Origin of the sequence: Paracoccus jeotgali, from assembly GCF_002865605.1 — a bacterium.
GTDB classification, from domain to species: domain Bacteria; phylum Pseudomonadota; class Alphaproteobacteria; order Rhodobacterales; family Rhodobacteraceae; genus Paracoccus; species Paracoccus jeotgali.
On record NZ_CP025583.1, the window covers coordinates 42,501 to 265,147 of the forward strand.

The following is a 222,647-nucleotide window of genomic DNA, read 5'->3' on the forward strand; positions in this document are numbered from 1 at the left end:
TCGGGTAAGTTCCGACCTGCACGAATGGCGTAACGACTTCCCCGCTGTCTCAAATGTGGACTCAGCGAAATTGAATTGTCTGTGAAGATGCAGACTTCCCGCGGTTAGACGGAAAGACCCCATGCACCTTTACTATAGCTTCGCACTGGCATCAGGATTGCGATGTGCAGGATAGGCGGTAGGCTTTGAAGCGGGGACGCCAGTTCCCGTGGAGCCATCCTTGAGATACCGCCCTTCGCACTCTTGATGTCTAACCGCGGTCCGTCATCCGGATCCGGGACCCTGCGTGGTGGGTAGTTTGACTGGGGCGGTCGCCTCCCAAAGAGTAACGGAGGCGCGCGAAGGTTGGCTCAGAGCGGTCGGAAATCGCTCGTTGAGTGCAATGGCAGAAGCCAGCCTGACTGCGAGACTGACAAGTCGAGCAGAGTCGAAAGACGGCCATAGTGATCCGGTGGTCCCGAGTGGAAGGGCCATCGCTCAACGGATAAAAGGTACGCTGGGGATAACAGGCTGATGATGCCCAAGAGTCCATATCGACGGCATCGTTTGGCACCTCGATGTCGGCTCATCTCATCCTGGGCTGGAGCAGGTCCCAAGGGTACGGCTGTTCGCCGTTTAAAGAGGTACGTGAGCTGGGTTTAGAACGTCGTGAGACAGTTCGGTCCCTATCTGCCGTGGGTGTAGGATACTTGAGAGGAGTTGCCCCTAGTACGAGAGGACCGGGGTGAACGTTCCACTGGTGGACCAGTTGTCGTGCCAACGGCAGTGCTGGGTAGCTATGAACGGACAGGATAAACGCTGAAGGCATCTAAGCGTGAAGCCCCCCTCAAAACCAGGTATCCCTTGAGAGCCGTGGAAGACCACCACGTCGATAGGCCGGAGATGTAAGCGCAGCAATGTGTTCAGTTGACCGGTACTAATGGCTCGATAGGCTTGATTTGATCCGGAAGTGGCCAGATCGCAAAAAAACGATCCCCGCTTCCAAAAGCATCCTTGGACAACAACCCGCATGTCACGCGGAACGCTGAGCGTTTCTTCTCCGATCTGGTGGACATAGCACGAGCGAAACACCCGATCCCATCCCGAACTCGGCCGTTAAGCGCCGTCGCGCCAATGGTACTGCGTCTCAAGACGTGGGAGAGTAGGTCACCGCCAGATCTGAAAAGAAACGCAAATCTCTCGAACGATAAAAAAACGCCAAAACACAAATGGCGCGGGGTAGAGCAGCCCGGTAGCTCGTCAGGCTCATAACCTGAAGGTCACAGGTTCAAATCCTGTCCCCGCAACCAAAATACTACCACATATCAGCACCTTACGCCCCGCCTCAACGCGGGGTTTTTTGCTGTCCGCAAACGACTCAACACTGACTCAACAAAACGCGAGACGGTGGAGCGCCGGCCGCGCAACCTCCATGTTCTCGTTCATGCTCAGCGCCAGAGGGGCGGAACGCGTCGTAAGCGTCCGGCCTGACCGCCCTGCCGCGTGGTGAAAGAGGCGGATAGTGTCCACCATTGATAGTGGACACTATGGTGATGGCGTGGCGCGTCGGACGAAGCGACTTTGGACGGATGAGGAGAAGCGTTCGATCTGTTTCCAGACGGCGGCGCCGGGCGTTTCCGTGGCTCAGGTGGCGCGGCGCTACGCGGTGAACGCGAACCTGATCTTCAAGTGGCTGCGCGATCCCCGTTATGCGCCGGACCCCACCTCGGTTGCGCCCCCAGCAGAGGAGGCGCGGTTTCTGCCCGTAGAGATCGTCGCGGAGACCAGGTCTACTCCGGCGGCACCTGCCGCCGAGAACCACATCGAGATCGAGCTGGCGGGCGGTCACCGGATGCGGATCAGCGGCAGCTATGATCCTGAGGCGCTGGCGCGGCTGATCCGGGGACTTTCGGCGTGATCCCGGTTCCGGCCAACACGCGGGTCTGGCTGGCTGCCGGGGTCACCGACATGCGCAAGGGCTTTGCTTCCTTGGCGGCGCAGGCCGAGGCGGTGCTGAAGCAGGATCCTTTCGGCGGGCATCTCTTCGTCTTCCGCGGCCGTCGCGGTGATCTGGTGAAGGTCATCTGGTGGGATGGCCAGGGGGCCTGCATGTTCATGAAGCGGCTGGAGCGGGGCCGGTTCGTCTGGCCCTCGGCCAAGGAGGGGAAGGTGGCGCTGACACCGGCGCAGTTGTCGATGCTCCTGGAAGGGATCGACTGGCGTGCCCCGGAGCGAACGTGGCGGCCCTTGGCAGCGGGATAATCAGGGGGGGGGCCACAAGAGAATGATTCCCATAAGGAATCCCGTGGGATAAACTCCTTGCATGCTCGATCAGACCCTGACCCTGCCGGAAGATCCCGAGGAGTTGCGCAGCTTCACCGCGCGGCTTCTGGCCGAGGTGAAGGCGCAGGCGATCCTGATCGAGAAGCTGCGGCACCAACTGGCCGGGCACCGGGCACACCGGTTCGGCGCGTCCTCGGAGACGGCAGAACAGCTTCAGTTGGCTCTTGAGGCCAGCGAGATCGCGGCCGCCGCGATGACGGCGCGGATGCGTCTGCCGGACATCGAGGAGAAGGGCAAACCCAAGCGCCGTCCGATCCCGGATCATATCCCCCGGATGGAGGTGGAACTGATGCCCGGCGCCGATGCCTGTGCCGATTGCGGCGGTCGCCTGCGCCGGATCGGCGAGGACGTCACGGAAGAGCTGGAGTATGTTCCTGGGCGCTTCATCGTGAACCGGATTGTCCGCCCCCGGCTGACCTGCGCTTGCTGCGAACGCTTCGTCCAGGCCCCGCTGCCGTCGCGCCCGATCGAGCGCGGTCGCCCCGGGCCGGGTCTGCTGGCCCATGTGCTGGTCAGCAAGTATGCCGACCATCTCCCCCTCTATCGCCAGAGCCAGATCTTCGGCCGCGAAGGGCTCGATCTCGACCGATCGACCCTGGCCGACTGGGTCGGCAAGACCACCACCCTTCTGGAGCCACTGGCCGAGGCCATCGGGCGCCATGTCCTGTCGGCCGAGGCGATCTTCGCCGACGATACGCCGGTGCGGATGCTGGCGCCCGGCACCGGCAAGACCCAGACGGCCCGGCTCTGGACCTATGCCCGCGATGAGCGCCCATGGGATGGCGATGCTCCGCCTGCCGCATGGTATCGCTTCTCGGGCGACCGCAAGGGTCAGCACCCCAAGGATCATCTGGCCCGTTTCCGCGGCTGGATGCATGCCGACGGCTATGCCGGGTTCGAGGATCTCTACCGTTCCGGCGCCATCCGCGAGGTCGCCTGCATGGCCCATGTCAGGCGCAAGTTCGTGGACATCCACCGATCGCAAGGTTCGCCGATCGCTGAGGAGGCCATCGGCCGCATCGCCCGGCTCTATGCCGTCGAGAAGGAAGCCCGAGGTTCGCCACCGGACCGCCGCGCCGAACTCCGTAAGGCACATGCCGCCCCGGTCTTCGATGACCTGGAAGTCTGGCTGGCCATGCAACTCACCACGATCTCGGGGAAATCCCCGCTAGCGGCCGCCATCCGATACGCCCTCACCAGGATGGAACGCCTGCGCCCCTACCTCGACAACGGCATCCTCGAGCTCGACAACAACGCCGCCGAACGCGGCATGCGCGCCATCGCCCTCGGGCGGAAAAACTACCTATTCGTCGGTTCCGAGGCAGGTGGAAAGGCCGCCGCCATCGCCTACACCCTGATCGAAACAGCCAAGCTCAACGCCATCGATCCCCATGCCTGGCTCGCCGACACCCTGGCCCGTATCCCTGATTACAAGATCACAAAGGTCGATGACCTGCTGCCTTGGAAATGGCGCGGGTAGCGGTCAGGCCGGACGCTTACAACGCGTCGTTGGATGGTGGCGTTGAACTGCCAAACGAAAGGCGTCTGACATGACCAATCTCTTTATCAGCAGCGCAGTCGCGCTGGTTTTGACCTCGACACACCTCGCGGCCGACCCGTTCCCGGCGCAGGGCGACATCGCACGCATCGGAACGGTCCATGGTGAACAGCTCTGGCTGGCCAAGGACTCCAGCGGCAAAGGACACGGTCATGACAAGGGGCTCAAGAAGGGTCATGGCAACGCCGGTAAGGGCGCCCCAGGCAAGGGGAAAGCCCTCGCGGGCAAGGGCAATGCAAAGCCGGGCAAGGGAGCCGATCACCCCGGCAAAGGCAACGGCAAGCCCGATCATGCGGGTGGACCGAAGCTCAAGACGAGCGGCAAAAGCGACACGGGCCGCCGCGCCTTCACCATGGCAGAGCGGGAAGCGGCTTTCAGTCGCATCGTCGCGACGCCGGCCCCCACAGGTCGTGACATGAAGCGCATGCTGGGCGCGGCGGCCCTCGCCTTGGTGACCCCCCAGCTGCTCGTAGCCGATATCCCTGAGGATGAGCTGATCACCTACCGCAACTGCCCACCTGGCCTTGCCAAGAAAGATCCACCCTGCGTCCCGCCCGGTCTGGCCAAGAAAGGCGTAACCTATAATGAATGGGCATCCTACGATCAGGAGAGATACGACACGATCTGGGTCGAGCGTCGTGACGAATGGCTGAGTTCCGAAGCCGAAGCCGGGGTCGACCCGGACCCAGCGCTTCTGCTGTTGCAATCGGATCAGATTGCAGCGCTCTTCGATCTCGCACCCGCACCCGATGGCAAGCGGTATGGTCTCATTGACGGGTTGCCAGTCCTGCTCGGCCAAAAGGATCAGGACGCCCTGCTTCTGGTGAACCAGATGGCACGGGTGCCAGACGTTGTGCCAGGTACGACGATCGCCCCGACTGCCGCCCTGACACAGGATGAACTGATCGACCTCTACCGTCTGCCGCAGCTGGGTGAAGACGAAAACTACGCTGTTGTGAACGGACAGGTCGTTCGGTTGAGCGACTCGAACTACGAGCTTCTTCAGATGCTCCGCGTTGCGCGCGCCGTTCTGTAAAAGGAAAATCGACGAAGCACGCGAAAACATTGACCCTGTTTTTACGCTAGATGATGCAACCGTCGATGAGTGGCAGTTGCATCATCTTCTAGGACCTCCGACGCATGGATTCTCTCGCCAACAAAATCGAGCTGATCGAGCGAATCCAATATGTGGCACCTGGACGTGGAGGTAGAGGCTGTGATGCGACACAGCGAGAGTGGTCAGAAACGACCTTCAGATCTTGGACGCCCGGGAACTCTATCGCTCGCTGAAGACTACTACACGAGCCCAGCGCCACCCCGCATGCTCGCCAATCCGGAGTCGCCACGAGGCCTTCACCATGAACGACGAGGCTTTCTTCGGCTTCTCCGGTTATCATCTCGCGCTGGCAGCGGTCGGCGGCGCGATCATCCTGGCCTACTGGCTGCCCCGCTGGGTCACCCGGCGAGAGCCTGCGGCCTCGGGCCTTCTGATCCTGCTCGGCATGGCGGCGTTCGCGCTGGTGCCGGGCGTGCCGGAGGTGCCGGACCCGCGCGTCACCCCCGGTCCGTGGGAGATCGTGGCCGAGATCACCGTGATTATTGCCCTTTTCGGCACGGGGCTCAGGATCGACAGCCTGTCGAGTCTCAGCCGCTGGGGACCAACGCTCCGCCTCCTCGTCCTCGCCATGCCCCTGACGATCCTCGCCGTGGCAGTGATGGGTCATGCGATCGCGGGCATGACGGTGGGGGGCGCGATCCTGCTGGGTGCCGTGATGGCGCCGACGGACCCCGTGCTGGCTGCCGACGTGCAGGTCGGTCCGCCGCTGGAGGGCGGCGAACACCCCGTGCGCTTTGCATTGACTACCGAGGCCGCGCTCAATGATGGACTGGCCTTTCCCTTTGTTTATCTCGGCATCGCCGTGGCCGCGCAGGGATTGACCTTTGGCATGTGGGGCTTTGATTGGCTCATGCAGGACGTGGTCTGGCGCATCGCCGTGGGCGCGGCGATGGGCGCGACGGGTGGCTGGGTGCTCGGCCAGGTGCTGTTCGTGCTGCCGCGGGGTGCGACGCTCGCCGATACCGCGTCGGGGGTCGTGGCGCTGGCCGGGGTGCTTTTGTGCTATGGCACCACCGAACTTGCCGAGGGTTACGGCTTCATCGCGGTGGCCGTGATGGGCCTTGTGCTGCGTCGGGTCGAGCCCCGCCACAAGTTTCACCGGCGCCTGCACGACTTCACCGTGGCTGTTGAACATGCGCTGACGGCCGTGCTGCTGGTCGGCTTGGGCGCGGTGCTTCCGACGCTGCTGACCGGGCTGACATTGCCGGACGCTGCAATCGCGCTGGCACTGATTGTCGTGGTGCGGCCGGTAGCGGGATGGCTGTCGCTTGCTGGATCCCATATCCGCGGTCGCGACCGGTGGGTGGTGGCAATCTACGGCGTGCGCGGCGTGGGTTCGATCTACTATCTGGCCTACGCCGCAGGCCAGATCGAGTTCTGGGACGAGGCGCGGCTCTGGGCACTGGTTGGCTTCGCGATCCTTGTCTCGACCCTGCTGCACGGCTTCACCGCAGGAATTGCCATCGAGGGATTGTCCCGCGAACGCTGCGGGGAAGCAGGCGGCACTGTTGATGCCTCGGTTCCAGACCGTGCAACCGGAGCCAGGGGTGAAGGCTAGCGGCCGCGCGGATTACGCTTCACTAATCAGACGAAAATTGGGCGCTTGCAATATAAGGTTGAAATTCCGATGCAAGAAATTTGGACAACGATCAGAAGTGAATTTGCTGATATCCCGGACCTTTCGACGTTGACGCGTATCACACTCCGCCTGGGACTCGCATCGATCCTGGGCGGAATTCTGGGGTATGAGCGTGAACTTAAAGCGAAAAGTGCAGGTATTCGGACGCATATGCTTGTCGCCGTGGGCGCAGCGCTGTTTGTTATCGGTCCACTCCAGAGCGGGATGCCGCTTTCTGACATGTCCCGCATCCTCCAAGGCATTGTTCAAGGAATAGGCTTTCTAGGCGCTGGTGCGATTATTGTCCGCGCGTCACAACATCAGATTGAAGGCTTGACAACAGCGGCAAACATCTGGGCCACTGCTGGCATAGGCGTGGTTGCAGGGTTGGGCCTGGAAGCCACCGCGGTTTTGGCAACCTTCATAGTGCTGGTTATCCTTGCGGCAATTCCTTTTGTCATACCGTCGACAGATAAGGTGCGCACGGATCGACACGGTCCTGATAATTGACTGCGGAGCTGCTTTCTGAAACCCTGGCCGGTGCCGACCGCGAAGTTACTGCCACCCGCTGATCGACATTCAGGCTGGCATATGCAATGGACTTTAGTTGCATGTGGTCCTTATCGGACGAAGAAGGGGCTTCTACGAACCTTTCGTTCCGGGTCTGGCGGCAATTCGATTTATATTGCCGTCGACGACGTGGACGCGATGGTCGCCCGCGCCAAGTCGGTAGCTCTCCTGCTCCGGCGCTTACTTGAGGGCAGCGAGAAAACTGCGCATCACCTCTGCGGAGTTACGCGCGGCCAAGCCCATGAACGTGCTCATCTCGTTCTCACCTTCACCGCCACCTGCAAGGTCTGACAGGGAGCGGAAGGCGATGAAAGGAACGTTGTTGGCCCAGGCGACATGCGCCACCGCAGCAGATTCCATATCGAGTACGCTTGCGTCGAACGTATCGAACGCCCATTCCCGCAGGTCGGCATTGTCCACAAACGCCGCGCCTGAAACGCCATTTCCGCCTACCACGATCCGTGGCGCTTTGCTGAGGCAATCGCCTTCGGATGCGCATTTTTCCAGCGACAGATCAGTCGCGACTTCGCGAGCAGTCTCAAGCAGATCTTCATCCACCGGGAACCAGAACCGGGTTTCAGGCTCATCCAAGCCCTCGCGCAGCACGGTCTGATTGCGAACATGGCGCATTCCCATCGGCTCGAAATTCGATGACATCCATGGCGGAATGCTGAAACCATCCGCGGTTTCACGCGCCATAATCGCGTCAAGATATTCGCCCCATTGCTCCGGGATTACCACGTCGCCAATTGTGAGTTCAGGATCCACGCCACCCGCGATGCCTGAGAAGATGATCCCTTCGACACGGAACCGGTCGAGCGCGATCTGCGTATTCATCGCCGCGTTAACCATCGAAACGCCCGACAGAACCAGCACGACATCCTGCCCCTCGAGCTTGCCAGTGACGAAAGGGCTACCATTGATGGCATGAGTCTCGGCGTCCTGCACGCCGTCTTGGAGAACCGCCCATTCCGGATCGAAGGCCGACATGACGGCGAGGCGCGGCGTCTCATCGATGACCTGTGCCAAGACGGGGGTGCCAGCGAGGCAGGCGGCTAGGCTGGCAGCGATACAGGTGGGCTTGAACGCGTCCATCTGGTTCTCCAATGATTATGCCGTGCGGCGGATCGCGCGCGGAATTGTCACAAGTATTCGGCGGCAGAGGCAGATCCGCAAGAGGTCGCCATCCGTCATTGCGACCCGCCCACCTGGCATTGTTGCTGATAAGCGACTCTGCAGAACTAAGAAGCAGTCTGTTCTGTTTTCCGCTGGTTTACCTTTCCTCGCTACCTGTCGCTCGGTGGCGAGCTCGATGCTGGAAAGTCCGCATGGCCAAGGCTTGTTCCGCTTAACATCAGCGTCGCGCCCCTTGCGTGTCTGCGAGCTGGCAATCGAGGCGCAGGCGATCGCACTGTGCGGACCCAATCCCCGGGTCTCGACACCTGATGATCCGGTGCTTTGAGAAAGGCCAGGCGCTGAGAAACATGTTCCGTCGATTGGCAAACGCAAGCGGCCCATAGCGGACGGTCGGCCTCGACTTATGCTGCTTTGCCGCATATTTCCGGAAGCTGCCGTTCTTATCGCTCCGCAGCAAGAAGGCCAGTCAAGATGGCCGCGAACGGGACAGGGAGAACCGCCTAGCATTTGCACAAGAACGCAGCTTTAGAAATCTAGCTAAACTTAATTTCTGTGCAAGCGCGCAGTGTAAGTGATCAAACCGCCATCCTTTCCGAGATGGTTTGATCTTCTCAGAACGTTCGTCGAGAAACTCTATCGTATAATTTTCACTCCCAGTGACGCCTTTATTGCAGAATCACGTGTGGTTGGTATTGCGATCGACAATGCCTCTCGAAGCCCCTTCCGCGCCGCGCCCTTCAAATGGACCGCCAAAAGTGCCAAAATGAGAAGATTGGAGTCACGCAGAACTTTCTTGTGCATTGTATTCCATTTCCCAACTCCGTCAGCTGTTATATTCCACAGCTTAAGACTTTCGACCTCACTGGTCATGCGAAACTCTCGTGCAGAGGAATGGACCACGTTTGACAGATACCGATAGTGTGTCTTCAGGTCTGGCACCCCCTTAATATTTTCAGGCAGACTTGATATATCTGGATGAGCCAAGAAGTAATCGAATAAATCTTTAAATGTCGGCCGATACTTGCCAGCGTCCCACAGCCTATACTCGACTGGATGGTCGTTAAAGTACAGGCAATGCAAAATATTCTCGATCATACTGCGAAGTGACTTCATCGCAGGGCGCCACATGCCAGCGGACATCAAAACAGATGATGTGAGGCCGTCATTTTGCGCTTCGGAATAAAATCCTAGCGCATCAGAAGACAGAGTTTCATCGAGTACGAACACACGCCACGCGTGCAATACCGTGAGGCGCGCATAAGATTCATCCAGAATATTGCCGCCATGACCAGAAACTGCTGCAAGGTTGGTGGTAAATCTCGGGCCAAGATCATCCCGAAAAGTCCTGGCGTTTGCAAGTATTTCATTATCCATAGGGCTATGGTTGGTTCATCAAGATTGACAATGCTCGGGCAAGAGATGAGGTTCGCGTCTCACTTCCCTTGGTCGTCGCGCTATGTACCATGCGCTCGCGGAAATCAGGATTATCCTGAATATACTTTAGAGTTTTTCCCAAGACGTCACGAACGGCATCTGCTTTCCTAACCTCAATAGGAATCCCCAATTGAGCGGTGAGCTCAAGCAACTCTTGCTTACTGTAACTCGCCATTTCCGCTAATAAGGCTAGGCCGGTGCCTTTTTCAAGATCGTCTCGCTTTTCGGGGCCTTCACGAACTACTCTTGACGGTTTCGGATGAGATATATAGGTGGAAAGATTGGTCAAGTCATCAAATTCAATGTTTGGTCCGGCGCGCAGAACGCGGGCCAAGTGAGTAAGGGCTCTGGCGAGTTCATGCGTTTTCATTTGATCCCCAAATTCTGATCAAGCTCAGAAAATATATGGTTGAACTCGGCAATCGCTGACTGATCTCCGCTGCTATATATTGACTGTGCTTTTTCCATTGCGGCGCTTATTGCTGTTCGATCAGTTATTTTACCAGACAGAACATCCCCATTAAACTCGCCGCGAACCACACTTTCAGTTTCGGCGCGATGCTTTGCAGGCCTGCCAACCCTTGAGATAATTATGCCAGAATTTGTCAGGTCAACATCAAGATCCTCGGATAGTGAGCTGATACGGCTCAAGAGAAGCCCAATTCCAAGCACTGACAGATAGTCAAGCGAAACCGGCACAGTGTAGTTGGTGCTGATTGCCAGCGCATTCTGCGTTGGCAGTGTAAGGTTTGGTGGGCAATCGCATATAACGATATCATAATCTTCGATGTGGTCCTTTAATGACTTCTTTAGCTGAAATTCGCGAGCGGTAATGCCGGCTAGGTCGAGGTCGACGGTAAACAAGTCAAGATGAGAAGGGATTAGGTCCACATTGTTCCATGCGTTTTTAATCACGACATCATTGAAACCTCGCGCTACACCTTGCGCGTTCTTGTGTCGCCTAGCCCCCAACAGATCAGCTACTGTTCCTTTTTTTGCAACATGGGACTCCCACCCCTCCACCCCGATCATGCCAAAGCTGGCATTGGCTTGCGGGTCCAGGTCGCACAAAAGAACTTTTCGACCTTTATTTCCACAGTATGCGGCATAGTTTACAGCGATCGTCGTTTTCCCGACGCCGCCTTTCAGGTTAATCGAAGATAAGACAATCGGCACGCAGCGCACTCCTTCAGCGTCGGTTCAAGATCTCGGCACTATGCCCAACGATTGTGTGCACGAAAGTTAATAATGTCTATGGTAAGTTAAACCAAGGGGGGTAACCACAGGGATCACCTTCCCGAGCTGCCAGCATGGTTGCGGTTGTCTGACCTGCCGCGGCGAGGCATCTAATGTGCATCTCCCGAGTGTCCGCGATGGGCTCCGAGGAACATGTTGAAGAACAGGTAGATTCGGCGCGATCAGGTCCCAATGAGCCCACGACCACGGTGGCTCGCTGCGCCGCGCACCGATTCCCGCTTTCTGAGGTTCGCTGTTAATGCGGTGCTGCATCGCCGCCAGACCGCTTTCCGCCCATTGTGACCAAGAGCCAGCTGGCTGCAAAGCAAGGGCTGCCGTGGGCAACTCTGCCCATTCCCCCGCGGGACTGCCCGGGGACCTTCGCGCGATCATTGGTGCGCAGCGGATTTCTGCGGCTTATCTGAGGCGTGAATTCCTAAATCCCGCCGGGCGTGGAGCTGCGGTCAAGCCGCTTAGTGCGTCCCATGTAAATTCTGCCCGATCCGGTCATCCCGTGCACGCTGCCGCCTGCCGCCGCAGGACGTGATAGTCGACCAGCATCCCCTCGATGACCGTTCCGGCTGGCAGGGCGTCGAGCTCCCACGCCGCGCGTGCCTGTGCCTCTGCCGAATAGGGAGCGATTGGCGGGCAGGCGGCGTGGTCAGAAATCTCCGCGGCGCAACCGGTCAGCAAGATCATCGCGATTGCGAGGGCGATCGGCACCGGCGTCCAGCATCCTTTGACGCGCATCGTTGGTCCTTTCGAGGTTGTTCAGGCGCTCGGCAGCTCGGCCCGCGCTCTCGCCGCTGCGTCGGGCGCCAATGGAGAAGAGAAGGATCGCGGCGGCGGGCGCGAGCCAAGGGAGGGCGCGCCGCCAGAGGTTACCCAACGCAGCCGTAAGTACCGCGATCACGGGCGACCTCGCTGCCAGTCCTGGATGCGCGTCCAGACCACCAATGCCACCCCTGCCATCGCCAGGGTCATGAACAGCCAGCGGGCGTTGGAAATCCATGGCAGCAGCGGTGCCAGTGCCTCTTGGGTCTCGGCCAGCGCCTGTTGAGCCAGCTCCGTGCCGGTTGCAGCAACGGTGCCGACACCGGCGATGCCGGCCGCACGCAGAGCCTTGTCTTCGCTCAGGCGGTCAGGGGCCGGGATCGTGTCGATGGCGAAGCGGGAGGGGCGGGAGGGAAAGGGCTCGCCCCAGCCGCGCGGCGAGCCGGTGTCGACATGGACGAAGTTCGAGCGCGGATAGGTGCCAGTACCTGTGAAGCCTGCCGCGCGTGCTGCCCTTATAAACTCGCCCGGATCATGATTGGCCATGGAAATGTCAAACGCCCGCCCCTCAAGATGCATCGATTTCGCCGCACCACCAACACGCTTGTTGTGTTCTGGGCTGCGATATCCGGAATTGATGATTATCGGCCGCCCCAGCGCGCGGCGCAGTGCCTGCAATTTGTCGAGTGCGTCCTCGTTGACGAGTAGCTTACCGGTACCCCGGCAGGCAATCTCGGCTGGTGAGAAGTCGGGCCATCGCCACAGACGCTCGGGGACATTCTTCCAATGCTGGTAATAGGTCATGGGTCTCTCCAAATGAAAAATCCCGCACGGTGGCGGGAGGAGGTGATCCTTTGAGGCAGCTGAGGCGCATTTTGGTTACAGTAATTAATAAAGATTTAAGGCTTCAGCTGTCATGGTTGTTGGTGCTGCGAATGTTAAGGGCGTGACAATGCGAGCCTGGAGCGCCCGGCTTACGACACGTGCAAGGAGGACATATGGCCAGCGGTTATGAGAAGTCCGATTGCGGGGTCGATGTGGAGCGAGGATGGGGCCAACCGACCTGCCTCGAAAACCGGATCCAGTTCCTTGTCGCCGTCACCGGCTTGGTGCTGTGGATTGGCGTTCTTGGTGCCGTAATTCTTCGGATGATCAGGTGGCTCACCGGCTGAATCGATCTCGGCCAAGGCACGATGAGAGTCGATCTCCATCGCAGGTGGAATTCCAACACCAAGCTCTGCCAGGCATCACCAGTGCGGCCCGCACGCGACCTCAGCAATCGCGGCGACTGCTGCTGCGCTCCAGCAGGCGTTTGATGTCGGCGCGCATCTCGCGCAGCATCTCGTTCTGTTCGCGGCGGGTCTCGGAGATGGCCTTGCGGTCGGCGTCGAGCTGCTTTTCCAGCCGCTCGACCTCGCGCAGCGCGCTCTTGCTGGCGCCCTCGAGCCGGATCAGCCAGACGCCCAGCCCGGTTGCCGCCATGATCGCACCCCACCATTCGCGGATCGTGTCCATCAGGCTGGTGCTCCGCAGCTCAGATAATGGATGGCGATGCGCACCGCGCCACCGGTGAAAGCGCCGCCATTGGCGGTCAGGCGCACGGGGGTGTCGGCATAGAAGGCGGTGGGGCCGATGACGCCGATATTGCTGCTGCCCGCGGCCACACCGAGGCTGCCACCGAATTTCGACGGCTCACCGGCAATACCGCAATCATAGGAACTAGCGCCCAGCACGGCGGTGACGGTTCGCACGGAGACGCCCAGCACGATAGCGCGGTCGGGGATGGCGATGCTGCTGTCGACCGAGGCGCCGGTAAGCCCGGTCAGGGTTTCCTCCAGAACCGCTATGCCGGTGGTGGCGCCGTTCGCTTCCCGCGCCACGGCGACGGCGGCGGCCTGCGCAATGAAGCCCATGGCATCGACCACCGGAAGCCAGACGCTGCCAGTCCAGACCACCAGCTGCGCCTCGGCCTCGATCCAGGCGAGCCAGCCGGGCGCGGGCATGATCCGCATCCATGCGCCATCGATCCAGTAGGCGATGCTGCTGTCCCAGCCTGCCCATGCCCCGGTCGCACCGGGTGCGGGGATATAGCGAGCACCCTCGGCCGGACTGGCGGGCGGTGTCGTCAGATCCCGATCCAATACCGCAAGCTGGACGATGCCGTCGAGCAGCCGCAGCGCCTCGTTATGGGTGACGTGTTTCTGAGCCTGTGCGGCCATGATGAAAGGCAGCGCGAGATGCGCTGTTATCTCGGACATCGAGAAATCTCCTGCTTAGAACCAGAGGGTGGTAACGGGTGCCGCACCGGCGCCGAGCGCCTGCCCGATCTGGGCAATACGGATATCGAGGGATGCCCCCGGCCCGAGCGGCGCACCCCAATCGGCGATCTGCTGCGCGCCGGTGTAGACGGCGCAAGTGGTCGCTGCGGTCAAGGATCGCTTGACAGTCGACCCATCGAGGATATCGACCTGCCACGCCTCGGCGGGCTCTGACATGGGGATTTCGACCGCGTTCCAGTTATCGGCGGCGAGTGATCGGTCGCGGCGCACCCAGCGGATCGTCAGATCGCCGGGGCTGCGCGCCCACCGCCACGGCTGCTCGACATGCACGGGTGAGAACGGCCGCAGGCCCGTGGCGGTCGGGGTGAAAGTCAGGGCAGCATAACTGTCGTCACTGACCGGCCGGCTGGCCGGGCCGATCCGCCAGTTCCACGGCAGGCCGAGATCGGCCTCATTGACCGGCAGCGAGGCCACCGCCGCGTCCAGCAGCACCACCTGTGCGCCCGCAGGCACCATGGCGGCCATGTCGGCATCGGTGCCGCGCTGGCCGCGGAGCAGCCGCGTCAGGCGATAGCGGCCGGGGGCGAGCAGTTCGGCCGCGCCGAATTGCAGGATCTCCCAGGCTCCGCCGGGCTGTTCTACGGCAACGGCGTTCTCGCCGGTAAACAGGCGCAGGTCTGTCACGCTTTCCAGCGTCCCGGTCAGCAGTTCCAGATAGACGGAATTGCCATGGTCAAAGCGGGAGGTCGGGCCGGCGTAGAGGTCCGCGACCAGTGCACCTATGCGCGCCCGGGCGCTTAACATGGTCAGCGATTCGAATCCCGCATCCGCGGGACTGCGATAGACGGCCATCTCACCCGGCCACGGCCGCGCATGGGCCGCGATCAGGGGCTGGTGCGGGCTGTGATCCTCGCGCAGTTGCGGCAGGTCCATGAACTTCACCAGCGGCGCGCCGAACACGACCGGCCGTGCGAGATGCGCCGCGCGCGGGCTGCCGGGCGGCAGGTCATAGGCCATGCGATCCTGCCGGATTGCCTCGATGCCACGGGCATCGCCATCGGAAGCCGAGAGGATTCGCATTTCGGCCAGCCGACCATCATGGTCGAGCAAAATCACGTCGGCGGGGTCCAGCGCCAGCATGGACGGCGGGAGCCGGAATGATCCGGTCGCGCGGCCCACCCATGCCTCCATCAGCGCGCGGCGGCAGCGCCGGTCCGCTTCCTCGGGCGGCACTGCCATGGGAAAACTGTCCGATGAAACCCGGCTGGCATCCACCGTGATGCGGCGGGATTCGACGGTGATACCGTCATAATCCTCGTCGGCGCGCGCGACCTGCCATTTCAGCGCCTGCGGCAGTTCGGTCTCCTGCCCGCGCGTGAGGTCCATCACATCGCCGGAGCCGACTGACACCATGGCATCGGGGCCGATCACCGCCACCGGCTTGCTGCCGCGCATCACGAACTTGATCCGGCCCTCGCTTTCGACCGCATTGAAGCCGAAATGCCGGGCCAACATGGTGATCGAGGTGCGGGGCGATTCCAACGCCGAGATCACATAGCCGTCCACCGCGCCGGTCAGGCCAGAGACGTCCACCCAAGGTTCCGGCAGCCCGGCGCGCAGGCAGAGGTGGCGAACCAGCGCCGCCAGCGATACCGCGCCCAGCCGGCCGGTCAGCCAATGCCCGAGCCGCCAGTTTTCCCCGTCGGCCCAGACATCTGACAGTTCGGGGAAGAACGGATAGGGCCGCGCATCCCAGGTCCAGGCGGCGCATTCCGCAACATTGACCATCCGCCCGGCATATCCGGTCGAGGCCGGGTTGTTCGCCGGGTCGCGCCAGAACAGGTAGGTGGCTTCCAGATAGGCCCGCTGGATGGCGTCGTCGCGCCAGCCGCGCGAGAAATGCGGAAAGAAGCTCTCCGACGACTTCGGATCGTAGAACACATTGGGCTGGTTGGTGCCGCGATCCACCGCCGGGCAGCCAAGTTCGGTGAACCGGATCGGTTTTGACTGCGGCACCCATGGGGTCGGCGCCGCGCTCTCTACCCCGCCGAGGCGGTTGTGATGCGGGTTCGACCACCAGGCGCGAATATCCTTGAACCGGAACACCCAGGGCTTGCCCAAGCCATCCGTGATCGGCGTCCGCGTCTGGCTGATCCGGTCGGCCTCGCTGGCATAGAACCAGTCGAATCCTTCACCGCCGGCGATGTTCGATTGCAGGTAAGCGCGATTATGGATCGAGGGCCAGAGCTGCGCATCGGCATGGTCCCATCCGTCGCGCCAGTCGCTGAGCGGCATGTAATTGTCGATGCCGACGAAATCGATGTTCGCATCCGCCCAGAGCGGGTCGAGGTGGAAGAACACGTCGCCCGATCCATCCTGCGGATGGTGGCCGAAATACTCCGACCAGTCGGCGGCATAGCTGATGCGCGTAGCAGGCCCGAGGATCGACCGCACGGCTGCGGCCAGATCGCGCAATTGCTGCACAACCGGATAGGTGGTGGGACCGGACCTGATCTGGGTCAGGCCGCGCATTTCCGATCCGATCAGGAAGGCGTCCACCCCGCCCGCCGCTGCGCAGAGATGGGCGTAATGCAGGATCATGCGCCGGAAGCCCCATTCCCCGGCCGGGCCGGTCCATGTCACGCGGTCGGCGCTGACCGAGAAGTTGGAGGGTTGGGCATTGCCGAAGAAGGATGCGACCTGCGCGGCAGCGGTGCTCGTCTTGTCGACGGTTCCGGCAAAACCAGCCGCGGGCGAGCAGGTGATCCGCCCGCGCCAGGGCAGCACCGGTTGGCCGATGCTCGCGGCGTTGTCGCTCCAGGGATCCGGACGGATATTGCCCTCTGGAACATCCATCATCAGGAACGGATAGAAGGTCACGCGCAGCCCGCGGGCCTTCAACTCACGAATGGCCTGGATGACCGAGAAATCCGCGGGCGTTCCCCCATAGACCGGCTTGCCGTCCTTGTAGCTGACCACCTGCGCTGCAGCGCGGGTTACGCCATTCACCATCCATTCGGGGTTGGTGCGCTTTGCGGCCATTTCCACCTTCGGCCGGATCGTGCAGTTCCCGGCGCGCAGATCGTCACCGAACCATGACACCACCAGCGAGGCGCTCTCGACCTTCGGCACCATGGCTTCCAGCCGGTCGAGCGACACCACCATGTCCGCGATCTCGGCCATCGCATTGACATTCTCGGCGCTGCTGTCGCCGCCCGCGTTCTTGCGCACGATCTGGGTCGAATAGGCGAATTCGCCCGAGGCCGGGATGATGGTCACGGCGGGGACCAGCCCCTCGGCGGTGTCCGCATCCGCCAGAGGACGGACCACCTCGAAGGAAAGCTGCGGCAGGCGGTTGCCGAAGCGCGAGAGCGGCAGCTCCTCGAACATCACATAAGCGGTGCCGCGATAGGCGGGTGTATTGCCCCCGCCCATCTTCGCCGTGATGAAAGGATCCGGCACCTGCGACTCGTCGCCCGAATACCACCGCCACGTCACATCGCTGAGGTCCACAACCTCGCCGTCTGCCCAGATGCGCCCGATGCCGGTGATCGGCCCCTCGCAGAGCGCGACAGCGAAGCTGGCATAGTAAAGGTATTCCTTGGTGGTGACCTTCGGGCCACCGCCTTTGCCGCCGCCCTGGCGGGTGGTGTTGGTTTCCTCACGGAAATCGGTTGCCCAGATGATGTTGCCGCCGAGCCGCATGCGCCCATAGAGTTGCGGGATCACCACGCCCTCGGTGGCTGACGTCACGCGCAGGCTGTCCATGCGCGCGCCCTCGATGCGCTGGCCCGGCATCATCGAGGACACGATCCAGCTGTCGACCATCGAGCCCACGGTCGATCCGATCATGCCGCCGATGGCCGCACCGGTCAGGCCGAGGACGGTGCCGCTGATCATCGAGCCGCCGATGGCAGAGCCAACGGCGCCGAGAACGATTGTGGCCATGGGTCAGGTCTTCCTCTTGCGCGGGTGCGGGAACAGGAAGGCGAATGCGATGCGCCGCCGCCATGCGGTGGTCAGCGGCTCCTCGATCACGCCGAGCCGCTCATAGCTGTGGATGAAGCTGTCAGCCCCGGTCATGACCCCGACATGCTTGACGATGGCTGCGGTCCGTATGCGAAAGAGCACCACCGCGCCGGGCCCGGCATCAGTTGGGTCGATGCGGATCATCACCCGGGCGGCGCTGTCGGCCAGAACCTCGCTGCTGCCGGTTTCGCCCCAATCGCAGCTGTAGGGCGGCACCGGCAGCGTCTCGGTCCCGACCACCTCGCGCCAGATGCCGCGCGCCAGCCCGAGGCAGTCGCAGCCCACGCCCTTCACGCTGGCCTGATCATGGTACGGGGTGCCCAGCCAGCCGCGCGCGGCGGCGATCACCCTGTTTGCGTCGGCGGGCCTCACAGGACGGCCCCCTCGTGCCCGCCATCGGCGGTCGCATAGCGGATCACCGTGTCCTGCCCCGGAATGTGCGGGAAGCCCCTGAAGTTGACGATGTTGGCGAACTTTGCGGTGCAGGTCTCGGCGCGCTTGTCGCAGCCCGCGCGGATGTTGAAGGCGTGGCCGCCCGCGACGGGGCGCACCGGCGCTTCCAGCAGGGTAATCGTGACGACGCCGGAGGCCAACTCGTGCATCATCACCTCTGCGGAGCGCCCGGAGTTCGGCCCCGAGGCCCATTCCAGATAGCCGAAGGCGAACCAGCCGCTGGCGAAGCCACTGATGCCCGAAGCCGTGAAGGCCCGGTCGTGGATGGGATCGACCACCGCGCCGGTGCCGGTATAGGCGGGGTCGCTCAGATTGAGGCGGCATCGCTCGTCGCCCAGCGCCGCGTCGCAGGTGCCCTGATAGACCCGCCCCACGGTCTGGCCCAGCACATGCGCCATGCTGCGGACCTCGGCCACGAAGGCCAAGCGCCCGCGCCGCAACTCGCCGATCGAGCCCCGCCGCAGCAGCACCCGCTGGCCAGGGACCTGCCAGTTCACGCGCCAGACCTCGACCAGCGCATTGTCCCAACGTCCGTCGAGGATATCGGTCTCGGTGATCCGGTCCGAGGTCAGCGCGCCTTGGGCATCCTGCGAGTCGACCGCCAGATCGGAACCGGATCTGATCTCCGATGCCGACAGCCCGCTTTCCGGCTCGCAATCGGTGCCGTCGAAGGAGAGAACCCGGTCATGATCAGTGAAGCCGAGAACCTCGCCATCGGCGCGGGTGATCTTCCAGCACCACGAGAGGGTAGTGGTCCCATCATCCAGATGGGCCTGCAGGACGGGATCGATGGCCTTCATCGGCGGATCTCCAGCAGCGGAATGGAGGTGATCGAGCCGAGCCGCTCGATATCGAGGGTCACGTCGAGCGTGTCTGAATCAAACCGCACCGGAACGTCGAATTCGAAGCCCGCGCGGACGGTCACACCGCTGCCGGGTGCGGCGGCAATGGTGACGACGCCGGTTGCCGGATCGATCGTCCAGCCCGAGGGCTGTGGGGTGTCGCCCAGCGCGATCCTGATCGTGCCCGCCACCGGCTTGGTAATCGAACGAACCCATGTCTGCGCCCCGGACGTGTATCGCTTCACAAGCTGGAACGCGGTCTGGACGCCGTCGCCCGTGCCGATCAACTGGTCGGTGGCGGCCGGGCTCTCTGACGGCCGACAGGACTTGTAATCCCCCCAATCCTTGAACCGGAAGCCGTGCAGCCGCCCGTTGCGGGCCTCGAAGAACTGCACCACTGCATCGAGATCATCAGCGCGGCGGATGCCGTAGGAGACGTCATAACGGCGGCGGCTGTTTGCCCATGAGGCGTTGCGTTCCTCGTCGCCCGAGGCCAGGCCCACGATCTGGGTGCGCCGCTCCGGGCCGCCACGCGCGCCGCGGCTGATGTTGTCAGGGAACCTGATCTCGTGAAACGCCATCACATGCCTCTCCTGCCCATGGCGACGGCGCGGGCGATATCGACGCCGATCTGGGCGCGGGATTGCCGGAAGGACTCAGCATCGCGCGCGGTGATGTTGACGGTAACCGAAGTGCCGTAACCGGCGGCCTCGCGTCGGGACAGCACCCGCTCGCCGCGCTGCAGGATCGCGGGCACCTCGTCCGAGCGCAGGCCGGCCCAGCCGCCATTGTGCATGCGCGGTGCGCCGGCGAATGCCAGCGCCGGGACCATGCGCTGCGTCCCGCCTGTGCCGACCACGCCGCCGCTGTGCATGACGTTCGCCATGAACCTGCTGCCACTCAGCGGGTTGCCGAGCGCGCCGGCCAGGGGGCCGAGGATGAAGCGCCGCGCGGCGATTTTGGCGAAGTCGGCGATCACCGAGGTCACGAAGTCGCGGATGCTGGCCTTCCCGGTCTTCACGAAATCTCCGATCATGTTCTCGGCGCTCTGGAACGCGCTGACGATCGCATCGCCGATGCCCTGGCCGAGGTTCTTCGCCTTCTCGGCATAATCGGCGAGCGATGCCGCCACCGCCTCCCAGCCCCGCTTGGCATCCTCGGCCCCTTTCTTCGTGTCCTCGCCGGCCTGCTTGCCCGCGGCACCGGCGCGGCCGGCTGCACCGCCAGCCTTGTCGAGCGCATCCCCGACCCCGGACGCCGCGCCGGAGGCATCGTTCAGCGCATCGCTGCCCTCCTCGCCGGTGCGGGTCACCGCCTCCTGCAGCGCCCGCCAGCTGTCGAGAGGCGCGACAGCGGCCTCGCCCATCGCCTTCGCGTGTTCGAGGTGCTCCTTCGCAGCGGATGCTGCCTCGTCGGCCAGATCCCCGAACAGGTCCGGGGGCTCGACATAGGTCCGTTCCCATGCCGCAGCGAAGGCGTCGGCGGCGGCAGAGCCGGCGGCCTCGGCCGCGCCTTCGAACTGGTTTGCGATGCGACCGAGACTGACCTCGGCCAGCTCGCCGATCTGGACACCGCCTTCGCCCACGGCCCATTCCGGCAGCATCGAGAGCGCGCTGTTGATCCCGGCGATGAAGCGGTTGATCCGGGTGACGACCCCGTTCAGCATCGCCTCGACGCCGGCGATCAGCGCATTCGCCGCCTGAAATGCCATGTCGCCGATGGCCGCCGGAAGCAGGCTCCAGATCGCTTTGATCGCGTCGAACCCGCCCTGCCAGACCGCCACATAGCGATCCACGGCAGTGACGGTGCCCGTCACGAGGGCGTCGAGGACCGTGAACACGAGGGCGCGATAACCTTCCCAGCCCGCCGCCATCAGCGCGAAGGCTGCAGTGAATGCGTCCCCGATCCGCTGGCCGACCTCATAGGCGAGCGCACCCAGCAGGCGAAATGCTTCTCCGATCCCGCCGGCCCCCTTTACCAGCTTGCCGAACCAGTAGATCAGCTCGCCCGCGGCCACGATCAGCGCCCCGATCCCGGTGCGGATCAGGGCGCCTTTCAGCACCGTCAGAGCCCCCGCCAGGCTGAAGGTGGCGACGCGGGCGGCGATGAAGGCTGCGACCCAGCGCCCGGCCATGAACCCGGCGAAAGCCATCGCATAGGCCGCGAAGCGCTCGAGATTGTCGGCGACGAAGATCAGCGCAGTGGCCACACCCGAGGACGCGCCCAGCAGCTTGTCCCAAGCGCCGACCAGCTGCAGCGCCGCATTGTTGATCAGCACGAAGGCGTCGCCGATCGTGGCCGGCATTGAGTCGGCCTCATCGCGCAGCAGCTCGAGGTTGCCGATCAGCGCCGTCCGGAGCACATCGCCGGTGATCTTCCCCTGCTGGCCCATCTGCCGAAGGCCGGAGACCGTGGTACCCAGCTCTTTCGCCAGCAGCTCGGCCACCCGACCGCCGGTCTGGATCACGGTGTTGAGGTTGTCACCCGACAGTTTCCCCAGCGCCATGGCCTTCGACAGCGCGTTCTGGACCGAGGCGGCGCGGTCGGCCTTGGCGCCCGACACCACCATGGCGTTGTTCAGCGCCTCGGTAAAATCGAGGCTCTCCTGCGTCGACATCCCGAGTTCGCGCAGAGCGGTGGCGTTGGCCAGCCAGCTTTCCGTCGTCTGGCCGAGCTCTGAATAGGTGCGCCGCGCCATCAGGGTGAGGCGCTCCATGACCAGCGCGCCCTTCTCCTGGCTGCCGGTGGCGAGATCGACGCGCGATTGCAGGTCCGTCCACTGGTCAGTGTACTGGACGATCTGGCGGACACTGAATGCGCCGGCGGCGATCCCGGCCAGCCGCTTGAGCATGACGCCGGCGGTGTCGACCTCGGCTGACATGCGCTTGAACGAGGCCGCGCCGGCATGGCCGATACCTTCCAGCTCGGCGCGGACCTGCCGGCCGTTCTCGGCAACCAGTCGGACGGACACCTTCTTCTCAGCCATTCCCGGCGCCTTCCCCGATCTTTTCGTTGGTCTTGCGCACCATCTCGGCCTCGATGACCGGCAGCAGCTCGGCGACGGCCAGCACGTCGATGCCCAGCGCGCTGGCGAGCGCGAGGGCGGCGGTCATGTCCCAGCCGAGGACGGCGCCGGGGATGGCCCGCAGTTGCCCGCCGAGCCGCCCGGCCAGGTCCCAGACCTGCGAGCCTTCCTGTGTTTGCGGGTAGTTCAGCTTTGCCGGGCAGTCCGGGCACGGCCCCGCGCAGGCTTCGCAGTATCGGTCGCCCCCGCCGAAGTGCCATTCGGCGAGGGCGCGGAGCCGTTTTTTTCCGCATCCAGCACCAGATGCGGCCCGAGGCATTGCTCCTGGAACGCCTCGAACACCGGCCAGATATCAATCAGCGCGTCGATGCCCTCGGGCGAGATCGCGAGCGGCGTGCCGTCCTCGTCGCCGACGCCCTCCCAATCGATCACCACCTGCCGCGCGACGGCCTTGGCCATGGCGACAGCCAACACCTCGCGCGGCGCGTCCGGGGAGAGATCGTCCATGGCGCTGTCGGCGCGGGCCGAGGCCATGACAGCAGTGGTGACGGGGAGGACATGCAGCCGCAGGCCCGGTGCCAGATCGATCCAGCGCGCGCTGGCCGAGAGATTGAGATGGATCATGGATCAGTAACTCGCGATATGGTTGATGAGGGTGACGGTCGCCATGCGGCCGGTGACGGGATCGCGTGCGGCCTGCCAGTCGAAGCTGGCCTGCACGCCCTGCGGGCCGGCGATCTCGATCCGGGGCCGCGGCAGATAGACCGCATGTGCGGTGACGGTCAGCGCCTCGCCGGTCGGCAGCGCATAGGCGAACTCGAGCTCGCAGGCGGCGCCGTTGATCGCCTGCGTGACCAGCGTCATGTCGGCAAAGCGAACGTCGATTGATCCGGTCAGCGCCGCGATGCTCGGGTCCGCGCCCTCGATCCGCCCGTCGGCACGGATCGTCTCGATCAGGTCGAGGTTGTTGGAATAGCTGATCTGCGCCGACACCACGTTGCCCAGCGCCACCCCGTTGCGCTCGACCGAGCCGTTGAAATGCCCGAAGCGCAGCAGATCGAGGTCAGCCGGTGTGCCGACCTGGGTGGACGTTGCCACCGTCTCCCCTTGGGCGACGAGGCTGGCGGTCGCGGTCAGGAGGCCGGATCGCTGCATCGTCCAGGACAGCTGGTTCAGCATCACCCCCGAATACATGGCGTAACGCGGAACTTCCGGCAGTGCTGTCTCGATCGCCATGGAGCTCAGGGTCCATGCGCCCGAGCGGAACTCGTGCGTATAGGGGCCGGGGCTGGTGCCGGTGGTCGTCGGGTCGCCGAATGCGGCCTTCAGCCAGAAAGCGAACGCCTCCGCGTCGATGGGGACCGTCAGGTCACCACCCGCGCTCAGCACGTCCTTGACCGGTGCCAGCGGATCGCGCCCGTATCCCAGCAGCTCGGACGCGAGCAGCGGCTGCTCGGCGCTGAGCGACGACGCCGCAAAGGGAAGGCGGGTGTATCCGCTGGGCGGCGCGGTGCCATAGATGGTCTCGAACGCGGCCGCGAGCTGCGACCGCGCGCCTTGTGCGCGTGCCATGGGGTGTCCTTTCTCGGGGTCAAGCCAGCGGGTCGGCGCTGGTGTAATGCAGGGTGACGATCAGCACCGCCGCCCGGATCATGGTGGCGCCCTCGACGGGCAGGTCGGCGGGCTCGGGCGCCTCGGGCTCAATCCAATCGCACAGCCCGCCCAGCGTTCGATCCGCGGCGAGCGCGGTGCCGACCGCCGAGGTCAGCGTGTCGAATGCCCCGTCAAGCCCGTTGCCGCGGACGAAGGCCTCGATCTCGGCGCGGTGCTCGTAATGGTATCGGAGCGGCGACAGGGTCACCCAGGGCTCGCCCGGGGTGCCGTCGCGCAGGATCAGCAGGCCGGCCGCGGGAATTTTCTCGGGCAGCGAGGCGTTGCGCAGCACCGCGAAGCCGCCCGGTATGCCCTGGAGCCGGGCGTGAAGAGCGGACAGCACCTGTTCTCGCCGGGTGGTCATGGCATGTCGCTCCATTTGCGCAGGATGGCGGCGGGCAGCGCCGCTAGCGCCGCCTGCGCGGGTTTCTCGAGGTCGAGCCGCTTGCGCAGCTTGACCTGCGGCACGAGCAGGAAGATCGGGATCGACGTCAGGCCGCGTCCAGTCCTGGACCGCGACGCGACGGCGCGGCCGCCCTTGGCGATGCGGCCCTCGGCGATCAGTAGGCTCGGGCCGTTCGGGCGATAGACGAACCGCAGCCGCATTCCGGTGCGGCGCTCCCATTCGCCCGGCGTTGGGCGCTTCCCCGTGCGGCTCTTGCCGGCGGCCTCAGACGGGATCGCCAGCCAGAAGCCATCGCGGGACCGGATCAGCGGCCCAGTGTCATGGGCGCTGACGATCACCGGCGCGCGCGTCCAGACCATCGAGGCCGCGTTCATGCTGTGCTTGTGCTTCGGCCAGGTCTCGGAACGGATCGTGCGCGCGAGGCGCTGGCCGAGACCCGCGCCGGTGACCTGGCCGCGCCAGACGGTCTTGAGCGCGACGCCCGCGTCCCTGATCCCGAAATGCACCGCCTTTTCGCCAGCCTTCACCTCGTCCGCCATCAGCCTGGCGAGGTCGGTGAACTCCGCCCGCAGTTTCACGCCGGGCTCAGACCAAGGGTCCAGACGAGGCGTTCCCGGTCGCGGCGGGGCTCGCCCTGCAGCTCGAAGGTCTCGCCGCCTATCACGATCCGGTCGCCCGGCCGCGGCGCGGCGATCTCCGACACCCGCACGTCGACGCGGACGGTCTCGGACCAGATGCGCGCGCCGCCGAAGTCGGTGATTTCGTCTGGCGCTTTGCGGATTGCGCGGATCGGGGAGCCGGGCGACGCGCCGCCCTGCATCCATGTTGCATCCACCGCGAGGTTCGGGTCCGCGAACAGCAGATCGATGGCGGCGGCAAAGGCGGTCATGGCGGTCAGGCCGCAGTGCCGTTCAGCCGCACCCGGCCGATGGTCTCGCCGGCGGTGCCGCCGACCGCGAGCACGGCGAGGCCGATCAGCGTGTTGCTGGTCGCGGTTGTGGTGCAGTTCTTCGCGGTGGCGTCCCAATAGACCTTCGCACCGACCGTCCATGCCTGGCTGGCGGCCTTCGGCAGATCGTAGACGCCGGTGAGATTGATGACGCCTTCGGCGCCGTTGGCGATAGTGCCGGCTGCGATGCCGAAGAGGCTGCCGATCAGGACGCCCGCGCCCGACGCGATGTGAGCGCCGGCGGTAATGGTGATCGCGTCACCACGCGCAACGAAGTTTTTCATGAGGTCTCTCTGGATGGAGGTTCAAGGGGCGCCGGGCCGCGATCACGGCCGGGCATCATGATCGAGGATCAGACAGGGGCCGCGCCCGCGTTCTTGTAGAGACCGCGCCAGTCGATGGCCGAGGCGGCGAAGTCGAGGCGCGCCTTGATCTCGAACCCGTCCACCTCGAACCCGTTCCGGCTCTCGGTGAAGACGCCCTGCTGCCCATCGAGATATGCGTATTCGATGGTGTCGATCAGCCCGGTGCTGGCCGCGAGGAACCAGGGCGCCTGATTGCCGGCCGAGGGCATGAGCCGGCGCTCCTCCACCACCTGAAGGCGGTTGGCGAAAGTGTTCACGTCACCCGTGGTGGACGGGGTCGTGGCGGTCAGCAGCTTGCGGGCCTCAACGGCGCGCTGGCCCGGCGGGACGATGATGAACTCCGGGCTGACGTCGATGGCGGTGCCGTCGATATCGGTCTGCGCCGCGAATGCCTCATACGCCGCAATGAACGCATCCTCATCGATCACCGACGCGGCGCCGAGGTTGCCGTGGCTTGCGTGGAACAGCGCCACGCCGTCCGACATGGCCGGGTTCTGCAGGAGGATCGCGTAGACCAGATCACCCTCGAGCTGCGCCGCCCGGGCGCCGAAGCTGTTGGCGACGCGGGTGAATGCCCCGAGATCATCGTTGATCAGCATCTGCCGACTGAACGCGATGATCTTGCCGTAGGTCGCCAGCGCGTATTGCGTCGACGCCTCGCCGAAGGTGCCGTATTTGAACTCGGCTCCCTCGGGCACCTTCTCGAGTTGCGGTGCGTTCGAGACCTGCACGCGAGTGGTCGGCCGGAAATCGGACAGGGTCGCCCTCCGCGCCCACGCGGTGAAGGTGCGGGGCGTCGCGGCATAGGCTGAGCGCAGGCTGATATTGCCGATGTTCGCCAGTACCGCCGGGAAGTCTCCGGTGGTGTGATAGCCGACCGCGCGCTGGCCCAGCGCCGCCGCCGCGATTTCCATCCGGCCCATGCCGCGCGTGCTGACTCCCGACCGCTCGAGAGCGTGGCGAGCCAGCTCCATCAGCGACAGGCCGCGGAATTCGCGGCCGGCGTCGCTGAGATCAATGCCCGGCGCGCTCGCACGGTGAAGCAGCGCGTTGGACATCGCATCGCGATACTGCGCGTCGCGCTCGCCAGTGCCGCGCGCCTGGGCGGGGGCGGGCTCGACCGTGCGCTGAACCGGGTCGGTCTCGACCAGCCGGTCGAGGATCAGGGTTCGCGCCTGGTCCATCGACACGCCGTCACGGATCAGCTGGTCGCGGAACGCGTCCTCCAGCCCGTGCCGGGCACAGATCGTGCCGATCTCGGCGGCGCGGGCGCGCTCCGCGGCGCGGATGACCTCGGCGTCGATCACTGGCGCCGGCGCGGCGGCGGGCGCCGGGGTGGCTTCGGGGGCGCGGGTCTGCGCGGTCTTGGAGCGTTCATCCGCGCCCGCCGTGGTGGTCTGGTCAGACATGACGTGTCCTTTCTGGGTAGTTGCGGCGGGTGCCGTGGGGGTTTCTCGGGTGATGAGGAAGCAGCTGTTGCGGCGGGTGTCGGGCCCGGCGGCGTCCGAGCGCATGCCGGCGCCGGGGTCGGCGCCGATGGCGACGGCGGAGATCTCCAGCGGCTCCCAATCGATCGCGCGATAGAGCGCGCGTTCACCGCCATCGGTGCGGTCGGCCTTTGCGAGCCGCTCCATCTTGTGGATGCGGTAGCCGACCGAGACATTGCGGATGATGCCGTCCTTGATGTCGCGCCAGATTGGCTCGACCTCGTCGCGCTCCGACAGGCGGATGCGCGCATAGGCCTTGCCGCCCTCGATGCGGATCGAGCCGTCCTCGACCACGCCCAGGATGTCGCGCAGGCTCCAGGACGCGTGCGAATTCAGGAACGGGGCGCCGGCATTCAGCCGTTCCAGCCGCATCGCATTCGGCGACACGACCAGTTCCTCGTCAAATTCCTCGTCCCGCGCCCAGGAATAGCGGCGCACCTGCGCGCCGGTCGTCCAGAGCACGTCGAAGCTGCGGCCCGCCTCGTCGACAGAGTGCAGCGTGCCGGCCCGCCCGATCACGGGCAGGTCGAGAATGTCCTGCGGCATTGGATTACTCCGTTTCAGCTTCGCGCGCGGGCGCGGCATTGGGGTCGGTGGTCTGCACCAGCCCGGCCTTCGTGACCTTGCGGGGGTCGGCGTCGAAGACGAGCCCGTGGCCGTCCATCTTCGCGTTGAACTCGGCCGCCTCCTCGAGGATTTCGTCCGGATCGTAGCCGCGCCGCGCGATCTGCTGCGGGATGGTCGAGAAGCCGGCGCGGACCTCGAGCAGATCTGCCTGCGCGTCCTGCAGGGGGTTCACGCTCTCGAAGCGCGGTGTGCCCCATTCGGCGATGAACTCACCATCGATCGGCAGCAGCCCCTCGATCCGGGCGTATTCCACGAACCAGTCCCAGATGCGCTCGCAGAACATCGGGATGACGGTCTGCCACTGCACCTGCTCGATCATGCGGCGGAACTCGTTCAGACCGGCGCGGGTGGACGAGAAGTTCGCCTGCGACATATCGCCGGTCATCAGTGCATAGGGTACCCGGAAGCCCGACGAAATCAGATGCTGCTGTGCGCGTAGCCATTCGCCGATGCCGCTGGTCGCGGACGGCTGGTTGAACTTGATGTCCTTCCCGTTCCGGGCATAAGCGATCAGCCCCGGCTCGAATTGCTCGATCCGGTTCCCGTCGGCGTCCTCGACCGCCGGCGCGATCCCTTGCTCCGAGTCCTCGGCGCCGAAGACGATCCCGACGAGACAGGCCTCGGTTTTCTTGCGGACCAGTTCGGCGTTCTGCCAGTCGTCCAGATCCCTGATGTGGCGCATGGCCGGGGCGCCCCACGGCACCCCGCGGGATTGCACCCGCTGGCGCTCGAACAGATGCGCGACCCGTTCGGCCGGGATGCGCTCGGACTCAAATCGCCGGGCGAAGACGGTGCTGGGCCCGCCCGGGTGGTCGGGGAACATCCAATAGGCGACGCGCCGCCCCTTCCGGTCGAACTCGATCCCCTGTTCGATCCGGTTTCCGGTCGCGCCATTGTCTATCCGCGAGGCGTCCAGATGGTCGGCCTCGCGCAGCTCGATCCGCAGCGGCACGAGACCGCCGCGGCGCCGGGTGGTCGGGCGGGCGATAGCGAACACCTCGCCGCCTTCGATCATCTGCCGAACGGCCAGCGCGAGGATGCCCTGGAAATTCGTATGGCCATGCTCGTCGCAGTCGCGTTCCCAGCGCCGCCAGAGCGCATCGATGCGCTGGTTCAGCTCCCTGTCGCCGGTCGCGGCCCGGGGGCGGATGCCATAGCCCACGATGTTGTTGACCAGCACCTGCACCGCCTGCGCGGCCATCGGGTTGTTGCGGACCAGATCGCGCATCCGGTCGCGCAGCACCGGCCCGGCGAGGGCGATCTCCTGATCGGCCGAATTGCCGTTCGCCCGCCATCCCGCCGTGCCACGCCCCTTGGACGCCGCCTCATATCCGCGCATCCGGTCAATCGCGCTGCGGGCATAGAGCCGTCGCAGCGCCACCTCGGGCGAGAACGCTGCGACGGCCCTGTCGACGATGCCGAAGCGGACGATGGGAGGGGGTGAACTCCGCTTCGCCATCACGACCTCCTGAAGCTGGCGAAGCCAGCGATCGGCCGTTTCCGGCCGCTTTGCGCCGCCAGATCGGCCTCGATCGTGGCGATGATCTCGCGCATGTCCGCGAGCGAGCGGTATTCGGTGGTCTTGCCGTCGTAGGAGACCCGGGTCACGCCGGAGGCGTATGCCTCCTTGATCGCGGCGAGCTGGGCGTGGGTGTATCCGGCCATCTCAGAACCATTTCCCGCGCCTTGTGCCCATCCAGTCGGATCGACGCTTCGGCGGCTGTTGCGTCCGTGGCCGGTTCGGAACGCCCGCAGGGGCGGTGTCCGTATGGCCGGTGTTGATCTGTTCCTCGAGCGCCTCCCAGCGGCGCTCGTCCCAGCGGTCGATTCCCATCAGCCAGGCGGAGGCGCGGGCGTAGACGCGGCAGTCCAGCGCCTCGTTGCGGTCGCGGGTCTTCTGCCACTCGAGCTTCTGGAAGCCCTGCCGAGTCTTGATCGTCATCAGCTGCTCAGCGGTCAGCTGCTTCATCCATTCCGCGGGCGTGCCCTTCGGGATGTGGATGTATCCCGTGGGCCATTCGCCGCCCGCGGCAAGTTCCTCCTCGGTCGGCGCGTTCAGCCGCAGGAAGCGGTAGGTCTCCGCCTTGAAGACCGCGCCCGCGACCTTCCACAGCTGCACGCCCCGCCGCAGCTTGCGGCCCGCCTCGGTCGTCTCGACATAGGTTGGGCCGTCGACGGGCGTGGACCGATCGAACCCGGCCACGCCCTTGATTGCGAGCACCTGGCCCCGTCCGACCGAGCGAACCCATGAATAGACCGCGTCGGTCGTCACACCGTCGCCGGTGTCGATCGCCATCCGGGCCAGCGCCATATGCGCGCCGCCGGCATGCGGCCATGTGGTGTTCAGGAACTCGGTCAGGTCGTTCCAGATTTCCGGGCGGGCGGTGTCGCCCTCTAGCACGATGTGATCGACCAGCCACGAGCGCATCCCGCGCCCCCAGCCCCAGACGTCGATTTCGATGCGGTCGCGCTGGACGTCAGCGCCGCCCGTCAGCACCAGCACACCCTCTGGCGCCTCCCCGAGCTGCCAGTTCTCGCGGCGCTCATAGAGCCGTTGCCAGTCGGGTGCTTCGCCCTTCTCCTGCCAGGTCTCGCCGAGGACGGTGTTCTTCATGGTCTTCAGCGCGGCGTCGTTGCCCACCGCCTGTTCCCAGGACCGGGCGATTTCGTCCCAGGAAAGCCAGCCCAGCGGCGAATAGAGCCCGCTGATGTGGTACCCGACCACGCCCGCCGCCTGCGCCGCCGCCAGCGTTTCAGGGCCGGCGGTCGGCATCCATCTGGCGCCGTTGCCCTCATCCATCATGGCGGTCTTGTGCCGCTCCTCGATGGGCTCCTCGCAGTGCTCGCAGACATAGCGGGCGGTTTCGGGACGTCCCTTCTCCCAGCGCAGCTGCTCGAACTTCAGCCATTGCAGGCATCCGCAGGCCGGGCAGGGCACGTGATAGCGCTGCTGGTCGCTCATCTCGTACTCCCGCTCGATCCGCGACAGCCCCTTGATCGTGGGCGTCGAGGCCAGGAACACCTTGCTCCTGTGCCCGAAGCTGATGGTGCGCGCCTCCGCAAGTGCGATCGGGTCGCCTTCGCCATCGAGATCGCCGGGATAGGCGTCGACTTCATCGAGAAACACCCAGCGCGCCGGCATGGAGCGGAGCCCCACCGCGCTGTTCGCGCCGGTCAGGATCAACTGCCCGCCCGGAAAGCGCTTCCCGAGGATGGTGTTGCCGCTGTCGCGCGACCGCGACGGCATAACCAGCTCCCTCAGCTCGCGACTTTCCTCGATCAGCGGGTCGATCCGCTGCTGCGACAGGCGCTTCGCCAGATCCACGGTCGGCTGCACCGCGAGGAACGGCCCCGGCGCGCGGTGCATGCAGAAGCCGATCCAGTTGTTGCCGGCCTCGGTCGCGCCAACCTGCGCCGCCTTCATGAACACCACCCGCTGCGCCGCGCTGGAGGGTGACAGGTCGTCCATGATGGCCCGCATGAACGGGGTGCGAGCCGTGCGATAGGGCCCGGCCTCCGACGCCGCCCGCGAGGACAGGATTCGGTGCCGGTCTGCCCATTCCGACACGGTCAGCAGCGGATCGGGCGCGAGCCCTGCAAGCCAGGCGCGGCGGATTTCATCGGCACCGTCGAACGCTTCAGCGAAGGTCAACTTTCACCTCCGCGAGGTCGCCCAGATGCTTGCGCAGATACTTGTCCAGCACCTGCTCCATCTGGTGCGGATCGACGCCCAGCTCCGCCGCCATGTTCGCGGCCACCCGCGGTGGCCAGTTCTGCCAAGCGTCGCGTTCGCGCCGGGCCAGGTCGAACACCATGGCGGTGGTGCGCGCACGGTCGACCAGTTCCACCTTCATCTTCTGCAGGCGGACCTTGGCGGTTTGCGCCTTGATCACCTCGTTCGCCATGCGGGCGCGGAGGAATGAGACTTCGCCCGAAGCACCGGCTTCGGGATCCGCGCCGGCCTCGCGCAGGGTCTCGCCCACTGACTCGATGGCGGCGCGCGGCACCGGCCGGGTCGCGGCCGCCGCACGGGCGGTGCCGGCAGCCGTGGCGCTGCCCAGCGCCGGGGCATGCACACCTCGCTGCTTGGCCGGATCGGTTTGCGCATCCCATTGCCGGTCGGCCTTCACCGGGTCGATGCTGCCATCGGCCTCTAGGGTGATACGCCCCGAGGCGATTGCCTTGGCCACCGCGGTGTGGCTGACGCCACGATGCGCCGCATATTGCCGGCGCGAGAGTCCCATTCCGCCCGCCCCCTTCCGCTCGCGCCCGGGCAGCCGGGCAGGTCAACTAAAGCAATGATATTGCTGCGATTATACTACACATCCAGCCCCGGTTGAGCGATTCTGAATGCACCGCAACGATGCAGATCAGAGCTCGGAGACAACGCTATGAACACCACGCCTCGCGCCGAGAGAGCCCGCCGCAACCGGCAGGCTGCGCTTGCCGCCTTCGTCAGCAGGAAAGGCGAAATCGACACCATGCTCGCCCGTCTCGCCACGCTCAGTGCTGACCATTTCAACGCCAGCCCCGACGAGGTGCACTGGGGTCATGTCGGCACACTCGAGCATTACGCGGGCCTGCTGCGCCAGATCACGGACAGTGCCTTCGGCGAAGGGGAGCACGCGCAATGACCCCGCTTTCCGAAATACAGAGCCTGATCCTCAGCCGTGCCGCCGCTCGCGCCGGCAATCTGGCGCTGCCTTTGCCCGACAGACTGCGCGGCGGTGCCGCTGCCAAGGTGGTGGGGGCGCTGCTTGCCAAGGGCCTCGTCGAGGAGGCAGCGGCCCGAGGGCGCGAGTGTTGCCGAAGCGGCTGCCATGCTTTCGTGGCAACCCCACACCGTGCGTGGGGCCATTTCCGGCGCGTTGAAAAAGCGGCTCGGGCTTGTCATTGCCGCTAAAAAGATCGACGGGCGTGGGACCGTTTACAAGCTTCCTGACGCCTAACGTCGCCGAGTTGATGACCGTCGGCTCGCCGGGGCGCCAGTCATCCAGCTCTGCACGGGCTGCCGCTTAACGAACTGGCACCGATGAGAACCACATCTTCATTCGTCCTTCGGCAGCATTGCCGGGTTCCATACGATTTCCCAGAGAAGCCGACCAGTTCGAGGTCGAACTCCAGCTCCTGCAGCGCCGCCAGCTCGGATCGCAGCAGTTCCTCGTCCCAGCCGGCATTCTCGGCAATGCGGTTGTCGGCGATGACCAGCGCCCGGCGCTGCACTTCGGTCAGATGCGCCAGCCGGATCACTGGCACCTCGGTCAGCCCCAGCAGCCGCGCCGCCATCAGCCGCCCGGGCCCGGCGATGATCACATCATCGTCGCCGATCAGGATCGGATTGGTGAAGCCGAACCCCGCGATCGAGGCAGCAATCTGGGCGACCTGGTCTTCGGAATGGGTGCGGGCGTTGCGGGCATAGGGCACCAAGTGCCCGACGGCCATCATATCGATCTGCATCACAGTTCGAAATCCGGCTCGAGAGCGCCTATCGCCTTCAACCGATCGATGATCGGCTTCATGTCCGCGGCAAGCTTCATCCAATCCGTCGCTGCGAACTCTTGCGCCCATTGAGAGGCATCCCATTCGGGGAAAGTCACCTCGCCGATCCGCTCTGCCGGCATTATCATCCTGGTTTGCATCAGATGGCCTCACCCATCGGCCTGCAGCTGAGCTGCCAGAGTTCGGAGCGCATGCGCTGCAACCAGGGGGACCACGCCGTTGCCACAGAGGCGAAGCCGGTCCACCCGGTGGGCCAGCCCATCAGCGCCTCGACAAACAGCGGGTTCAATGTTCGGGGCATGTCGCAGGAGGTTGCGCCAGCCGTCGGTGTCACAAGGACCTGGCGGCCAAGCAGGCCGTTCACCGGCGTGTTGGCAAGGCTGGTCGCCCCGTCCTTGTGGTCCCGCGCCGTCGGTGTCATCCACATCCCCCCCGAATTGCTCAGATCGGCGGTCCTGCGATTGCCGGCGCTGGGTTTGCAGCCGTCCATCGCCACCGGGGTCGGCCAGAGCTGCAGCATCTCGGTGCGATTGCCGCCGCTCGAACGGACCCCCGAGCAGGCGCGCGGGGTCGGCCAGTTCGTCCCCTTCGCGGATGGCGAGGATGAAGAGCCGCTCTCGCTTGTGGGGCGCGCCGACTTCCGCCGCCGTGAAGAGGCCTGCCGCAAGCCTGTAGCCCATGCCGACCAGTCCGCTGGCGACTTCGGGGAAGCCGAGGCGGAGATGATGGGCGACATTCTCGAGAAAGACGAAGGGCGGCTCACACTCGCCGATGATCCGGGCGACATGCGGCCAGAGGTGGCGCGGGTCGTCGGCGCCACGGCGCCTGCCTGCCACGCTGAATGGCTGGCACGGATAGCCCGCAGTGACGATATCCACCGCGCCGCGCCACGGGCGGCCGTCGAAGCCGGCAACATCGTCCCAGACAGGCGCGTGATCCATGGCCGCGTCTTCCATCCGCGCCACGAGGACGGCCGCGGCGAAGGCGTCCCGCTCGACGTAACCCACAGTACGATATCGGGGGCAGGCAAGGTGTAACCCGAGCTCGAGTCCGCCGACCCCGGAGCAGAGGGAGAGGCCGAAGGGGCATGCGTCTGCGGCCCCGGAAGCGTTTCCGGAGGAAGGTAAAGCCAGGTCATGCATGCCTCAGGCTGCAGTTCTGCGCTTGCGCGCGGGTTTCGGGGGTGACACGGCGGAGGGCGCGCTGCCGTCTACAGGATCATCAGCTGGTCTGCCGTCGGCGATCTCGTCAAAGCATCTGCCATCGCCTTCCAGCACCGCCGTCTGGCCGGTCAGGTTCTGCCAGCGCGCCACCGCGACATCGACGTAAGTAGGATCCAGCTCGATCCCGAGGCAGACGCGGCCGGTGGTCTCGGCGGCGATCAGCGTGGTGCCGGATCCCATGAACGGCTCATAGATGGCCTGTCCGGGGCTGGAATTGTTCAGGACGGGGCGGCGCATGCATTCGACCGGCTTTTGCGTGCCGTGCACGGTCTCGGCATCCTGATCGCGATGGGCGATGTGCCAGAGCGTCGTTTGCTTCCGATCGCTAGCCCAATGCCCCTTGCCGGTCTTGCGCACGGCATACCAGCAAGGCTCGTGCTGCCAGTGGTAATCGCCGCGGCTGAGGATCAGCCGATCCTTGGCCCAGATGATCTGCGAGCGGATGTTGAAGCCGCAGGCGATCAGGCTGTCGGCCACTGTCGTCGCATGCAGGGCGCCATGCCAGACATAGGCCACATCGCCCGGAAACAGCGCCCATGCCTCCCGCCAATCGGCACGGTCATCGTTCAGCACCTTGCCGGTGCGCCTGGTGGTGGAGGCCCCGGCCTGATTGCGCCAGGAGGGGTCATATCCGACGCCATAGGGCGGATCGGTGACCATAAGCAGCGGCCTCACGCCGCCCAGCACCCGTTCGACATCCGTGGCAACGGTCGAGTCGCCGCAAAGCAGCCGGTGCGGGCCGAGGATCCACAGATCGCCGGGGCGCGACACCGGATCGGCGGGCGGCGCGCGCACATCGTTCTCGCCTTCAATGGCGCCCACCGGCGCGTCGCCGTCGATCTCGCCCAGCAGGCCGGCCAGATCCTCATCGCTGAAGCCGACCAGATCGAGATCGAAGTCGGCCTCCTGCAGGGCGGCCAGCTCGGAGGCGAGCAGTTTCTCGTCCCAGCCGGCGTTCTCGGCGATGCGGTTGTCGGCGATGACCAGCGCCCGGCGCTGAACCTCGCTCAGATGCGCCAACATGATCACCGGCACCTCGGAAAGCCCCAGTCGCTGCGCCGCAATCAGCCGCCCGTGGCCAGCGATGATCACGCTGTCCTCGCCGATCAGGATCGGGTTGGTGAAGCCGAACTCGGCAATCGAGGCGGCGATCTGGCCAACCTGGTCTTCTGAATGCGTGCGGGCATTGCGCGCATAGGGCACCAGCCGCAAGATCGGCATCATCTCGATCTGCAAAGGGCGAACTCCATAGAAAAAGGCCCGCTGCCGGAGGGCAGGGCGGGCCTTGAGGTGGTGGACAGGGGAATGTCCGGGGGTGGCGGAGGGGGCGGCAACCCTGGCAACCCAAAGTGGCAACCCACGGGTGGAAACCCAGAAAAATCATTAGACCCTAGAGACTGAGCGCGCTGCTGCCCCCCGCATAGCGTTGCCGCTGCGGAGGAACCAGGGCCGGGGGGGAGGGCAGTGGGCCGCGCCTCTCTCCCCATCTTGAGGACAATATGGCCCGTTTCGGCTGGTTTTGTCGCGCCCTAAGTTCGACCCTTTCGCGCCCTCATGGCGACTCATTTGCGCCCGTGCCGCGCCTCCTTCCGCCCGCCGCCGCCCCGGTCGTTTTGGCGCTGTGCGGGCGGGCGGCTGTTTTTCGCCGCTTGTTCAGGCGGTTGGCGATGGTGACGAGCGCCGCCGTCCAGCGCCGCCAAGCGGTCGAGCGCACGCAGCCCACCGCACGGCAGATCTGCTTCCAGCGATAGCCCTCGGCGCGCATCCAGACGATGCGGCGGTTGTCGATGATCGCCTGTTCGCTGTCGCCACCGATCAGCGCCAGCCATTCCAGCGTCTCCTCCATGCGCTGGATCTCGCGGACATTGGGGACCACCCGCATCCTGGCCTCGTCATAGCCATAGGCGTGTTTCGCCTCGTGCACGTATTCCGGCCAGGAGCGACCATAGCCACGCGCGCCGGAACCGGGCGGGTTCGGCAGGCGCTTGAGGGTCAACGCGGCTTCCTCGAAGCGGTCCTCGATCTCTCGTGGCGTGATCATGGCTGCTCCTTCATGGCCGGGATGGGGACGCCGCGTTGGGCGAGGCGTTCGGTTGTGGTGAGGCCTGCCGCCAACAGGGCATGCGCCGTGGCGTTGGTGATAGCGCTGGGCGGCAGATAGCGATCGGCGTTCACCCAATCGGCGTAAAAGCGCAGCTGCGGGCTGGCGCTGGTCTTCTCTGCGCCTTGCGGCCTCGCCTGCTGGCGCAGGCGCTGCTGATGGGCGGCGCGCACAGCATCGGTGAAATAGCCCCAGGTGCGGATCGGGCTGATCCGGATTTGAGTGGTGCGCGCGCGGATCACCGGCAGGATGACGGCATCAAAGTCGATGCCGTCCTGCAGCCAGCCCGCGATCACCTCGCTGGTCTTGATGATCTCCGCTCGTGAGGCGGGGCAGAGGCCGGGACCGGCTGCGGCGAGGCAGCGGGCCTGCGGATCGGATTTATCCACAGCCGCGTCTTCGGCCGGTGGCGTAGTAGTAAGGTTCATAGGATGGTTTGGGTGCACGTGGTGCAGGGGTAGGGGTGCACCACGTGCAGGTGTTACCCCTGCATCTGGTGCATGGGGTGCATCTGGTGCAGGGGGGCTGTCGCATTTATCCGCAGGCCTTCGGGACGCCGTTTTGTCCCGATCCGGAGGCGTATCCCGAGTCGACGGAAGGACGCTGACTACGTCGATAACGATGCCATATTCGACGGTATAGCCGTGCTTGCAGTCCCGTTGCCCGATCTCGATCAGCAGACCGGCATCAACCAGGCTGCGGATGGCGTATTGCACCGCGCGAACGCCCAGCTCCAGATCGCGGGCGATATTGGCCTTCGAGGTCCAGATGCCGCTGCCGTCATCCGCGGCCTTGTCGGCCATGTAGAGCAGCACCGATTTGCGGGTGGCCGAGCCGACGACGCGCCGCTGCACCGTGGCTGAGATCAGATTGCTCATGCTGACCTCCGACATCTGGCCAGACGGGTGCAGAAGTCGTGCGCCCTCAGCGCATCCAGCGCATCTTCGGGCGAGCGCACGAGCGCCCATGCCAAACCCTGCGCCTGCACCGCGTCGCGAAACGCCCGCTGTGCCGGGCTGAGGCGACCGCGCGGGCTTTTGACCTCCAGAAACAGCATCCGACCGCCCGAGACGATGATCAGGTCGCTGAACCCGGCATGCACGCCCATGCCGGTCAGGATCGCCTGCCGGGCGCGGGCATGGCGGCCGCCAAAGCCGACCTCGTTGGCGGCGTGGTGGACGATTGCGCCTCTGGGCAGAACCGCGCGCAGGAGTGCCACGATCTGGCGTTGGATATCCGCCTCGGGGCGGTCGCGAGGAGGCCTGGTAGGCGAGGGGGCGGTCATGGCCGACCTCCCTCGAGGATCTCCTCGATCGCGCGGGTCTCGAACGCCGTGGGCGCAATGAAGCGCAGCACCGCGTCCCAGTCGATCGCCGAGATCACCGCCCAGATCAGCAAGCCGATCAGAATGGCGAGCGTGATTAGCGCGAGCGCGAAGACGATCCCCCAGATCGGGGCCACGCGCGTCCTGTCGTCATCGCCGCTCATCGGCCCGCCCTTCCGCGGCCGGCGGTCTTGCGGCTCTCCTGCTCGAGCAGCCAGTCGCGCACAGCGCCGCGCCGGTAGAGCACCTTGCGGCCGATGCGGATGCAGGGCGGGCCGATGCGCCGGGTTTCCCAGCGCTTCAGCGTGTCGGCGCTGACTCCGATGATGCCGGCAAGCTCTCGCCGCGGCATCCAGTCATCGAGAAGCCCCTCCTGGGCGGTTTCGGGCGCGATCATCGCCTGATTGTTCATGGTGCGGTCCTTTCCCCGTGATTGCAGGGCAAGCGAGAGCACGGCGAGGGACCGGCGGCGCGGCGCGGACCGGCGCGGGAAGCGCCGCAGTCGCGCCGGTTCATAATTCATGGGGTTTGCACGCGTGATGCGGTGATGCGCCCACAACTCGCCGAGTGGCGCTGCCGGTCAGAGGGGCGGCTTCGTCGCAGGGTGCGCGCTTCGGTCAAATCAACCTGGACGTGCAAGGGCGCCAGAGTTGCGGCGCTGAAAGGCAAGCCTTTCAGATAACGCAACAAATTCGGAAGTTATCTATGTCTCTACCGAAACGAGTACTCTACACCCTAGCGGAGGCCGCCGCCCGCTGGGGCTGCCACATTGCCGATATTGCCGAATGGGCGTTGTCGGGTCATCTCGAAATTATGGTTGTGATCCCGCCAACGTATTTTGATGGCGAGGTTCTCTCGGATCTGGTGGCGATTGCGCCCGGCGATATCATGGCGATGTTTCGCCGCTGCGGCACCGGCCCGCGCCAAGGCATCATCCGCCGCGCTCGCGCGCTGGGCGGAAACGAATGGCGCCACATTCCGCCGCCGGAACCAGGGATGGTCATCATGCGGGATGACCTGGTGCTGTCCGCGGCGTCCGTGGCGCGGTTCGAGGAGGAGCATGGCGTCTTTCGCCGCGTCAATCCCAACGCGGGCAAGGGCCATGATTGGGAGGGGTTCTATGGCGCCTTGATCCTGCGCCTCTTCCAGCGCGGCCTGCCCGAGAAACAGGCTGATCTCGTCGGTGAAATGCTGGACTGGTTCATTGCCAACAGCACGGACGGTGATGCACCCGACGAAAGCACTGTCCGCAAGCGGGTCAGCCCGATCTTGCGGATGCTGAACGCGGAGGCGTGACCTCCTCGGCCGGGGGTGCTGAATGCACGAGCCTCGGCCGTATCCGCATCATGTCGGCGACCGCATCCACGCCGGCACGCAGCGGCGAATCCATCAGGTGCGCATAGCGCATGGTGGTGCTGGATTGCGAATGGCCCAGCAGTTTGCCGATCATCTCGAGCGAGGCACCGCCGCTGACCAACAGCGAAGCAAAGGTGTGGCGCAGATCATGGATGCGCACGCCCTGTAGCCCGGCCTGATCCTGAATGCCCTTCCAGAAGCGGCGAATCTCCTGCACCGGCTGATCCTTGTCCGCGACATCACCCGGAAACAGCCAGTCGCAACCGGCCGGCACGGCCGAAAGTCTTGTGCGCACCAGCGCCGCTGTGTCTGCCGAGATCGGCACGCGGTGCACCCGGCGCTGCTTGGTATTGGCGGCGGGCTTAACCCATGCGCCGCGCTCCAGATCGAAATGCTCGAACCGCGCCGTGCGCACCTCGCCCAGCCGCGCCCCCGTCAGCATGCACATGCGGATGATGCTGGCCCCGCGCTGGTCCTCGGCGGCGCCCAGCGCCTCGCTGAGCCGGGCGATCTCGTCCATGGAAAGGTAACGCTCGCGCTCGACTTCGACCCGACGGCGGAAGCCGACGGCCGGATTGTCGGCGCGCATCTTCCACTGGATGGCGAGGTTGAACACCTTTCGCAGCATCTCGCCGGCGCGGTTGGCACGCACCGGGGTAGGGCGCGGGGGCTTCAGCGGTTCGCGCCGCTTGGTCTTGGGTGCTTTCTTTGCCGGCCGCGACCGCCCTTGTGCGATCAAGTTCAGCACCCGCTCGACGTCAGTTGCGTCGATATCCGCCACCAGCCGGTGTTTCCAATGCGGCTCAATCAGCTTCTTCAGCATGGATGCCTGATCGGCGGCATTGAGCGGTGCCAGATGGCTGGCATGTTCGCGCAGGTATCGCTCGACCAGATCGGGAAAGCGCGGCGCCTCGCGGGTCTCTTCGCGCTCGGCCAGCGGGTCGAGCCCGCCATCGACATCGCGGCGCAGCGCTTTGGCACGTTCGCGCGCGGCGGTGACATTCCATTCCGGCCAGCGCCCGATGGTCAACCGCCGCTGCCGCCCCGTGGCCCGGTAGTCGAACATGAAGCTGCGGCTGCCCGACGGGTAGATGCAGATCGACAGACCTAGCACGTCGGTGTCGAATATCTGCCAGGCCTTCGGGCGCGGCTCCGCCGCCCGGACCAGCTTCTCGGTCAATCTTTCCCTGTTTCTCAATGCCCTGCACTCCGCCTTCAGATCCGACACATGCGTAGATGTATCGGCTTATCAACGGCTTGATCCGCCGACCGGAATACAGGCGCAGACCGGCGCGGATACGGCGCAAACCGCGCCGGTCGGTGTTTGGAGGGGCTACCTGCCTGAGGCCGCCGGGTCTCTGTGATCGTGACGGATACCTACATTGGCGAGCTACACTTCGCTCCATCTGCCCTTCGGGCGATCCGATCAGGACGAGACGATCTGTAACCTGGACCATCAAAACACGACGCCGGAGGGCATGCGTCGGCTGTTCAAGGGGCTGGAGATGACCGACCGGGCCGGCAACGTCGCGCCGGGCACGGTCTATCCGGACCAACTGGCGCCTATCATCCGGCGTGACCGCGAGGCGCTGGAATTGGTCACAGCCCGCTAGGGCATGCCGTCTCCGCCGTCGGTATTGAAGACCGCGCGGGATCCGGGCGTGACGGACATACGAAACTCGCCTTGCCGCACTGTCGCCGGTGGCTCGAGGCTGAGCATCGTTGCCTTGTGCCGGTAACGGCCTTGGCAGAGCCGAGCAGGGGCGGCAATAAGTGGTTCGCGCTGCAGGCGGCGGACAGGCCCATGTTCTTCGTGGGGATCGAAGTCCGCGGCTGGCGGTCAAACCGGAAGGTGAAGGATGGTGAGACCAACGATGACCTCTACGCCTTCGTGACCTGCGCGCCGGATGCCGAGTTGGGACGTTTCACTCCAAGGCGATGCCGGTCGTCCTGACTACGGGCGGAGAGTGGGAGACGTGGTTGCCGGCGCCGATCGAGATCGCAGGAAAGCTGCAGTGTTCCCTGCCGGATGGGGCTCTGGCGCTGGTGGAGGCGCCGGAGGAACCGACACGTTGACAACTCGGTGATAGTCAGGTCAGCACGCACATACAGTCCGTCCGATGAACATCAGAGCGGTGATGCGACATCCTTCAGGTGCTGCCTCAGCTCATCCAGGCTCAGGCAGATGCTGCGGTTTCTGTGTACCATTCGATGGCAGTTCGCACAGAGCACAATGAGGTCGTTCAGAGGGTCGGTCTGAACTCGTCCGGCTTCGGAAAGAGGGACGACGTGGTGAACTTCAATGAAGTCCTTGCCGAGCGGTCCGTACGCCTTCTCAAATCCGAAGCCGCACCCCATGCATTCCAGCCCATGGATGGCTATCGCGGCGCTTCTAGCTTTCTGGCTTCTTTCCCGCCGCGTAGATGCATAGACCTTCTGCCCGCCTTCCGTAACGGCAAGGGACGTCGGCTGTCCGACGGGGTCGTCGTCGGAAATTGCCGACTGAAGTCGAAGTACGAACGCCTGAAGTTCCTGATCGGTCCGGTTCTTCCACTCTTCGTGGGTCCGGGCGAAGTTGTTTCGTATCGAAGGCCGTTTGCCGTCCTGATTGACCCACCCGGTTCGACCATTGCTGAACAGGTGATCGAACGTATCCCGGGTATTCTTCAGGCTGTTCCGGAACTGTTCGGGGCTGCGGCCGTCCCCCATGGCATCATAGAAGAAGTCGTATGCGGCGTTCCACGTCGAGACGCCGATGGCCAAAGGTGGTCCGTCAGCCTGACCGGTTGATGATTTGGTCCCGCACCGCGATAGATAATAACCGGCGACCAGCATGTCGGCGGAACGTTTCACCAGTTCATCTGAGGGCGTCGGCATTATGGCATTACTTTCTCAGGTCGTTTCGGACGATGATAGGTTCTGGGAAGGCTCCCTGACCCGTGACTGTATCTTGTGCAATCTCGACAGGAACACCAAGTGATCAGAACACATTCTGTCAAAATAGCCCGTGGCGACGGCACCTCCGAAAATTCCGCCGGACTTTGACACGCTTGTGGATATCAGGGATATCTGAATGGCCGACAGCCTGACACCGGAAGCGCGTTCACGGAACATGTCGAAGATCCGGGGCAGGGATACCGGGCCCGAGATGCGAGTGCGCCGGGCGGCCCATGCTCTCGGCCTGCGCTTCCGTCTCTATCGCAGGCAGTTGCCCGGAACGCCGGACCTCGTCTTTCCCCGTCGCCGGGCCGCGCTGTTCGTTCATGGTTGTTTCTGGCATCGGCATCCCGGCTGCCGCTTCGCGACGACGCCGAAGACCCGGGCGGATTTCTGGCAGGCCAAGTTCGAGGGCAACGTCGCTCGGGATGCCCGGAAGAAAGGAGAGCTCCAGCGGGGAGGCTGGACCCCCGTGACGATCTGGGAATGCGAGACCCGCGATCCTGATCAGCTGCGGGAGATTATCCGTGACAGGATCATGCGGCTTCCCGTGCTGCGACCAGATTGAGGAAGCCGCGGACGTTCATGAGCCATCCCGCCTGGTCGGCCGTATAGGTCGCGTGCAGACCCTGCGGCACGACGAGCTGCAGGCTGTTGCGGATCATCTCGTTAGTCTGATGGGTGGAGATGCCGGGCTCCAGCGTCAGCAGGTGCTTGCGGTCGATGCGCGCGGCTTCTGCCAGCACCTGACGCCAGCGGTCCTTCAGCGTGGATTTGACGCCGAGCATGGACAGTAGATCGGCATCGAAGTCAGGATCCGCATACTCTGCCGCACCGGGAAACAGGAAATCCGGCTTGGAGTTGCCCTCGGTCCGCGCGCCGCGGGCATGCCTGACCCCCAGCACCGTGAGCATCTCCTCTACATGATTCTCGAGAGACAGGCCCATTCGGCTCTTTCGGCGGTTCTGGACGGACAGGGAGAACTGCAGGAATCCATCGACATCGGCGGTACCGTCAGCGAGGAACCCGGCCTCCAGACGCGCGGCGACAATGTGGCGCTCCAGACGTCGGAACAATGCCTCTTCGAACTCGATCCAAGCCAGCAGGGCTGCATCCGCATCATCGCGTGGATCGACTTCGGGCAGATTCTGTCGGGCCAGCGCCGAGAAGACCCGCGATGTCGGAAACTGTGCACCGAAACGACCGACGATCTCATCCAGCCGGTCCGCCTCCGGCTCCTCGGGCTCGATGCCGATCTCCTCCAGAACGTAGTTGCTGACGAAGTCGAGGCCGCGATCGCCTGTCCCTTCGAAGCCCTCATACCGGAAGCCGGCACCCAGCCCGTGATCGAGCCCGAAGAGCCAGGCGATCTGGTTCTCGAGCGTAGAATTCTGCGGCGCGACGATGAACATCAGCTCGTCGCTCGGGCGGCGTGCGACCACCAGCAGATCGCCGGCCTGCGCCACCTCGGTTACGGCATTCTCCTGGAAATACAGCCGCCACTCCGACCGGGTAGGATGGCGTTCCCGGGCGTCGTACCAAGTGACCGGCGCGTCGTCGGTGATACCTTCGTTCTCACCGCCGAGCCAGATGAAGCGCGCCGGCCGACGTTCGATCCGCTCGCCGCCCAGCAGCCGGAGCAGCTCGTTCGTGCCGTTGAATTCATGCTGGTTAGACCGTGCGGTGTCCGCCTCGACCGCCGAGAGACGTTTGGCGACGATGCCCGTGAAATGATCCGAGAGAGAGCCGTAACGCATGATCGGCGATCATTCGGCTGCGACAGCCGGGGCAGCCCGCATATGTGCGACGGCGCTCTTGATCACCGGCTGCATGTGTCGCGCCATGGCCTCGACCACTGGCACGACGACGGAGTTCCCGAACTGGCGGTAGGCCTGAGTGTCCGACACCGGCATCAGGAATTCCGACTGGCCCGGGCGGTCGAAGCCCATCAGACGGGCACATTCCCGCGGGGTCAGCCGGCGCGGGTTTAGACCCGGTCCACGATCGACGAGAATTTCGGAGCCGTCCTTGTGATAGCGGGCGGACAAAGTGCGCGCGACATCACCCCGCCCCGTCAGCCCGAAACCGAAGCCGTTACCTTTCTGACGATGCTTCTCGGCATAGTCCTGCAGATACTTCCAGAGTTTGTCCGAAAGCGTATAACGGTCGCTGACGCGGCCTTCCTGATCGAGGAAGGACTGATTGCTCGGAAGTTCCGAACCGTCCTCGTTGTGCAGGATGGTGCCCAGCCGCGGCCCGGCCGCGCCGGAGGGAAGCTCAAGCTTCGAGAGGTCGATCTTCAGGTCCAGATCCCGGCGGACGCCGACGATGAAGATCCGCTCGCGATGCTGAGGAACGAAGCAGCGCGCGTCGATGACCCGGCTGCTGATCCGGTAGCCCAGCTCCTCCTCCAGCGTCCGGCCAATCACCGCAAAGGTGCGGCCTTTGTCATGGCTGAGCAGATTCTTGACGTTCTCGAGCAAGAAGACCTTCGGCCGGTGGCTTTCGATGATCCGCGCAACGTCGAAGAACAGGGTGCCTTGAGTGTCGCAATGGAACCCGTGCTGGCGTCCGAGGGAGTTCTTCTTGCTGACACCGGCGATCGAGAACGGCTGGCACGGAAATCCGGCCAGCAGTACATCGTGCTCCGGGATCTCGTGCATCTCGACCTTGGTGATGTCGCCTTTGAACACGTGATCGGGCCCGTCATGGTAGTTGGCGCGATAGGTCTGCTGCGCGAAGCGGTCCCACTCCGAGGTGAACACGCAGTGACCACCGATGGCGTCGAACCCGCGCCGCAGGCCGCCGATCCCGGCGAACAGGTCGATGAACTTAAAGGCCGGTGCGACCGGACCGCCGGCCCCTCCCGCCGCCCTGCGCAGGGCATCCAGCGCTTCAGGACGAGGCTCGATCTCGCCGTTCTCCCAGCGATATGCGGTGCTCATCGCACATCCGGTCAACGCCGCCGCCTGCTGCATGTTCAGGCCGGCCGCCTGCCGAAGTGCCGAGAACTGTTCCATGATCGCCTGTCCGCCTCTGGGTCATTTTTTCCCACTCTGTCACGCGAACGATTCCGGAACAAGTGGGAAAATGAATCCCATTATCGCGATAGCTCGGTCGCGCCGGAAGCCTTGCCGGCGATAAGTTTATGGACCTACCATTCCGCGCACCTGATCCGGAGGTATCGAGAGTGGATGTGAAATCTTCGCAGGCAACGGGAAATGCCGCCATGCATTACGTCGCATGGCAGCTTTCAAAGAAGGGCTGGAACGTCATGCCCACGACGCGCAATGCCAAGGGCAGCGACCTCTATTGTTCCAACGACGCGGAGACAATCATCTTCGGGGTGCAGAGTAAGGGTCTGTCGAAACGGGGCCCCGTCGGACTGGGATCCAACCTCACCGCGCTTAGGTCAGACTGGTGGATCATCACGATCAACGCCAAGTCCGAGGACCCGACCTGCTTCATCATGACTCGGCAGGAGGTCATCGATCTTTGCTTTCACAGCGACCCTGCGAAGAGCCGCGCCGGGATCCAGTCGTACTGGCTCCAGCCGAAAGCATATGATCAGCCGCAGTTCCGAGATGCATGGCATCGGCTTGGCGGGCCTACGCGATGACGTTTCATCTCAGGCATCCTGCAGAGGCATGTCACTTTCGACTCAACGCCAACTCAACAGGTGAACACCCGTTGAGGGACCCTGAGGCGCGGTGGTTGCTCGTGAACGCGACTGAACGTCGAGGCTATAACGAAACATATCAAATCCTTGATGGGCAACGCTCTATTATCACGTGGTTTCTGAATGCTCTGGGATATAGGCTCATAACCTGAAGGTCACAGGTTCAAATCCTGTCCCCGCAACCAAAATACCTACGCAAGGCCAAAAGCCAATAGCCTCCCTCACGGGAGGCTTTTTGCATTCTAGCCCTTAGGAACGCTGTGGAAACAAAAGGGGTCAGAATCTGCGATGACAATCGTAAGCGTCCGGCCTGACCGCTACCCGCGCCATTTCCAAGGCAGCAGGTCATCGACCTTTGTGATCTTGTAATCAGGGATACGGGCCAGGGTGTCGGCGAGCCAGGCATGGGGATCGATGGCGTTGAGCTTGGCTGTTTCGATCAGGGTGTAGGCGATGGCGGCGGCCTTTCCACCTGCCTCGGAACCGACGAATAGGTAGTTTTTCCGCCCGAGGGCGATGGCGCGCATGCCGCGTTCGGCGGCGTTGTTGTCGAGCTCGAGGATGCCGTTGTCGAGGTAGGGGCGCAGGCGTTCCATCCTGGTGAGGGCGTATCGGATGGCGGCCGCTAGCGGGGATTTCCCCGAGATCGTGGTGAGTTGCATGGCCAGCCAGACTTCCAGGTCATCGAAGACCGGGGCGGCATGTGCCTTACGGAGTTCGGCGCGGCGGTCCGGTGGCGAACCTCGGGCTTCCTTCTCGACGGCATAGAGCCGGGCGATGCGGCCGATGGCCTCCTCAGCGATCGGCGAACCTTGCGATCGGTGGATGTCCACGAACTTGCGCCTGACATGGGCCATGCAGGCGACCTCGCGGATGGCGCCGGAACGGTAGAGATCCTCGAACCCGGCATAGCCGTCGGCATGCATCCAGCCGCGGAAACGGGCCAGATGATCCTTGGGGTGCTGACCCTTGCGGTCGCCCGAGAAGCGATACCATGCGGCAGGCGGAGCATCGCCATCCCATGGGCGCTCATCGCGGGCATAGGTCCAGAGCCGGGCCGTCTGGGTCTTGCCGGTGCCGGGCGCCAGCATCCGCACCGGCGTATCGTCGGCGAAGATCGCCTCGGCCGACAGGACATGGCGCCCGATGGCCTCGGCCAGTGGCTCCAGAAGGGTGGTGGTCTTGCCGACCCAGTCGGCCAGGGTCGATCGGTCGAGATCGAGCCCTTCGCGGCCGAAGATCTGGCTCTGGCGATAGAGGGGGAGATGGTCGGCATACTTGCTGACCAGCACATGGGCCAGCAGACCCGGCCCGGGGCGACCGCGCTCGATCGGGCGCGACGGCAGCGGGCCTGGACGAAGCGTTCGCAGCAAGCGCAGGTCAGCCGGGGCGGACAATCCGGTTCACGATGAAGCGCCCAGGAACATACTCCAGCTCTTCCGTGACGTCCTCGCCGATCCGGCGCAGGCGACCGCCGCAATCGGCACAGGCATCGGCGCCGGGCATCAGTTCCACCTCCATCCGGGGGATATGATCCGGGATCGGACGGCGCTTGGGTTTGCCCTTCTCCTCGATGTCCGGCAGACGCATCCGCGCCGTCATCGCGGCGGCCGCGATCTCGCTGGCCTCAAGAGCCAACTGAAGCTGTTCTGCCGTCTCCGAGGACGCGCCGAACCGGTGTGCCCGGTGCCCGGCCAGTTGGTGCCGCAGCTTCTCGATCAGGATCGCCTGCGCCTTCACCTCGGCCAGAAGCCGCGCGGTGAAGCTGCGCAACTCCTCGGATCTTCCGGCAGGGTCAGGGTCTGATCGAGCATGCAAGGAGTTTATCCCACGGGATTCCTTATGGGAATCATTCTCTTGTGGCCCCCCCCTGATTATCCCGCTGCCAAGGGCCGCCACGTTCGCTCCGGGGCACGCCAGTCGATCCCTTCCAGGAGCATCGACAACTGCGCCGGTGTCAGCGCCACCTTCCCTCCTTGGCCGAGGGCCAGACGAACCGGCCCCGCTCCAGCCGCTTCATGAACATGCAGGCCCCTGGCCATCCCACCAGATGACCTTCACCAGATCACCGCGACGGCCGCGGAAGACGAAGAGATGCCCGCCGAAAGGATCCTGCTTCAGCACCGCCTCGGCCTGCGCCGCCAAGGAAGCAAAGCCCTTGCGCATGTCGGTGACCCGGCAGCCAGCCAGACCCGCGTGTTGGCCGGAACCGGGATCACGCCGAAAGTCCCCGGATCAGCCGCGCCAGCGCCTCAGGATCATAGCTGCCGCTGATCCGCATCCGGTGACCGCCCGCCAGCTCGATCTCGATGTGGTTCTCGGCGGCAGGTGCCGCCGGAGTAGACCTGGTCTCCGCGACGATCTCTACGGGCAGAAACCGCGCCTCCTCTGCTGGGGGCGCAACCGAGGTGGGGTCCGGCGCATAACGGGGATCGCGCAGCCACTTGAAGATCAGGTTCGCGTTCACCGCGTAGCGCCGCGCCACCTGAGCCACGGAAACGCCCGGCGCCGCCGTCTGGAAACAGATCGAACGCTTCTCCTCATCCGTCCAAAGTCGCTTCGTCCGACGCGCCACGCCATCACCATAGTGTCCACTATCAATGGTGGACACTATCCGCCTCTTTCACCACGCGGCAGGGCGGTCAGGCCGGACGCTTACTGACAATCCGAACTAGTCGCGACTAGCTCGGTACCTGATGGCCGTCGCTTCGGCTTTGTCTATGCTAAGCTTAGCCAGAGATTTGGTCGAAGGAGATAGGTGAATGGATCTGCGGTTTGATGGCAAGACGATCATTGTGACGGGTGGTGGCTCCGGGATCGGGGCGGCGACGGTCGAGGAGTTGGGCGCCAGTGGGGCGACGGTGATTGTGGCGGACCTCGATCTCGAGCACGCGGAGAGCGTTGCGGAGGGGGTTCGGGTGAAGGGCGGGCAGGCGCATGCGTTCGAAGTCGATGTGGCAGATCCCGAGCAGGTCAAGGCGATGGTCGACTTCGCCGTGGCCGAGACCGGGGCGCTGCATGGAATCGTCAACAATGCGGGCATCGGCGGTCCTTCGGCCAAGACCGGCAGCTATGATATCGACGGCTGGCAGAAGGTTATCGACATCAATCTGTCCGGCGTCTTCTACGGCATGCGCTATGCGATCCCCGAGATCGAGAAGGCCGGGGGCGGCGCGGTGGTGAACATGGCGTCGATCCTGGGTTCGGTCGGTTTTCCCGAGTCGATCGCCTATGTCAGCGCCAAGCATGGCGTTGTGGGTGCAACCAAGAACGCGGCGCTGGAACATGCCGAGGGCGGCGTGCGGGTGAACTCGGTCGGGCCCGGCTTTATCAAGACGCCGCTGGTCGAGGATGCGATGGACGAGGAGACGCTGAACTTCCTGCAGGGCAAGCATGCGCTGAACCGTCTCGGTCGGCCCGAGGAGGTGGCGGCGCTGATTGTCTTCCTGCTGTCGGATCAGGCCAGCTTCATCACCGGATCCTATCATCTGGTCGATGGGGGCTATACGGCGCAGTAGGCGGGTCGAGCCTTCGTGCGCGAGCCGGGCCGGCGGTAGGATGTCGGCCAAGCTCGTCGGGTCTTGATGGATTGACCGACGGCAGGGCTAACCTGACGTTGGGCGCCGGGTCGGGCAGGATGTGACGTTGCCCCCTCTGCCTAATCCAGTTTGAGGTAGACTCTGGCCTAACCGAAAGGACCAGAGATGAAGCGCAGCAGGTTCACCGAGGATCAGATCATCGGCATTCTGAAGGAGCACGAGGCGGGGATTTCCGTTGCCGATCTTTGCCGTAAGCACGGCGTCAGCGATGCGACCGTTTACAAGTGGAAAGCCAAGTATGGCGGCATGGATGTCAGCGAGGCGAAGCGTCTGAAGGCGCTTGAGGATGAGAACGGCAGGCTGAAGAAGCTGCTGGCCGACTCCATGCTCGACAATTCGGCCTTGAAGGATCTGCTCGGAAAAAAGTGGTGACGCCCGCCGCGAAGCGGCAAGCGGTCGCGCATCTAGTGGCAAGTCACGAGATGAGCGAACGGCGGGCGTGCCGGGTGATCGGCTGTTGCCGGATGACCATGCGGTATGAGGTGGTCCGCCAAGACGACCCTGTGCTGCGCGAGCGGCTGAAAGAATTGGCAAAGGTCCGGCGCCGGTTCGGGTATCGTCGGTTGCATGTCTTCCTGCGGCGCGAGGGCCACGAGGTCAACCACAAGCGCCTGTTTCGCATCTACCGCGAAGAGCAGTTGCATGTCCGTCGCCGGGCGGGCGCAAGCGGGCCATGGGCACACGGGCCCCGATGGTGCTGCCTTTGCTGCCAAACCAGCGCTGGTCGCTGGACTTCGTGTCAGACCAGCTGACCGATGGCCGCCGGTTCCGGATCATGACCGTGGTCGATGACTGCACGCGGGAATGCTTGGCGCTGATCGCGGACACGTCGCTCTCGGGGGGCAAGGGTGGCGCGGGAACTGGCGACGCTGTTCGACACCCGCGGCAAGCCTCAGACGGTGGTCAGTGACAATGGAACCGAGTTCACCTCGAATGCGATCCTCAAATTCGTGGATGACCGCAAGTTTGACTGGCATTACATCGCGCCCGGAAAGCCGACCCAGAATGCCTTCATCGAAAGCTTCAACGGTCGCCTGCGAGACGAACTCTTGAACGAAACGCTGTTCCCGTCCCTGCACCATGCCCGCGCAACGCTGGTCGCCTGGCGCACGGACTACAACACCGAACGCCCCCACTCCCGCCTCAGCTGGCAGACCCCAGCCGAGTTTGCCGAAACCTTCACCCCGCAACGGGGCCTGACGCTGCGCAATCCGCAAAGCTCCGCGCCAGCCCCCGTTGCCCAACCCGCCCAAATGGGCAAAACTCAGTCCCGGAGTCTCGCTCACGCTGGATAAAAGTTGGGGGCAACGTCAGATGATCCGGCGCCTTGCGCAGAGCGGTGCTCCGACCGGCTCTATCGTACCTTGGTTGCGGTCGATCTCAACGGTCAGCAACCGGTCAGACAGGACCAAGACCGGCTGCCGGGACAGAAGCCGAGGCAGGGGCGAAGGCGCGGCCCAGGACAGCTCCCTCGCAAGGATCAGGGAACGGCACCGAGCCGAGCGGTTCGTCGCCCGACGCCATTCCCCCTCCCGTCCCCTCTGCTAGAGGCCCGCCTCGCCCATGCCCTCGGCGGGTTGGGGGGGCGCTGCCGCTGCGGACCTTGTCTTCGATGCGCTGGCCCACGTCGGGGTCGACGCTTTTCCAGTATTCGAACGCCCGCTCGAGCACCGGAGAGCGGACGCCGCCGAGCAATCCGCCGGCGACGGTGTCGACCAGGGCGTCTCTTTGCGCGTCGTTAAAGACCTCCCGGACGAGGATGCCGGGCTGGGTGAAGTCGTCATCCTCGTCGCGCAGGGTGTAGGCGCTGCGGACCATCTCGCCATCGGCCTCCCAGCCGTCGGGCATCGGGCCTTGCTCGTCGGCCCAGCTGCGCCCGCTGCTGTTCGGGGCATAGACGGGGGCCGCGCCGCTGTGGTGATAGGCCATGTGGCCGTCGAACATGTAGCTGTTCATCGGCACCTTGGGCTGGTTCACCGGAAGCTGGTGGAAGTTGGTCCCGATCCGGTTGCGCTGCGCGTCGTTATAGGCGAAGGCCCGGCCCAGCAGCATCTTGTCGGGCGACAGGCCGATGCCGGGGACGGTGTTGCCGGGCGAGAACGCCGCCTGCTCGATCTCGGCAAAGAAGTTCTCGGGGTTGCGGTTCAGCGTCATCTTGCCCACCCGGATCAGCGGATAATCCGCGTGCGGCCAGGTCTTGGTCAGGTCGAAGGGGTTGATGCGATAGCTCTTCGCCTCGTCATAGGGCATGACCTGCACCGACAGCGTCCAGCTGGGATGCTCGCCGCGCTCGATGGCGTCGAACAGGTCGCGGCGGTGGAAATCGGCATCCTCGCCGGCCATCTCGGCGGCCTCGGCATTGGTGAAGAACTCCATGCCCTGATCGGTGTGGAAGTGATACTTGACCCAGAACCGCTCGCCATCGGCGTTCACCCACATATAGGTGTGCGAGCCATAGCCGTTCATGTGCCGCCAGGTGCGCGGCAGCCCGCGTTCGCCCATCAGATAGGTGACCTGATGCGCGCTTTCCGGGTTCAGCGTCCAGAAATCCCACTGCATATGCGAGTCGCGCAGGCCGGAATCGGGCAGCCGCTTCTGGCTGCGGATGAAGTGCGGGAACTTCATCGGGTCGCGGACGAAGAAGATCGGGGTGTTGTTGCCGACCAGGTCGTAATTGCCCTCATCCGTATAGAATTTCAGGCTGAAGCCGCGCACGTCGCGCCAGGTGTCGGGGCTGCCCAACTCGCCCGCGACGGTCGAGAACCGGGCCAGCATCTCGGTCCTGGCGCCGGTCTGGAACAGCGCGGCCTTGGTATAGGCGGACACGTCCTCGGTCGTCTCGAACACGCCGAAGGCGCCGGCGCCCTTGGCGTGGGGGCGGCGCTCGGGGACGTTTTCGCGGTTGAAATGCGCCATCTGTTCAAGGAAATGCACATCATGCAGCAGGATCGGCCCATCGGCACCGATGGTCAGCGAGTTGCGGTCGCTGGGTGCCGGCGCGCCTGCACCGGTCGTCGAGCCGGTGGCTTCCTTCGAATGCTCGTCCGCCATGTCGATACTCCCTGTGGTCGTTGATTCGGCAAGTGACTGCCTTTCAGCTTGCGAAACTGGCGCCGTGTTCGCCAGTCCCTTCTTGAGCGGCCGGGCCAAGGCTCGCCACGGGCCGGACGGGTTACAACTTGCGATCCGGGCCCTCAGCACCTACACAACCAAGGATAGAGACAGCGCGGAGAGATCACGATGCTCGGAACCCGTCTCCGGCGCGAGATGCTGGGTCTTTGGCTGGCCCTTGTCCTCGCGGCGCTTGCCCCCGCCGCGGTTGCGCAGGAACCCGAGGCGATCAGCGGCGAGGCGTTCTATCCCTCGGCCCGTCTCGACGGAATCCAGGATCTGCTGGCCCAGCTTGTCGACAGCGAGGCGGCCGCCGCCCATGCGCTGGACGGGCTGCTGGAACCTGCCAACACCAACAGCCCCCGCGACACCATCCTCAGCTTTCTGCGGCTGACGCAGCGCTATTACGATCTGCTGGTGCAGGACAGCTATACCGCCGCCGATACCGCCGAGCTTGACCATCTGTATGACGAGATGGAGTGGTTTTTCGATCTGCGGCGGGTGGCGCCCTCGCTGCGGTCCGACCGGGCGGTGAACGGGGCGGTCTATCTGCGCGAGGTTCTGGACCGGATCGGCCTGCCGCCGCTCGACAAGATCCCCAACCGCAAGCAGATGCTGGCCTCGATCAAGGAAGGCTATCCGCCGTCATGGCAGATCGGGGACACGCCGCTGGTCATCACCCGCATCGACGAAGGCCCGAATGCCGGCAAATACCTGTTCAGCCCCGAGACCCTGACCGAGGCCGAGGAACTTTACTGGCAGCTCGAATCCTTCCCCTATCGCACCACCGCCGCGCAGGGGTTCTATCAGGCATCCTTCCTGACCCCGCGCCCGACGCTGCAGGCCTGGACGGACGAGTTTCCGCAATGGCTGCATCACGGCGTCTATGGCCAGACGATCTGGCAGTGGATCGCGCTGGTGCTGGTCTTCGTGCTGGCCGGGCTGTCGATCTGGCTGCTGCTGAGTGCCCTGGGCTGGCTGACGCGCAATGCCTCGGCCCTGCTGCGGTCGTCGGCGCTGCTGATGGTGCCGCTGTATACGGTGCTGCTCAGCCTGTTTCTGTATGACATCATCACCGACAAGATCTTCATCACCGGGCGGGTGTTTCAGGTCTCGGTCTATATCCTGGCGCTGGTGGCGCTGCTGGCCGGGATCCTGCTGATCTTCTCGTTCGGGACGGTGCTGATCGACCTGGCCAAGTCGATGGGCGGGGCCGGTCGGCGGGTCATCAACGCGCAGCTGATCACCCTGGGCGTCCGGGTGCTGAGCATCATCGCGATCATCGCGCTGGTGCTGCAGGGGATGCAGCTGATCGGGTTCTCGCTGACCGCCATCGTGGCCGGGGCCGGGGTGACGGGTCTGGCGATTGCGCTGGCAGCGCAGAACACGCTGCGCAACGTCTTCGGCAGCCTGATGCTGCTGCTCGACAAGCCGTTCTCGGTCGGGCAGCGCGTCAAGCTGAACAATTACGAGGGCACGGTCGAAGAGATCGGGATGCGCTCGACCCGGCTGCGGCTGATGTCGGGCCATCTGGTGACGATCCCGAACGAAAGCGTGGCCGGCATGGACATCGAGAATGTCGATCAGCGCCCCTCGATCCGGCGCAACATGACCCTGCCGCTGCCCTTCGACCTGCCGCAGGACAAGATCCGCCGCGCCAAGTCGATCCTGCACGAGATCCTCTCCGTCGCCCCGCCCGCCCTGTCGGGCGAGGTGCCGCAGGCGGGATCTACGCCGCCCCAGGACCCGAACGCGCCCATCAACCGCCCCGGCCATCTGCCGCAGGTGGTGTTCGACGACATCGCGGCGGGCTCGCTGACCTTGAAGGTGACCTATTGGTACAGCCCGCCCGATTATCCCGCCTATCTGAAGCACCGCGAGCGGATCAATCACGAGATCATCCGCCGCTTCCGGGCGGAAGGGATCTATAAAGAGGTGGGGTAGGGCGCGGCGGCCCTAGACCGCCAGCTTGTCGTCCTGAGGGCTGCGGTCGCGCAGGGACAGGCGGTCGACGATGGTGGTCGAGGCCGCGTTCATGCCAATGACCTCGACCTCGATCCCGACGCGGCGGAATTTCAGCACCGCCGCGTCCAGCGCCTGCACCGACGAGATGTCCCAGATATGGGCGTGGGTGACGTCGATGGTCACGCGGCGGACGTCCTCGCGGAAATCGAAGGCGGCGGTGAAATCCTCGACCGAGGCGTAGAACAGCTGCCCCTCGACCTGATAGGTGCGGTGGGTGCCGTCCGGCGACAGGGTCGGGGTCACCCGGAACAGCTGCGCGATCTTGGCCGAAAAGAAGATCCCCGACAGCAGCACGCCGACCAGCACCCCGATGGCGAGGTTATGCGTCCAGACCACCGTCGCCACCGTCGCCAGCATCACCACCGAAGACGAGGTCGGATGCGTCCCCAGATCGCGGATCGACGACCAGGAAAAGGTGCCGACCGACACCATGATCATGATCGCGACCAGCGCGGGCATGGGGATGATCCGCACGAAATCCGACAGGAACACCACCAGGATCAGCAGCACCACCCCGGCGACAAAGGTCGACAGCCGCCCCCGCCCGCCGGATTTCACGTTGATCATCGACTGCCCGATCATCGCGCAGCCGGCCATGCCGCCGATGAAGCCGGTCGCGGTATTGGCGAGGCCCTGACCGATACACTCCTGATTGCGGTCCGAGGTGGTGTCGGTCAGCTCGTCCACAAGGTTCTGCGTCATCAGGCTTTCCAGCAGCCCCACCACGGCCACGGCGAGCGAGTAGGGGAAGATGATCGACAGCGTCTCGAAGTTCAGCGGAATGTCGGGCAGCAGGAAGACCGGCAGCGTGTCGGGCAGCGCGCCCATATCGCCCACGGTGCGCACGTCCCAGCCGGTCGCCCAGACAAGCGCCGTCAGCACCAGGATCGTGACCAGCGGCGAAGGCACCGCCCGCGTCAGCCGGGGCAGCAGATAGATGATCGCCAGCGCCGCCGCGACCAGCACATAGGTCAGCGCGCCGACGCGGGCGGGATCAAGCTCGGGCAGTTGCGCCAGAAAGATCAGGATCGCCAGCGCGTTGACAAAGCCGGTCATCACCGATTTCGACACGAAGCGCATGAACCGCCCCAGCTTCAGCAACCCCGCGCCGATCTGGATCAGCCCGGCCAGCACGGTGGCGGCCAGCAGATACTCCAGCCCGTGATCGCGCACCAGCGTCACCATCAGCACCGCCGTCGCCGCCGTCGCGGCCGAGATCATCCCCGGCCGTCCGCCGACAATGGCGGTGATGACCGCGATGGAAAAGCTCGCGTAAAGCCCCACCTTGGGATCGACCCCGGCGATGATCGAGAAGGCAATCGCCTCGGGGATCAGGGCCAGCGCCACGACCAGTCCGGAAAGAAGATCGGCGCGGACATTGCCAAGCCATTGGTCGCGATAATCGGGAAACAGCGTCATGAAAATCCTGTGGCGACATCGGGCGATGTCGTCGCTTGCGTCTTGCGAGAACAGGTGGTCCGGCGGATCGGCGGCCGGAAGAGCCACCCGGATTTGCACCGGGTCCAGGCGGATAAGCGGGCCTCTTAGCAGATCGACGCTGCGCTGCCAAGCGCGAAGGTGGCGCGGTAGGCGGGCAGAGGGTCCAGCGGGTGTTGCTCTGCGCCGTCGGTCGAGAGAGCTCGCTGCGGCAGGTTTGCATCAATTTTCATAAACTGAACTGGTCCGACCATAATCTGATTGCCTGGGTTGAGTGCGGGGTGCTACCCGACGCACGAACTTGTCGGGCTTACGCCCATCGATTCGGCCGATGAACGGCTCGCAGTCTGAAAGTTTCGCGTCCTGCCCCTGGGGCAGCGCCGCCTCTTTTTCAGCACCCGGTTCCGCGCGCCACGACTGGCCGCGACATGACGCAGACGGATGCCGGCATCGCCGTCAGTCCGAGATGACTTCCTGCCGGGCGCCAGGCGCGCGGCGCTGATATTTGAGAGGGTTTGAAAATGGCTCAGGGTTATAAGGTGACGCTTGGCGCCGATAAATCGCTGTGGTTCGGCAATAGCGTGAGCCCGGCGGTCGCGAGTGTCGGCGACACGCGGATCGGTGCCGGCACGATCACCGCCTCAGGCAGCCAGGACGGTATCCCCTTCGCCGAACGCGAGATCGACGGCGCGTTCCACGTCAATGGCAACGAGGTCTATTTCGTCCCCAGCGCCAGCGGTATCACCATCAATTCGGGGGCTACGGTCAACTTGTCGCCGATCTATAACTCGGCCACGCCAAAGGTAGGCGGCAAGTCAGCGGACAGTTTGATCGGGAGCAGCCAGCCCGAGACATTCAACGGCAAGGAAGGCAACGACACGATCCGCGGCGGCGGTGGCAGCAAAGCTGATCAGGCTCAGGGCGGCATAGCCGACCGCGACGTGATCCATGGCGGCGCGGGGAATGATCTGCTGTATGGGCAGGGCGGTTGGGATCGCTTGCAAGGCGGGTCCGGCGATGACCTGCTGAATGGCGGGACGGGACTGGACATCGCTGACTATTCGGACGCGACGGTCAAGGGCAATGTCGGGATCAACGTGACGCTGAACCCCGGCTCGAACGTCTTCCATGTGTCACATGTGGGCTTGGGGACCGACACGCTCGAAGGCATGGACGGTATCATCGGGACGTCCGGGAACGATACCTTGATCGGCTATGACGGCGACGGGGTGGATGCCGATGGCTCGGCCTACACCAACTATCTCGATGGTGGCGCGGGGAACGACTCTATCGACGGCAAGACCGGGTCGGACTTCCTGTTCGGCGGAGAGGGCGATGACACCATCATCGGCGGCGTCTGGGACGGCGATCCGGGCGTCACGCTTGGGCCGGACGGGCAAAGCGGCGCGGGCGGCACGGTTGACGACCGCATCTTTGGCGGGTCCGGCGATGACGTCATCTATGGGGATGACAAGGCGGGCACCAGCACGCGCGGCGGCAACGACTATATCGACGGCGGCGATGGCAACGACACCATCACCGCGGGCGGTGGCAATGACACCGTCTATGGCGGCGCCGGAAACGACAGCATTTGGGGCAATGCCGGCGATGATCGACTGGACGGCGGGTCCGGCAATGACACGCTCGACGGCGGGGCGGGCAATGATCGGCTTGACGGCGGGTCCGGTGATGATGCGCTGTTTGGCGGGGCTGGCAACGACTTTCTCGACGGCGGCGCCGGCAACGACATCTTGAATGGCGGGACTGGTCTCGACACGCTGACCGGCGGGACGGGCAAGGACACCTTCATCGCGGGCGATGGGGTCATCACCGATTTCAACACCGGCGCTGACGACTCCGAGCGTGATTTCGTCGACCTGTCCGGCTTCTACAATGAGCAGACGCTCGCGATCTGGAATACCCATCATCCTGACCAGCAATACACATACCCTCTGGTCTGGATGCGCGCGGATCATGCCGATAATGGCAGGCTGGACTGGCTGGATGGCAGCCACGGCCTGCCGACGCTGGATCTGAGCATCAAGGATAACGGTGCGCCTGTCGACAAGACGAAGCTGATTCAGGACAATACCAGAGTCGCGTGCTTTGCGGCCGAGACGCTGATCGAGACCGCCGACGGTCCCGTGGCCGCCGGGCAGCTCTCGCCCGGCCTGCTGGTGCGGACCCGCGATGCCGGGTTGCAGCCGCTGCGCTGGGTCGGACAGCGCCACCTGACCGCGGCAGAGCTTGAGGCCGCGCCGAACCTGCGCCCGATCCGGATCCGGGCGGGTGCCCTGGGCAAGAACATTCCCGCGCAGGATCTGGTCGTCTCGCCGCAGCACCGGGTTCTGGTGCGCTCGCGGATCGCGCAGCGGATCTTCGGCACGGATGAGGTGCTGGTCGCGGCCAAGCAGCTTTTGATGGTCGACGGGGTCGATGTGGCCCATGATCTCGACCGGGTGACCTATGTGCATTTCCTCTTCGACGACCACCAGATCGTGATCTCGAACGGGGCCGAGACGGAATCCATGCACACCGGCGCCGAGGCGATGAAATCCATCGGTGCCGCCGCGCTGGCCGAGATCTTTGCGATCTTCCCCGACCTGCGCGAGATGGGCGCCGAGCGGGTCAGCGCGCGGGTGATCGCCTCGGGCCGGATGGGGCGGCGGCTGGCGGTGCGCCATGTCGAGAACCGAAAGCCGCTGGTTGCGTGACATGAGATGCGGGCGACCGGGCGGTTCTTCCTCCGGTCGCCCGCCCCCGTAGGCAACCTGCGTCGCCCGGCGGCAGCGCCCTGCCGCCGCCACAATTGACGTCGCGGCGCGGGCGGGGCGGGCAACAGGGTTATGGCCTTCCCAAAAATTAGGAAATATACGCAAGATCAGCCTGATCGCCCGGGCTGCGTCAGCGGCTTTGCGGGCGCCAGCCGGGCCTGCCTGTCTTGCCTGCCATCTGTCTGCCCCTGATCCGTCACCCGGCCCTTGCGATGGCCCCTGTCCGAGAATCCCCGATGTCTCTTCTAGATGACAGTCTGCACCAGCAGTTCGCCGCCCTGATCGAGGGCTCGAACGACGCGATCATCGCCAAGAACCTCGACAGCATCATCCTCAGCTGGAACCGCGCGGCCGAGCATATCTTCGGCTATACCGCCGCCGAGGCGGTGGGCCAGCCGATCACCATGCTGATCCCGGCCGAGCGGCAGCACGAAGAGGCCGACATCATCGGCCGCCTGCGCCGGGGCGAGCGGGTCGAGAACTTTCAGACCATGCGCCTGCGCAAGAGCGGCGAGGTCTTTCCGGTTTCTGTCACCATCTCGCCCATCCATGACGCCAGCGGCGCGGTGGTCGGGGCGTCCAAGATCGCGCGCGACATCACCTCGCATTACCACGCCGCCGAACAGCAGCGCCTGCTGCTGTCCGAGATGAAGCACCGCGTCGGCAACAGCTTTGCCATCGCCGGCGGGCTGCTGCGGCTTTGCGCGTCTCAGACCGACAGCGTCGACGAGCTGGTGCGCCTGATGGGCGGGCGGCTGCAGGCGTTGGCGGCGGCCCATTCGCTGGCCTCGCCGGGGCCAGAGCGGGCGGCGGACGCCCCCGCCCGGACGCTGCAGGGGCTGATCGCCACCATCCTCGAACCCTTTGCCGGGGCGGTGACGACGCATGTTCAGGTCGAGGATCTGCCGCTGCGGGGCGAGGCAATCACGCCGCTGGCGCTGGTTCTGTACGAGCTTTGCACCAATGCGGTGAAATACGGCGCGCTGTCGCAGCCCGGCGGCAGCCTGACCATCGCCAGCGAGCGCAGTGTCGACCGGCTGCTGATCCGCTGGACCGAGACCTTCCGGCCCGAGACGGTGAAGACGCCGTTCGGCACCGGCTTCGGCACCGCCATGTGCGAGATGGCACTGGACAGCCAGATCGACGGCAGGCTGGACCGGCAGTTCACCGCGACCGGAATGACCGTGCTGCTGGATCTGAGCCATGACCGGCTGGCCGCGCCGGATGTCGTCGCCGCACAGGACGTCATGGCCTGACGCGGACCGCGCGCATCACATCTTGCTGAGCGACAACCCCGCCCGCGGCGGGCCGCAGCGCCCCGGCCGGACCCGCCCACGCTTGCATCCGGCGGCAATGCCATGCAATCAGGCCGCCACGCCGGGACAAGCTGCATCACGCTTCGGCCAGGACCCGGAAACTGCAAGCGCTGTCGGGACTTGCAGCCGATATCGGATCGGCCGGGCAATATTGCACTGCAGCGCACCCGCTGTCATTCTGCCGCGATCCGGGGAGGGCTGGACCACATGCAATCGACTCTGCAGCTGATCGATCTTCTGGCGGCGGCCGCGCTGCTGCTGTGGGGTCTGCGCCTGATCAAGACGGGCGTGCTGCGGGCCTATGGCGCGGCGCTGCGGCAGCGGCTGTCGCATGGCTATGGCGGGCGCGTTGTCGCGGCCTTCTGGGGCTTTCTGGCGACGCTGGGGCTGCAATCCAGCACCGCCTCGGCCGTCATCATCGCGTCCTTTGTCGCGCGCGACATCATCCGGCCGCGCATGGCGCAGGCGATGATGCTGGGCGCGAACCTCGGCACCGCCATCGTGACGGTGGTGCTGTCGGCGGATATCCACTGGGTCGGCAGCGCGGCGATCTTTCTGGGCGTCGTGATGCACCGGGTCTTTGACGGCAACAAGCCGCGCAATCTGGGCCGGGCGCTGCTGGGGCTGGGGCTGATGCTGCTGGCGCTGCAATTGCTGGGCGATGTGACCGCGCCGATGCGCGACAGCCAGACCGTGATCGCGGTGCTGACCGGGCTGGCCAACGCGCCGGTCTTTGCGCTGGCCATCGCGGGCGGGCTGGCGGTGCTGGCCTCGTCCAGCCTGGCGGTCGTGGTGCTGGTGATGACGCTCGCCTCGGCCGGGGTGGTCGGGCCAGAGCTGTCGCTGTGGCTGGTCGCGGGGGCCAATCTGGGCGGCGCGGTGCCGCCATGGCTTGCGGTCCAGTCCGAAGGCGTGGCCGCGCGCCGGCTGACCATGGCGAACCTGCTGGTCCGGGCCTCGGGCGCGCTGGTGGTGCTGGTTCTGGCCGAGCCGCTGGCGCGCGGGCTGTCGCTGGTGCTGCACGAACCCGATCATCTGGTCGTGGGGGCGCATATCGCCTTCAACCTCGCGCTGCTGGTGGTGTTTCTGCCGCTGGTCGGGCCGCTGTGCCGGCTGGTCGAGAAGATGATGCCCGATGTCCGCGACCCGACCGAGCGGCGCAGCCAACTGGACGAAAGCCTGCTGCCGATGCCGGAAATGGCGCTGGCCGTCGCCGCGCGCGAGACGCTGCAACTGGGCGATCTGGTCGATGAGATGCTGGAACGCACGCTGGCCGCGCTGTGCGAATCCGACGAATGGGCGCTGTCCGAGGTCAACCGGCTGGAAGAAGAGGTCGACCGCCTGCACGAGGCGATCAAGCTGTATGTCGCGCGGCTGAGCCGGGGCGAGCTGGACGAAAGCGACGTGCGCTGGGCGGCCGAGATCGTGTCCTATGCCATCAATCTGGAACATATCGGCGACATCGTCGAAGGCGGCATTGCCGAAATCGCCGGCAAGAAGATGCGCAAGAAGCTGACCTTCTCCAATGAGGGCGAGGCCGAGATCACCGCCTTCTTCCAGCACACGCTGGACAATCTGCGCATGGCGCAGGCGATCTTTCTGTCGCGCGACGTGACGCTGGCGCATCGGCTGGTGGCGCGTAAGGTCGAAAGTCGCCGGATTGAGGCGGAATCGTCGGAACGTCACATGGAGCGGATGCGGATCGGGCGGGTCGAGACGCTGGAAACCAGCACCATCCACCTCGACCTGCTGCGCGACCTCAAGCGGGTGAACGCGCATATCGCCTCGGTCGCCTATCCGATCCTCGAGGAACACGGGCTGCTGAAGGAAAGCCGCCTCAAGGACGGCATCGTCACCGCGCCCAGCGAATAGGCGCGTCGGGCCGGGCGTTGCTTGCTGGGCGGGAATGGACGACATTGCGTCATGCACATCACCCACGGCCTTCACCTGACGCAGCGGAAATCCCTGGCCATGACGGCCGAACTGACCCGCGCCATCGGGATGCTGAAGCTGTCCAACGCCGATCTGGCGGCGGAACTGGCGACGCTGGCCGCCGCCAACGCGCATCTGACGGTGTCGCCAAGCGAGCCAGAGCCAGGATTGGCGCTGTTCCAGCAGCGCGGGGCCGAGGCGGCCAGGCGGCCCAACGCCCCGCCGCCGGTCACGTCATCCGGGGCCGGGCTGGCGGAACTGACGCAGGCCGGCCCGGCGCCGGGGCTGCATGACCATCTGCTGCGCGAATCCCGCCTGCTGCTGCGCGACCCGGCCGAGATCGCCATGGCCGAGGCGCTGATCCAATCGGTCGAGCCGACGGGCTGGCTGAACCAGCCGCTGCCCGACATCGCCGAGGCGTTCGCCTTTCCGTTGCCGCAGGTCGAGGCGGTGCTGGCCAAGCTTCAGCAGATCGAGCCGGCGGGGCTGTTCGCGCGTTCGCTGTCCGAATGTCTGGCCTTGCAGGCGGCGGATCGCGGGGTGCTGACGCCGGCCTTTGCCGTGGTGCTGGACAACCTGCCGCTGCTGGCCGAGGGGCGGCTGGACGACCTCGCCGCCCGCGCGGGCGTCACGGTGGACGAGGTGGCCGGGATGCTGCGGCTGCTGCGCAGCTTCGATCCCAAGCCGGGGACGCAGTTCGACGCAAGCGCGGTGGTGATCGCGCCGCCCGATCTGACGCTGCGCCGGGCGGGCGAGGGGTGGCAGGTCGAGCTGAACCGCTCGACCCTGCCGCAGCTGACGGTGTCGGACGCGGAAGCGGGCGATGCCGAGGATCTGCGGCAGGCGCGGCTGCTGGCGCAGGCGGTGGACCGGCGCAACGTCACGCTGCTGCGCGTGGCGCAGGCGGTGGTGCAGCGCCAGCGCGACTGGCTGCGCAGGGGCGATGCCGGGCTGGTGCCGCTGACGCTGGCGGGTCTGGCGCAAGAGCTGGACCTGCACGAGACGACCATCGGACGCGCCGTGGCGGACCGGATGATGACCACGCCGCGCGGGACGATCCTGCTGCGCCGGCTGTTCAGCACCGGCGTCGCGATGCCGGGCCGGGCGCCGGTCTCAGCCACTGCGCTGCGCCACCGGATCGCCGGGCTGATCGCCGCCGAAGACCCCGCCGCGCCGCTGACCGACACGGCCATCGCGGCGCATCTGCGGGCCGAGGGGCTGCCGCTGGCACGCCGGACGGTGACGAAATACCGCGAGGCTCTGGGCCTTGCCCCCGCCGCCACGCGACAGACGCGGCAGTCGGGTGGGCCGCCGGATCGGGCGGACCCGCGCCGCGCGTGACTCTCACGCCGTTCGCGTGAAAAGCGCGATCCGCTCGCCACCGCATCCGCGCGGCGGCTTTCAAACCGCGTCCTCAGCGGTTTTCGCGGCCAAAGCAGCGGCAGGGGCGCGGGCGGCATGGTTCCTGCATATGGTTGGTGGGGGATATTCGGGCGCGAGATACGCAGCCCGAACAACAGGGAGAGAAAGACATGAAATTGAACTGCCTTTTGGCGGTGTCCGTGCTGGCGCTGGGCGCCGGGCTGACACCAGCGGCGGCCGTCGATCTGCGGATCGGGTTCAGCGTCGATGCCGACACGCTCGACCCGGCGAACCACCGCAACCGGCCGACCGAGACCATCATCCGCAACATGTTCGACGGGCTGCTGACCCGCGACTCGCAGATGAAGGTCGTACCCGAAATCGCGGAATCCATCGTGCAGGTCTCACCGACCGAATATGATTTCAAGATCCGCTCGGGCGTCAAGTTCCACGACGGCACCGAGATGACGGCCGAGGATGTGAAGTTCACGCTCGACCGCGTGGTGCAGGAAGGCGGCATGGACGACGGGCAGACCTCGCCGCGGCAGGGGTTGATGGGGCCGGTCGAGAAGGTCGATGTGATCGACGGCAACACCGTGCGGATCACCCTGACCGAGCCTTGGCCGATCCTGCCCGCGATGCTGCCGAACCAGCAGATCGTGTCCAAGGCGTTTGTCGAAAAGGTCGGCACCGAGGGCATGGCCACGCAAGTCAACGGCACCGGCCCCTTCAAGCTGGCCGAATGGCGCAAGGGCGACGCGATCATCATGGAACGCTTTGACGACTATTACGGCGGCTCGCCAGAGATCCCGCCGGTCGGTCCGGCCTGCGTCGACCGCGCGATCTTCAAGGTGATCCCGGAAACCGCCAGCCGCGTCGCCGCCCTGCTGGCCGGGGATGTCGAGATCATCACTGATGTGCCGCCCTTCTCAGTCGCGCAGATCAAGGCCAATGACGGCACCGACGTCATGACCGTGAACGGCACGCGCAGCTTCTTTGTGGCGATGAACACGCAGGGCGAGATCTTCGACGATCCCAAGGTGCGACAGGCCGCCGCCCATGCGCTGGACAAGGACCTGATCATCGACAAGATCCTGGGCGGCAACGCGCAGCGGATCGAAGGCATCCTGTCGCCCGACGCCTTCGGCGCAAGCGAGCTGCCCGCCTATGAACATGACGTTGAAAAGGCCAAGCAGATGCTGGCCGAGGCGGGCTATCCCGACGGCATCGACGTGACGCTGGATGTCGAGGGCGCGTTCAAGGACGATGCCGAGGCGGTCGCCTCGCTGCTGGCCAAGGCCGGGATCCGGGCCAAGGTCGCGGTCGGCGAAAGCGCGCAGCTGTCCGAGAAATGGCGCACCGCCGGCAAGCCCAAATCCGGCGATCTGTATTTCAGCAGCTGGGGCAACGGCTCGCTCGACCCGTTCGACATCTTCACGCCCACGCACCGCACCGATGACCGCGGCAACTCGGCCGGCTATTCCAACCCCGAGGTCGACCGGCTGCTGGACGAGGCCGCCGTCGAGATGGACAGCGACAAGCGCGCGGCCCTGTATCGCGAGGCCGAGCTGATCATCAACGCCGATGCGCCCTATCTGTATCTGTGGGTCCCGCAAGAGATCTATGGGGTCTCGAAGCGACTGTCGGGCTGGACGCCCAGTGCCGACAGCCGCATCAACCTGCATGATGCCTGCGTCGATTGATCCGCGGATGAAAAAGGGGGAACAGGCATGACTTCGGGCAAGCTTTTGGAACGCTTCCTTCAGCTTCTGCCTGTTCTTCTGGGGGTCAGCGCCATCGCGTTCGCGATGATGGCGCTGACCCCCGGCGACCCGGTGCAGATCATGATCGGCGATCAGTCGGTCACGCCGGAACAGGTCGAGACGCTGCGCCGCGATCTGGGGCTGGATCAACCGCTCTACAAACGGTTCATCCTGTTTCTGGGCAACGCCATCAGCGGCGATTTCGGCACCAGCTTCTATCACCGCCGCCCAGTCGTCGATGTCATCGCCGAGCGTCTGCCCGCCACCATCGAACTGAGCCTCGTGGCGCTGATCTTTGCCCTGGGCACCGCCATTCCGCTGGGCGTCCTTGCGGCGATCCGCAAGAACTCGCTGCTCGACCGGCTGGCGACGGTGGGTTCGCTGCTGGGGGTGTCGATGCCCGGCTTCTGGTTCGGCATCCTGCTGATCATGCTGTTTGCCGTGCATCTGCAAATCTTCCCGGTCTCGGGCCGGATCGGATTTGCGTATGAGGTGCCGTCGATCACCGGCTTCCTGCTGATCGACACGCTGCTGAACGGCAATCTGCGCGCCTTTGGCGATGCGCTGCGCCACATCATGCTGCCCGCGATCACGCTGGGGCTGCCGATGACGGCGATCCTGATGCGGGTGACGCGGACCTCGATGCTCGAGGTGCTGCGGCAGGACTATGTCACCTTTGCCGATGCCAAGGGGCTGTCGCGGCGCAAGGTGCTGTTCCGCCACGCGCTGAAGAACGCGCTGATCCCCACGGTCTCGGTCGCGGCCATCGAGACCGGCAGCCTGCTGGGCGGCAACATGATCATCGAGACGGTGTTCGGCTGGCCCGGTCTGGGTCGGTTGGTGGTCGAGAGCATCTTTTTGCGGAACTTCCCGCTCGTTCAGGCGGCGGTGCTGTTCTACGCGGTGACCTATGTGCTGCTGAACTTCATCGCCGACATCCTCTATACCGTCCTCAACCCACGGGTGAAGCTGTGAGCGTCGTTCTGGACCAACCCGCCGCGACCGAGTCGATCTTTCGCCGCAACATGGCCGGATTTGCGCAGAACCGGCTGGCGCTGCCGAGCGCGGTGGTGGTGCTGCTGTTCGTGGTCATGGCGATCTTTGCGCCGCTGATCGCGCCGCAGGACCCCAATGAGACCGACCTGTTCCGCCGCCTGCAACCGCCGGCCTGGGCCGAGGGCGGCGAATGGGCCTATTTCCTGGGCTGCGACGCGCTGGGCCGCGATATCCTGTCGCGGATCATCTATGGCGCCCGCATCTCGATCTTCATCGGCGTGGTCGTGGTGTCGATCGCCACGGTGGTCGGGATTCTGGCCGGCCTGGCCTCGGGCTATCTGCGCGGCTGGGTCGATATCGTCATTTCGCGCATCGTCGATATCCTGCTGGGCTTTCCCTATCTGATCTTTGCCATCGGGCTGATGGCGATGATGGGGCCGGGGCTGTGGAACATCATCCTGGCGCTCGCCTACAAGGAATGGGTGATCCCCTGCCGTGTCGTGCGCGGCGAGACGCTGGCCACGCGCGAGCTGGAATATGTCGAGGCCGCGCGGGCGCTGGGCGCATCCGGGCGGCACATCATGCTGCGCGAGATCCTGCCCAACATCCTGTCGCCGGTCATCGTCGTGTCCACGATCCGCATGGCCCATATCATCATTCTTGAAGCCTCGCTGTCCTTCCTGGGGCTGGGCGTGCAGCCGCCGACCGCGTCCTGGGGGTCGATGGTGGCCGATGGGCGGGCCTTTATCCTGGAAGCGTGGTGGGTCTCGACCTTCCCCGGTCTGGCCATCGTGGCGCTGGTGCTGGCGATCAATGTGGCGAGCCAGGGGCTGCGCGACGCCTTCGATCCAAGGTTTGCAGAATGACAGATGATCTGCTGGAAGTGCGCGGGCTGCGGACGGTGTTCGACACCCGCGCCGGTCAGGTGCCGGCCGTCGACGGGGTCGATGTGACGGTCCGGCGCGGCGAATGTCTGGGCGTGGTCGGCGAAAGCGGCTCGGGCAAAAGCGTGACCTTTGCCTCGGTCATGGGGCTGATCCGGCAGCCGGGGCGGATCGACGCGGGCGAGATCCGCTTTGACGGGCGCGACCTGCGCGGGCTGTCGCCGTCGCAGATGCGGGCGGTGCGCGGCAAGGACATCGCCATGACGATGCAGGACGCGCTGACCGCGCTGAACCCGGCGCTGACCGTGGGCGAACAGATCGCCGAGGTGCTGGAAGCCCATGACGAGACGCTGCCGCCCCGCGGCGGCGCGCGCCGCACCGCGATCCGCGACCGCTCGGAAGAGATGCTGCAACTGGTCGGCATCCCCTCGGCCGCCAGCCGGCTGCGGCAATATCCGCACGAGTTCTCGGGCGGGATGCGGCAGCGCATCATGATCGCCATTGCGCTGGCCTGCCGGCCCCAGCTGCTGATCGCGGACGAGCCGACGACGGCGCTGGACGTCACCATTCAGGCGCAGGTGCTGGAGCTGATCACCGACATCCGCGCCCGGCTGGGGATGAGCGTGGTGCTGATCACCCATGATCTGGGCGTCGTGGCCGAGCATTGCGAGCGGGTGATGGTCATGTATGCCGGGCAGGTGGTCGAGACCGGCCCCACGGCCGAGGTCGTGGCCAATCCGCGCCACCCCTATACCAAGGGGCTGCTGGCCTCGATCCCGCGCCCGGCGCTGCGCGGCCAGCCGATCCAGCCGATCATGGGGCAGGTGCCCGACCTGATCGGGATGCCCGCCCAGTGCCGCTTTCATTCGCGCTGCCCGATGGCCATCGACGCCTGCCTCAAGCCCATTCCCATGCGGCCCGCCGGTCTCGGCCGGCAGGCCCGCTGCATCCGGCTGGAGGAGATGTGATGTCGCTGCTATCGGTCGAACACCTGTCGAAATTCTATGGCGGCAAGCCGGGGCTGACGGCGCGGCTGACCGGTGCGCCGGGGCTGGTCGTGCGGGCGGTCAACGATGTCAGCCTGACCGTCGAGCGCGGCGAGATCCTGGGTCTGATCGGGGAAAGCGGCTGCGGCAAATCCACGCTGGGCCGCGCGATCCTGCGCCTCAGCGAGCCGACGGCGGGGCGGGTGGTGTTTGACGGGCAGGACATCACCGCGCTGTCGCCGCCCGCGCTGAAGGCGATGCGGCGGCGGATGCAGATCATCTTTCAAGACCCCTATGCCAGCCTGAACCCGCGCCGCACCGTGGCCGAGATCGTGGGCCTGCCGCTGCGGCTGCATGGAATCGCGCGCAGCAGTGATGAAATCCGCCACATGGTCGGCCAGATCTGCGAGCGGGTGGGGCTGAAGGCCAATCAGCTCGACCGCTATCCGCACCAGTTCTCGGGCGGGCAGCGGCAGCGGATCGGGATCGCGCGGGCGTTGGTCTCGACGCCCGAGTTCATCGTCTGCGACGAGCCGGTGTCGGCGCTGGACGTGTCGATCCAGGCGCAGATCATCACGCTGCTGCAGGATCTGAAGCAGGAAATGGGGCTGACCTATTTGTTCATCAGCCATGATATTTCCGTCATCGGCTATCTCGCCGACCGGGTGGCGGTGATGTATCTGGGTGAGATCGTCGAGATGGGGCAGGTCGAGGACATCCTCGCCCGCCCGCGCCACCCCTATACGCAAAGCCTGATGTCGGCGGTGCCCGAGCTTGAGCCGACCGGCCGCCGCAACCGCGTCCGGCTAAAGGGCGATCTGCCCTCGCCGCTGGCGCCGCCGCCGGGTTGCAAGTTCCACACCCGCTGCCCGCTGGCCATCGACATCTGCCGCAAGGTGGTGCCGGTGTCGGAAACGCTGGCGCCCGGCCACACCGCCGCCTGCCACCGGCTGCACGAAAACATCTCGCTGCTCGAGGAGCCTGCGGCATGAGCGTGATCACCCTTGCCCTGACCGGCAGCGCCCATGACCGCGGCCGCGTCCAAGCCAGCGCCGGGCAGGCGGAACAGGTCCGTCAGGCGACCATCGGCCGGGTCCAGACCGCGCAGGCCGAGGGGCTGATCGACGCCGAGGCCCGCGCCTATCTGGCCGCGCAGCGCGCCTTTCATCAGGCCGCCGATCCCGAAGGGCTGGCCGAGCTGGACGGCATCGCCGCCGGTTTCGGTCTCGATCCCGACATGCTGTTCACCCATCTGCATGTCAGCACGCTGCGGGCGTTGAAGAACGGCGCGCGGCTGGATGACGGGTGCAGCGCATGGGCGGTCAGCGACGGGCCGGATGGTCCCCTGGTGGTCAAGAACCGCGATTTCTCGGGCACGCATCTGGGCATCCAGACGGTGGCGCAGCATGACGGGCCGGATGTGATCACGGGCGGGATGCTTTGCCTTGGCAGTCTGGGCAGCCCCGGCGCCTATTCCAGCGGCGTCAACGCGCAGGGCTTTGCGCTGGCCGATACGCAGGTCGCGGTCCGGCATCACCGGGTCGGCTGGCTGCGCTATTTCCTGATGACGCGGCTGCTGGCGCGCTGCGCGACGGTGGCCGAGGCGCTGGCGCTGATCGACAGCCAGCCCCATGCGGGCGGTGGCACGCTGGTCATGGCCGACGCCTCGGGCGATGTCGCGGCGGTGGAACTGGGCGCGGCGGGGGCCGATGTGACGCGCGGACCCCTGGTCTGGCGCACCAACCAGTATGTCAGCGCGGCGCTGGCGGGCGACACGCTGCTGCCGCACGGCGACGTCATCGCGGGCAATTCCGGCGACCGCTTCGCGCATCTGCAGGCGGTGCTGCCCGGCCGCGACTGGGATCGGACGGCCGCGCAGGCACTGATGGCCACCCATCCCGATCAGGGCGCGCCGATCTGCCAGCATGGCGAGGACAGCGGCACCATGACCATCGCCTCGGCCGTCTATTCCTGCCGCGACCGCGACGCGCTGATCTGCCCGGGCAACCCTTGTTCGGGGGCGTGGACCCGGCATACACTCGACCGCTGATGTAAAGCGGACGGGTGGCTGCGGAATCCTGCATGGCGGACTATGACAACGACCTGATCGGCGATCATCCCTCCATGCAGACGCTCCGGCAGCTTGTCCGGCGCGTCGGCACCAGCCCGGCGCGGACGGTGCTGATCTATGGCGAGACCGGGACCGGCAAGGGTCTGGTCGCGCGCATGATCCACCGCAATTCCAGCCGGGCGGCGCGCGAGTTTATGGACATCAACTGCGCCGCGCTGCCGGCAAGCCTGCTGGAATCCGAGCTGTTCGGGCATGAAAAGGGCGCCTTCACCGGCGCCGTCGAACGCAAGGTCGGGCTGATCGAGGCCGCCAATCACGGCTCGATCTTCCTTGACGAGATCCGCGAGATGGACCTGACCCTGCAGGCCAAGCTGCTGAGCCTGCTCGACACCCAGCAGTTCCGGCGGGTGGGCGCGGTCAAGGCGACGACCGTCAATGTCCGCTTCATCGCCGCCACCAACAAGGTCCTGCTGTCCGAGGTGAACTCGGGCAAGTTCCGCGAGGATCTGTATTACCGGCTGCAGGTGGTGGCGATCAACATTCCGGCGCTGCGCGACCGGCGGTCCGACATCCTGACGCTGACGCGGCATTTCATGGACCGCTTCAACCGCATCTATCAGCGCCGGATCGACGGCCTCGACCCCGAGGCAGAGCGGATCCTGCTGGCCTATTCCTGGCCCGGCAATGTGCGCGAGCTGGAAAACCTGCTGGAACGCATCTTCATCCTGGAAGAGGAAGACACCGTCCTGCCCCGCCATCTGCCCGACCGCATCCTGCGTCAGGTCCGTGCCGGCGTCGAGGTCTCGGGTGCGGGCGAGGGCGAGGCCGACGGCTTTGCCGCGCTGACCCATGCCTATCAGCGCAGCCTGGTCGCGGCGGCGCTGGAACGGACCGGCGGCAATGTGCAGGCGGCGGCCGAGATGCTGAAACTGTCGCGCCACGCGCTGCGCCATCAGATGATCAAGCTGGGCTTTCCCACCGGCTGACCCGGCAGGTGCCGGACCCGCCCACGCGTGGCTTTCGCGCGGCCGCGCGTATTGCGCGAATCCGCGGCCGGGGCAGGGCCGGGCGGCCTGCCCGCGTTGCCTTCCGGTTCGAAGGGCGGCGCGGCATGGTTCCTGCATATCATCGGTGAACGATCCTTATCCATCGAGGCCAATATGTCGTCGCTGAAAATCATCTGCCCCAACGGGCATCTGGGGTTTGCCCCCCTCAAGACCGGCAGCTTTCATCTTGGCGTGGACAGCCAGCCCGACTTCATCGCCGCCGATTCGGGCAGCGACGATATCGGCCCGGTTCCGCTGGGCAGCGATACCTGCGCCAGCCCCAAGGCATGGCAGCGGCAGGATCTGGAGGAGATGCTGCTCGCCTCGCGCCGGATCGGGGTGCCGATGATGATCGGCTCGGCCGGGGATACCGGCTCGAACAGCCGCGTGGACATGTATGTCGAGATGATCCGCGAGATCGCCGCCCAGCACGGCCTTGCCCCGTTCAAGCTGGGCTGGTTCTATTCCGAGGTCGACAAGGAAACGGTCCGCGGCAAGATCCGCGCGGGCAGCGAGATCACCGGCCTCGACGCCCGCCCCGCCTTGACCGAGGAGGAACTCGACGCCACCGACCGCATCGTGGCCATGGCCGGCGTCCATCCGTTCCTGAAACTGCTCGAGGAAGGCTGCGACGTCATCATCGGCGGGCGGTCGTCCGACAGCGCGATCTTTGCCGCCGCCGCGCTGCACAAGGGCTATCCCGAGGCGCAGAGCTATTATCTGGGCAAGGTGCTGGAATGTGCCTCCTTCTGCGCCGAGCCCTACGGCGCCAAGGAAACCGTCATGGGCGAGATCACCGCCGATCATGTCGAGGTGACCGCCATGGCCCCCGAACAGCGCTGCACTGTCGCCTCGGTCGCGGGGCATGCGATGTATGAACGCTCGAACCCGTTCCATGAATTCGTAGCGGGCGGGATGCTGGACATGACCGACTGCCATTATGAACAGGTCAGCGACAAGACCACCCGCGTCACCGGCATGGAATTTTCTGCCGCGCCAGAGTTCCGGGTCAAGCTGGAAGGCTCCGGCAAGGTGGGCGAACGCTTCGTCGGGATGGCCGGCATCCGCGACCCCTATACCATCGCCAATGTCGATGCGGTGATCGACTGGGCCCGCCAGCAGACCATCGAACGCTTCGGCCCCGACGGGTGGGAGCTGCATTACAACGTCTTTGGCCGCAACGGCATCATGGGCGACATGGAGCCGCTGAAGGATCAGCCCGGCCACGAGCTGTGCGTGGTCGTGCAAGGCGTCGCCCCGACCCGGGAGATGGCCGAAGAGGTCTGCATGACCGGCACCCGCCAGATGTTCTATGCCCGCCTGCCCGAGGTCAAGGGAACCGCCGGCGGCGTGTCCTTCATCTTTGACGAGGTGCTGCCGGGCAGCCCCGCCTATCGCTGGACGTTGAACCACACCATGGCCGTCGACGACCCGCTGGAGCTGTTCCCCACCCACACCGCCATGGTCGAAGGAGCCGTGCAATGAACTCGCGCAAGAAACTCTCGGAACTGGCCAAGACCATCCGGTCCAAGAACGCCGGCACCGACAAGATCACCTTCGACATCATCTTCCGCGAACGCGAGACCTATGAGATGGTCAAGCTCTCGGGCGCGCTGACCCGCGACACGGTCTGCGAGACGCTGAACGTCGATCCGGCGCGGCTGACGGATTTCGTCGAATACGATCCCGCCCACGCGATCAAGTTCACCATCCTGCGCGAGCGTCCCTCGGGCAGCGCGGGCGATGGCGACATCTTCGGAGCGCAGCAATACGCCCCGTTTCTGGATGTCGAGGTCGATGTGACGTCGTAACCGACCCGGTGTCCGGCTGGCCCTCGGGCTGGTCGGGCGCCTTTGCTGGCTGTCGGCGCGGGCGACCCGAGCAGCGGGGGCGGGACGCCCGTCGCCACCGCTGCTAGGCGTCCCGCGTCCCGGCCTCGGCCAGCACCCGGTTCAGGCGGCGGGCGCCGTCCAGATCGCGTTCGGTCAGGCCGCCTGCGTCATGGCTGGTGAAGCTCACCTCGCAATAGCCCCAGCCAAAGCGGATATCGGCGTGGTGGTTCAACTGGTTGCCCAGCCAAGCGGCCAGATTCGCCAGCTCTACCGCGCGGGCATAGCCCTTGACGTTGAAGCGCCGGGCAATCGCCTTGCCGTCCGCTGACGGCCCCCAGCCGTCCAGCCCATCCAACCGCGCCTGAACCTGCGCCTCGCTCAGCAGGCCCCCCGGCTGGTCCGGCGTGGTCATGCGCCGCCCGCTGCGGCCAGTTCGGCGCGCGCGGGCTGGACCCAGCCGGCGATATTGTCGCGGATGACGCCCATCATCACCTCGATATGCGCCGGCTCGTCATTCAGGCAGGGGATATAGGTGAAGGTCTTGCCGCCCGCCTCTTCGAAGGCTTCGCGGATCTCGCCGTTGATCTCCTCCAGCGTCTCGATGCAGTCCGACGCGAAGGCGGGCGAGATCACCGCGATGTCGGTGTGTCCCTGCCGGGCAAGCTCGGCCACATGCTCGACCGTATAGGGCCGCAGCCATTCCTCGGTCCCGAAGACCGACTGGAAGGTGGTGTCGATGCGGTCGGCGGGCCAGCCAAGCGCCTCGCACAGCAGCCGCGTCGTCTTTTGGCACTGGCAATGATAGGGGTCGCCTTCCAGCAGATAGCGGCGCGGCATCCCGTGATAGCTGGCGACCAGCTTGGTCGGGGATTTGCCGTCCAGAGTGCGGGTGACGCTGTCGGCCAGCGCCTGGATATAGTCGGGCCGGTCGAAATACGGATCGCAGGTCCGCACCGAGGGCTGCCATTTCTGCGTCATCAGCGCCCGGAACAGCTGGTCGTTCGCCGTGGCCGAGGTGGCGCCCGCATATTGCGGATAAAGCGGCAGGAAGACGATCCGGCGGCAGCCGGCGGCGACCATCCGGTCCAGCACCTCTTGGGTCGAGGGGTTGCCGTAGCGCATGCAGAACTCGACCATGACCTGATCGCCCCATTCCGCCTCGGCGCGGGCGCGCAGCGCCTCGGTCTGGGCGCGGGTGATGGTCATCAGCGGGCTCTCGCCCTTGTCGTGGTTCCAGATCAGCTTGTAGTTCTTGCCCGAGGTGAAGGGCCGCTTGGTCAGGATGATGCCCTGCAGCAGCGGCTGCCACTTCCACGCCGGATAGTCGATCACCCGCTTGTCCGAGAGGAACTCGTTCAGATAGCGGCGCATCGACCAGTAATCATAATTGTCCGGCGTGCCCAGATTGGCGATCAGGATGCCGGTCTTGGGCGCGGCGATGGCGGGGTGGTCGGCGGGCGCGTGGGCGGGGCGTTGGGCTGTGGTCATGGCATCCTCGGTTTCAGCGCGTCGGTCAGGGAAGCCTGCGCCGAACCGGGACGCAGGGGCTTGGGCTGGCTGGCGGCAGGCGCCCAGCCGGTCAGAAAGATCAGATCGAAGCTGGCGATCACGCGGCCCGGCTGGTCCGGGTCGGGATAGCGGGCGGCGTAATCGGCGGCGGCGCGGGCAAAGATCTCGCGCCGGGACGGGTGGCGCAGGCGGTCGGACAGGGCATTGCCCTCGCCCATCGCGCGCAGGTCATGGGCCAGATGGAACAGGTCGCGGTAGGACAGGCGCAGCGGAAGATGGTCCGCGACCGGCAGCGCCAGCCCCGCCCGCGACAGCAGCGCGCCCAGATCGCGGATCTCGCCCATCGGCAGGAAGCGGGGCGAGAGGCCGCCTGTCACCTCGATCTCGGCCCGGGTCAGGGTATCGCGCAGCTCGGGCAGGGTGTCGCCGCCGGGCAGCGCGGCCAAAAACAACCCGTCAGCCTTCAGCGCGCGGGCGGACTGGACGATCTGGCCCACCGGATCATCGGCCCAGTGCAGCGACATGGCGTGGACGACCAGATCGAGATCGGCGGGCAGGTCCAGAACCTCGGTATCGGGGATCACATGGGCGTCGGGAAAGGCCGCAGCCCAGAAGGCGGGCCACGAGGTCACGATCGCGGTGCGCGTAAACCTCCTGTTAATCTCGGCGAGCCTAGTCTCGATCTCGTCGAGCGCGATTCGGTGCAGCGGATCGGCGCGGCCAAGGCGGTCGGCGCGGGCGCGGTTGCGCCGCAGCGCGACCGGGTCGGTCAACTGGCGCGGGCGGCGATCGGAAGGGGGTAAAATGGGCGCGGCGGTCATGGCTGCCAGTCATAAGTGGGTTCGGCGGACGATGAAAGCCGCATTGCGGGTCATCTATCCGCCGCAATGCCTGGGCTGCGGCGCCGGCGTCGATGGCGATGGGGCGCTGTGTCCATCCTGCTGGCGCGATTGTGAATTCGTCGGCGGCTGCGCCTGCGCGCGCTGCGGCGTGCCGCTGCCCGGCGGGGGCAGCGACAGCGGGGCGGACGCGGCGGGTCTGCTCTGCGACGACTGCCTGATCGTGACGCGGCCGTGGCATGCGGGGCGGGCGGCTGTGGTCTATGACGGGGTCGGGCGGCGGCTGGTGCTGGCGCTGAAACATGGCGACCGGCTGGATCTGGGGCGGCCGCTGGGCGGCTGGGTCGCGCAGGCGGCGGCGCCGCTGATCCGGCCCGAGATGATCGTGGCGCCGATCCCGCTGCATCCGCGACGCCTGCTGCGGCGCAAGTTCAATCAGGCGGCGCTGCTGTCGGCGCAGGTGTCGCGGCAGCATGGGCTGCAGCACGCGCCGACGCTGCTGGCGCGGACCCGCGCCACCCTGCCGCAGGACCACCGCAGCCGGGCCGAGCGTTTCGCCAACCTCGCCGAGGCGATGGCCGTGACACCTGCACACGCCGCGATGCTGGCCGGGCGTCCGGTGCTGCTGGTGGACGATGTCATGGCATCCGGGGCGACGATGGCCGCGGCCACCCATGCGCTGCTGGCGGCGGGGGCGGCTTCGGTCAGCGTGGTGGTGCTGGCGCGGGCGGTGCGCGAGACGGGCGGACGGAACGGCACTATGGAAATCGGCGGCGCCATTTCCTAAGTGCATCCTGTCCCAAGCGAAGGAAGCGACATGGCGAAGATCGAGATCTATACCACGCCCACCTGCCCTTATTGCCATTCGGCCAAGGCGCTGCTGAACCGCAAAAGCGCCGATTTCACCGAGATCGACGTCAGCCGCGACCCCTCGCTGCGCGACGCGATGACCAAGCGGGCCAGCGGCCGGCGCAGCGTGCCGCAGATTTTCATCGATGGTCAGCATGTCGGCGGCTCGGACGAGCTTCATGCGCTGGACCGGCGCGGTGCGCTCGACCCGATGCTGGCGGGATAGGGCGTGACCGCGCCCGCCCCGGCTGACGCGCTGACGGTCGGGCTGGTGCAGCTTTGCGTCAGCGACGACCCCGCGCAGAACCTGCCGCAGACCCAGGCGCTGATCGCCGAGGCGGCAGAGGGCGGCGCGCGGATGGTGCTGACGCCGGAATGCACCAACCTGATCGCGCAGAACCGCGACTGGCAGGCTGAGGTCGTCCGCACCGAGGCCGAAGATCCGACCCTGCGGGCGCTGCGTGAACAGGCGGTGGGGCTGGGGATCTGGCTGCTGATCGGCTCTCTGGCGCTGCGCCCCGACGCCGAGACGGCGGGCGACGGCGACGCGCGGCTGGTCAATCGCGGCCTGCTGATCGCGCCGGATGGCGGGATCGCGGCGCGTTATGACAAGATCCACATGTTCGACGTGACGATTTCCGACAGCGAATCCTATTGCGAATCGCGCAGCTACCGCCCCGGCACGCAGGCGGTTCTGGCGCCGGACCCGGTGCCTTGCGGGCTGAGCATCTGTTACGATCTGCGCTTTCCGCATCTCTATCGGGCGCTGGCGCAGGCGGGCGCGCAGGTGCTGACCGTGCCCTCGGCCTTCAACGACACCACCGGCGCCGCGCATTGGCACAGCCTGCTGCGCGCCCGCGCCATCGAGACCGGCTGCTTCGTGCTGGCCCCGGCGCAGACCGGCCGTCACGAGGCGCTGCATGGCGGCGGCGGGCGGCGCAGCTTTGGCCATAGCCTTGCCGTCTCGCCCTGGGGCGAGGTGCTGCTGGACATGGGCGAGAGCCCCGGCGTGGGGATCATCACGCTTGACTTGCCAGCGGTTGCGCGGTCACGGTCCCGCATCCCGTCCCTGACCGATCAAGCCTTTGAAATGCCGTGACTGACCGCCCCTCGCCCCCCGACGACACCGCCCGCGCCTCAGTCGCCGCCAGCCTCTTTGCCGAGGTGCTGGTGGTCGAGCAGCTTGCCCGCGCGCTGATCGTGCGGTCGCTGCCGCGCGGGATGCAGATCTCGCATTTCTCGGTCCTGAACCTGCTGGCGCATCTGTCGGACGAGCGCACGCCCGCGCAACTGGCCGAGGCGTTTCACCTGACCCGTGGCGCGATGTCTAACACGCTGGCGCGTCTGGAATGGGCCGGCCACGTCCATATTCGGCCCGACTGGGACGATGCGCGGCGCAAGCTGGTCTCGATCAGCCCCTCGGGGCGCGCGGCGCGGGATGCGGCGCTGGCGGCGATCCTGCCGGTGATGACGGATGTGGTCCGCGATATCGGCGCCGAGCACGCCCGCGCCGCGCTGCCCGCCCTGCGCGCCCTGCGCGAGCGGCTGGAAAAGGCGGGGTAGCGGGATCGTCTAGCCCTGCGCCATCCGCGCCGCCAGACGCAGCGCATGGCTGGGGTCGCGGGCCGCGTCCGGCAGCACAGGGTCATAGGCCGCGCGGATCAGCGCGGCGAGGTCCGGGCTGGGGGTGATCTCGACCGCGAAGCTCAGCAGCGCGCGCATGGCCAGCGTCTCGGCCAGCACGGCCGGGTGCAGCTGACCGAGCGGACCGGACATGCGGGCGAAGGACAGGCAGGCGCGGATCGCGCCGCTGCTTTCAAAGCGCATGATCTGGTAATGATCCGCCGATTGCGCCTGCAACCGCTGCGGCAGATCGGGCTGGCCGGTCAGCCGGTCCAGATCGGGCAGGGCGGACAGCTCGTCCCACTCGCGGCAGAAGAACAGCATCAGATTGGCACCCATTTCCGGGTCGGCCTCGGTCGTCGGGACGCGGGCATGGGCGCAGGCCGCGCCCAGCACGCTGCGGAACAGATCGAGGCTGTCATCGCCCAGACCGAAGATCACCGGCGCGACCGGCCGGCCCCAACGCGCGCAGAGATACTGGCCGTCGCGGGTGAAAAGCGCCTCGATCCGGTCGGGCGTCAGGGGGGCGGGCAGGGCGGTCATGGCGGCTCCTTCACGGGTCGGCCCTGAAAAGCGCGTGGGCGGGCGGGCGTCAAGGGGCGCGGCGGCTGCGGGATTTGCCCCGCGCGGCGTCGGTCTGCGGCTTGTCCGTGGCCGCGTCTGCTCTATAAGAGGCTGCAAGAACAAGGCGGACCACATGACCCACGACACAGACAGCTTTATCGACGAAGTCACCGAGGAAGTGCGCCGCGACCGCCTTTACCGGTTGATGCGGCGCTATGGCTGGATCGGGCTGGCGCTGATCGCGGCCATCGTCGGCGGCGCCGCCTGGCGCGAATATGACATCGCCCGCCATCAGGCGGCGGCCGAGGCGTGGGGCGACGCGGTGCTGGCCGCGCAGCAGGCCGAGGATCAGCGCGCCGCGCTGGCCTCGCTGGACGGGGCGGGCAATCCCGACCGGGCGGCGCTGGGGCTGCTGCTGACCGCCGGGGCCGCCCAGCAGGATGGCGATGCCGCGGGCGCGACCGATCTGCTGGCCGATGCCGCCGCGACGGCGTCCGACCCGGTGCTGCGCGATCTGGCGCGGCTCAAGGCGGTGCTGGTCGCGGGTGAGACGATGGACGCCGCCGCGCGTGACCGCGAACTGGCCGAGCTGTCCAAGCCCGGCGCGCCGTTCCGCCTGCTGGCGCTGGAACAGAAGGCCGTGGCGCTGATCGCCGCCGGGCGGGATCAGGACGCGCTGACCCTGATCCGCGAGATTCAGAGCGAGAGCGGCGTCAGCCAGACGATGAACGCGCGTCTGGCCGAAATGACCGTGGCGCTTGGCGGGCGGGCGACCGACCCCGCCGCCGCTGATCGCGCCGGGCTGCCGCAGGCGGTCGAGACCGCACGCGCCGACGCCGCGCCCGCTGCGGACAGCGCCGCTGCCATCGCCACCGACTGAGATGAGGTCCGCCATGACGCTTCGACCTGCCCTGACCGCCAAGCCGGCGCTGGCCGCTTCGCTGGCGCTGGTGTTTGCGCTTGCCGCCTGTGGCGACCGAGAGGTGATCCTGCCCGGCCCGCGCTATGATCCGCGCGCGATCACCTCGCCCGACGGGCCGGCGGTCGTGCAGCCGGTCGCGGGAACGGCGGCGCTGCAACTGCCGGGGCCGCGCGCCAATGCCGAATGGACCCATCGCGGCGGCAATCCGGCCCATGCCGCGGGTCACGTCGCGCTGGGCGCGGGGACCGCGCTGCAATTCGCCGCCCCCATCGGCCAGCCCGACGGGCGCCGGCACCGGATCACCGCCGATCCGATCGTGGCCGGGGGGCGGATCTTCACGCTCGACAGCCGGGCCGGGGTGGTGGCGACGGCGCTGAATGGCGGGCGGGCGTGGGCCGCCGATCTGGTGCCGCTGGGCGAGAATCCGAACAGCGGCTCGGGCGGGGGTCTCGCTTACGAGGGCGGCAAGCTGTTCGTGACCACGGCCTATGGCGAGTTGGTCGCGCTGGACGCCGCGCGCGGCGCGGTGCTGTGGCGGCAGCGGCTGGACGGGCCGGCGGCGGGTGGGCCGACGGTCCTGAACGGCACCGTCTATGTTGCCAGCCGCAACGCCACCGGCTTTGCCGTCCGCGCCAGCGACGGCAAGCTGATGTGGCAGGCCACCGGCATCCCGCAGCCCACCGGCGTCATGGGCGTGGCCGCGCCGGCGGTGGACGGGTCGCTGGTGGTGTTCCCCTTCTCCTCGGGTCAACTGCTGGCCGTGGACCGCGAGACCGGCGTGCAGAACTGGACCGCGCAGGTCGCCGGCACCCGTGTCGGCCGCGCCATCGCCTTCATCCGCGACATGACCGGAGAGCCGGTGCTGCTGGGCGACCGGGTCATCGCCGGCACCTCGTCCGGGCGGCTTGCTGCCTTCGACCGGACCACCGGGGCGGAGATCTGGACCGCGCGCGAGGGGGCGGTCTCGCCCGTCGCGGCGGCGGGCAACGCGGTCTATGCGATCAATGAAGAAAACCAGCTGATCCGGCTGGACGCCGCCAGCGGCGGTCTGGTCTGGGCGCGCGACATGCCGCTGTATACCGACCAGAAGATCAAGAAACAGGACCGCATCTTTGCCCAATACGGCCCGATCCTGGCCGGCGGGCGGCTGTTCGTCGCCGGCTCGGACGGTTTGATGCGGATGTTCGATCCGGCCTCGGGCAATCTGGTCGGGCAGGTGGCGATCCCCGGTGGGGCCGCGACCGCGCCGGTGGTGGCCGGCAGCACGCTTTACGTCATCAGCCGCACCGGCAACCTTCTGGCCTATCGATGAGCTTTACCCTCGCCATTGTCGGTCGGCCCAATGTCGGCAAATCGACCCTGTTCAACCGCCTTGTCGGGCGCAAGCTGGCGCTGGTCGACGACCAGCCCGGTGTCACCCGCGACCTGCGCGAGGGGCAGGGGCGTCTGGGCGATCTGCGCTTCATCGTGATCGATTCCGCCGGTCTGGAAATGGCCGAGGATGACAGCCTGCAGGGCCGGATGCGCCGCCTGACCGAACGCGCGGTGGACGAGGCAGATGTGGTGCTGTTCGTCATCGACGCCCGCGTCGGCGTCACCGCGGCGGATGAATATTTCGCCGATATCCTGCGCCGCCGCGCGCGTCATGTCATCCTTGCCGCCAACAAGGCCGAGGGCCGCGCGGGCGAGGCCGGCGCGCTCGAAGCCTATGGTCTGGGGCTGGGCGAGCCGCTGCGGATCTCGGCCGAGCATGGCGAGGGGCTCGAGGATATCTATGCAGTGCTGAAGCCGCTGGCCGCCGATCTGACGGCGCAGAACGCGGTCAACGAACCCGCCGTCGATGTGGCCCTGCCCGAGGATGCCGAGTTCGACGAGGACGCGCCCCCCGACTGGCTGCCGACCGAGGATCGCCCCCTGCAACTGGCGGTGATCGGGCGGCCCAATGCCGGGAAATCGACGCTGATCAACAATATCCTGGGCGAGGATCGGCTGCTGACCGGGCCAGAGGCCGGGATCACCCGCGACGCGATTTCGGTCCGGGCCGAGTTCATGGGCACGCCGATGCGGATCTTCGACACCGCCGGGATGCGCCGCAAGGGCAAGGTCGTCGACAAGCTGGAAAAGCTGTCCGTGGCCGACGGTCTGCGCGCGGTGCGCTTTGCCGAGGTGGTGGTCGTGCTGCTGGACGTGGCGATCCCCTTCGAGCAGCAGGATCTGCGCATCGCCGATCTGGCCGAGACCGAGGGCCGCGCCGTCGTGCTGGCCGCGAACAAATGGGATCTGGAAGAGGACAAGGCCGACAAGCTGAAAGAGCTGCGGTCGAGTTTTGAACGCCTTTTGCCGCAGCTGAAGGGGGCGCCGCTGGTGACGGTTTCGGCGCGCACCGGCAAGGGCCTCGACCGGCTGCACAACGCGATCATGCAGGCCTATGCGGTGTGGAACAAGCGCATCTCGACCTCGCGCCTGAACCAGTGGCTGTCGGCGATGACCGAGACCCATCCCCCGCCCGCGCCGGGTGGCCGCCGCATCCGGCTGCGCTATATGACGCAGGTCAAGACGCGTCCGCCGGCCTTTGTGGTCAAGGCGACCCATACCGACAAGATCCCCGACAGCTATCACCGCTATCTGGTGAACGGGCTGCGGACCGATTTCGACATGCCCGGCACGCCCATCCGCATCTTTTTCCGCGATCAGGGGACGGTGAACCCCTATCGGCACAAGGCGCAAAAGATCAGCCAGTCGGGCGCGCTGTCCAAGCATCGCAACCGCCAGAAGCCCAAGGGCAGCTAGGTTTCAGGTGGTGACGCGGACCAGCAGGAAGGTCAGCGCCGAGATCGACAGCACCGCGATCACCGCCAGCGGCGGGTTGGCGTCGATGGTCGTGGCCGCACTCGCCAGCAGCGCGAACATCACCGTCAGCGTATAGGCCGCATTGCGCGGCAGCCAAAGCTGGATCGCGATCGCCGCCCCGCAGGTCAGCATCGCGCCGACGACGGCGGCAAGCTCGATCGGCAGCATGGTGGCGTTGGACAGGAAGGTGGCGAATGCGCCGAAGGTCAGGACCGTGGCCCAGCCGATAAAGGCGCCGATGACCGGGCTGCGTTCCAGCCTGCCGTCCGAATCCTTGCGCTTGGCGGCGGCGATCAGCGCCAGCAGCATGGTCACGCAGATGATGAACCCCGCCAGCGGCGCCTGCACCGCGACCCAAGGCCAGACGGTGCCCGCCGCCAGCGCCGCGATCAGCAGCGCCACATCGGCCAGCGCCAGGTAGCGCCCGGACGGGATCAGCCACAACTGCCGCAGCGTGCTGGCAATCAGCATCAGCCACAGCCCGAACAGCAGGATCCACGTCGCCGGATGCCGGGGCCGCAGATACAGCCCGGCCAGGCTGTCGTCATCAGGCAGCAGGGTGCCGGTCGCCCGCGTCCCGATATCCGGGATCAGCAGGTTGATCGGGTTGTCGGCCAATGCAAACAGGGCGCCGCTGGTCACGAAGGCCAGCGCCATGAGGCACAGCAAAATGGTCGCGGCACGTTCCATCCCACCTCAACGCCCAGACTGCCGGCAAGTTGCGCCGCCGATGCGGCATGGCGAGAATCAGGCGAGCCGGCCATCCGCCCCGAGCAGCGTGCAGCCGCCCAGATAAGGATGCAACGCCTTCGGCAGCACGACCGAGCCGTCCTGCTGCTGCCCGTTCTCGAGCACCGCGATCAGCGTCCGCCCGACGGCGAGACCCGAGCCGTTCAGCGTGTGGACGAATTCCGGCTTGCCGCCGCCCTCGGGGCGATAGCGGGCGTTCATCCGCCGGCCCTGGAAATCGCCGCAATAGCTGACCGAAGAGATCTCGCGATAGCTGTTCTGGCCGGGCAGCCAGACCTCGATGTCATGGGTGATGCGGGCGGAAAAGCCCATGTCGCCGGTGCAGAGGATGATGGTGCGGTACGGCAGCTCCAGCCCTTGCAGGATCGCCTCGGCCTGTGCGGTCATGCGGTCATGTTCGGCCAGCCCGCTATCGGCATCGGTGATCGAGACCATCTCGACCTTTTCGAACTGGTGCTGGCGCAGCATCCCCGCCGTGTCGCGCCCGGCGCTGCCCGCTTCCGAGCGGAAGCATTGCGAATGGGCCACCATCCGGCGCGGCAGATCGGCGTGATCCAGCAGCGCGCCGTTGACGGTGTTGGTCAGCGTGACCTCTGACGTCGGGATCAGCCACCAGCCATCGGTGGTCCGATAGCTGTCATCGCCGAATTTCGGCAACTGCCCGGTGCCCTCCATCATCGCCGGCAGCACAAGCACCGGGGTCCAGGTCTCGGTCAGGCCGTGGTGGTCGATATGGGTGTCCAGCATGTATTGCGCCAGCGCCCGGTGAATCCGCGCCACCGCGCCTTGCAGCACGACAAAGCGCGATCCCGACAGCTTGGCCGCGGTGGCGAAATCCATGCCGGGGCGGACGCCCGCGATGTCGAAATGCTCGACCGGGGTGAAATCCATCTGCCGCGGCGAGCCCCAGCGGCGCAGCTCGACATTGTCGGCCTCGCTGGCGCCATCGGGGACGCGGTCCAGCGGCAGGTTGGGGATGGTCATCAGCAAGTCGCGCAACTGCCGGTCCAGATCGGCGGCCTCGGCCTGCATGGCGGCGACCTGCGCCTTGGTCTCGGCCACCAGCGCGCGCAGGCGCTCGAACTCGGCCTCGTCGCCCTTGGCCTTGGCGGCGCCGACCTGCTTGCTGGCGCGGTTCTGCTCGGCCTGCGCGTCCTCGGCGGCCTTGATGCGGGCGCGGCGGGTCTCGTCCAGCGACAGCAGTTGCGCCGCGACGGGCGGCAGGTCGAGCCGCGCCAGAGCGGCGTCGAAAGCCTGGGGATTGTCGCGGATGGCGCGGATATCGTGCATGGCTGAACCTGTCTTGGCGTGATCTTCGGGTGTTAGCGCAAGGCCCGCGCGAAGGAAACCGTCAGGGCACCGCCAGCAGCCCGTCGAGAAGCTGCCAGAACCCGTCCGGGCCGGGATAGCCCTCGATCCGGCCGACCTCGGCGCCCGATCGGATCAGGATGAAGGTCGGGGTGACATAGGGCCGCCGCGCCAGCGCGATGCCGTCGGGCCAGGGGCCGTCGATCTCGATCCGCTGCAGCGGCGCGGCGCGGCCTTGCCGGCTGGCGGCATAGGCAGGGGCGACCTCTGCCTCCCACGCGCGGCACCAGTGGCAGGCGTCGCTGCGCACCATCAGCAGCCGCGCCGGATCGGCCCAAGCTGCGGGGGCAAGAAAAGTCAGCAGAAGCGCGAAAAGCAGGTGACGCATGGCGGGCCTTTGGGCCGGTGGGGCGAGGGCGCGACCATAGGCGCGGGCGGCCGCCTGCGACAAGCGCGGTTTTCGGCGGCGCAGGCGGTTTTCGGATGCCGCGCCCGAAATGAGGCTTCAACGCGGGCCGGGTCATGGCACAAGATAGACATGATGAGCATCCATGATTCCCCCGCCCGCCACGATCCGGCCACGCTTTACGCCGCGCTCTGCGCCCGCGACCCGGCGTTTGAGGGGCGGGTGCTGGTCGGCGTCGTCTCGACCGGGATCTTTTGCCGGCTGACCTGTCCGGCGCGAAAGCCACGGCCGGAGAACTGCCGCTGGTTCGCCAACGCGGACGAGGCGGCGCGCGCCGGCTTCCGCCCCTGCAAGCGCTGCCAGCCGCTTGGCGGGGTGCCGGACGACGCCACCATCGCCCGGTTGCGCCGCGCCATCGAGGCCGAGCCGTCGCGCCCCTGGTCCGAGGCCGATCTGATTCGGCTGGGACACGAGCCCTCGACCATCCGCCGGGCGTTTCGCCGGCAGTTCGGCATGACCTTCCTGCAAATGGCGCGGCAGGCCCGGCTGAAGGCAGGCGCGGCCCGCATGGCGCAGGGGGACAAGGTGATCGAGGCGCAGCTTGACGCCGGTTTCGAGTCGGCCAGCGGCTTTCGCGCCGCCTTTGCGCGGCTGTTCGGCTATCCCCCCGCCGCCATGCGCGCGGACGGGGGCGGGCTGGTCGCGGACTGGATCGACACGCCGCTGGGCGGGATGATCGCGGTCGGCGACGACAACGCGCTGCATCTGCTCGAATTCCCCGACCGCAAGGCGCTGAAGGCGCAGCTTGCCCGCGTCTCGGTGGCGTCGGGGCAGCGGATCGGGCTGGGCCGCAGCGCCGCCACCCGCCGCACGGCCGAGCAGCTTGGCCAGTTCTTCGCCGGAGAGCGAGCCAGCTTTGACCTGCCGATCCACCCGCACGGGACCGAGTTTCAGCGCCGCGTCTGGGCCGCCCTGCGCGACATCCCCGCCGGAGAGACCCGCAGCTATGCCCAGATCGCGCAGGCCATCGGCCAGCCACGGGCGATCCGGGCGGTGGCGCGGGCCAATGCCTGCAACGGCATCGCCATCGTCATCCCCTGCCATCGGGTCATCGGCGCGGATGGCAGTCTGACCGGATATGCCGGTGGTTTGTGGCGCAAAGAGCGGCTGATCGCGGTCGAAAACGCCTATCGAACGCCTGCAAATAGCGGGCTTGGGGCTTGACCGGGGCGGAAATAGCCGGTAATCACCCGCGAACGGAATTTCGGGCGCTGCCTCGCGGCGCCCTTTCACATTGCGGTTCACCCGGCTCGCTGTCGCTGCATCTTCGGCCCCGGTCATCCCGCGAGAACTGAACGAGGATAGCATCATGTCGCGCGTCTGCGAATTGACCGGCAAGGGCCCGATGAGCGGGAACAAAGTCAGCCACGCCAACAACAAGACCCGTCGCCGGTTCCTGCCGAACCTGAACGATGTCAGCCTGACGTCGGAAAAGACCGGTCGCAGCTATTCGCTGCGGATCTCGGCGGCGGCGCTGCGTTCGGTCGATCACCGCGGCGGTCTGGATGCGTTCCTTGCCAAGGCCCGCGATGTCGAGCTGTCGGCCCGCGCGCTGAAGATCAAGAAAGAAATCTCGGAAGCCGGCGATTCGGCTGCGCATCTGTCGGTCTGATTGCCGCCCGCGAGCGAAACTCAGCGCCCTGCCGGTCCTGCCGGTGGGGCGATTTTCGTTCTGCGGGCGGCTTTCCATCCCCGCCGCGTCCGCTAGTCTGCGCGCCATGAAAGCTGCGTTGCGCATCCTGCTGATCCTGATTCTGTCGCTGACCTCGCAAGGGTTGGCGATGGCGCATGCCCAGCCGCGGTCCGAGTCGCAGGCGACGATCTGCCTGGGCAGCGCGGTTCTGGTGGTGACGGTCGATGCCGAGGGGCAGCCGGTGCAGCGCAGGGTGCTGTGCTCCGACATGGCCGCGCAGCTTATGGCCGCCGTGGCGACTGACCCCGCGCTGCCGCCCCTGTTGCGGCTGGGGCACGTCCTGCCGCCCGAACTGCGACACAGCACCCCGCGCGGCCATGTCCCGCCCCGCGCGCAGGCCCGAGGTCCACCAATTCGGCTGGTCTGATCCGTCTGAACCCAACCGAACAAGGAACCGAATGATGAAAACCCTGTCTCTCGCCCTCGCCGCCTTCATGTTGCCGCTGGCCTCTGCCGGCTTTGCGGCCGAAGGCGATCTCAGCCTCTCGGACGGCTATGCGCGCAGCAGCAACCCCAAGGCGGGCGCGGTCTTTGCCATGCTGCACAACGCCGGCGGCAGCGATTGCACCCTGCAGGCCGTCGCCACCGATTCGGCCGAGGTGGCCGAACTGCACACCCATGAACACGGCGCCCACGGCGTGATGCGCATGACCAAGGTCGAGGCGGGCTTCACCGTCCCCGCCGGCGGCACGCATCTGCTGGAACGCGGCGGCGATCACATCATGTTGATGGGCCTGACCGCGCCGCTGGAAAACGGGGCCGAGGTCGCGCTGACGCTGGATTTCGGCGATTGCGGCACGCTGCAGGCCACCGTGCCGGTCGATAATGACCGTCAGGCCGAGGCCGCGGCGCCGATGGCGCATGACGGCGCGCCGATGACGCAGCACTGAACCGGCTTTGGCCGGCCGCCACGCGGCGTCCCGCCGACCCCGTCGCCGGCGGCGGTTGTCAGACCGCCCCCGCAGCCTGTAGAATTGCCGCAAAGCAGAAACAGGACATCTGACATGAAACGCCGCGAGTTGCTGGGCTTGGCCCTTCCCCTGATCGTCGCGCCTTCGCTGGCGCTGTCGGCCACCACCGACCCCTATCAGCCGACCGAAGTCCCGATTCGCGAGGGGTTCGAGGTCGGCTCGATCGTCGTCGTGTCGGACAAGTTCTTCCTCTACCACGTCGTGGCGCCCGGCCGCGCGATCCGCTACGGCGTCGCCGTCGGCAAGGACGAGCTGGTCTGGAAGGGCAAGGCGCGGGTCGGGCGCAAGGTCGAATGGCCCAGCTGGCGCCCCACCGCCGCGATGATCGAGCGCAAGCCCGAGCAATACGGCAAATACAAGGACGGGATGCCCGGCGGCCCGACCAACCCCTTGGGCGCGCGGGCGCTGTATCTGTATGACGCGAACGGCAACGACACCGCGATCCGGATTCACGGCACGACCGAGCCCGGCTCGATCGGGCGCGCGGTGTCCAATGGCTGCATCCGGATGCGGAACGAGGCCGTCATGGCGCTGTTCGAAGAGGTGCCGGTCGGCACGCCCGTCTACGTCTATTGATGCCCCGATCAGCCATGCCGAGCGCGCGTGATGCGTAGCCCGGACCTCATCCGGCTGGAAACGGTCGGGATGCCGCAGGGATTCGACGCGCTGATCGACGTCCGCTCGCCGGCGGAATTCGCGCAGGATCACCTGCCGGGTGCGATCAACCTGCCGGTGCTGAGCGACAGCGAACATGCCCGCGTCGGCACGCTGTATAAACAGGTCTCACCCTTTGACGCCCGCAAGCTGGGCGGCGCGCTGGTCGCGGCCAATGTCGCGCGTCACGTGCAGGGGCCGCTGGCGGGTCATGACGGGGCGTGGCAGCCGCTGGTCTATTGCTGGCGCGGCGGGCAACGCTCGGGCGCGATGGCGACGATCCTCGCGCAGATCGGCTGGCGGGTCGGGCGGATCGAGGGCGGCTATAAAAGCTGGCGCGCGCAGGTGGTGCGCCGGGTGCAAGAGCTGGGGTTCCCCTCCCCCGTTGTGGTGCTGGACGGCAATACCGGCAGCGGCAAGACGGCGCTGCTGGGGGTGCTGGCCGGGCGCGGGCATCAGGTCATCGATCTGGAGGGGCTGGCCCATCATCGCGGCAGCCTGTTCGGCCATCGCGGCCCGCAACCGGGGCAGAAGCTGTTCGAGGGCCGGTTGGCCGCCGCGCTTGAAGGGCTGGACCCCAGCCGCCCGGTGCTGGTCGAGGCCGAAAGCTCTCGCATCGGAACGCTGGGGCTGCCCAAGGCGGTGTGGACCGCGATCACCGCCGCGCCGCGTCTGGCGCTGCAGGTGCCGCTGGCGGAACGCGCCCGGTTCTCGGCCCGCGATTATGCCGACATCACCGATCAGCCGGGCGAGGTGCAGGAGATTTTGGGCAGGCTCGCCTCGCTGCATCCGGCCGAGCGGATCGAAAGCTGGCTGCGGATGGCGGACGGCGCGGCGTGGCGCGAGCTGGCGCATGAGCTGATGCAGCATCACTATGACCCGCGCTATGCCCGCAGCCGGGGGCGGCATCTGGAAAACCTGCGCGGCACGGTCGCGCTGGACGATCTGCGCGATCTGGACGCCGCCGCGTCGCGCATCGAAACGGCGCTGCGCGATCTGGCGCTGATCTGATCGGGCGCTATTTGCCCAGCATGATCCCGATCACCACCGCCATCAGCCCCAGCACGGATGCCGCCAGTGCGCCCATGTTCACCGCCACGACGCGCTGCATTTTCGCCCGAAAAGCCGGCTCTTCCAGCCCCTGACGGCGCGCGCGGGCGACCGTCCAGATGCACCACAGGATGCCCATCAGCCCGGCTGCGGTCAGCGTCGCGCCGCCGGCAATCACGATGTCGAATATTGTCATCTCTTGCCCCTTTGCCGGGCGGCTTAGCCGTCATTGCGAAGCCCGGCAAGACACCCTAAGACGTCGCCTGACCATTGGGGGATAGAATGCCGGACGATCATTCCTATAACGTCGCCGCCGACGAGCTGCGCCAGTTCATCGAACAATACGAGCAGCTGGAAGCGGAAAAGAAGGACGTGACCGAGCGTCAGAAAGAGGTCATGGCCGAGGCCAAGGCCCGCGGCTACGACACCAAGGTGATGAAAAAGGTCATCGCCCTGCGCAAGCGCGACCGCGACGACATCGCCGAGGAAGAGGCGATTCTGGACATGTACAAGGCCGCGCTTGGCATGAACTGACCGGGTCGGGGGCCGCTGCGACGGTAACTGACAGCGCCGCCGGTCACGGCGACATGAACTCGACCCCGGTGATGGCGGCGATCTCGGCCAGATCGGCGGCATAGATCTCGTCCAGATCGTCGATCAGGTCCTGCGACCAGCCGGGCAGGGTCACGGCGGCCTCCATCGCCTTGGGCGCGGCATGTTCGGTCAGCGCCTGTTCGATCAGGTCGCGCCGGGCCGAAATCTCGTTGCGGGGCAGGGCGTCGATGCGGGTCTGCAGTTCGGACATCGCCTCGGCCGGCAGCAGGTCGAACAGGATCGCATCATCGCCCAGCAGCAGCGTCTCGGGGCCGACATCGGCCATGCGGCGCAGGATCTCGGGCCAGACAAAGGGCAGATCCTCTTGCGCCCAGACCACCAGCTCGCGGTCGGGCACGGCCTGCTGCATGGCGCGAATGGCGGGCGCCCAACGCAGCCCGCGCGGGTCGGTCCGGCCCATGACGCTGTCGTAATCGCCATTGCTCATCGCCACCAGCGCCGCGACCTGCGTCGCCGGATGGACGACCGACAGGAAGAACTCGACCACGTCTTCGGGGAACAGGTTCGACAGGCCCTGCAGGCGGAACGGTCCGCGCGGATACAGCCCCTCGGCCGAGACGGCACGCTGCGGCACGCCCAGAAAGCTGCTCTGGCTCAGGATGATGCGATCGGCGCGTTCGCCGTCGATCAGCGCATCCAGCAGCGTCTGTTGCAGTTCCGCCGGGGCCAGCCCGCCATTCAGCGAGTTGATCGCCCCGCCCAGCACCCCGCGATAGCGCCGGGGCGGCGGGATCTCGATCCCCTTCTGCCACAGGGCTTCGCGGTTGCGCAGCAGGGTGCGGATCAGGCGGTCCTGATCGCTGCCATGCGCGCCAAGGTGATAGACGATCTGCATAAGTCCTCGGGGGTCGGTTGGTCGCGTCAGCTTAGCCGGGCGCGCGGGGCGCGGAAACCCGCGCAGATCTGCATCAGCAGGGGCGGGGTCACCGGCAACTACCGGTGTTGACGCCGACGCGGCCCAGGGTCCAGGCGGTCATCTCCGCCACCAGTTCCTGCGCGGCGGCGTCGAAGGCCGGGATCAGATCTGCGGTGCGGGTGCTGGGCGCCTGCGTCGTGGCCGAGAACCGGCCGCGCCCGACGATGGTGGCATCCATTTCTCGCACCAGCTGCGCGTCGACGGAGAGACGGATCACCGCCCCCTCGCCACTGGTCTGGGCGTTGAACTCGCCGATCTCGCTGATCATCGCCAGATCGCCCGATATCCCCAAAGGCGCGCGCCCGACATGGGCAAAGGTGTCATAGCTGCCCAGGGTCTCGACCAGCAGGCGTTGCAGGGTGGCGGGCACCGGGTCGCCCCAGATCGCGTCGGGCAGATATTGCGTCTGCAGGACCGACGGGCGGATCATGATGCGTTCGGTGTCCAGCGTGCCACGCGTCTTGGGCAGTTCGATCACCAGATCCTGCACCCGCGTCCCACCGCAGCGATTGGCGGTGACGGTGGGCGCGCGCAATTCGAACACGTCGCGGTTGGGCTCGCCTTCCAGCGCTTTCAGCGCGCCGCAGCCGGACAGCGACAGGATCAGCGGGACAAGCAGGGCAGAACGGATCATGGCGCACCTCAACGGCGGAACTCGGGCTGCGGCTGGCCGCGCAGAAGCTGGGCGGGGTTGCGTCGCAGCTCGGTGACCAGCCCCTCGATGCTTTTGACCATGCTGCGCAGGTCCTGCGCAAGCCGCGAAAACTGCGGCAGCCCGTCGCGCGCAAAGCTTTGCACCGGGGCGCTGGCCCCGCCGAGCAGGGTGTCGAGCGTGTCGAACGCATCCGCAGCCGACCGCGCCGCGGATGAGATATTGCTGGTGATCCGGGGCAGTTCCTCGGGCAGGTTGGCCAGCGAGGCGCTGACCTTGGCCAGCGTTTCGCGCAGATCAGTAAAGACGGGCGCGATCTCTTCGATGGTGTCGCCGGCGGCGGACATGGTGTCGGTCGTGGTATCCAGCGCGGTGTCCAGCTTGCCGATGCTGGCCTGCGCCTGCTGGCCCAACGCGCGCAGATCGGCGGTCAGCGGCGCCAGATCGTCATCGATATAGCTGTTGGCGCGGGCCAGCATGCGGTCAGCCTGACCGGCGGCGTCGGTGATGGTCTTCAGCGTCGTGTCGGCGGTCGCGCCAAGTTCGTCGATGGTCTCGGCAAAGCCCGACATCTGCGACGCGAGCGAGCCGATCGCCTCGGTCGCCGAGGACACATCCTCCATCGTGCGGTCCAGATTGCTGGTCGCGTTGTCGACGTTTTCAAGGATATGCGCGAAACGCTGCTGGTTTTCGTCATCCAGCGTCTGGGTCAGCTGTTCGGCCAGCCGGTTCAGCCGTTCCAGCAATTCGGGCGCCTGCCGGCCCAAGGTTTGCAGGGTCGAGGGGCTTGCCTCGATCACCGGCACGCCGGTTTCGGTCACGTCGCGCAGCAGCGGCGAGTCCGGCTGACCCGAGGTGATGGTGACAAGCGACACCCCTGTCACCGCCGAGGTGTCGATGGATGCCCGCGAATCGGTCCGCACCGGCGTATCCTCGCGCAGCTCCAGCCGCACCCGCACGGCGCTGCGCTGTGGTGCCAGCTCGGTGCTGACGACGCGGCCGACGGCGAGGCCGGAGAACTGCACCTGCGAGGACACCGCCAGCCCCGAGATATCGGTGAAATAGACGTCGTAATAGGCGAATTGCCGGTTCAGTTCGAGCTTGGCGAACCACATCACGAAACCCATCATCGCCAGAAAGCCAAGGATGGTGAACGTCCCGATCAGCGCATAATTTGCCTTGGTTTCCATGCCTCTACCTGCTTTCTGCGGTGCCGGAAATCGCGGCGCGGGCGCGCGGCCCGTGGAAATATTCATGCACCCAGGGGTGATCGACCTGCATCATCTCTTCCATGGTGCCGGTGGTCAGCACGCGCTGTTCGGCCAGAACCGCGACCCGGTCGCAACACGCGTGCAGCGTGTCGAGGTCGTGGGTGACCAGAAACACCGACAGGTTCAGCGCGTCGCGCAACTCGACGATCAGCCGGTCGAAGGCGGCGGCCCCGATGGGGTCCAGCCCGGCGGTCGGCTCGTCCAGAAACAGAATCTCCGGGTCCAGCGCCAGCGACCGCGCCAGCCCGGCGCGTTTGCGCATCCCCCCCGACAGCTCGGACGGGAACTTGTCATTGGCGCTGACCGGCAGGCCAGCCATGGCGACCTTCAGCTCGGCCAGGCCACGCCGGTCGGTGTCCGACAGGCCGGGCACCGCGCGCAACGGCACCTCGACATTCTCGCGCACGCTCAGCGAGGAAAACAGCGCGCCGTCCTGAAACATCACGCCCCAGCGGCGCTCGAACGCCTCGCGGGTGGCGCCGGTCAGGCGGGTGACGTCCTTGCCAAAGACCCGGATCTCGCCCGCGCGCGGCTTGTTCAGCCCCACGATCGAGCGCAGCAGCACCGATTTCCCGGTCCCCGAGCCACCGACCACGCCCAGGATCTCGCCCCGATACAGGTCGAGGTCCAGATCGTCATGCACGACATGGTCGCCGAACTGGCTGCGCAGGCCGCGCACCTCGATCACCGCCTCGCGGGTCATAGCCCGATCTCGGCGAAAAAGACCGAAAACAGCGCATCGGCGATGATGACGGCGAAGATCGCATGGACCACCGCGCTCGAGGTCTGGCGGCCCAGCGATTCCGCGTCGCGCCCGACCTGCATCCCGGCGTGGCAGCCGATCACCCCGATGATCAGGGCAAAGACCGGCGCCTTGACCAATCCGACGATGACGTGATCGACGCTGACATCGCCGAGCCGGTTGATGAACAGCGCGGGCGAGATATCAAGCTCGATCCAGGACATGATGCCGCCGCCCAGCAGCCCTGCGACATTGGACAGCAGGCCCAGGATCGGCAGCGTGATCAGCAGCGCAAGGATGCGGGGCAGGATCAGCACCATACTGGGGTCCATGCCCAGCGTCCGCATCGCGTCGATTTCCTCGCGCATCTTCATCGACCCGATGGACGCGGTCAGCGCCGAGGCGGTGCGTCCCGCGACGATGATCGCGGTCAGCAGGATGCCAAGCTCGCGCAGGACGGCGATGGCGATCAGATCGACGACGAAGACCTCGGCCCCGAACTGGCGCAGCTGCGCGGCGCCCTGAAAGGCCAGAACGACGCCGATCAGGAAGGACATGACAAAGACGATGGGCACGGCGCGCAGCCCGGTTTCCTGCGCGTGAAAGGTCAGCGAGGTCACGCGGAACTCGGACGGGTGGCGGATCGCGCGCGCCAGGGCTGCGATGAAGCGGCCCAGATAGCCGGCCAGCTCGCGCAGATAGGACAGCGCGGCCACGACATGCGCGCCGGTCCGGGTCACGATGTAATGCAGCGTCGTGTCGTGCGGGGTGGGCGGATCGGGTTCGGGCAGCGATCTGGCCACGGCCTCGATCAGCCCCTCATGCGCGGGGCTGGCGCCTTCGATCACGGTGCCGGCGGCGCGGGCGCGGACCAGATACCAGGCGCCGGCCGTGTCCATGCGGTCCAGCCCCGACAGATCGACGCGGCGCGCGGGCGGGCCAAGCTGCGGCATCGTCCAGACCAGCAGCGAGCCCGACAGCGCCAGCAGATCGCCCTCGCGCCGCTGCCCGAGTTCGGCCTGTTCCGGGTCATAAATGGCAGAGGGGTTGGGCAGGGGTCGGGCTTTCCAAAGGGTCGGACGGCTGGGCGACCGGGTGGCGGGGGCAGGGGGCCGCTGCGGCGGCGCTGATCCGTCCGATCTGGCCCCAGGCTTTGGCGGTTGTAAAGCAGGCAGACCCCGCGAAATCAATCGGATTCAAAGCTGAACAGCGCCACGCTGCGTTCCAGCTCGTTCACCGCGAGGTTGCGGTTGATCGGCGCCTGCGCGCGCGAGGCGCAGTTCTGCCGCTCGCACAGGATGCAGTTCAGCCCGACCTCGGTCGGCTCGCTGCGTTCGGCGTCGAAGGCGTCGGCATAGATCAGCCGCGGCGCAAAGGCCACGTCGCAGCCCAGACCCACCGCCAGCCGGGGCGCGGGCGCGGAAAAGCTGCCGCCGGCCCGCATCACCGTCCGCGCGACCGAAAAGTAACGCGCGCCTTCGGGCATCCGGATCATCTGGGTCTGGATCTGGCCCGGTGTCTCGAACGCGGCATGGACGTTCCAAAGCGGGCAGGTGCCGCCAAAGCGCGAGAAGGGAAAGCGCCCGGCGCTGAAGCGTTTGGACACGTTCCCGGCCCGGTCCACGCGGACGAAGAAGAACGGGATGCCGCGCGCCTCGGGGCGTTGCAGGGTGGTCATGCGGTGGGCGGTCTGCTCGAAACTGGTGCCGAAGCGGTGGCCGATCAGCTCGATATCGTAGCGCTCCGATTCGCAGGCGGCGAGGAACGGGCGATAGGGCATCAGCAGGGCGGCGGCGAAATAATTGGCCAGGCTGACGCGGGCCAGCCCCTGTGTCGCCTCGCCCTCGAAATGCGCGGTGTCCATGACCTCGTCGATCAGATCCTGATAGTTCAGCCGCGCAATCAGCACCGCCATCTGAAAGCGCCGGCTGGCGGCGTCGAGGAATTCCGACAGCAGCAATTCCTTGCGATGCGGGTCATAGCGGCGCAGCGATCCGGCCATCACCGCGCCGGGCAGGCGCCGGACGCGGACGTTGTGGGCGGCCAGCAGCCCGCTTAGCGCCACGTCCGAGGCGTCGCGGTGCAGCTTGTTGTCCTCGGCCACGGATTCGGCGGCGCGGTCGAGGGCGTCGATATAGTTGCGGCTTTCATAGAACCAGTCGCGGACCTCATCCACCGGCCGGGCGATCTGGGCGATCGCCTCGACCCGGCTGCGGTCGGCCAGCGGGGTCTGTTCGGCCTGCGCGCGCATCATCGCGTCGCCCAGCCGGCCCTGCAACCGCACCAGTGCCGCCGCGATCCGGGGCGAGGCCTGCAGCACGGCCTCGATCTCGGCGCGGCTCACGCCCTCGACCTCGAGCGCGGGGTCTTTCAGCGCGGCCTCGAAATCGGCGGCAAGCTGGGCGTCGGTGTCGGGCGCCAGCTCGGCCACGTTCAGATCATAGACCTGCGCCAGCCGCATCAACAGCTTGGCCGAGGCCGGACGCTGATCGCTTTCGATCAGCGTGATATAGCTGGCCGAGACGCCAAGCTGCTGCGCCATCTGCGCCTGCGTCAGCCCCAGCGTGCTGCGCAGGATCTTCAGCCGCTGCCCGATGATCAGTTTTTCGCCCCGTGGCGCCATCTGCCGAACCTTACAAACATTACATTACAAAATGAAACCTGCTGACAGAATTGACAGAGTGACTCCAATTACACAAGAGCCTGCTGCATTTGCACAATGACATTACTAAAGTGACATCAGGGCGAAACGAATCGCGCCGCACAGACACCGTGTCAGCCAGGGGAGGGCTTTGTGATGTCGCAGCAATTGACGCAGGAACAGATGCCCCGGCTGCTCGCACCCGGATCGCGCGCCGCTTGCGGACGCGCCGTGCAACCCAACGCTATCACCTGAAAGGAAAGATCATGGCACAACGCAAGAGCTATGCCGAACTGCGCGCCGAACTGGAAAAGCGCTACCCCTCGGGCCAGACCTCGAACGGGATCGGGATCGACGACATCGTGCAGCTGAAACTGCAGAACAGCTATGACACCCATCTCGACATCGCCCGCGACATGGCCAGCGTGATGCGTCAGGACATGGCCGATTACGACCGCGACCCGACCCTGTCGACGCAGTCGCTGGGTTGCTGGTCGGGCTTTCACGCCCAGCAGATGATCAAGTCGGTCAAGCGCCTGCGCGGCACCACCAAGCGCGCCTATGTCTATCTGTCGGGCTGGATGGTGGCCGGTCTGCGCAATACCTGGGGCCACCTGCCGGACCAGTCGATGCATGAAAAGACCGCCGTGCGCGACCTGATCCGCGAAATCTATGTCTCGCTGCGCCAGGCCGACGAGGTCGCGATGAACGACCTGTTCAAGGAGCTGAAGGCCGCCACCTCGGACGCCGAGCGGGCCGAAGTGATCGAGCGGATCGACAATTTCGAAAGCCATGTCGTCCCGATCATCGCCGATATCGACGCCGGCTTCGGCAACGAACACGCGACCTATCTGCTCGCCAAGGAACTGATCCAGGCCGGCGCCTGCTGCCTGCAGATCGAAAACCAGGTCTCGGACGCGAAGCAGTGCGGCCACCAGGACGGCAAGGTCACCGTGCCGCGCGAAGATTTCATCGAAAAGCTGCGCGCCTGCCGTCTGGCCTTTGAGGAGCTGGGCGTCGATGACGGTGTCATCGTGGCGCGGACCGACAGCCTTGGCGCCGGTCTGACGCAAAAGGTTCCGGTCAGCCAGCAGCCGGGCGATCTGGCCTCGGAATACATCAAGTGGCTGGACACCGAAGCGATCACCGACGCCAACCCGGTCCGCGACGGCGAGTTGGCGATCCGCCTCGACGGCGAATTCGTCAAGCCCAAGCGCCTGCCGAACGGGCTGTTCCCGTTCAAGAAGGGCTCGGGCCGAGCGCGCGTCGTCGAAGACTGCATCGCCAACCTGACCCAGGGCGGCGCCGACATGCTGTGGATCGAGACCGACACCCCGAACGTGGCCGAGATCGCCGCCATGGTGAACGAGGTCCGCGAGGTCGTCCCGAACGCCAAGCTGGTCTACAACAACTCGCCCAGCTTCAACTGGACGCTGAACCTGCGCAAGCAGGTCCGCGACGAGTGGCTGGCCGAGGGCCGCATCGCCGAGGGTGACTATCCCGAAGGCAACGAGCTGATGAAGGCCGATTTCGACGCCACCGAGCTGGGCAAAGAGGCCGATGACCGGCTGCAGCGCTTCCAGCACGACATCTCGACCCAGGCCGGCGTGTTCCACAACCTGATCACGCTGCCGACCTTCCACCTGACCGCCAAGTCGGTGGACGAGCTGTCGCGCGGCTATTTCGGCGACGACAAGATGCTGGCCTATGTCAAGACCGTCCAGCGCGAGGAAATCCGCCGCGGCATCTCGGCGGTCAAGCACCAGCACGAGGTCGGCTCGGATCTGGGCGACACCTTCAAGGAAATGGTCAGCGGCGAGCGTGCCCTGAAAGCGGGCGGCCATGCCAACACCATGAACCAGTTCGCCGCCGAATAAGGCGCAACCCGGCCCCGAAAGGGTCTGTCAACCGACGGTTCCCGCCGCTAATGTGGCGGGGACTTGCAACGAAGGAAGCATGACATGAACGCAGACGCCGAATTTCAGCGCATCGACCTTCCCGAAGGCGACAGCGAGACCCGCGCCATCCACCGCGTGGCCGAGGCCGTGCACCGCCTGAACGACGCCGTGCAGCGCGCGGTGAACGAGGGTGTCTCGGTCGAGGTGATCCGCGTCTCGCGCTTTCATAACGGCGCCGGCGCCTGGGGCGATCAGGTCGTGCCGACCATTCGCGGCACCGGCGACAAGGCCAAGGACGGGCAGGCGTAAGCCGCGACCGTCAGGCCAGGAATCGGGGCGGGCCTTGCGGGGTCCGCCCTTTTTCGTGACCCGTCATGTGACCGGGCCGCGCGACCCGCGCCCTCTCGCAGGCTTTCGTTCTGTGTGCGTTTCCGGTAAAACCCGGTCTCGACCCACGCATTACCCGCAAGGCCACGCCCATGTCCGATGACTTCACCCGCCCCGTCCTGACGCCCCCCGGCGGCCACAAAAAGGTGCTGCTGCATTCCTGCTGCGCCCCCTGTTCGGGCGAGGTGATGGAAGCGATGACCGCCTCGGGCATTGATTACACGATCTTTTTCTACAACCCGAACATCCACCCCGAAAAGGAATACCTGCTTCGCAAGGATGAAAACATCCGCTTTGCAGAGGCCCATGACGTGCCATTCGTCGATTGCGACTATGACACCGAAAACTGGTATGCCCGCGCCAAGGGGATGGAGTGGGAGCCCGAACGCGGCATCCGCTGCACCATGTGCTTCGACATGCGGTTCGAGCGCACGGCGCTTTATGCCCATGAGCACGGATTTCCGGTGATGACCTCGTCGCTGGGCATCTCGCGCTGGAAGGACATGAAGCAGATCAACGGCTGCGGCGAGCGCGCGGTCGCGCCCTATGATGGGCTGGAATACTGGGACTATAACTGGCGCAAGGGCGGCGGGTCGAACCGCATGATCGAGATCTCCAAGCGCGAAGAGTTCTACCAGCAGGAATATTGCGGCTGCGTCTATTCGCTGCGCGACACCAACCGCCACCGGCGCGAGGTCGGGCGCGGCCCGATCGAGATCGGCAAGATGTTCTACGGCAGCGAACCGGCCTCGGACGAATAGGGCGCAAAGCTGCTGCGTCCGGGCTGGGCCAGCACCGGGCGCCCGATCATCGGAAAAGCGCGCTGCGGGCAGGCCTCGCGTTCGCACAGCTTGCAGCCGGGGCCGATGGGGGTCGCGGCGTCCGGCCCCATCAGGTCCAGCCCCTCGCCATAGACCAGCCGGTCGGCATGGGCGATGTCGCAGCCAAGTGCCACGGCGAACTGCTTGACCGGCCGCCCGAACCCGCCCGCCCCGTGGCTGACGGTCCGCGCTACCCAAAGATAGCGCCGCCCGTCCGGCATCTGCGCCACCTGCCGTAACACCTGCCCCGGATGTGAAAACGCGTCATAGATGTTCCACAGCGGGCACGACCCGCCAAAGCGCGAAAAGTGGAAATCCGTCGCCGATTGCCTTTTCGAGATGTTCCCGGCGCGGTCCACGCGGATGAAGAAGAACGGCACCCCCTGCGCGCCCGGACGCTGCAGGCTGGACATGCGATGGCAGGCGGTCTCGAAGCCGACGCCGAAATGGCGGGCGAGGATCTGGATGTCGTAACGCTCGGCCTCGGCCCTTGCCAGAAACTCGCCATAGGGCAGGATCAGCGCGCCGGCGTAATAATTCGCCAGCCCGATCCGCAGCAAGGGCTGATCCTGCGCCGACAGGCCGGATGCGGCGCAGAGTCGGTCGATGGTCGGCGCCTCTTCCAGCAGGGCAAGCTGGGTGCCGATCTGAAAGGCGCGCTGCGCGTCGCTCAGCCGGTCCGCCACATGCAGCACCCGCGCCGCCTCGTCATAGCGGCGCAGCGTGTCCGGGCCAGGGCGGTTGCCGACGCGGATCCGGTGGCGATCGGCCAGATAGATGGTCAGCGATTCGGCCCGCGTGGCGATGGGCAGCAGCGCCCCCAGCGGTTCGGCGGCGCGGTCGAGTTCGTTGATATGGTTGCGGCGGCTGTAGAAATAATCCCGTACCGCCTCGAACGCCGTGGGCGCGGCCGGGGTGCCGGGCTGGCCCGACACCTGCTCGGCCAGCAGCTCGGCGCGTTCGGTCGCGGCCCGCAGGCGGCGGCGCAGATCGAGGATCAGCTTGGCCACGGCGGGCGAGTTGTCGGCCAGATCCTGCAGCTCGGCCGCGCTCAGCGTCGCCCCTTGATCGGCCAGCGCCGCCCGCAGACGTGACGCCAGCCTGCCGTCGCCGGCGTCGTGAAAGGGCTGCGCCTCGATCCCGAAGACGTCGTCCAGCCGGGACAGCACGGCGCGGGTGACGGGGCGCTGGTTGCGCTCGATCTGGTTCAGATAGCTGGCCGAAATCCCCAGCGTCCGCGCCATCGCGGCCTGCGTCATCGCATGGCTGTCGCGCAGCCGGCGCAGCAGCGTTCCCTGATAGCCGTGTCGCAACCCTGCCGCCTCGCGTCCTCGCAAACTTCGCAATCCCAGTTTGCGGCTTTTGCAAGATAACGCAATTCCTTTGTTTACTTGCAGGCACCCGCTGACCAATATGTGCGTGCAAATCTTGCGAAGGACCGCCATGCAGGACGTCGCCGCAGACCGTCAGACCGACCGCGCCGATGTGACCGAACGCGCCGATCTGGTGCTGCCGGGGCAAGCGAACCATTACGGGACGCTGTTTGCCGGTCAGGCGCTGTCGCTGATGGCCAGCGCCGCCTTTACCGCCGCCAGCCGCCATGCGCGGCACGACATGGTCCTGACCGGCGTCGATACGCTGCGTCTGGACGCGCCGGTGCCGGTGGGCAGCCTGTTCGTGACGCAGGCCCGGCTGCAGCGCCGGGGCCGGTCCTCGGTCACCATCGCGGTGACCGGCATCTGCGAGAACCCGCGCTCGGGCCACCGCACGCAGGTCGCGCAAGGACAGTTTCGCCTGGTCGCCGTCGATCCCGACGGCCGCCCGCAACCCATCACCGACAGGAGTTCCGCTGATGAAAACCCATGAAGTCCGCACCTATAAATCGGCCGAGAATCTGGCCCGCGAAGATCAGCTGGCGTGGAAGATCGCCGAGGTTGCGGCCGATCCGGTCGCCGTCGACAGCGACGTGACCGAGATGATCATCAACCGCATCATCGACAACGCCGCCGTGGCCGCCGCCTCGGTCGCGCGCCGCCCGGTCGCCTCGGCCCGCGCGCAGGCGATGACGCACCCCTTCAAGCCCGGCGCGACCGTCTTCGGCGTCGAGAACGACCGCACCGTCTCGCCCGAATGGGCCGCCTATGCCAATGGCGTGGCCGTGCGCGAACTGGATTTCCACGACACCTATCTGGCCGCCGATTACAGCCATCCCGGCGACAACATCCCGCCGATCCTCGCCGTCGCGCAGCACACCGGCAAATCGGGCGCCGATCTGATCCGCGGTTTGGCCACCGGCTATGAAATCCAGGTGGATCTGGTCACCGGCATCTGCCTGCACGAACACAAGATCGACCACATCGCCCATCTCGGCCCGTCAGCCGCCGCCGGCATCGGCACGCTGCTGGGGCTGGACACCGAGACGATCTATCAGGCCGTCCAGCAGGCGCTGCACGTCACCACCACCACCCGCCAGTCGCGCAAGGGCGAGATCTCGTCCTGGAAAGCCTATGCCCCGGCCTTTGCCGGCAAGATGGCGATCGAGGCCGTGGACCGCGTGATGCGCGGCGAAGGCGCGCCGTCGCCGGCATGGGAAGGCGAGGACGGCTTCATCGCCTATCTGCTGTCGGGTCCGGGCACGATCTACAACGTCCCGCTGCCCGAAAAGGGCGAGGCCAAGCGCGCGATCCTGAACACCTATACCAAGGAACATTCGGCCGAATACCAGTCGCAGGCGCTGATCGACCTGGCCCGCCGCATGGGTCCGAAGGTGGGCGATCTGTCGCAGATCGAAAGCATCGTCATCCACACCAGCCACCACACCCATTACGTGATCGGCACCGGCGCGGGCGACCCGCAGAAGATGGACCCCAACGCCTCGCGCGAGACGCTGGACCACTCGATCATGTATATCTTCGCCGTGGCGCTCGAGGATGGCGGCTGGCATCACGAGAAATCCTATGCCCCCGAACGCGCCAACCGGCCCGAGACGGTCGCGCTGTGGCACAAGATCTCGACCACCGAAGACCCGGAATGGACGCGCCGCTATCACTCGCGCGACCCCAAGGAAAAGGCGTTCGGTGGCCGCGTGGTCATCACGCTGAAGGACGGCACCGCGATCGAGGATGAGCTGGCGCTGGCCGATGCCCACCCCGATGGGGCGCGTCCCTTCGTGCGCGAGAACTATCGCAACAAGTTCCTGACCCTGTCGGAAGGCATCATCGCCTCGGCCGAGCAGACCCGCTTCCTGCAGGCGGTCGAGGCGCTGGGCGATCTGAAGGCCGGCGATCTGGTGGCGCTGAACTTCGTCGTCGAGGCCTCGCGTCTGGGCGATGCGCGCCCGACCGGGATTTTCGATTACAAAGGCTGAGGAGGTCCGTTCATGGCACCGAAACCGAAGAAATCGGTCGCGCTGTCGGGGGTAGAGGCGGGTAACACCGCCCTCTGCACCGTCGGCCAGACCGGCAACGACCTGCACTACCGCGGCTATGACATTCTCGACATCGCCGAGGCCGCGACCTTTGAAGAGGTCGCGCATCTGCTGGTCCACGGCACGCTGCCGAACAAGGCCCAGCTTGTCGCCTATCAGGACAAGCTGGCCCGGCTGCGCGGGCTGCCCGCCACCGTCCAGGCGGTGCTGGAACAGCTTCCGGCCGGCACGCATCCGATGGATGTCATGCGGACCGGGGCCAGCGCGCTTGGCTGCGCGCTGCCCGAGGCGCAGGACCACAACCCGGCCGGCGCGCGTGACGTGATCGACCGGCTGATGGCCAGCCTCGGCTCGATCCTGCTTTACTGGTATCACTACAGCCATAACGGCCGCCGCATCGACGTCGAGGGCGACGATCCCTCGATCGCCCAGCATTTCCTGCGGCTGCTGCATGGCAAGGACCCCAGCGACAGCCATGTCCGGGCGATGCAGACCTCGCTGATCCTCTATGCCGAGCATGAATTCAACGCCTCGACCTTTACCGCGCGGATGATCGCGGGCACCGGGTCGGACATGTATTCGGCCATCACCGGCGCCATCGGCGCGCTGCGCGGCCCGAAACATGGCGGCGCAAACGAGGTCGCCTACGAGATCCAGTCCCGCTATGCCGGGCCGGACGAAGCGGCCGAAGATATCCGCCGCCGGGTTGCGGAAAAGCAGATCATCATCGGCTTCGGCCACCCGGTCTATACGGTGTCGGACCCGCGCAACGTGGTGATCAAGCGCGTCGCCGAAAAACTGTCGCAAGAGGCCGGCGATACCGGGCTTTACGACATCGCCAGCCGGATCGAGCAGGTGATGGACGAGGAACGCGGCATGTTCCCGAACCTCGACTGGTTCAGCGCCGTCAGCTATCACCGCATGGGGGTGCCGACCTCGATGTTCACGCCGCTCTTCGTCATCTCGCGGACCTCGGGTTGGGGCGCGCATGTGATCGAGCAGCGCGAGGACGGCAAGATCATCCGCCCCTCGGCCCATTATACCGGGCCGGAGAACCTCGAATTCGTGCCGCTGTCGCAGCGCAACTGAGAAAGAGCGAACATGCCATATCTCGTCGGCTCGGACCTGCCCGAGCGTCCCGCCGGTCTGCGGTTCCAGGAATTGCTGGACGCGCCCGGTATCCTGCGCCTGCCCGGCGCCCATAACGGGCAGGCCGCCCTGCAGGCCAAGGCCGCGGGCTTCGACGCGCTGTATCTGTCGGGGGCGGCGATGACGGCCTCGATGGGGCTGCCCGATCTGGGCATCATCACCGTGGACGAGGTCGCCTTCTTCATCCGCCAGATCGCCCGCGCCAGTGGCCTGCCGCTGCTGGTCGATGGCGACACCGGCTATGGCGAGGCGCTGAACGTCATGCACATGGTCCGCACCTTCGAGGATGCGGGCGCCGGTGCCGTGCATCTCGAGGACCAGCTTCTGCCCAAAAAATGCGGGCACCTGAACGACAAGAAGCTGGCCACCGCCGCCGACATGGCCGCCAAGGTCGCCGCCGCCGCCAAGGCGCGCCGGCATCTGCGGATCATCGCGCGCACCGATGCCGCGGCGAGCGAGGGGCTGGAGGGCGCGATTGCCCGCGCCAAGCTGTATGTCGAGGCCGGGGCCGATGCGATCTTCCCCGAGGCGCTGACCTCGGTGGACATGTTTCGCGAGGTCCGCGCGGCGCTGCCCGGCGTCGAGCTGCTGGCCAACATGACCGAGTTCGGCCGCACCCCCGCCCTGACCGCGCAGGAGTTCGAGGATCTGGGCTATGACATGGTGATCTGGCCGGTGTCGTCGCTGCGGGTGGCGAACAAGGCGCAGCAAAAGCTGTATGCGACGCTGGCCCGCGACGGTGCCACCACCGCGATGCTGCCCGAGATGCAGACCCGACAAGAGCTGTACGACACCATCGGCCTTGGCGCGTTCGAGGCGCTGGACGCGTCGATCGCCGCCTCGATCGCACCCGACTGGCAAGCCTGAAGCGGCGGGTTGGGCAGTTAACCGGATCAGCAGGGCGTCCCGCCGGGGCGCCCTGTGCCATTTCGGGCGGCTGTAAGGAACATGTGTCACCCGCCCACCTCGCCCGTCGTAGTCTCCGAGGGCCGCCTCGGAAGGGTGGCCCGTCGCATCGGCGCAAGGCACTCCGTGCAGTTCCGCGCATGCCATCACAAAACCTCATCCGCCCCGTCCAGCACCAGATCCAGCGGCGGCGCGCCGCCGTCCGGCAACTCGGCGGGGTATTCGGCCAGATCGGGCGGGTGGGCTGACATCTCTGCCGCCTCAAGTTCCGGCGATAATTGCTCGATAGCCTCGGCGGAGCCAGAGCCGCGCCCGCGCCTGACGCGCTCGCGCCGGGGCGCGGCGTCCGGGCCGAACAGCGGGCCATTGCCGCCCGCCAGCAGGGCGGTGCGCGGGGCAGGCAGGGGCTGCGAGCCAGCCCCCAGCAGCGCCGTCCGTGCCGCACCGATGGCCGCCAGCGAGCCGGGCATCCCGGTGACCTTCGTGCCCTTGGGCGCCCCCAGCAGCATCCGGTTGTCCACGATCCGCACCTGCCGCGCGGGCTGCGGGATCTGCGCCAACTCGCCCGGCGTCACCTCGGCAAAGCGGTTATAGGTCTCGACCCCGTTTCGCTGGCCGTTGACGCCGCTAGGGTCCAGCCCCGCGCGCAGCTCGTCAAAGCGGGCCAGATAGCGCGCCGCGTGCTGCGGCGTGCGCGAGTGGAACGCCCCCGCCGCGCGCCGCCAATCGCCCGTCTCGGCGAACAGCTCTCGCACGAACTGCGCCGCATAGCGCGCGTTGGTCAGCGGGTCGAACATCTGCGCCAGCGTCTCGAACTTCTCGCCATGCCAGCGGAAGTTGAGCTGAAAGCAACCGACATCCAGATTGGTGCGGCCCTGCGCGACCCGATCCTCGGCGAATGACAGCGCCAGCGCCGGGTCGTCGAACCAGCTTCCCTTGCCCTCGGCATTCACGCTCCACGCCCAGGGCCGCGTCAGGCCGCCTTGCTGCCGCCCGGTTTCGGTCAGGGTCAGCGCGCCCAGAATATCCGCCGGCACGCCGCTTTCCGCCGCGGCCTGCCGCGCCGCCCATTCGCACAGCGCCGCCCCGTCCTGCGCCAAGGCGGGCAGCGGCAGCAGCATCAGCAGAAGGGCCATCACGAATCGCATGGACCGAGCCTAGCGCGCGAAGATTAACCCGCCCTTGACGCGAACCCTGCAAAACGCCGCCGGAACCGGGCAAAGGGGCATCCGCGTTGACCCTCAGGCCCGCCGGGACGCGCCCGGCACCCCCATCCAAGCGAGAGGACCGCCATGGACGACCGCAGCAAGCAACATTCGCAGCACAAGGGCAGCTATGGCCGGTTTCTGGCCATGATTGCGACCTCGACCGTGGTCATGTTCGTGCTGATGTATCTGAATACATGGGCCTGGGACCACGTCTATTTTTCGCAGACGCGGATGTGGATGGCGCTGTATATGGGCGGCGCGATGGCGATCATCATGCTGTCCTTCATGCTGGGGATGTATTCGGATCGGCGCAAGAACATGGCGATCTTCATCGGTGCGCTGCTGGCGTTTGTGGCGGGCGTCGGGCTGGTGCGCAGTCAGGCGACGATCGGCGACGAGGCGTGGATGAAGGCGATGATCCCGCACCACTCCATCGCCATCCTGACCAGCACGCGGGCGGAACTGTCCGATCCGCGCGTGCGGGCGCTGGCCGATGACATCATCAAGGCGCAGACCTCGGAAATTGCCGAGATGCAGCGTTACATCACGGATCTGGCCGAGAATGGCGACGCCCCTGCCGGCACGCCGCGCGACGAGGGTGGGTGAGCGACCGGTTCGTAGTTGGGTGAATTGGGGTAAACGAAAAAGGCCGCCGCATCACGCGGCGGCCTTTGGCCTAGTCGAGAGGCTTCAGCCGCGCCTCGATCTCGGCCCGGCGCGGTTCGAGGAAGGGCGGCAGGGACAGGCTTTCGCCCAGCGACTCCAGCGGTTCATCGACGGCAAAGCCCGGCCCGTCGGTGGCGATCTCGAACAGGTTGCCGCCCGGCTCGCGGAAATAGAGGCTGCGGAAATAGTAGCGCTCGACCTCGCCGGAATTGGGCAGCCCGAAATCGGCCAGACGCCCGGCCCAGCCGTGGATCGCGGCGACATCCGGCGTGCGGAAGGCGACGTGGTGGACGGCGCCCGCGCCCTGACGCGCCACAGGCAGACCGGGTTGGACCGCGACATGCAGCTCTGCCGCCGCGCCGCCCGGTCCCATCTCGAAGACATGGACGCGGCCTTGCCCGTCGGGGCTGTCATAACCGCGGGTCTCGCGCATGTTCAGCACGCGGGTCAGCACCTCGGCCGTGGGCGCAAGCTGCGGGACCGAGATCGTGATCGGCCCCAGCCCGCGGATCTGGTGCGCGGCCGGCACCGGGCTGCGGTCCCAGGGGTGCACCTCGCCCGCGTCATCGGCGATCAGGCGAAAGCGCTGGCCCTCGGGGTCCTCGAACGCCAGCGTCGCACGGCCGTCCAGCGTGGCGATGCTGCCGTCGCCGCGCCCGGCCTCGCGCAGGCGTTCGGCCCAGTAATCCATGCTGTCCGAAGCCACCCGCAGCCCGGTGCCGCTGATCGAGCGGGTGCCACGGCGTTCGGGCGGTGCCGGCCAATCGAAAAAGGTCAGATCCGTGCCCGGCGTCGCCAGCCCGTCGGCATAGAACAGATGATAGGCCGAGGTGTCGTCCTGGTTCACGGTCTTCTTGACCAGCCGCAGGCCGAGGGTGTCGGTGTAGAAACGCTTGTTCGCCGGGGCGTCGGCGGTGATCGCGGTCAGATGGTGGATACCTGTCAGGTCCATGAAAGCCTCCTGTTGCCGGGTCAGATATGGGCGGCGCATCCGTTCGGCGCCACCGACCGGCGCGTGAAAGCGGCGTTCGGTCCTTGCGAACGGTGGCGGCGCGGATACTGTGCCGCCATGCGCTATACCCTGGACGAGATCGAGGCGTTCCTGACCGTGATGGAGCTTGGCACCATCACCGCCGCCGCCGCGCGGCTGAACCTGTCGAAATCGGTCATCAGCAAGCGGGTGTCGGATCTGGAGCTGTCGCTGGGCGCGGCGCTGTTTCGGCGCAATGCCGGGCGGATCCTGCCGACCGAGGCCGCGATCCGGCTGGACGACCGCCTGCGACCGGCGCTGGCGGAGCTGACCGCCGCCACGGAAAGCGCGGCCTGGGGCGGGGCGACGGGCGAATCGCTGCGCGGCACGCTGTCCATCGCCGCCCCGATGAGCTTTGGGACGCTGTATCTGTCGCCGATCATCGCCCGCTTTGCTGCCCGTCATCCGCAACTGGAACTGCGGATCGACTATGACGACCGGCTGCGCGATCTGGCGCGTGAGGGCTTCGACATCGCCATCCGCATCGGCGAGTTACGCGATTCGGCCCTGATGCAGCGCAAGCTGTGCGAGGATGAGACCGTGCCCTGCGCCAGCCCCGCCTATCTGACCCGGCATGGCACGCCGGAAAGCCTGGCCGATCTGCAACGGCACAGCGTCATCGGCTATCATCACCTGCCCAATGGCAGCCTGTGGCAGACCGGCAGGGACCGCCCGCCCGTCCTCGACAGCCGCATCACGCTGAACAATGGCGAGGCGATGCGCGACATGGCGATCGAGGGGCTGGGGCTGGCGATCCTGCCCGGTTTCATCGCCCTGCCGGCCATCGCGTCGGGCCGGTTGAGGCGGGTTCTGCCGGGGCTTTCGACCCGGACGCTGCCCATCTCGGCTGTGTGGCCGGCGGTCCTGCCCATGCCGCCCAAGCTGCGCGGCTTTGTCGATCACCTTGCCGCCGAACTCGCCGGCGGGCAGCCGTGGCGGGATGCCTGACCCTCGCCACTGGCCGTTCGGGCTATCGGCGGTTGATGTCAAGCTGCCCCTGCACTATATTGTGATCAAGTTCTTGATCCCGAGGTGCAGCCCGGCGCGCCTCTTTTTCCGCCCTCGCGCCTTTTCGGCGCGGCGGAAACCTGTTGCGCTGCTTCTCGGCGCGGGATCGGTCATTCGCCTGCAGGGGCTGTTTCCCTGCCCCGGCCGGGCAGATGCGGAGTTGCATGCAACCGAAACTCTCGGTCAGAAACCTCTACAAAATCTTTGGCAAGCAGCACGCTGCCGCCATGCAGATGCTGCGCGACGGCGCGACCAAGGCCGACATCCTGGAACGGACCGGCGCCACGGTCGGCGTTCAGGATGCCAGCTTTGACGTCCATGAGGGCGAGATTTTCGTCGTCATGGGCCTGTCGGGTTCCGGCAAATCGACGCTGGTGCGGACGCTGAACGGGCTGATCCCGCCCAGTTCCGGCACGATCCGCATCGATGGCGAGGATATCGCCGGTGCCTCGCGCAGCGATCTGCGCCGCATCCGGCGCGAGAAGATCGCCATGGTGTTCCAGCATTTCGCGCTGTTTCCACATTGGACCATCGCGGAAAACGTGGCCTATGGGTTGAAGGTGCGCGGCGTGCCCGCGGCCGAGCGGCGTGTCCGCGCGCTCGAGGTTCTGGAAAAGGTGGGGCTTGCGCCGTGGGCCGACAGCCTGCCTTCGGACCTGTCGGGCGGGATGCAGCAGCGCGTCGGGCTGGCCCGCGGGCTGGCGGCCGACCCCGACATCCTGCTGATGGACGAGCCCTTTGGCGCGCTTGACCCGCTGATCCGCCGCGACATGCAGACCGAGCTGATCAGCCTGCAGAAAGAGCTGAAAAAGACCATCATCTTCATCACTCACGACTTGAACGAGGCGCTGCTGCTGGGCAACCGCATCGCGATCATGAAGGATGGCGAGATCGTCCAGATCGGCACCGCGCAGGAAATCGTCACCAGCCCCGCCGATGACTATGTCGCGGCCTTCGTGGCAGATATCGACCGTGGGCGGGTGTTCACCGTGGACGACGTCTCGGGCGAGCCGATCACCATCCAGCTGCGCGCGACCCCGGTGGCCGAGGCGCTGCGCCTGATGGAGGAACACGGCTCGCACGCGCTGTATGTGCTGGATGGCGAGCGCGTGGCCGGTGTCGTGACCTATCGCGACCTCGCGTCGAGCGAGATGGACAGTTCGACCCCCAGCCCGACGATCAGCAACACGCTGATCACCGAGTTTCCGACCACCAATGCCGATACTCAATTGCACGAGCTTTACGGCGCGGCGGGCGAGGGCTTGCCCATCGCCGTCACCGACGACCGCGACCGGCTGGTCGGCGTCGTCGATCCGCATGAGCTGCTGAGCCACCTTTGGGCCGGCGAAAACGGCGAGAATGGCGAGGGCGAGGCCACCGATGCGGCCCCAGACACGCCTGAAGACACAGCGTCACCGCGCCCACCGTCGCCGCCCGCGCAGCCGGACGCCACTGCGAAGAAGGAGGTTACCGATGTTCAGCCCCGCTGACCTGATGACGCTGCCCTTCGACGATTGGGTGAACTCTTTCGTGCGCGGTTGGCTGGTGCCGAATTTCCGCCCCGCCTTCCGGGCCGCGCAGGTGCCGATCAGCATGGTGCTGGGCGGGCTCGACAGCTTTTTCCGCTGGATCCCGATGCTGGTCATGACGGCGGGCTTTGCCGCCGTGGCATGGCGCACCGCCGGGCGCGGCGTGGCGCTGTTCACGCTGCTGGGCTTCATCTTCATCGACATGATCGGGCTGTGGGACTATACCATGACCACGCTGGCCATGGTCATTACCTCGGTCCTGTTCTGTGCCCTGATCGGCATCCCGGTGGGGATTCTGTCGGCGGGTGCTGACAAGCTGTGGGCGGTGGTGCGGCCCATCCTCGACGTGATGCAGACCATCCCCAGCTTCGTCTATCTGGTGCCCATCGTGATGCTGTTCGGCGTCGGCATGGCACCGGGGATCATTGCGACGATCATCTTTGCGCTGCCGCCCATCGTGCGGCTGACCAATCTGGGCATCCGCAATGTGCGCGCCGATCTGGTCGAGGCGGCCGAGGCCTTCGGCTCAAACCGCTGGCAGATGCTGTGGGATGTGCAATTGCCGCTGGCGATGCGCACCATCATGGCGGGCCTGAACCAGACCCTGATGCTGGCGCTGTCGATGGTCGTCATCGCCGCGCTGATCGGCGCGGGCGGGCTGGGCCTTGTGGTCAACACCGGCCTTGGCCGCATGGATGTGGGCGGCGCGACGGCAGGCGGGGTCGGCATCGTGATCCTCGCCATCGTGCTGGACCGCATCACCCAGGGCCTGACCGAGCCGTCGGCCCGGCGCCAGACCTCGCTGCGCCAGACGCTGGTCGGGTTCTTCCGGCCCGGCGCGCAGATGCAGGCCACCGATATTCCGAAGGCGGGCTGACGCCTGCCACCCTTGCGGCGGGCCGTGCCGGTCCGCCCGACACCCATCTACCAAAGAAGAAACGAAAGGGAGACACGGATGATGTTCCGTTTAACCAAGACCATGACCGCAATCGGCACCGCGCTGCTGCTGGCCGCCCCGGCAATGGCCGCCGAGAAGCCCGGCGAGGGCGTCAGCATCCAGATGGCGCAGCCGACCTGGGACACGGGCTGGTTCCAGACCGCGATCTACAGCGACCTGCTGCGCGAACTGGGCTATGAGGTCTCGCAGCCCATGACGCTGGACAACCCGGCCTTTTATCAGGCGGTGGCGTTCGGCGATGTGACGATGTGGGTCGATGGCTGGTTCCCCGGCCACAACTCGTATCGCGACACCTTCGAGCAGGGGGCCGAGATCGTGGGCGCGGTCGCTCTGGGCGGCGCGCTGCAGGGCTATCTGGTCGACAAGGCCTCGGCCGAGAAATACGACATCACCTCGCTGGACGATTTCAAGCGCGAGGAGGTCCGCGAGGCCTTTGACCGCAACGGTGACGGCAAGGCCGACATGGTCGGCTGCCCGCCCGGCTGGGCCTGCGAAGAGGTCATCGCCCATCATCGCGAAGCCTATGGGATGGACGACTATATCAACGTGACCTCGGCCAACTATTCGGCCGCGATGGCCGATGCCGTCGCCGCCTATGAGCAGGGCGAGCCGATCCTGTTCTATACCTGGACCCCGAACTGGACCGTTAACGAACTGACCCCGGGCGAGGATGTGGTCTGGATTCAGGTCCCCTTCGTCGATCTGGTCGAGACCGAAAAGGGTCTTGAAGACGCGGCCACCATGGAGGGCGTCGAGGGCTGCGTGGCCGATCCCTGCATGCTAGGCTATGTCGCCAATGACATCGTGCCGGTGGTGAACAGCGACTTCATCAAGGACAACCCCGCCGTCCGCGCCCTGTTCGAGGCCGCGGCCATCCCGCTGACCGACATCTACGCGCAGAACGCGCTGATGAACGAAGGCGACGAGGATGTGGAAGGTCACGCCAAGGACTGGATCGCCGAGAACCGCGATCAGGTCGACCAGTGGCTGGAAACCGCCCGCGCCGCGGCCGAGTGATCAAGCCGAACTGACCGGCTGAGACCGAAACCTGACCCGAGGCCTTGCGAGAGGCGTCGGGTTTTCCTTTGCGCTGTCGGGTGTTTCGGTGAGGGCGTGGCGTTCGCGGCTTTCGGGGTCCATCTAATGCGAGTTGGCGGTGCTGCCGCGCCGTCGTCCTTTCCCAGCACCCCAAACGCAAATGGCCCCCTTGCGGGGGCCATTCCTGCAGAAACTCTGCTGTCGTTATTCCTTGGCCATCAGCTGGCCGCGGATTTCGCCATCCGGATACTGCTCTGTATGGACGTTGACGTAGTATTTGCCGTCCTGCAGCTCGGCGATCTGGTCGGCGGTGATATCGGCGCTGCCTTCCATGATCGCGTCGGACATGTCGATGACCGGCGGGGCGTTCTCATCCTCGGCGGCGGGGCCGTGGATATGGGCGGCGGTCGCGTCGCCGGTCAGATCCTGATAGCTGACCACCCAGGACACCGTGTTGGCGTCGGTATCGACCGTCACCTCGGCCGTGCCGGTCGCGGCGCTGTCGGCGGGCGGCACCTCGGCATCGGCGGTCAGATCGGCGGTGTAGGTCATCGTCTCGGCGAAGGCGGGCAGCGCCATCAGCGCACCCGCAGCGAGCGTGGCACCAAAGCGGCGTAGAATTGTCATCTGCATTTCGAAAACTCCTTGAACAGTTGTTTCGACCCCTCTCAACCCGTGAGGTGGGCAGATGTTCCTGCCGACGGCTTGGCTGGGCGGAAATCCGCGTGTATAGCTGCGCGTCGTTCCGGTGCCTGCCTCTGCCGGCGCCGGCCAGCCTGCCGCACTCTGGCGGCGGATCTTAAAGCGGCTGCGCCCGGTGCCGCAAACTGACAAAGAGTAGCCATGTCCCACCCCGCCTACAGGCTGTCCGTCGCGCCGATGATGGACTGGACGGATTTAATATAGAAAACAATGGCTTGCAAGGTGGCGTGTGCACTGAATGTTCCCGTTTTGATCGCAGAATTTCGCGCTCTAGCGTAGGCCAGAGTGGGTCCTTTGGATGACTGGACCGACCGACATTTCGGACAGTTTGAATGGGGCGATCACCGGTTCATGCCGCCGCGATGGCAGCCACTCCGCTTGCCTCGCCCGGCGCTTTGCTTAGGCCGCCACGGCAGCCGGCAACATCCGTCCCAACAGCTTCTTCACAGCCTCGACATGCGATCCCGAGGGACGGGTCATGACGAGGGTTGCGACATGAAGGGTCTCTTCGGCGTCTTCACGTGCAATGGCGTATCGGGTGCATATCGGTTCTGGCGGGAGATCGCCGTGATGGGGGTAGAGCAACATGACGTCCCGGCCATAGAGTTGGCTGTAGGCCATCAGTTGATACACGTCGGCCTGGCTGATCCCCTGTTTGGGGTCGTCAATGCGAGGGGCCATCCGCTTCCACTTGGTGTCGACGACGAGGACGGTTTGATCCCCATTTCTGATGATGAGGTCCGGCTTGGTCCGAAACCGCCCCGTATCGGCTTCGAACAGGCAGTCCCGATGGCCGCCCTGTGCTGAAACCCGGTATCCGCTTCCGGCCAGAGCGCTAGTGACCAGTCTGGCGACGTATTGCTCGAACAAGGCATTCATCTCGAACAAGAGCGCATGACCATTCATAGCCCCCGCGCTGGTCTGCTGGTGCCGATCGCCGAGAAGGAGACGCGCGAAGGAAAGAAGCTCGCGCCACCGCTGATTGGTCCGATCCAGAGTAATCTGGTCCCATCGCAACGCAGGGACGGGAACCTCGGTCACATCCGCATAGGCGAAGCCCAGCTCGCGCAGGATACGCTGATTGTCGGGGGCCTGAGCCACACGCTGCAAACGGGTCACGGCGGCGCGCATCACCTGGTTCAGCGCGATGTCGGAGGACAGCTCGTCGTACCGACAGGCCAGCCGCTGTGGCGTAACCGCATGGCGTGAAAACTGTCGGGTGACGTCGAGCCTTCCGCGCAGGGCGGGGAGGTCGTCTGCATGATCCACATACCGGCGCGGCAGACCCATCCGCACCGCTTCCATCAGGCGGGCGCAAAACAGGCGGATCAACAGTTCCAGAATAGTGTCCTTCTGCCATCCGAGCTGCGCCATCGATCCTGCATCGATCCGCAGATCGTGAACCACCGCCAGCATGTGGATGAGACGGCGACGAAGGGTTTCGTCAGAAGCGTCGTGCTCTCCAAGACCTTCGATCTTGGGGAGGATCTCCAGCTGACATCCCGGCGCGGCGATCACGCCGACCACGCCGCGGGCCCGCAGGCCTTTGCGGCCGTGTTCGAGCACGCCTTCGCCGCCACGACCCGCGAAGCTGGAACGCGCCGCGACGGCGGCAATCCGATCAGCCTCGGCCGTCGGGATGGTGGAGTCGTCATCCCCGTAGCCGATGCGCTGCCATTCGCGGAGAGTGCGGCGGATCATGAGCCGAGCAGCCGCGCATAATCGAAGCTGTCTTCGCGCACGTCCCACCGGAAGCGCGGCATCGCCTCACCATTATCGAGCCCAGGCGGTGCCTTCAGGACCGACCTGTTCAGAAAGCCCCCCTTGATCGGCCTGTCATGCGTTTCCAGATCGCCGAGTACCGCGGCGATCTTCCCCCAGTCCTCGAAGAAGTACTCGGCCAGCAGCGGGATCACCTTGTGCCGCATTACCGCGTCGACATCCGCGCGGGTGTCGCAGCCGGTGAAATAGGCATGCCCGATCTGGTGATCGCGATCGTAGAGATACTCGATGCGTTCATTGATGATGGTCAGAAGGTTCGGCAGATCGATGCCCGTGCGGTCGGCCGCGTCCTTCAGCACGGACGGATCGGGCATCATTTCCCGGAATGTGAATCGCCGCCTCAGCGCTGTGTCGAGCAGAGCGATGGAGCGGTCTGCCGTGTTCATCGTGCCGACGATATGCAGGTTCGACGGAACACCGAACTCATCCCCCGAGTAAGGCATGCGCACCTTGAGATGGTTGGGCTGGCCAAGCCGCTTGTCTGGTTCCAGCAGCGTGATCAGCTCTCCGAACACCTTGGAGATATTGGCGCGGTTGATCTCGTCGATGATCAGGACGAAAGGTTCAGGTTCTGAGGGCCCCTCGTTCCTCTGGCTATTCATGTAGCGTTCAAGCGCGGGCACGTTGAGCGAGGACTTGTCGATTTCATATATTGTTCGCTGAACGAGGCCTACTTTGGCAACGTCGCTGGATTCTATGCCATCCCGATCAACCCAAAGCCAATTCACCGCGCGGCGATGGGCATAGTCTCCAGCACGTCCCTCTATCGGTTCAAACTTGTAGTCTCCCTCGACGATACCAATCGCGCGGACAAGCAAGTTCCCTTTGGTCACGATTAGAACGGCGCCGACTTTCAGGCTGTTCCGAAAAGGTTGGTCATCATCGTGGCAGGCTGAGAGATAAACGCCTCTGGGTCTTCCTTGCGCCGGGCTTCCGCAGCGGCGTGGATTGCCTCCCGAGTGCTAAAGCGGGGATCGGAGAGATCAAACTCGTAGAACCCAAAGATCGCGCAATTCTTCTCAATGGCTTCCTCAAAAAGCGGGGCGTCTTCGGGCAAGTGCTTCGCGCCTATCGACATCTTGAAAACACGTCGGCCTTCGAGCGAAAGCTTTGTTCCAGAACTGACCGTTCCTCGGCTCACTTCCGCGCGTCGCGCGATGCGACGAAAGATCCCTGGTACTGTCTCCAGCCGGAACCCCGCCGAGGATGTGTCCTCGCCATCATCCGCGCCGGTCATCGGCTGCCGGCCCTCGACGAACTCTTCATAAGCCATCGACTGATGGAAGGTAACGAACTCGATCCGCCCCGCGGCAAGAAATCCCTGGTAGACGGCCATCAGATCGTCGCGATCCTCTGGCACCTCTTCCCCACATAATCTGACGGCTTCGGCTGCCGTGCTGAACGTCTTCCCGGTGCCAGGCGGGCCATAGAGTATAAGATTGCTGGCTTTGGGGTGTGCATCGTTTTGGGCGACGGCCATTGTACGTTCCACTTGCTCTCTTGGTTTTTGGATGCCGCCATGGGCAGGCACCCCGATTTTCTCCGCTATGTTTGGGTCCAGTTGGTAGCCGACGAGCTTATCCCCACCGTAGGTCAAATAGTTGACCGTGCCGCCCGCGATGGCTTTGAATCTGGATGCAAGCCCTTCAACAAGCATCGCCCGCGCGACGACGACGATATCTTCAGTTTCAATTGCTTCGTCGGCTTTATTGCCTGCGCCCTTGGGCTTGATCCAATAGGCCGAGATACCGTTGGTCCGGTTGAAGTTCTTCACTGGTTGGTACGGCTTTCCAGCGGCGTCAAAGAGCGTGAATGGACGCTCGTTCTGTGACGCTGCCGCCTCGTCGAGCCCGAAACGAAATACAGTTGCCGAGCTTTGATCAGCACCGATCCGCTCCGGAGCGCTGACCTGTGCGAGGTCCTGGAAAATCTTGCCTGCCAGTGCCTGACAAATGTTCGGCCAAGCCTCATTCAGGTTGAGGGCCGTGTTCACGTCCCGAACGAGCACATCGACATGGGAGGTACCTTCTTCACGTGCGGGCTCGATGTACTTTTCCAGAACGTGTTGCCGAATGCGATCCGCATCCTTCGCTGTGCCCGGCGGATCACCCGCCAAGAACCGGCCGTACTGCGCCAACCAACTGCTCCAGTTCGACAGCCTGTTATGGGGCTTTTCCGAGTCCGGCATCAGGATACGAAAATCTTCGCCTCCTGACCGAGCGTCGTCACGCATCGCTTTGAGACGTTCCCTGAGGCCCACAAACTGATCGGCCTTCCAAGCTGCCTCGAGGTTCTGATAGGGCATACCAAGCGCGGTCAGGTTTCGTTCTAGCGTTCGGACTGCATAGGCCCTCGAGTTTCGCCCTGCTTCCGTTTGCGCACCGCCTTGTTCCAGCCATGCCTTGAATTCGTTCTCGTCCCTCAATTCACTGCCCTTCACGATGCATCTGTCCGCAGTCTCCAACGCTGCTGTCATTCTGTCCAACATTCTGGACTTTGGGAGAAAAAGAAAACCCCTGGGTGCGGAGCCACAACTTTGGAAGCTTATCGGTTTCCGTCAGGCAGCCGGACGGGGGGGCGGGCTGAATTCAATTCGAGAAGGCCGTCGTCACGATCTCCTCCAGGGCGGCGATCTCGGCATCGGTGAGTTTGTCGAAGGGGTCGCGGTCTCGCCTGCGCTTCGGGAACCGCCCGTCATTCTGGGTGACGAACAGGATCACCTGCCGTGCCAGAGCGTCCGGCATCTCGATGCGGTTCATGATGCCGCGCATCGCCGCGTCGTGACGCCTGAGATAGGTGATCTCGCGCGGGAGATCCTCCTCGATGGTCTTGCGCACGCAGTCATAGAGGAATTCGGCCTCCACTGTGCAGTCGTAGAAGCGATAGAGATCGGCCGTGTCGTTCAGCACCTCGACATTGCCGGTGGGCGTTGCGCGCCACGTGATGTGCTCCATCAGCGAGGCGGAGTGACCTTGCAGAACCGCCCGATAATCGTCGATGCGGTCGAGCATCACGGACGAGACCGGGAAGACCATCCCGGGTGGCGTGAACTTCCGCTCGGCGAGAACGTGATGGATCAGGCAGCGGTGCAGGCGACCATTCCCGTCTGCCAGCGGGTGGATATAGACGAAGCCGAAGGCGATGATGGCGGCCTGCAGGACGGGATCGACCTCTTCGGCATCGGTCAGACGGAGCCGGTTGTTGCAGTCGTTCAGCGCCGTCATGAGGTCGGGAACATCCTCGGGCCGCGCGCCGATGAACTCGGGCAAGGGGTCGTTGCTGTGGTCCCGTTCGCCCAGAAAGACCCCGTCGTCGCGATAGCCGATCGGGGTCAGGCGATCGTCGCCGATCAGGATGCGGTGCAGACGGTAGATCTCGGTCTGATTGAGGGGGCGCTTTCCGGCCTCTAGCACGGCGCGTCCCCAGCGTTCCAGGCGGTTGACGGGCGGGCGCTCGCCTTCGATCTCGAAGCTTGCGCGGCTGTCGGCCAGCAGCATGAAGCTCGCCGCGCGCGCCACGACATGGCCGCCTGTCTTGCCGATGGTCTCCTTGGCCCGCGCGGCCAGATCGAGCGAGATCAACGCCTCGAGCTTCTCGGTGCGGCGGATCACCGGGCAGAGGGCACCGGTGCCAAGCAGATTGTCCCGGACGCGGTGGCGCTGCGAGAAGCGCTCCTTGCCGGTGAAATAGTGGGCGGGGTCCAGAGCCGGGACCGCCGTGACGGTTGGCGCATCCTCGAGATCAAGCCTGCGTCCCGTCAGGGTCTCGAAGAAGAACCACAGCCGCCGGGAGAAGGCGCCAGTTGGTGTGGCGCGGACAATCGCTTCGATGTCCTGTTGTGGAACGCCATCGAACACGCGCTTGAGGATCAGGAGGTCGATGGTCTCATGCCGAAGGGCAAAGCTGAGATGGCCCTCCAGCGTCGCATCCGGCAGGTATCGCTTGTCATAGACCTGCCAGATCCCATCCGCGCGGACGTTGCCGCGCACATGTCGCTCCGAGATGCAGGTGGGGTTGCGCACCGGCGCAGGAATGCCGAACGCGGAGACCAGCGCGGCCCAACCTGCGAGGCTGGCCCCTTCGGGAAGGGGCTCATCCTGGAAGAAGGTGGGCGTCAGGCTCTCGGGTCTCATGCGTCGAAAAGGCCTCATGCGCGCGGATTATGACCACAAATCATGGGCCAGTGTCGAAAATCCTTATACGCCGGTTGCGCCGAAAATCAATCATGGATGTCGAAAACGGGTCATGTGAGTTGAGACTGTCGAAAATGGCATCGCGCCAAGCGCGTGGCCAGCCCTGTGCCCAAGTCGGGGGGACCGGCAGCGCGCCGTTTTTGCAACGTGCGCAGAGAGCGGGACGGCCGATCGCCGTTGGGCTGAGTTCAGCCGGGCGGCGCCTCGCGCTTCTTTTGCCGCGCCAGTCGCAGCTCCTCTTCGTAGGACTCGCGCGCCGCCTGCTGTGCGAGGAGACGGACAAGGCGCAGCAAGCGGGGGTCGGGTGACCCACGGGGGGTGAAGGTCAATTCCGGCCCTTCGAAGACCATGCTTTCGCGAAACGCCTCGAATTCGCTTGGCTGGGTCGGGCCGTCTTCTGGGGGATCTTGCTTTGTCATCGCGGAAAACTCCTGACTGAAGGCATTGAACGGGGGGAACCCGTGGTTGAGCCTATGGCGCATTCAAGGAGGAAGACATGTTCATGAACCAGCGAACCCAAGTCGTTTACAGCCTTCTGGCCGAGTATGTGCGCAGCCCCTCCCTGCGCCACATGCGGGAGGAGCGGTCCCTCGCCAAGCTGGCCCTCGAGATCGTCACGAAGCTCGATAAGGACAGTTCGGTCTGGAAGAAATGGGAAGGGCCGCGCGACAAGATCCTCGGCGCGGCCATCGAGTGCTGGATCCCAAAGGCGGACATGCTCGACTTCCTTGACGTTGCCCCCTCTGCCTAATCCAGTTTGAGGTAGACTCTGGCCTAACCGAAAGGACCAGAGATGAAGCGCAGCAGGTTCACCGAGGATCAGATCATCGGCATTCTGAAGGAGCACGAGGCGGGGATTTCCGTTGCCGATCTTTGCCGTAAGCACGGCGTCAGCGATGCGACCGTTTACAAGTGGAAAGCCAAGTATGGCGGCATGGATGTCAGCGAGGCGAAGCGTCTGAAGGCGCTTGAGGATGAGAACGGCAGGCTGAAGAAGCTGCTGGCCGACTCCATGCTCGACAATTCGGCCTTGAAGGATCTGCTCGGAAAAAAGTGGTGACGCCCGCCGCGAAGCGGCAAGCGGTCGCGCATCTAGTGGCAAGTCACGAGATGAGCGAACGGCGGGCGTGCCGGGTGATCGGCTGTTGCCGGATGACCATGCGGTATGAGGTGGTCCGCCAAGACGACCCTGTGCTGCGCGAGCGGCTGAAAGAATTGGCAAAGGTCCGGCGCCGGTTCGGGTATCGTCGGTTGCATGTCTTCCTGCGGCGCGAGGGCCACGAGGTCAACCACAAGCGCCTGTTTCGCATCTACCGCGAAGAGCAGTTGCATGTCCGTCGCCGGGGCGGGCGCAAGCGGGCCATGGGCACACGGGCCCCGATGGTGCTGCCTTTGCTGCCAAACCAGCGCTGGTCGCTGGACTTCGTGTCAGACCAGCTGACCGATGGCCGCCGGTTCCGGATCATGACCGTGGTCGATGACTGCACGCGGGAATGCTTGGCGCTGATCGCGGACACGTCGCTCTCGGGGGCAAGGGTGGCGCGGGAACTGGCGACGCTGTTCGACACCCGCGGCAAGCCTCAGACGGTGGTCAGTGACAATGGAACCGAGTTCACCTCGAATGCGATCCTCAAATTCGTGGATGACCGCAAGTTTGACTGGCATTACATCGCGCCCGGAAAGCCGACCCAGAATGCCTTCATCGAAAGCTTCAACGGTCGCCTGCGAGACGAACTCTTGAACGAAACGCTGTTCCCGTCCCTGCACCATGCCCGCGCAACGCTGGTCGCCTGGCGCACGGACTACAACACCGAACGCCCCCACTCCCGCCTCAGCTGGCAGACCCCAGCCGAGTTTGCCGAAACCTTCACCCCGCAACGGGGCCTGACGCTGCGCAATCCGCAAAGCTCCGCGCCAGCCCCCGTTGCCCAACCCGCCCAAATGGGCAAAACTCAGTCCCGGAGTCTCGCTCACGCTGGATAAAAGTTGGGGGGCAACGTCAGCGGCGGATGCAGAAGAGGGGCGCTATGGCGCCCTTGGCACGGATGGTCCCGTTCCCTTTTTGAACATGGCGGGGCGCATGGACACCGGGTCCATGGCCATCCTGCTGCCCCTTGATGATGACCTGCCGGGCCGGATCGAAGCGATCCAACGGTTCTGGCAGATGCTGAAGGCGCGCCCGGTCCCGCGCGATACTCGCATGACCCCATACCAGCGTCAGCGGTTCCGCCTGATGATGCAGGCCGCAGACGGGCGTGCCGCGGGCGCGAGCTACCGCGAGATCGGCGTCGCGCTCTTCGGGGAACGGCGCGTCCTAGGTGAACCGTGGAAGACCTTCCCGCTGCGGGCAGCGGTCATCGCGCTCGCCCGAAATGCCTCAGCGCTGATCGGCGGCGGGTATCTGGGCCTCCTGCGGCACCGTCGAAAACCCTAGAGTTATCTTCTTCTGACGAGCTGTGAACTCGGCCTAGATCGGCGACGAAACGCAGTGCAGTATGGCATTGGTCTATTTTGTAGCTTTCTCCATGCTTCTTCACGAGGCTAGTCTATCAAGGGAAAAGCATTTTGTTTCCTCGAGTGCGCCCTCCAAAAGCAGCCGTAGCCTCGATCCGCCATTTTTGGCTGGCGTGATCCGCCAGTGTTTGTGGGTCTGGGTGCCTGTACTTGTTTGGCAGTCCAAAAGACGCTACTGCGCGACTGGTAGGAACAGCTGGAGGCGGCAAGATAGTCGAAGCCGCACCATGATGGGGTATCGTCAGTCTGCTCACACCAGATAACATGGTCGGATCAATGTTGTCGTAACTTGCATCTGCGGTCAGCAAGGCTGTCTTACCCTCTGCTTCATACCGCAACAGGTACCCGGTTCCGTTTCGATCATTTTGCACTTTGGATATCCCCCGCGACATACGGAAACCTCCCCCCGCTGCAGGTCCATCAATAAACGTTAGGCGATGACCTAGTTGCTTCTGGAAACGAGCCGTATTCAAGCCGACTGGTTGATCCGGTGCAAACCACCGAAGCTGGTGGTATGGAGCATTGCGCCGTCCGAGTTCAAAGTGGTCAAAGTCCCAATGGGACAATATGACGAACCCTGATGGTAAGGCTGGCAAACCATATTTGATTGGAAACGAACCCCTGTTGAACCAAAGCGGGGATCCAAGATCAAAGAAGCCAATCGGCTGGCCATCACGCCGTATGAGGTTTGCCGAAGCTTGGCCCACATCGAGGACGACAATCTCGATCTGTCCGCCAACGCCAATCTGTTCGATCGCATCCGCCGCGCTTTCTCGCTTCGAATCTTTTGCCTGCAAAATAGCAGCATCAATAAGTTTCGTCAGTAGATCGCCATCGCTGGTCCGGGCGGCACCGTCCGAAGCCTCGATGCGGCGCATGCCACGTACCGATCTAGAGCGCCTGCTGGCGTAGTTCTCGGATGCGCGCATCTCCCAAGCCCTGGGAATTCCGCCGGAATTGTCCAACTCAAACGATAGCCAGTTGCCCGGCCGGACTTCGGCCAGACCGAACATGTCGTTAAGACGCTTTGGAGTCGACATGATGCGGACAAGGGCTAGAGAGTCTGGACTCTCGGCCGCAGACGCACTGTCGCGAATAAACTCGTCCTCCCGCACGGCGTCGATCAATAGAAACTGCCGGCTGAGGGGGTCATGGGGAACAGCTTCGATCACGTCTTCGACCACGCCCAGATAGGGTGTCGGATCACGCGGTTCGCCATCGCCGTGTTTCAATCGCCGTTTGCCCTTACCGTTCAATTTTGAGCCTCACCTTAGCGACGAAAATTACATTGAGATTTACCCTATGTGAACTCTCATGCAACGCTAAGCGGAGTTGAGGGGCAGGGGCAGGCCAAGGTATGCTTCGTTCGTCGACCCATATTATATCAGCTGTCTGGTTCTTGGTTTTGTATCATCTAGGGTTTGCTGGCCTTTCTCCGCGTAGCCGCCTCTCGAGACCAAGTAACCTGTTAACTGAGAACCTCTCGCGTGGTGTTGAACCCCAGCCGTCGAGGCGAGGCTGCCTTTGGGGGTAGGATACTTCCACCCCCAATCTTCCTCATCCCCCTTTCCGGTCCTTCTTCGCCAGCCTGCGCGGGACAGGCCGTCCTTTGCCGACGGCCTTCCACAGACCCACGGAGGCCCCATCCATGCGACCCGATCTCGCCGTTCTGCCGCCACGCTACCTGCGCACCAAGGAGGCGGCCACGTTCCTCAGCCTGTCGGCGCGCACGCTGGAAAAGCACCGGACCTATGGAACCGGCCCGCCTATCACAAGCTCGGCGGGCGCGTCGTCTATTCGGTCGATGACCTCACGGCGTGGGTTGCGCGCGGCTCGGTCACTTCGACCTCCGATCCGCGCGGCCAGGTCCTGCCGGCCAAGCGCATGACGGCGTCGCCACATGCCGTGCCAGCGCGCGCGACGCGCTGACGGCCCTTCCGGTTCCTCATGCCCCCGACGCCCCGCAGCGCCTCCGAGCGCGGCCAACTCGACCTCTTTCGGGCGTTGCCGGGGGAGTTCGCCCCACGTGACGCGCAGGATCTCATGGCTTATCCGTTCTTCTCCCTGTCCAAGTCGCCGCGCATCCGCCCCATCGATTTCGTGGCGGGAAACGTCGCAATCCGCGTCGAGGCCGTGCCCGATCACGGCATGGCCACGATCTGGGATGCCGATATCCTGATCTGGGCCGCGAGCCAGATCGTCGAAGCGCGCGATGCAGGCCTGCGCACCTCGCGGCTGATGGCGGCCACACCCTATGAGATTCTCAACTTCACCGGGCGCGGGACGTCGCTTCGAGACTATCAGCGCCTGAAGGCCGCGCTGGACCGGCTGCAGTCGACCACGGTGGCGACAACGATCCGCCAGCCCGCCGAGGGGCGACGCCATCGCTTCTCCTGGATCAACGAATGGCATGAACGCAGCGACGCGAGGGGGCGACCTGACGGCATCGAGCTGATCGTCCCGGACTGGTTCTATCGCGCTGTCCTCGATGACGCGCTGATCCTGACTATCGACCGCGCCTATTTCGATCTGACAGGCGGCCTCGACCGCTGGCTCTACCGCCTTGTGCGCAAACATGGCGGGCGACAGGCGGGTGGCTGGCGCTTCGATTTCCGTCACCTGCATCAGAAATCCGGAAGCTTGTCACCCTTCAAGCGCTTCGCCTTCGAGCTGCGCGACATCATCCGCCGCCAGCCGCTGCCCGGCTATGTCCTCTTCGCCGAGATCGAATCCGGCGGCCGCATGCTGCTGGCCTTCGAGCCTGCCGCGCCCTGTGGACAAGCTGTGAATGGCCTCGTGCCATCGGGAACCCTAAGCTCGTGCTATCGGGAACCGAAACCGCGCTCAACCACATGCACCACAACAGAAAATCGCGCCCTTAACTTAGAGTCTAACAAAGATTCTAACCTTGAAGAGCACAGGACCGCTGTCGAAACCTTGATCGCAAGGACTGGTGCCGCGCTGAAGGCCGGGTATCGGCGCCGGGGAAGGGGGCTCGAAAAGCCCGTTCTACGAGAACCAGAATTGCCCCTCGGCAAGCCGGGGGAACGGCCATGACCCGTGCGCTCCTCACGCTGAATAGCGGGGTCGGCAGCACCAGCCTTGCCGTTGATATCATGTCCGAGCTGCGGGGGAGCGTCCTTCTTGCTGCTTGCCAGCAAGGTCAGACCTGCGCTGCTATGCTGCGCGATCTGATCGGCTATCCCCCGTTCACCGAAAAGGGGGCCCCGTCATGACTGGCAAGCTCCCGCAGCAACTCGACGCACACACGACGCAAGACCGGCCCATTGCGTCGATCACATGGGTCGATCTGACGTTCCAGCGACGCCGCGTCGAGCAGTGGATCCGCTTCGGCCACCCGTGCCGGGAACAGGTGATCGACCGGCAAAGACGGAGAGTTGGCTTTGCCTCCGGCGCGATCTTCGGCTCCGTCCGCTGGGCCGGAAGCGAGCATGGAACCGTCGCCGTGCGGCTCGTCATCTTGCGTGCTGTCTTCCGCACCGAGCCCTTCCAGACGCTCGGTTTCGTGCATCCCGGTGCCGAAATCCTGCTGCAGCTGGATGGCTGGCCGAGGGTCAAGCGCACCCTGGAAATCATCGACGCCATCGAAGCCCTCGGGATCGATCCGACCGCCGTCGCGCCAGATCATTGGCGTCATGTCCACAATCGCCTGCTGGCCGGACAGTCCCCGTCGGTCTATTCCTCCGCGCGGCATGCGGCCTGGCTTGCGCGGCGCAGGATCTGGCCATGAAGCGCCGCGTGATCCTCCTCTTGGCCGCGATGGGTCTGGCGACTCTTGCAGTTCCGTCAGTCGCAGTTCTGCCCGCGTGGCTGATCTGGAACGCGTCTGCCAGCGTGCCACTCGGACTCTACTGGGTCGAGCGCCCGACCGGGCTCGACATCGGCGACCTCGTCGCGGTCATGCCGCCAGCGCCCCTTGCCGCGTTCATGGTTACGCGCGGCTATATCGGCGCGGATGTCCCGCTCTTGAAGCATGTCGCGGGCCTGCCGGGACAGCGCATTTGCCGCATCGGCGCGACAGTCATCGTCGATGACGTCGTCCTTGCGCAAGCGCTGCCTCGGGATCGGCTCGGTCGCGATCTGCCCGACTGGCAGGGCTGCCGCCTGCTTCGGGAAGGCGAAATCTTCCTCATGAATCGCGAAGTCCGGGACAGCCTCGATGGCCGCTATTTCGGGCCGCTCCCGGCTGACGCCGTCATCGGCATGGCGCGCCCGATCTGGGTGGCTTCCGAGCCAGCCGAGCCCCGAGACGGGCGCTTCATCCACCCCTGACAGCCCACCCAACCCAAAACAGAGGAGACCTGACATGTCACAGATCGGACAGTTAACCCGCGAAGAAACGGGTTTCACCGGACAGCTCCGGACGCTCACACTCGACGTCTCGCTTGCGCTCGTCCCGGTGGAAAACAGCGAGGCCGAGAACGCGCCGGCCTACCGGGTGCATGTCGATAATGCGGACGGTCCGGAGGTCGGAGCCGCCTGGAAACGCAGCGGCGAGAAGGCTGGTGAGTACTTCTCCGTGCTGCTCGACGATCCCGCCCTGCCGCAGTCGATCCGCGCCAATCTCTTCCGCGACGATGACGCCGGTGCCGCCTGGTCGCTGCACTGGAACCGTCCGAAACCCCGCGAAGACCGGGACTGACGACCATGCGGCACTGTCACATCGCGGCGCTCGTTTGCGCCTTGTTGTCGTTCAGCCAAGGCCCAACCATCGCGCATGCGGAACCCGTTCCGGCGCAGATCGCGGCACATCCCCATGGCGCCTTCATTGCCGAGGCTGCACAGCGTTTCGGGATCCAGGCACACTGGATCGTCGCGGTGATGCGCGCCGAAAGCGCCAATGATCCGCGCGCCGTCAGCCGCGCTGGAGCCATGGGGCTGATGCAGGTCATGCCTGGCACCTGGGCCGCCTTGCGCGCGCGCCTCAGGCTCGGGGAAGACCCACATGATCCGCGCGACAACATCCTCGCCGGGACCGCCTATCTGCGCGAGATGGGGGACCGTTACGGCAACGTCGCCGCCATGCTTGCCGCCTACAATGCCGGTCCCGGTCGCTACGACGCTTATCTCGAAACGGGGCGTGCCTTGCCAGCCGAGACGCGCGCCTACGTGGCGGCACTCGCCCCTCTTCTCGGCAGTGGGACTCCTTCGGAAGCGCAGATGGTTGCGCAAGCTCTGCCGCCGGACTGGCGCGATGCGGCGTTGTTCGTTGTGCGGTCCGAGCAGCAAATCGGGTCTGGCCTGCCGGGGAGCGCGCCGGGATCCGCAGCCCCGGCGGACGGGATTTTCGTGACCCCGGGCGCGGGATCGGGTGGACCATGAGCGCATGCAGGGCATCGGAATGCCACCAGGATTTGACCGGTTCGGGGAAGGCACGCCTGGCTGCGATCCCGGCGGCAGAAGCGGAAAAGGCAGGGAAGGCGGAGGGCAAGATAAAGGAAACCGGCACCCCGAGGCGCCGGTTTCCGGGCAAGCCTTTGTCTGCACACTGTTTTCGGGGCGCGGATGTGGCACCCTGTTTTCCGGGCCGTGGTGCCGCGCTTGACGGTAAGTCTCTGAATTTGGGCGGCTATTTGCGGCACTGTGCCCCGTTTTTTTGCCCGCAAGCGCCCCTTGATCCCCGGACGGCTCCATGAGCGGCGATGACGAGAACCGGTTCGAGCCGCGGCCGGGGGCCATCCGCTCGGACAGTCCGAAGGCGGGCAATGCCAAGAGCTTTCTGACCCGCGCCAAGAAGCTCGCCCGCCAGCACAGCAACCGACCCGCGCGCGGCGCGGCGCGCGCGCCCTCGGGCGTTTCCCGTGACCCTGCCAATCCCGCCGGGAAGGGCGCGAACGCGGCGGGACGGGGTGCGGAAGGGTCGGGCGTCCGGCGCGGGCGGGGCGCGGCCTTCGTCCGCGCCCGGAACCTCTCGGGCGGCTGGCGACACGGCGTGGCGGGCATGCGTCGGGTCGTCGTGAAGACCCGCTATGTCCGGCAGGCTGGCCGTAGCGGGAAGGGGGCCGCGCATCTGCGCTACATCCAGCGCGACGGCACATCCCGCGACGGCGCGCCGGGACAGCTCTATTCCGCGACCGAGGACCAGGCCGACGGCGAGGCCTTCCTCGCGCGGGGACGCGACGATCGCCATCAGTTCCGGTTCATCATCGCGCCCGAGGATGCCGCAGAACTTTCCGATCTGACAGGGCATACCCGCGACCTCATGCGCAGCATCGAAGCCGACCTTGGCACAAAGCTCGACTGGGTCGCCGTCAACCACCACAACACGGGTCATCCCCATGTGCATGTCATCCTGCGTGGTCGCGATGATCGCGGCGAAACCCTCGTCATCAATGGCGACTATCTCGCCCATGGCCTCCGGGAGCGAGCAAGCGCGCTTGCCACACTGGAACTTGGCCCGGTTTCGGAACGTGAGCAGGCCCGCAAGCTCGCGGCCGAGGTCGACCAGGACAGGTTCACGGGGATCGATCGCGCGCTGATCGCAGAGGCCGAGGGCGGTCTGCTCGACTTGCGTCCCGAACCGCAGGAGGCGCGGCGGCAGTTTGACCGGACCCTGCGTCTGCGTCGTCTGGGTCGGCTGCAGAAGATGGGCCTCGCCAAGGAACAGGCTCCGGGCGTCTGGGAACTGAACCCGAGGCTGGAGCCGACGCTGCGCGCCATGGGGGAGCGCGGCGACATCATCCGCAGCATCCATCGCGCCCTGAAGGCCGATGGACTGACCCGCGATCCCATGACCTTCGAGGTCCATGACGCTGCCCCCCAGGTGCCGATCACCGGGCGGATCGTGGACAAGTTTCTGACCGACGAGATGGGCGAGAGCCTGACCCTTGTGGTGGATGGCCTCGACGGCCGGATCCATAATGTCTCGGGGCTGGATGCCGACCGCCTCGAGGAGGCGAAGGTCGGCAGCATCGTCGAGGTCGGGCCCGCCGATGCCGCGGCCCGGCCTTCGGATCGCGCCATCGCTGCCATGGCCGAGGACGGGATCTATCGGCCGAGCCGCCACCTGGAACAGGCCCGGTTCGAAGGCCGGGTGCCGGGTGGCGATCATGCGGGCTTCGTCGATGCCCATGTCCGCAGGCTCGAGGCATTGCGCCGTGCCGGGATTGTCGAGCGGATCGATGCAGATCGATAGCGGGTCCCCGAGGACTATGCGCGCCGTGCGGCCGCCCATGACGCGGGTCGCAACCGGCAAGCGACGGTCCGGGTGCTTTCGGCCATGACGCTCGACAAACAGATCGGGGCCGATGGCGCGACCTGGCTTGACCAGCGGCTCCTGCGCGGCGATCGGTCGGACATTGCGTCTTCGGGCTTCGGGCAGGAGGTGCGCGAGGCCTCGACCAGCGCCGCGACCATCACCTCGCAAGGGGCGATGCGACGCGGCAGGGGGCGCGCGTCCTCTACCGCCGCAATCTGCTGGCGACCCTGCGCGACCGCGAACTCGCCCGTGTCGGGGCATCCCTCGCCGAGCGCAAGGGACTCGCCTTCCGTCCAGCTGCCGACGGCGCACGGGTCAGCGGCACCTTCACGGGTACCGTGCAGCTCGCAAGCGACAAGTTCGCGCTGGTCGAGCAGAGCCAGGAATTCACGCTGGTCCCGTGGCGCCCCGTCATCAATCCCCGGCTGGGGCGCGAGGTGACAGGTGTTGTGAAGGGCGGGTCGATCTCCTGGCAACTCGGGCGAGGGAGGGGCCTTGGGGTCTGAACTGCTTTGCATAGAAAGGTCCGTGTGCCTCGCGCGGGATCCGGACAAGACTGTCCCATGTTCCGCCCTTCCTATCCGGGACTTCCCCGCGCACGACTTCTCAGTTGCCATCATCGCGCTTCTCCAGCCCCAGATGCGGTTCACGCAAGTCTTGCAGGAGCGCGCATGCGGGGAGGCCGGATCCTCTGGGGCCAGATCATCACGGTGTTCACGATCGTCCTCGTGATGGTCTGAGCGGCGACGCAGTGGGTGGCCTTTCGCCTCGGCTTCCAGCCCCAGCTTGGCGCGCCCCGGTTCGAGGCAGCGGGATGGCCCGTCTACCATCCGCCCGCGTTCTTCTGGTGGTGGTTCTCCTTCGATGCTTATGCCCCGGGCATCTTCATGGAAGGGGCCGCCATCGCCGTGACCGGCGCGGCACTCGCCATCGCGGCTGCCTTCCTCATGTCGATCATCCGGGCGCGCGAGGCGCGCAACGTCGCCACCTATGGTTCGGCCCGATGGGCGGAGGCGCGGGAGATCCATGCCGCCGGTCTGCTGGGCCCCGATGGTGTGGTCCTCGGGCGTCATGAGCGGGCCTATCTGCGCCATGACGGACCCGAGCATGTCCTGTGTTTTGCGCCCACCCGCAGTGGCAAGGGCGTAGGCCTTGTGGTGCCGACCCTCCTAACCTGGCCCGGCAGCTGCATCGTGCATGACATCAAGGGCGAGAACTGGGGGCTGACGGCAGGGTTCCGGTCGCGCCATGGGCGGGTACTGCTCTTCGACCCGACCGATGCTGCATCCTCGGCCTACAATCCGTTGCTCGAGGTCCGGCGGGGGGAATGGGAGGTCCGCGATGTCCAGAACATCGCCGATATCCTGGTCGATCCCGAAGGCAGTCTCGACAAGCGCAACCATTGGGAAAAGACCAGCCACTCGCTTTTGGTCGGTGCCATCCTCCATGTCCTCTATGCCGAGCGGGACAAGACCCTCGCAGGGGTCGCGAACTTCCTGTCGGACCCGCGTCGGCCGATCGAGGCGACGCTGCGCGTCATGATGGAAACCGCCCATCTTGGGTCAGGGGGCGTCCATCCCGTCATTGCCTCCTCTGCGCGTGAGCTTCTGAACAAGTCCGAGGATGAACGCTCCGGCGTCCTCTCGACCGCCATGTCCTTCCTCGGGCTCTACCGCGATCCGGTCGTCGCCAGGGTCACGGCGCGCTGCGACTGGCGCATCAGCGATCTGGTGGAGGGGCCCGGCCCGACCAGCCTCTACCTGGTCGTGCCTCCGTCGGACATCAACCGCACCAAGCCCCTGATCCGCTTGATCCTGAACCAGATCGGGCGGCGCCTGACGGAAGAGCTGAAGACCTCGGGCAAGCGCCATCGACTCCTGCTGATGCTGGATGAGTTTCCCGCGCTCGGCCGCCTCGACTTCTTCGAAAGCGCGCTGGCTTTCATGGCGGGCTATGGCCTGAAGTCCTTCCTGATCGCACAGAGCCTCAACCAGATCGAGCGCGCCTACGGTCCGAACAACGCCATCCTCGACAACTGCCATGTGCGCGTGGCCGTCGCGACCAATGACGAGCGGACCGCGAAACGGATCAGCGATGCCCTCGGCACGGCGACCGAGATGCGCGACTCCACCAACTATGCCGGGCACCGTCTTGCGCCCTGGCTCGGGCATCTGATGGTCTCGCGTCAGGAAATCGCGCGGCCGCTGCTGACACCGGGCGAGATCATGCAATTGCCGTCCACCGACGAGATCGTCATGGTTGCCGGCGTGCCGCCGATCCGGGCGACCAAGGCCCGCTATTTCGAGGACCCACGCTTCCGGGAACGGGTGCTGCCGCCGCCTGACCTACGAAACCAATCGGTCGCGGTCGGGGGGCTGCGGCCGTCCGACGATTGGTCTGATCTGACCCGCGCTGCGGCCCCCGAGCAGTCCGACGCTTCCGGCAACCACGCCGGCGACCCGGCGAATGCGGGCATCCGGCGCGAACCGGAACTGCCCGAGCAGGAGGAGATCGTGCCGCCTCCACCGGCCCCTGTGCAGGAGTTCGGCCTCCTCGATGACGAGCCCGATGTCGATGCGGCGCAAGCCCGTGCGATCCGGCAACGCATGCGCATGGTGGCGCGCCAGGTCGCGATGAACCCCGATGATGGCATCGAACTGTGAGGCAGCGGTCATGACACCGCGCACCCGAATGAATGTCTATTTCGACCCGCCGCTGCTGAGCCAGGTCGAGGCGGTCGCGCTGTGCCGGAACGTCTCGAAATCCGCCGTCATCGAGGCAGCGGTCGCGTCTTTTCTATCGGGTGACACGAGCGAGCGCATGGAGGCCGCGCTCTCCCGGCGGCTCGACAGGCTCGGCCGTCAGGTCGAGGGTCTCGACGAGGATCTCGCCGTCGTTGGGGAAACCCTGTCGCTCTTCATCCGCTTCTGGATGACCGTCACGCCGCCCTTGCCCGAAGCATCGCGGGACGCCGCCCGTGCGAAAGGCGCTGAGCGCTTCGAGGGGTTCCTACAAAGCCTCGGCAGCAAACTCGCTGCAGGCGACAGGTTCTTGCGTGACGTTACCCGGGACCGTGTCGGCGAGGGCGGGCGGAAAGAGGCTTATCGTGGAAATGAGGGGATCTGATCCAGTCGCAGTTTTTCTGCTGGGGAAGGATCACGAAGTTTCATACTGAACTGGCCCGATAATTTGTTGCATTCCAAAGTCCCTACGTGCGGGCCTCGCTATTCTTGAGCAAGCCTTTGTAATTCGGCAGGCAGGTACAACGGAGTGCACGCTCTAGGCCGATAAGAGCAACGATCGCGTCTCCACGCTCTTGCGGGATGCGCATCCGGCCTTCACAGAGGGCAAGGTAGATGGCCTCCGTCAGGGTCGCATCGCCAAGGCTGCGGTGTGCCACGGGATGTTGAAGCAGGTCGAGGGTCCAGCCGGGTTCTTCGCCGCCCATCCGGGCGACGGCTTGGGCACGGCCCTTTCTCTCATCGATGACAGCTCGGAGCTCTCGTCTGGCGGCCACGGCAATCGTCGCGGCTTCGCCGTCGTCGAGGGACGACGTGCCCGAGGTGAGGTCGGCAAAAAGCACATATTCGTCGTCCGTCATGGCGACGATGCTGATCTTCCCCTGGCCGACCAGACTACGCAGGAATCCGTGGTCGCCGTTCCTCCTGCCGGTTTCGGTGTCGAGTTCGTCCGCGACGATATTCGGGACCACGATGGGATTGGGAATCGCCATGAGTATTCGCTCGCCGAAGGTGCATGCGTGAAGGTTGATCAGGACGCTCGTGTCAAGGACCAGAGGTCTTGGATCGTCAATCAGGGAGCTTGAGAAGGTCATCCGGCCCACTTTCCTCAAGCTCGATCTGATCGATAATGGTGCGTACCTCCACTCTTCCGATAGTCAACAGTTCCGCAAGTTGCCCTTCCGACATGAGCTCGCGCTTCCACGCCGCATGCGCCATCAAGCTCATTCGGTGGGAGACGCGTCGGTCGGCATCACTCTTGGCCGGGTCGTTCCGATCTGCCGTCTCACCGAGAACTTCCCGAACGTCCTTCTCGGTAATTCCGCCGTTTTTTTCAAACCAGTCCCACGTGCCCTTCTTGACAAGTTCCAGTTCCTCCAGTCGCAGGACACAGGCTTGACGGGAGATATTGTATTGATTTGCCAAAAGAATGATCAGTCGGCGCGTCGTCTTTCCGGTGATCTCTTTTAGCTGTCGGTAGCTTTCCGCGAAGCTCGACGCAGGCGTAATGAACGCCCGACCGAAGGCGTGCGCATAACGCTCCTCCCGCGACAGGAACTTTTCGTCCTCGTCGAGCACCTCGGGAGAGTGCCGCGTCCCGTAAAAGTGCCCGAGCTCGTGCGCGGCAGATTGGATGCGCCTGGGGAGAGGGTGGTTCGCATTCAGGAAAATGCAGGCACCTACGCCCTCTTCATACGTGAACAAGCCCGCGACCTTCGAGCTTGACGACAAGCGGCGCTGATACAGCCGAATACCAAGGCCCAGCTCAATGACCGAGAAAATATCCGCGATCGGCCCTGAACCCAGACCCAACCAGTCACGAAGCTCCTGAGCATGCCGTTCGGCCAGTGCGACGACATTGCCCGTGTTGACGCCGCGCTCAGGGGGATAGTTTCGTCTCCGCTCGATACCCAGCACGTTTTCCAGTTCGACATCCGCTTTGATCAGCCTGTTGAAGATTTGGACGGCCTCAGCGGTGTCCTTGTCTTCGGTCTCCCGGAGCTTGCGGAATCGCGGCACAAGGTCGGTGTGCACAGCCTCCCGCCGCAGGAGTGCGTTGACCGAGACGCCATAGTGGCGTGCCAATGACTGCATCTCTTGAATGCGAACACGGCGGACGCCTTTTTCAATGGAAACGAGGGTTGGCCGCGACATGCCAATGACCTGGGCAGCCTCATCTTGTCGAATGCCTGCGTTCTCCCGCGCCAGACGTAGCCGACGTCCAATCTCTTGAGCGCTCAGTTCATTCAGGTCTGCCATAGCGTCCTCCCTCCATCCAGCTCCTCAAGAAGCTTTGTTTTCCTTGGGCAGACAGAAATGCCTGCCATTCTTGCGCATGGGTCATGAGCAAGGCCCTCAACCTCCCCAGCGTTTCTGCGTAGCTCGCGCCGGTGGCCGCTGCGATCTCCCAAGCATGCGCGCGGAGGTCGCTATCGGGCAGGTCAGCCATCTCGGCAAGTTGCTGAAGGTGGCGCGCGCCGACGCTCCCGTACTCTGCCATGATGTCCCGGTCGGCTTTTCGGGGGAGACAAGATAGCGCCTCGTGCAGGTCAGGGGAGCTCAGATCCGAGATGACATAGGCATCTGGCTTCTCGGTGATGCCGGCCGCGTGCATGCTCAGGCGTCGAAGCAGGCAGGCCGCGCAGAGGCCGCACTGCTTTTTTCCTCCATCCGTGTTCACGATCCGGCGGTTCTGCCAGCAGGAGCGGGCGCTCTTCAGGTCATCTTCGGCCTTGCCTGGAATCTCCAGAAAGGCGCGCAGCGTCTGCCCCTTCGTCGACCAAAGGCGCGGTTGCTCATAGCGAACCTTGTGGTTCAGCACGGACTGAACGAAGCGCTCCATGCGCCGAAAGAACGTCGGATGGTTGCGGTAGTCCGGGTAGATGTTGTGCAGAGGGAGCAGGACAGGCCCAAGCGCGCCTTGGCCGCTTTCCGGAACGATAACCTTCGTCAGGTTTGCGAGATGCGCGACGATCGCGGTCACTGCCGCGAACTGGAAACCGCGCGACCGGAAGCTGCTCTCGTTGCTGCGGAAGCCCTTCACCTTGAAGGGTATCTGCGTGAAGTAGCTATCTCCCTTCTTCCGCCGATTGCGGAAGTTGGCGACGCGAATGCAAAGCCCTTCATCCTTCGTGCCGCTGAGTGCCGACACCGCCCGAGAGTCCAGCCCATCGCTGTAGGCGATGGCGAACGTCTTGGTCGTCGGGAAGTTCAATATCCCTTGCCGATCTCCAATCGGGGAGTGGTTCTCCGCCTGCACAAACGTGAACTGCCAGTCGTCACCCGTAAGGTGTCGCAGCACACTCACGAGCTCTTCCTGCACAGCAGGCTTCTGCCAGGCCGTCAGGTCAATCACCGGCATCGTGAGGTGAAGGTTCCGAGACCAGCCACGCGGGCGCCTCCAGCGACGGTCCGCGAACTCAATGGCGGCGCAGATGACCAACAGATCGTAGTGCAGCGGCTGGCACCCCTTGACATCTAAAGTGTCAAGGATCGCCGCATCGAAGGTAATCTGTCGCTCGATTGCGGCAGTAACAACGCCTGGCGATTTGGTTCGGCCAAGTCTCTGCCCTTTTTCGAGAACATGCAGGTGCTTGGTCGCCGAGCCCATGATGTTGTGGTGCGCACTCACTCGTCTGGACCCTCATCTACGCCCGTCTTCTTCCGTTGTGCCTGCTTGAACGCGCGCTTATTGCCGCTAGTCAGCGCGTCACGGAGGCCGTTCCGGTCGATGCCCGCGAAGGTCTCGGCGTTCCGCTCAATACCCTTGCGGTAATCCTCCCGATTCATGTCACCTAGGTCGCGGGCGCGAATGCATTCTTCGTCCAGGCGGTTCTTGGTCATGCCGATCCAATCGACCACCGTACTTTGCAGCGCCTGATCAAGGGCCGTGTCGAGGGGCATCCGGTCGTGGAGGTTTGCCATCAGGTGCTTTCGGAGCATGTCGGTGAGCGGGGGCTTCTGACCGCTCTCGAACAGCGTCTCCATCGACGACGTGACGTCGAGGTCCATCTGCGGCCGCTCGGCGTGCCTCTTGATGGCGCTCAGGAGGCTCCTGACTTCCGACACGTCCAGATCGCCGACCATGCTGTCGCAGGCTTGGACGATGCGTTCGTCTGCGGTTGCGGCATCACTCACAAGGTCCTTGCCATACTGTTTCCAGCGGCCACTGAGCTCTGCATTTCTGAGCGGTCCATCGGTCATGGTAGCCTCCACTGTCGGACTTATGAAGAAAAAATATGACAAAGTCAAGCTAAAGGGGAAATAAGCTGACATTGGGGGTTTGATACAGTCCGTCAGGCTACTGACTTGCTAGTAGGTCACCCTTTCCTTTTAGAAGCTGCTCTGTCCTGCTCCGACGCTTGCTCGTCTTCAAACATGGACCGCAGCGAACACAGTTCGTTGATGAACTATACAGCCGCAGAAGAAATTCATTTCATTGCGCAGTCCAAAACCGTCAGGCGACATCCACCGATTTACCGCCGTGTGCCGCCGTGTGCCGCACACAGCCAAATACCTGTTGAGTCGAGCAAAAATCCGGTTCCCTTAATCGATCCCGAACCGGGGCTAAGCTGAGGCGTCCCCGCGCAATGGGGACGACATGACGGCAGATCACCGGAATTCCGAGGCAAGGTCGCGCGGGGCGCGCATGTTGCGCACGGCGCTCGGCGCGTCGATCGCTCGGCTTCTCGAGGACCCGGGCGTCGTCGAGGTGATGCTGAACCCCGACGGTCGGATCTGGGTCGACCGTCTGTCTCAAGGCCTGGCCGATACGGGGGAGCGGCTCTCTGCCGCCGATGGTGAACGCATCGTTCGGCTGGTCGCCCATCATGCCGGCGCTGAGGTGCATGCGCGGAGCCCCAGGGTGTCGGCGGAGCTGCCCGAAACCGGGGAGCGGTTTGAGGGTCTTCTGCCGCCGGTCGTTGCTGCCCCGGCCTTCGCCATCCGCAAACCCGCCGTCGCTGTCTTCACGCTCGGCGATTACGTGACCGCTGGGATCATGACCGATCACCAGGCCGAAGTCCTCCGTGGCGCGGTGACCGCGCGGGCCAACATCCTCGTGGCGGGCGGCACCTCGACGGGCAAGACCACGCTGACCAACGCTCTCCTCGCTGAAGTCGCGAAGACCTCGGATCGCGTGGTAATCATCGAAGACACGCGCGAGCTGCAATGCGCCGCCCCCAACCTGGTCGCGCTGCGCACCAAGGACGGTGTACCGACTCTCTCGGACCTTGTCCGGTCCTCGCTGCGCCTGCGGCCTGACCGCATTCCGGTGGGCGAAGTGCGCGGGGCGGAGGCCCTCGATCTTCTGAAGGCATGGGGTACCGGCCATCCCGGGGGGGTCGGGACGATCCACGCCGGGAGCGCCATCGGCGCGCTGCGCCGCCTCGAGCAACTCATCCAGGAAGCCGTCATCACTGTCCCGCGCGCACTGATCGCCGAGACGATCGATCTGGTTGCCGTTCTCGCAGGGCGCGGCTCTGCGCGTCTGCTGGTCGAACTGGCCCGCGTCGAAGGGCTCGGCACCGACGGCGACTACCGCATCACCCCCGCAACCACCCCGAAAGGACACCCCGAATGATCCGCCACGCCCGTACCCTGCAGCGTCGTGCCTCGACACTCGTAACCGCCGCCTATGTCAGCCTTCTGCTGGCCCCCGCGGCCCATGCCTCTGGCTCCTCCATGCCATGGGAGGCGCCGCTTCAGGCCATCCTTCAGTCGATCGAGGGCCCCGTCGCCAAGATCGTCGCCGTGATCATCATCATCGCCACCGGCCTCACGCTGGCCTTCGGCGACACCTCGGGCGGGTTTCGGCGCCTGATCCAGATCGTCTTCGGCCTGTCGATCGCCTTTGCTGCGTCGAGCTTCTTCCTCTCCTTCTTCTCCTTCGGCGGCGGGGCGCTGCTCTGATGGCGGCAAGCTTCGAGAGCCTCGATTCCGTTCCCGGCTTTTCCGTGCCGGTGCACCGGGCGCTGACCGAGCAGATCCTGCTCGGCGGCGCGCCGCGCTCCATCGCGATCCTGAACGGGACGTTGGCCGGGGCCATTGGCCTCGGCCTGCGCCTCTGGCTCGTCGGCATCCTGATCTGGGCCGTGGGGCACTTACTGGCGGTCTGGGCCGCGAAGCGCGACCCGCTCTTCGTCGAAGTCGGTCGCAGGCATCTGCGCCTCCCCGCCTTCCTCGCGGTGTGAGGGCGCGCTCATGATGAACCTCGCCGAATACCGCAACCGCAACGCCCGTCTCGCGGATTACCTGCCCTGGGCGGCGCTGGTCGGGCCCGGGATCGTCCTGAACAAGGACGGCAGCTTTCAGCGGACGGCCAGCTTCCGGGGGGCCGGACCTCGATTCCGCCGTCGCGGCCGAACTGGTCGCGGTGGCGGGGCGCATCAACAACGCCTTTCGGCGTCTGGGCTCTGGTTGGGCAATATTCGTGGAGGCGCAGCGGTCCGAGGCCGCGACCTATCCCGACAGCCGGTTTCCCGATCCGGCCTCGGGGCTGCTCGATGCGGAACGCAAGGCGGCTTTCGAAGAGGCGGGCACGCATTTCGTGTCAGGCTATTTCCTGACCTTCCTCTGGCTGCCTCCCGCCGAGGACGCCGCCCGCGCCGAGACATGGCTTTACGAGGGTTGTGAACAATCCGGGGTCAACCCGTGGGAACTGCTGCGGGGCTTCGTCGACCGGACCGATCGCGTGCTGTCCCTGCTGGACGGCTTCATGCCTGAATGCCGCTGGCTCGATGATGCCAAGACGCTGACCTATCTGCATTCGACGGTCTCGACCAACCGCCAGCGCCTGCGCGTGCCCGAGGTGCCGATGCTTCTCGATGCGCTCTTGGCTGATCAGCCGCTGACCGCGGGCCTCGAGCCCTGCCTCGGCGATCAGCATCTGCGCATCCTGACGCTCACCGGTTTTCCCAGTGCGACAACGCCCGGGCTTCTCGATGAGATGAACCGGCTGGCCTTTCCCTATCGCTGGTCCACCCGCGCGATCCTTCTGGACAAGACGGATGCTGTCCGCCTGCTGACCCGGATCCGGCGCCAGTGGTTCGCCAAGCGCAAGTCGGTCGCCGCAATCCTGAAGGAGGTGATGACCAACGAGCAATCCGCGCTGGTCGATACCGATGCAGCGAACAAGGCGCTCGATGCCGACATGGCGCTGCAGGAGCTCGGCGCGGATGTCGCGGGCATGGCCTATGTCACGGCCATGATCACGGTATGGGACCGCGATCCGCGCGCCGCCGATGAAAAGCTGCGGCTGGTCGAGAAGATCGTGCAGAGCCGGGATTTCACGGCCATGCCCGAGACCGTCAATGCGGTCGATGCCTGGCTTGGCTCCTTGCCGGGGCACGCCTACGCCAATGTCCGCCAGCCCCCGACCTCGACCCTGAACCTCGCCCACATGATCCCGCTCTCGGCGGTCTGGGCGGGGCCGGAGCGGAACGACCACCTCGACGCGCCGCCCTTGCTCTTCGGCAAGACGGAAGGATCGAGCCCGTTCCGCCTGTCGCTGCATATCAGCGACGTCGGCCATACTTTGGTAATCGGGCCGACGGGTGCCGGGAAATCCGTGCTTCTGGCGCTCATCGCGCTGCAGTTCCGGCGCTATGCGCAAAGCCAGATCTTCGCCTTCGATTTCGGCGGGTCGATCCGGGTCGCGGCGCTCGCCATGGGCGGCGACTGGCATGATCTGGGCGGCGCGCTGACGGATGGCGGTGAGGATGCGGTCTACCTTCAGCCGCTGGCCCGGATCGACGATCCTGGCGAACGCGCCTGGGCTGCGGGCTGGATCGCGGCGATCCTGGCCCGCGAAGGCGTGACCATCACCCCCGAAGTCAAGGAACATCTCTGGACCGCGCTGTCCTCGCTGGCTTCGGCCCCGATCGGCGAGCGCACGATCACGGGTCTTGCGACTGGTGCCTTCGTGGCGGAGGTCATGGAAGTGAAGGTCCTTGACGTCAGCATTGGCGCATGCGCGCCGGAACGCAGTCCCGACGGATTTGGAGTTGTAGGGGAAGATCGGACCCTTCGCCTTTCCGAGATGCTTGGCCTGCGCCATGACGAGGGCCCAGGCATCGAACCCGGTCGCGGCGAAGAGCGGGATCCGCTGGTCGTTGCCGGCCTTGTTGCGCGGGTCCTTGCGGTCCCGGATCAGGAGCATCCGGCGGTCCATGTCGAGATCGCTCCAGTCGGCGCGGCAGATCTCGTCCAGCCGCATCGCGGTAGCTATGGCGAACTGCACGATCCGCGTCATGGGCATCGTCAGGCGCGTATTCTCGTCAAAGCAGCGGAAGAGGCGGCCCAGTTCTGCCGTCGTCGGGCGTCGGTCACGCTCGATACCCTTGCCGATGAGACCAAGTCGCTTCAGTGCCACACGCGCCAGATCGACGCCTTCAACTCGGATCTCCAGCCCATGGACGGCAGCGGCATGGGTCAGGATCATCTTGATGACGCCAATGTCGATGCCGAGCGTCACGGGTCCGGCGCCCTGGTCTGCACGCTTGCGGCCATACTCGATGAGCTTGTGACGATCGACGTGCCCGATCTTCTCTTTCCCGAGGTCGCGCTGCAGCGTCGCGAGTGTCGCCGCCTTGCTGCGTCGGGGTGGTTTCCCTACGGCGCACATATCGGCTATATGAAGGTCAACCAAGTCACCGAAAGTGTGCAGGCGGGCCACGGACGATCGGTTGGGCGGAAGCCCCTGATCGACCAGGGTCTCGGCTTGGCGCGCCCATTTCTGGGCGTCGTCACGGCGCAGGAACGTCTCGCTCGCGTAGCGGCCCTTCCGTCTGACTTGGACCCGGTAAGCACCGGAGGGAAGCTTGGTGATCGAGGCCATTTTCGTGTGCGCTATGTGTGCAGTGAGTCGTCGAAACAGGGGATATTTGGGGCTATCAGGGCGTAGTCTGGCGTGGACACCACTCAGGCCAACGGGTTGAAGATGCAAGAAAAATGACAGAAAATCAATCACATAGACTGTCCGTGGCGCCCATGATGGACTGGACCGACCGCTATTGCCGCGGGTTTCACCGCGTGCTGTCGCGCTGGGCGCTGCTCTATACCGAGATGGTGACCGCGCCCGCGATCATCCACGGGCCGCGCGACCGGCTGCTGCGCTACGACGCGGCCGAGCATCCGGTGGCCCTGCAGCTTGGCGGCTCTGACCCCGAGGAACTCGCCCGCGCCACCGCGCTGGCCGCGCCTTACGGCTTTGACGAGATCAACCTGAATGTCGGCTGCCCGTCGGACCGCGTGCAGTCAGGCTGTTTCGGCGCGGTGCTGATGAAGACGCCCGATCTGGTGGCGCGCTGCGTGACCGCGATGATGACCGAAAGCCCGGTCGAGGTGACGGTGAAATGCCGGATCGGGGTGGACGATCAGGACCCCGAAACGGTGCTGCCCGATTTCCTGTCGCGGATGCGCGACGCCGGCATCCGCCGCATCGCCATCCATGCCCGCAAGGCATGGCTGCAGGGCCTCAGCCCCAAGGACAACCGAGAGATCCCGCCGCTGGACTATCCGCTGGTCCACCGCATGAAGGCGCGGTTCCCCGACCTGATCCTGTCGATCAATGGCGGCATCACGCCGGGGACCGAGGCTGAGCATCTGCAGGTGATGGACGGGGTGATGGTCGGCCGCGCGGCCTATCACCAGCCCTGGGACGTGCTGGGTCAGGCCGACCGGCTGTGGGGCGACACGCCGCCCTGCGCCAATCCGCTGCAGGCGGCGGACCGGATGCGCCCGCTGATCGCTGATTGGCTGGACGAAGGCGCGCGGATTCACCAGATCAGCCGGCACATGCTGGGCCTGTTTCACGGCCGCCCCGGTGCGCGGCTGTGGCGGCGGACGCTGAGTGAGGGTGCCTCGACCGCGCGCGATGCCGCGCAGGGGCTTGCGCTTTACGATCTGGCGGCCCAACAGGTGCTTCAAGCGACGGAGTCCCCATGACCGAACTGATCCTGCCTGCCGCGATCCTGGCCCTTGTGGGGGGATTTGCGGGGATTCTGGCCGGGTTGCTGGGCGTGGGCGGCGGGATCATCCTTGTCCCGGCCTTTCTTTATCTGTTCGATGCGGCGGGCTATGGCTCGCCCGATCTGATGCAGCTTTGTCTGGCGACCTCGCTGGCGACGATCATGGTGACCTCGGGGCGGTCGGTGCTGGCGCATCACCGCCGCGGGGCGGTCGACTGGCAGATCCTGCGCGACTGGGCGCCGGGGATCGCGCTGGGCGCGGCGGTCGGCGTGCTGACGGTGTCGTCGCTGCGGACGCAGACCTTGCAGATCATTTTTGGCGTGCTGGTGCTGCTGATCGCGGGCTACATGGTGCTGGGCCGGGCAAGCTGGCGGCTGGCCGAGCAGATGCCGCAGGGGCCGGTGAAATACGTGCTGTCGGCGCTGACGGGCTTCGTCTCGGTCCTGCTGGGCATCGGCGGCGGCTCGATCGGGGTGCCGCTGATGACGCTGCACGGACGGCCCATTCACCGGGCGGTGGCGACGGCGGCGGGGTTCGGCGGGCTGATCGCCGCGCCCTCGGCCGCGCTGTTCCTGCTGACGCCGGTGCAGAACGCGCCGCCCGGCACCATCGGCTCGGTCAATGTGCCGGCATTCCTGATCGTCATCGTGATGACCATGCTGACCGCGCCCCTTGGGGCCGCGCTGGCGCATCGGCTTGACGCCGGGCTGCTGAAAAAGGCGTTCGCCTTTTTCCTCGCCATCGTTGCGCTGAACATGCTGCGTACTGCCTTGCTGTGAAAGGGAAACCCATGTCGAATGTCGCCCCCAGCCCGATGTCCGCCCGCCCCGGCGGCCCCCTGACCGGCACCGCGCATGTCCCCGGCGACAAGTCGATCAGCCACCGCGCGCTGATCCTGGGGGCCATGTCGGTGGGCCGGACCCGGATCACCGGCCTGCTCGAGGGGCAGGACGTGCTGGACACCGCCCGCGCCATGCGCGCCATGGGCGCCCGGATCGAGCGGCTGAACCCCGGCGAGTGGATCGTCGATGGCGTCGGCGTCGGCGGCTTTGGCGAGCCCGAGGGCGTCATCGACTGCGGCAATTCCGGCACCGGCGTGCGGCTGATCATGGGCGCCGTGGCGACGACGCCAATCACCGTCACCTTCACCGGCGATGCCAGCCTGTCGCGCCGCCCGATGCGGCGCATCACCGACCCGCTGGCGCTGTTCGGGGCCGAGATCATCGCCCGCGAGGGCGGGCTGCTGCCCGTCACCATCCGCGGCGCGCAGGACGCGGTGCCGGTGCGGTACCAGACGCCCGTCGCCTCGGCGCAGATCAAGTCGGCGGTGCTGCTGGCCGGGCTGAACGCGCCCGGACAGACCGTGGTGATCGAGGCAGAGCCGACCCGCGACCACACCGAACGGATGCTGACCGGCTTTGGCGCGACCATCACCACCGAGATCACGCCCGAGGGCCGCGTCATCACCCTGACCGGCCAGCCCGAACTGCTGGGTCAGAATGTCGCCGTGCCGCGCGATCCGTCCTCGGCCGCGTTTCCGGTGGCGGCGGCGCTGATCGTGCCGGGGTCCGAGGTGCGGGTGCCGGGGATCAGCCGCAACCCGACCCGCGACGGGCTGTTCGTCACCCTGCAAGAAATGGGCGCCGACCTGACCTGGGAAAACCCCCGCGACGAGGGCGGCGAGCCGGTGGCCGACCTGATCGTGCGCCACTCAACCCTGCACGGGGTCGAGGTGCCGGCAGAGCGTGCCGCCAGCATGATCGACGAGTTTCCGATCCTGTCGGTCGTCGCCGCCATGGCGCAGGGCAAGACGGTGATGAACGGCGTGGCCGAGCTGCGGGTCAAGGAATCCGACCGTATCGACGCCATGGCGCGCGGGCTGCGCGACAACGGCGTCAGCGTCGACGAGACCCCGGACAGCATGACCGTCCATGGCCGCGGCGTGATCCCCGGCGGCGGCGCGCCCGCAGCGACCCATCTGGATCACCGCATCGCCATGTCGTTTCTGGTCGCGGGGCTGGCCGCGCAGGCGCCGGTGCGGGTCGATGACGGCGGCGCGATTGCGACCTCTTTCCCCGATTTCGTGCGGCTGATGCGCAATCTGGGCGCCGATCTGGGCCCGGACGCCTAGCAGGACGTTCGAGCGGCGCTAGAAGATCGAGCGGCGGTTGCGCGCCCTCATCATCGCCTGCGAGCGCTTCACCTGACCGTTCCGCGATGACAGCGCGGTGGGCATACCATGCGGCTCTCGGGTGATGGCGACGATGGAGTCGAAAAACCGGATCTCTCCGATCTCGCGGGCCAGCGGGTGGAAGGGAAAGATCTCGTCCTCATCCGTGTACCAGCTATGCATCCGGTCGATCAGCCATTTGGTGTAACCGATGAAGCTGCGCTTGCCATAGCCGCCGTCAAAGCCGGGCCAATAACTGGTATGCGTGTCCTCGACCACATAGATCCCGCCCGGCCGCAGATGCGGGAACAGGTGTCGAAAGCTTGTGATCTGCTGGTCGGTCTTGTGCCCGCCATCGTCAAGGATCAGGTCGAACGGCCCGTGACCTGCGACAAGATCGCGCAGGAAGGCCGGGTCCGCCTGATCGCCGATCTCGACATGGGTGCCGGGCAGCGCCAGATCGCGGCAGGCGGGGTCGATATCGGCAAAGACCAGATGCGCGCCCGGCCCGAAATAGCCCTGCCACATCGGCATCGAGCCGCCCTTGTAGATGCCGATTTCCAGAAACCGCAGGTCGCGGTGCTGCAGATGGCCCAGAAGCCGGGGGTAGATGTCCAGATAATGATCCATCTTCAGGATCATCCGGTCGCCGGTCCGGGTCATGTAGTCGCGGAAATAATTGGGCATCGGCGCTTTCCTGTCTGCCGGGCGACTGTGCCAGCCCGCCGGCTTGACTGGCAAGCGGTAACGTCGGGCGCGCGGGTTCCGCTGGACCATGCGCCAAAACTGCGGCATAGACAGGGCAGCATACGGTAAAGGAGCCGGCTCATGTGGATCGTCGACCGAATTCTGACCTGGTGGCGCGGACAGACCCTGAATACGCAGGTCTGGACGGCGCTTTATGGCGAAAAGGTGGGTGAGGATGCGCAGGGCAACATCTATTACCAGACCAAGGGCGGCAAGCGCCGCTGGGTGATCTATAACGGCGAGGCCGAGGCCAGCCGCGTGCCGGTCGAATGGCATGGCTGGCTGCATCACACCTACAAGCTGCCGCCGACCACCGACCCGCTGCCGCGCCGCGCGTGGGAGCTGCCGCACCAGATGAACATGACCGGCACCCAACAGGCCTATCGCCCGGCCGGCTCGCTATATCGCGCCAAGCCCGTCGAGCGCAGCGATTACGACGCCTGGCAGCCCGATCCCTGAGCTTTCGCGGATGACCGTCACGCGCGCCCTGCCGCTGATCCTGTCGCTGCTGGCCGGTCCCCTTGCGGCCGAAAGCGTCACCACCACCCGCGCCGACGGAGCGCTGCTGCGCGCGCTCGACAAGGTGTCCAGCGAGACCCGCGACCTCGAGATGCGGCCCGGCGAGGCGGTGGATATCGGCCGGCTGACGATCCGGCTGGGCGAGTGCCGCTATCCGACCGAAGACCCGAACTCCGACGCCTTCGCGCAGTTGGTCGTCACCAACCGCACCACCCACGCGACGCTGTTCGACGGCTGGATGATCGCCTCGGCCCCGGCGCTGTCGGCGCTGGACGATGCGCGTTATGACGTCTGGGTGCTGGCCTGCATCACCTCGTGAAGTGAGGGCAGGGGACGGGCGGTGATGTCCGCCAGGCGCTGCATGGCCGGGAACAGCCGCCGCAGATAGGCCGCCTGCGACAGCGTCTGCCCGCCTAGCGAGGTCAGATGCGCGGTCGGAAACTGCGTGTCGAACAGCGTGAAGCCGCAGCGCGCCAGATGCACCGACAGCACCATCAGCGCGGTTTTCGAGGCATTGCTGCGGGCCGAGAACATGCTTTCGCCGAAAAACGCGCCGCCGATGGTGACGCCGAAGACGCCGCCGATCAGCGCCGCGCCGTCATTGACCTCGATGGAATGGGCATCGCCGCCGCGGTGCAGCTCGCGGTAAAGCTGGGCCAGCGGCGCGTTGATCCAGGTCTCGTCGCGATCCGCGCAGCCCGCCAGCACCCCGTCGAAATCGCGGTTCAGCGCCAGCGTCCAGTCGCAGCGCCGCAGATGCCGCCGCATCGAGCGCGAGACATGCAGCCCGCCCACCGGCAGGATGCCCCGCGTCCGCGGCTCGAACCACAGCAGTTCGGGGTCGTCCGCCGCGCGTGCCATGGGGAATATGCCATTGGCATAGCCGGCCAGCAGTTGCGCGGCGGAAATCACGACCGCCTCAGGCCGGGGCGTTCTCGCTGAGCCAGCGTTCCAGCCAGTGGATCGAATAGTCGCCTGACTGGATGTCGGGTTCCTGCAGCAGGGCCTGGAACAGCGGGATGGTGGTGTCGACCCCGTCCACGATCAGTTCCGACAGCGCGCGGTCAAGCCGGGCCAGCGCCTCGGTCCGGTTGCTGCCATGGACGATCAGCTTGGCGATCAGGCTGTCGTAATAGGGCGGGATCACGTAGCCGTCATAGATCGCCGAATCCATCCGCACCCCCAGCCCGCCGGGGGCGTGGAACTGGGTGATCTTGCCAGGCGAGGGGCTGAAATTGGGCAGCTTCTCGGCGTTGATGCGGACCTCGATGGCGTGGCCGTGGATGTTCAGGCGGTCCTGATCCAGATCCATCGGCTGGCCGGCGGCAACGCGGATCTGTTCGCGGACCAGATCGACGCCGAAGATCGCCTCGGTCACCGGATGTTCGACCTGCAGGCGGGTGTTCATCTCGATAAAGTAGAACTCGCCGTCCTCATACAGGAACTCGACCGTGCCGGCGCCGATATAGCCCAGCTTGCGCATCGCGTCGGCGCAGATGGTGCCGATCCGCTCGCGCTCTTCGGGGCTGATCGAGGGGCCGGGCGCCTCTTCCAGCACCTTCTGGTGGCGGCGCTGCAGCGAGCAATCGCGCTCGCCCAGATGGACGGCATTGCCGCGCCCGTCGCCGAAGACCTGGATCTCGATATGGCGGGGGCGTTGCAGGTATTTCTCGATATAGACGTCGGGATTGCCGAAGGCGACCTTGGCCTCGGACCGGGCGGTGCGGAACGCCACCTCGAGCCCCTTGTCGTCATGCGCGACCTTCATCCCGCGCCCGCCGCCGCCGGCTGTGGCCTTGATGATGACCGGATAGCCGATCGCGGCCGCGACCTTGCGCGCCTCGTCCACGTCGCTGACCCCGCCGTCAGAGCCCGGCACCACCGGGATGCCCAGCGATTTCGCGGTTTCCTTGGCGGTGATCTTGTCGCCCATGATGCGGATATGTTCCGCCTTGGGGCCGATGAAGGTGATGCCGTGATCTTCCAGCATCTGCGCGAAGCCGGCGTTTTCGGACAGAAAGCCGTAGCCGGGATGGACCGCCTGCGCGCCGGTAATCTCGCACGCCGCGATGATCGCGGCGGGGTTCAGATAGCTGTCGGTCGAGGGGGGCGGGCCGATGGCGACCGATTCGTCGGCCATGCGGACATGCATCGCGTTCGCGTCGGCGGTGGAATGGACCGCGACGGTGTGGATGCCCATTTCGCGGGCCGCACGGATGACGCGCAACGCGATTTCGCCGCGATTGGCGATCAGGAGCTTGTCGAACATACCGGCCGCCTATTCGACGATCATCAGCGGCGCGCCGTATTCGACGGGCGTGCCGTCATCGACGAGGATGCGCCGCACGATCCCGGATTTGGGCGAGGGGATGTGGTTCATGGTCTTCATCGCCTCGACGATCAGCAGGGTGTCGCCCTCGCTGACCTGCTGGCCGACGCTGACAAAGGGCGCGCTGCCCGGTTCCGCCGACAGGTAAGCGGTGCCGACCATGGGCGAGGTCACGGCGCCGGGCAGATCGGCCGGGTCGCCGCCGGTGGCGCCGGGCGCGGTGGTGGGCGTGGCCGGGCCAAGCTGCGGGGCGGCGGCCTGCGGGGCAGGCGCCGGGGCGGCATAAGCAGGCGCGGACATCAGCATCTGCTTGCCCTGCTTGGACAGGCTGACGGTCAGGCGGTCATGTTCGCCATATTCGCGCTTTACCGAAAGCTCTGCCAATTCGCTGCTGTTCAGCAATTCGGCCAGCGATTGAATGAAGGCCACGTCGTCCGCGTGGGTCTTGCCGGTCTTGGCGGTGTCGGTCATGAGCTTCCTCTGCCTTGTAAGCCCGCGTCTGGCGCGCGGCCGGTTTGCGGGCGCTTATATCAACGAACCGCAGGCAAGGGAAAGCGGTTTGGGCGTTTCGCCCTGCCTGTTTGCGGTTTCGAGCCGGGAAAGGCGGCGGGCCGAATCGGTGCGGCGCGCGCCCAAGCATCGGCTGCGTCAGCGCGGGGGTTCGCCGCCGCCGTCGCTGCGGGTGGCCTTTTCGGCGATGCCGGATTGCCCCTCGCGCCGGGTCAGTTCGGCGGCCACATCGGCCAGCGACACATCCCGCGCCGCCAGCATCACCGCGAGGTGATAAAGCACGTCGGCGCCCTCGGAGACCAGCCGCGCGCGGTCGCCGCGCACGGCCTCGATCACCGCCTCGATGGCTTCCTCGCCGAATTTCTCGGCGCATTTCTCTGGCCCCTTGGCCAGCAGTTGCGCGGTCCAGCTTGACGCCGCATCCGCGCCCTTGCGGCTGGCGATGGTGGCGTCGAGCCGGGCGAAGGCGGCATCGGGGGTGGGGGTTTCGGTCATGGCATCCGCACCGGGATGCCGGCGGCGGCCATATGGGCCTTGGCCTCGCCGATGGTGTAGGTGCCGAAGTGAAAGATCGAGGCGGCGAGCACGGCGCTGGCATGGCCTTCCAGCACACCCTCGACCAGGTGATCCAGATTGCCGACCCCGCCCGAGGCGATCACGGGAATGTCCACCGCATCGGCCACCGCGCGGGTCAGCGGCAGGTTGAAGCCGGCCTTGGTGCCGTCGCGGTCCATGCTGGTCAGCAGGATCTCGCCCGCGCCGCGTTCCGCGACCGTGCGGGCAAACGCGACCGCGTCGATGCCGGTGGGCTTGCGGCCGCCATGGGTAAAGATTTCCCACTTGCCGGGTGCGACGGTCTTGGCGTCGATGGCGCAGACGATGCACTGGCTGCCAAAGCGGTCGGCGGCGCGGCGGATCACGTCGGGGTCAGCCACCGCGGCCGAGTTGAAGGACACCTTGTCGGCCCCGGCCAGCAGCAATTGGCGCACATCCTCGGGCGTGCGGACGCCGCCGCCCACGGTCAGCGGGACAAAGCACTGCTCGGCCGTGCGGCGCACGACGTCGAACATCGTGCCGCGGTTTTCATGGGTGGCGTGGATGTCCAGAAAGCAGATCTCGTCCGCGCCGGCGGCGTCATAGGCGCGCGCGGCCTCGACCGGGTCGCCGGCATCGACGAGATCGACGAAATTGACGCCCTTGACCACGCGGCCATCGGCGACATCCAGACAGGGGATGATGCGGGTTTTCAACATGCCCGCCTGATAGCGCGGGGGCGGGGCAGGGGGAAGGGGCTACGCCTCGGGGCCGCGCATGATCAGCGCGTTGAAGGCGAACCCGCCCGCGACCAGGAACACGACGGCCCAGAACAGGTTGCCGTCGACGAATTCCAGCACCGACCACATCAGCAGCGCGGTCACGATCAGCAGACGCACCCAGAGCGGGCGCAGAATCGGATGGTTCGGGTTGATCATGTCTGCGGCCTTTGGTTCGGGATCAGGGGAGCGTCGCCGGCGGGAATGATCGCGCGCCTAGCGCAGCGCCGCAAGCGCCTGCGTCAGGTCGATGGCCCCGTCATAGAGCGCGCGGCCCGAAATCGCGCCCGCGATGACGCCGGTGTCGCGCAGCGCGGTCAGGTCAGCCAGCGACGCCACCCCACCCGAGGCGATGACCGGGACCGAGACCGCGCGGGCCAGATCGGCGGTCGCGGGAATGTTCGGCCCGCCCATCGCGCCGTCGCGGTCGATGTCGGTATAGATGATCGCCGCCACCCCGGCGTCCTGAAAGCTGCGGGCCAGATCGGTGGCCTGCATGTCGGTTTCATGCGCCCAGCCCTTGGTTGCCACCCGGCCCTGACGCGCATCGATGCCCACCGCCACCTGCCCCGGAAAGGCGCGGGCGGCGCTGCGGACCAGGTCGGGGTCTTCGACGGCGACCGTGCCCAGGATCACCCGGCGCAGGCCTTTGGACAGCCACATCTCGATCGTTGCCATGTCGCGGATGCCGCCGCCCAGCTGGCAGGGGATGTCGGTGGCGGCCAGGATCGCCTCGACCGCCGCGGCATTGACGGGCTGGCCGGCAAAGGCGCCGTTCAGGTCGACCAGATGCAGCCATTCCGCGCCCGCATCCTGAAACGCCCGCGCCTGCGCGGCCGGGTCGGTCCCGAACACCGTCGCCGCCTGCATGTCGCCGCGCAGCAGGCGCACGCAATTGCCGTCCTTCAGGTCGATGGCGGGATAGAGGATCATGGCGGCGCTCCTTTGTTGTGGCGGGGATGTGCCACAGGGTCGCCGGGTCGGCAAGCCGCAGGCCGTGGCGGACCCCACGTCATGCTTGCGGGAATCGCGGCTCTTGCCTCAGATCGTTCTATCCTGTGGGAGGAACAGCATGAACAAGATCCTGACCGCCGCCATCTTCGCCCTGATCGCCGGAGGCGCGGCCGCCGACCCCATCGAGGGGCTGTGGCAGACCCAGCCCGACGAGGGCAGCTTTGCCCATGTCCAGATCGCGCCCTGCGGCGCGGCCTTCTGCGGGACCATCACCCGCACCTTCAAGGACAAGACCGAGTATCAGTCACCCAATATCGGCAAGCAGATCGTCATCGACATGGTTCCGCAGGGGGGCGGCAACTACAAGGGCCGCGTGCTGCGCCCGGCCGATGGCAAGATCTATAACGGCAAGGCCGATGTCAGCGGCCAGAACATGAGCCTTGCGGGCTGCGTGGCCGGTGGGCTGATCTGCAAGAAGCAGTCCTGGGTGCGGCTGAAATAGCGCGGGGTTCGATCAGCGCGCTGTCCGGGCCGCTGGCATTGGCGCCGCCTAAGGGCGCCAATGCAGGAATTTCGAGATCAGCCGCAGCCCGACCGCCTGCGATTTCTCGGGGTGGAACTGGGTGCCGATGATGTTGTCGCGCCCGACGATCGCCGTCACCGGCCCGCCATAATCCACATCCGCCAGCAGATGGGCCGGATCGGCGGCGTGAAACTGCCACGAATGGACGAAATAGGCGTGGTCGCCGCTGGCGATGCCGTCCAGCACCGGATGGGGCTGGCGCAGGCGCAGGTCGTTCCAGCCCATATGCGGCACCTTCAGCGAGGCATCACCGGGCCGGATCGCGTCGATCCGGCCGGGAATCCAGCCCAGCCCGGCGGTGTCGCGGTATTCATGGCCGGTGTCGGCCAGCATCTGCATCCCCACGCAGATGCCGATAAAGGGCACGCCGCGCTGCAACACAGCCTCGGTCAGCGCCTCGACCATGCCGCCGACGGCGTCCAGCGCCGCCTTGCAGGCCGGAAAGGCGCCGTCGCCCGGCAGCACGATACGCTCGGCGCGGCGCACGGTATCGGGGTCCGAGGTCACGACCACCTCGGCGCCCACATCGCGGCCCATCCGCGCAAAGGCCTTTTCCGCCGAGTGAAGGTTGCCGCTGTCGTAATCGACCAGCGCCACCCGCATCAGAGCGCGCCCTTGGTCGAGGGCAGGCGGTCCTGCATCCTCGGGTCCGGCTCGACCGCCTCGCGCAGGGCGCGGGCCACGGCCTTAAACGTCGCCTCGGCGATGTGGTGGGCGTTCAGCCCGTGCAGCGCGTCGACATGCAGGGTGATGCCGCCATGGGTGGACAGCGCCTGAAAGAACTCTCGGACCAGTTCGGTGTCGAAGCTGCCGATCTTGGCCGTCGCAAAGGGCACGTTCCAGACCAGGAACGGCCGCCCCGACAGGTCGAGCGCGGCGCGGACCAGCGCGTCGTCCATCGCCAGCAGAAAGCCGCCATAGCGCCTGATGCCGCGCTTGTCGCCAAGCGCGCGGGCCAGCGCCTGACCGATGGCGATGCCGCTGTCCTCGACGGTGTGGTGGTCGTCGATATGGGTGTCGCCCTCGGCCCGCACGGTCAGGTCGATCAGCGAATGACGCGCCAACTGGTCCAGCATGTGGTCGAAAAACCCGACGCCGGTCTGGTTGTCATAGGCGCCGGTCCCGTCAAGGTCCACGCTGACCTCGATCCGGGTTTCGGCGGTGTTGCGCGAAACTGTCGCCTGCCGCATGGTTTTCCCCTTACATTGCCGCCCGCTTATAGGCCGCGCGTCCCGGCCCGCCAAGGTCATGCCGCATCGCCCATCGCACGATTATCCGCGGCTTGCGGGAAACATTTATGCCGTCTGCGTGTTTGGCCGAAGGGTGGCGCCGCTCACCGGGATGTGAGAAAAGCGCGGCCCCGTCCCGCAGGCGTTGCGGTGCAATCGAACCGAAAGGACTTTCATGGCCGATCCAGAAGAGCCTGTTTCGCGCGACCCGGCCCAGCCGGGCGAGCCGCTTGTCACCGGGCCCGACTTTGTCGAAGACCTGCCCGAGGATGAACCCGCGCCGCTGCCGGCCCCGGAAGGGGTCACGGACGTCATCGACACCGATTACGAGATCGGGCAGGACAACCTGACCGATCAGTTCGTGCTGAAATTCGACGTGCACCGGCCGGTCTTCACCATCTCGTCGCTGATCATCATCGGGATCGTGCTGGTCACGCTGATCTTCCAGCACGACCTCGACCCGTTCTTCAACGGGATGCGCGACTTCCTGACCGGCAAGCTGGACTGGTTCTTCATGCTGGCCGGCAATGTCTTCGTGCTGCTCTGCCTCGGGCTGATCGTCTCGCCCTTGGGCAGCGTGCGGCTGGGCGGGCCAGAGGCCACGCCCGATTTCTCGCTGCTAAGCTGGTTTTCGATGCTGTTCGCGGCCGGCATGGGCATCGGACTGATGTTCTATGGCGTGTCCGAACCGATGAGCCATTTCGACACCTCGCTGGTCGGCCCGGTGATCGAGGACGGCGTGCGCACCGACTGGGCGCCGCTGATGGGCGCGCCGGGGGATGAGCTGGCCGCCCGCCGTCTGGGCATGGCCGCCACCATCTATCACTGGGGCCTGCACCCCTGGGCCACCTATGCCGTGGTGGCGCTGGCGCTGGCGCTGTTTTCCTATAACAAGGGTCTGCCGCTGACCATGCGCTCGGTCTTTTACCCGATCCTGGGCGAGCGGATCTGGGGCTGGCCGGGGCATCTGATCGACATTCTGGCGGTGTTCGCGACGATCTTCGGGCTGGCGACCTCGCTGGGCTTCGGCGCGCAGCAGGCGACGGCTGGGTTCAACTTTCTGTTCAACTGGCCCAACAACAACACGACCATGGTCATCCTGATCGTCGTGGTGACCGGGATCGCCACGATGTCGGTGATCCTGGGCGTCGACAAGGGCGTCAAGCGCCTGTCCGAGGCGAACATGATGCTCGCCTTCGCGCTGCTGCTGTTCGTGATCCTCGTCGGGCCGACCCTGGCGATCTTCAACGGGTTCGCCAGAAACCTCGCATCCTATGCGCGCGAGTTCCTGCCGCTGTCGAACCCGTTCGGGCGCACGGATGACAACTTCCGCCACGGCTGGACGGCGTTCTATTGGGCGTGGTGGATCAGCTGGTCGCCCTTTGTCGGCATGTTCATCGCGCGGGTGTCGCGCGGGCGGACGGTGCGGCAGTTCCTGATTTCGGTCCTGCTGGTGCCGGCGCTGGTCTGCGTGTTGTGGATGACCACCTTCGGCGGCACCGCGATCTCGCTGACGCTGGGCGGGTTCGAGGGGATTTCCGATGCCGCGCTGGAGTTGAAGCTGTTCGCCATGCTGTCGCAACTGCCGCTGGTCTCGATCACCAGCTTCATCGGGATCATCCTGGTGCTGGTGTTCTTCATCACCTCGTCCGACTCGGGCTCGCTGGTGATCGACACCATCGCGGCGGGGGGCAAGGTCAACTCGCCGGTGCCGCAGCGCATCTTCTGGTGCTCGCTGGAGGGGCTGATCGCCATTGCCCTGATGCTGGCGGGCGGCCTGGGGGCGTTGCAGGCGATGGCGGTGTCCACCGGCTTTCCCTTTACCTTCGTGCTGCTGGGCGCCTGCTGGTCCATCGTGCAGGGCCTGCGGAACGAGCGGCGGAAACTGAAGTAGCGACCGCCCGCGCGCCCCTGTCGGACGCGATCTGGGCCGGGAACCGCCGGACGGGCAGGGACATCCTGCCCGTCCTTGTTTTTCGGGCCGAGTCCTGTCAGAAACATCGGCATGTTTTCTTGTCAGGATCGCCCATGACCAGTTTTGCGGACAGCGAAAAGCGCCTGAACGCGGCGCTTGAACGCATCGCCCGCGCGCTTGACGCGGGGCCGGCCCAAGCGGGCGCGGATGGCGGCGATGCAGCCCTTGCGGCCGAGAACGCGGCGCTGTCCCAGCGGCTGGCCGAGGCCGAGGCCGCGCTGGCCGATGCCCGCGCCACCATCGCCACGCTGGAAGCCGCCCGCGCCGAAGAAGCCGCCGCCCTCGACGACATCATGACCGAGCTTGAGGCGATGATCGCCGCCGCGCCGCCGCCTTCGGGCGATGACGTGGCCGACGCGCCCTATGCCGAGGATGTGACCCCTGCGCCCGGCGACGTGCTGCCATTCGACAAGCAAGAGGGCTGAAGATGGATGTAAGCTTTACCATCGGCCACAAGGACTACACCGTCCAGTCCCGCGACGGCGAGGAACGGCTGGTCCGCCGCGCCGCCGCGCTGCTGGATGAAGAGGCGCAGAAGATCCTAGAACAGGCCGGCCGCATGCCCGAGGGGCGTCTGCTGCTGCTGGCCGGGCTGATGCTGGCCGACCGCCACAGCAGCATGGAAGACCGCGCCCTGATGGCGGAACGCGAACTGGCGCGGATGCGCAGCGCCGCCAGCGGCATGGTCGCGTCCGAGGTGCAGGACGCGATGGCCGAACTCGCCGCCCGCGCCGAGGCGCTGGCGCAGCAGGCCGAGGGCGCGCGTGCTGGCGCGGCGGATGCCGGGGCAGGGGATGCGGGCAAGGAAACCGGGGGCGAACAGCAGGTCTGACGCTGTTGCAGGCTGAAGCGACGTCGGCCCGTGGCTGCGCGGGCTTAGCCTGACGCGGCGTCCGTTGCTACGCGCGGCAAGGCTGACCGGGCTGAAACGGCGGTCCCCGCCTCAGCGCAAACAGCGCCAACCTCTGCCGCCTACTCGGCAGCAAAGCCGGGGGCGGTTTCCGAGCCTTCCTTCATCTCGAATCCGCGCTCGACCTGATCATAGGGCGCCACCGGGTAATCGCCCGAGAAGCAGGCATCGCAATATTGCGGGCAGGAATTCTTGCGCCCGCCGGCCTCGCCCGCCGCGCGATAAAGCCCGTCCAGCGACACGAACGCCAGGCTGTCGACGCCCATCCAGTCGCGCATCTCTTCCGGCGTCATCCGCGCCGCCAGCAGCTTGTCGCGGTGGGGCGTGTCGACGCCGTAAAAGCAGGGCCAGGCGGTCGGCGGGCTGGCGATGCGGAAATGCACCTCGCGCGCGCCGGCATCCAGCACCATGTCCTTGATCTTGAGGCTGGTGGTGCCGCGCACGACCGAATCATCGACCAGCACCACGCGCTTGCCCGCGATCAGCGAGCGGTTCACGTTCAGCTTCAGCCGCACGCCCATGTTGCGGATCTGCTCGGTCGGTTCGATGAAGGTGCGGCCGACATACTGGTTGCGGATGATCCCCATGCCATAAGGGATGCCGGATTCCTGCGCATAGCCGATGGCCGCGGGCGTGCCCGAATCGGGGACCGGACAGACCAGATCGGCCTCGACCGGGGCCTCGCGTGCCAGTTCCACGCCGATCTGGCGGCGGGTTTCATAGACCGAGCGCCCGCCGATGATCGAATCGGGGCGCGAGAAATAGACATGCTCGAAGATGCAGAAGCGGGCATTGCGCGGCGCAAAGGGCCGGGCGCTTTCGATGCGGCCTTTCGAGATCACCACCATCTCGCCCGGCTCGACCTCGCGCAGAAACTCGGCGCCGATGATGTCCAGCCCGCAGGTTTCCGACGACAGAGCAAAGGCGCCGTCGCCCAGCTTGCCGATGACCAGCGGACGCACGCCCAGCGGGTCGCGCACGCCGATCAGCTTGGTCCGGGTCATGGCGATGACGCTGAACGCGCCCTCGACCCGGCGCAGCGCGTCCTTCATCCGCTCGGGGATGTTGCTCTGGATGGAACGCGCCATGAGGTGAATGATGCATTCCGAATCGCTGCCGGACTGGAAGATCGAGCCGCGCTCGATCAATTCGCGGCGCAGCGCCTCGGCATTGGTGATGTTGCCGTTATGGGCCACGGCGCAGCCGCCCATCGCGAACTCGCCGAAGAACGGCTGCACATCGCGGATATGGGGGGATTTCGCGCCGGTGGTGGAATAGCGCACATGGCCGATGGCCAGCATCCCCGGCAGCGTTTCCATCAGCGATTGCTTGGTGAAATTGTCGCGCACATAGCCGAAGCGATGGGCCGAGTTGAAGCCAAGCTCGGGGTCATAGCTGACGATCCCGCCCGCTTCTTGCCCGCGATGCTGCAGCGCATGCAGGCCAAGCGCGGTAAAGTTCGCCGCCTCGGAGACGCCGATGACACCGAAGACCCCGCATTCTTCGTGCAGGCGGTCATCGTCGAATGGATGCGCGAGGAAGGGTTTCATGGCGCTCACCTGGGCTCGATGGACTGGGGATCGGTTGCGGGGCTCGATCTGGGGGATCGGGCCCTAGATAGGCATTGGCGCGACCAAAGTCACGCCCCCTGACGAACCGATCCGCGTGCTGTGCCCTAGTTGGCCGCGGGTGCCGCCGGGGCGGGCGCGGGCGCGGGGGCCGCTTCGGTGGCCGCCTCGGTGGCTTCTGTGGCTTGCGGCGCGGGCTCTGGCGTGGTCAGCGCGGTGCCGGTGCAGCCGGACACAAGTTCGTTATAGCGGTTGGTGATCCAGCCCGGCGCGTCCTGCGGGATTTCCGCGTCCAGCTTGCCGGTCATGTTCTTGAACACCTGCGCCGAGCGGGAATTGTCGACCACCGGCACCGCCGTCGAGGTCATCACCCGGTCATAGACGATGAAGGCAATCGCCACCAGCAGGATGCCGCGGGCGACACCGAACAAAAAGCCCATGACCTGATCGACCCCGCCAAGCGCCGAGCGCTGGACCACGGACGAAAACAGCGGCGTGATGATCGAAAACAGCACCAGGGCCAGCGCGAACACCGCCGCAAAGGCCGCAATCGTAGCCAATTCGCAGCTTTCGCCCAGAAACTGGTCCAGAACCGGGATCTGCGCGATCATCGGCCGCGCCGTCGCGGCGAACAGGAAGGCCAGCACGGCCGCCCCGATCCAGCCCAGGATCGCCAGCGATTCGCGCACGAAACCCCGCGCATAGGCGAGGATCGCCGACAGGATGATCACCGCCGCCACGACGCCGTCGATAATGGTAAAGCCGTCCATTCTGCCACCTCTCAGCGGCGATGCTGGCCGCACTGTCCCGTTTAGCCGGCGCCGAAAACTTCTCCGACGAAACTTGTCAGATCGGTGATCCGGTCCAGCCGCATGTCCCTTGCGCCCTCGATCTTCTGGGCGGCGGGAATGATCGCCTGTGAAAAACCAAGTTTCTGCGCCTCTTTCAACCTGTTTTCGGCCTGCGCCACGGGTCGCAGCGCGCCGGACAGGCTGATCTCGCCGAAAATCGCACATTCCGGGGGCAGGGCCACGTCCTCGCGCGCGCTCAGCAGGGCCGAGGCGATGGCGAGGTCGGCGGCGGGTTCCTGCACCCGCATCCCGCCCGCGACGTTCAGGAACACATCCAGCCCGGCAAAGGGGATGCCGCAGCGGGCCTCGAGCACGGCGAGGATGGTCGAGACGCGGCCCGAATCGAGGCCCACCACCGTCCGGCGCGGGCTGGCGAGGGTCGAGGGCGCGACAAGCGCCTGGATCTCGGTCAGGACAGGGCGCGTGCCCTCGATCCCGGCAAAGACGGCGCTGCCGGGCGAGGGCTGGCCGCGTTCCGACAGAAACAGCGCCGAGGGGTTGGTGACCTCGGCCAGCCCGCCGCCGGTCATCTCGAAAACGCCGATCTCGTCGGCGGGGCCGAAGCGGTTCTTGACCGCGCGCAGGATGCGGAACTGGTGGCCGCGTTCGCCCTCGAAATACAGCACCGTGTCGACCATGTGCTCGACCACGCGCGGACCGGCGATCTGGCCGTCCTTGGTGACATGGCCGACGATGATGACCGCGACGCCGCGCCGCTTGGCGAAGGTCACCAGCTCATGCGCGCTGGCGCGGACCTGGCTGACCGAACCGGGCGCGGCCTCGACCGTGTCTGACCATAGGGTCTGGATCGAATCGACGATGGCCAGATCGGGGCGTTCGGTGTCCAGCGTGGTCAGGATGTCGCGCAGCGCAGTTTCCGCCCCCCAGCCGCACCGGCGCGTCGGCCAGACCCAGCCGCTGCGCGCGCATCCGGACCTGGGCGCTGGCCTCTTCGCCCGACAGATAGATCGCCTGCAGCCCCTGATTGGCAAAGGCGGCGGCGGCCTGCAGCAGCAGCGTCGATTTGCCGATCCCCGGATCGCCGCCGACCAGAATGGCCGAGCCGGGCACCAGCCCGCCGCCCAGCACCCGGTCGAATTCGTCCATCCCCGATTTCGCGCGCGGGGGCGGGGCCTCGGGCGTGGACAGCGCCGTCAGCGGCACCGCGCGGCCCTTGGCGGCGCCCAGGCCCCGGCCCGGCCCCTGCGACAGGGGCGCTTCCTCGACCACGGTATTCCACGCGCCGCAGCCATCGCAGCGCCCGGCCCATTTCTTGTGGGTCGCGCCGCAATCCTGACAGACGAAGCTGGTCACCGGTTTTGCCATGGTCGCCTTATTGGCAGAGCGAAGGGGGGGCCGGCAAGCGGGCGACTCACGGCAATGTCGGCTTGCGCTTGACGCGCTTTGCCCCCACACCCTTGGCGCGAGCCACAGGACCGGACATGCCCAGCCCCAGACCGTTTTCCCGCTATGAATTCCTGATCGCCTGGCGCTATCTGCGCGCCCGCCGGGCCGAGGGCGGGGTCAGCACCATGACCTGGATCAGCCTGATCGGCATCGCACTGGGGGTGGCCGCGCTGATCGCCACGCTGGCCGTCCGGGCCGGGTTTCGGGCCGAGTTCGTGGACACGATCCTTGGCGCCAACGCCCATGCCTCGGTCTATCTGTCGGCCACCAGCTTCACCAACGAGTTGACCGGCGAGGTCTATACCCAGTCCGGCCGGATCGAGGATTACACGGACATGGCCGCCCGGCTGGCGGCCGTCCCCGGCGTCATCCGCACCGCGCCGGTGGTCAAGGGACAGGTCATGGCCACCGCCGGCGACCGCGCCAACGTGGCCGAGGTGTTCGGCGTCACCCCGCAGGATTTTGCCCGCATCCCGCGCATCGTCGACCCCGAAACCTCGGTGGGCGAGATCGACGCCTTCCCTGACGGCATCGCCATCGGCTCTGGCATCGCGCGCGAGCTGGGCGTGGTCATCGGCGACCGCATCCGCCTGATCTCGCCGCAGGGGGCGCAGACCGCCTTTGGCACGACGCCGCGCGTCAACGCCTATCCGGTCACCTATATCTTCAGCGCCGGGCGCTATGACATCGACCGCACCCGCATCTATATGCCGCTCCCCGAGGCGCAGTCCTATTTCAACCGCGAGGACGTCGCCGACGAAGTCGAGGTCTATGTCGAAGACCCCGAAAACATCGCCGCGCTGACCCTGCCGCTGATGGAAGCCGGCGGCGACCGGGCGCTGATCTGGACCTGGCAGGACAGCTCTGGAAGCTTTTTGCGCGCGCTGGATATCGAGGATGACGTGATGTTCGTGATCCTGTCGGTGCTGGTGCTGATCGCGACCATGAACATCACCTCGGGGCTGATCATGCTGGTCAAGAACAAGGGCCGCGACATCGGTATCCTGCGCACCATGGGCCTGACCGAGGGCGCGGTGATGCGCGTCTTCTTCCTGTGCGGGGCCTTCACCGGCGTCATCGGCACGCTGGCGGGGGTGGCCTTGGGCGTGGTCTTTGCGCTGAATGTCGATCACGTCATGTCGGCGGTGAACATGATCTCGGGCGGAGGGGCGTGGGACCCCTCGGTCCGGGGCATCTATGAGCTGCCGGCGCGGTTGCGGGGCATCGACATCGCCCGTGCCGTGGGGCTGTCGCTGACGCTCAGCTTTCTGGTCACCATCTTCCCAGCCCGCCGCGCCGCGCGCATGAACCCGGTCGAGGCGCTGCGTTATGAGTAATCCGGTCCTGCAACTGAACGCCATCGTCAAGACCTACAACAAGGGCCAGCCCGGCCAGATCGAGGTGCTGCGCGGGCTGGACCTGCGGCTGGACCGGGGCGAGGTCGTGGCGCTGGTCGCCCCGTCGGGCGCGGGCAAATCGACGCTGCTGCACATCGCCGGGCTGCTGGACACCCCCGATGCCGGGCAGGTGGTGCTGAACGGCCGCGACATGACCGGCCTTGGCGACCGCGCCCGCACCGCCGCACGCCGCAACGAGCTGGGCTTTGTCTATCAGTTCCACCATCTGCTGCCGGAATTCACCGCCGCCGAGAACATCGTCCTGCCTCAGCTTGCCAATGCCGTGCCCGCGCCGCGCGCGCAGGCCCGCGCCGCGGCACTGCTGGACCGGGTCGGGCTGGCCCCGCGCGCCGATCACCGCCCGGCCGAGATGTCGGGGGGCGAGCAGCAGCGCGTGGCCTTTTGCCGGGCGCTGGCGAACGAACCCTCACTGCTGCTGGCGGACGAGCCGACCGGCAATCTCGACCCCGCCACCTCGGACCGGGTGTTCGGCGTGCTGATGGCGCTGGTCCGCGACACCGGCATGTCGGCGCTGATCGCGACGCATAATCTGGAACTCGCCGGGCGCATGGACCGGGTCGTGCGGCTGGATGCGGGCCGCGTCGTTACCGCCTGAGATGCGGCCAGATGGGGGCTTTCGCGCCGCCGCCGCTTGCGCCATTCTGCCGCCCACAGGCAGACAGGGGGCGCAGATGGACAGCCACGCGCAGGCATTCGACGAAATCTGGGCGGTGATCGGGGACCGGCTGTCGACGCGGCAGGCCGACCGCGACCTGCACGGCCAGTCCGAGACCTGGCACCGCGCCCCGCCCCCCGATGCCGTCGCTTGGCCTGAAACCACTTCCGAGGTCAGCGCGATCCTGGCGATCTGCAACCGCCACCGCTGCCCGGTGATCGGCTGGGGCACCGGCACCTCGCTGGAAGGTCACGCGCTGGCCACGCAAGGCGGGCTGGTGCTGGACATGATGCGGATGAACCGCGTGATCGAGGTCCGGCCCGAGGATCGGCTGGCCGTGGTCCAGCCCGGCGTGACGCGCGAGGCGCTGAACACCGATCTGCGCGCGACGGGGCTGTTCTTTCCCATCGACCCCGGCGCCAATGCGAGCCTTGGCGGCATGGCCGCGACGCGCGCCTCGGGGACGATGGCGGTGCGCTACGGCACCATGCGCGACGCGGTTCTCGCGCTAGAGGTCGTGCTGGCCGATGGCCGCGTCATCCGCACCGGCACGCGGGCCGCGAAATCAAGCGCCGGCTATGACCTGACCGCGCTGATGGTCGGATCGGAAGGGACGCTGGGGATCATCACCGAACTGACCCTGCGCCTGCACGGCCAGCCCGAGGATGTGGCCGCCGCCGTCTGCGCCTTTCGGACGCTGGACGAGGCCGTGGCCTGCGTCGCCATGACCATGCAGATCGGCATCCCCATGGCCCGGATCGAGTTTCTGGATTCCCTCGCCATGCGCGCGGTGAACCAGCACGCCGGCAGCGATCATCCCGAACAGCCGCATCTGATGGTCGAGTTCAACGGCGCCCCCGCGACCGTCCGCAGCGATGCCGAGGCTTTCGGCGAGATCGCCGAGGAATGTGGCGGACAGGGCTTCCGCTGGGCGACCTCGCCCGAGGACCGCAAGCGCCTGTGGGAGGCGCGCCACGCCTCGTACTGGGCGACGCTGAAGCTGCGTCCGGGCGCGACCGGCGTCGTCACCGATGTCTGCGTGCCGATGTCCGAACTGCCCGCCGCCGTCGCCGCCGCAGCCCGCGACATCGCCGAGGCAGGCATCGTCGGCACCATCGTCGGCCATGTCGGCGACGGCAATTTCCACTGCCTGCTGCTGATCGACCCTCAGGATGCGGACGAACTGGCCCGCGCCAAGGCAGTGGCCACCGAGATGTCGCGCCGCGCCCTGCGCGTCGGCGGCACGGTGTCGGGCGAGCACGGCATCGGGCTGGGCAAGCGCGGGTTGATGCAGGAACAGCATGGCGAGGGCTGGGCGGTGATGGCGGCGCTGAAACAGGCGCTGGACCCGAACGGGATCCTCAACCCCGGCAAGCTGGTGCCTGACCCTGCGTAAGGTGCGGCGTCCATCGCGTTGAGGCCCAGCGGGAACCCGCCGGCAGGGCCGGGTGTTGGTTCGGTGTCAGTACAGGAAGGATCGACCATGAGCAGCCCCCCCGACCAGCCCGTCGACAAGCAATCCCGCCGCCACGTCCCGGCCCTGATCGCCATCGCGGTCGCACTGGTGGCCGCGGTCGTTGCATGGCTCTTTTTCGGCGTGGCCGAGACGGAAGACGTCACGAACGAGACCACCGCGACGCAGGTGGTCCCCGAAGCCGAGACCCCGGCGGCGATCCCCGACACCTCGGTCGAGAACCCCACCGTCTCCCCCGAACCCGCACCGCCCGCGCCGCAGTAACGGTTACGGCAGCAGGAGCAAGCGCCCCTCGGCTCGGCCGGGCGGGCGCTTCTGGGTTTGCGTGAGAGGGGTGAAGGGCGAGGCTTCGTCAGCGGGCGGTCTGACTTCGCCGTCGAGATCGCGCGGGCCGTCTCGGACCGGTGCGGGATCGGCAGACACAGCGCTGATTGGGAGAGCGAATCATCTTTGTCGCAGCTCAAGCTGGCATCCTGAGTCGTCGTTACGACATCATCCCACGCACAGCCCGAGTGATTGCGGGCAAATCAGCCAAGCCAAAGCCAATCCGCAGGTGGACCAATCACTCCGCCGCCCGCAGCGCCAGTTGTTCGGCGAGGGTGCGGTTATCGGTCGCCGGACGGCTGAAATCCAGCCCGGATTCGAGGTGGCGCAGATGCTCGTCCAGCAGGGCGACAAGGCGTGATTCGTCCCGCGCCTCGATCGCGTCGACGATCGGGCCGTGCTCGCTTTCGGCGCAGGTCGAGGTGCCGCTCTCGTTATAGAGGCCCAGAATCAGCGTCGTCCGCAGCGTCAATTCGCCCAGAAACCGCTCGAGCACGCGGTTGCCGGCGATGGTCGCCAGCCGCATGTGAAACGCCCGCGACAGCCGCAGCTCTGCCGGCTTGTCGCCGGTGGAACGCGCCGTGGCTTCCTCGGCAATGGTCTGACGCATATGCAGGATATCGGCCTCGGTGGCGCGTTCGATCGCGCCGCGGCCAAGCGTCCGCTCGATGGTCCGGCGCGCCTCGAACACCTCGCGCGCCTCTTGCGGCGAGGGGGTCGCGACAAACGCGCCGCGGTTTGGCCGCAGCTCGACCACATGCTGCGCGGCCAGCGCGGTCAGGGCGCGGCGCACATTGGCGCGGTGGCACTGGAACAGATCGCTCAGCGCCTGTTCGCCCAGCTTGGTGCCGGCGGGCAGGCGCTGTTCGGCGACGGCGGCCAGGATGGACGCGACGATGGCGTCCTCGGGAGTGCGCGCCGCCTCGGCCATATCATCTTTCACAGCGATTTCATCCATCTGTCCAACCTATCCGATCTTTCCGGATCGAGGCAACACGCGCCACACAAATTGATGCTTGACGTGACGACATATTTTGTCACCAAATATTGGTGACAAAAGGAGGCGCCATGGAAATTCTTGTGATCAACCCGAACGCGACGGTGTCGATGACCGAAAAGATCGTCGAAAGCGCGCGCCGGGTCGCGGGGCAGGGGACGACGATCATCGCCGCCACCGGCCAGCCCCCGGCACCCGCGAGCATCCAGGGCCATCATGACGAGGCGATGGCGGTGCCGGGCCTGCTGGCAAGGCTGCGGCAGGCCGAGGCCGACGGCGTGGACGGCGTCGTGGTCGCCTGCTTCGACGACCCCGGCATCGGGGCCTGCCGCGAGGTGTTTTCGGGCCCGGTTCTGGGCATCTGCGAGGCCGCGACCAAGGCCGCGACCATGCTTTCGACGTCATTTTCCGTCGTCACCACGCTGCCCCGCTCGGTCCCGATCATTGAACAGCTGATCCACGGCTATGGCCTGTCGCATCAATGCCGCCGGGTCCGGTCGGCGGAAATCGCGGTGCTGGCGCTGGAGGAAGAGGGTTCTGGCGCGCGCGAAAAGGTCCGCAACGAGATCCTGCGCGCGGTCGAGGAGGACCGCTGCGAGGCTGTCGTGCTGGGCTGCGCGGGCATGGCCGACCTGACCGCATGGCTGACCGAAGAGACGGGCGTGCCGGTGATCGACGGGGTCACCGTCGCCACGCGCATGGTCGAGGCGCTGATCGGTTGCGGCCTCAAGACCAGCAAGGTGGGCGCCTACGCGCCGCCAATCGAAACCTGATCGCGTGTTCAAGGGAGGAACAGACATGGCGATGAGTGCAGAAATCGATACGGTCCACATCGAGACGCTGGACCAGAAGGCCGTCGGTCAGGAAAGTCTGGCGCCGCAGACCGCGCGGATCATGGACCCCTGGTCCTATTTCTTCGCCTGGCTGGGGGGCTGCGTGTCCATCGGGACCTTCACGGTCGGGTCCGGACTGGTCGGCACGCTGAACCTGTTGCAGACGTTCGTGGCCATCGCCATCGGCTGCGTGGTCATCGGCGCGGCGCTGATGATCAACGGGCAGGCCGGCCACAAATACGGCATCCCCTTCATGGTGCAGGCGCGCTCGTCCTTTGGCTTTACCGGCAGCCGCATCCCGGCGCTGGTGCGGTCTGTGCCCGCCATCGTCTGGTTCGGCTTTCAAAGCTGGATCGGCGCCGGCGCGCTGAACCTCGTTTCCGCGACGCTGTTTGGCTATGACAACATCGTCGTGTTCTTCATCGGCTTCCAGTTCCTGCAGATCGGCCTGTCCGTGCTGGGCTTTCACGGCATCAAATGGCTCGAGAACATCGGCTCGGTCTTCATCATCTTCTCGCTGATCTACATGTTCTTCAGCGTGCTCAGCAAATATGGCGAGCAGATCTCGACCAATCTGGTCAATGTCGAGGGCACCTGGGGCGCGCCGTTCTGGGGGGCGACCATGCTGTTTCTGGGCATCTACAGCACCATGATGCTGAACGTGTCCGATTATTCGCGCGAGTTGCGGCGCAGCGTCGGCCCGCTTCGGCAGGTGGTGATCTATGCCAACTCGATCCTGCCGGCGACGCTGTTCATGGGGATGATCGGGCTGATGGTGTCCTCGGCCACCGGCGAGGTCGATCCGATCCGGGTCTTTTCCAGCGCCGTGGACAACAAGTTTCTGCTGATCACGACGCTGCTGTTCATCGCCTTCGCGCAGGTGACGACGAACATCCTGAACAACGTCGTCCCGCCCGCCTATGCGCTGATGGACGTGTTCGAGCTGAAATTCCGCACCTCGGCGATCCTGGTCGGGCTGCTGGCCTTCTGCACCTTCCCCTGGGAGCTGGTGAAGGACGAATCCGCCGCCGGCCTGAGCATCTTCATCCAGACCTATTCCGCCTTTCTCGGCCCGATCTTCGCGATCCTCGTCGTCGATTACTTCATCCTGCGCCGGCAGCGGCTGGATCTGGACAAGCTCTATGACGCGGACGGGCCGTATCGCGGCGTGAACTGGGCTGCGGTCATCGCCATGGCCATCGGTGTCGTCGTCGCGCTGATCTTCTCGGGCATCTCCTGGTACGCGAGCCTGATCCCGGCCGGGCTGGCCTATTGGCTGCTGATGCGCGTCCTGCCCAGTGCCCGCCGCTTTGCCAGCTGATTGCGCCACGCCATCTTCACAGGGAGGAAGACCCATGACCATCGTCACTGATCTGCCCGTCACACAGGGCGGAACCCTCGACCCCGAGGGCAACACCCTCAACCCGGTCGGGGCGGACGAAAAGACCTGGGGCTGGTTCGCCATCTTCAACATCTGGGCCAATGACGTGCAGTCGCTGTTCGGCTATTCGCTGGTCGCGTCGCTGTTCATCTCGTTCGGCGTCGGAGGCTGGACGGCCTTTGCGGCGCTGATCTTTGCCGGTCTGTTCACCATGTGGATGGTGAACCTGTCGGGCGCGCCGGGCGAGAAATACGGCATCCCCTACCCGGTCCTGGCCCGCGCGAGTCTTGGCACCCAAGGGGCGAAACTGCCCGCGATCCTGCGGGCGACAGTGGCGGTGTTCTGGTATGGGGTGCAGGTCTATTTCGCCTCGACCGCCGTGGCGCTGCTGATCCATTCCGTCACCGGGCTGGACGATGGCGGGGCCTTTCTGGGGCTAAGCGCCATCGACTGGCTGTCCTTCCTGATCGTCTGGGGCCTGCACATCGTCATCTTCTGGCGCGGGATGAGCTGGGTCGAGACCTTCCTCAACATCGCGGGGCCGTTCGTCTATGTGGTGATGATCGGCCTGGTGATCGTGCTGTGGCAGCGTTCGGACGGGCAGCTTCTGTCGGCGACGGCCACGATCTTCGCCAACCCCGACAGCAGCTTTGCGACCGAGTTCAAGGGCTTCGTCGCCATCGTCGGCACCATGGTCGCCTATTTCGCGGCGGTGATGATCAACTTCTCGGACTTTTCCCGCTATGCCCGAAACCGGCGGGCGATGCGGGTGGGCAACCTGATCGGGCTGCCCTTCAACATGATCCTGTTCTCGGCGCTGGCGCTGCTGACCACCGGCGGCGCGGCGGTCGTGTTCGGTGAAGAGATCATCAACCCGACCGAGATCGTCGAGCGCACCGACAGCGTCCTGCTGGGCGTGATCGCGGCGATCACCTTCTTTGCCGCCACCATGGGCATCAACCTGGTCGCGAATTTCATCCCGGCGGTGAACGGGATCGCCAACCTCTCGCCCGAGACGATCACCTTCCGCAAGGCCGGGCTCATCACCTCGGTCTTTGCGCTGGTGATCGGCGGGTTCTGGAACAGCTTCATCAGCCAGTTCGGAATCAGCGGCTTCGTCAACACGTTGGGCGCGACGCTGGCCCCGATCTTCGGGATCATGATCGTGGACTACTACGTCCACCGGCAGCAGCATCTGAGCACTGAAGACCTCTACGACATGGAGGGCGGGATCTATCACTACGGCAACGGCTGGCACGACGCGGCGGTCAAGGCCTTCGGCCTGGCGGCCATCTTCTCGGTCGCGACCGTATGGGTGCCGTGGTTCTCGGCGCTCGAGGGCTATAACTGGGTGATCGGCGCGATCCTGGGCGGCGTGCTGTATCACGTATTTGTGGGAAAGAAGGTGAAAGGTTAACGGATTGCTGCTGGACCGGCGGAGCGTTGCTTCGCCGGCTTTTTCTGGCTCGATTGCGCGTCGAGCCGGGTCAGAAAGTCCTAGCGTTGCATGCTCGCGGCACCTTTCTTGACCGACAACCCGATGTTCAGTCGTCCGGCGGTGCAGTGGGTGCTATTCGTTGCTTGCCGTCAGCGCCAAAGCCCGCAGGGCGATGGGTGAGACACCACCAAAAGTCATAGCAAATCTTCTGACGAGAAAGGGCGCACTATCTGCCCCTAAACACTCGGTGGCAAACGTCACGAAGTTCTGCCTCTCGCGCTGATTTTTCTTTCATGAAATCCACCGCTGATCAGGCGCAACAGCCGCGAAACCTGCCTTTTCGTTCAGAAAGAACTGCCTCGATTAAGGCATGAAAAAAGCCGGCTCAACGCCACCTTTTTCTACGATCGCCACCTACCCCTGTGGGTTTTAATGCAATAGATCAGGGTCCGCCCTCGCGAGGGACGCTCAGTTCACTTCCTATAACACCAGCGTCCTCGAAACGCCGCCGTAGTTGCTGACCAAAGCCACCGGTCTTGGTCGCGACGTAGGCGTTTGTGAGGATCGCTCGCACCTCCGCTTCCAGACTCCTGCCGTTGCTCTTCGCGCGGTCACGCAAGTAATCGTGCACCTCGTCGGGGATTTGTCGGACGGTCATATTACCCATTGAAAACTCCATCAGTCGCGGGAAAAAAGCTTCTGCTCGGGAGATCATTCCGTCGGAAGATCATGTTACAACGGGCATGCAGTTCAAGCGGCTGCACGCCTCGATCAACCTGCAAGACTGCTTCCGCTCCGGGCAAACGCCCGGATTGTGCCGCCAAATCCACAACAGTGATGTACTTCGTCGCAAATTTTTCAACGGAACGAGACGTGACATAGCGGCGGATGCGGGCAGTCTGGTGCTCCCTAACTATGCGAGGTTCCAGGATGCCCTGATCGATGAGGCCGCGCACTGTGCGGATGCTGACCCGCATACGCTTTGCAGCCTCCGCTGGCTTGATGGCGCCATCTTGTTCAGCGGCGAATGCCATCCGCAAAGCATCAATTGATACGCGGAAGTCGCGGAAGCGCGCTTGAGGTGCCTTATCTGCGTACAACTTGAGATGGTTTTCGACAATGATGTGGGTGACGCGATCCACTGGCATACTGAGTCTCCTCGATGTCTCCGGTATATCGAAAAGCTGTTCTGACAAAGTCTCTTTGGCTGCCAGTTCTCTCAGCTTATCTAGAAACACCTCAAGGTCTCGCGGGTGATATAGCGGAACGCTGTTATGTTCCGCATAGTATCTTGGGATCAGGCCCCGAGTCGTGAACTTCGCCATCATAATGCGATCAATCCCGACGACGTGTGCCGCCTCGGTCGCGTTGAGAAGGACATCGATCCCGGTGGCAATGTCTCTCACTATGTTCGCCGGAACGTACTGGTTCAGGACGAATTGCTTGCTCACGCTGCTACGCTGCGCCAGCCCGATTGCGGCTAATCGCCGCCCGAGCTTCCAGCCGGATATCCCGAAGGTGCTGCGCGCCGTCGCCAGCGAGTGCACGTATTGCTCTGGACAGGGTTGGCCCAGCACCACCTGCCCCTCCGCGATCGGGAAGTTCCGGAACACGAAGTCCCGGACAATGTCTCGGATGACATCGAAATCCGGATCGTCGTCGCGGTAGCGCAACCACTCGAAGAACACCCGAAACCGAGTCCGGTAGAGCGTGCTATCGAGCGGCTGCGCCATCTGAAGATCCTTGAGCTTGGCGCGAAAGGCATGCGGGCCTCCGCGCAGCACCCGAAACCCCGCCGTTCCGGCGGCCGCCCAATCAGCCGGCGCAACAAGGTCGCGTTTGGCATCCGCGCCATGGGTCAGGAGGAGGCCAAAGCCTTCGCAGGTCTGTGCTGCGACATGAAACGGCAGGCGGTCCAGCCAGCCATCACTCGCGCCGCTCTGAACGCGGTGACGCAGGTATCGCTCCAGTTCCAGGTCGGCGGCTGCCGCGGATACCGGAGCGACCGGGGCGTATCGTTCCAGCAGGCGCATGACATCGAAGGTATCGTTGCCATTCTGACGTGGTGGCAGGGAAACGAGATAGCAGCCATGGACCGGGCAGGTCCTCACCGAAGCCAGCTGCCACAGGCCATGATGGGCTGCATGATCAACATGCCGGCCTTCCGCGAGGCAGGCCGGGCAGCTTCGGTAGCGTCCGAGCACGTGGTGTAATTTCACCGGCACGTTCGGTGTAATCCCGGGTGGCCATCGAGGTGTATGGTCGAGGTGGAGTTTGGCGACTTCAACCACGGACCACACGGAGACCCCGATGACCAAGACCAACATGGACCTGTCCGAGCTTCTGCAAAAGCACGATCAGGGTGATTTGCTTCGCAGCATTGCCGAGGCCGTCCTCCAGCTGATCATGGAAGCCGATGTAGACGGCCTGATCGGCGCCGGGCGCCATGAACGCAACGGCGACCGCACGACCTGGCGCAATGGCTACCGCGACCGGTCCCTCGATACCCGTCTGGGCACGCTGAACCTGCGGGTGCCGAAGCTGCGGCAGGGCAGTTACTTCCCCGGCTTCCTCGAGGCCCGCAAGACTTCGGAACAGGCTCTGGTCGCGGTGATCCAGGAAGCCTGGATCAGCGGTGTCTCAACCCGGCGTGTCGATGATCTGGTTCAAGCCATGGGGCTGAGCGGCATCTCGAAGAGCACGGTGTCGAAGCTGTGCAAGGATATCGACGAACGCGTCGGCGAGTTCCTGAACCGTCCGCTCGCCGGCGAATGGCCTTACGTCTGGCTCGACGCCACTTATCTGAAGGTGCGCCGGGGCGGTCGGATCGTCAGCGTCGCGGCCATAATCGCTGTTGCCGCCAACACCGAGGGCCGCCGCGAGATCATCGGCCTTGGGATCGGGCCATCCGAGGCCGAGACCTTCTGGACGGATTTCCTGCGTTCGCTGAAGGCCCGCGGCCTCGACGGGGTGAAGCTGGTGATCAGCGACGCCCACACCGGCCTGAAAGGCGCGATCGCCCGTGTCTTCGAAGCCACCTGGCAGCGGTGCCGCGTTCACTGGATACGCAATGCCCTGGCCCATGTTTCGAAGGGCCAGCACACAGTCGTCGCCGCCGCGATCCGCCAGGCCTTTGAACAGCCCGACCGCAAGCACGCTGGCGAGACTTGGCGCCATGTCGCCGAGCAGCTCCGCACCCGCTGGCCCAAGCTGGCCGATCTGATGGATGCCAGCGAACATGACGTGCTGGCCTACATGGCCTTCCCGCGCCAGCATCGCACGAAGCTGCACAGCACAAATCCGATTGAGCGCCTCAACAAGGAGGTAAAGCGCCGCGCCGATGTCGTCGGGATCTTCCCCAACGAAGCATCGATCATGCGCCTCATTGGGGCCGTGTTGTTCGAGCAGAATGACGAGTGGCAGACCTCGAGCCGCTACATGATGGTCGAGGCCTTCGCGCAAATCGACAAGGAGGAGATTGATCCCATTCTCAGCATCACAACGAAAGCCGCCTGATCATGCCTTCAGGCCATCTGGGAAATTACACCACCTTGACGGACGTGACCGCAGCTTCGCAGCGCGGTGCGGCTGAATGCGGTGAATTTGATCCGCTCCTGCCCAAGGCGGAACCACCCCGGCTTGATCAGCTGGGACGTGCCCAGCTGAAGCGCGGCAGGATCGACGCCGGCAAGTGCCCCGAGGCGCGTCACCTCCTGAGCGTCGCCGTTCGCCAAGGCAAAATAGTCGATCCCGACATCGGAACAGAAGGTGATGAGCCTTTGCACTCCGTTCCGGCGGGCCAGACGCGAGCCAAGGGAGGTGGCGGACTCGCCCGGCACCAGGTCCACCGTCAGGGGAAGCTTCCTGAGGCTGCTGAACATCAGCGTTTCTCCCGCGAGAAGACCTGCCGCGCATCGATGCGGACATAATCCGGGATGATGAATGGATTGAATGTGTCGTCACAGGACGTGCGCAGGTGATAGGCTTGGGCAAAATGGGCTCGGGTCAGCTGCGATGCACCGGCGAGATAAGCCTGCTCGATGCCCGCCAGGATCAACTCGATGACCAGACCGAACTGATTTGCAGCGGCGTGGATGAGCCGCTCACCGTGGGCGAGTTCGAGAATATCTGGGCCGGGCACAAGCTCTGCCTTGCTGCAGTAGCTCTCGATGAGGTCAAGGACATCATTTCCATGCGCTACCGGCGACAGGCTCTCGAAATGGATGGTGTCCATGCGGCGGGCCAGCTGCGGGTCATGGTTAAGAATGTCCTCCAGCTCAGGCGTGCCCGAGAGGATGATGCCGACCGGCCATTCCGGATCCGTCATCAGCGTCTTGAGCATGGACGCGACGGAATTGAGTTCATGCCGCGTTCCGCGAGACGCCAGGTCCTGCGCCTCGTCCAGATGGACAAAGAGGATTTTTCTCTCCTTCAGGTGATGCCGGACCAGGTCCCAGATGTACCAGGCCTGCCGCTCGGAGCTGATCTGGTAGCCGAGGGCCCGCAGCAGGGTCTGGCCGACGAACTTCAGCGTCGCAGGTGAAGGCACCCGGATACTGACGTTGGAAAATGCCTCATGACCGGAGCAGTTCAGTCGTTTGCCGGCCCGCACCATGAGATGATTCATTGCTGACGTCTTGCCGGTCCCAGACAAGCCTGAGAGGGCGAGACCGTGAGCCTCGCTGGTCCGCCCAGCCTCGCAGTCGGCCAGCCGCTTCTCGATCAAGAGCGAAAAACGGTCTTCGAGTGGCCCGAAGCGGTCATGGTGGATGAAGTGATCGCGCAGTCGCGCGATCCTCCGGGCGGTATCTTTGATCTGTTCATTGCTCATCATCGAACCTCCAACGGTTCTTTCGCATGCGCTCCTGCAACGGCGGCTCGGGGTTATCTCTGGGCGAGTCTGGCGGCATGAGGGCGCGTGGCGTGATCTGAATGCCTTCAGCCAGGGGATCGGCAGACGGGGTCGCATGCCCAAGGCGCTCCGCATCGGATCGAACCGGGTAATGCAAGGCGGCCTGATGGCGCTCCACATCCAGGTCGGTGACATGGAACGGGGTCAACTCCCTGAGCGCGAAGGCTCGGCGGTTGATCTCGGAAATCTGTTCGATGGCCCTGCGGACCTTCGGTGCGGCAAGCTCAGCATCCTTTCGGTGCTTGATGCGCAATGTGCGGACGGCCTCCTGCATCAGGTCAAAGCTGATACCGTCAAAGCCGCCCTGGTTTGCGGTGGCCGGGTGCCATATCGCACCCACCTTCACGGCGATCCAGCCCATGTCCCGCAGGTCCGCGCGGACCTCGACGCTGCGCTGCGGGGAGTGCAGGAACGCCTCGCGCAGCGCCTCGCAGCTATAGGTCAGTCCTGAAAAGAAAACCCCGTCGCCGCGCAACTTGCGTTGCAGGGGTCTTCCGAATGCGCGTCGCAAGGTGAGCCCGTCCGGGACCGGCGGCGTTCCGTGCTTGGCGACCAGTCGCGCCCATGCCTCGTTAGGGGTTTCTCCGCCAAGCGAACCGTGCTTCTGGTTGTGATAGATGTCGACGACATAGGTCAACAGGATGGTGATCAGATCATCATCGCAGAGGCAGGCCAGTTGCTCGGACGGGTAGTCGCCCCGCTCGATTGTATCGAAGAAGGTCCTGCCGGCCAGCAACGGCATCAGCAGGTGGCCGTAGGTCCGGAAAAACGACTCGATATGGCCACGTAGCCAAGGCTTCCCGGCAGGCGGCAGAAGCGGGGTGACGCCAAGGGACAGAATAGCTCCCTGGAAGTCATCGGAGGTGAATGCCGTTCCTTGGTCGGTGACCAGTGCCTGCACCCCGCCATGGTGATGCCACGTGCTTTCGCATCCGGCCGCCCGCGCCATCGGCGTCTTGTCAATGAAGATGTCCCGCAGCGCCCTCACCGCATCGCCGGAGTTCGGCGTCTCGGCCAGGCGCATGGAGAGGATGCATCTTGTGGCACAATCGATCGCGACATAGAGCCAGCGCCGTCCCGTCTCGAACCGCTCCTGACGTTCGGATGGCAGGTGATCCCAGATGCCGGTCAGCGTCAGAAGCGAGATCACGTCGAGGCGGTTCTCGTCCATCTCGACGCGCTCAAGCGGCTGCTGAACGTCGACGCCGTTCTCGTAGAACGTGAACTTCGCATTCGCGGCCGCGGTGCCATAGCGCTTGGCGTGCACGTAATAAGGGTCGGCCAGGTTCAGACGCCGGTTGATGCTTGCTGCGGACGGCACGATCAGCGTACCGGCTCCAGCCGCCAACCTCCGCGTGTTCTCGCGGACGAACAGCGTCCGCGTATCTGCCACCGCCGCCGCCTTGCTGGGACGTTGAGTGTCGGCATAGATCTCGATGACCTGATTCATCAGGGCTTCGGACTGGTGGCACCATCGCGGCGTGCGATTGCCGCATCGATGAGTTTCCGGGATCAGGGCAATGGCGGAGTAGCCTGCCGCCTCATAGTTGCGCACCCAGTGTAAGGCTGTGCGGCTCCCCGGGAGCTGGCGCGTGACGATGTCCACGCCTGGCCGCGCCAGCTTTGCTGCCGCCATGCCCTCGCCGACGCGCCGCTCCACCTCGGCCGCGAGTTTGGCACGGCCTTTGAGGTAGCCCGCATGAGTGCGGTTGATCTCTTCGGATGATTCGAGCGCCAAGAAGGCATTACAGACGGCTTTCCGCCAGATCACCAGCCGCCGGATGGGGTCCGCGAGCGCGTTGATGATGTCGGCAGGCTTGCGACCGCGCAGATCCTGTACCGCGCGATCGAAATATCCGGCGACATAGGTGGTGTCGGGCTGTCGCAGCAGGTCTGCCAGTTCCTCATGCGACAAGCGCTCGGTTATGCCCGGCTGGCCGAGCCGCTCGAAGAGGCCGCCCTTGTCGTCGATCTCCAGGGGTCGCATGGCGATGCCAGCGGCGGTGATCAGATCGGACTTCGCAAAACGAAAACGGATCGTCATGCCGCCACCTCGGTGAGCGAGGGTCGTGAGCGGGCCAGCTGACGTGCAGCCTCGGCCGCAGCGCGGCGATCAAGGTGCTGGTCCGTGATCAGCATGACGCGATCCGCGAACTGCTTCGGCGTCGCCACGGCAATCCGCTCCAGTTCAGAGACGAAGTTCTGCTGGATCACCCGCTGCATCGGCTTGATGGCAACGGCGGTAGGCTCCCCACCTGTCGTGGTGACGAGAAAGTCGAAGACATGCGTCGTCGGTCGGCCATCAGCGTCGGCATATCGCACCGCCGTCGGCTGATCCCAGATGTGGTGGATGTCCGTGCGCACCAGCGTCAGGCAGAGGAACGCGTATTCGAGCGCGCTCTCGAACTGGATGATGCGCGGACGCGGGAAGCCCGGCAGTTTCACGACAAGTGCGCCGCGCAGGCTGACTTTCGACCGGCGCGAGATCGAGCGCGTCGCGTGGCTCGGCTCAGGGCCGATGTAGATCAGGTTCTGGTTCATGATGTCTGGAGCACGGCGGCCCGCCCCGCAGGCAAGGCAGCCGCGATCTCCCCCTTCTTGTGGGTGTGTTGAACAGGCCCGCCGGTCAGCACGACCGGCAGGTTGACTTTCTGTTCGACTCAGGGGATGACTCAGGTGTCGGGAGTTCAATCGACATCTAAGAGGGGCTCACCTGTTACAGCAGGCGCCCCTTTTTTCATGGCCCGTCGTCAGCTGTGCCTGTCTGTTGGACCCTCCTCTGTTGCATAGCGATCCGGGAAAAGCCTCTCCGGAGTCGTCCCGAGTGCTTCGGCCAAGGCTTCTTCGATTCGTCGGGATCGGCGCAGGCCTTGGCTGGCCAGGGTGACAGAGGCTGGCAGCACACCAATCCGGGCGGCAATACCGCTGATGGACGTGCCGCGCAGGCGCAACTCCATCTTCAGACGCTCGTGAGCGGGATATACCGTCATGGATCTTACCTTCTCCGGCAAGCACTCTTGCCCCTTGATTCGAATCACACGGCGGCGCTCTAAAGCAACAGTGAAAACACGAGATGGCAAATAATGCGGGAAAGTCCGGCGCGCTTCACAAAAACAGTTTTGCGATATTTGCACCGGCATTTCCCCCAACTGAGGGATCGCTGATGGCGTGGGCGCGCCACTGGCTTCGGCCTTACGGCAGCGGATTGTATGCCGGTGACAGAACTACCTTGAGTCGTGTCGACGCCTCTGAATTTGTGGCCGTGATCGAGGAAACGGGATCGTTGCGTGCTTTATACGACCGGTTTCCAGCCAGCGGACCGCAGCTTCGTGCAGCGCTCGCGCATGTCGGTTTCGATTTTTCCGCGCTTTTGCTCCGGCAAATGAACCAGAACATGAGCGACCGACAACTCGCGATTCTTCATCGCCTTGATCCGAAATGGATTGCCCGAGAGCGGGCGCGGTTTGGTCTGCCGCCTTATCGGGGACGGCCGGCGCGGCGCTATACCGATGCGGAGATTGTCGCCGCCTATGGCCGCTACAACAACAACTGCAGCGCGGCGGCGCGAGAATTGGGGATCGACCGTGGGACATTCCACGCGCGCCATCAGAAGATCCTCGCCAGACGCGGCGGCAACGACAGGGGCTAACGGCCCCTCGGCTCGATCCCCTAGCCTCCAGTCGTCGGGCACTGTCCCTCTTTTCGCTAAACAGGAGCTGCCGCCATGCATCTTATCGGCCAACCATCCCGTGGGGGACGTATCGGCGTCATCTCCGACACCCATGGGCTGCTCCGTCCCGAGGCGCTAGAGGCTCTCGAAGGTGTCGACCGCATCCTGCACGCTGGTGACATCGGCGATCCCGACCATCTTGGCGCGCTGGCGCGCATCGCGCCGGTGACGGCAGTCCGCGGCAATATCGACCGCGGCCACTGGGCTGAGGCCTTGCCTGAGACGGTCAGCCTCATGGTGGGAGGGCTCCGGATTCATATGATCCATGACCGCAAGGCTTTGCAGGCTGATCCGGAAGCCCTCGCGCCACGATCCACCCGTTGCCCGTCTGACCTGCTCCCACCTCGACATGGCCGCTCGAATCGCCCCACCGTCTGCTTCGGATACGGCGTAAAGAAAGCGGATCGTTCAACGGACGTTTTTGATTTCGCCTCGCGCCCCTTCTGCTATCGGGAAAACAATGTCTCGATAGGGTAGTACGATTTATTTATCGCTAAAGGGGACTCTTGCGTTACACTGGCCTCATGACAAACCTCCGCATTGGCTATGCCCGCTGCTCCACTGACGCTCAGGATCTCGCCGCGCAGCGCGCGGCGCTGGAAATCCTTAGCGTCGCCTCCGAGCGAATCTACACCGACCACGGGCTGACGGGGCGCAACCGCGACCGGGCCTGGGCTTGCCCAGGCGCTGGCCGCCGTGCGCGCGGGCGACACGCTTGTGGTGCCCAAGCTTGACCGGCTGGCCCGCTCGGTGCCGGACGCGCGCGACATCGCCGACGGCCTAGCTGAGCGCGGGGTACGGCTCGCGCTAGGAAGCACGGTCTACGACCCCGCCGATCCGATGGGACGGATGTTCTTCAACGTTTTGGCGACCTTCGCCGAGTTCGAAGCAGACCTAATCTGGCTTCGCACCCGCGAGGGCATGGCGAGCCCGCGCTAAAGGGAAGCTGAGGGGAAAGAAACCACAGCTCTCCGACCGGCAGGCGCCGGAGCTGACACGGATGCGCGCAACTGGGGAGTATTCGGTGTCGGACTTGGCCGAGATCTTTTCTGTCTCGCGGCCAACCGTCTATCGCACACTGGCGCGGCAGGGTGCGAAACATTGATGGCCGCTCCATCCAACCCTTTGTGCTCGGCTCAATAAGCGAAAGAGCTGAGGCTTCCTTGGTCATGATGGGCAGATAGCAGCCATTCGCTGCGAATAGTGCGAATGGCCAATTTGGAGGCAACATGACGCGCGGTCAGTCGTCGTCGCCATCTTCGTTTTCGTCGTCTCCGCCAAACAGGTCGGGTTGGTCGTCCGAAGCCGTGGCCTTGCCCGGAACCTTACGTTGCTCAGGCGTTGGCGCGGGCAGATGGGCGGCGGCGAAGCACGGCCCGGCGACGACCCTGTCCAGCACCTTCTCTAGCTCGGGCTCCATCGCGAGGGTCGATTCCAGAACCCAGAGCAGTTCCAGAAATTCGTCGCTCATCCGGGCGGTCCAGCGCTCGGGGCGGATGTCGTCCAGCGGCGACGACTTCTTGCCCGCCCGCTTCTTCATCCGCTAGCCCAGCCACGACTTCACGACCTCAAGGCCGGATACCTCGAAGTCCCAGACCTCGGGCGCGACCGGACCGAAGCGACCATCGCCCACGGCAATCTCACGCTTGGCGGGGTCGTAGGCATACTCCTCGGGGTAGTGCTTCGGGTCGGACGACACGCCCTTGATCGTCGTCGCCTTGCCCTGCGGCACGTCATCGCCGCGCCCGTCGCCCCGGAAGCGCTCGGCATAGGTATGCGTCCAGATCAGCTTGCGGCCCAGCTTCGCCGCCTCGGCAAAGGTCGCGCCGTCCTTCGTCATCGGGACGCGCGGGCCGGGCGTCTCAAGCTCGTTCCAGAAGCGCCGGGTATAGGCGCTAGGTTCCAGACCGACAGAAGAGACCCAGCCCCTTACGATCCTGGCATACTGCCGGGTCGAAAGGTGCGGGCTGCCATGGATCCGGCTCGGCCAAAGGAAGTCGAGGCCGATCATCTCGGGGTCTCGAATCCAGCGCTCGAGAGACAGCCTGGTGATCTCGGTGATCTCGAACCGGACCGGCTTGCCCGTTTTGCTCTGGATCATCGACGCGCGTTCCTTCACACCTCGGCGGCGAGAACATCGCGCACGCGAAGCTCTACGAGGTCGCAACCTCGGAGCTTGCTGTCGATGGCCATATTGAACAGCGCAAGGTCACGCGCGTTGCTTGTCATCTCCAAGCGGACCCTGATGGACCAGACGTGTCGCGGGAGGAGCGGGCACTTCTGTCCGATGAGTCGGCCCTTGTTCGAGGCGATGCGCGGCTTGGGGACAGCGGGGAGAAGATTGGTGGACATGAGTATACCTGCTGTCCCCCCGGCCCCGCCCGTCTTCGTTCATACCGACAGCAGCAGTATACCGCGCGACAGGCGATCTGTCCTCGCGTCGGGCGGGGAGCGGACGTTCGCTGCGAAACCAAATCGTGTGAGCAACCTCGCCGAAGCTGCCATTCACAAGGCTTAAAGGTTGCGCTAAGAAACAATAGTGCCGCATGTGCGAGTAGCTTCATTCCGCAATGAGCAGAAAGGTCGTCATTGTCTATCGTTATTGATATCAAGACTCGGGTTTTCGCTGATGACGACGTTGCCTATCGCCTTTTCCCCGGGCAAGGCTACAGGCACTTCAAGGCAATGAAGGACTATTCGGTTGTTTTTCTCGACAACCCCGGCATTCCGCTCCCCGGCCAAAACGGATATAATAAGGACGAGGCGACCCTTCAGGCGATTGCGAAATCGGAAGAGAAGCAACCCCTCATTAATGCCGATGGAGACAACCTCGCGGCCGAACTTCGGCAGGTCGACGAAAAGGATTTCGCTAACGCACGCTGGGGCGCAAAAAGAGAGCTAAATCGGGGATGGATGAATGCCCTGTATCACAAAGCGAAAATCGGTGATCTGGTTGTGGTCCCGAGCCCCGGGATCATCAAGAATGATGAAGGCGAGTGGGAGAAGGCCTATACTCTAGTCGGGGAGATTGTCGGAAATCCCGAGCGCTGGGAGCGCAACGGTCCACCAAATCTTATCGCTGGAAGATACATCGTTCGCCGCGTCAAATGGTTAGCCCAAGTAAACGAGGCCGAACTTGATCCACAGGTCGCAATTGGGCTCCGAACACAAAATGCGCTGACGGCGATGAGAGCTAGCGCGTTTGAGCGTGTCCTAGGCGCGGCATACAAGAACATCATCATTGGCGAAGAATTTCTGGCGCGCTTCGTTACCACTGATGAAGAATTCACGGCATTTGAGAGCTACCACTTCAACGCCTTTGTCATGGCGGTTGTTGCAGCCTGTCGGAGGGCGGAGAACGGACAGGGAGCTTTCGCTGATGGCGTCTCCATCTATGACATTGCTGCCGATGTTCTTGGGCAAGACGACTTGGTTCCTGACCAAGAGTCGAGCATCCACTCGCCCGGATACATGACCCTGCGCGGCTCGGTCCTGGTTCCGGCTGTTATGTCAGCCCTCTTCGCGCTCGCCGTAGCGGCTAATGCAGACCCGGCCTTGGACCCCTTCGGCGGTACTGGAACCGAGCAGATTGTGGTGGTAAACTCCGAGTCTAGGGCATTCGACCCCTGTGATGTAGGCATCGACCAAGCGGTTAAAGATGCCTTGAATATTATGGGTTATCAGCGTTGGCAGCAGCTTTGTGCAGCAGGTGTTAAGGCAAACGACAACGACGGCCTTCAATCCATTACCACCGTTGAAACCCGTCCCGATCCTGAAGAGCCATGAGAAACATCAAGGAATTCTTCGTAACTGAAAGCACTCCCCGCTGGCAAATCTTGCTGGGTGGTGCTGTAGTTATCCTGTTCGGATTTATACAAAACGAAGTCTACTATCGTCGCGCACTTCACGACACTGAGGTGGCACAACAACAGCAACGTATCGAGTCTAAAGTCGTCGAAATTCAGCAGCACTCAATCGACTTTCAAACTTTTGCAAACTCGTACGTCACAGCCGTATTGGACGGATCGCAAGAAATGCCCGAGCGACGAGACGCTTTGATCGCAAACATTCTTGCCCAAGACGCGGCAGTAGACGTTTCACGGAATATACTTGGGCCTTCGGTTGAAACCCAAGTTGCCGCTTATCGAGCAGCACTCAGAAATATGAAGGCTGCGGTTGAACAAGTTGTCGATGTTGTTTCCATGGGACCATTTTGGTCGGAGGCATCTGACCTTCTTGTTGCCCGCAATAATCTTCTGGACGCTCTTGAGGCATATTCGAGTGCAGCCGGCTCTTAGCTTCTCAAGGCTCTATTGCGCAAATCGACTGAAGACCAATCCTCCTCCTTCCCCCGTGACCTGTCACACACCGGTCTGAGATGCTGCGGGCTGCATAATTGGCCGGTCTGGGGATACGGCGCCGCAGCACAATGAACTCTGGCAATGGCAGCTGTGGCCCGAGAGCTTCAAGTAGTGGGGGGCCGGAGAGCGCCTGTGCGGCGCTGTAGTTGCCCAAGTCGCGCTCCAGCATCCGGTCTGCAGAGGCATGCGATCTACCTAGGGGAGGGTGCCTCTGCCGCTCTGCATCTCCTCGTGAATGACCGCGCGGCCGGACTAGGGGATCGTGTGAAAGCCGCGGCGAGCAAGCTTGTCGATCAAGCTGGTCTTGCCCACGCCGGGGCCGCCCGTCACGACGAAAAAATAGTCATTCATGGGCCATCCTCGGGTTTGAAAGGGGAAGGGCTGCGACGGGATCAACACGCCGAAAAGCGCGGATCAAAGCAGCATTGTTTGTAGGAAGATCAGCACCATTCTGCGCGGCAGAGGCAAATTCCATGACCAAAAAGGCAGAACTATCTGCCGCTTATCACTCGGGAAATGGTCGGAGCGAGAGGATTCGAACCTCCGACCCCCTGCTCCCGAAGCAGGTGCGCTACCAGGCTGCGCTACGCTCCGACCGTAGGCGGGCAGGTAGCGCGGCGCGGGGGGGAATGCAAGGGGGCGGCGGGGTTTTTCCGGCGGCTAATCGCGGGTTTCCCTGTGGCCGCTGGTGGCGCGTTGCAGCAGGGTCGATTTCGGCGTCGTCACCGTCTCGGAGCCCAGCCTGGCCGCAATCACGGGGCGCTGGCTGCCGGCGCCGCGGGCGCGTTCGCGCCAGACGATATAGAGGCCCGACAGGATGATCAGACCGGCGCCCAGCACGGTCGGCGTATCCAGCGCCTCGCCGAAGATGAACCAGCCATAGATCGTAGCCCAGATGATCTGCGAATACTGCATCGGGGCCACGATGGCGGCCTCGCCGGTGCGGTAGGCCTGGATCGACAGGAAGCCCCCGGCCAGACCGAAGGTGGCGATCAGCGCGGCCAGACCCAGATGCGGCAGCGTCATGGGCGTATAGGCCAGCGTCAGCCCGGCGCCGGTCAGCAGCAGGTTGCCAAGCATCGGCCACATCAGCAGCACCAGCGGACGCTCGGTCCCGCCCAGCTTGCGGGTGATGACGGCGACGGTGGCGCTGGCAAAGGCCGCCAGCAGCGCCGCCAGATGCCCCAGCGTCAGCGAATCGCCGCCGCCCGGGCGCAGCACCACCATGACGCCGCACAGGCCAAGCGCCACGGCCAGCCAGCGGTGGATGCCCACCCGCTCGCCCAGGATCGGGATCGACAGCAGGGTGATCAGCAGCGGGGTCGAGAACAGGATCGCATAGACCTGCGCCAGCGGCAGTTGCGAGAAGGCGTAGAACCCGCACACCCCAGAGGTCATGGCGCAGATCGTCCTGACCGCCACCCAGCCCGGCCGGACCGGCTGCAGCGTCCCCGGCCGCCGTTCCTGCAGCAGGATCAGCGAGACCAGCGGAAAGGACAGCAGCGACGAGAAGAACAGCACCTGCAGCGAGGGGTAGTGCCCGCCCAGCACCTTGATGAAGACGTCATGCGTGGCAAACACGCCCATGGCCATCAGCGCAAAGCCGATGGCCCTGAGGTTGTCGGACGTGGCCACGCTGTGCCCTAGCTGCGGGCGAGGGCGGCGATGATCGCGTCGCCCATTTCAGAGGTCGAGACCGGGGTGCCGCCTTCGGGGCCCATCAGATCGCCGGTGCGGACGCCGTCGGCCAGCACCTGCTCGACCGCCTTTTCCAGATCGTCGGCGGCCTCGGCCTCGGCGAAGGAATAGCGCAGCGCCATGGCAAACGACAGGATGCAGGCGATCGGGTTGGCCTTGTCCTGACCGGCGATGTCGGGGGCCGAACCGTGGACGGGTTCATATAGCGCCTTGGGCCGGCCATTCGCCATCGGCGCGCCAAGGCTGGCCGAGGGCAGCATCCCAAGGCTGCCGGTCAGCATGGCGGCGGCATCCGACAGCAGGTCGCCGAACAGGTTGTCGGTCACGATGACGTCGAACTGGCGCGGGTTGCGGACCAGCTGCATGGCGCCGTTGTCGGCATACATGTGCGACAGCTCGATCTCGGGGTATTCATAGTCGCGAACCCACTGCACCTCTTCGCGCCAGAGGATGCCGGATTCCATCACATTGGCCTTCTCCATCGAGCAGACCTTGTTGCTGCGCTTGCGGGCGAGGTCGAAGGCGGCGCGGGCGACGCGGCGGATCTCGGCGGTGGTGTAGCGCTGGGTGTTGACGCCGACGCGGTTGTCGCCCTCGCCGGTGATGCCACGCGGCTCGCCGAAATAGACGCCCGAGGTCAGCTCGCGCACGATCAGGATGTCGAGGCCGGCCACGATCTCGCGCTTGAGCGACGAGAAATCGGCCAGCGCGTCAAAGCACTGCGCCGGGCGCAAATTGGCGAACAGGTCCATTTCCTTGCGCAGCCGCAGCAGGCCGCGTTCGGGTTTGACGCTGAAATCGAGGTTGTCATAGGCCGGGCCGCCGACCGCGCCCAGCAGCACCGCATCGACCTGCTGCGCGCGGGCCATGGTCTCGTCTGCAAGGGGCGTGCCGTGGCGGTCATAGGCGGCGCCGCCGACCAGATCCTCGGACACGTCGAAGCGCATCCCGCGATGGGTCTGGAACCAGTCGATCACCTTGCGGACCTCGGCCATGACCTCGGGGCCGATGCCGTCGCCGGGCAGGATCAGAAGGGAATAATCGGACATGGTTTCCTCGCGCTGTCGTGGTTGCTTTCCCGCCTAGCGCCGGGCCGGGGTGGGGTCAAGTTCACGCTGATTTTGGTTGCTTATCGGGCGCGGTTGGGGCGGGATGTGTGGCATGTGGGAAGCCTTGGTCTTGTGGAAGAGTGGCACCGCGGCGCGGTGGGTGGCGCTGCGTGCGGCGATGCTGGCGCTGGTGCTGGCGCTGCCGGCGGCGGTCGCGGCCCAGCAGGGCGAGGCGATCCCGCCGCCCCGGCTGCACGGCATCTCGCAGGACGATGCGGAAAAGCTGATGGCGGTGCTGGCGCAGATCAATGTCGTGACCTCGAACTGCCCCGATTACCGGGTCAGCGATGCCGAATGGATGCTGCTGATCACCACCGGCGACATGCTGGCGCGGCGGCTGGGGATCGACGCCGACAGCTATGAGCGCGACTATTACGGCCCCGCCTTCCGGGCGCTGGACGACCCCGGCGCCTGCGACCGGATCGGGCCGACGGCGCGGCCGCTGATCGACGATCTGATCGCGCTGAGCGCGGCCGACAGCGCGTCCTAGCGCGGCGCGGCGTCGGGCAGCAGCAGGTCCAGCCAGACCAGCCGATGCGGCGAGGCGGCAAGGACGGCCTTGGACAGGGCCTCGCCCGGGCGCGGCCAGACCACGCCCGAGCCCTGCACCTGCAAACCCTGCGAGGGCAGCAGATAGGTCACGCGCAGGTTGCCGGGATCGCCGTCGGGCCAATCGACGGTATCCAGAGCCGGATCGCCCTTGTGGTCGGGATCGGCGGCCTGGGTCCCGCCGGCGCTGCGTGGCTGCGGGTCTTGCAGCCGCGGATCGGCCAGCAGCGCGCGGATCGCCTGATGCCGCCCGTCACCATCCAGCGGGTCGAGATTGGCGTTCCCGGCCAGCACAAAGGGCGCGTCGGGCAGATGCCGCGACCAGAACGCCACCTCGTCGTGGTTGCGGCGGCCATTGCGATCCTCGGGTCCGTCAAAGACCGGAGGGGTGGCGGAAAAGGCCAGCAGATGCAGGGGCGGTTCAGTCAGCAGGGTGACATCCCAGTGTCCGGTGGTGGACAGAAGCTGGACGGCGGCGGCCTGCGGGGCCAGGCTGTCGCCCATCAGGTTGCCGGGCTGGTCGCGCCACAATTCGGCGCTGTAATCCACCACCTCGCCCAGGGGCACCCGCGACAGCAGCGCCAGCGCGTTCTGCCCGGTGAAGCGGCCCCAGCCCTGCGCGTCCTCGGCCTGCGACAGCCGCCCGTCGCCGTCCAGATCGACGCCGCTCGGCATCCCGCGATTGGAGCGCGCGGCAAAGAGATGCGGGTATTCGACCCCGCTGCGGCCCAGAAGCTGGGCGAAGGCGCGCAGCGCGGCCAGATCGTGGTCCCAGTCAAAGCCGGTCAGCAGCACCACATCGGCATCGACCTGCGCCAGGACCATCGCGGCGGCCAGCACTTGCGCGTCCTTGCCCTGGGTGATGTCACGCAGCAAAAGCCCCGGCCCCTTGCGCGACAGCTCGGCATCAAAGCTCGCGATGCGCAGCGTGGCGGGGTAGGGGGCGCGGGCAGGCGCGGGGTCGGCGAAAACCGCCGCCGCTGGCAGGGCCAGGGCGGCGGCGGCGATCAATGCGGTCAGGCGTCGCGTCAGACCCAAGGCCGCGACTGGCTCGACGCGGCCTCGAAAGCGTCGATGGCGCTGGCCTTTTCCAGCGTCTGCCCGATATCGTCTAGACCGTTCAGCAGGCAATGCTTGCGGTGCGGGTCGATGTCGAAGTGATAGGCAGTCCCATCCGCGCCGGTCACGGTCTGCGATTCCAGATCGACCGTCAGCCGCGCGTTTTCGCCGTTGCGTGCGTCGTCCATCAGTGCGGCCACCGCATCGGCGGGCAGCACCACCGGCAGGATGCCGTTCTTGAAGCAGTTGTTGAAGAAGATGTCGGCAAAGCTGGTCGAGATGACGCAGCGGATGCCGAAATCCAGCAATGCCCAAGGCGCATGTTCGCGCGAGGAACCGCAGCCGAAATTCTCGCCCGCGACGATGATCTGCGCGTTGCGATAGGCCGGCTGGTTCAGCACGAAATCGGGGTTCTCGTTGCCCTCGCGGTCAAAGCGCATTTCGTCGAACAGGTTCTTGCCCAAGCCTGAACGATGGATCGTCTTCAGGAACTGCTTGGGGATGATCATGTCGGTGTCGATATTGACCAGCGGCATCGGGGCCGCGACGGCAGTCAGCGTGTCGAATTTTTCCATGTCTCGTTATCCTGTCTGCCGGCGCTCAGGCCGAGGCGGTTTCGCCCATCATCTCGCGCACATCGACCAGATGGCCGGCGACCCCTGCGGCGGCGGCCATGACCGGCGACATCAGATGGGTGCGGCCCCGATAGCCCATGCGGCCTTCAAAGTTGCGGTTGCTGGTCGCGGCGCAGCGTTCGCCCGGCGCAAGCTGGTCGGGGTTCATGCCCAGACACATCGAGCACCCGGCCAGCCGCCATTCGAAACCGGCATCGGTGAAGATCTTGTCCAGCCCCTCTTCCTCGGCCTGCAGGCGCACAAGGCCAGAGCCGGGGACGACCATGCCGCGCACGCCCGGCGCCAGCTTGCGGCCCTTCAGGATGCCGGCGGCGGCGCGCAGATCCTCGATCCGGCCATTGGTGCAGGACCCGATGAACACCGCGTCGATGGCGATTTCCGACAGCGGCGTGCCGGGGGTCAGGCCCATATAATCCAGCGAGCGCTGCGCCGCTTCGACCTTGCCGCCCTGAAAATCGCTGGCGGCGGGCACGCTGGCGGTGATCGGCAGCACATCCTCGGGCGAGGTGCCCCAGGTCACGACGGGGGCGATGTCCTCGGCCCGCAGGGTGATGACCTTGTCGTAATGCGCGCCCTCGTCGCTGGTCAGGGTGCGCCACCAGTTCAGCGCGGCTTCCCATGCGGCGCCCTTGGGGGCGTGGGGGCGGCCCTTGACGTATTCGAAGGTCTTTTCGTCCGGCGCGATCAGACCGGCGCGGGCGCCGCCCTCGATCGCCATGTTGCAGACCGTCATGCGGCCTTCCATGGACAGGTCGCGGATCGCCTCGCCGCAATATTCGATGACATAGCCGGTGCCGCCGGCGGTGCCGGTCTCGCCGATGACCGACAGCGTGATGTCCTTGGCGGTGACGCCGGGACGCAGCTTGCCGGTGATCTCGACCTTCATGTTCTTGGATTTCTTCTGGATCAGCGTCTGGGTGGCCAGCACATGCTCGACCTCGGAGGTGCCGATGCCGTGGGCGAGCGAGCCAAACGCGCCATGCGTCGCCGTATGGCTGTCGCCGCAGACCACCGTCATGCCGGGCAGGGTCCAGCCCTGTTCGGGGCCGACGATATGGACGATGCCCTGACGGATATCGTTCATCGGGTAATAGTTCAGGCCGAACTCGCGGGCGTTCCTGTCCAGCTCGGCCACCTGGATGCGGCCTTCGGGGTTTTCGATCCCGTCCACGCGGTCGGCGGTGGTGGGCACGTTATGGTCGGGCACGGCGATGGTCTGGTCGGGGCGGCGGACGGTGCGGCCGGCCATGCGCAGACCCTCGAAGGCTTGCGGGCTGGTGACCTCGTGGACCAGATGGCGGTCGATATACAGGATCGAGGTTCCGTCCTCGCCCACATCGACGACATGCGCGTCCCAGATCTTGTCATACAGGGTGCGGGGCTTGCCCGCAGTGTTGGTGCCGGTCATGGCTCTTCTCTTGTTCAGGAATGGCTTGCAGGGTGAACGGGCAGAGGCCGGTCAAAGTCGGGCAGTCACGCACAGGCTTTCGCCGTAAAAGCGCCCCGGCAGCCGGGCGCGGTCGTGAATGTCGAAATAGCGCATCATGGTTGGGCAGGATAAGCCGTGTCGCGCTGCGAAGCAAGGGACGCGGCCCGTCTGACGCGGCTCTGCCAGCGGTTCTGCGCCCGGACTTGCCGGCGGGCTGGCAAAGCGCCAGAACGGGGTGATGCTGATCCTGTTCAACAAGCCCTTCGGCGTGCTGCCGCAGTTTACCGACCGCTCGGCCCAGCCCCGGCCGACGCTGGCCGATTTTATCGAGGTGCCGGGGGTCTATCCTGCCGGGCGGCTGGACATGGACAGCGAGGGGCTGCTGCTGCTGACCGATGACGGGCGCCTGCAGGCGCGCATCGCCTCGCCCCGCCACCGCACGCCCAAGACCTATCTGGCGCAGGTCGAGGGCGACCCGGACGAGGCGCAGCTGCAGGCCCTGCGGCAGGGCGTGGTGCTGAAGGACGGGCCGACTCTGCCGGCAGGGGCCGAGCGGATCGAGGCCCCGGCGCTGTGGCCCCGCGATCCGCCGATCCGGGTGCGGCAGTCGGTGCCCGACAGCTGGCTGCGCCTGACCCTGACCGAGGGCCGCAACCGGCAGGTGCGCCGGATGACCGCCGCCGTGGGCCTGCCGACGCTGCGGCTGGTGCGCTGGTCGGTGGCCGACTGGACGCTGGACGGGCTGGCGCCGGGCCAGTGGCGGCAGGCCGAAGGGCCGGGGCTGGCCCCGCAGGCGCCGCCCCGTCGCACGGTGAAACCGCGCCGCCGTTAACCCTTCCTTAAGATTCAGCATGAGCTGCCGCCGTGTTTGCCTTATGTTCCAAGGCTGTGTGGTGAGGTGGTGACATGTTGATTCTGGCGGGCATCCTGGGTGCCCTTGCGGCAGGCGCCGCGTTTGATCTGATGAGCGGCAGCGCCGAGGACGAGTGGGACGATCCCGACGCCGAGGATCAGGACGACGGCGCGGGCGAACCCCCGGCCAATGCCGATCCCGGCGGCAGCTTGCTGGACATGCTCGATCAGGGCCAGCAAGTGGGCGGCGCGCCCGCGGGCGCGGGTGATCAGCATGGCTCTGGCGGTTGCGGGCCGGACCCGTCGCCGACCGACGCGGTGCAGATCGCGCCGGGCGAGGTGGTCGGCAGTTCCGGCAATGATTCGATTGTCGGCAGCGACGGGAATGACGACCTCAGCGGCGGCAAGGGCGATGACACGCTGCGCGGTCTGGATGGCGACGACCTGATCTTTGGCGATGACGCCTATGACGCGGCGGGCAACGACCTGCTGGACGGCGGCGCGGGCAATGACACGCTGTGCGGCAATGGTGGCGACGATCTGCTGCTGGGCGGTGACGGCGACGACCGGCTCTTCGGGGGCGAGGGCGATGACACGCTGTTCGGCGGCGCGGGCGATGACTGGCTGGACGGCAGCGCCGGCGACGACTGGCTGGACGGCGGTGAGGGCGATGACGATCTCTCGGGCGGGTTGGGCAACGACACGCTGATCGGCGGCGCAGGCGCGGATTCGCTGCATGGGGGCGAGGGCGACGACGTGCTGCATGGCGGGGCCGGTGACTGGCTGGATGGCGGCGAGGGCGACGATCTGTTCGTCGTCAGCTACGAGGTGGGACAGGACGGGCTGGTCCACATCACCGATTACGCCAAGGGCGACCGGATCGAGGTGACGATGCCCGACCGCGACACCGCCCTGACCGTCGCCGATGACGAGGGCGGCCATGCCGTGCTCTCCATCGACGGCGAGCCGGTCGTGCGGGTGATGGATGCGGCGGGGCTGCGGCTTGACCAGATCACGCTGGCCTATCCCCAGCCCTAGGGGCGGTCGGGTCCATGGACAATTGCGCCGACCTGTCCGCTGGCAATCGCCACCCTGGCGCCCGACGCGGGCCGCGATTTTCCTTTCCATCCCGCGACGGATGGTCTATGCGCGCCTGTCCGCTGGTCGATCCGGCGCACACTTCTCCACGGGCCGGCACTGGACGACATCCCGGGCCGCGCCATAACCCGATGTTTCTGAAAGGAGACCCCGATGTCGATTACCGTCGAAGAAAAGAACCGCCTGATGAAGGAATATGCGACCAAGGAAGGCGACACCGGCTCGCCCGAGGTTCAGGTCGCTGTCCTCACCTCGCGCATTTCCACCCTGACCGAGCATTTCAAGACCCACAAGAAGGACAACCACTCGCGTCGTGGCCTTCTGAAGCTGGTCGCGCAGCGCCGCAAGCTGCTGGACTATCTGAAGGGCAAGGAAGAGGCCCGCTATCAGGACCTGATCAAGCGTCTGGGCATCCGCCGCTGATCCGGACCACGGCCTGACCCGGTGCCAGCACGGCACGGGACACGCCCCTGACACCTCGAACGACGCCCGCGCCGCAAGGTGCGGGCGTCCTGCGTTTGCGGCCCGCAGCGGGGCTGTCGCGCGTCATTTCACCCTTGCGCGTGCCCGTCACGCGGCACTTCCCAAGCGGGTGGTTTTGCTGTATGGGCGGCCAATCTGCGACGTGATGCCCTGCCCCGGGGCGACGCTTAAGGATCGGGGCGGCGGCAATGGGGTCGCCATATGCAAAGGGCGCGGCCAGAGGGCTGGCGCGGCCCAGAGGAAACCAGATGTTTGATGAAGTGAAAAAATCGATCCAGTGGGGGCAAGAGACCCTGACGCTGGAAACCGGCAAGGTTGCGCGCCAGGCTGACGGCAGCGTCATTGCCACGCTGGGCGAAACCAGCGTCATGGCCAACGTGACCTTTGCCAAGGAACCCAAGCCGGGCCAGGATTTCTTCCCGCTGACCGTTCATTACCAGGAAAAATATTACGCCGCCGGCAAGATCCCGGGCGGCTTCTTCAAGCGCGAGGCGCGTCCGACGGAAAAAGAGACGCTGACCGCGCGTCTGATCGACCGTCCCGTCCGCCCGCTGTTCGCCCCCGGCTTCAAGCATGAAGTGCTGGTGATGTGCACCGTGCTGTCGCATGATCTGGTCAACGATCCCGACATCGTGGCGATGATCGCGGCCTCGGCGGCGCTGACCATTTCCGGCGTGCCCTTCATGGGTCCGATCGGCGCGGCGCGGGTCGGCTTCTCGGACGGCGATTATGTGCTGAACCCCGAAGTCGCGGACATGGAAAACCTGCGCAACAACCCCGATCAGCGTCTGGACCTGATCGTCGCCGGCACCAAGGACGCCGTGATGATGGTCGAATCGGAAGCCTATGAGCTGACCGAGGACGAGATGCTGGGCGCGGTCAAGTTCGGCCACGAGGCGATGCAGCCGGTGATCGACCTGATCATCAGCTTTGCCGAGCAGGCCGCCAAGGAACCCTTCGACTTCCGCTCGCCCGATTACAGCGCGCTGTCCAAGCGTGTGGCCGAGCTGGGCGAGGCCGACATGCGCGCCGCCTATGCGATCAAGGACAAGGGCGAGCGCCGCGACGCCATCGACGCCGCCAAGACCAAGATCCTCGCCGGTCTGAACGAAGACGAGATGTCTGACGCGAACCTCGGCTCGGCGCTGAAGAAGCTGGAATCCGACATCCTGCGCGGCGACATCATCGGCGGCGGCGCCCGCATCGACGGCCGCGACACGACCACCGTGCGCGCCATCGACAGTGAAGTGGGCATCCTGCCCCGCACCCACGGCTCGGCCCTGTTCACCCGCGGCGAGACGCAGGCGCTGGTCGTGACCACGCTGGGCACCGGCGATGACGAGCAGTTCATCGACGCGCTGCACGGCAACTTCCGCTCGAACTTCCTGCTGCATTACAACTTCCCCCCCTATTCGGTGGGCGAGGTGGGCCGCGTCGGCAGCCCCGGCCGTCGCGAGATCGGCCACGGCAAGCTGGCCTGGCGGGCGCTGCAGGCGGTTCTGCCGGCGGCGACGGATTTCCCCTATACCATCCGCGTCGTGTCCGAGATCACCGAATCGAACGGCTCGTCCTCGATGGCGTCGGTCTGTGGGGGTTCGCTGTCGATGATGGATGCGGGCGTGCCGCTGAAGGCACCCGTCGCGGGCGTGGCCATGGGCCTGATCCTGGAAGATGGCGGGAAATACGCCGTGCTGACCGACATACTGGGCGATGAGGATCACCTGGGCGACATGGACTTCAAGGTCGCCGGGACGCAAAACGGCATCACCTCGCTGCAGATGGACATCAAGGTCGCGGGCATCACGCCCGAGATCATGCAGCAGGCGCTGGCGCAGGCCAAGGATGGCCGGATGCAGATCCTGACCGAAATGTCGAAGGCCCTCACCGAAGGCCGCCGCGAGTTCAGCGAACACGCCCCGCGCATCGAGACGATGCAGATCCCGACCGACAAGATCCGTGAAGTGATCGGCTCGGGCGGCAAGGTGATCCGCGAGATCGTCGAGGTCTCGGGCGCCAAGGTCGACATCAATGATGACGGCGTCATCAAGATCGCCTCGTCGAACGGTGAAGCGATCAAGAAGGCTTACGATATGATCCACTCGATCGTGGCCGAGCCCGAGGAAGGCCAGATCTATACCGGCAAGGTCGTGAAGCTGGTCGATTTCGGCGCCTTCGTGAACTTCTTCGGCAAGCGTGACGGGCTGGTCCATGTCAGCCAGATCGCCAACAAGCGTCTCGGCCACCCCAACGAAGTGCTGACCGAGGGCCAAGAGGTCAAGGTCAAGCTGCTGGGCTTCGACGACCGCGGCAAGGTCCGTCTGGGCATGAAGATGGTCGATCAGGAAACCGGCGACGAGATCACCGAGAAGAAAGACGAAGCGGGCGAGTGATCCTGCTGCGTTGAACCCGAACGGCCGCGAGCGATCGCGGCCGTTTTTCTGTATCCGGGAAGGGGATGATGACCGAGGACTGGCCGATTTTCGTGTTGAGCCTGACGGGCGACGAGGCCCGGCGGCAGCCGCTGCTGGACCGCCTGACCCGGATGGGACTGACGTTCCGGCTGTTTTACGGCGTTGACGGGCGCGCGGGTCTGCCCGCTGACAGCCTGCCGCTGATCGACCGCGAGACCACCGCCCAGCGAATGGGTCGCGTGATGACCGACGGCGGGTTCGCCTGCGCCCTGTCCCATCAGAACATCTATCGAACGATTCTGGATGAGGGCCTGCCCGGCGCGGTCGTTCTGGAAGACGACGCGATACTGACCGACGATTTCGCGGATTACCTGCAGGCCGGACATCACCGGCAACAGGGGTTGACGCTGTTCGATTATCGCTTTGCCCGCGCCCTGCCGTGGCAGCGGGAACGGCTTGGGCGCTGGGTTCTGTTCCGCGCCGCGCAGCAATCCACCCTCGCCACCGCCTATAGCGTGTCGCGCGAGGCTGCCGCATGGCTGATTGATGCCAACAGCCCGGTCAGTTTCGTCGCCGATTGGCCGGTCGATCTGTATCATCACCGGGTCTGGCTGGTGACGCCGCGGATCGTTCAACACAACCAGCCGGGCACGGGTCCGTCGCATCTGCATCAAGAGCGGGCGAAGACCGGCGCCACGGTCATGGGCCTCAGCCGCGGCCAGCCCGGATACTGGCGCAGCTATCTGCGCCGCAAGATCGCGCGGAAGGTGGGCCGCTGAGGCGCGAAGGGCGCCTCAGCGAAAGGGATCAGGCCTGCTCGGGCTGCTTGGCATAGCGCAGATAGGGCAGCTGCTTGTCCAGCTTGCCGTATTTCGCCTCGGCCTGCTCGTCGTCAAGCGACAGCGCCACGATCACGTCCTGACCCGGCACCCAGTTGGCGGGCGTCGCGATGGGCTCGCCATCGGTGGCTTGCACGGCATCCAGCGCGCGAACGATCTCGGCGAAGTTGCGGCCCACCGACATCGGATAGGACATGGTCAGGCGCACCTTCTTGTCCGGGCCGATGATGAACACGGTGCGGACGGTGGCCGAATGGGCCGGCGTGCGGTCGGCGTCGGGCAGATAGAAATCCGCCGGCAGCATGTCATAGGCCTTGGACACGTTCAGCGAGGTGTCGTCGATGATCGCAAAATTCGCCGGCGTCCCCGCGACGGTCTCGATGTCGCGCTTCCATTTGACGTGGTCATCGACCGAATCGACGGACACGCCCAGAACCTTGGTGTTGCGCTTTTCGAATTCCGGCACCAGCTGCGCGACGGCGCCGAACTCGGTCGTGCAGACCGGGGTGAAGTCGCGCGGATGCGAGAACAGGATGGCGTAGCTGTCGCCCATCCATTCGTGGAAGCGGATCTCACCCTCGGTCGAGTCGGCGGTGAAGTCGGGTGCGGTTTCGTTGATGCGAAGGCCCATGGAAGCTCCTTTTCTGAATCATTCAGCCGAAACATAGGCGCTAATCGCGGCTTTCCAAGGGCAAACCTCGGCGCGGCGGACCCTGCAACCCCGCTTGCAGGCCGCCAGAGTAAATGCGACCATTCGGTCAATGAATGGAGGTTTCCCCATGGCAGAACTGTTGGACAAGCGCCAATTCTACATCGACGGCAAATGGGTCGCCCCCGCCGCCGCAGATGATCTTAAGGTCATCGACCCGTCGACCGAAGAGCCGGTCGCGGTCATCTCGCTGGGCGGGCAGGCCGATACCGATGCCGCCGTCGCCGCCGCCAAGCGCGCCTTTCCCGGCTGGTCGCACACCCCGCCCGAGCAGCGGCTGGAATATGTGCGCAAGATCCTGGACATCTACAAGCGCCGGGCCGAGGACATCGCCTGGGCGATCACGCATGAGATGGGCGCCCCGGCCGACATGTCGATCCGCGATCAGGTCGAATCGGGCAGCTCTCACATCCAGAACTTCATCGACGCCTTTGGCGAGTTCGAATTCGTCCGCCGCCACGGGCCAGCGGACGCCCAGACCGTCATCTCGTGGGAGCCGATCGGGGTGGTGGCCCTGATCACGCCGTGGAACTGGCCGATGAACCAGGTGACGCTGAAGGTCATTCCGGCGCTGCTGGCGGGTGACACGATGATCCTGAAGCCGTCAGAAATCGCGCCGCTGTCGTCCATGGTCTTTGCCGAGGTGCTGGACGAGGCCGGGCTGCCGCCGGGGGTTTTCAACCTTGTCAACGGCGACGGGCAGGGCGTGGGCACGCAGCTGACCGTGCATCCCGATGTCGAGATGATCAGCTTTACCGGCTCGACCCGCGCCGGCATCCAGATCTCGCGCGCGGCGGCGGACGGGCTGAAAAAGGTGGCGCTGGAACTGGGCGGCAAGGGTGCGAACCTGATCTTTGCCGATGCCGATGAAAAGGCGGTGGTGCGCGGGGCGCGGCATTGCTTCTATAATTCGGGGCAAAGCTGCAACGCGCCGACCCGGATGCTGGTGCAGCGCGACATCTATGACAAGGCCGTCGACACCGCCAAGGAGGTCGCCGAAAAGACCGCCGTCGCCAGCGCGCACGAGGCCGGGCGTCACATCGGCCCGGTCGTGTCGAAGCAGCAATGGGAAAAGATCCAGGACCTGATCCAGAAGGGCATCGACGAGGGCGCGCGGCTGGTCGCCGGCGGCACCGGCCTGCCCGAAGGCGTCAACCGCGGCTATTTCGTCCGGCCGACGGTCTTTGCCGATGTCAGCAACGACATGACCATCGCGCAAGAGGAAATCTTTGGCCCGGTCTTGTCGATCATCCCCTTCGAGGATGAAGAGGACGCGGTGCGGATCGCCAACGACACCCGTTACGGTTTGACCAACTATGTCCAGACCCAGGACGGCGAGCGCCGCAACCGCCTTGCGCGACAGCTCCGCTCGGGGATGGTCGAGATGAACGGCCAGAGCCGCGCGCCGGGCAGCTTTTTCGGCGGCATCGGCCGGTCGGGCCGCGCCCGCGAGGGCGGCATCTGGGGGATTGAGGAGTTCATGGACTCCAAGGCCATCAGCGGCTGGCACGGCGAGCCCTGACAGCGCAGGGGGCGGCGATCCCGCCCCCTAGACCCACGAAATGTCAGGCAGAAAGATGTAACCCGCGCCATAGATCGTCTTGATCAGCTGCGGGTTTTTCGGGTCCTCGCCCAGCTTCGAGCGCAGGCGCGAGATGCGGACATCCATCGCCCGGTCGAAACTTTCGCCCCCCGCCCGCCCAAGATCTCAAGCATCTGCGCACGCGAGATCAGCCGGCGCGGCTGGTCCAGGAACATCCGCAGCACCTCGGCCTCGGCATGGCTCATCGGGGTTTCGGTGCCGTCGGGCGCGGTCAGCACATAGCTGTCGAAATCGGCTATCCAGCCGGCAAAGCGGGCGCGGGCCCGCTGGTCGCCGCGGGTGCTGGCGGCGGGGCGGCGCAGGCGGGCGCGGATGCGCGCGATCAGCTCGGCCGGCTCGAAGGGTTTGATGATGTAGTCATCGGCGCCCAGTTCCAGCCCCGTCACGCGGTCCTGCACCTGCGCCCGGCCCGAGACGATGATGATCGCCGCCCCGGATTCGGTCGCCAGCCGGTGGACCAGCGCCAGCCCGTCGCGGTCTGGCAGGCCCAGATCGACCAGACAGGCGTCGGGGGTGATCTGGCGCAGCGCGGCCTCGAATTCGGTCGCGCGGGCAAAGGACAGGGTGCGGAAGCCCGCGTTTTCCAGCGTTTCAGCCATGATCCGGCGGATCGCGGCCTCGTCTTCCAGAATCGCGATAAGGGGCGGGTCAGCCATGGATCACCTGCGTCACGAGATCGGCGAAATCCGCCGCGCCAAAGGGCTTGGTCAGGACCGGTCCCGCCACCGTCTCGCGCAGCGGGTCGCCGGGGGGCAGGGCGGTCATCAGGATCAGCGGCGGCCGGTCCTTGGCCGCAAGCTGGGTGCCCAGACCGTCGCCCAATTGCATGTCGGACAGAAGCAACGTCAGCCCCGGCAGATCGGCAAGGTTCTGCGCCTCGGCCAGTGACCCGGCCTCGATCACGGAATGGCCGCTGCCGGTCAGCATCTGGCGCAGCACGCGGCGCAGGTTGTCGTCATCCTCGGCCAGCAGGATCATCTGCGGATCGACCGGGCGCAGGGGCAGCCGCAGCCGCGCCAGCGCCCCGCCGGGGGTGGCGGCGCCGGGCGCGCCGGGCAGGTTCGACAGTTGCAGCGTGCCGCCCGCCAGCCGGGCCTGATCAAAGACCATCGCCAGCCCGAGCCCCGATCCCTGACCCTGCTTGGTGGTAAAGAACGGCTCGGTTGCGCGGGCCAGCGCCTCGGGCGTGAAGCCGTCGCCGGTATCGGTCACCTCGAGATCGAGCCAGGGCGGGTTGGCGCGGGCCGACAGCCGGATCGCCCCGCCGCGCCCCTTCAGCGCGTCGCGGGCGTTCAGGACAAGGTTCAGCAGCGAATCCTGTATCTGTCCGGGATCGAGCATCAGCGGCCGGTCCGGCAGATCGGTCCGCAGCGCCAGGGTGACGTCCGGCCCCAGTGACGGCCGCGCCATGGCCACCAGATCCTGCAGCAGCGGGGCCAGCCTGACGGGCTGGCGCGCGGTGCCGTGCGGCTGCGCGATCTGCCCGATCCGTTCCAGCAATTGCACGCCGCGCCGCGCGGCGGCCAGCGTCGCCGCGACGTCGGCGCTGGCCTCGGCCGGCAGATCGGCGCGCGACAGCCGGTCCTGCAGCCCCAGGATCACCGTCAGCAGATTGCCGAAATCATGCGCCAGCCCCGAGGTGATCTTGGCCGCAAGCTCCCGGCGCGAGGCATGGGTCAGCGCCTCGCGGACCTCGACCTCGGCGGTGACATCGGTGGACAGCACGAACACCCCGTTCCCGCCCCGGTCGGGCGTCAGCGAGATGCGGACCCGCCGCCCCGAATCGCTGTGGGTGACCTCGAACACCTGATTGCGCCCGGCAAAGGCGCGGTCGAGATGGGGTTTCAGCTTGTCATAGGTCTGCGGGTCCAACACCTGCTGGGCGGTCAGCCCCAGAATATCGGCGCGGGTGCCGGGAAAGATGCGCGGCAACTGCCGGTTCGAAAACACATAGCGCCCGTCGCGGTCGAGATGGGCGATATGCGCGGGCACCATCTCCGTCACCTGCCGGGTCCGGGCCTGTGTCTCGGTCACGATGCGCTTGGCCTCTTGCAGGGCGGCAATGGTGGCCTCCAGCTTGCGATTGGCCGCCGCCAGCCGTTCCGAGTTTTCCAGCACCTGCGTCGAAAGCACCTGCGAATGCGACCGCAGCAGGCTTTCCTGCCGCTTGGTTTCGGTGATGTCGGTATAGACCGTGACCCAGCCACCCTGCGACAGCGGCGCGCCCTCGACCGAGATCCAGCGGCCATCGGCGCGCTGGCGTTCCAGATAATGCGGCTGAAAGGTGCGGGCCTGCTCGACCCGGATACGCACGGCCTCGTCGGGATCGCTTTGCGGGCCATATTCGCCGCGCAGGACCAGAAACCGGACGATATCCTCGAAGAAGGCGCCGGGGCGGGTCAGGTTCTCGGGCAGGTCGAACATGGCCTGAAACTGCCGGTTCGCCACCGCCAGCCGCAGATCGGCGTCGAACAGCGACAGCGCCTGCGCGATCAGGTTCAGCCCCGACTGCATCAGATCGGCCCGCGAGGTGCTGTCCATCATCCCGAATTTCCTTGCGCTCTGCCGATGGTTAGCCATCCCGTCGGGCTTCGCAAGCTGTGTAACAATTCGTTAGGTTGCCGACAAACTGCCGCAATACTCAGCGGGAAGGTTAAGCCCATCCGCTTTGTGTCTGGGGAGGCAGAGAAGCGGGTGCGCGGCCGACAGGGCCGCGACGGACAGGGGAAGGGGGGCAGACGCCATGGACGACGCCGACAAGACCGCTTTGGGGCATCCGCAATCCATCCCCGGGCTGGTGGCGCGCAACGCCCAACGTCTGGCCCGCCGGCCTGCCTATCGCGAAAAGGAATTCGGCATCTGGCAAAGCTGGACCTGGGCCGAGGCCGCGGCCGAGATCCGGGCGCTGGCGCTGGGGATGCTGAATCTGGGCCTTGCGCCCGGCGACCATGTCGCGGTGATCGGGCGCAACAGGCCCGCGCATTACTGGTCGATGATCGCCGCGCAGATGTGCGGGGCGGTGCCGGTGCCGCTGTATCAGGACGCGGTCGCGGAAGAGATGGCCTATGTGCTGGGCCATAGCGGCGCGCGCTTTGTCGTCTGCGGCGACCAGGAACAGGTGGACAAGGTGCTCGAGGTGCAGCCGCAAGCCCCGAATATCGAGCAGATCATCTATACCGACCGCCGCGGGATGCGGAAATACGACCACAGCCGCATGAACGCGCTGGCCGATGTGCAGGCCGAGGGGCGCACCGCCGAGCGGCGGCTGGGCCCGGAACTGGACGCGCGCATCGCGGCGCTGGATTACGACAGCATCTGCGTCATGCTGTATACCTCGGGGACGACGGGCAAGCCCAAGGGGGTGGTGCTGTCGAACCGCAACATCATCGAAACTGCCCGCAATACCTGCGATTTCGACGATCTGAACCACCGCGACGAGGTGCTGGCCTATCTGCCGATCGCCTGGGTGGGCGACTTCATCTTTTCCATGGGGCAGGCGACCTGGGCCGGGTTCACGGTGAACTGCCCGGAAAGCGCCGACACCATGATGACCGACCTGCGCGAGATCGGGCCGACCTATTTCTTTGCCCCGCCGCGCGTGTTCGAGGGGCAACTGACCAATGTCATGATCCGGATGGAGGATGCCGGCCGCTTCAAGCGCTGGCTGTTCCATCACTTGATGGGCGTGGCCCAGCGCGTGGGTCCGTCGCTGCTTGACGGGCAGCCGGTCGGGCTGGGGGATCGTCTGGCCTACGGGCTGGGCAAGGTGCTGATCTATGGTCCGCTGAAAAACACGCTGGGCTATTCGCGCATCCGCGTCGGCTATACCGCGGGCGAGGCCATCGGGCCGGAGATCTTTGATTTCTACCGCTCGCTGGGGATCAACCTTAAACAGCTTTACGGCCAGACCGAGGCGTCCGTCTTTATCACCCAGCAGCCCGATGGCGGGGTGCGCGCCGACACCGTGGGCGTGCCGTCGCCGGGGGTCGAGATCCGCATCGCGGAATCGGGCGAGGTCTTCTATCGCAGCCCCGGCACCTTTGTTGAGTATTACAAGAACGCCGAAAGCACCGCCTCGACCAAGGATGCCGAGGGCTGGGTCGCGACCGGGGATGCCGGGTTCTTCGATGATGCGACCGGGCAGCTGCGCATCATCGACCGCGCCAAGGATGTCGGGCGCATGGCCGATGGCAGCCTGTTCGCGCCGAAATATGTCGAGAACAAGCTGAAATTCTATCCCAACATTCTCGAAGCCGTGGTGCTGGGCAATGGCCGCGACTATTGCACCGCGATGATCAATATCGACCTGGGCGCGGTTGGGAACTGGGCCGAGCGCAACAACATCGCCTATGCCTCGTATCAGGAACTGGCCGGGCATCCGCGCGTCTATGCGGCGATCAAGGCCCATGTCGAAGAGGCGAACCGCTCGATCGCGGTCGATCCGATGCTGTCGGGCTGCCAGATCCGACGCTTTCTGGTGCTGCACAAGGAACTCGACCCCGATGATGGCGAGATGACGCGCACCCGCAAGGTCCGCCGCGCCGTCATCAGCGAGAAATTCGCCGATCTGGCGACCGCGCTTTACGACGGCTCGGACCATGTGCAGACGGAAACGCAGGTGACCTATGAGGACGGGCGCAAGGGTCTGATCCGCGCCCGGCTGAAGATCGAGGATGCCGAAATCCAGCCCGGCGCGCCCGTCGCGATGGCGGCGGAATGAGCCGGCGGGCGGGCAGGGCGGCAGCGGCAGGAACCGTCGCGCCGCGCATTTGGGCTGCAAGGACAGGGGGCTGACGATGCTGGACGAGACCCAGGGCCATGTCACCGCGGATGGCCGCCAGATTGGCGGCGTGGTGATGGATCTGCGCAACATCACCCTGCGCTTCGGCGGCGTGGTGGCGATCAAGGACATCAGCTTTGACGTCCGCCACGGCGAGATCCGCGCCATCATCGGCCCGAACGGCGCCGGCAAATCCTCGATGCTGAACGTGATTTCCGGCTTCTACAACCCGCAAGAGGGCGAGGTCTGGTTCAAGGGCTATCGCCGCGGCCCGATGCGCCCCTATCAGGTGGCGCGTCTGGGCATCGCCCGGACCTTCCAGAACATCGCGCTGTTCGACGGCATGTCGGTTCTGGACAACATCATGACCGGGCGTCTGAACATGATGAAGGCGGGGCTGCTGTCGCAGGCCCTGTGGTGGGGCGGGGCCGAGCGCGAGGAGATCGCCAACCGCGCCCAGGTCGAAAAGATCATCGACTTTCTGGAAATCCAGAACATCCGCAAGACCCCGGTCGGCCGCCTGCCTTACGGGCTGAAAAAGCGGGTCGAACTGGCCCGCGCGCTGGCGGCCGAGCCGCAGATCCTGCTGCTGGACGAGCCGATGGCCGGGATGAACGTCGAGGAAAAAGAGGACATGTCGCGCTTCATCCTCGACGTGAACGACGAATTCGGCACGACCATCGTGCTGATCGAACATGACATGGGCGTGGTCATGGACCTGTCCGACCGGGTGGTGGTGATGGATTACGGCCGCAAGATCGGCGACGGCACCCCGGACGAGGTCCGCAACAATCAGGACGTGATCGACGCCTATCTGGGGGTGGCCCATGACTGACCGCGCCCACCGCAACGCGCTGCCCGCGCCCAGCCCCAGGGGGATCGTCTGATGGACCAGCTTTTCTACGCCGCCGAGGTGATCGTGAACGGGCTGATGACCGGCGTCATGTATGCGCTGGTCGCGCTTGGCTTCGTGCTGATCTTCAAGGCGTCGGGCGTGTTCAACTATGCCCAGGGCGTGCTGGCGCTGTTCGCCGGGCTGACGCTGGTGGGGATCATGCAGGGGCAGGTGCCCTTCGCGCATCTGCTGAACGCGGTCTTCGGCACCCAGCTTGACCGCTTCGGCTGGACGGTGCCGGCGCTGCTGGCGATCGTGCTGACCGCCGGTGTCATGGTGCTGCTGGCGATCCTGATCGAAAAGCTGGTCTTGCAGCATCTGGTCGGGCAAGAGCCGATCATCCTGTTCATGGCCACCATCGGGCTGGCCTATTTCCTGGAAGGTCTGGGCGACGTGATGTGGGGCGCCGACGTCAAGAACCTCGACGTGGGGCTGCCGCAGGGCATCAGCGACTCGATCGAGCGGGTGACCGACAGCTGGTTCGGCTATGGCTTCTTCATCGACCGGCTGGACATCTGGGCGGCGCTGATCGCGACCGCGCTGGTGGCGGCGCTGGTGGCCTTCTCGCAATACACCAAGCAGGGCCGCGCCATGCGGGCGGTGGCCGACGACCATCAGGCGGCGCTGTCGGTGGGCATCTCGCTGCGCTTCATCTGGATCATGGTGTGGTCCATCGCGGGCTTCGTGGCGCTGGTCGCGGGCATCATGTGGGGCACCAAATCGGGCGTCCAGTTCAGCCTGTCGCTGATCGCGCTGAAGGCGCTGCCGGTGCTGATGCTGGGCGGCTTCACCTCGATCCCCGGCGCCATCGTCGGCGGGCTGATCATCGGCGTCGGCGAGAAACTGTTCGAGTTCGTGATGTCCAGCCCCGACCTCGCCGGAAGCTGGTTCGGCTTTACCATCGGCGCGACCGAGAACTGGTTCGCCTATGTTCTGGCGCTGGTCTTCCTGGTGTTCCGTCCGCAGGGCCTGTTCGGCGAACGCATCATCGAGCGGGTGTGACCATGACCCGCACACCCCATTCGCCGCGCGACCGGCACTCACTTGACCAAGCGGCGATGGCCGCGATCCCGCAGGAGGGCTGAGGATGTTCTACCGCGAAGCCGGCGATTTCAAGACCACCTATCGCGACGACAGCCAGACCTTTCCCATCCGTCTGGACCGCATCGGCTATTATGTCATCCTTGCGGTGGCGGTGCTGGTGGTGCCCTTCGTCATCAACGATTACTGGGCCAGCGCGGTGCTGCTGCCCTTCCTGATCTATGCCATCGCGGCCATCGGGCTGAACATCCTGACCGGCTATGCCGGGCAGGTCAGCCTGGGCACCGGCGGCTTCATGGCGGTCGGGGCCTATGCGGTCTACAAGCTGATGACCTCTTTCCCAGAGGTCAGCGTCGTCATCCACATCCTGCTGGCGGGGGGCATCACCGCGCTGGTCGGCATCGCCTTCGGCCTGCCCAGCCTGCGGATCAAGGGCTTCTACCTGGCGGTCGCCACGCTGGCCGCGCAGTTCTTCCTGGTCTGGCTGTTCAACAAGGTGCCGTGGTTCTACAACTATTCGGCCTCGGGCCAGATCAACGCGCCGACGCGCACGGTGCTGGGCTGGGCGGTCACCGGACCGGCGGCCTCGCCCGCGGCGAAATATCTGATCTGCCTTGCCTTCGTGATCTTCTCAGCCTGGGTGGCGCGGAACCTGACGCGGGGCATGGTGGGGCGCAAATGGATGGCGATCCGTGACATGGACATCGCGGCCGAGATCATCGGCGTGAACCCCCTGAACGCAAAGATGACCGCCTTCGGCATCAGCTCGTTCTTTGTCGGCATCGCCGGGGCGCTGCTGTTCGCGGTCTATCTGGGCGCGGCCGAGGTGACCGAGGCCTTCGGCATCAACAAGTCCTTCCTGGTCCTGTTCATGGTCATCATCGGCGGACTGGGCAGCATCTTCGGCAGCTTCGCCGGCGCGGCCTTCCTGGTCCTGCTGCCGGTGCTGCTGAAAAACGTGCTGGTCGGCGCGCTTGGCTGGCCCACCGATCTGGCCGCCTATATCGAGCTGATGATCGTGGGCGCCTTGATCATCTTCTTTCTGATCGTCGAGCCGCATGGACTTGCCCGGCTTTGGCTGCTGGCCAAGGAAAAACTGCGGCTCTGGCCGTTCCCGCATTAACAGCAAGAACCGGGCCCGCCGGTCCACATCGCAATAAAACTGGGAGGAAACACGGAATGAAAACGAAACTTGCCGCACTGGCGGCGGCCGGCATGATGGTCGCGGCACCGGCTCTGGCCGATCTGGTGGTCCCCAACCTCAGCTATCGGACCGGCGCCTACGGCGCGAACGGCACGCAATATGCCGACGGCTTCAACGATTACTTCACTCTGCTGAACGAACGCGACGGCGGCATCGGCGGTGAGCGGATCCAGGTGCCGGAATGCGAGACCGCCTATAACACCGAAAAGGGGGTCGAGTGCTACGAGGCCACCAAGGCCGAGGGGCTGGTCTATAACCCGCTGTCGACCGGCATCACCTATCAGCTGATCCCCAAAGTCGGCGTCGACAAGAAGGTGCTGTACACCCCCGGCTATGGCCGCACCTCGGCCAAGAACGGCAAGGTGTTCGAATGGGTGTTCAACGCGCCCGCGAACTATTGGGACGGCGCCTCGGTCGCGGTCAAGCATCTGCTGGACGTCAATGGCGGCAGCCTTGAAGGCAAGAAGATCGCGCTCGTCTATCACAACTCGGCCTATGGCAAGGAACCGATCCGCACCCTGCAGGATCTGGCCGAAAAGCACGGCTTCACCCTGATCGAACTGCCCGTCGACGCGCCCGGTCAGGAACAGAAATCGCAATGGCTGCAGATCCGCCGCGACAAGCCCGACCACGTCATCATGTATGGCTGGGGGGTGATGAACCAGGCCGCCATTCAGGAAGCCGCCAACATCAACTTCCCGATGGAGAACTTCATCGGCATCTGGTGGTCCGGCTCGGACATCGACGTGCTGCCCATCGGGGCCAAGGCCGACGGCTACAAATCGCTGGCCTTCCACGGCGTCGGCACGGATTATCCGCTGTATGAGGACATGCAGAAATACGTGATCGAGCCGGGCAAGGCGTCGCAGGGCGGCCAGCATGTCGGCAGCGTGCTGTATTCGCGCGGCATGTATGCCTCGCTGGTCATTGCCGAGGCGATCGCCAAGGCGCAGGAACTGGCCGGCACCTCGAAGATCAACGGCGAGCAGCTGCGCGAGGGCTTCGAGGCGCTCGAGATCACGCCCGAGCGGCTGGCCGAGCTGGGCCTGCCCGATTTCGGCCCCGAGATCGAGATGACCTGCGCCAACCACGGCGGCAGCGGCATGGCGCGCGTCCAGCAATGGGACGCCAATGCCAAGAAATGGAACCTGATCACCGAGTTCACCGAACCTGATCAGGACATCCTGAACCCGCTGATCGCCGAGGATTCCGAGGCCTATGCCAAGGAAGCCGGCATCACCCCGCGCGACTGCAACTGATCCAGACCCCGGCGGCCCATCGGGTCGCCGGGGATTTTGCCTGACAGGGGGCCGCCATGACGGACACCGTAGCGACCGAAGACAACCTTCTGGAAGTGAACAACATCGAGGTGATCTACAATCACGTCATTCTGGTCCTGAAAGGCGTCAGCCTCGCGGTGCCCAAGGGCCGGATCACGGCGCTTCTGGGCGGCAACGGGGCGGGCAAGACCACGACGCTGAAGGCGATCTCGAACCTGCTGGCCTCGGAACGGGGCGAGGTGACGAAAGGCTCGATCACCTATCGCGGGCAGCGGGTGGCCTCGCTCGACCCCGCCTCGCTGGTCCGCAAGGGCGTCATTCAGGTGATGGAGGGGCGGCGCTGTTTCGAGCATCTGACGGTCGAGGAAAACCTGCTGACCGGCGCCTATACCCGCAGCGACGGCAGCGCCGCGATCCGGCAGGATCTCGAGATGGTCTACAACTATTTCCCGCGCCTGCGCGAACGCCGCCGCAGCCAGGCGGGCTATACCTCGGGCGGGGAACAGCAGATGGTGGCGATGGGCCGCGCGCTGATGAGCCGGCCCGAGACCATCCTGCTGGACGAACCCAGCATGGGCCTTGCCCCGCAACTGGTCGAGCAGATCTTCGAGATCGTCAAGGCCGTGAACGAGGGCGAGGGCGTGACCTTCCTGCTGGCCGAGCAGAACACCAACGTGGCGCTGCGCTTTGCCCATTACGGTTATATCCTTGAAAACGGCCGGGTGGTCATGGACGGCACCGCGCAGGCGCTGCGCGAGAACCCGGACGTGAAAGAGTTCTACCTCGGCATGTCCGACGAAGGCCGCAAGAGCTTCCGCGACGTGCGATCCTACCGACGGCGCAAACGCTGGCTGGCGTGACCGCACCCGGCCCCCGACTTCACCCGACACGCAAGGAATAACGCCATGGTCGACTATTTCGATGAGCTGGAAACCCGCGACGCGGAACAGCGCGCCGCCGATCTGGCCGAGACCCTGCCCGCTGCCATCGGCCGCGCGCGCACCGCGCCCGCCCTGGCGCGGCTGCTGCGCGAGGTCGACCCGGCGACCATCCGCGACCGCGCTGCCCTGGCCGCGCTGCCGGTGATCCGCAAGGCCGACCTGACCGAGGCGCAGCGCAAGAACCCGCCCTTTGGCGGCTTCGCGACCCGGCTGGCGGCCGAGTTCGACCACATCTTCCAGTCCCCCGGCCCGATCTATGAACCGGGCCGCCATGCCGGGGATTTCTGGCGGCTGGGGCGATTCCTGCACGCCGCCGGCATCGGCCGGGGCGATATCGTGCAGAACTGCTTCGGCTATCACCTGACGCCGGCGGGGATGATGTTCGACAGCGCCGCCCGCGCCGTCGATGCCGCCGTGCTGCCCGCCGGCACCGGCCAGACCGATCTGCAGGTCCGCGCCGCCGCCGATATCGGCTGCACCGCCTATGCCGGGACGCCCGACTATCTCAAGGTGATCCTCGACCGCGCCGACGAGATGGGTGAGACACTGTCCTTCCGCAGCGCGGTGGTGGGCGGCGGTGCGCTGTTCCCGGCGCTGCGTCAGCATTATGCCGATCGTGGCATCCAGACCCGGCAATGCTATGCCACCGCCGATCTGGGCAATATCGCCTACGAATCCGACGCGATGGAGGGGATGATCGTCGATGAAGGCGTCATCGTCGAGATCGTGCGGCCCGGCACCGGCGATCCGCTGCCCGATGGCGAGGTGGGCGAGGTGCTGGTGACGACGCTGAACCCGGACTATCCGCTGGTGCGCTTCGCCACCGGCGATCTGTCGGCGGTGATGCCCGGCGTCTCGCCCTGCGGCCGCACCAACATGCGGATCAAGGGATGGCTGGGCCGGGCCGACCAGACGACCAAGATCAAGGGCATGTTCGTGCGCCCCGAACAGGTCGCGGCGCTTGTCGCGCGCCACCCCGAAATTGCCCGCGCCCGCGTCATCGCCGACCGCGACGGCGACATGGACGCGATGACGGTCCAGATCGAAAGCCCGCGCGAGGCGGTGGCCGAATACGACGCCTCGGTGGTCGAGGCGCTGAAGCTGAAAGGCCGCGTCGAGGTGCTCGCTCCCGGCTCGCTGCCCAATGACGGCGTGGTGATCGAGGACCGCCGCCGCTACGACTGACGCGGCGGGGGAGGCGGAGAGGGTTCGCGCGGCCGGGCGGGCGGCGGCAGGGCATCTGCCGCCGTTTCATGAAAGCATTGGCGAGGGTTGTTAAGCAGTCTCGCTGCTGTCTATCCCAACCATCTGGCGCTTCCACTTGCGCCGTTTGGGAGGATCTAGCGACATAGAAGAACTGCACCTGACGGCGCCGGATAAAACGGGAACCGCTCCGATGGCCGCAGCTCGGGCGGTCCCGCAACGACGACCGCAACCTGATCGCCGCAGTTTGGCACCGCACCCACCCGTGCCCCGCAACGCCCTTTACCTCGCTTGTCACCGCAGCGCTTTCGCGGCAAGGTTTCGCCATGTCGCACCCGCCTTTGCACCATCCTCAGCGCTATCCGCGTATGCAGCTTCGGCTGTGGCTGGCGCCGGGGCTGTGGCTGGGGCCGGGCAAGGCCGATCTGCTGGAACTGATCGGGCGGACCGGCTCGATCTCCGAGGCCGGGCGGCAGATGGGGATGAGCTACAAGCGTGCCTGGTCGCTGGTGACCGGTATGAACGCCATGTTCGCGCAGCCTCTGGTCCTGTCCGAACGCGGCGGGGCCGGCGGCGGCGGGGCCACCCTGACCGCGACCGGCACCGAGGTTCTCGCCCGCTTCCGCCGCATCGAGGCCGAGGCGGCCCAAGCGACCGCCGAGGACATCGCAAAGCTGCAGGCGTTGCAGACCACGCCGGCAGCCGACGCACCACCTGACGATACCGCAACGGATTAGGCCGAGGCGTCGCGCGCCGCCGCCGAGGGCTTGGCAGGGGTGCTGGCGGTGCAGAAAGCGACGTCGCGGGTCAGCCGAGTCTCCTCTGGCAGCCCTCAGACCCCTACAACCAATCCTGGATCATCGGGATCAGCGGGACATCCGCCGGGGGCATCTCGTAATTGCGCAGGTCGCGGGCGCGCACCCACGCCAGGCGCTGGCCCTCGCGCGGCTGGACGATGCCTTTCCAGCGGCGGCAGGCGAACAGCGGCATCAGCAGGTGAAAGCTGTCATAGCTGTGGCTGGCAAAGGTCAGCGGCGCGAGGCATGAGGCGTGGGTGTCGATGCCCAGTTCCTCGTGCATCTCGCGGATCAGCGCCGCCTCGGGCGTCTCGCCCGGCTCGACCTTGCCGCCGGGAAACTCCCACAGGCCGGCCATGGGCTTGCCCTCGGGGCGTTGGGCCAGCAGCACCCGCCCGTCGGCGTCGATCAGCAGCACCGCCGACACCAGAACCATTCGCAGCGTCATCCTGTTTCCTGTCTGTCTGCAGCCCTGTCCGCCTGCGGAACCTGTCTGCCGGGGCTGGCGCAAGACGCGGCCCCGGCCCGGATCACGACCGGTAATCGGCGTTGATGTCGATGTAGCGATGGGTCAGATCGCAGGTCCAGACCGTCCGGCTTGCCTCGCCCAGACCCAGATCGACCGACAGCAGCAGGTGATCGCGCTTCATATAGGCGCTGGCGGCGGCCTCGTCATAGCCCGGCGCGCGCCAGCCGTTCTCGGCCAGCACCATGTCGCCGAAACGGATGGTCAGCCGGTCCCGGTCCGCCGTGGCGCCGGACTTGCCGACTGCCATGACCACGCGGCCCCAATTCGCGTCCTCGCCCGCGATGGCGGTCTTGACCAGCGGCGAGTTCGCGATCGCCATCGCGACCTTGTGGGCATCCGCGCGGCTGGTGGCGCCGGTGACGCGGATCTCGACGAATTTCGTCGCGCCCTCGCCATCCTTGACCACCTGCTGCGCCAGATCCAGCATCACGCCGCGCAGCGCCGCCTGGAACTTGCGGCCAAGCCCGCTGTCGGCGTCGCGGATCTCGGGCGCGGGCGAGCGGCCGGTCGCGGCCAGGATCACCGCGTCCGAGGTCGAGGTGTCGCTGTCCACCGTGATCGCGTTGAAGCTGTCCTCGACCTCTTGCGACAGCATGGCCTGCAACTGCTCTGCCGCAATGCGGGCGTCGGTGAAGATATAGACCAGCATCGTCGCCATGTCCGGCGCGATCATGCCCGAGCCCTTGGCGATGCCGGCGATGTGGATCGGACCCTTGTCGGTCTCGATCTCGGCCGAGGCGCCCTTGGCGAAGGTGTCGGTGGTCATGATCGCGCGCGCGGCCTCGGCGATGCCGCCCTGATCCAGCGCGGCGACGGTGCGGTCGATCACGTCGGTGATGCGGGCCACCGGCAGCGGTTCGCCGATGACGCCGGTCGAGGAGGAGAACACCCGCTCGGCCGGGATGCGCAGCGCCTCGGCCACGGCGCCGGTGACGCGGCTGACCGCGTCCTGCCCGTGCTTGCCGGTAAAGGCGTTGGCGTTGCCCGAGTTCACGATGATCGCCGCGCCCTGCGTCTGGTCCTGCCGCCCGGCGAGCTTGGCCTGACAGTCCAGAATGCTGGCTGCCCGCGTCGATGAGCGGGTGAACACGCCCGCAATCGAGGTGCCGGGGGCGAGGCGGGCCAGCATCACGTCGGTGCGGCCTTTGTATTTGATGCCGGCTTCGGCGGTGGCGAATTCGACCCCCGCGATCACCGGCAGGTCGGGGAAGGCGGCGGGGGCGAGGGGCGAGACGATGGCCTCTTGCTTCTGGGCAGCGGGACGGGCGGCGATGGCCTGCGCGATCCGCGCCGAGCCGGGCAGCGTGTCGCTGGCGGGCTGCTTGTCCGCGCCCTTGTCGCCGGGCTTTTTCCCGGCTTGCTTGGCGCCTTGCTTGTCCTTACCCGGCTTGCCGCCCGCCGGCATCGCTGCGCCCTTGTTCTTGTCCGGTTGCTTGTCGCCCTTGCCTTTACCGGGCTGCTTCTCACCCTTCTGCGTCAGCTTTTCGGCGTCTTTCCCCGCCGTCTTCTCGGCCTTGCCGGGCTTGTCGGCCCCGGTCACGCCTGCGCCACCCGAGTCGGCGGCGCGGGCGGCCTGGTTGGCCTCTTTCCGGGCGGCCTTGCGGGCGAGGCGGGCGGCCTCTTTCTCGGCCTGTTTTTCAGCCTGCTTGGCCGCCTTGCGGGCGGCGATGTCCTCGGGATCGCGCGGCATCAGTTGCTGTCCTGCCCCAGAATGTCACGGTCCAGCAGGGTCGGGTCGATGCCTTCGGTCCGCTCGATCTTGGCGGCTTTGGTAATCTTTTCGATTTCGGCCTCGACCTTGTCGCGGCGGATCTGCTGGATCAGCGGCTCGCGCACATCGGCGAGGGCGGGCGGTTCCTGCACGCGGCTGTCATTCAGCTTGATGACATGCCAGCCGAACTGCGACTGCACCGGCTCGGACGAGACGCTGCCCTTTTCCATCTCGGCCACCGCGTCGCCGAATTCCGCCACCATGCGGTCGCGGGTGAACCAGCCCAGATCGCCGCCATTCAGCCCCGACGCCGTATCGACCGAGCGTTCCTCGGCCAGCTTGGCGAAGTCGGCGCCGCCCTTCAGCTCTTCGATCACCGCCTTGGCGGCCTCTTCGGTCTGCAGCAGGATGTGGTCGGCGTCATATTCCGTCACCGGCGCGTCGGCCGGGAAGGCCTTTTCATAGGCGGCCTGAATCTCCTCATCCGTGGGTTCGAAATCGGCCAGCCGCTCGATGGCGGCGCCGGCCAGATAGGCGCGGCGGTCGATGGTCAACGCGGCCTCGTCGCGGGGGGTCATCGTGGCCTCGCCCTGTTCGGCCATGGCGGCCTGCCGGATCATCTGGTCCAGCATCAGATCCCACAGCTCGGCCGAGGGGATCTGCGCCATTTCCGGCGGCAGGCCCAGCTTCATCGCCGCCATATGACCCAGCGTGATTTCGGTGTCGTTGACCTTGGCGATCACGGTGTCGGCGTCCTGCGCGGCCAGCGGAAGCGCGATCGCGCTGGCGAGGAAGGTGGCAAGGGCGGTGCGTAGAAGCATGGGTTTTCCTTGATATGCGGCCCCCCGATGGCGTGTGAAAGGGGGCAAAGCGTTGACACTGCTGGGACGCGGGCCTACATCCGGCGCAACCGAAAAGGCGCGCCCGCGCCGTTTTTTCCTTTGCCCGTAGATACGGCAGGACGGACGGTCCGGGCAAGGGCCACGCGCCCCAGTCTTTCCCGAAACATGACGACCGGAGTGATGATGCTGGGTCTAGGCAATTTGGCGAAGAAGGTCTTTGGCACCCCCAACGACCGCAAGATAAAGTCCGCCCGTCCTCTGGTGGCGCAGATCAACGCGCTGGAAGCAGAGGTCAAGGCCCGCTCGGATCAGGAGCTGATCGACTTTACCCGCGCGCTGCAGGCCCGGGCGCAGGGCGGCGAAAGCCTGGATGCGCTGCTGGTCGAGGCGTTTGCCAACTGCCGCGAGGCGGCGCGCCGCGCGCTTGGGCTGCGGGCCTTCGACACGCAGCTGATGGGCGGGATCTTCCTGCATCAGGGCAATATCGCCGAGATGAAGACCGGCGAGGGCAAGACCCTGGTCGCCACCTTCCCGGCCTATCTGAACGCGCTGGCGGGCAAGGGCGTCCATATCGTCACGGTGAACGACTATCTGGCCAAGCGTGACGCCGAATGGATGAGCAAGGTGTTCTCGCAGCTCGGCATGACCACCGGCGTCGTCTATCCGTTCCAGGAAGACGGCGAAAAGCGGCAGGCTTACCGCGCCGATGTGACCTATGCGACGAATAACGAGCTGGGCTTCGACTATCTGCGCGACAACATGAAATCCTCGGTCGATCAGATGGTCCAGCGCGACCATTTCTACGCCATCGTGGACGAGGTCGACAGCATCCTGATCGACGAGGCGCGGACGCCGCTGATCATCTCGGGTCCGTCGCAGGACCGCAGCGAGCTGTATGTGACGCTGGACCAGTTCATCCCCCGGCTGAACGATGCCGACTTCAATCTGGACGAGAAAAGCCGCAACGCCACCTTCACCGAGGAAGGCAACGAGCATATTGAACGCCTGCTGTCCGAGGCCGGCGTCCTGCCGCCCGGCCAGACGCTGTATGACCCCGAATCGACCACCATCGTCCACCATGCCAACCAGGCGCTGCGGGCGCACAAGCTGTTCCACCGCGACCAGAACTATATCGTCAAGGATAACGAGATCGTCCTGATCGACGAGTTCACCGGCCGTATGATGAAGGGCCGCCGCCTGTCGGACGGTCTGCATCAGGCCATCGAGGCGAAAGAGGGCGTGCCGATCCAGCCCGAGAACGTGACCCTCGCCAGCGTCACCTTCCAGAACTATTTCCGGCTTTACGACAAGCTGTCCGGCATGACCGGCACCGCCGCGACCGAGGCCGAGGAGTTCGCCGACATCTACAGCCTCGGTGTGGTCGAGGTGCCGACCAACCGCCCCATCGCCCGCGTCGACGAACATGACCGCGTCTATCGCACCGGGGACGAGAAATACGCCGCCGTGCTCGAGGCCATCCGCGAGTCCCATGCCAAGGGCCAGCCGATCCTTGTCGGCACCACCAGCATCGAGAAATCGGAAATGCTGTCGCAGATGCTGGATCAGGCCGGCATCCCGCATAACGTGCTGAACGCCCGCCAGCACGAGCAGGAAGCCTATATCGTGGCCGAGGCCGGCAAGCCCGGCGCGGTCACCATCGCCACCAACATGGCCGGTCGCGGGACCGACATCCAGCTGGGCGGCAACGTCGAAATCAAGGTGATGCAGGCGCTCGCCGCCGATCCCGAGGCCAACCCCGACGAGCTGCGCGCCCGCATCGAGGCCGAGCACGCCGCCGACAAGCAGGCGGTTCTGGAAGCCGGCGGGTTGTTCGTTCTGGCCACCGAGCGCCATGAAAGCCGGCGCATCGACAACCAGCTGCGCGGCCGCTCGGGCCGGCAGGGCGACCCCGGCCGCTCGCTGTTCTTCCTGTCGCTGGAAGACGATCTGATGCGGATCTTCGGCAGCGAAAGGCTGGATGCGGTGCTGTCGCGTCTGGGCATGAAGGATGGCGAGGCGATCGTGCACCCCTGGGTGAACAAGTCGCTGGAACGCGCCCAGGCCAAGGTCGAGGGCCGCAACTTCGACATCCGCAAGCAGTTGCTGAAATTCGACGATGTGATGAACGATCAGCGCAAGGCGGTGTTCAGCCAGCGGCGCGAGATCATGGACAGCGACGAGGTGGGCGAGATCGCGCAGGACATGCGCCATCAGGTCATCGACGATCTGGTCGATCAATACATGCCGCCCCGCGCCTATGCCGAGCAATGGGACACGGCCGAACTGCAAAAGGCCGTGGCCGAAAAGCTGAACATGAACCTGCCGATCCCCGAATGGGCGGCCGAGGACGGCGTCGATCAGGCGGCGGTGCGCGAGCGCCTGATCGCCGCGACCGATGCCTATATGGCCGAGAAAGAGGCCGGTTTCGGCGCCGAGACCATGCGCCAGATCGAAAAGCAGATCCTGCTGCAGGCCATCGACCAGAAATGGCGCGACCACCTGCTGACGCTGGAACATCTGCGCTCGGTCGTGGGCTTCCGCGGCTATGCGCAGCGCGACCCGCTGTCGGAATACAAGACCGAGGCGTTCCAGCTGTTCGAGACGATGCTGGACAGCCTGCGCGCCGACGTCACCCAGCAGCTTGGCCGCATCCGCCCGCTGACCGAGGAAGAGCGCGAGCAGATGCTGCGCCAGTATCAGCAGCAGCAGGCACAGCAGCAAAGCCAGATGAGCACCCGCCACGACGACGCCGATGGCGCGGCACCCGACGGGGCCAGCGTGACGGCGCAGGCGACCGGCTTTGACGAAAACGACCCGGCAAGCTGGGGCAACCCCTCGCGCAACGACCCTTGCCCCTGCGGCTCTGGCAAGAAGTTCAAGCACTGCCACGGCCAGTTGACCTGACCAGCATGGCCGGCCCTGTCGCTAGGGTCGGCTACAGCGCCTTTCGCAGGATCAGCGCGTCGATGCCGGGCGCGTAATAGCCCGGCCTGACGCCCGCCTGCTGCCAGCCGTCGCCGTGGTAAAGCGCCTGCGCGGGTTGGTTGTCCGCCGCCACCTCCAGAAACCCCCAGACGGCGCCGCGTTGGCTTGCGGTGTCGGTAAATCGCTGCAGCAGCGCCCGCGCGTGGCCCTGACGGCGGGCGGCGGGGGCGGTGGCGAGGGTCAGTAGTTCGGCCTCATGCAGCACGATACGGCCCAGCAGGAAGGCGTCTGGCTGGGTCAGCAGAAAGACCGACGGGTCATGCAGCAGCGCCCCGAACTCTGCCGCCGACCATGGGCGCGGGCGGGTGAAACATGCGGCATGGATCCGGGCAAGGTCGTCCGGCGTCACGGCAGTATGACCGGCCCGCGATCCCGCGCCGGCGCGGCATCGGCGGAACGCAAATAGATCGGCGCGGGGCGGGGCAGCGATTGGCCGGTCATGGCGCGAGCGCGGGCGATGCGGGCAATTCCTTCGGCGATCCTAACCTCGGGCGCGGCCACGGGCGGACCGGGCGGCAGCGCATCCAGCGGCGATTGCTGCGGGGTGATGTCCTGCGCGTCGTCGGCGTGAAAATCCTGCCAGATCGCCAGATCACGCCGCCCCGGAATGACGATCCGGCAGGGCCGGGGCAGGCCCCATGCCAGCGCCTCGGTCGCGCTGACGCCGATGGCGGGGATACCCAGCGACAGCGCCAGCCCACGCGCCGCCGCGACCGAGATGCGGATGCCGGTGAAATTCCCCGGCCCGGTCCCGACCCCGATCAGCGCCAGATCGCGCCATGTCGCGTCGCAATCGGCCAGCAACTCCTGCAGCAAGGGCATCAGCCGCTCGGCCTGACCTTTTGCCATGTCTTCCTGCACCGAACCCAACAACCGCTCGCCGCAGAGCAAAGCGGCCGCGCAATGCGCGGCCGATGTGTCAAAGCCGAGGGTCAGGCGCGATGCGTCCTGACCCGGCTGCGCGTCGCTGTCAGGCAAGGGGCCGGACCTCGGTCACCTCGGGGATATAGTGGCGCAGCAGGTTCTCGATCCCCATTTTCAGGGTCATGGTCGAGGACGGGCAGCCGGCGCAGGCGCCCTGCATGTGCAGATAGACGACGCCCTTCTCGAAGCCGTGGAAGGTGATGTCGCCGCCGTCCTGAGCCACCGCCGGACGCACGCGGGTGTCCAGCAGTTCCTTGATCTGGCTGACGATCTCCTGATCCTCACCGGTGTGTTCGGCATGGCCCGAGGCCTGCGCGCTGCCCTGCATGACGGGCGCGCCGGACTGGTAATGCTCCATGATCGCGCCGAGGATGGCGGGCTTGATGTGGTCCCACTCGATCTCGTCAGCCTTGGTCACGGTGACGAAATCCGAGCCGAGGAACACGCCGGTCACACCCTTCACGCCAAAGACCCGCTGTGCCAGCGGCGAGGCGGCGGCGGCTTCGGCATCGGTGAAATCGGCAGTGCCGCTGTCCAGCACGTTCTGGCCGGGCAGGAATTTCAGGGTGGCGGGGTTCGGGGTGGTTTCTGTCTGAATGAACATCGGGCGCTCCTTTGCTGTCTCATATGGGCTGCAGAGGGGGTTCGGTCAAGCCGGGGCAGGGGGCCAAGACCCCGGCGGAACCGCCCATCCCGGCCGCGTCACGAGATCGCTTCCAGCCTCTCGCGCGACATATCGCCGGGAATCAGGGTGATGGCGCAGGAGAGCGCCCCCAGATCGCGCAGCAGACGTGTGACGATCGGTCCCGGCCCGGCCTTACCGGTGGCGGCCCCCAGCACCAGCACGCCGATGTCCTTGTCGCCTTCCAGATGGGCGAGCAGTTGTGCCACCGGCTCTCCCTCGCGGATCACCAGTTCCGGGTCGATGCCCTGGGTGTCGCGCATCCAGCGAGCAAAGATCTGATATTGCGAGGTGATCCGGTCCTCGGCCTCTTGCCGCATCAACTCGGCCACGCCGATGCCGTGCTGGATGGCGTCGGGGGCGATGATCGACAGCACCACCACCTCGCCCTGCGAGCGCGACGCCCGCATCGCGGCAAAGCGCATGGCATTGCGGCATTCGGGCGACTCGTCCAGAATGACCAGGAATTTCCGCATCTGTCAGTCCTTTTCGGCGGGAAGCCGCGTATAATCTGCCCGATTTGTGGCTTTCCGGCAACCAGCCCGCGCAGCCGGCGATCTGCCGGTTCAAACCTGCGCAGGTTTATGTTAATCCGTTAACCATTAGAGAGCATTTCTTTTATCTACACTGGTTGATCCTAGCCGAATTTCGCCAAGCTCGTTTCCATGGGGGCCATGTCCGTGACGCTGCACCAGAACTGGGACTACGTCGATCACGGGCCGGCCCTGGCCAGCCGCACCGCCCTTTCCAAGCCTGAAATCTGGCATCTGCACTCTGCCCCGGTCAAGGACAGCTTCTATCGCCGCCATTGCAAGCGGGCGGTCGATCTGGTGCTGGCCGTGGTCCTGCTGGCGGTGCTGCTGCTGCCGATGGCGGTGGTGGCGCTGTGCCTGCTGATCGCACAGGGCCGGCCGCTGATCTATTCGGGCGAGCGGATGCGCGCGCCGGGGCGGCCCTTTCGGCAATACAAGTTCCGCACCATGGTCTGCGACGATGACGATGGCGGCGCGACCGGGGCGCACAAGCACTGGCGCATCACGCCGCTTGGCCGCTTTCTGCGCCGCACGCGGCTGGACGAATTGCCCCAGCTTTTCAACATCATCGCCGGCGATATGAGCTTTGTCGGCCCGCGCCCGCCGCTGCCGGAATATGTCGAGCGGTTCCCCGCGCTGTATGCGTCCGTGCTGCAGATCAAGCCCGGCGTCACCGGCCTTGCGACGCTGATCTATCACCGGCACGAGGACCGCATCCTCGCCAATTGCAGCACCGCGGCCGAGACCGACCGCGCCTATTACGCCCGCTGCCTGCCGACCAAGCTGCGGATCGAGCTGGTCTATCGCCGCGTCGCCTCGCCCTGGCTGGATTTCTGGATCATGTGGCGGACCTTCCTGGCCGTGATCCCCGGCCTCGACCGGCCCCGCAAGCGTCGCGGGGCGCGGGCTATTCGGCAGCCGGTTCCTGCAACAGCACCGGAACGGTCGAGATAGACATCTTGGCCGAGCCCTCGGTCAGCTCATTCGCGTGGGCCAGATAGATCAGCACCTGATTCTCTTCATCCCAGATCCGCTTGACCCGCAGCGACTTGAACAGCAGCGAGCGGCTGGCGTTGAACACATCCTCGCCATTGCGGCCCTTGCGGATATCGCCCAGCCGGATCGGCCCGGTCTGCGTGCATTCGATGGCGCTGTTCGAGGGGTCCTCGAACCAGTTGCCCTGGCTCAGCCGGTCCAGAACCGAGCGTGAGAAATAGGCGAGGTGGCAGGTCACGCCCTCGACCTTGGGGTCGTGGATCGATTCGACCACGATGTCATTGCCGACCCAGTCGACGCCGATCTTGGCCACCTGCTCGGCACTCGCCGCCCCTGCCGGCAGCAGCAGCGCCAGACCCAGTATCATTGCCCGCATCTTCTTTCCTTTCACAGCGCCGCCTGCCAGTCGCGGATGAATTCGACCGGCCAGAGCAGCATCAGCACGTTCAGCAGCAGCCCGTCGCGGATCAGCCAGATCGTCGCCGCCTCGGCCAGCACGAAGATCAGCACCGATGCCCAGACCGGCAGCACCCGCGCCAGCCAGAAACCCAGCAGCATCGCCAGCATGTCCGCGACCGAATTGATCACGCTGTCGCCGTAATAGTCCAGCGAGATCGTCACCGCGCGATAACGCTCGATGACCGCGTCGAGGTTCTCGACGATCTCCCACGCCGCCTCGATCAGCGTCGCGATCACCAGCCGCGCCGACAGCGGCAGCCGCCGGGCGACCAGCCACAGCAGCGCATACAGCACCAGCCCATGCAGCAGATGCGAGGGCGTGTACCAGTCCGTCAGATGCTGCGAGTTCTCGCTGCTCAGCTTCTGCCCATGCCACAGCTTGACGCTGCCACATTCGCAGATCGGCACCCGCCCCATCAGCAGCAGGATGACCGCCGCCGCCGCGATGATCGCCAGCGCGACAGGCAGGCCGCGCCTCATCCCGCGCGCTCGGTCGTCATGCGCTGCGGCCCGTCGGACCCCAGCAGCCAGACCCCGCTGGCGTCCAGCCGCGCGACCGAGGCCGGCCGCCCATAACCCGCCCCGCTGTCAAGGTTCAGCCGGTTCGGATACAGCGCCGCCCGCCGCAGCGCGGTGTGACCATGCACGACCAGCGCGCCGTGATCCTGCCTCGACTCGAGAAAGGGCTTGCGGATCCACATCAGATCGGTCGGCGATTGCGCCGACAGATCCACCCCCGGCCGGACCCCGGCATGGACGAACAGAAACCCGCCCGGATGCAGCAGCCACGGCCGCAGCCGGTCCAGCCAGTCGACATGCGCGCGCGGGATGGCGCGCACCGCCCGCCGATGCAGCTCGGCCAGCGGCATCTCTAGCGCCCCCGCAATGCCATAGGACGCAAAGGTCGCCTCGGCCCCGTTTCGCTCGTCCCCGGTCCAGGTCAGCCCGCTGGTCGAGCCGGGATCGATCCATTCCGGGTCCTCGATGAAACGCGGCAGCTTGTTGTCATGATTGCCCTTGATCACCTGCCAGTCGCGTCCCTGCGCCTGACCCTCCATCAGATAGTCGATGACGCCGCGCGAGTCCGGCCCGCGGTCGATCAGATCGCCCAGATGCACCACCCGCGCGCCCGCACCGCCATCCTGCGAGATCAGGTCATGGACATGGCGCAGCGCGTCCAGATGGCCGTGGATATCGCCGATGGCATAGACCGGCTGGAACTCATCCGTCATCGCATTTCCTTTCGTCGCCCGTGAACGGCAAACGGCCCGGCGCGCGCATCGCTGCCGGGCCGTCCCGTCGCAAGAGCCTTGGATCAGACCTCGAAATGCAGGGCGCGGGCCTGCAGGAACTTGCCGGTCTTGTGCAGCGCCTCCAACACCGGCTCGGGCAGGGCCTCGTCCAGATACAGGATCGCGATGGCATCCTCGCCCGAACTGGTCCGCCCCAGCTGGAAGTTCGCGATGTTCACGCCCATGTCGCCCAGCGTCGTCCCCAGCGCGCCAATGACGCCCGGCACGTCCTTGTTGCGGGTGTACAACATGAACTCGCCGATCTCGGCATCGACATTGATCCCGCGGATCTGGATAAAACGCGGCTTGCCGTCGCTGAACACGGTGCCCGCGATCGACCGCTCGCGGTCCTCGGTCACCACCGTCACCTTAATATAGCCGTCATAGGTGCCGCTGGCCTCTTGCCGCGTGGTCGCCAGCTGAATCCCGCGCTCCTTGGCGATGGTCGGGGCCGAGACCATGTTCACATCCGGGTTCGCCGCCTTCATCACCCCGGCAATGACCGAGGCATTCAGCGCGCTCACATTCATCTCGGCCACGCTGCCATCATACAGCACGTTGATCGACTTGATCGGCGCGTCGGTCATCTGCCCGATGAAGCTGCCCAGATGCCCGGCCAGCTTGATCCACGGACCCATCACCTTGGCCTCCTCGGCGGTGACCGAGGGCATGTTCAGCGCATTGGCGACCGCGCCGGTCAGCAGGTAATCCGACATCTGCTCGGCCACCTGAATGGCGACGTTTTCCTGCGCCTCGCTGGTCGAGGCCCCCAGATGCGGCGTCACCACCACGTTGGGCAAGTTGAACAGCCGGCTTTCGGTCGCCGGCTCGACCGCAAACACGTCCAGCGCCGCTCCGGCGACGTGCCCCGTCTCCAACGCATCCGCCAGCGCTTCCTCGTCGATCAGACCGCCACGGGCGGCGTTGATGATCCGCACACCCTTCTTCAGCTTGGCGATGTTCTCGCGCGACAGGATGTTGCGGGTCTTGTCGGTCAGCGGCACATGCAGGGTGATGAAATCGGCCTTGGCCAGCAACTCGTCCAGCTCGACCTTAGTCACGCCCATCTGGGCCGCGCGCTCTTCCGACAGGAAGGGGTCATAGGCCACCACCTTCATCTTCAGCCCCAGGGCGCGGTCGGCGACGATCGAGCCGATATTGCCCGCGCCGATCAGCCCCAGCGTCTTGTTGAACAGCTCGACCCCCATGAAGCGGTTCTTCTCCCACTTCCCGGCATGGGTGCTGACCGAGGCCTCGGGCAGTTGCCGCGCCACCGCGAACATCAGCGCGATGGCGTGCTCGGCGGTGGTGACGCTGTTGCCGAAGGGCGTGTTCATCACGATCACGCCTTTCTTCGACGCGGCCGGAATATCGACATTGTCGACCCCGATCCCGGCCCGCCCGATGACCTTCAGATTGCTGGCCGCCTGCAGCAGCTTCTCCGTCACCTTGGTGGCCGAGCGGATCGCCAACCCGTCATATTGTCCGATGATCTCGGCCAGCTTTTCCTTGTCCTTGCCCAGATCGGGCAGGTAATCGACCTCGACCCCGCGGTCGCGAAAGATCTGGACGGCGGTTTCCGACAGCTTGTCGGACACAAGAACCTTGGGCATGTGATGCTCCTCGCAAGCGCCTCGGCGCTTCTTCTTTGGGAAAATACTCTGGGGGTCCGGGGGCAACGCCCCCGGGCGTGTCAGGACCGGGTTTGCGCGGCCAGTTCGGCGTGGAACGCCCATTCAATCCAGGGCAGCAGGGCCTGAACATCGGCCAGTTCCACCGTCGAGCCGCACCAGATCCGCAGCCCGGCAGGCGCATCGCGATAGGCGCCGATATCCAGCCCCGCGCCTTCGGTCTCCAGCCGCTTGGCCACCGCCTTGGCAAAGGCCGCGCCGTCCTCGATCCGCGGATCGGTGAATTTCAGGCAGACGCTGGTGGTCGATGCCGTGGCCGGGTCTTGGGCCAGGTTCTCGATCCAGTCGCGGGTGGCGCAGAAATCCCAGACCGCCTGCGCATTGGCGCTGGCCCGTCCGATCAGCCCTTGCAGCCCGCCCACCGATTCCGCCCAGTCCAGCGCCACCAGGTAATCCTCGACGCACAGCATGGATGGCGTGTTGATCGTCTCGCCGCGGAAGATGCCCTCGATCAGCTTGCCGCCCTTGGTCATCCGAAAGATCTTCGGCAGCGGCCAGGCGGGGGTATAGCTTTCCAGCCGCTCGACCGCGCGGGGCGACAGGATCAGGACACCATGTCCGCCTTCGCCACCCAGCACCTTCTGCCAGCTGAAGGTGACCACATCCAGCTTGTCCCAGGGCAGGTCCATCGCGAATGCCGCGCTGGTCGCGTCGCAGATGGTCAGCCCGGCGCGGTCGGCGGGGATGGCGTCGCCATTCGGCACCCGCACGCCCGAGGTCGTGCCGTTCCAAGTGAACACCACGTCGCGGTCAAAATCGACCGAGGCCAGATCGACGATCTGCCCGTAATCGGCGGTCTGCACCTTGGCATCCAGTTTCAGTTGCTTGACCACATCCGTGACCCAGCCCGCGCCAAAGCTTTCCCAGGCCAGCATCTCGACCGGGCGCGCGCCCAGCAGCGACCACATCGCCATCTCGACGGCACCGGTGTCCGAGGCCGGCACGATGCCAATGCGGTAATCGTCGGGAACGCCCAGGATCTCGCGCGTCTGGTCTATGGCACGGGCGAGCTTCGCCTTGCCGACAGCGGCGCGATGCGAACGGCCCAGGGGGGCGTCCGCCAGCATGTTCAGATCATATCCGGGGATCTTGGCACAGGGGCCAGAGGAAAAGCGCGGATTGGCCGGCCGCGCGGCCGGTTGCGTATTCGCCATGTGTTACCCTTTCAGGCAAAAGCTCCTCGTTGGGGAGGAGTGTCCCACTGACGCGCCTAGCGCAAAGCCGCGCCGCTGGCAAGACGGAATTGATCCGCCTTTCAACCCGTTCCGCCGGCGGCGAGCGGGGCTGCCTGCATCTCGACCCCGTCCAGATTGCCGTCGGTGAACTGCAACCGGGCCAGCCTTGCATACAGTCCGCCCTCGGCCACCAGCTCTTCATGGGTGCCTTGCGCGACGATGCGCCCGTCCTCGAACACCACGATGCGGTCGGCCTTTTTCACCGTCGCCAGCCGGTGCGCGACGATGATCGTCGTGCGGCCGCGCGCCAGCCGGTCGACCGCCTGCTGCACCGCGAATTCCGATTCGGCATCCAGCGCCGAGGTCGCCTCGTCCAGCAGCAGCACCGGCGCGTCGCGCAGGATGGCGCGGGCAAAGGCGATGCGCTGCTTCTGCCCGCCCGACAGCATGACGCCGCGCTCGCCCACCTGGCTGTCATAGCCCTGCGGCAGCGCGGTCAGGAAGTCATGGGCATGGGCGGCACGGGCGGCCTCTTCCACCTCTGCATCGCTGGCGCCGGGGCGGCCAAAGCGGATGTTCTCGCGCGCGGTGGTGCCGAAGATCACCGGGTCCTGCGGGACCAGCGCGATCTGGCCGCGGAATTCCGACCGCGTCATGTCGCGCAGATCGACCCCGTCCAGCGTCACCCGGCCCTGCGCCGGGTCCCAGAAGCGCAGGATCATCTGGATCACCGTCGTCTTGCCCGCGCCCGACGGGCCGACCAGCGCCACAGTCTCGCCGGGGCGAATGGTCAGATCGACGTCGCGCAGCGCCGACTGATCAGGCCGCGAGGGATAGGAAAAGGTGACGTTCTGCAGGTCGATGGCGCCCTGAACCGGGACCGGCACCGGCACCGGATCGGCGGGGTCGGTGATGCTGTCGCCGGCGGCCAGCAGTTCGGCCAGCCGCTCGGTCGCGCCGGCGGCACGCTGCAACTCGCCCCAGATCTCGGACAGCGCGCCCACCGCACCCGCGACCAGCACCGCATAGATGACGAACTGCACCAGCTCACCAATGGTCATGGTCCCGGTCTGCACATCGCGCGCCCCGATCCACAGCACGCCGATCACGCCGGAAAAGATCAGGAAGATGACGATGACGGTCAGGATCGCCCGCGTCGCGATGCGCTTGCGGGCAGAGATGAAGCTTTCCTCGGTGACGCGGCCGAACTCGGCCCGGGTCGGGGCCTCATGCGTGAAGGCCTGCACCGTCTGCGCGGCCTGCAGCGCCTCGGACGCGGCCCCGGACGAGGCCGCGATCCAGTCCTGGTTTTCGCGCGACAGCACCCGCAGGCGCCGCCCCAGCCCGATGATCGGGACCAGGATCAGCGGCACCAGCAGTAGCACCAGCCCGGTCAGCTTGGCCGAGGTCAGCAGCAGCATCCCCAGCCCGCCGACCATCAGCAGCATGTTGCGCAGCGCGACCGAGACCGACGAGCCGATGACCGACTGGATCACCGTGGTATCGGTGGTGATGCGGCTAAGGATCTCGCCCGTCATCACGCGTTCATAGAATTCGGGCGACAGGCCGATGACGCGGTTGAACACCGCCTTGCGGATGTCGGCCACGACACGCTCGCCCAGCCGCGTCACCAGATAATAGCGCAGCCCGGTGCCCACGGCCAAGGCCACGACGATGATCATGGCCGCGCCGAAATATTCGTCCAGCAGCGCCGCGCGCTCGCCAAAGCCGTCGACGACGCGGCGCACCGCAAGCGGCAGGATCAGGCTGATCGTCGCCGTCAGCGCCAGCGCCAGCAGCGCCGCCACCGCCAGCAGGCGATAGGGCTGCACAAAGGGCCACAGCGCGGACAGCGCCCCAACGCGGCGGCTGGCGGGACGGTCGGGGCTTGATTGGGGAACGCGTGCCATGACTGCCTTTGCCTCTTGATCCGGTCTACGGGCCGCAGCATTAGGCACCCCCGACCGGGGCGGCAACCGTTAAAGCCGGATTTTCCCGGATGACAAAGCGTCGCGCAAGGCGTCCACCGCCGCCGCCAGCCGCGCGTCGATCGCCCCCAGCAGCCGCGTCCAGTCGCCCAGATGCGCCAGATCTGCCGCGCCGTCGCTGATCCCGCGCAGCGCGATCAGCGGCAGGCCGAACCACTGGCAGGCGCGCAGGACGGCGAAGCTTTCCATATCCACCATGTCTTGCGCGATGGCCTCATAACCCCGCCCCGAGACGATATTCGCACCCGTGGACAGCGTCGCCTGCGGGATGCCGGGGATCACCAGCGGCAGCGCGATCTGCGCCGGCAGGTCCAGAAACGGCGTCACCCCCCGCTCGAACCCCAGGGCCGAGGCATCCATGTCCCGCCACGCGACCGCCGTGGCCTGATAGACCGCCCCCTGTTCCAGCCGCGCCGACCCGGCGGACCCCAGCGACACCACCAGCCGCGGCAACCGCGCTTGCGCCTGCAGCA

Annotated in this window: 222 protein-coding genes, 2 tRNA genes, 2 rRNA genes, 13 pseudogenes and 1 other annotated feature (2 of these 240 cut by a window edge); of the genes and pseudogenes, 118 read left to right on the top strand and 121 right to left on the bottom strand. The window is 65.6% G+C overall.

Translation table 11 applies throughout. The annotated features are described in order from the left end of the window. From CYR75_RS00225 to CYR75_RS00265, 9 genes are all read left to right on the top strand, one after another. Window positions 1-941, top strand: a 23S ribosomal RNA gene (locus CYR75_RS00225) (it extends 1,890 nt beyond the left edge of the window). A gap of 102 nt (window positions 942-1,043) precedes the next feature. Beyond that, a 5S ribosomal RNA gene (gene rrf / locus CYR75_RS00230) occupies window positions 1,044-1,158 on the top strand. A 54-nt stretch (window positions 1,159-1,212) separates the two neighbouring features. Continuing rightward, window positions 1,213-1,289 (top strand) — tRNA-Met (locus tag CYR75_RS00235). A 212-nt stretch (window positions 1,290-1,501) separates the two neighbouring features. Beyond that, window positions 1,502-1,897 (top strand): IS66-like element accessory protein TnpA, encoded by a 396-nt coding sequence (gene tnpA / locus CYR75_RS00240; RefSeq protein ID WP_101498326.1) that lies wholly within the window; start codon window positions 1,502-1,504, stop codon window positions 1,895-1,897. Beyond that, on the top strand, window positions 1,894-2,241 hold the full coding sequence (tnpB, locus tag CYR75_RS00245; protein ID WP_018000156.1) for an IS66 family insertion sequence element accessory protein TnpB: 348 nt from the start codon (window positions 1,894-1,896) through the stop codon (window positions 2,239-2,241). Before tnpA (CYR75_RS00240) ends, tnpB (CYR75_RS00245) begins: the two co-directional genes overlap by 4 nt. A 61-nt stretch (window positions 2,242-2,302) precedes the next feature. After that, on the top strand, window positions 2,303-3,802 hold the full coding sequence (gene tnpC / locus CYR75_RS00250) for an IS66 family transposase (RefSeq protein WP_101498327.1): 1,500 nt from the start codon (window positions 2,303-2,305) through the stop codon (window positions 3,800-3,802). A gap of 70 nt (window positions 3,803-3,872) precedes the next feature. Further along, entirely contained in the window at window positions 3,873-4,916 is a 1,044-nt protein-coding gene (locus CYR75_RS00255) for a hypothetical protein (RefSeq protein WP_101498328.1), read from the top strand. 322 nt (window positions 4,917-5,238) lie between these two features. Continuing rightward, window positions 5,239-6,555, top strand: coding sequence for a cation:proton antiporter (locus CYR75_RS00260; protein WP_101498329.1), 1,317 nt, complete (start codon window positions 5,239-5,241; stop codon window positions 6,553-6,555). 45 nt (window positions 6,556-6,600) lie between these two features. Further along, window positions 6,601-7,125, top strand: a complete 525-nt coding sequence (locus CYR75_RS00265; RefSeq protein WP_225972767.1) for an MgtC/SapB family protein — start codon at window positions 6,601-6,603, stop codon at window positions 7,123-7,125. A gap of 240 nt (window positions 7,126-7,365) precedes the next feature. On the opposite strand, the gene CYR75_RS00270 is transcribed toward CYR75_RS00265, so the two are convergent. The 6 genes from CYR75_RS00270 to CYR75_RS00290 form a co-directional block, all read right to left on the bottom strand. Further along, window positions 7,366-8,280 (bottom strand): 5'-methylthioadenosine/S-adenosylhomocysteine nucleosidase, encoded by a 915-nt coding sequence (locus CYR75_RS00270; protein WP_101498331.1) that lies wholly within the window; start codon window positions 8,278-8,280, stop codon window positions 7,366-7,368. 675 nt (window positions 8,281-8,955) lie between these two features. Then, on the bottom strand, window positions 8,956-9,696 hold the full coding sequence (locus CYR75_RS15875) for a hypothetical protein (RefSeq protein WP_158644532.1): 741 nt from the start codon (window positions 9,694-9,696) through the stop codon (window positions 8,956-8,958). Between the two features lie 4 nt (window positions 9,697-9,700). Then, the gene (locus CYR75_RS15880; protein ID WP_158644533.1) at window positions 9,701-10,126 is read right to left on the bottom strand and encodes a hypothetical protein; all 426 of its coding nucleotides are present in this window, start codon (window positions 10,124-10,126) and stop codon (window positions 9,701-9,703) included. After that, window positions 10,123-10,932 carry a ParA family protein gene (locus CYR75_RS00275; protein WP_158644534.1) on the bottom strand — a complete coding sequence of 270 codons (810 nt, stop codon included), beginning with the start codon at window positions 10,930-10,932 and terminating at the stop codon, window positions 10,123-10,125. Before CYR75_RS00275 ends, CYR75_RS15880 begins: the two co-directional genes overlap by 4 nt. A gap of 567 nt (window positions 10,933-11,499) precedes the next feature. Next, complete coding sequence (locus CYR75_RS00280) at window positions 11,500-11,742, bottom strand: hypothetical protein (protein ID WP_101498333.1); 243 nt, start codon at window positions 11,740-11,742, stop codon at window positions 11,500-11,502. A gap of 159 nt (window positions 11,743-11,901) precedes the next feature. Further along, window positions 11,902-12,570 carry a YcbK family protein gene (locus tag CYR75_RS00290; protein WP_101500774.1) on the bottom strand — a complete coding sequence of 223 codons (669 nt, stop codon included), beginning with the start codon at window positions 12,568-12,570 and terminating at the stop codon, window positions 11,902-11,904. Between the two features lie 194 nt (window positions 12,571-12,764). On the opposite strand from CYR75_RS00290, the gene CYR75_RS15885 reads away from it, so the two are divergent. Then, window positions 12,765-12,938 (top strand): hypothetical protein, encoded by a 174-nt coding sequence (locus CYR75_RS15885; protein WP_158644535.1) that lies wholly within the window; start codon window positions 12,765-12,767, stop codon window positions 12,936-12,938. 100 nt (window positions 12,939-13,038) lie between these two features. Here CYR75_RS15885 and CYR75_RS00295 read toward each other — a convergent pair whose 3' ends face one another. The 19 genes from CYR75_RS00295 to CYR75_RS00380 all read right to left on the bottom strand — a co-directional run bounded on the left by CYR75_RS00295 (window position 13,039) and on the right by CYR75_RS00380 (window position 32,125). Continuing rightward, window positions 13,039-13,281 (bottom strand): hypothetical protein, encoded by a 243-nt coding sequence (locus tag CYR75_RS00295; RefSeq protein WP_101498335.1) that lies wholly within the window; start codon window positions 13,279-13,281, stop codon window positions 13,039-13,041. Next, window positions 13,281-14,024, bottom strand: a complete 744-nt coding sequence (locus tag CYR75_RS00300; protein ID WP_101498336.1) for a DUF2793 domain-containing protein — start codon at window positions 14,022-14,024, stop codon at window positions 13,281-13,283. Before CYR75_RS00300 ends, CYR75_RS00295 begins: the two co-directional genes overlap by 1 nt. 15 nt (window positions 14,025-14,039) lie before the next feature. Beyond that, window positions 14,040-17,993 carry a baseplate multidomain protein megatron gene (locus CYR75_RS00305; RefSeq protein ID WP_101498337.1) on the bottom strand — a complete coding sequence of 1,318 codons (3,954 nt, stop codon included), beginning with the start codon at window positions 17,991-17,993 and terminating at the stop codon, window positions 14,040-14,042. A gap of 3 nt (window positions 17,994-17,996) precedes the next feature. Beyond that, window positions 17,997-18,446 (bottom strand): NlpC/P60 family protein, encoded by a 450-nt coding sequence (locus CYR75_RS00310; RefSeq protein ID WP_101498338.1) that lies wholly within the window; start codon window positions 18,444-18,446, stop codon window positions 17,997-17,999. Continuing rightward, entirely contained in the window at window positions 18,443-19,327 is an 885-nt protein-coding gene (locus CYR75_RS00315) for a DUF2163 domain-containing protein (protein ID WP_101498339.1), read from the bottom strand. The genes CYR75_RS00310 and CYR75_RS00315 overlap by 4 nt, the downstream gene beginning before the upstream one ends. Next, window positions 19,324-19,950, bottom strand: a complete 627-nt coding sequence (locus CYR75_RS00320) for a DUF2460 domain-containing protein (RefSeq protein ID WP_101498340.1) — start codon at window positions 19,948-19,950, stop codon at window positions 19,324-19,326. Before CYR75_RS00320 ends, CYR75_RS00315 begins: the two co-directional genes overlap by 4 nt. Then, the gene (locus tag CYR75_RS00325; protein WP_101498341.1) at window positions 19,950-22,355 is read right to left on the bottom strand and encodes a tape measure protein; all 2,406 of its coding nucleotides are present in this window, start codon (window positions 22,353-22,355) and stop codon (window positions 19,950-19,952) included. The genes CYR75_RS00320 and CYR75_RS00325 overlap by 1 nt, the downstream gene beginning before the upstream one ends. Then, entirely contained in the window at window positions 22,348-22,482 is a 135-nt protein-coding gene (locus CYR75_RS16535) for a DUF7697 family protein (RefSeq protein WP_264080894.1), read from the bottom strand. Before CYR75_RS16535 ends, CYR75_RS00325 begins: the two co-directional genes overlap by 8 nt. A 98-nt stretch (window positions 22,483-22,580) precedes the next feature. Then, window positions 22,581-23,018 carry a hypothetical protein gene (locus CYR75_RS00330; RefSeq protein ID WP_101498342.1) on the bottom strand — a complete coding sequence of 146 codons (438 nt, stop codon included), beginning with the start codon at window positions 23,016-23,018 and terminating at the stop codon, window positions 22,581-22,583. 3 nt (window positions 23,019-23,021) lie between these two features. Further along, window positions 23,022-23,966 carry a phage tail tube protein gene (locus CYR75_RS00335; RefSeq protein ID WP_101498343.1) on the bottom strand — a complete coding sequence of 315 codons (945 nt, stop codon included), beginning with the start codon at window positions 23,964-23,966 and terminating at the stop codon, window positions 23,022-23,024. 19 nt (window positions 23,967-23,985) lie between these two features. Next, on the bottom strand, window positions 23,986-24,411 hold the full coding sequence (locus tag CYR75_RS00340) for an acyl-CoA transferase (RefSeq protein WP_101498344.1): 426 nt from the start codon (window positions 24,409-24,411) through the stop codon (window positions 23,986-23,988). After that, entirely contained in the window at window positions 24,408-25,031 is a 624-nt protein-coding gene (locus CYR75_RS00345; protein ID WP_101498345.1) for a DUF6441 family protein, read from the bottom strand. Before CYR75_RS00345 ends, CYR75_RS00340 begins: the two co-directional genes overlap by 4 nt. Next, entirely contained in the window at window positions 25,028-25,342 is a 315-nt protein-coding gene (locus CYR75_RS00350) for a head-tail joining protein (RefSeq protein WP_101498346.1), read from the bottom strand. Before CYR75_RS00350 ends, CYR75_RS00345 begins: the two co-directional genes overlap by 4 nt. Window positions 25,343-25,347: 5 nt before the next feature. Further along, on the bottom strand, window positions 25,348-25,686 hold the full coding sequence (locus tag CYR75_RS00355; protein ID WP_101498347.1) for a DUF2190 family protein: 339 nt from the start codon (window positions 25,684-25,686) through the stop codon (window positions 25,348-25,350). A gap of 68 nt (window positions 25,687-25,754) precedes the next feature. Further along, entirely contained in the window at window positions 25,755-27,800 is a 2,046-nt protein-coding gene (locus tag CYR75_RS00360) for a prohead protease/major capsid protein fusion protein (RefSeq protein ID WP_101498348.1), read from the bottom strand. 4 nt (window positions 27,801-27,804) lie between these two features. Beyond that, window positions 27,805-29,340 carry a phage portal protein gene (locus CYR75_RS00365; protein ID WP_101498349.1) on the bottom strand — a complete coding sequence of 512 codons (1,536 nt, stop codon included), beginning with the start codon at window positions 29,338-29,340 and terminating at the stop codon, window positions 27,805-27,807. Continuing rightward, the gene (locus CYR75_RS00370) at window positions 29,340-29,546 is read right to left on the bottom strand and encodes a phage head-tail joining protein (protein ID WP_101498350.1); all 207 of its coding nucleotides are present in this window, start codon (window positions 29,544-29,546) and stop codon (window positions 29,340-29,342) included. Before CYR75_RS00370 ends, CYR75_RS00365 begins: the two co-directional genes overlap by 1 nt. 1 nt (window position 29,547) lies before the next feature. Further along, entirely contained in the window at window positions 29,548-31,533 is a 1,986-nt protein-coding gene (locus tag CYR75_RS00375; protein WP_101498351.1) for a phage terminase large subunit family protein, read from the bottom strand. Next, on the bottom strand, window positions 31,520-32,125 hold the full coding sequence (locus CYR75_RS00380; protein ID WP_101498352.1) for an elements of external origin: 606 nt from the start codon (window positions 32,123-32,125) through the stop codon (window positions 31,520-31,522). The genes CYR75_RS00375 and CYR75_RS00380 overlap by 14 nt, the downstream gene beginning before the upstream one ends. 147 nt (window positions 32,126-32,272) lie before the next feature. Between CYR75_RS00380 and CYR75_RS00385 the strand changes: the two genes are divergently transcribed. Next, entirely contained in the window at window positions 32,273-32,515 is a 243-nt protein-coding gene (locus CYR75_RS00385) for a hypothetical protein (RefSeq protein ID WP_101498353.1), read from the top strand. Between the two features lie 186 nt (window positions 32,516-32,701). Further along, window positions 32,702-32,830, top strand: a complete 129-nt coding sequence (locus CYR75_RS16675) for a DUF3489 domain-containing protein (protein WP_101498354.1) — start codon at window positions 32,702-32,704, stop codon at window positions 32,828-32,830. Window positions 32,831-32,870: 40 nt separating this feature from the next. On the opposite strand, the gene CYR75_RS00395 is transcribed toward CYR75_RS16675, so the two are convergent. The 10 genes and pseudogenes from CYR75_RS00395 to CYR75_RS00435 all read right to left on the bottom strand — a co-directional run bounded on the left by CYR75_RS00395 (window position 32,871) and on the right by CYR75_RS00435 (window position 38,440). Continuing rightward, a complete protein-coding gene (locus tag CYR75_RS00395; protein WP_225972768.1) occupies window positions 32,871-33,326 on the bottom strand; it encodes a ParB/Srx family N-terminal domain-containing protein in 456 nt (151 codons plus the stop codon). 11 nt (window positions 33,327-33,337) lie between these two features. Continuing rightward, a complete protein-coding gene (locus tag CYR75_RS00400; protein ID WP_158644536.1) occupies window positions 33,338-33,502 on the bottom strand; it encodes a hypothetical protein in 165 nt (54 codons plus the stop codon). 17 nt (window positions 33,503-33,519) lie between these two features. Beyond that, entirely contained in the window at window positions 33,520-33,900 is a 381-nt protein-coding gene (locus CYR75_RS16270; protein ID WP_225972941.1) for a hypothetical protein, read from the bottom strand. A 115-nt stretch (window positions 33,901-34,015) separates the two neighbouring features. After that, window positions 34,016-34,522 (bottom strand): annotated as a pseudogene (locus tag CYR75_RS16275) (DNA cytosine methyltransferase); the annotation flags it as partial. A 3-nt stretch (window positions 34,523-34,525) separates the two neighbouring features. After that, window positions 34,526-35,827: a site-specific DNA-methyltransferase gene (locus tag CYR75_RS00410; RefSeq protein WP_101500775.1), complete on the bottom strand. Its 1,302-nt coding sequence runs from the start codon at window positions 35,825-35,827 to the stop codon at window positions 34,526-34,528. A gap of 328 nt (window positions 35,828-36,155) precedes the next feature. Next, window positions 36,156-36,644, bottom strand: a complete 489-nt coding sequence (locus CYR75_RS00415; RefSeq protein ID WP_101498357.1) for a DUF6362 family protein — start codon at window positions 36,642-36,644, stop codon at window positions 36,156-36,158. Beyond that, window positions 36,641-37,582, bottom strand: coding sequence for a helix-turn-helix domain-containing protein (locus tag CYR75_RS15890; RefSeq protein WP_158644537.1), 942 nt, complete (start codon window positions 37,580-37,582; stop codon window positions 36,641-36,643). The genes CYR75_RS00415 and CYR75_RS15890 overlap by 4 nt, the downstream gene beginning before the upstream one ends. Then, complete coding sequence (locus tag CYR75_RS00425; RefSeq protein ID WP_101498359.1) at window positions 37,579-37,989, bottom strand: VRR-NUC domain-containing protein; 411 nt, start codon at window positions 37,987-37,989, stop codon at window positions 37,579-37,581. The genes CYR75_RS15890 and CYR75_RS00425 overlap by 4 nt, the downstream gene beginning before the upstream one ends. Next, window positions 37,986-38,192, bottom strand: coding sequence for a hypothetical protein (locus CYR75_RS00430; protein WP_101498360.1), 207 nt, complete (start codon window positions 38,190-38,192; stop codon window positions 37,986-37,988). Before CYR75_RS00430 ends, CYR75_RS00425 begins: the two co-directional genes overlap by 4 nt. Next, a complete protein-coding gene (locus CYR75_RS00435; RefSeq protein ID WP_101498361.1) occupies window positions 38,189-38,440 on the bottom strand; it encodes a helix-turn-helix transcriptional regulator in 252 nt (83 codons plus the stop codon). The genes CYR75_RS00430 and CYR75_RS00435 overlap by 4 nt, the downstream gene beginning before the upstream one ends. Window positions 38,441-38,595: 155 nt before the next feature. On the opposite strand from CYR75_RS00435, the gene CYR75_RS00440 reads away from it, so the two are divergent. After that, entirely contained in the window at window positions 38,596-39,324 is a 729-nt protein-coding gene (locus tag CYR75_RS00440; protein ID WP_158644538.1) for a hypothetical protein, read from the top strand. On the opposite strand, the gene CYR75_RS00445 is transcribed toward CYR75_RS00440, so the two are convergent. After that, window positions 39,287-40,582 carry a tyrosine-type recombinase/integrase gene (locus CYR75_RS00445; protein WP_101498363.1) on the bottom strand — a complete coding sequence of 432 codons (1,296 nt, stop codon included), beginning with the start codon at window positions 40,580-40,582 and terminating at the stop codon, window positions 39,287-39,289. The genes CYR75_RS00440 and CYR75_RS00445 overlap by 38 nt on opposite strands. Before the next feature lie 184 nt (window positions 40,583-40,766). Here CYR75_RS00445 and CYR75_RS16280 point away from each other — a divergent pair, with 184 nt between their 5' ends. Beyond that, on the top strand, window positions 40,767-40,997 hold the full coding sequence (locus CYR75_RS16280; RefSeq protein WP_225972769.1) for a hypothetical protein: 231 nt from the start codon (window positions 40,767-40,769) through the stop codon (window positions 40,995-40,997). Between the two features lie 514 nt (window positions 40,998-41,511). On the opposite strand, the gene CYR75_RS00455 is transcribed toward CYR75_RS16280, so the two are convergent. Then, a complete protein-coding gene (locus tag CYR75_RS00455) occupies window positions 41,512-42,261 on the bottom strand; it encodes an HNH endonuclease (RefSeq protein ID WP_101498364.1) in 750 nt (249 codons plus the stop codon). 196 nt (window positions 42,262-42,457) lie between these two features. Here CYR75_RS00455 and CYR75_RS00460 point away from each other — a divergent pair, with 196 nt between their 5' ends. Next, window positions 42,458-42,889 (top strand): very short patch repair endonuclease, encoded by a 432-nt coding sequence (locus tag CYR75_RS00460; RefSeq protein WP_101498365.1) that lies wholly within the window; start codon window positions 42,458-42,460, stop codon window positions 42,887-42,889. Here CYR75_RS00460 and CYR75_RS00465 read toward each other — a convergent pair. Together CYR75_RS00465 and dcm are read right to left on the bottom strand one after the other, a co-directional pair. Continuing rightward, entirely contained in the window at window positions 42,858-44,078 is a 1,221-nt protein-coding gene (locus CYR75_RS00465; RefSeq protein WP_101498366.1) for a type II restriction endonuclease, read from the bottom strand. The two genes, CYR75_RS00460 and CYR75_RS00465, sit on opposite strands and share 32 nt — an antisense overlap. Window positions 44,079-44,087: 9 nt before the next feature. Further along, window positions 44,088-45,341, bottom strand: a complete 1,254-nt coding sequence (gene dcm, locus CYR75_RS00470) for a DNA (cytosine-5-)-methyltransferase (RefSeq protein WP_101498367.1) — start codon at window positions 45,339-45,341, stop codon at window positions 44,088-44,090. 209 nt (window positions 45,342-45,550) lie between these two features. On the opposite strand from dcm, the gene CYR75_RS00475 reads away from it, so the two are divergent. Then, window positions 45,551-45,940 (top strand): hypothetical protein, encoded by a 390-nt coding sequence (locus tag CYR75_RS00475; protein ID WP_225972770.1) that lies wholly within the window; start codon window positions 45,551-45,553, stop codon window positions 45,938-45,940. 377 nt (window positions 45,941-46,317) lie between these two features. On the opposite strand, the pseudogene tnpC (CYR75_RS00480) reads toward CYR75_RS00475, so the two are convergent. The 3 genes and pseudogenes from tnpC (CYR75_RS00480) to tnpA (CYR75_RS00490) all read right to left on the bottom strand — a co-directional run bounded on the left by tnpC (CYR75_RS00480) (window position 46,318) and on the right by tnpA (CYR75_RS00490) (window position 48,611). Then, window positions 46,318-47,773, bottom strand: a pseudogene (gene tnpC, locus CYR75_RS00480) (IS66 family transposase). Between the two features lie 101 nt (window positions 47,774-47,874). Further along, a pseudogene (tnpB, locus tag CYR75_RS00485) lies at window positions 47,875-48,219 on the bottom strand (IS66 family insertion sequence element accessory protein TnpB). Beyond that, window positions 48,216-48,611: an IS66-like element accessory protein TnpA gene (gene tnpA, locus CYR75_RS00490; RefSeq protein WP_101498326.1), complete on the bottom strand. Its 396-nt coding sequence runs from the start codon at window positions 48,609-48,611 to the stop codon at window positions 48,216-48,218. Before tnpA (CYR75_RS00490) ends, tnpB (CYR75_RS00485) begins: the two are co-directional and overlap by 4 nt. A gap of 151 nt (window positions 48,612-48,762) precedes the next feature. Here tnpA (CYR75_RS00490) and CYR75_RS00495 point away from each other — a divergent pair, with 151 nt between their 5' ends. Together CYR75_RS00495 and CYR75_RS00500 are read left to right on the top strand one after the other, a co-directional pair. Continuing rightward, window positions 48,763-49,518 carry an SDR family NAD(P)-dependent oxidoreductase gene (locus tag CYR75_RS00495; RefSeq protein ID WP_101498369.1) on the top strand — a complete coding sequence of 252 codons (756 nt, stop codon included), beginning with the start codon at window positions 48,763-48,765 and terminating at the stop codon, window positions 49,516-49,518. 186 nt (window positions 49,519-49,704) lie between these two features. Further along, window positions 49,705-50,894 (top strand): annotated as a pseudogene (locus CYR75_RS00500) (IS3 family transposase). A 103-nt stretch (window positions 50,895-50,997) separates the two neighbouring features. Here the strand turns inward: CYR75_RS00500 and CYR75_RS00505 are convergent. Then, complete coding sequence (locus CYR75_RS00505) at window positions 50,998-52,650, bottom strand: catalase (RefSeq protein ID WP_318778991.1); 1,653 nt, start codon at window positions 52,648-52,650, stop codon at window positions 50,998-51,000. A 189-nt stretch (window positions 52,651-52,839) separates the two neighbouring features. Between CYR75_RS00505 and CYR75_RS00510 the strand changes: the two genes are divergently transcribed. Further along, on the top strand, window positions 52,840-54,654 hold the full coding sequence (locus tag CYR75_RS00510) for a mechanosensitive ion channel family protein (RefSeq protein ID WP_101498370.1): 1,815 nt from the start codon (window positions 52,840-52,842) through the stop codon (window positions 54,652-54,654). Between the two features lie 12 nt (window positions 54,655-54,666). Here CYR75_RS00510 and CYR75_RS00515 read toward each other — a convergent pair whose 3' ends face one another. After that, window positions 54,667-56,154 (bottom strand): SulP family inorganic anion transporter, encoded by a 1,488-nt coding sequence (locus CYR75_RS00515; RefSeq protein WP_101498371.1) that lies wholly within the window; start codon window positions 56,152-56,154, stop codon window positions 54,667-54,669. A 53-nt stretch (window positions 56,155-56,207) separates the two neighbouring features. Continuing rightward, window positions 56,208-56,263 (bottom strand) — a sequence feature (sul1 is cis-regulatory element that is thought to sense ions involved in sulfur or methionine metabolism; They are found in Alphaproteobacteria). Between the two features lie 430 nt (window positions 56,264-56,693). Between CYR75_RS00515 and CYR75_RS00520 the strand changes: the two genes are divergently transcribed. The 13 genes from CYR75_RS00520 to CYR75_RS00580 all read left to right on the top strand — a co-directional run bounded on the left by CYR75_RS00520 (window position 56,694) and on the right by CYR75_RS00580 (window position 73,113). Continuing rightward, window positions 56,694-58,886 (top strand): Hint domain-containing protein, encoded by a 2,193-nt coding sequence (locus CYR75_RS00520; RefSeq protein ID WP_158644539.1) that lies wholly within the window; start codon window positions 56,694-56,696, stop codon window positions 58,884-58,886. Window positions 58,887-59,182: 296 nt separating this feature from the next. Next, window positions 59,183-60,202, top strand: coding sequence for a PAS domain S-box protein (locus CYR75_RS00525; RefSeq protein ID WP_158644540.1), 1,020 nt, complete (start codon window positions 59,183-59,185; stop codon window positions 60,200-60,202). 267 nt (window positions 60,203-60,469) lie between these two features. Further along, on the top strand, window positions 60,470-62,134 hold the full coding sequence (locus CYR75_RS00530; RefSeq protein ID WP_101498374.1) for a Na/Pi cotransporter family protein: 1,665 nt from the start codon (window positions 60,470-60,472) through the stop codon (window positions 62,132-62,134). A 51-nt stretch (window positions 62,135-62,185) separates the two neighbouring features. Continuing rightward, a complete protein-coding gene (gene rpoN / locus CYR75_RS00535) occupies window positions 62,186-63,535 on the top strand; it encodes an RNA polymerase factor sigma-54 (RefSeq protein ID WP_101498375.1) in 1,350 nt (449 codons plus the stop codon). A gap of 191 nt (window positions 63,536-63,726) precedes the next feature. After that, window positions 63,727-65,259, top strand: a complete 1,533-nt coding sequence (locus CYR75_RS00540; protein WP_101498376.1) for an ABC transporter substrate-binding protein — start codon at window positions 63,727-63,729, stop codon at window positions 65,257-65,259. A gap of 27 nt (window positions 65,260-65,286) precedes the next feature. Continuing rightward, on the top strand, window positions 65,287-66,294 hold the full coding sequence (locus CYR75_RS00545) for an ABC transporter permease (RefSeq protein WP_101498377.1): 1,008 nt from the start codon (window positions 65,287-65,289) through the stop codon (window positions 66,292-66,294). Then, complete coding sequence (locus CYR75_RS00550) at window positions 66,291-67,181, top strand: ABC transporter permease (RefSeq protein ID WP_225972773.1); 891 nt, start codon at window positions 66,291-66,293, stop codon at window positions 67,179-67,181. Before CYR75_RS00545 ends, CYR75_RS00550 begins: the two co-directional genes overlap by 4 nt. Beyond that, complete coding sequence (locus tag CYR75_RS00555) at window positions 67,178-68,167, top strand: ABC transporter ATP-binding protein (RefSeq protein WP_101498378.1); 990 nt, start codon at window positions 67,178-67,180, stop codon at window positions 68,165-68,167. The genes CYR75_RS00550 and CYR75_RS00555 overlap by 4 nt, the downstream gene beginning before the upstream one ends. After that, window positions 68,167-69,177 carry an ABC transporter ATP-binding protein gene (locus tag CYR75_RS00560; protein ID WP_101498379.1) on the top strand — a complete coding sequence of 337 codons (1,011 nt, stop codon included), beginning with the start codon at window positions 68,167-68,169 and terminating at the stop codon, window positions 69,175-69,177. Before CYR75_RS00555 ends, CYR75_RS00560 begins: the two co-directional genes overlap by 1 nt. Beyond that, window positions 69,174-70,235, top strand: coding sequence for a C45 family autoproteolytic acyltransferase/hydolase (locus CYR75_RS00565; RefSeq protein WP_101498380.1), 1,062 nt, complete (start codon window positions 69,174-69,176; stop codon window positions 70,233-70,235). Before CYR75_RS00560 ends, CYR75_RS00565 begins: the two co-directional genes overlap by 4 nt. 32 nt (window positions 70,236-70,267) lie before the next feature. Next, entirely contained in the window at window positions 70,268-71,242 is a 975-nt protein-coding gene (locus tag CYR75_RS00570; protein ID WP_101498381.1) for a sigma-54 interaction domain-containing protein, read from the top strand. A gap of 174 nt (window positions 71,243-71,416) precedes the next feature. After that, window positions 71,417-72,787, top strand: a complete 1,371-nt coding sequence (locus CYR75_RS00575; protein ID WP_101500777.1) for an acyclic terpene utilization AtuA family protein — start codon at window positions 71,417-71,419, stop codon at window positions 72,785-72,787. Then, window positions 72,784-73,113 carry a DUF4387 domain-containing protein gene (locus CYR75_RS00580; RefSeq protein ID WP_101498382.1) on the top strand — a complete coding sequence of 110 codons (330 nt, stop codon included), beginning with the start codon at window positions 72,784-72,786 and terminating at the stop codon, window positions 73,111-73,113. Before CYR75_RS00575 ends, CYR75_RS00580 begins: the two co-directional genes overlap by 4 nt. A 103-nt stretch (window positions 73,114-73,216) precedes the next feature. On the opposite strand, the gene CYR75_RS00585 is transcribed toward CYR75_RS00580, so the two are convergent. From CYR75_RS00585 to CYR75_RS00595, 3 genes are read right to left on the bottom strand one after another with little or no spacing between them, the layout of a single operon-like run. Then, window positions 73,217-73,546 carry a 4a-hydroxytetrahydrobiopterin dehydratase gene (locus CYR75_RS00585; protein WP_101498383.1) on the bottom strand — a complete coding sequence of 110 codons (330 nt, stop codon included), beginning with the start codon at window positions 73,544-73,546 and terminating at the stop codon, window positions 73,217-73,219. After that, window positions 73,543-74,622, bottom strand: a complete 1,080-nt coding sequence (gene hemH, locus CYR75_RS00590) for a ferrochelatase (protein WP_101498384.1) — start codon at window positions 74,620-74,622, stop codon at window positions 73,543-73,545. Before hemH ends, CYR75_RS00585 begins: the two co-directional genes overlap by 4 nt. Then, window positions 74,619-75,464: a methyltransferase domain-containing protein gene (locus CYR75_RS00595; RefSeq protein ID WP_101498385.1), complete on the bottom strand. Its 846-nt coding sequence runs from the start codon at window positions 75,462-75,464 to the stop codon at window positions 74,619-74,621. Before CYR75_RS00595 ends, hemH begins: the two co-directional genes overlap by 4 nt. Window positions 75,465-75,495: 31 nt before the next feature. On the opposite strand from CYR75_RS00595, the gene CYR75_RS00600 reads away from it, so the two are divergent. Genes CYR75_RS00600 through CYR75_RS00615 form a run of 4 tightly spaced genes read left to right on the top strand, consistent with a single transcriptional unit; the run spans window position 75,496 to window position 77,894 of the window. Then, complete coding sequence (locus CYR75_RS00600; protein WP_101500778.1) at window positions 75,496-76,269, top strand: ComF family protein; 774 nt, start codon at window positions 75,496-75,498, stop codon at window positions 76,267-76,269. 30 nt (window positions 76,270-76,299) lie between these two features. After that, window positions 76,300-76,557, top strand: a complete 258-nt coding sequence (grxC, locus tag CYR75_RS00605) for a glutaredoxin 3 (protein ID WP_101498386.1) — start codon at window positions 76,300-76,302, stop codon at window positions 76,555-76,557. A 30-nt stretch (window positions 76,558-76,587) separates the two neighbouring features. Then, window positions 76,588-77,430, top strand: coding sequence for a carbon-nitrogen hydrolase family protein (locus tag CYR75_RS00610; RefSeq protein ID WP_101500779.1), 843 nt, complete (start codon window positions 76,588-76,590; stop codon window positions 77,428-77,430). Continuing rightward, a complete protein-coding gene (locus CYR75_RS00615; protein WP_225972774.1) occupies window positions 77,427-77,894 on the top strand; it encodes a MarR family winged helix-turn-helix transcriptional regulator in 468 nt (155 codons plus the stop codon). The genes CYR75_RS00610 and CYR75_RS00615 overlap by 4 nt, the downstream gene beginning before the upstream one ends. Before the next feature lie 9 nt (window positions 77,895-77,903). Here CYR75_RS00615 and CYR75_RS00620 read toward each other — a convergent pair whose 3' ends face one another. Then, window positions 77,904-78,497 (bottom strand): hypothetical protein, encoded by a 594-nt coding sequence (locus CYR75_RS00620; RefSeq protein WP_101498387.1) that lies wholly within the window; start codon window positions 78,495-78,497, stop codon window positions 77,904-77,906. Between the two features lie 154 nt (window positions 78,498-78,651). Between CYR75_RS00620 and CYR75_RS00625 the strand changes: the two genes are divergently transcribed. Genes CYR75_RS00625 through der form a run of 3 tightly spaced genes read left to right on the top strand, consistent with a single transcriptional unit; the run spans window position 78,652 to window position 82,230 of the window. After that, the gene (locus CYR75_RS00625; RefSeq protein WP_158644541.1) at window positions 78,652-79,398 is read left to right on the top strand and encodes a tetratricopeptide repeat protein; all 747 of its coding nucleotides are present in this window, start codon (window positions 78,652-78,654) and stop codon (window positions 79,396-79,398) included. Window positions 79,399-79,411: 13 nt separating this feature from the next. Further along, entirely contained in the window at window positions 79,412-80,752 is a 1,341-nt protein-coding gene (locus tag CYR75_RS00630; protein WP_225972775.1) for a PQQ-binding-like beta-propeller repeat protein, read from the top strand. Next, window positions 80,749-82,230 carry a ribosome biogenesis GTPase Der gene (gene der / locus CYR75_RS00635; RefSeq protein WP_101498388.1) on the top strand — a complete coding sequence of 494 codons (1,482 nt, stop codon included), beginning with the start codon at window positions 80,749-80,751 and terminating at the stop codon, window positions 82,228-82,230. Before CYR75_RS00630 ends, der begins: the two co-directional genes overlap by 4 nt. Window positions 82,231-82,233: 3 nt before the next feature. Here the strand turns inward: der and CYR75_RS00640 are convergent, their stop codons facing one another. The 3 genes from CYR75_RS00640 to CYR75_RS00650 form a co-directional block, all read right to left on the bottom strand. Continuing rightward, the gene (locus tag CYR75_RS00640; RefSeq protein ID WP_158644542.1) at window positions 82,234-82,980 is read right to left on the bottom strand and encodes a hypothetical protein; all 747 of its coding nucleotides are present in this window, start codon (window positions 82,978-82,980) and stop codon (window positions 82,234-82,236) included. Window positions 82,981-83,037: 57 nt separating this feature from the next. Further along, window positions 83,038-84,330 (bottom strand): serine--tRNA ligase, encoded by a 1,293-nt coding sequence (serS, locus tag CYR75_RS00645; protein ID WP_101498390.1) that lies wholly within the window; start codon window positions 84,328-84,330, stop codon window positions 83,038-83,040. Window positions 84,331-84,391: 61 nt separating this feature from the next. Then, on the bottom strand, window positions 84,392-84,736 hold the full coding sequence (locus tag CYR75_RS00650; RefSeq protein WP_101498391.1) for a SoxS protein: 345 nt from the start codon (window positions 84,734-84,736) through the stop codon (window positions 84,392-84,394). Window positions 84,737-84,886: 150 nt separating this feature from the next. Between CYR75_RS00650 and CYR75_RS00655 the strand changes: the two genes are divergently transcribed. The 6 genes from CYR75_RS00655 to mnmH all read left to right on the top strand — a co-directional run bounded on the left by CYR75_RS00655 (window position 84,887) and on the right by mnmH (window position 89,143). Next, on the top strand, window positions 84,887-85,978 hold the full coding sequence (locus CYR75_RS00655) for a bifunctional transcriptional activator/DNA repair enzyme AdaA (RefSeq protein ID WP_225972776.1): 1,092 nt from the start codon (window positions 84,887-84,889) through the stop codon (window positions 85,976-85,978). Between the two features lie 145 nt (window positions 85,979-86,123). Further along, window positions 86,124-86,426: a 50S ribosomal protein L28 gene (gene rpmB / locus CYR75_RS00660; protein WP_101498392.1), complete on the top strand. Its 303-nt coding sequence runs from the start codon at window positions 86,124-86,126 to the stop codon at window positions 86,424-86,426. Window positions 86,427-86,532: 106 nt separating this feature from the next. Then, window positions 86,533-86,874, top strand: coding sequence for a hypothetical protein (locus CYR75_RS00665; protein ID WP_158644543.1), 342 nt, complete (start codon window positions 86,533-86,535; stop codon window positions 86,872-86,874). Window positions 86,875-86,905: 31 nt separating this feature from the next. After that, window positions 86,906-87,397, top strand: coding sequence for a copper chaperone PCu(A)C (locus CYR75_RS00670; RefSeq protein WP_225972777.1), 492 nt, complete (start codon window positions 86,906-86,908; stop codon window positions 87,395-87,397). Between the two features lie 114 nt (window positions 87,398-87,511). Next, a complete protein-coding gene (locus tag CYR75_RS00675; RefSeq protein ID WP_101498394.1) occupies window positions 87,512-88,054 on the top strand; it encodes a L,D-transpeptidase in 543 nt (180 codons plus the stop codon). Between the two features lie 30 nt (window positions 88,055-88,084). Beyond that, the gene (gene mnmH / locus CYR75_RS00680) at window positions 88,085-89,143 is read left to right on the top strand and encodes a tRNA 2-selenouridine(34) synthase MnmH (protein ID WP_101498395.1); all 1,059 of its coding nucleotides are present in this window, start codon (window positions 88,085-88,087) and stop codon (window positions 89,141-89,143) included. A gap of 7 nt (window positions 89,144-89,150) precedes the next feature. Here mnmH and CYR75_RS00685 read toward each other — a convergent pair whose 3' ends face one another. Further along, window positions 89,151-89,378 carry a hypothetical protein gene (locus CYR75_RS00685; protein ID WP_192876664.1) on the bottom strand — a complete coding sequence of 76 codons (228 nt, stop codon included), beginning with the start codon at window positions 89,376-89,378 and terminating at the stop codon, window positions 89,151-89,153. An 86-nt stretch (window positions 89,379-89,464) separates the two neighbouring features. Between CYR75_RS00685 and CYR75_RS00690 the strand changes: the two genes are divergently transcribed. Next, window positions 89,465-89,716: a DUF2312 domain-containing protein gene (locus CYR75_RS00690; RefSeq protein WP_101498396.1), complete on the top strand. Its 252-nt coding sequence runs from the start codon at window positions 89,465-89,467 to the stop codon at window positions 89,714-89,716. A gap of 43 nt (window positions 89,717-89,759) precedes the next feature. On the opposite strand, the gene CYR75_RS00695 is transcribed toward CYR75_RS00690, so the two are convergent. The 6 genes from CYR75_RS00695 to CYR75_RS00720 form a co-directional block, all read right to left on the bottom strand. Then, window positions 89,760-90,632 carry a hypothetical protein gene (locus CYR75_RS00695; protein ID WP_101498397.1) on the bottom strand — a complete coding sequence of 291 codons (873 nt, stop codon included), beginning with the start codon at window positions 90,630-90,632 and terminating at the stop codon, window positions 89,760-89,762. An 88-nt stretch (window positions 90,633-90,720) separates the two neighbouring features. Then, the gene (locus CYR75_RS00700) at window positions 90,721-91,347 is read right to left on the bottom strand and encodes an ABC-type transport auxiliary lipoprotein family protein (protein ID WP_101498398.1); all 627 of its coding nucleotides are present in this window, start codon (window positions 91,345-91,347) and stop codon (window positions 90,721-90,723) included. 8 nt (window positions 91,348-91,355) lie between these two features. After that, window positions 91,356-92,555: an MlaD family protein gene (locus CYR75_RS00705; protein WP_101498399.1), complete on the bottom strand. Its 1,200-nt coding sequence runs from the start codon at window positions 92,553-92,555 to the stop codon at window positions 91,356-91,358. A gap of 4 nt (window positions 92,556-92,559) precedes the next feature. Beyond that, complete coding sequence (locus tag CYR75_RS00710) at window positions 92,560-93,339, bottom strand: ABC transporter ATP-binding protein (protein WP_101498400.1); 780 nt, start codon at window positions 93,337-93,339, stop codon at window positions 92,560-92,562. Continuing rightward, the gene (locus tag CYR75_RS00715) at window positions 93,336-94,331 is read right to left on the bottom strand and encodes an MlaE family ABC transporter permease (protein ID WP_101498401.1); all 996 of its coding nucleotides are present in this window, start codon (window positions 94,329-94,331) and stop codon (window positions 93,336-93,338) included. The genes CYR75_RS00710 and CYR75_RS00715 overlap by 4 nt, the downstream gene beginning before the upstream one ends. A gap of 233 nt (window positions 94,332-94,564) precedes the next feature. Further along, window positions 94,565-96,001, bottom strand: a complete 1,437-nt coding sequence (locus CYR75_RS00720) for a helix-turn-helix domain-containing protein (protein WP_101498402.1) — start codon at window positions 95,999-96,001, stop codon at window positions 94,565-94,567. Between the two features lie 284 nt (window positions 96,002-96,285). On the opposite strand from CYR75_RS00720, the gene CYR75_RS00725 reads away from it, so the two are divergent. From CYR75_RS00725 to CYR75_RS00735, 3 genes are all read left to right on the top strand, one after another. Then, window positions 96,286-97,896 carry an isocitrate lyase gene (locus CYR75_RS00725; RefSeq protein WP_101498403.1) on the top strand — a complete coding sequence of 537 codons (1,611 nt, stop codon included), beginning with the start codon at window positions 96,286-96,288 and terminating at the stop codon, window positions 97,894-97,896. A gap of 84 nt (window positions 97,897-97,980) precedes the next feature. Then, a complete protein-coding gene (locus tag CYR75_RS00730) occupies window positions 97,981-98,226 on the top strand; it encodes a hypothetical protein (RefSeq protein WP_101498404.1) in 246 nt (81 codons plus the stop codon). A 170-nt stretch (window positions 98,227-98,396) separates the two neighbouring features. Further along, on the top strand, window positions 98,397-99,065 hold the full coding sequence (locus CYR75_RS00735; protein ID WP_101498405.1) for an epoxyqueuosine reductase QueH: 669 nt from the start codon (window positions 98,397-98,399) through the stop codon (window positions 99,063-99,065). Here CYR75_RS00735 and CYR75_RS00740 read toward each other — a convergent pair. Further along, window positions 99,035-100,438: a short-chain fatty acyl-CoA regulator family protein gene (locus CYR75_RS00740; RefSeq protein WP_225972778.1), complete on the bottom strand. Its 1,404-nt coding sequence runs from the start codon at window positions 100,436-100,438 to the stop codon at window positions 99,035-99,037. The two genes, CYR75_RS00735 and CYR75_RS00740, sit on opposite strands and share 31 nt — an antisense overlap. A gap of 130 nt (window positions 100,439-100,568) precedes the next feature. Between CYR75_RS00740 and CYR75_RS00745 the strand changes: the two genes are divergently transcribed. The 4 genes from CYR75_RS00745 to prpB are packed head-to-tail and all read left to right on the top strand — an operon-like array spanning window position 100,569 to window position 104,568. Continuing rightward, entirely contained in the window at window positions 100,569-100,991 is a 423-nt protein-coding gene (locus tag CYR75_RS00745) for an acyl-CoA thioesterase (protein WP_101498407.1), read from the top strand. Next, window positions 100,978-102,492, top strand: coding sequence for an MmgE/PrpD family protein (locus CYR75_RS00750; RefSeq protein ID WP_101498408.1), 1,515 nt, complete (start codon window positions 100,978-100,980; stop codon window positions 102,490-102,492). The genes CYR75_RS00745 and CYR75_RS00750 overlap by 14 nt, the downstream gene beginning before the upstream one ends. A 12-nt stretch (window positions 102,493-102,504) precedes the next feature. Beyond that, window positions 102,505-103,641 (top strand): bifunctional 2-methylcitrate synthase/citrate synthase, encoded by a 1,137-nt coding sequence (prpC, locus tag CYR75_RS00755; protein WP_101498409.1) that lies wholly within the window; start codon window positions 102,505-102,507, stop codon window positions 103,639-103,641. A gap of 12 nt (window positions 103,642-103,653) precedes the next feature. Further along, entirely contained in the window at window positions 103,654-104,568 is a 915-nt protein-coding gene (gene prpB, locus CYR75_RS00760; protein WP_101498410.1) for a methylisocitrate lyase, read from the top strand. 185 nt (window positions 104,569-104,753) lie between these two features. Here prpB and CYR75_RS00765 read toward each other — a convergent pair whose 3' ends face one another. Beyond that, on the bottom strand, window positions 104,754-105,743 hold the full coding sequence (locus CYR75_RS00765) for a lysozyme family protein (RefSeq protein ID WP_192876665.1): 990 nt from the start codon (window positions 105,741-105,743) through the stop codon (window positions 104,754-104,756). Window positions 105,744-105,899: 156 nt separating this feature from the next. Between CYR75_RS00765 and CYR75_RS00770 the strand changes: the two genes are divergently transcribed. Further along, entirely contained in the window at window positions 105,900-106,421 is a 522-nt protein-coding gene (locus CYR75_RS00770) for a DUF305 domain-containing protein (RefSeq protein WP_225972779.1), read from the top strand. Between the two features lie 70 nt (window positions 106,422-106,491). Here the strand turns inward: CYR75_RS00770 and CYR75_RS00775 are convergent, their stop codons facing one another. Then, the gene (locus CYR75_RS00775) at window positions 106,492-107,433 is read right to left on the bottom strand and encodes a ring-cleaving dioxygenase (RefSeq protein WP_101498411.1); all 942 of its coding nucleotides are present in this window, start codon (window positions 107,431-107,433) and stop codon (window positions 106,492-106,494) included. Window positions 107,434-107,550: 117 nt separating this feature from the next. On the opposite strand from CYR75_RS00775, the gene CYR75_RS00780 reads away from it, so the two are divergent. From CYR75_RS00780 to proX, 4 genes are all read left to right on the top strand, one after another. Continuing rightward, on the top strand, window positions 107,551-108,459 hold the full coding sequence (locus CYR75_RS00780; RefSeq protein WP_101500786.1) for a LysR family transcriptional regulator: 909 nt from the start codon (window positions 107,551-107,553) through the stop codon (window positions 108,457-108,459). Window positions 108,460-108,683: 224 nt separating this feature from the next. Next, a complete protein-coding gene (locus tag CYR75_RS00785; RefSeq protein ID WP_101498412.1) occupies window positions 108,684-110,009 on the top strand; it encodes a quaternary amine ABC transporter ATP-binding protein in 1,326 nt (441 codons plus the stop codon). After that, window positions 109,993-110,925, top strand: a complete 933-nt coding sequence (locus tag CYR75_RS00790; RefSeq protein ID WP_101498413.1) for an ABC transporter permease — start codon at window positions 109,993-109,995, stop codon at window positions 110,923-110,925. Before CYR75_RS00785 ends, CYR75_RS00790 begins: the two co-directional genes overlap by 17 nt. A 78-nt stretch (window positions 110,926-111,003) precedes the next feature. Continuing rightward, complete coding sequence (gene proX / locus CYR75_RS00795; protein ID WP_225972780.1) at window positions 111,004-112,023, top strand: glycine betaine/L-proline ABC transporter substrate-binding protein ProX; 1,020 nt, start codon at window positions 111,004-111,006, stop codon at window positions 112,021-112,023. A gap of 225 nt (window positions 112,024-112,248) precedes the next feature. Here the strand turns inward: proX and CYR75_RS00800 are convergent, their stop codons facing one another. From CYR75_RS00800 to CYR75_RS00820, 6 genes are all read right to left on the bottom strand, one after another. Then, window positions 112,249-112,677, bottom strand: coding sequence for a CHRD domain-containing protein (locus CYR75_RS00800; RefSeq protein ID WP_225972781.1), 429 nt, complete (start codon window positions 112,675-112,677; stop codon window positions 112,249-112,251). Window positions 112,678-113,145: 468 nt separating this feature from the next. After that, entirely contained in the window at window positions 113,146-114,447 is a 1,302-nt protein-coding gene (locus CYR75_RS00805) for an McrC family protein (RefSeq protein WP_101498414.1), read from the bottom strand. After that, window positions 114,444-115,361, bottom strand: a complete 918-nt coding sequence (locus CYR75_RS16290; RefSeq protein WP_225972782.1) for an AAA family ATPase — start codon at window positions 115,359-115,361, stop codon at window positions 114,444-114,446. The genes CYR75_RS00805 and CYR75_RS16290 overlap by 4 nt, the downstream gene beginning before the upstream one ends. Before the next feature lie 20 nt (window positions 115,362-115,381). Continuing rightward, complete coding sequence (locus CYR75_RS16295; protein WP_225972783.1) at window positions 115,382-117,016, bottom strand: P-loop NTPase family protein; 1,635 nt, start codon at window positions 117,014-117,016, stop codon at window positions 115,382-115,384. 100 nt (window positions 117,017-117,116) lie between these two features. Further along, the gene (locus CYR75_RS00815) at window positions 117,117-118,661 is read right to left on the bottom strand and encodes a Fic family protein (RefSeq protein ID WP_101498415.1); all 1,545 of its coding nucleotides are present in this window, start codon (window positions 118,659-118,661) and stop codon (window positions 117,117-117,119) included. Window positions 118,662-118,909: 248 nt separating this feature from the next. Next, on the bottom strand, window positions 118,910-119,140 hold the full coding sequence (locus CYR75_RS00820; RefSeq protein WP_101500789.1) for a hypothetical protein: 231 nt from the start codon (window positions 119,138-119,140) through the stop codon (window positions 118,910-118,912). A 77-nt stretch (window positions 119,141-119,217) separates the two neighbouring features. On the opposite strand from CYR75_RS00820, the gene CYR75_RS00825 reads away from it, so the two are divergent. From CYR75_RS00825 to CYR75_RS00835, 3 genes are all read left to right on the top strand, one after another. Continuing rightward, on the top strand, window positions 119,218-119,472 hold the full coding sequence (locus CYR75_RS00825) for a hypothetical protein (RefSeq protein WP_101498416.1): 255 nt from the start codon (window positions 119,218-119,220) through the stop codon (window positions 119,470-119,472). A gap of 42 nt (window positions 119,473-119,514) precedes the next feature. Next, a protein-coding gene (locus CYR75_RS00830) for an IS3 family transposase (protein ID WP_101498417.1) occupies window positions 119,515-120,704 on the top strand; the annotation gives its coding sequence in 2 pieces (ribosomal slippage) (window positions 119,515-119,773 and window positions 119,773-120,704; 1,191 coding nt in all). Between the two features lie 112 nt (window positions 120,705-120,816). Next, window positions 120,817-121,155 (top strand): DUF2285 domain-containing protein, encoded by a 339-nt coding sequence (locus CYR75_RS00835; protein WP_225972784.1) that lies wholly within the window; start codon window positions 120,817-120,819, stop codon window positions 121,153-121,155. A gap of 115 nt (window positions 121,156-121,270) precedes the next feature. Here the strand turns inward: CYR75_RS00835 and CYR75_RS15895 are convergent, their stop codons facing one another. After that, on the bottom strand, window positions 121,271-122,467 hold the full coding sequence (locus CYR75_RS15895; protein WP_158644544.1) for a ComEC/Rec2 family competence protein: 1,197 nt from the start codon (window positions 122,465-122,467) through the stop codon (window positions 121,271-121,273). 416 nt (window positions 122,468-122,883) lie between these two features. Between CYR75_RS15895 and CYR75_RS16300 the strand changes: the two are divergent. The 11 genes and pseudogenes from CYR75_RS16300 to CYR75_RS00885 all read left to right on the top strand — a co-directional run bounded on the left by CYR75_RS16300 (window position 122,884) and on the right by CYR75_RS00885 (window position 131,580). Then, a pseudogene (locus CYR75_RS16300) lies at window positions 122,884-123,164 on the top strand (helix-turn-helix transcriptional regulator). Window positions 123,165-123,278: 114 nt separating this feature from the next. Then, complete coding sequence (locus CYR75_RS00845) at window positions 123,279-124,292, top strand: replication initiator protein A (protein ID WP_450091378.1); 1,014 nt, start codon at window positions 123,279-123,281, stop codon at window positions 124,290-124,292. Then, window positions 124,289-124,471, top strand: coding sequence for a hypothetical protein (locus tag CYR75_RS00850; RefSeq protein ID WP_101498420.1), 183 nt, complete (start codon window positions 124,289-124,291; stop codon window positions 124,469-124,471). The genes CYR75_RS00845 and CYR75_RS00850 overlap by 4 nt, the downstream gene beginning before the upstream one ends. Continuing rightward, entirely contained in the window at window positions 124,468-124,986 is a 519-nt protein-coding gene (locus CYR75_RS00855; protein ID WP_101498421.1) for a DUF2840 domain-containing protein, read from the top strand. The genes CYR75_RS00850 and CYR75_RS00855 overlap by 4 nt, the downstream gene beginning before the upstream one ends. After that, complete coding sequence (locus tag CYR75_RS00860; RefSeq protein ID WP_101498422.1) at window positions 124,983-125,528, top strand: S26 family signal peptidase; 546 nt, start codon at window positions 124,983-124,985, stop codon at window positions 125,526-125,528. The genes CYR75_RS00855 and CYR75_RS00860 overlap by 4 nt, the downstream gene beginning before the upstream one ends. A gap of 34 nt (window positions 125,529-125,562) precedes the next feature. Then, window positions 125,563-125,898: a DUF736 domain-containing protein gene (locus CYR75_RS00865; protein ID WP_101498423.1), complete on the top strand. Its 336-nt coding sequence runs from the start codon at window positions 125,563-125,565 to the stop codon at window positions 125,896-125,898. 5 nt (window positions 125,899-125,903) lie between these two features. Next, complete coding sequence (locus CYR75_RS00870) at window positions 125,904-126,578, top strand: lytic transglycosylase domain-containing protein (protein ID WP_101498424.1); 675 nt, start codon at window positions 125,904-125,906, stop codon at window positions 126,576-126,578. Window positions 126,579-127,197: 619 nt separating this feature from the next. Beyond that, window positions 127,198-128,523 (top strand): annotated as a pseudogene (locus CYR75_RS16715) (relaxase/mobilization nuclease domain-containing protein); the annotation flags it as partial. Continuing rightward, window positions 128,518-128,960, top strand: a pseudogene (locus CYR75_RS16545) (DUF3363 domain-containing protein); the annotation flags it as partial. The pseudogenes CYR75_RS16715 and CYR75_RS16545, both read left to right, overlap by 6 nt. Window positions 128,961-129,125: 165 nt before the next feature. Next, a pseudogene (locus CYR75_RS00880) lies at window positions 129,126-131,117 on the top strand (conjugal transfer protein TraG). Between the two features lie 28 nt (window positions 131,118-131,145). Continuing rightward, window positions 131,146-131,580 (top strand): CopG family transcriptional regulator, encoded by a 435-nt coding sequence (locus CYR75_RS00885; RefSeq protein ID WP_225972785.1) that lies wholly within the window; start codon window positions 131,146-131,148, stop codon window positions 131,578-131,580. An 82-nt stretch (window positions 131,581-131,662) separates the two neighbouring features. Here the strand turns inward: CYR75_RS00885 and CYR75_RS00890 are convergent, their stop codons facing one another. The 4 genes from CYR75_RS00890 to CYR75_RS00905 all read right to left on the bottom strand — a co-directional run bounded on the left by CYR75_RS00890 (window position 131,663) and on the right by CYR75_RS00905 (window position 135,398). Then, on the bottom strand, window positions 131,663-132,187 hold the full coding sequence (locus CYR75_RS00890) for a hypothetical protein (protein ID WP_225972786.1): 525 nt from the start codon (window positions 132,185-132,187) through the stop codon (window positions 131,663-131,665). 76 nt (window positions 132,188-132,263) lie between these two features. Continuing rightward, complete coding sequence (locus CYR75_RS00895) at window positions 132,264-133,454, bottom strand: helix-turn-helix domain-containing protein (RefSeq protein ID WP_101498426.1); 1,191 nt, start codon at window positions 133,452-133,454, stop codon at window positions 132,264-132,266. Further along, window positions 133,438-134,826 (bottom strand): 7-cyano-7-deazaguanine synthase, encoded by a 1,389-nt coding sequence (locus tag CYR75_RS00900; RefSeq protein ID WP_225972787.1) that lies wholly within the window; start codon window positions 134,824-134,826, stop codon window positions 133,438-133,440. The genes CYR75_RS00895 and CYR75_RS00900 overlap by 17 nt, the downstream gene beginning before the upstream one ends. After that, on the bottom strand, window positions 134,823-135,398 hold the full coding sequence (locus CYR75_RS00905) for a hypothetical protein (protein ID WP_101500791.1): 576 nt from the start codon (window positions 135,396-135,398) through the stop codon (window positions 134,823-134,825). Before CYR75_RS00905 ends, CYR75_RS00900 begins: the two co-directional genes overlap by 4 nt. A gap of 174 nt (window positions 135,399-135,572) precedes the next feature. Here CYR75_RS00905 and CYR75_RS15900 point away from each other — a divergent pair, with 174 nt between their 5' ends. From CYR75_RS15900 to trbE, 5 genes and pseudogenes are all read left to right on the top strand, one after another. Further along, window positions 135,573-135,770 (top strand): hypothetical protein, encoded by a 198-nt coding sequence (locus CYR75_RS15900; protein ID WP_158644545.1) that lies wholly within the window; start codon window positions 135,573-135,575, stop codon window positions 135,768-135,770. A 73-nt stretch (window positions 135,771-135,843) separates the two neighbouring features. Beyond that, window positions 135,844-136,776 (top strand): P-type conjugative transfer ATPase TrbB, encoded by a 933-nt coding sequence (trbB, locus tag CYR75_RS00910; RefSeq protein ID WP_450091379.1) that lies wholly within the window; start codon window positions 135,844-135,846, stop codon window positions 136,774-136,776. Further along, window positions 136,773-137,105, top strand: coding sequence for a TrbC/VirB2 family protein (locus CYR75_RS00915; protein WP_101498429.1), 333 nt, complete (start codon window positions 136,773-136,775; stop codon window positions 137,103-137,105). The genes trbB and CYR75_RS00915 overlap by 4 nt, the downstream gene beginning before the upstream one ends. After that, the gene (locus CYR75_RS00920; protein ID WP_101498430.1) at window positions 137,105-137,386 is read left to right on the top strand and encodes a VirB3 family type IV secretion system protein; all 282 of its coding nucleotides are present in this window, start codon (window positions 137,105-137,107) and stop codon (window positions 137,384-137,386) included. Before CYR75_RS00915 ends, CYR75_RS00920 begins: the two co-directional genes overlap by 1 nt. 10 nt (window positions 137,387-137,396) lie before the next feature. Then, window positions 137,397-139,104, top strand: a pseudogene (gene trbE / locus CYR75_RS00925) (conjugal transfer protein TrbE); the annotation flags it as partial. Window positions 139,105-139,173: 69 nt separating this feature from the next. Here trbE and CYR75_RS16680 read toward each other — a convergent pair. Further along, a pseudogene (locus tag CYR75_RS16680) lies at window positions 139,174-140,031 on the bottom strand (tyrosine-type recombinase/integrase); the annotation flags it as partial. 152 nt (window positions 140,032-140,183) lie between these two features. Here CYR75_RS16680 and dusA point away from each other — a divergent pair. The 3 genes from dusA to aroA are packed head-to-tail and all read left to right on the top strand — an operon-like array spanning window position 140,184 to window position 143,295. Next, on the top strand, window positions 140,184-141,140 hold the full coding sequence (gene dusA, locus CYR75_RS00935; RefSeq protein WP_264080895.1) for a tRNA dihydrouridine(20/20a) synthase DusA: 957 nt from the start codon (window positions 140,184-140,186) through the stop codon (window positions 141,138-141,140). Beyond that, a complete protein-coding gene (locus tag CYR75_RS00940; protein ID WP_101498432.1) occupies window positions 141,137-141,943 on the top strand; it encodes a sulfite exporter TauE/SafE family protein in 807 nt (268 codons plus the stop codon). Before dusA ends, CYR75_RS00940 begins: the two co-directional genes overlap by 4 nt. 11 nt (window positions 141,944-141,954) lie before the next feature. Further along, the gene (gene aroA, locus CYR75_RS00945; RefSeq protein WP_101498433.1) at window positions 141,955-143,295 is read left to right on the top strand and encodes a 3-phosphoshikimate 1-carboxyvinyltransferase; all 1,341 of its coding nucleotides are present in this window, start codon (window positions 141,955-141,957) and stop codon (window positions 143,293-143,295) included. A gap of 18 nt (window positions 143,296-143,313) precedes the next feature. On the opposite strand, the gene CYR75_RS00950 is transcribed toward aroA, so the two are convergent. Next, window positions 143,314-144,021 (bottom strand): class I SAM-dependent methyltransferase, encoded by a 708-nt coding sequence (locus tag CYR75_RS00950; RefSeq protein WP_101498434.1) that lies wholly within the window; start codon window positions 144,019-144,021, stop codon window positions 143,314-143,316. A gap of 141 nt (window positions 144,022-144,162) precedes the next feature. Here CYR75_RS00950 and CYR75_RS00955 point away from each other — a divergent pair, with 141 nt between their 5' ends. Continuing rightward, entirely contained in the window at window positions 144,163-144,540 is a 378-nt protein-coding gene (locus CYR75_RS00955; protein ID WP_101498435.1) for an NADH:ubiquinone oxidoreductase subunit NDUFA12, read from the top strand. 10 nt (window positions 144,541-144,550) lie between these two features. Next, on the top strand, window positions 144,551-144,919 hold the full coding sequence (locus tag CYR75_RS00960) for a DUF2155 domain-containing protein (protein WP_101498436.1): 369 nt from the start codon (window positions 144,551-144,553) through the stop codon (window positions 144,917-144,919). Here CYR75_RS00960 and aat read toward each other — a convergent pair. The 7 genes from aat to hisA all read right to left on the bottom strand — a co-directional run bounded on the left by aat (window position 144,883) and on the right by hisA (window position 149,685). Further along, on the bottom strand, window positions 144,883-145,461 hold the full coding sequence (aat, locus tag CYR75_RS00965; RefSeq protein ID WP_264080896.1) for a leucyl/phenylalanyl-tRNA--protein transferase: 579 nt from the start codon (window positions 145,459-145,461) through the stop codon (window positions 144,883-144,885). The genes CYR75_RS00960 and aat overlap by 37 nt on opposite strands. 58 nt (window positions 145,462-145,519) lie before the next feature. After that, entirely contained in the window at window positions 145,520-146,869 is a 1,350-nt protein-coding gene (gene accC, locus CYR75_RS00970) for an acetyl-CoA carboxylase biotin carboxylase subunit (RefSeq protein WP_101498438.1), read from the bottom strand. Window positions 146,870-146,878: 9 nt separating this feature from the next. Then, window positions 146,879-147,400, bottom strand: coding sequence for an acetyl-CoA carboxylase biotin carboxyl carrier protein (gene accB, locus CYR75_RS00975; protein ID WP_101498439.1), 522 nt, complete (start codon window positions 147,398-147,400; stop codon window positions 146,879-146,881). A gap of 177 nt (window positions 147,401-147,577) precedes the next feature. Then, window positions 147,578-147,934 carry a phosphoribosyl-ATP diphosphatase gene (locus tag CYR75_RS00980; protein ID WP_101498440.1) on the bottom strand — a complete coding sequence of 119 codons (357 nt, stop codon included), beginning with the start codon at window positions 147,932-147,934 and terminating at the stop codon, window positions 147,578-147,580. Next, window positions 147,931-148,692, bottom strand: coding sequence for an imidazole glycerol phosphate synthase subunit HisF (gene hisF, locus CYR75_RS00985; protein ID WP_101498441.1), 762 nt, complete (start codon window positions 148,690-148,692; stop codon window positions 147,931-147,933). Before hisF ends, CYR75_RS00980 begins: the two co-directional genes overlap by 4 nt. A gap of 39 nt (window positions 148,693-148,731) precedes the next feature. Next, a complete protein-coding gene (locus CYR75_RS00990) occupies window positions 148,732-148,911 on the bottom strand; it encodes a hypothetical protein (protein ID WP_101498442.1) in 180 nt (59 codons plus the stop codon). Between the two features lie 57 nt (window positions 148,912-148,968). Continuing rightward, window positions 148,969-149,685, bottom strand: coding sequence for a 1-(5-phosphoribosyl)-5-[(5-phosphoribosylamino)methylideneamino]imidazole-4-carboxamide isomerase (gene hisA, locus CYR75_RS00995; protein ID WP_101498443.1), 717 nt, complete (start codon window positions 149,683-149,685; stop codon window positions 148,969-148,971). 139 nt (window positions 149,686-149,824) lie between these two features. Between hisA and CYR75_RS01000 the strand changes: the two genes are divergently transcribed. After that, the gene (locus tag CYR75_RS01000; protein ID WP_101498444.1) at window positions 149,825-150,208 is read left to right on the top strand and encodes a DUF2147 domain-containing protein; all 384 of its coding nucleotides are present in this window, start codon (window positions 149,825-149,827) and stop codon (window positions 150,206-150,208) included. Between the two features lie 48 nt (window positions 150,209-150,256). Here the strand turns inward: CYR75_RS01000 and hisH are convergent, their stop codons facing one another. Both hisH and hisB read right to left on the bottom strand, forming a co-directional pair. Continuing rightward, window positions 150,257-150,892, bottom strand: coding sequence for an imidazole glycerol phosphate synthase subunit HisH (gene hisH / locus CYR75_RS01005; RefSeq protein ID WP_101498445.1), 636 nt, complete (start codon window positions 150,890-150,892; stop codon window positions 150,257-150,259). Next, window positions 150,892-151,479, bottom strand: coding sequence for an imidazoleglycerol-phosphate dehydratase HisB (gene hisB / locus CYR75_RS01010; RefSeq protein ID WP_101498446.1), 588 nt, complete (start codon window positions 151,477-151,479; stop codon window positions 150,892-150,894). The genes hisH and hisB overlap by 1 nt, the downstream gene beginning before the upstream one ends. Before the next feature lie 214 nt (window positions 151,480-151,693). On the opposite strand from hisB, the gene CYR75_RS01015 reads away from it, so the two are divergent. From CYR75_RS01015 to zapA, 3 genes are all read left to right on the top strand, one after another. Continuing rightward, a complete protein-coding gene (locus CYR75_RS01015; protein ID WP_101498447.1) occupies window positions 151,694-153,412 on the top strand; it encodes a BCCT family transporter in 1,719 nt (572 codons plus the stop codon). 134 nt (window positions 153,413-153,546) lie between these two features. Beyond that, on the top strand, window positions 153,547-153,918 hold the full coding sequence (locus tag CYR75_RS01020; protein ID WP_101498448.1) for a hypothetical protein: 372 nt from the start codon (window positions 153,547-153,549) through the stop codon (window positions 153,916-153,918). Between the two features lie 2 nt (window positions 153,919-153,920). Beyond that, a complete protein-coding gene (gene zapA, locus CYR75_RS01025) occupies window positions 153,921-154,325 on the top strand; it encodes a cell division protein ZapA (RefSeq protein ID WP_101498449.1) in 405 nt (134 codons plus the stop codon). 140 nt (window positions 154,326-154,465) lie between these two features. On the opposite strand, the gene purF is transcribed toward zapA, so the two are convergent. The 3 genes and pseudogenes from purF to radA form a co-directional block, all read right to left on the bottom strand. Then, window positions 154,466-155,953: an amidophosphoribosyltransferase gene (purF, locus tag CYR75_RS01030; RefSeq protein WP_101498450.1), complete on the bottom strand. Its 1,488-nt coding sequence runs from the start codon at window positions 155,951-155,953 to the stop codon at window positions 154,466-154,468. A 125-nt stretch (window positions 155,954-156,078) separates the two neighbouring features. Continuing rightward, entirely contained in the window at window positions 156,079-156,741 is a 663-nt protein-coding gene (locus CYR75_RS01035) for a CvpA family protein (RefSeq protein ID WP_101498451.1), read from the bottom strand. A 41-nt stretch (window positions 156,742-156,782) separates the two neighbouring features. Further along, window positions 156,783-158,148, bottom strand: a pseudogene (gene radA / locus CYR75_RS01040) (DNA repair protein RadA). Between the two features lie 116 nt (window positions 158,149-158,264). On the opposite strand from radA, the gene CYR75_RS01045 reads away from it, so the two are divergent. The 4 genes from CYR75_RS01045 (at window position 158,265) to CYR75_RS01060 (ending at window position 162,040) form a co-directional block, all read left to right on the top strand. Then, window positions 158,265-159,566 carry a lipoprotein-releasing ABC transporter permease subunit gene (locus CYR75_RS01045; RefSeq protein WP_101498452.1) on the top strand — a complete coding sequence of 434 codons (1,302 nt, stop codon included), beginning with the start codon at window positions 158,265-158,267 and terminating at the stop codon, window positions 159,564-159,566. Then, window positions 159,559-160,242, top strand: coding sequence for an ABC transporter ATP-binding protein (locus CYR75_RS01050; RefSeq protein WP_101498453.1), 684 nt, complete (start codon window positions 159,559-159,561; stop codon window positions 160,240-160,242). The genes CYR75_RS01045 and CYR75_RS01050 overlap by 8 nt, the downstream gene beginning before the upstream one ends. Before the next feature lie 76 nt (window positions 160,243-160,318). Beyond that, the gene (locus CYR75_RS01055; protein ID WP_101498454.1) at window positions 160,319-161,698 is read left to right on the top strand and encodes an FAD-binding oxidoreductase; all 1,380 of its coding nucleotides are present in this window, start codon (window positions 160,319-160,321) and stop codon (window positions 161,696-161,698) included. An 87-nt stretch (window positions 161,699-161,785) separates the two neighbouring features. Beyond that, window positions 161,786-162,040: a hypothetical protein gene (locus CYR75_RS01060; RefSeq protein WP_101498455.1), complete on the top strand. Its 255-nt coding sequence runs from the start codon at window positions 161,786-161,788 to the stop codon at window positions 162,038-162,040. 298 nt (window positions 162,041-162,338) lie between these two features. Here CYR75_RS01060 and CYR75_RS01065 read toward each other — a convergent pair whose 3' ends face one another. Then, window positions 162,339-163,058, bottom strand: a complete 720-nt coding sequence (locus CYR75_RS01065) for a GntR family transcriptional regulator (RefSeq protein WP_101498456.1) — start codon at window positions 163,056-163,058, stop codon at window positions 162,339-162,341. Window positions 163,059-163,168: 110 nt separating this feature from the next. Here CYR75_RS01065 and CYR75_RS01070 point away from each other — a divergent pair, with 110 nt between their 5' ends. The 3 genes from CYR75_RS01070 to CYR75_RS01080 are packed head-to-tail and all read left to right on the top strand — an operon-like array spanning window position 163,169 to window position 166,728. Further along, on the top strand, window positions 163,169-163,870 hold the full coding sequence (locus CYR75_RS01070) for an aspartate/glutamate racemase family protein (protein ID WP_101498457.1): 702 nt from the start codon (window positions 163,169-163,171) through the stop codon (window positions 163,868-163,870). 25 nt (window positions 163,871-163,895) lie between these two features. After that, entirely contained in the window at window positions 163,896-165,251 is a 1,356-nt protein-coding gene (locus CYR75_RS01075; protein WP_225972788.1) for an NCS1 family transporter, read from the top strand. 34 nt (window positions 165,252-165,285) lie between these two features. Continuing rightward, window positions 165,286-166,728, top strand: coding sequence for an NCS1 family nucleobase:cation symporter-1 (locus CYR75_RS01080; RefSeq protein ID WP_101498459.1), 1,443 nt, complete (start codon window positions 165,286-165,288; stop codon window positions 166,726-166,728). 463 nt (window positions 166,729-167,191) lie between these two features. Here the strand turns inward: CYR75_RS01080 and CYR75_RS01085 are convergent, their stop codons facing one another. Both CYR75_RS01085 and CYR75_RS01090 read right to left on the bottom strand, forming a co-directional pair. Then, a complete protein-coding gene (locus CYR75_RS01085) occupies window positions 167,192-167,416 on the bottom strand; it encodes a FitA-like ribbon-helix-helix domain-containing protein (protein ID WP_101498460.1) in 225 nt (74 codons plus the stop codon). Beyond that, complete coding sequence (locus CYR75_RS01090; RefSeq protein WP_158644546.1) at window positions 167,409-169,040, bottom strand: TniQ family protein; 1,632 nt, start codon at window positions 169,038-169,040, stop codon at window positions 167,409-167,411. Before CYR75_RS01090 ends, CYR75_RS01085 begins: the two co-directional genes overlap by 8 nt. 19 nt (window positions 169,041-169,059) lie before the next feature. Here CYR75_RS01090 and CYR75_RS01100 point away from each other — a divergent pair, with 19 nt between their 5' ends. Next, a complete protein-coding gene (locus CYR75_RS01100) occupies window positions 169,060-170,265 on the top strand; it encodes an IS256 family transposase (protein ID WP_101498463.1) in 1,206 nt (401 codons plus the stop codon). Between the two features lie 8 nt (window positions 170,266-170,273). Here CYR75_RS01100 and CYR75_RS01105 read toward each other — a convergent pair whose 3' ends face one another. From CYR75_RS01105 to CYR75_RS01125, 5 genes are all read right to left on the bottom strand, one after another. Next, window positions 170,274-170,630, bottom strand: a complete 357-nt coding sequence (locus CYR75_RS01105; protein WP_101498464.1) for a TniQ family protein — start codon at window positions 170,628-170,630, stop codon at window positions 170,274-170,276. Then, a complete protein-coding gene (locus CYR75_RS01110) occupies window positions 170,630-171,583 on the bottom strand; it encodes a TniB family NTP-binding protein (protein ID WP_158644547.1) in 954 nt (317 codons plus the stop codon). The genes CYR75_RS01105 and CYR75_RS01110 overlap by 1 nt, the downstream gene beginning before the upstream one ends. Continuing rightward, window positions 171,570-173,705 carry a Mu transposase C-terminal domain-containing protein gene (locus tag CYR75_RS01115; protein ID WP_101498466.1) on the bottom strand — a complete coding sequence of 712 codons (2,136 nt, stop codon included), beginning with the start codon at window positions 173,703-173,705 and terminating at the stop codon, window positions 171,570-171,572. The genes CYR75_RS01110 and CYR75_RS01115 overlap by 14 nt, the downstream gene beginning before the upstream one ends. Next, window positions 173,702-174,202 carry a Tn7 transposase TnsA N-terminal domain-containing protein gene (locus tag CYR75_RS01120; protein WP_225972789.1) on the bottom strand — a complete coding sequence of 167 codons (501 nt, stop codon included), beginning with the start codon at window positions 174,200-174,202 and terminating at the stop codon, window positions 173,702-173,704. The genes CYR75_RS01115 and CYR75_RS01120 overlap by 4 nt, the downstream gene beginning before the upstream one ends. Before the next feature lie 209 nt (window positions 174,203-174,411). Next, window positions 174,412-174,651, bottom strand: coding sequence for a helix-turn-helix domain-containing protein (locus tag CYR75_RS01125; RefSeq protein WP_225972790.1), 240 nt, complete (start codon window positions 174,649-174,651; stop codon window positions 174,412-174,414). Between the two features lie 83 nt (window positions 174,652-174,734). Here CYR75_RS01125 and CYR75_RS15905 point away from each other — a divergent pair, with 83 nt between their 5' ends. From CYR75_RS15905 to CYR75_RS16785, 5 genes are all read left to right on the top strand, one after another. Continuing rightward, on the top strand, window positions 174,735-175,310 hold the full coding sequence (locus CYR75_RS15905) for a hypothetical protein (RefSeq protein WP_158644548.1): 576 nt from the start codon (window positions 174,735-174,737) through the stop codon (window positions 175,308-175,310). Between the two features lie 75 nt (window positions 175,311-175,385). Then, complete coding sequence (locus CYR75_RS01135) at window positions 175,386-175,868, top strand: metallophosphoesterase family protein (RefSeq protein ID WP_101498468.1); 483 nt, start codon at window positions 175,386-175,388, stop codon at window positions 175,866-175,868. Between the two features lie 47 nt (window positions 175,869-175,915). Further along, entirely contained in the window at window positions 175,916-176,125 is a 210-nt protein-coding gene (locus CYR75_RS16775; protein ID WP_264080897.1) for a recombinase family protein, read from the top strand. Beyond that, on the top strand, window positions 176,088-176,330 hold the full coding sequence (locus tag CYR75_RS16780) for a recombinase family protein (RefSeq protein ID WP_264080898.1): 243 nt from the start codon (window positions 176,088-176,090) through the stop codon (window positions 176,328-176,330). Before CYR75_RS16775 ends, CYR75_RS16780 begins: the two co-directional genes overlap by 38 nt. 61 nt (window positions 176,331-176,391) lie before the next feature. Further along, complete coding sequence (locus tag CYR75_RS16785) at window positions 176,392-176,496, top strand: helix-turn-helix domain-containing protein (protein ID WP_264080899.1); 105 nt, start codon at window positions 176,392-176,394, stop codon at window positions 176,494-176,496. 135 nt (window positions 176,497-176,631) lie between these two features. On the opposite strand, the gene CYR75_RS16320 is transcribed toward CYR75_RS16785, so the two are convergent. From CYR75_RS16320 to CYR75_RS16570, 3 genes and pseudogenes are all read right to left on the bottom strand, one after another. After that, window positions 176,632-176,931 (bottom strand): hypothetical protein, encoded by a 300-nt coding sequence (locus CYR75_RS16320; RefSeq protein WP_101498469.1) that lies wholly within the window; start codon window positions 176,929-176,931, stop codon window positions 176,632-176,634. 3 nt (window positions 176,932-176,934) lie between these two features. Further along, window positions 176,935-177,231 (bottom strand): type ISP restriction/modification enzyme, encoded by a 297-nt coding sequence (locus CYR75_RS16565; protein ID WP_264080914.1) that lies wholly within the window; start codon window positions 177,229-177,231, stop codon window positions 176,935-176,937. A 48-nt stretch (window positions 177,232-177,279) separates the two neighbouring features. Next, window positions 177,280-177,743, bottom strand: a pseudogene (locus CYR75_RS16570) (integrase); the annotation flags it as partial. Window positions 177,744-177,980: 237 nt separating this feature from the next. Here CYR75_RS16570 and CYR75_RS01155 point away from each other — a divergent pair. Further along, window positions 177,981-179,177, top strand: a complete 1,197-nt coding sequence (locus tag CYR75_RS01155; RefSeq protein ID WP_101498470.1) for a hypothetical protein — start codon at window positions 177,981-177,983, stop codon at window positions 179,175-179,177. Beyond that, window positions 179,174-179,689, top strand: a complete 516-nt coding sequence (locus CYR75_RS15915) for a hypothetical protein (RefSeq protein ID WP_158644549.1) — start codon at window positions 179,174-179,176, stop codon at window positions 179,687-179,689. Before CYR75_RS01155 ends, CYR75_RS15915 begins: the two co-directional genes overlap by 4 nt. A 315-nt stretch (window positions 179,690-180,004) precedes the next feature. On the opposite strand, the gene CYR75_RS15920 is transcribed toward CYR75_RS15915, so the two are convergent. The 4 genes from CYR75_RS15920 to leuB all read right to left on the bottom strand — a co-directional run bounded on the left by CYR75_RS15920 (window position 180,005) and on the right by leuB (window position 182,499). Further along, window positions 180,005-180,103, bottom strand: coding sequence for an AAA family ATPase (locus CYR75_RS15920; protein ID WP_158644550.1), 99 nt, complete (start codon window positions 180,101-180,103; stop codon window positions 180,005-180,007). 166 nt (window positions 180,104-180,269) lie between these two features. Continuing rightward, a tRNA-Pro gene (locus CYR75_RS01160) sits at window positions 180,270-180,346 on the bottom strand. A gap of 66 nt (window positions 180,347-180,412) precedes the next feature. After that, window positions 180,413-181,387 carry a DMT family transporter gene (locus tag CYR75_RS01165; protein ID WP_225972791.1) on the bottom strand — a complete coding sequence of 325 codons (975 nt, stop codon included), beginning with the start codon at window positions 181,385-181,387 and terminating at the stop codon, window positions 180,413-180,415. A gap of 8 nt (window positions 181,388-181,395) precedes the next feature. Further along, complete coding sequence (gene leuB, locus CYR75_RS01170; RefSeq protein ID WP_101498471.1) at window positions 181,396-182,499, bottom strand: 3-isopropylmalate dehydrogenase; 1,104 nt, start codon at window positions 182,497-182,499, stop codon at window positions 181,396-181,398. A gap of 112 nt (window positions 182,500-182,611) precedes the next feature. Here leuB and CYR75_RS01175 point away from each other — a divergent pair, with 112 nt between their 5' ends. After that, entirely contained in the window at window positions 182,612-183,049 is a 438-nt protein-coding gene (locus CYR75_RS01175; protein ID WP_158644551.1) for a hypothetical protein, read from the top strand. Here CYR75_RS01175 and CYR75_RS01180 read toward each other — a convergent pair. The 3 genes from CYR75_RS01180 to leuC are packed head-to-tail and all read right to left on the bottom strand — an operon-like array spanning window position 183,046 to window position 186,210. After that, the gene (locus tag CYR75_RS01180; protein ID WP_225972792.1) at window positions 183,046-184,146 is read right to left on the bottom strand and encodes an endonuclease/exonuclease/phosphatase family protein; all 1,101 of its coding nucleotides are present in this window, start codon (window positions 184,144-184,146) and stop codon (window positions 183,046-183,048) included. The genes CYR75_RS01175 and CYR75_RS01180 overlap by 4 nt on opposite strands. Beyond that, complete coding sequence (leuD, locus tag CYR75_RS01185) at window positions 184,137-184,742, bottom strand: 3-isopropylmalate dehydratase small subunit (protein WP_101498473.1); 606 nt, start codon at window positions 184,740-184,742, stop codon at window positions 184,137-184,139. Before leuD ends, CYR75_RS01180 begins: the two co-directional genes overlap by 10 nt. Before the next feature lie 25 nt (window positions 184,743-184,767). Next, window positions 184,768-186,210, bottom strand: coding sequence for a 3-isopropylmalate dehydratase large subunit (gene leuC / locus CYR75_RS01190; protein WP_101498474.1), 1,443 nt, complete (start codon window positions 186,208-186,210; stop codon window positions 184,768-184,770). 259 nt (window positions 186,211-186,469) lie between these two features. Here leuC and CYR75_RS01195 point away from each other — a divergent pair, with 259 nt between their 5' ends. The 5 genes from CYR75_RS01195 (at window position 186,470) to CYR75_RS01215 (ending at window position 191,854) form a co-directional block, all read left to right on the top strand. After that, window positions 186,470-187,063: a pseudouridine synthase gene (locus CYR75_RS01195; RefSeq protein ID WP_101498475.1), complete on the top strand. Its 594-nt coding sequence runs from the start codon at window positions 186,470-186,472 to the stop codon at window positions 187,061-187,063. Between the two features lie 74 nt (window positions 187,064-187,137). After that, window positions 187,138-188,121, top strand: a complete 984-nt coding sequence (locus CYR75_RS01200; RefSeq protein ID WP_101498476.1) for a calcium-binding protein — start codon at window positions 187,138-187,140, stop codon at window positions 188,119-188,121. A 213-nt stretch (window positions 188,122-188,334) separates the two neighbouring features. After that, window positions 188,335-188,604, top strand: a complete 270-nt coding sequence (gene rpsO, locus CYR75_RS01205; protein ID WP_101498477.1) for a 30S ribosomal protein S15 — start codon at window positions 188,335-188,337, stop codon at window positions 188,602-188,604. 308 nt (window positions 188,605-188,912) lie between these two features. After that, window positions 188,913-191,054 (top strand): polyribonucleotide nucleotidyltransferase, encoded by a 2,142-nt coding sequence (gene pnp / locus CYR75_RS01210; RefSeq protein WP_101498478.1) that lies wholly within the window; start codon window positions 188,913-188,915, stop codon window positions 191,052-191,054. 65 nt (window positions 191,055-191,119) lie between these two features. Further along, on the top strand, window positions 191,120-191,854 hold the full coding sequence (locus tag CYR75_RS01215; RefSeq protein ID WP_101498479.1) for a glycosyltransferase family 25 protein: 735 nt from the start codon (window positions 191,120-191,122) through the stop codon (window positions 191,852-191,854). 28 nt (window positions 191,855-191,882) lie between these two features. Here the strand turns inward: CYR75_RS01215 and CYR75_RS01220 are convergent, their stop codons facing one another. After that, window positions 191,883-192,545 (bottom strand): peroxiredoxin, encoded by a 663-nt coding sequence (locus tag CYR75_RS01220; RefSeq protein WP_101498480.1) that lies wholly within the window; start codon window positions 192,543-192,545, stop codon window positions 191,883-191,885. Window positions 192,546-192,702: 157 nt separating this feature from the next. Between CYR75_RS01220 and CYR75_RS01225 the strand changes: the two genes are divergently transcribed. After that, entirely contained in the window at window positions 192,703-194,145 is a 1,443-nt protein-coding gene (locus CYR75_RS01225) for an aldehyde dehydrogenase family protein (RefSeq protein ID WP_192876697.1), read from the top strand. Between the two features lie 27 nt (window positions 194,146-194,172). Here CYR75_RS01225 and CYR75_RS01230 read toward each other — a convergent pair. Beyond that, window positions 194,173-194,882: pseudogene (locus CYR75_RS01230) on the bottom strand (response regulator transcription factor). Continuing rightward, window positions 194,875-196,767 (bottom strand): PAS-domain containing protein, encoded by a 1,893-nt coding sequence (locus CYR75_RS01235; RefSeq protein ID WP_101500796.1) that lies wholly within the window; start codon window positions 196,765-196,767, stop codon window positions 194,875-194,877. Before CYR75_RS01235 ends, CYR75_RS01230 begins: the two are co-directional and overlap by 8 nt. A gap of 202 nt (window positions 196,768-196,969) precedes the next feature. On the opposite strand from CYR75_RS01235, the gene CYR75_RS01240 reads away from it, so the two are divergent. The 8 genes from CYR75_RS01240 to CYR75_RS01275 all read left to right on the top strand — a co-directional run bounded on the left by CYR75_RS01240 (window position 196,970) and on the right by CYR75_RS01275 (window position 206,307). Further along, window positions 196,970-198,946 carry an AMP-binding protein gene (locus tag CYR75_RS01240; protein ID WP_101498482.1) on the top strand — a complete coding sequence of 659 codons (1,977 nt, stop codon included), beginning with the start codon at window positions 196,970-196,972 and terminating at the stop codon, window positions 198,944-198,946. Window positions 198,947-199,022: 76 nt separating this feature from the next. Beyond that, window positions 199,023-199,841, top strand: coding sequence for an ABC transporter ATP-binding protein (locus tag CYR75_RS01245; protein WP_101500797.1), 819 nt, complete (start codon window positions 199,023-199,025; stop codon window positions 199,839-199,841). A gap of 48 nt (window positions 199,842-199,889) precedes the next feature. Continuing rightward, the gene (locus CYR75_RS01250; protein WP_225972900.1) at window positions 199,890-200,903 is read left to right on the top strand and encodes a branched-chain amino acid ABC transporter permease; all 1,014 of its coding nucleotides are present in this window, start codon (window positions 199,890-199,892) and stop codon (window positions 200,901-200,903) included. Window positions 200,904-200,988: 85 nt separating this feature from the next. Continuing rightward, a complete protein-coding gene (locus tag CYR75_RS01255; protein WP_101498484.1) occupies window positions 200,989-202,065 on the top strand; it encodes a branched-chain amino acid ABC transporter permease in 1,077 nt (358 codons plus the stop codon). A gap of 56 nt (window positions 202,066-202,121) precedes the next feature. Continuing rightward, window positions 202,122-203,405 carry an ABC transporter substrate-binding protein gene (locus tag CYR75_RS01260; protein ID WP_101498485.1) on the top strand — a complete coding sequence of 428 codons (1,284 nt, stop codon included), beginning with the start codon at window positions 202,122-202,124 and terminating at the stop codon, window positions 203,403-203,405. A 56-nt stretch (window positions 203,406-203,461) separates the two neighbouring features. Continuing rightward, window positions 203,462-204,286, top strand: a complete 825-nt coding sequence (locus CYR75_RS01265; protein ID WP_101498486.1) for an ABC transporter ATP-binding protein — start codon at window positions 203,462-203,464, stop codon at window positions 204,284-204,286. A gap of 45 nt (window positions 204,287-204,331) precedes the next feature. Next, entirely contained in the window at window positions 204,332-205,552 is a 1,221-nt protein-coding gene (locus CYR75_RS01270; RefSeq protein WP_101498487.1) for a phenylacetate--CoA ligase family protein, read from the top strand. 344 nt (window positions 205,553-205,896) lie between these two features. Continuing rightward, window positions 205,897-206,307: a winged helix-turn-helix domain-containing protein gene (locus tag CYR75_RS01275; RefSeq protein ID WP_101498488.1), complete on the top strand. Its 411-nt coding sequence runs from the start codon at window positions 205,897-205,899 to the stop codon at window positions 206,305-206,307. 103 nt (window positions 206,308-206,410) lie between these two features. Here the strand turns inward: CYR75_RS01275 and CYR75_RS01280 are convergent, their stop codons facing one another. The 3 genes from CYR75_RS01280 to CYR75_RS01290 form a co-directional block, all read right to left on the bottom strand. Continuing rightward, window positions 206,411-206,809: a (deoxy)nucleoside triphosphate pyrophosphohydrolase gene (locus CYR75_RS01280; protein ID WP_101500798.1), complete on the bottom strand. Its 399-nt coding sequence runs from the start codon at window positions 206,807-206,809 to the stop codon at window positions 206,411-206,413. Between the two features lie 88 nt (window positions 206,810-206,897). Then, a complete protein-coding gene (gene argJ / locus CYR75_RS01285) occupies window positions 206,898-208,181 on the bottom strand; it encodes a bifunctional glutamate N-acetyltransferase/amino-acid acetyltransferase ArgJ (protein ID WP_225972901.1) in 1,284 nt (427 codons plus the stop codon). A gap of 404 nt (window positions 208,182-208,585) precedes the next feature. Beyond that, window positions 208,586-209,428, bottom strand: coding sequence for a peptidylprolyl isomerase (locus tag CYR75_RS01290; RefSeq protein ID WP_101498489.1), 843 nt, complete (start codon window positions 209,426-209,428; stop codon window positions 208,586-208,588). Between the two features lie 204 nt (window positions 209,429-209,632). On the opposite strand from CYR75_RS01290, the gene secA reads away from it, so the two are divergent. After that, window positions 209,633-212,353 (top strand): preprotein translocase subunit SecA, encoded by a 2,721-nt coding sequence (gene secA, locus CYR75_RS01295; RefSeq protein WP_101500800.1) that lies wholly within the window; start codon window positions 209,633-209,635, stop codon window positions 212,351-212,353. A 31-nt stretch (window positions 212,354-212,384) separates the two neighbouring features. On the opposite strand, the gene CYR75_RS01300 is transcribed toward secA, so the two are convergent. From CYR75_RS01300 to CYR75_RS01315, 4 genes are all read right to left on the bottom strand, one after another. Continuing rightward, window positions 212,385-212,783: a GNAT family N-acetyltransferase gene (locus tag CYR75_RS01300; protein WP_101498490.1), complete on the bottom strand. Its 399-nt coding sequence runs from the start codon at window positions 212,781-212,783 to the stop codon at window positions 212,385-212,387. Continuing rightward, window positions 212,780-213,412 (bottom strand): tRNA (adenosine(37)-N6)-threonylcarbamoyltransferase complex dimerization subunit type 1 TsaB, encoded by a 633-nt coding sequence (gene tsaB, locus CYR75_RS01305; RefSeq protein WP_404825357.1) that lies wholly within the window; start codon window positions 213,410-213,412, stop codon window positions 212,780-212,782. The genes CYR75_RS01300 and tsaB overlap by 4 nt, the downstream gene beginning before the upstream one ends. Next, window positions 213,405-213,962 carry a NifU family protein gene (locus CYR75_RS01310; RefSeq protein ID WP_101498491.1) on the bottom strand — a complete coding sequence of 186 codons (558 nt, stop codon included), beginning with the start codon at window positions 213,960-213,962 and terminating at the stop codon, window positions 213,405-213,407. Before CYR75_RS01310 ends, tsaB begins: the two co-directional genes overlap by 8 nt. A 98-nt stretch (window positions 213,963-214,060) precedes the next feature. After that, window positions 214,061-214,516, bottom strand: coding sequence for a universal stress protein (locus CYR75_RS01315; protein ID WP_101498492.1), 456 nt, complete (start codon window positions 214,514-214,516; stop codon window positions 214,061-214,063). Between the two features lie 198 nt (window positions 214,517-214,714). On the opposite strand from CYR75_RS01315, the gene CYR75_RS01320 reads away from it, so the two are divergent. Next, entirely contained in the window at window positions 214,715-215,527 is an 813-nt protein-coding gene (locus CYR75_RS01320) for a sugar transferase (protein ID WP_101500802.1), read from the top strand. Here the strand turns inward: CYR75_RS01320 and CYR75_RS01325 are convergent. From CYR75_RS01325 to CYR75_RS01355, 7 genes are all read right to left on the bottom strand, one after another. Then, window positions 215,481-215,936, bottom strand: coding sequence for a CreA family protein (locus tag CYR75_RS01325; protein WP_101498493.1), 456 nt, complete (start codon window positions 215,934-215,936; stop codon window positions 215,481-215,483). The two genes, CYR75_RS01320 and CYR75_RS01325, sit on opposite strands and share 47 nt — an antisense overlap. Window positions 215,937-215,956: 20 nt before the next feature. Next, entirely contained in the window at window positions 215,957-216,508 is a 552-nt protein-coding gene (locus CYR75_RS01330; RefSeq protein ID WP_101498494.1) for a DUF2585 family protein, read from the bottom strand. Then, complete coding sequence (locus CYR75_RS01335) at window positions 216,505-217,260, bottom strand: metallophosphoesterase (RefSeq protein WP_101498495.1); 756 nt, start codon at window positions 217,258-217,260, stop codon at window positions 216,505-216,507. Before CYR75_RS01335 ends, CYR75_RS01330 begins: the two co-directional genes overlap by 4 nt. Before the next feature lie 83 nt (window positions 217,261-217,343). Next, window positions 217,344-218,933 carry a phosphoglycerate dehydrogenase gene (gene serA, locus CYR75_RS01340; protein WP_101498496.1) on the bottom strand — a complete coding sequence of 530 codons (1,590 nt, stop codon included), beginning with the start codon at window positions 218,931-218,933 and terminating at the stop codon, window positions 217,344-217,346. Between the two features lie 80 nt (window positions 218,934-219,013). Further along, window positions 219,014-220,165, bottom strand: coding sequence for a phosphoserine transaminase (locus CYR75_RS01345; protein WP_101498497.1), 1,152 nt, complete (start codon window positions 220,163-220,165; stop codon window positions 219,014-219,016). A gap of 101 nt (window positions 220,166-220,266) precedes the next feature. Then, window positions 220,267-222,096 (bottom strand): ABC transporter transmembrane domain-containing protein, encoded by a 1,830-nt coding sequence (locus tag CYR75_RS01350; RefSeq protein WP_101498498.1) that lies wholly within the window; start codon window positions 222,094-222,096, stop codon window positions 220,267-220,269. A gap of 69 nt (window positions 222,097-222,165) precedes the next feature. Next, window positions 222,166-222,647 carry the 3' portion of a 5'-methylthioadenosine/S-adenosylhomocysteine nucleosidase gene (locus CYR75_RS01355; RefSeq protein WP_101498499.1) on the bottom strand. The gene runs 178 nt beyond the window's last position, so only the last 482 of its 660 coding nucleotides appear in the window; its start codon lies off the right edge, out of view; its stop codon occupies window positions 222,166-222,168.

Coding starts and splice junctions, on each gene's coding strand:
- tnpC (WP_101498327.1), top strand. CDS start 2,303: ATGCTCGATCAGACCCTGACCCTGCCGGAAGATCCCGAGGAGTTGCGC.
- CYR75_RS00255 (WP_101498328.1), top strand. CDS start 3,873: ATGACCAATCTCTTTATCAGCAGCGCAGTCGCGCTGGTTTTGACCTCG.
- CYR75_RS00260 (WP_101498329.1), top strand. CDS start 5,239: ATGAACGACGAGGCTTTCTTCGGCTTCTCCGGTTATCATCTCGCGCTG.
- CYR75_RS00270 (WP_101498331.1), bottom strand. CDS start 8,280: ATGGACGCGTTCAAGCCCACCTGTATCGCTGCCAGCCTAGCCGCCTGC.
- CYR75_RS15875 (WP_158644532.1), bottom strand. CDS start 9,696: ATGGATAATGAAATACTTGCAAACGCCAGGACTTTTCGGGATGATCTT.
- CYR75_RS15880 (WP_158644533.1), bottom strand. CDS start 10,126: ATGAAAACGCATGAACTCGCCAGAGCCCTTACTCACTTGGCCCGCGTT.
- CYR75_RS00280 (WP_101498333.1), bottom strand. CDS start 11,742: ATGCGCGTCAAAGGATGCTGGACGCCGGTGCCGATCGCCCTCGCAATC.
- CYR75_RS00290 (WP_101500774.1), bottom strand. CDS start 12,570: ATGACCTATTACCAGCATTGGAAGAATGTCCCCGAGCGTCTGTGGCGA.
- CYR75_RS15885 (WP_158644535.1), top strand. CDS start 12,765: ATGGCCAGCGGTTATGAGAAGTCCGATTGCGGGGTCGATGTGGAGCGA.
- CYR75_RS00295 (WP_101498335.1), bottom strand. CDS start 13,281: ATGGACACGATCCGCGAATGGTGGGGTGCGATCATGGCGGCAACCGGG.
- CYR75_RS00300 (WP_101498336.1), bottom strand. CDS start 14,024: ATGTCCGAGATAACAGCGCATCTCGCGCTGCCTTTCATCATGGCCGCA.
- CYR75_RS00305 (WP_101498337.1), bottom strand. CDS start 17,993: ATGGCCACAATCGTTCTCGGCGCCGTTGGCTCTGCCATCGGCGGCTCG.
- CYR75_RS00315 (WP_101498339.1), bottom strand. CDS start 19,327: ATGAAGGCCATCGATCCCGTCCTGCAGGCCCATCTGGATGATGGGACC.
- CYR75_RS00320 (WP_101498340.1), bottom strand. CDS start 19,950: ATGGCGTTTCACGAGATCAGGTTCCCTGACAACATCAGCCGCGGCGCG.
- CYR75_RS00325 (WP_101498341.1), bottom strand. CDS start 22,355: ATGGCTGAGAAGAAGGTGTCCGTCCGACTGGTTGCCGAGAACGGCCGG.
- CYR75_RS16535 (WP_264080894.1), bottom strand. CDS start 22,482: ATGACCGCCGCCCTCGCGCTCGCCAGCGCGCTGGGCATCGACGTGCTG.
- CYR75_RS00330 (WP_101498342.1), bottom strand. CDS start 23,018: ATGATCCATCTCAATCTCTCGGCCAGCGCGCGCTGGATCGATCTGGCA.
- CYR75_RS00335 (WP_101498343.1), bottom strand. CDS start 23,966: ATGGCACGCGCACAAGGCGCGCGGTCGCAGCTCGCGGCCGCGTTCGAG.
- CYR75_RS00340 (WP_101498344.1), bottom strand. CDS start 24,411: ATGACCACCCGGCGAGAACAGGTGCTGTCCGCTCTTCACGCCCGGCTC.
- CYR75_RS00350 (WP_101498346.1), bottom strand. CDS start 25,342: ATGACCGCCTTTGCCGCCGCCATCGATCTGCTGTTCGCGGACCCGAAC.
- CYR75_RS00355 (WP_101498347.1), bottom strand. CDS start 25,686: ATGAAAAACTTCGTTGCGCGTGGTGACGCGATCACCATTACCGCCGGC.
- CYR75_RS00360 (WP_101498348.1), bottom strand. CDS start 27,800: ATGCCGCAGGACATTCTCGACCTGCCCGTGATCGGGCGGGCCGGCACG.
- CYR75_RS00365 (WP_101498349.1), bottom strand. CDS start 29,340: ATGGCGAAGCGGAGTTCACCCCCTCCCATCGTCCGCTTCGGCATCGTC.
- CYR75_RS00370 (WP_101498350.1), bottom strand. CDS start 29,546: ATGGCCGGATACACCCACGCCCAGCTCGCCGCGATCAAGGAGGCATAC.
- CYR75_RS00380 (WP_101498352.1), bottom strand. CDS start 32,125: ATGGGACTCTCGCGCCGGCAATATGCGGCGCATCGTGGCGTCAGCCAC.
- CYR75_RS00385 (WP_101498353.1), top strand. CDS start 32,273: ATGAACACCACGCCTCGCGCCGAGAGAGCCCGCCGCAACCGGCAGGCT.
- CYR75_RS16675 (WP_101498354.1), top strand. CDS start 32,702: ATGCTTTCGTGGCAACCCCACACCGTGCGTGGGGCCATTTCCGGCGCG.
- CYR75_RS00395 (WP_225972768.1), bottom strand. CDS start 33,326: ATGATGGCCGTCGGGCACTTGGTGCCCTATGCCCGCAACGCCCGCACC.
- CYR75_RS00400 (WP_158644536.1), bottom strand. CDS start 33,502: ATGCCGGCAGAGCGGATCGGCGAGGTGACTTTCCCCGAATGGGATGCC.
- CYR75_RS16270 (WP_225972941.1), bottom strand. CDS start 33,900: ATGCTGCAGCTCTGGCCGACCCCGGTGGCGATGGACGGCTGCAAACCC.
- CYR75_RS00410 (WP_101500775.1), bottom strand. CDS start 35,827: ATGATGCCGATCTTGCGGCTGGTGCCCTATGCGCGCAATGCCCGCACG.
- CYR75_RS00415 (WP_101498357.1), bottom strand. CDS start 36,644: ATGATCACGCCACGAGAGATCGAGGACCGCTTCGAGGAAGCCGCGTTG.
- CYR75_RS15890 (WP_158644537.1), bottom strand. CDS start 37,582: ATGAGCAATCTGATCTCAGCCACGGTGCAGCGGCGCGTCGTCGGCTCG.
- CYR75_RS00425 (WP_101498359.1), bottom strand. CDS start 37,989: ATGACCGCCCCCTCGCCTACCAGGCCTCCTCGCGACCGCCCCGAGGCG.
- CYR75_RS00430 (WP_101498360.1), bottom strand. CDS start 38,192: ATGAGCGGCGATGACGACAGGACGCGCGTGGCCCCGATCTGGGGGATC.
- CYR75_RS00435 (WP_101498361.1), bottom strand. CDS start 38,440: ATGAACAATCAGGCGATGATCGCGCCCGAAACCGCCCAGGAGGGGCTT.
- CYR75_RS00455 (WP_101498364.1), bottom strand. CDS start 42,261: ATGCCGACGCCCTCAGATGAACTGGTGAAACGTTCCGCCGACATGCTG.
- CYR75_RS00460 (WP_101498365.1), top strand. CDS start 42,458: ATGGCCGACAGCCTGACACCGGAAGCGCGTTCACGGAACATGTCGAAG.
- CYR75_RS00465 (WP_101498366.1), bottom strand. CDS start 44,078: ATGCGTTACGGCTCTCTCTCGGATCATTTCACGGGCATCGTCGCCAAA.
- dcm (WP_101498367.1), bottom strand. CDS start 45,341: ATGGAACAGTTCTCGGCACTTCGGCAGGCGGCCGGCCTGAACATGCAG.
- CYR75_RS00475 (WP_225972770.1), top strand. CDS start 45,551: ATGCATTACGTCGCATGGCAGCTTTCAAAGAAGGGCTGGAACGTCATG.
- CYR75_RS00495 (WP_101498369.1), top strand. CDS start 48,763: ATGGATCTGCGGTTTGATGGCAAGACGATCATTGTGACGGGTGGTGGC.
- CYR75_RS00505 (WP_318778991.1), bottom strand. CDS start 52,650: ATGGCGGACGAGCATTCGAAGGAAGCCACCGGCTCGACGACCGGTGCA.
- CYR75_RS00510 (WP_101498370.1), top strand. CDS start 52,840: ATGCTCGGAACCCGTCTCCGGCGCGAGATGCTGGGTCTTTGGCTGGCC.
- CYR75_RS00515 (WP_101498371.1), bottom strand. CDS start 56,154: ATGACGCTGTTTCCCGATTATCGCGACCAATGGCTTGGCAATGTCCGC.
- CYR75_RS00520 (WP_158644539.1), top strand. CDS start 56,694: ATGGCTCAGGGTTATAAGGTGACGCTTGGCGCCGATAAATCGCTGTGG.
- CYR75_RS00525 (WP_158644540.1), top strand. CDS start 59,183: ATGTCTCTTCTAGATGACAGTCTGCACCAGCAGTTCGCCGCCCTGATC.
- CYR75_RS00530 (WP_101498374.1), top strand. CDS start 60,470: ATGCAATCGACTCTGCAGCTGATCGATCTTCTGGCGGCGGCCGCGCTG.
- rpoN (WP_101498375.1), top strand. CDS start 62,186: ATGCACATCACCCACGGCCTTCACCTGACGCAGCGGAAATCCCTGGCC.
- CYR75_RS00540 (WP_101498376.1), top strand. CDS start 63,727: ATGAAATTGAACTGCCTTTTGGCGGTGTCCGTGCTGGCGCTGGGCGCC.
- CYR75_RS00545 (WP_101498377.1), top strand. CDS start 65,287: ATGACTTCGGGCAAGCTTTTGGAACGCTTCCTTCAGCTTCTGCCTGTT.
- CYR75_RS00555 (WP_101498378.1), top strand. CDS start 67,178: ATGACAGATGATCTGCTGGAAGTGCGCGGGCTGCGGACGGTGTTCGAC.
- CYR75_RS00560 (WP_101498379.1), top strand. CDS start 68,167: ATGTCGCTGCTATCGGTCGAACACCTGTCGAAATTCTATGGCGGCAAG.
- CYR75_RS00565 (WP_101498380.1), top strand. CDS start 69,174: ATGAGCGTGATCACCCTTGCCCTGACCGGCAGCGCCCATGACCGCGGC.
- CYR75_RS00570 (WP_101498381.1), top strand. CDS start 70,268: ATGGCGGACTATGACAACGACCTGATCGGCGATCATCCCTCCATGCAG.
- CYR75_RS00575 (WP_101500777.1), top strand. CDS start 71,417: ATGTCGTCGCTGAAAATCATCTGCCCCAACGGGCATCTGGGGTTTGCC.
- CYR75_RS00580 (WP_101498382.1), top strand. CDS start 72,784: ATGAACTCGCGCAAGAAACTCTCGGAACTGGCCAAGACCATCCGGTCC.
- CYR75_RS00585 (WP_101498383.1), bottom strand. CDS start 73,546: ATGACCACGCCGGACCAGCCGGGGGGCCTGCTGAGCGAGGCGCAGGTT.
- hemH (WP_101498384.1), bottom strand. CDS start 74,622: ATGACCACAGCCCAACGCCCCGCCCACGCGCCCGCCGACCACCCCGCC.
- CYR75_RS00595 (WP_101498385.1), bottom strand. CDS start 75,464: ATGACCGCCGCGCCCATTTTACCCCCTTCCGATCGCCGCCCGCGCCAG.
- CYR75_RS00600 (WP_101500778.1), top strand. CDS start 75,496: ATGAAAGCCGCATTGCGGGTCATCTATCCGCCGCAATGCCTGGGCTGC.
- grxC (WP_101498386.1), top strand. CDS start 76,300: ATGGCGAAGATCGAGATCTATACCACGCCCACCTGCCCTTATTGCCAT.
- CYR75_RS00620 (WP_101498387.1), bottom strand. CDS start 78,497: ATGACCGCCCTGCCCGCCCCCCTGACGCCCGACCGGATCGAGGCGCTT.
- CYR75_RS00625 (WP_158644541.1), top strand. CDS start 78,652: ATGACCCACGACACAGACAGCTTTATCGACGAAGTCACCGAGGAAGTG.
- CYR75_RS00630 (WP_225972775.1), top strand. CDS start 79,412: ATGACGCTTCGACCTGCCCTGACCGCCAAGCCGGCGCTGGCCGCTTCG.
- der (WP_101498388.1), top strand. CDS start 80,749: ATGAGCTTTACCCTCGCCATTGTCGGTCGGCCCAATGTCGGCAAATCG.
- CYR75_RS00640 (WP_158644542.1), bottom strand. CDS start 82,980: ATGGAACGTGCCGCGACCATTTTGCTGTGCCTCATGGCGCTGGCCTTC.
- serS (WP_101498390.1), bottom strand. CDS start 84,330: ATGCACGATATCCGCGCCATCCGCGACAATCCCCAGGCTTTCGACGCC.
- CYR75_RS00650 (WP_101498391.1), bottom strand. CDS start 84,736: ATGCGTCACCTGCTTTTCGCGCTTCTGCTGACTTTTCTTGCCCCCGCA.
- CYR75_RS00655 (WP_225972776.1), top strand. CDS start 84,887: ATGATGAGCATCCATGATTCCCCCGCCCGCCACGATCCGGCCACGCTT.
- rpmB (WP_101498392.1), top strand. CDS start 86,124: ATGTCGCGCGTCTGCGAATTGACCGGCAAGGGCCCGATGAGCGGGAAC.
- CYR75_RS00665 (WP_158644543.1), top strand. CDS start 86,533: ATGAAAGCTGCGTTGCGCATCCTGCTGATCCTGATTCTGTCGCTGACC.
- CYR75_RS00670 (WP_225972777.1), top strand. CDS start 86,906: ATGATGAAAACCCTGTCTCTCGCCCTCGCCGCCTTCATGTTGCCGCTG.
- CYR75_RS00675 (WP_101498394.1), top strand. CDS start 87,512: ATGAAACGCCGCGAGTTGCTGGGCTTGGCCCTTCCCCTGATCGTCGCG.
- mnmH (WP_101498395.1), top strand. CDS start 88,085: ATGCGTAGCCCGGACCTCATCCGGCTGGAAACGGTCGGGATGCCGCAG.
- CYR75_RS00685 (WP_192876664.1), bottom strand. CDS start 89,378: ATGACAATATTCGACATCGTGATTGCCGGCGGCGCGACGCTGACCGCA.
- CYR75_RS00690 (WP_101498396.1), top strand. CDS start 89,465: ATGCCGGACGATCATTCCTATAACGTCGCCGCCGACGAGCTGCGCCAG.
- CYR75_RS00695 (WP_101498397.1), bottom strand. CDS start 90,632: ATGCAGATCGTCTATCACCTTGGCGCGCATGGCAGCGATCAGGACCGC.
- CYR75_RS00700 (WP_101498398.1), bottom strand. CDS start 91,347: ATGATCCGTTCTGCCCTGCTTGTCCCGCTGATCCTGTCGCTGTCCGGC.
- CYR75_RS00705 (WP_101498399.1), bottom strand. CDS start 92,555: ATGGAAACCAAGGCAAATTATGCGCTGATCGGGACGTTCACCATCCTT.
- CYR75_RS00710 (WP_101498400.1), bottom strand. CDS start 93,339: ATGACCCGCGAGGCGGTGATCGAGGTGCGCGGCCTGCGCAGCCAGTTC.
- CYR75_RS00715 (WP_101498401.1), bottom strand. CDS start 94,331: ATGCCGCAGCTTGGCCCGCCCGCGCGCCGCGTCGATCTGTCGGGGCTG.
- CYR75_RS00720 (WP_101498402.1), bottom strand. CDS start 96,001: ATGGCGCCACGGGGCGAAAAACTGATCATCGGGCAGCGGCTGAAGATC.
- CYR75_RS00725 (WP_101498403.1), top strand. CDS start 96,286: ATGGCACAACGCAAGAGCTATGCCGAACTGCGCGCCGAACTGGAAAAG.
- CYR75_RS00730 (WP_101498404.1), top strand. CDS start 97,981: ATGAACGCAGACGCCGAATTTCAGCGCATCGACCTTCCCGAAGGCGAC.
- CYR75_RS00735 (WP_101498405.1), top strand. CDS start 98,397: ATGTCCGATGACTTCACCCGCCCCGTCCTGACGCCCCCCGGCGGCCAC.
- CYR75_RS00745 (WP_101498407.1), top strand. CDS start 100,569: ATGCAGGACGTCGCCGCAGACCGTCAGACCGACCGCGCCGATGTGACC.
- CYR75_RS00750 (WP_101498408.1), top strand. CDS start 100,978: ATGAAAACCCATGAAGTCCGCACCTATAAATCGGCCGAGAATCTGGCC.
- prpC (WP_101498409.1), top strand. CDS start 102,505: ATGGCACCGAAACCGAAGAAATCGGTCGCGCTGTCGGGGGTAGAGGCG.
- prpB (WP_101498410.1), top strand. CDS start 103,654: ATGCCATATCTCGTCGGCTCGGACCTGCCCGAGCGTCCCGCCGGTCTG.
- CYR75_RS00765 (WP_192876665.1), bottom strand. CDS start 105,743: ATGGCCCTTCTGCTGATGCTGCTGCCGCTGCCCGCCTTGGCGCAGGAC.
- CYR75_RS00770 (WP_225972779.1), top strand. CDS start 105,900: ATGGACGACCGCAGCAAGCAACATTCGCAGCACAAGGGCAGCTATGGC.
- CYR75_RS00775 (WP_101498411.1), bottom strand. CDS start 107,433: ATGGACCTGACAGGTATCCACCATCTGACCGCGATCACCGCCGACGCC.
- CYR75_RS00780 (WP_101500786.1), top strand. CDS start 107,551: ATGCGCTATACCCTGGACGAGATCGAGGCGTTCCTGACCGTGATGGAG.
- CYR75_RS00785 (WP_101498412.1), top strand. CDS start 108,684: ATGCAACCGAAACTCTCGGTCAGAAACCTCTACAAAATCTTTGGCAAG.
- CYR75_RS00790 (WP_101498413.1), top strand. CDS start 109,993: ATGTTCAGCCCCGCTGACCTGATGACGCTGCCCTTCGACGATTGGGTG.
- proX (WP_225972780.1), top strand. CDS start 111,004: ATGATGTTCCGTTTAACCAAGACCATGACCGCAATCGGCACCGCGCTG.
- CYR75_RS00800 (WP_225972781.1), bottom strand. CDS start 112,677: ATGCAGATGACAATTCTACGCCGCTTTGGTGCCACGCTCGCTGCGGGT.
- CYR75_RS00805 (WP_101498414.1), bottom strand. CDS start 114,447: ATGATCCGCCGCACTCTCCGCGAATGGCAGCGCATCGGCTACGGGGAT.
- CYR75_RS16295 (WP_225972783.1), bottom strand. CDS start 117,016: ATGTTGGACAGAATGACAGCAGCGTTGGAGACTGCGGACAGATGCATC.
- CYR75_RS00815 (WP_101498415.1), bottom strand. CDS start 118,661: ATGAGACCCGAGAGCCTGACGCCCACCTTCTTCCAGGATGAGCCCCTT.
- CYR75_RS00820 (WP_101500789.1), bottom strand. CDS start 119,140: ATGACAAAGCAAGATCCCCCAGAAGACGGCCCGACCCAGCCAAGCGAA.
- CYR75_RS00825 (WP_101498416.1), top strand. CDS start 119,218: ATGTTCATGAACCAGCGAACCCAAGTCGTTTACAGCCTTCTGGCCGAG.
- CYR75_RS00835 (WP_225972784.1), top strand. CDS start 120,817: ATGGCCATCCTGCTGCCCCTTGATGATGACCTGCCGGGCCGGATCGAA.
- CYR75_RS00845 (WP_450091378.1), top strand. CDS start 123,279: ATGGCTTATCCGTTCTTCTCCCTGTCCAAGTCGCCGCGCATCCGCCCC.
- CYR75_RS00850 (WP_101498420.1), top strand. CDS start 124,289: ATGACCCGTGCGCTCCTCACGCTGAATAGCGGGGTCGGCAGCACCAGC.
- CYR75_RS00855 (WP_101498421.1), top strand. CDS start 124,468: ATGACTGGCAAGCTCCCGCAGCAACTCGACGCACACACGACGCAAGAC.
- CYR75_RS00860 (WP_101498422.1), top strand. CDS start 124,983: ATGAAGCGCCGCGTGATCCTCCTCTTGGCCGCGATGGGTCTGGCGACT.
- CYR75_RS00865 (WP_101498423.1), top strand. CDS start 125,563: ATGTCACAGATCGGACAGTTAACCCGCGAAGAAACGGGTTTCACCGGA.
- CYR75_RS00870 (WP_101498424.1), top strand. CDS start 125,904: ATGCGGCACTGTCACATCGCGGCGCTCGTTTGCGCCTTGTTGTCGTTC.
- CYR75_RS00885 (WP_225972785.1), top strand. CDS start 131,146: ATGAATGTCTATTTCGACCCGCCGCTGCTGAGCCAGGTCGAGGCGGTC.
- CYR75_RS00890 (WP_225972786.1), bottom strand. CDS start 132,187: ATGGCGATTCCCAATCCCATCGTGGTCCCGAATATCGTCGCGGACGAA.
- CYR75_RS00895 (WP_101498426.1), bottom strand. CDS start 133,454: ATGGCAGACCTGAATGAACTGAGCGCTCAAGAGATTGGACGTCGGCTA.
- CYR75_RS00905 (WP_101500791.1), bottom strand. CDS start 135,398: ATGACCGATGGACCGCTCAGAAATGCAGAGCTCAGTGGCCGCTGGAAA.
- CYR75_RS15900 (WP_158644545.1), top strand. CDS start 135,573: ATGGACCGCAGCGAACACAGTTCGTTGATGAACTATACAGCCGCAGAA.
- trbB (WP_450091379.1), top strand. CDS start 135,844: ATGTTGCGCACGGCGCTCGGCGCGTCGATCGCTCGGCTTCTCGAGGAC.
- CYR75_RS00915 (WP_101498429.1), top strand. CDS start 136,773: ATGATCCGCCACGCCCGTACCCTGCAGCGTCGTGCCTCGACACTCGTA.
- CYR75_RS00920 (WP_101498430.1), top strand. CDS start 137,105: ATGGCGGCAAGCTTCGAGAGCCTCGATTCCGTTCCCGGCTTTTCCGTG.
- dusA (WP_264080895.1), top strand. CDS start 140,184: ATGATGGACTGGACCGACCGCTATTGCCGCGGGTTTCACCGCGTGCTG.
- CYR75_RS00940 (WP_101498432.1), top strand. CDS start 141,137: ATGACCGAACTGATCCTGCCTGCCGCGATCCTGGCCCTTGTGGGGGGA.
- aroA (WP_101498433.1), top strand. CDS start 141,955: ATGTCGAATGTCGCCCCCAGCCCGATGTCCGCCCGCCCCGGCGGCCCC.
- CYR75_RS00950 (WP_101498434.1), bottom strand. CDS start 144,021: ATGCCCAATTATTTCCGCGACTACATGACCCGGACCGGCGACCGGATG.
- CYR75_RS00955 (WP_101498435.1), top strand. CDS start 144,163: ATGTGGATCGTCGACCGAATTCTGACCTGGTGGCGCGGACAGACCCTG.
- CYR75_RS00960 (WP_101498436.1), top strand. CDS start 144,551: ATGACCGTCACGCGCGCCCTGCCGCTGATCCTGTCGCTGCTGGCCGGT.
- aat (WP_264080896.1), bottom strand. CDS start 145,461: ATGGCACGCGCGGCGGACGACCCCGAACTGCTGTGGTTCGAGCCGCGG.
- accC (WP_101498438.1), bottom strand. CDS start 146,869: ATGTTCGACAAGCTCCTGATCGCCAATCGCGGCGAAATCGCGTTGCGC.
- accB (WP_101498439.1), bottom strand. CDS start 147,400: ATGACCGACACCGCCAAGACCGGCAAGACCCACGCGGACGACGTGGCC.
- CYR75_RS00980 (WP_101498440.1), bottom strand. CDS start 147,934: ATGACCGAAACCCCCACCCCCGATGCCGCCTTCGCCCGGCTCGACGCC.
- hisF (WP_101498441.1), bottom strand. CDS start 148,692: ATGTTGAAAACCCGCATCATCCCCTGTCTGGATGTCGCCGATGGCCGC.
- CYR75_RS00990 (WP_101498442.1), bottom strand. CDS start 148,911: ATGATCAACCCGAACCATCCGATTCTGCGCCCGCTCTGGGTGCGTCTG.
- hisA (WP_101498443.1), bottom strand. CDS start 149,685: ATGATCCTCTATCCCGCCATCGACCTGAAGGACGGCAATTGCGTGCGC.
- CYR75_RS01000 (WP_101498444.1), top strand. CDS start 149,825: ATGAACAAGATCCTGACCGCCGCCATCTTCGCCCTGATCGCCGGAGGC.
- hisH (WP_101498445.1), bottom strand. CDS start 150,892: ATGCGGGTGGCGCTGGTCGATTACGACAGCGGCAACCTTCACTCGGCG.
- hisB (WP_101498446.1), bottom strand. CDS start 151,479: ATGCGGCAGGCGACAGTTTCGCGCAACACCGCCGAAACCCGGATCGAG.
- CYR75_RS01015 (WP_101498447.1), top strand. CDS start 151,694: ATGGCCGATCCAGAAGAGCCTGTTTCGCGCGACCCGGCCCAGCCGGGC.
- CYR75_RS01020 (WP_101498448.1), top strand. CDS start 153,547: ATGACCAGTTTTGCGGACAGCGAAAAGCGCCTGAACGCGGCGCTTGAA.
- zapA (WP_101498449.1), top strand. CDS start 153,921: ATGGATGTAAGCTTTACCATCGGCCACAAGGACTACACCGTCCAGTCC.
- purF (WP_101498450.1), bottom strand. CDS start 155,953: ATGAAACCCTTCCTCGCGCATCCATTCGACGATGACCGCCTGCACGAA.
- CYR75_RS01035 (WP_101498451.1), bottom strand. CDS start 156,741: ATGGACGGCTTTACCATTATCGACGGCGTCGTGGCGGCGGTGATCATC.
- CYR75_RS01045 (WP_101498452.1), top strand. CDS start 158,265: ATGCCCAGCCCCAGACCGTTTTCCCGCTATGAATTCCTGATCGCCTGG.
- CYR75_RS01050 (WP_101498453.1), top strand. CDS start 159,559: ATGAGTAATCCGGTCCTGCAACTGAACGCCATCGTCAAGACCTACAAC.
- CYR75_RS01055 (WP_101498454.1), top strand. CDS start 160,319: ATGGACAGCCACGCGCAGGCATTCGACGAAATCTGGGCGGTGATCGGG.
- CYR75_RS01060 (WP_101498455.1), top strand. CDS start 161,786: ATGAGCAGCCCCCCCGACCAGCCCGTCGACAAGCAATCCCGCCGCCAC.
- CYR75_RS01065 (WP_101498456.1), bottom strand. CDS start 163,058: ATGGATGAAATCGCTGTGAAAGATGATATGGCCGAGGCGGCGCGCACT.
- CYR75_RS01070 (WP_101498457.1), top strand. CDS start 163,169: ATGGAAATTCTTGTGATCAACCCGAACGCGACGGTGTCGATGACCGAA.
- CYR75_RS01075 (WP_225972788.1), top strand. CDS start 163,896: ATGGCGATGAGTGCAGAAATCGATACGGTCCACATCGAGACGCTGGAC.
- CYR75_RS01080 (WP_101498459.1), top strand. CDS start 165,286: ATGACCATCGTCACTGATCTGCCCGTCACACAGGGCGGAACCCTCGAC.
- CYR75_RS01085 (WP_101498460.1), bottom strand. CDS start 167,416: ATGGGTAATATGACCGTCCGACAAATCCCCGACGAGGTGCACGATTAC.
- CYR75_RS01100 (WP_101498463.1), top strand. CDS start 169,060: ATGACCAAGACCAACATGGACCTGTCCGAGCTTCTGCAAAAGCACGAT.
- CYR75_RS01105 (WP_101498464.1), bottom strand. CDS start 170,630: ATGTTCAGCAGCCTCAGGAAGCTTCCCCTGACGGTGGACCTGGTGCCG.
- CYR75_RS01110 (WP_158644547.1), bottom strand. CDS start 171,583: ATGATGAGCAATGAACAGATCAAAGATACCGCCCGGAGGATCGCGCGA.
- CYR75_RS01115 (WP_101498466.1), bottom strand. CDS start 173,705: ATGACGATCCGTTTTCGTTTTGCGAAGTCCGATCTGATCACCGCCGCT.
- CYR75_RS01120 (WP_225972789.1), bottom strand. CDS start 174,202: ATGAACCAGAACCTGATCTACATCGGCCCTGAGCCGAGCCACGCGACG.
- CYR75_RS01125 (WP_225972790.1), bottom strand. CDS start 174,651: ATGACGGTATATCCCGCTCACGAGCGTCTGAAGATGGAGTTGCGCCTG.
- CYR75_RS15905 (WP_158644548.1), top strand. CDS start 174,735: ATGGCAAATAATGCGGGAAAGTCCGGCGCGCTTCACAAAAACAGTTTT.
- CYR75_RS01135 (WP_101498468.1), top strand. CDS start 175,386: ATGCATCTTATCGGCCAACCATCCCGTGGGGGACGTATCGGCGTCATC.
- CYR75_RS16775 (WP_264080897.1), top strand. CDS start 175,916: ATGACAAACCTCCGCATTGGCTATGCCCGCTGCTCCACTGACGCTCAG.
- CYR75_RS16785 (WP_264080899.1), top strand. CDS start 176,392: ATGCGCGCAACTGGGGAGTATTCGGTGTCGGACTTGGCCGAGATCTTT.
- CYR75_RS16320 (WP_101498469.1), bottom strand. CDS start 176,931: ATGAAGAAGCGGGCGGGCAAGAAGTCGTCGCCGCTGGACGACATCCGC.
- CYR75_RS16565 (WP_264080914.1), bottom strand. CDS start 177,231: ATGACGAAGGACGGCGCGACCTTTGCCGAGGCGGCGAAGCTGGGCCGC.
- CYR75_RS15915 (WP_158644549.1), top strand. CDS start 179,174: ATGAGAAACATCAAGGAATTCTTCGTAACTGAAAGCACTCCCCGCTGG.
- CYR75_RS15920 (WP_158644550.1), bottom strand. CDS start 180,103: ATGAATGACTATTTTTTCGTCGTGACGGGCGGCCCCGGCGTGGGCAAG.
- leuB (WP_101498471.1), bottom strand. CDS start 182,499: ATGTCCGATTATTCCCTTCTGATCCTGCCCGGCGACGGCATCGGCCCC.
- CYR75_RS01175 (WP_158644551.1), top strand. CDS start 182,612: ATGTGGGAAGCCTTGGTCTTGTGGAAGAGTGGCACCGCGGCGCGGTGG.
- leuD (WP_101498473.1), bottom strand. CDS start 184,742: ATGGAAAAATTCGACACGCTGACTGCCGTCGCGGCCCCGATGCCGCTG.
- leuC (WP_101498474.1), bottom strand. CDS start 186,210: ATGACCGGCACCAACACTGCGGGCAAGCCCCGCACCCTGTATGACAAG.
- CYR75_RS01195 (WP_101498475.1), top strand. CDS start 186,470: ATGCTGATCCTGTTCAACAAGCCCTTCGGCGTGCTGCCGCAGTTTACC.
- CYR75_RS01200 (WP_101498476.1), top strand. CDS start 187,138: ATGTTGATTCTGGCGGGCATCCTGGGTGCCCTTGCGGCAGGCGCCGCG.
- rpsO (WP_101498477.1), top strand. CDS start 188,335: ATGTCGATTACCGTCGAAGAAAAGAACCGCCTGATGAAGGAATATGCG.
- pnp (WP_101498478.1), top strand. CDS start 188,913: ATGTTTGATGAAGTGAAAAAATCGATCCAGTGGGGGCAAGAGACCCTG.
- CYR75_RS01215 (WP_101498479.1), top strand. CDS start 191,120: ATGATGACCGAGGACTGGCCGATTTTCGTGTTGAGCCTGACGGGCGAC.
- CYR75_RS01220 (WP_101498480.1), bottom strand. CDS start 192,545: ATGGGCCTTCGCATCAACGAAACCGCACCCGACTTCACCGCCGACTCG.
- CYR75_RS01235 (WP_101500796.1), bottom strand. CDS start 196,767: ATGGACAGCACCTCGCGGGCCGATCTGATGCAGTCGGGGCTGAACCTG.
- CYR75_RS01240 (WP_101498482.1), top strand. CDS start 196,970: ATGGACGACGCCGACAAGACCGCTTTGGGGCATCCGCAATCCATCCCC.
- CYR75_RS01245 (WP_101500797.1), top strand. CDS start 199,023: ATGCTGGACGAGACCCAGGGCCATGTCACCGCGGATGGCCGCCAGATT.
- CYR75_RS01255 (WP_101498484.1), top strand. CDS start 200,989: ATGTTCTACCGCGAAGCCGGCGATTTCAAGACCACCTATCGCGACGAC.
- CYR75_RS01260 (WP_101498485.1), top strand. CDS start 202,122: ATGAAAACGAAACTTGCCGCACTGGCGGCGGCCGGCATGATGGTCGCG.
- CYR75_RS01265 (WP_101498486.1), top strand. CDS start 203,462: ATGACGGACACCGTAGCGACCGAAGACAACCTTCTGGAAGTGAACAAC.
- CYR75_RS01270 (WP_101498487.1), top strand. CDS start 204,332: ATGGTCGACTATTTCGATGAGCTGGAAACCCGCGACGCGGAACAGCGC.
- CYR75_RS01275 (WP_101498488.1), top strand. CDS start 205,897: ATGTCGCACCCGCCTTTGCACCATCCTCAGCGCTATCCGCGTATGCAG.
- CYR75_RS01290 (WP_101498489.1), bottom strand. CDS start 209,428: ATGCTTCTACGCACCGCCCTTGCCACCTTCCTCGCCAGCGCGATCGCG.
- secA (WP_101500800.1), top strand. CDS start 209,633: ATGCTGGGTCTAGGCAATTTGGCGAAGAAGGTCTTTGGCACCCCCAAC.
- CYR75_RS01310 (WP_101498491.1), bottom strand. CDS start 213,962: ATGTTCATTCAGACAGAAACCACCCCGAACCCCGCCACCCTGAAATTC.
- CYR75_RS01315 (WP_101498492.1), bottom strand. CDS start 214,516: ATGCGGAAATTCCTGGTCATTCTGGACGAGTCGCCCGAATGCCGCAAT.
- CYR75_RS01320 (WP_101500802.1), top strand. CDS start 214,715: ATGTCCGTGACGCTGCACCAGAACTGGGACTACGTCGATCACGGGCCG.
- CYR75_RS01325 (WP_101498493.1), bottom strand. CDS start 215,936: ATGATACTGGGTCTGGCGCTGCTGCTGCCGGCAGGGGCGGCGAGTGCC.
- CYR75_RS01330 (WP_101498494.1), bottom strand. CDS start 216,508: ATGAGGCGCGGCCTGCCTGTCGCGCTGGCGATCATCGCGGCGGCGGCG.
- CYR75_RS01335 (WP_101498495.1), bottom strand. CDS start 217,260: ATGACGGATGAGTTCCAGCCGGTCTATGCCATCGGCGATATCCACGGC.
- serA (WP_101498496.1), bottom strand. CDS start 218,933: ATGCCCAAGGTTCTTGTGTCCGACAAGCTGTCGGAAACCGCCGTCCAG.
- CYR75_RS01345 (WP_101498497.1), bottom strand. CDS start 220,165: ATGGCGAATACGCAACCGGCCGCGCGGCCGGCCAATCCGCGCTTTTCC.
- CYR75_RS01350 (WP_101498498.1), bottom strand. CDS start 222,096: ATGGCACGCGTTCCCCAATCAAGCCCCGACCGTCCCGCCAGCCGCCGC.